186 protein-coding genes, 2 tRNA genes, 4 rRNA genes, 1 other RNA gene and 5 pseudogenes (2 of these 198 cut by a window edge) are annotated in these 227,530 nt (G+C 63.4%); 109 read left to right on the forward strand and 89 right to left on the reverse strand.

Annotated features, from left to right (window positions below; translation table 11 throughout):
• Positions 1–676, reverse strand: partial view of a LysR family transcriptional regulator gene (locus ACPFMA_RS00545; RefSeq protein ID WP_425929501.1) — the 5' portion only. Its footprint begins 239 nt before the window's first position; 676 of the gene's 915 nt are visible here — the first part of the coding sequence; its start codon is at positions 674–676; the stop codon falls past the left edge of the window.
• A gap of 166 nt (positions 677–842) precedes the next feature.
• Here ACPFMA_RS00545 and ACPFMA_RS00550 point away from each other — a divergent pair, with 166 nt between their 5' ends.
• The 8 genes from ACPFMA_RS00550 to rrf (ACPFMA_RS00585) all read left to right on the forward strand — a co-directional run bounded on the left by ACPFMA_RS00550 (position 843) and on the right by rrf (ACPFMA_RS00585) (position 9,204).
• Positions 843–2,024 carry an acyl-CoA dehydrogenase gene (locus ACPFMA_RS00550; protein ID WP_425929502.1) on the forward strand — a complete coding sequence of 394 codons (1,182 nt, stop codon included), beginning with the start codon at positions 843–845 and terminating at the stop codon, positions 2,022–2,024.
• A gap of 14 nt (positions 2,025–2,038) precedes the next feature.
• A complete protein-coding gene (locus ACPFMA_RS00555) occupies positions 2,039–3,259 on the forward strand; it encodes a CaiB/BaiF CoA transferase family protein (protein WP_009403444.1) in 1,221 nt (406 codons plus the stop codon).
• Between the two features lie 545 nt (positions 3,260–3,804).
• A 16S ribosomal RNA gene (locus tag ACPFMA_RS00560) occupies positions 3,805–5,341 on the forward strand.
• A gap of 78 nt (positions 5,342–5,419) precedes the next feature.
• Positions 5,420–5,496: transfer RNA gene (locus ACPFMA_RS00565), tRNA-Ile, on the forward strand.
• A 35-nt stretch (positions 5,497–5,531) separates the two neighbouring features.
• Positions 5,532–5,607: transfer RNA gene (locus ACPFMA_RS00570), tRNA-Ala, on the forward strand.
• Positions 5,608–5,835: 228 nt separating this feature from the next.
• Positions 5,836–8,726 (forward strand): 23S ribosomal RNA (locus ACPFMA_RS00575).
• Between the two features lie 136 nt (positions 8,727–8,862).
• Positions 8,863–8,978: ribosomal RNA gene (gene rrf / locus ACPFMA_RS00580) — 5S ribosomal RNA — on the forward strand.
• A 110-nt stretch (positions 8,979–9,088) separates the two neighbouring features.
• A 5S ribosomal RNA gene (gene rrf / locus ACPFMA_RS00585) occupies positions 9,089–9,204 on the forward strand.
• The 16S, 23S and 5S rRNA genes sit together here with 2 tRNA genes alongside, the layout of an rRNA operon.
• Positions 9,205–9,258: 54 nt before the next feature.
• Here the strand turns inward: rrf (ACPFMA_RS00585) and ACPFMA_RS00590 are convergent.
• The 5 genes from ACPFMA_RS00590 to ACPFMA_RS00610 all read right to left on the reverse strand — a co-directional run bounded on the left by ACPFMA_RS00590 (position 9,259) and on the right by ACPFMA_RS00610 (position 16,137).
• Positions 9,259–9,726, reverse strand: coding sequence for an SRPBCC family protein (locus ACPFMA_RS00590; RefSeq protein ID WP_064304366.1), 468 nt, complete (start codon positions 9,724–9,726; stop codon positions 9,259–9,261).
• Between the two features lie 23 nt (positions 9,727–9,749).
• Positions 9,750–13,169 carry an amino acid adenylation domain-containing protein gene (locus ACPFMA_RS00595; RefSeq protein ID WP_425929503.1) on the reverse strand — a complete coding sequence of 1,140 codons (3,420 nt, stop codon included), beginning with the start codon at positions 13,167–13,169 and terminating at the stop codon, positions 9,750–9,752.
• Positions 13,166–14,113, reverse strand: a complete 948-nt coding sequence (locus tag ACPFMA_RS00600) for a diiron oxygenase (protein ID WP_425929504.1) — start codon at positions 14,111–14,113, stop codon at positions 13,166–13,168. The genes ACPFMA_RS00595 and ACPFMA_RS00600 overlap by 4 nt, the downstream gene beginning before the upstream one ends.
• A complete protein-coding gene (locus ACPFMA_RS00605) occupies positions 14,110–14,886 on the reverse strand; it encodes a DUF3050 domain-containing protein (RefSeq protein WP_425929505.1) in 777 nt (258 codons plus the stop codon). Before ACPFMA_RS00605 ends, ACPFMA_RS00600 begins: the two co-directional genes overlap by 4 nt.
• Positions 14,887–15,429: 543 nt before the next feature.
• Positions 15,430–16,137: a GntR family transcriptional regulator gene (locus tag ACPFMA_RS00610; RefSeq protein ID WP_420059568.1), complete on the reverse strand. Its 708-nt coding sequence runs from the start codon at positions 16,135–16,137 to the stop codon at positions 15,430–15,432.
• Positions 16,138–16,458: 321 nt separating this feature from the next.
• Here ACPFMA_RS00610 and lapG point away from each other — a divergent pair, with 321 nt between their 5' ends.
• Positions 16,459–17,121 (forward strand): cysteine protease LapG, encoded by a 663-nt coding sequence (gene lapG, locus ACPFMA_RS00615; RefSeq protein ID WP_158467804.1) that lies wholly within the window; start codon positions 16,459–16,461, stop codon positions 17,119–17,121.
• Positions 17,122–17,130: 9 nt separating this feature from the next.
• On the forward strand, positions 17,131–19,062 hold the full coding sequence (lapD, locus tag ACPFMA_RS00620) for a cyclic di-GMP receptor LapD (protein WP_009400410.1): 1,932 nt from the start codon (positions 17,131–17,133) through the stop codon (positions 19,060–19,062).
• A 168-nt stretch (positions 19,063–19,230) separates the two neighbouring features.
• Here lapD and ACPFMA_RS00625 read toward each other — a convergent pair whose 3' ends face one another.
• Together ACPFMA_RS00625 and ACPFMA_RS00630 are read right to left on the reverse strand one after the other, a co-directional pair.
• Complete coding sequence (locus ACPFMA_RS00625; RefSeq protein WP_009407649.1) at positions 19,231–19,572, reverse strand: hypothetical protein; 342 nt, start codon at positions 19,570–19,572, stop codon at positions 19,231–19,233.
• A 145-nt stretch (positions 19,573–19,717) separates the two neighbouring features.
• The gene (locus ACPFMA_RS00630) at positions 19,718–40,948 is read right to left on the reverse strand and encodes a retention module-containing protein (protein WP_425929506.1); all 21,231 of its coding nucleotides are present in this window, start codon (positions 40,946–40,948) and stop codon (positions 19,718–19,720) included.
• Positions 40,949–41,300: 352 nt separating this feature from the next.
• Here ACPFMA_RS00630 and ACPFMA_RS00635 point away from each other — a divergent pair, with 352 nt between their 5' ends.
• Genes ACPFMA_RS00635 through ACPFMA_RS00645 form a run of 3 tightly spaced genes read left to right on the forward strand, consistent with a single transcriptional unit; the run spans position 41,301 to position 46,202 of the window.
• Positions 41,301–42,647 (forward strand): TolC family outer membrane protein, encoded by a 1,347-nt coding sequence (locus ACPFMA_RS00635; protein WP_425929507.1) that lies wholly within the window; start codon positions 41,301–41,303, stop codon positions 42,645–42,647.
• A gap of 38 nt (positions 42,648–42,685) precedes the next feature.
• A complete protein-coding gene (locus ACPFMA_RS00640) occupies positions 42,686–44,839 on the forward strand; it encodes a type I secretion system permease/ATPase (protein ID WP_009405336.1) in 2,154 nt (717 codons plus the stop codon).
• Positions 44,829–46,202: an HlyD family type I secretion periplasmic adaptor subunit gene (locus ACPFMA_RS00645; RefSeq protein WP_064304358.1), complete on the forward strand. Its 1,374-nt coding sequence runs from the start codon at positions 44,829–44,831 to the stop codon at positions 46,200–46,202. Before ACPFMA_RS00640 ends, ACPFMA_RS00645 begins: the two co-directional genes overlap by 11 nt.
• A gap of 125 nt (positions 46,203–46,327) precedes the next feature.
• On the opposite strand, the gene ACPFMA_RS00650 is transcribed toward ACPFMA_RS00645, so the two are convergent.
• Positions 46,328–46,897, reverse strand: coding sequence for a xanthine phosphoribosyltransferase (locus ACPFMA_RS00650; protein ID WP_009395836.1), 570 nt, complete (start codon positions 46,895–46,897; stop codon positions 46,328–46,330).
• 66 nt (positions 46,898–46,963) lie between these two features.
• Positions 46,964–48,973, reverse strand: coding sequence for a DNA helicase Rep (gene rep, locus ACPFMA_RS00655; RefSeq protein WP_425929508.1), 2,010 nt, complete (start codon positions 48,971–48,973; stop codon positions 46,964–46,966).
• Positions 48,974–49,235: 262 nt separating this feature from the next.
• Here rep and ACPFMA_RS00660 point away from each other — a divergent pair, with 262 nt between their 5' ends.
• Positions 49,236–50,900, forward strand: coding sequence for a putative bifunctional diguanylate cyclase/phosphodiesterase (locus ACPFMA_RS00660; RefSeq protein ID WP_009395834.1), 1,665 nt, complete (start codon positions 49,236–49,238; stop codon positions 50,898–50,900).
• A 119-nt stretch (positions 50,901–51,019) separates the two neighbouring features.
• Here ACPFMA_RS00660 and ACPFMA_RS00665 read toward each other — a convergent pair whose 3' ends face one another.
• A complete protein-coding gene (locus ACPFMA_RS00665) occupies positions 51,020–52,408 on the reverse strand; it encodes a NorM family multidrug efflux MATE transporter (RefSeq protein WP_425929509.1) in 1,389 nt (462 codons plus the stop codon).
• A gap of 132 nt (positions 52,409–52,540) precedes the next feature.
• Here ACPFMA_RS00665 and ACPFMA_RS00670 point away from each other — a divergent pair, with 132 nt between their 5' ends.
• The 3 genes and pseudogenes from ACPFMA_RS00670 to ACPFMA_RS00680 all read left to right on the forward strand — a co-directional run bounded on the left by ACPFMA_RS00670 (position 52,541) and on the right by ACPFMA_RS00680 (position 55,622).
• On the forward strand, positions 52,541–53,485 hold the full coding sequence (locus ACPFMA_RS00670) for a LysR substrate-binding domain-containing protein (protein WP_420057717.1): 945 nt from the start codon (positions 52,541–52,543) through the stop codon (positions 53,483–53,485).
• Positions 53,486–53,639: 154 nt separating this feature from the next.
• Positions 53,640–54,755, forward strand: a pseudogene (locus tag ACPFMA_RS00675) (Cache 3/Cache 2 fusion domain-containing protein); the annotation flags it as partial.
• Between the two features lie 135 nt (positions 54,756–54,890).
• Positions 54,891–55,622, forward strand: coding sequence for a methyl-accepting chemotaxis protein (locus ACPFMA_RS00680; protein ID WP_425930557.1), 732 nt, complete (start codon positions 54,891–54,893; stop codon positions 55,620–55,622).
• A 111-nt stretch (positions 55,623–55,733) separates the two neighbouring features.
• Here ACPFMA_RS00680 and hglS read toward each other — a convergent pair whose 3' ends face one another.
• Together hglS and ACPFMA_RS00690 are read right to left on the reverse strand one after the other, a co-directional pair.
• Positions 55,734–57,110 (reverse strand): 2-oxoadipate dioxygenase/decarboxylase HglS, encoded by a 1,377-nt coding sequence (gene hglS, locus ACPFMA_RS00685; protein WP_420057719.1) that lies wholly within the window; start codon positions 57,108–57,110, stop codon positions 55,734–55,736.
• 84 nt (positions 57,111–57,194) lie between these two features.
• Positions 57,195–58,106 carry a LysR family transcriptional regulator gene (locus ACPFMA_RS00690; RefSeq protein ID WP_009395827.1) on the reverse strand — a complete coding sequence of 304 codons (912 nt, stop codon included), beginning with the start codon at positions 58,104–58,106 and terminating at the stop codon, positions 57,195–57,197.
• 131 nt (positions 58,107–58,237) lie between these two features.
• On the opposite strand from ACPFMA_RS00690, the gene ACPFMA_RS00695 reads away from it, so the two are divergent.
• Both ACPFMA_RS00695 and ACPFMA_RS00700 read left to right on the forward strand, forming a co-directional pair.
• The gene (locus ACPFMA_RS00695; RefSeq protein WP_009395826.1) at positions 58,238–59,728 is read left to right on the forward strand and encodes an L-piperidine-6-carboxylate dehydrogenase; all 1,491 of its coding nucleotides are present in this window, start codon (positions 58,238–58,240) and stop codon (positions 59,726–59,728) included.
• Positions 59,729–59,846: 118 nt separating this feature from the next.
• Positions 59,847–61,136, forward strand: coding sequence for an NAD(P)/FAD-dependent oxidoreductase (locus tag ACPFMA_RS00700; protein WP_425929510.1), 1,290 nt, complete (start codon positions 59,847–59,849; stop codon positions 61,134–61,136).
• A 39-nt stretch (positions 61,137–61,175) separates the two neighbouring features.
• Here ACPFMA_RS00700 and ACPFMA_RS00705 read toward each other — a convergent pair whose 3' ends face one another.
• Positions 61,176–62,594, reverse strand: a complete 1,419-nt coding sequence (locus ACPFMA_RS00705) for a mechanosensitive ion channel family protein (protein ID WP_009395821.1) — start codon at positions 62,592–62,594, stop codon at positions 61,176–61,178.
• A 480-nt stretch (positions 62,595–63,074) separates the two neighbouring features.
• Here ACPFMA_RS00705 and ACPFMA_RS00710 point away from each other — a divergent pair, with 480 nt between their 5' ends.
• The 3 genes from ACPFMA_RS00710 (at position 63,075) to vapC (ending at position 64,105) form a co-directional block, all read left to right on the forward strand.
• Positions 63,075–63,386: a DUF6124 family protein gene (locus ACPFMA_RS00710; RefSeq protein WP_064301065.1), complete on the forward strand. Its 312-nt coding sequence runs from the start codon at positions 63,075–63,077 to the stop codon at positions 63,384–63,386.
• Positions 63,387–63,461: 75 nt separating this feature from the next.
• Positions 63,462–63,692, forward strand: coding sequence for a type II toxin-antitoxin system VapB family antitoxin (gene vapB, locus ACPFMA_RS00715; RefSeq protein ID WP_064301066.1), 231 nt, complete (start codon positions 63,462–63,464; stop codon positions 63,690–63,692).
• Positions 63,692–64,105, forward strand: a complete 414-nt coding sequence (vapC, locus tag ACPFMA_RS00720) for a type II toxin-antitoxin system tRNA(fMet)-specific endonuclease VapC (protein ID WP_064301067.1) — start codon at positions 63,692–63,694, stop codon at positions 64,103–64,105. The genes vapB and vapC overlap by 1 nt, the downstream gene beginning before the upstream one ends.
• Before the next feature lie 19 nt (positions 64,106–64,124).
• On the opposite strand, the gene ACPFMA_RS00725 is transcribed toward vapC, so the two are convergent.
• Entirely contained in the window at positions 64,125–65,621 is a 1,497-nt protein-coding gene (locus tag ACPFMA_RS00725) for a YifB family Mg chelatase-like AAA ATPase (protein WP_420057724.1), read from the reverse strand.
• Between the two features lie 203 nt (positions 65,622–65,824).
• On the opposite strand from ACPFMA_RS00725, the gene ACPFMA_RS00730 reads away from it, so the two are divergent.
• Positions 65,825–66,073, forward strand: coding sequence for a helix-turn-helix domain-containing protein (locus tag ACPFMA_RS00730; RefSeq protein WP_009395815.1), 249 nt, complete (start codon positions 65,825–65,827; stop codon positions 66,071–66,073).
• Complete coding sequence (locus ACPFMA_RS00735; RefSeq protein ID WP_064301069.1) at positions 66,063–67,316, forward strand: type II toxin-antitoxin system HipA family toxin; 1,254 nt, start codon at positions 66,063–66,065, stop codon at positions 67,314–67,316. The genes ACPFMA_RS00730 and ACPFMA_RS00735 overlap by 11 nt, the downstream gene beginning before the upstream one ends.
• A gap of 145 nt (positions 67,317–67,461) precedes the next feature.
• Here ACPFMA_RS00735 and dmeF read toward each other — a convergent pair whose 3' ends face one another.
• The 3 genes from dmeF to ACPFMA_RS00750 form a co-directional block, all read right to left on the reverse strand.
• Entirely contained in the window at positions 67,462–68,367 is a 906-nt protein-coding gene (dmeF, locus tag ACPFMA_RS00740) for a CDF family Co(II)/Ni(II) efflux transporter DmeF (RefSeq protein WP_420057726.1), read from the reverse strand.
• A gap of 8 nt (positions 68,368–68,375) precedes the next feature.
• Positions 68,376–68,651, reverse strand: coding sequence for a metal/formaldehyde-sensitive transcriptional repressor (locus tag ACPFMA_RS00745; RefSeq protein ID WP_009395812.1), 276 nt, complete (start codon positions 68,649–68,651; stop codon positions 68,376–68,378).
• A 158-nt stretch (positions 68,652–68,809) separates the two neighbouring features.
• On the reverse strand, positions 68,810–69,073 hold the full coding sequence (locus ACPFMA_RS00750; protein WP_009395804.1) for an accessory factor UbiK family protein: 264 nt from the start codon (positions 69,071–69,073) through the stop codon (positions 68,810–68,812).
• Between the two features lie 416 nt (positions 69,074–69,489).
• Between ACPFMA_RS00750 and glnK the strand changes: the two genes are divergently transcribed.
• From glnK to sutA, 3 genes are all read left to right on the forward strand, one after another.
• The gene (gene glnK / locus ACPFMA_RS00755; RefSeq protein ID WP_002555808.1) at positions 69,490–69,828 is read left to right on the forward strand and encodes a P-II family nitrogen regulator; all 339 of its coding nucleotides are present in this window, start codon (positions 69,490–69,492) and stop codon (positions 69,826–69,828) included.
• 40 nt (positions 69,829–69,868) lie between these two features.
• Entirely contained in the window at positions 69,869–71,206 is a 1,338-nt protein-coding gene (locus tag ACPFMA_RS00760; protein ID WP_037058946.1) for an ammonium transporter, read from the forward strand.
• Positions 71,207–71,675: 469 nt separating this feature from the next.
• The gene (gene sutA / locus ACPFMA_RS00765; RefSeq protein WP_009395717.1) at positions 71,676–71,999 is read left to right on the forward strand and encodes a transcriptional regulator SutA; all 324 of its coding nucleotides are present in this window, start codon (positions 71,676–71,678) and stop codon (positions 71,997–71,999) included.
• A 166-nt stretch (positions 72,000–72,165) separates the two neighbouring features.
• Here sutA and ACPFMA_RS00770 read toward each other — a convergent pair whose 3' ends face one another.
• From ACPFMA_RS00770 to lptM, 6 genes and pseudogenes are all read right to left on the reverse strand, one after another.
• Positions 72,166–72,861 carry an HAD family hydrolase gene (locus ACPFMA_RS00770; RefSeq protein ID WP_420057741.1) on the reverse strand — a complete coding sequence of 232 codons (696 nt, stop codon included), beginning with the start codon at positions 72,859–72,861 and terminating at the stop codon, positions 72,166–72,168.
• Entirely contained in the window at positions 72,858–73,757 is a 900-nt protein-coding gene (gene xerC, locus ACPFMA_RS00775) for a tyrosine recombinase XerC (protein WP_420057742.1), read from the reverse strand. Before xerC ends, ACPFMA_RS00770 begins: the two co-directional genes overlap by 4 nt.
• Positions 73,758–74,495, reverse strand: a complete 738-nt coding sequence (locus ACPFMA_RS00780; RefSeq protein WP_009395711.1) for a DUF484 family protein — start codon at positions 74,493–74,495, stop codon at positions 73,758–73,760.
• A 13-nt stretch (positions 74,496–74,508) separates the two neighbouring features.
• Positions 74,509–75,339: a diaminopimelate epimerase gene (dapF, locus tag ACPFMA_RS00785; protein WP_009395709.1), complete on the reverse strand. Its 831-nt coding sequence runs from the start codon at positions 75,337–75,339 to the stop codon at positions 74,509–74,511.
• Between the two features lie 4 nt (positions 75,340–75,343).
• Positions 75,344–76,591: a diaminopimelate decarboxylase gene (gene lysA, locus ACPFMA_RS00790; protein ID WP_425929511.1), complete on the reverse strand. Its 1,248-nt coding sequence runs from the start codon at positions 76,589–76,591 to the stop codon at positions 75,344–75,346.
• Between the two features lie 12 nt (positions 76,592–76,603).
• A pseudogene (gene lptM, locus ACPFMA_RS00795) lies at positions 76,604–76,738 on the reverse strand (LPS translocon maturation chaperone LptM); the annotation flags it as partial.
• Between the two features lie 185 nt (positions 76,739–76,923).
• Between lptM and cyaY the strand changes: the two are divergent.
• The 3 genes from cyaY to rnk all read left to right on the forward strand — a co-directional run bounded on the left by cyaY (position 76,924) and on the right by rnk (position 78,125).
• Positions 76,924–77,256 carry an iron donor protein CyaY gene (cyaY, locus tag ACPFMA_RS00800; protein ID WP_009395705.1) on the forward strand — a complete coding sequence of 111 codons (333 nt, stop codon included), beginning with the start codon at positions 76,924–76,926 and terminating at the stop codon, positions 77,254–77,256.
• A 1-nt stretch (position 77,257) separates the two neighbouring features.
• On the forward strand, positions 77,258–77,479 hold the full coding sequence (locus ACPFMA_RS00805; RefSeq protein WP_009395704.1) for a DUF1289 domain-containing protein: 222 nt from the start codon (positions 77,258–77,260) through the stop codon (positions 77,477–77,479).
• Positions 77,480–77,714: 235 nt separating this feature from the next.
• Positions 77,715–78,125 (forward strand): nucleoside diphosphate kinase regulator, encoded by a 411-nt coding sequence (gene rnk, locus ACPFMA_RS00810; RefSeq protein ID WP_009395703.1) that lies wholly within the window; start codon positions 77,715–77,717, stop codon positions 78,123–78,125.
• On the opposite strand, the gene ACPFMA_RS00815 is transcribed toward rnk, so the two are convergent.
• The 3 genes from ACPFMA_RS00815 to ACPFMA_RS00825 all read right to left on the reverse strand — a co-directional run bounded on the left by ACPFMA_RS00815 (position 78,126) and on the right by ACPFMA_RS00825 (position 81,771).
• On the reverse strand, positions 78,126–80,981 hold the full coding sequence (locus ACPFMA_RS00815; protein ID WP_420057745.1) for a class I adenylate cyclase: 2,856 nt from the start codon (positions 80,979–80,981) through the stop codon (positions 78,126–78,128).
• Positions 80,982–81,157: 176 nt separating this feature from the next.
• Positions 81,158–81,403 carry a TIGR02647 family protein gene (locus tag ACPFMA_RS00820; protein ID WP_009395701.1) on the reverse strand — a complete coding sequence of 82 codons (246 nt, stop codon included), beginning with the start codon at positions 81,401–81,403 and terminating at the stop codon, positions 81,158–81,160.
• Positions 81,404–81,486: 83 nt separating this feature from the next.
• Positions 81,487–81,771: a hypothetical protein gene (locus ACPFMA_RS00825; RefSeq protein ID WP_009395700.1), complete on the reverse strand. Its 285-nt coding sequence runs from the start codon at positions 81,769–81,771 to the stop codon at positions 81,487–81,489.
• 147 nt (positions 81,772–81,918) lie between these two features.
• Here ACPFMA_RS00825 and ACPFMA_RS00830 point away from each other — a divergent pair, with 147 nt between their 5' ends.
• A complete protein-coding gene (locus tag ACPFMA_RS00830; protein WP_425929512.1) occupies positions 81,919–82,587 on the forward strand; it encodes a glutathione S-transferase family protein in 669 nt (222 codons plus the stop codon).
• 123 nt (positions 82,588–82,710) lie between these two features.
• Here ACPFMA_RS00830 and argH read toward each other — a convergent pair whose 3' ends face one another.
• Complete coding sequence (gene argH, locus ACPFMA_RS00835) at positions 82,711–84,105, reverse strand: argininosuccinate lyase (protein WP_009395695.1); 1,395 nt, start codon at positions 84,103–84,105, stop codon at positions 82,711–82,713.
• 303 nt (positions 84,106–84,408) lie between these two features.
• Here argH and ACPFMA_RS00840 point away from each other — a divergent pair, with 303 nt between their 5' ends.
• The 7 genes from ACPFMA_RS00840 to ACPFMA_RS00870 all read left to right on the forward strand — a co-directional run bounded on the left by ACPFMA_RS00840 (position 84,409) and on the right by ACPFMA_RS00870 (position 90,805).
• Positions 84,409–85,155 carry a LytR/AlgR family response regulator transcription factor gene (locus tag ACPFMA_RS00840; protein WP_009395694.1) on the forward strand — a complete coding sequence of 249 codons (747 nt, stop codon included), beginning with the start codon at positions 84,409–84,411 and terminating at the stop codon, positions 85,153–85,155.
• Positions 85,156–85,270: 115 nt separating this feature from the next.
• A complete protein-coding gene (gene hemC / locus ACPFMA_RS00845) occupies positions 85,271–86,212 on the forward strand; it encodes a hydroxymethylbilane synthase (protein ID WP_425929513.1) in 942 nt (313 codons plus the stop codon).
• On the forward strand, positions 86,209–86,976 hold the full coding sequence (locus ACPFMA_RS00850) for a uroporphyrinogen-III synthase (RefSeq protein WP_425929514.1): 768 nt from the start codon (positions 86,209–86,211) through the stop codon (positions 86,974–86,976). Before hemC ends, ACPFMA_RS00850 begins: the two co-directional genes overlap by 4 nt.
• A gap of 44 nt (positions 86,977–87,020) precedes the next feature.
• Positions 87,021–88,151: a uroporphyrinogen-III C-methyltransferase gene (locus ACPFMA_RS00855; protein ID WP_064301082.1), complete on the forward strand. Its 1,131-nt coding sequence runs from the start codon at positions 87,021–87,023 to the stop codon at positions 88,149–88,151.
• Complete coding sequence (locus tag ACPFMA_RS00860; RefSeq protein ID WP_425929515.1) at positions 88,148–89,386, forward strand: heme biosynthesis HemY N-terminal domain-containing protein; 1,239 nt, start codon at positions 88,148–88,150, stop codon at positions 89,384–89,386. The genes ACPFMA_RS00855 and ACPFMA_RS00860 overlap by 4 nt, the downstream gene beginning before the upstream one ends.
• Positions 89,387–89,585: 199 nt before the next feature.
• Positions 89,586–90,107 (forward strand): disulfide bond formation protein B, encoded by a 522-nt coding sequence (locus ACPFMA_RS00865; protein ID WP_064301084.1) that lies wholly within the window; start codon positions 89,586–89,588, stop codon positions 90,105–90,107.
• Positions 90,108–90,334: 227 nt separating this feature from the next.
• Complete coding sequence (locus tag ACPFMA_RS00870; RefSeq protein WP_037058943.1) at positions 90,335–90,805, forward strand: Rsd/AlgQ family anti-sigma factor; 471 nt, start codon at positions 90,335–90,337, stop codon at positions 90,803–90,805.
• Between the two features lie 27 nt (positions 90,806–90,832).
• On the opposite strand, the gene ACPFMA_RS00875 is transcribed toward ACPFMA_RS00870, so the two are convergent.
• Positions 90,833–91,495 carry an FKBP-type peptidyl-prolyl cis-trans isomerase gene (locus ACPFMA_RS00875; protein WP_420057752.1) on the reverse strand — a complete coding sequence of 221 codons (663 nt, stop codon included), beginning with the start codon at positions 91,493–91,495 and terminating at the stop codon, positions 90,833–90,835.
• Between the two features lie 241 nt (positions 91,496–91,736).
• Here ACPFMA_RS00875 and ACPFMA_RS00880 point away from each other — a divergent pair, with 241 nt between their 5' ends.
• Positions 91,737–92,840, forward strand: a complete 1,104-nt coding sequence (locus tag ACPFMA_RS00880; RefSeq protein WP_425929516.1) for an AlgP family protein — start codon at positions 91,737–91,739, stop codon at positions 92,838–92,840.
• Here ACPFMA_RS00880 and ACPFMA_RS00885 read toward each other — a convergent pair.
• Complete coding sequence (locus ACPFMA_RS00885; RefSeq protein WP_064301087.1) at positions 92,816–93,298, reverse strand: TIGR02444 family protein; 483 nt, start codon at positions 93,296–93,298, stop codon at positions 92,816–92,818. The two genes, ACPFMA_RS00880 and ACPFMA_RS00885, sit on opposite strands and share 25 nt — an antisense overlap.
• Positions 93,299–93,348: 50 nt before the next feature.
• Between ACPFMA_RS00885 and ACPFMA_RS00890 the strand changes: the two genes are divergently transcribed.
• From ACPFMA_RS00890 to ACPFMA_RS00900, 3 genes are all read left to right on the forward strand, one after another.
• Positions 93,349–95,259: an ATP-binding cassette domain-containing protein gene (locus tag ACPFMA_RS00890; protein ID WP_425929517.1), complete on the forward strand. Its 1,911-nt coding sequence runs from the start codon at positions 93,349–93,351 to the stop codon at positions 95,257–95,259.
• Positions 95,259–95,846 (forward strand): mechanosensitive ion channel family protein, encoded by a 588-nt coding sequence (locus ACPFMA_RS00895; protein ID WP_009395675.1) that lies wholly within the window; start codon positions 95,259–95,261, stop codon positions 95,844–95,846. Before ACPFMA_RS00890 ends, ACPFMA_RS00895 begins: the two co-directional genes overlap by 1 nt.
• Before the next feature lie 85 nt (positions 95,847–95,931).
• Positions 95,932–96,564 carry a LysE family transporter gene (locus tag ACPFMA_RS00900; RefSeq protein WP_064301089.1) on the forward strand — a complete coding sequence of 211 codons (633 nt, stop codon included), beginning with the start codon at positions 95,932–95,934 and terminating at the stop codon, positions 96,562–96,564.
• A 97-nt stretch (positions 96,565–96,661) separates the two neighbouring features.
• On the opposite strand, the gene ACPFMA_RS00905 is transcribed toward ACPFMA_RS00900, so the two are convergent.
• Genes ACPFMA_RS00905 through ACPFMA_RS00920 form a run of 4 tightly spaced genes read right to left on the reverse strand, consistent with a single transcriptional unit; the run spans position 96,662 to position 99,799 of the window.
• Positions 96,662–97,405, reverse strand: a complete 744-nt coding sequence (locus tag ACPFMA_RS00905; protein ID WP_064301090.1) for a hypothetical protein — start codon at positions 97,403–97,405, stop codon at positions 96,662–96,664.
• Positions 97,406–97,408: 3 nt separating this feature from the next.
• The gene (lpoB, locus tag ACPFMA_RS00910) at positions 97,409–97,999 is read right to left on the reverse strand and encodes a penicillin-binding protein activator LpoB (protein WP_009395671.1); all 591 of its coding nucleotides are present in this window, start codon (positions 97,997–97,999) and stop codon (positions 97,409–97,411) included.
• Between the two features lie 19 nt (positions 98,000–98,018).
• Positions 98,019–98,390 (reverse strand): YcfL family protein, encoded by a 372-nt coding sequence (locus ACPFMA_RS00915; RefSeq protein ID WP_009395670.1) that lies wholly within the window; start codon positions 98,388–98,390, stop codon positions 98,019–98,021.
• A gap of 14 nt (positions 98,391–98,404) precedes the next feature.
• On the reverse strand, positions 98,405–99,799 hold the full coding sequence (locus tag ACPFMA_RS00920) for a COG3014 family protein (protein ID WP_425929518.1): 1,395 nt from the start codon (positions 99,797–99,799) through the stop codon (positions 98,405–98,407).
• A 320-nt stretch (positions 99,800–100,119) separates the two neighbouring features.
• On the opposite strand from ACPFMA_RS00920, the gene ACPFMA_RS00925 reads away from it, so the two are divergent.
• On the forward strand, positions 100,120–102,015 hold the full coding sequence (locus ACPFMA_RS00925; protein WP_425929519.1) for an FTR1 family protein: 1,896 nt from the start codon (positions 100,120–100,122) through the stop codon (positions 102,013–102,015).
• Positions 102,016–102,078: 63 nt separating this feature from the next.
• Positions 102,079–102,543 carry a YaiI/YqxD family protein gene (locus ACPFMA_RS00930; protein ID WP_425929520.1) on the forward strand — a complete coding sequence of 155 codons (465 nt, stop codon included), beginning with the start codon at positions 102,079–102,081 and terminating at the stop codon, positions 102,541–102,543.
• 107 nt (positions 102,544–102,650) lie between these two features.
• Here ACPFMA_RS00930 and elbB read toward each other — a convergent pair whose 3' ends face one another.
• The gene (elbB, locus tag ACPFMA_RS00935) at positions 102,651–103,316 is read right to left on the reverse strand and encodes an isoprenoid biosynthesis glyoxalase ElbB (RefSeq protein WP_425929521.1); all 666 of its coding nucleotides are present in this window, start codon (positions 103,314–103,316) and stop codon (positions 102,651–102,653) included.
• A gap of 191 nt (positions 103,317–103,507) precedes the next feature.
• Here elbB and ACPFMA_RS00940 point away from each other — a divergent pair.
• Positions 103,508–104,056: pseudogene (locus ACPFMA_RS00940) on the forward strand (sterol desaturase family protein); the annotation flags it as partial.
• A 501-nt stretch (positions 104,057–104,557) separates the two neighbouring features.
• On the opposite strand, the gene ACPFMA_RS00945 reads toward ACPFMA_RS00940, so the two are convergent.
• Entirely contained in the window at positions 104,558–105,193 is a 636-nt protein-coding gene (locus ACPFMA_RS00945) for a DedA family protein (protein ID WP_425929522.1), read from the reverse strand.
• A 208-nt stretch (positions 105,194–105,401) separates the two neighbouring features.
• Here ACPFMA_RS00945 and hemB point away from each other — a divergent pair, with 208 nt between their 5' ends.
• On the forward strand, positions 105,402–106,412 hold the full coding sequence (hemB, locus tag ACPFMA_RS00950) for a porphobilinogen synthase (protein WP_009395658.1): 1,011 nt from the start codon (positions 105,402–105,404) through the stop codon (positions 106,410–106,412).
• Between the two features lie 97 nt (positions 106,413–106,509).
• Positions 106,510–108,675, forward strand: coding sequence for a polyphosphate kinase 1 (gene ppk1 / locus ACPFMA_RS00955; RefSeq protein ID WP_420057867.1), 2,166 nt, complete (start codon positions 106,510–106,512; stop codon positions 108,673–108,675).
• On the opposite strand, the gene ppx is transcribed toward ppk1, so the two are convergent.
• Complete coding sequence (ppx, locus tag ACPFMA_RS00960; RefSeq protein WP_064301101.1) at positions 108,662–110,164, reverse strand: exopolyphosphatase; 1,503 nt, start codon at positions 110,162–110,164, stop codon at positions 108,662–108,664. The two genes, ppk1 and ppx, sit on opposite strands and share 14 nt — an antisense overlap.
• A gap of 240 nt (positions 110,165–110,404) precedes the next feature.
• Between ppx and trxA the strand changes: the two genes are divergently transcribed.
• The 5 genes from trxA (at position 110,405) to ACPFMA_RS00985 (ending at position 115,716) form a co-directional block, all read left to right on the forward strand.
• Positions 110,405–110,731 (forward strand): thioredoxin TrxA, encoded by a 327-nt coding sequence (gene trxA / locus ACPFMA_RS00965; protein WP_064301237.1) that lies wholly within the window; start codon positions 110,405–110,407, stop codon positions 110,729–110,731.
• A gap of 227 nt (positions 110,732–110,958) precedes the next feature.
• A complete protein-coding gene (gene rho, locus ACPFMA_RS00970) occupies positions 110,959–112,218 on the forward strand; it encodes a transcription termination factor Rho (protein WP_009395654.1) in 1,260 nt (419 codons plus the stop codon).
• A gap of 127 nt (positions 112,219–112,345) precedes the next feature.
• The gene (gene ubiD / locus ACPFMA_RS00975; protein WP_009395653.1) at positions 112,346–113,812 is read left to right on the forward strand and encodes a 4-hydroxy-3-polyprenylbenzoate decarboxylase; all 1,467 of its coding nucleotides are present in this window, start codon (positions 112,346–112,348) and stop codon (positions 113,810–113,812) included.
• On the forward strand, positions 113,812–114,780 hold the full coding sequence (locus ACPFMA_RS00980) for a CDP-6-deoxy-delta-3,4-glucoseen reductase (protein WP_064301103.1): 969 nt from the start codon (positions 113,812–113,814) through the stop codon (positions 114,778–114,780). The genes ubiD and ACPFMA_RS00980 overlap by 1 nt, the downstream gene beginning before the upstream one ends.
• A gap of 285 nt (positions 114,781–115,065) precedes the next feature.
• Complete coding sequence (locus ACPFMA_RS00985) at positions 115,066–115,716, forward strand: gamma-glutamylcyclotransferase (RefSeq protein ID WP_420057766.1); 651 nt, start codon at positions 115,066–115,068, stop codon at positions 115,714–115,716.
• Between the two features lie 117 nt (positions 115,717–115,833).
• Here the strand turns inward: ACPFMA_RS00985 and ACPFMA_RS00990 are convergent, their stop codons facing one another.
• The gene (locus ACPFMA_RS00990) at positions 115,834–116,811 is read right to left on the reverse strand and encodes an NADPH:quinone oxidoreductase family protein (RefSeq protein ID WP_064301105.1); all 978 of its coding nucleotides are present in this window, start codon (positions 116,809–116,811) and stop codon (positions 115,834–115,836) included.
• Positions 116,812–116,974: 163 nt separating this feature from the next.
• On the opposite strand from ACPFMA_RS00990, the gene ACPFMA_RS00995 reads away from it, so the two are divergent.
• Positions 116,975–117,382 (forward strand): flagellar basal body-associated protein FliL, encoded by a 408-nt coding sequence (locus ACPFMA_RS00995; RefSeq protein ID WP_009395646.1) that lies wholly within the window; start codon positions 116,975–116,977, stop codon positions 117,380–117,382.
• Here the strand turns inward: ACPFMA_RS00995 and ACPFMA_RS01000 are convergent, their stop codons facing one another.
• The 4 genes from ACPFMA_RS01000 to ACPFMA_RS01015 form a co-directional block, all read right to left on the reverse strand.
• The gene (locus tag ACPFMA_RS01000; protein ID WP_420057768.1) at positions 117,383–118,492 is read right to left on the reverse strand and encodes an ABC transporter permease; all 1,110 of its coding nucleotides are present in this window, start codon (positions 118,490–118,492) and stop codon (positions 117,383–117,385) included.
• Positions 118,492–121,212 carry a ribosome-associated ATPase/putative transporter RbbA gene (rbbA, locus tag ACPFMA_RS01005; RefSeq protein ID WP_425929523.1) on the reverse strand — a complete coding sequence of 907 codons (2,721 nt, stop codon included), beginning with the start codon at positions 121,210–121,212 and terminating at the stop codon, positions 118,492–118,494. Before rbbA ends, ACPFMA_RS01000 begins: the two co-directional genes overlap by 1 nt.
• Positions 121,209–122,168, reverse strand: coding sequence for an HlyD family secretion protein (locus tag ACPFMA_RS01010; protein WP_158467693.1), 960 nt, complete (start codon positions 122,166–122,168; stop codon positions 121,209–121,211). The genes rbbA and ACPFMA_RS01010 overlap by 4 nt, the downstream gene beginning before the upstream one ends.
• Before the next feature lie 100 nt (positions 122,169–122,268).
• Positions 122,269–122,718 carry an EVE domain-containing protein gene (locus tag ACPFMA_RS01015; RefSeq protein ID WP_064301109.1) on the reverse strand — a complete coding sequence of 150 codons (450 nt, stop codon included), beginning with the start codon at positions 122,716–122,718 and terminating at the stop codon, positions 122,269–122,271.
• Between the two features lie 188 nt (positions 122,719–122,906).
• On the opposite strand from ACPFMA_RS01015, the gene ACPFMA_RS01020 reads away from it, so the two are divergent.
• Complete coding sequence (locus ACPFMA_RS01020; protein WP_009395635.1) at positions 122,907–123,065, forward strand: hypothetical protein; 159 nt, start codon at positions 122,907–122,909, stop codon at positions 123,063–123,065.
• Between the two features lies 1 nt (position 123,066).
• Here ACPFMA_RS01020 and ACPFMA_RS01025 read toward each other — a convergent pair whose 3' ends face one another.
• The 4 genes from ACPFMA_RS01025 to ACPFMA_RS01040 all read right to left on the reverse strand — a co-directional run bounded on the left by ACPFMA_RS01025 (position 123,067) and on the right by ACPFMA_RS01040 (position 124,454).
• Entirely contained in the window at positions 123,067–123,672 is a 606-nt protein-coding gene (locus ACPFMA_RS01025; protein WP_009395633.1) for a 5-formyltetrahydrofolate cyclo-ligase, read from the reverse strand.
• A gap of 61 nt (positions 123,673–123,733) precedes the next feature.
• A non-coding RNA gene (gene ssrS / locus ACPFMA_RS01030) (6S RNA) lies at positions 123,734–123,911 on the reverse strand.
• 19 nt (positions 123,912–123,930) lie between these two features.
• Entirely contained in the window at positions 123,931–124,248 is a 318-nt protein-coding gene (locus ACPFMA_RS01035; protein ID WP_009395631.1) for a cell division protein ZapA, read from the reverse strand.
• Entirely contained in the window at positions 124,245–124,454 is a 210-nt protein-coding gene (locus tag ACPFMA_RS01040; RefSeq protein ID WP_009395629.1) for a TIGR02449 family protein, read from the reverse strand. Before ACPFMA_RS01040 ends, ACPFMA_RS01035 begins: the two co-directional genes overlap by 4 nt.
• Positions 124,455–124,605: 151 nt before the next feature.
• On the opposite strand from ACPFMA_RS01040, the gene ACPFMA_RS01045 reads away from it, so the two are divergent.
• The 9 genes from ACPFMA_RS01045 (at position 124,606) to gcvP (ending at position 136,508) form a co-directional block, all read left to right on the forward strand.
• The gene (locus ACPFMA_RS01045) at positions 124,606–125,160 is read left to right on the forward strand and encodes a YecA family protein (protein WP_279898751.1); all 555 of its coding nucleotides are present in this window, start codon (positions 124,606–124,608) and stop codon (positions 125,158–125,160) included.
• 19 nt (positions 125,161–125,179) lie between these two features.
• Positions 125,180–126,520 carry a Xaa-Pro aminopeptidase gene (gene pepP / locus ACPFMA_RS01050; RefSeq protein ID WP_425929524.1) on the forward strand — a complete coding sequence of 447 codons (1,341 nt, stop codon included), beginning with the start codon at positions 125,180–125,182 and terminating at the stop codon, positions 126,518–126,520.
• Positions 126,517–127,716 carry a 2-octaprenyl-6-methoxyphenyl hydroxylase gene (ubiH, locus tag ACPFMA_RS01055; protein ID WP_064301112.1) on the forward strand — a complete coding sequence of 400 codons (1,200 nt, stop codon included), beginning with the start codon at positions 126,517–126,519 and terminating at the stop codon, positions 127,714–127,716. Before pepP ends, ubiH begins: the two co-directional genes overlap by 4 nt.
• 41 nt (positions 127,717–127,757) lie before the next feature.
• Positions 127,758–128,975 carry a 2-octaprenyl-3-methyl-6-methoxy-1,4-benzoquinol hydroxylase gene (locus ACPFMA_RS01060; protein WP_425930558.1) on the forward strand — a complete coding sequence of 406 codons (1,218 nt, stop codon included), beginning with the start codon at positions 127,758–127,760 and terminating at the stop codon, positions 128,973–128,975.
• A gap of 105 nt (positions 128,976–129,080) precedes the next feature.
• Positions 129,081–130,082, forward strand: coding sequence for an extracellular solute-binding protein (locus ACPFMA_RS01065; protein ID WP_064301114.1), 1,002 nt, complete (start codon positions 129,081–129,083; stop codon positions 130,080–130,082).
• 238 nt (positions 130,083–130,320) lie between these two features.
• A complete protein-coding gene (locus ACPFMA_RS01070) occupies positions 130,321–131,883 on the forward strand; it encodes an ABC transporter permease (RefSeq protein WP_425930559.1) in 1,563 nt (520 codons plus the stop codon).
• Positions 131,884–132,003: 120 nt separating this feature from the next.
• Entirely contained in the window at positions 132,004–133,086 is a 1,083-nt protein-coding gene (gene gcvT / locus ACPFMA_RS01075; RefSeq protein WP_425929525.1) for a glycine cleavage system aminomethyltransferase GcvT, read from the forward strand.
• A gap of 48 nt (positions 133,087–133,134) precedes the next feature.
• A complete protein-coding gene (gcvH, locus tag ACPFMA_RS01080; RefSeq protein ID WP_425929526.1) occupies positions 133,135–133,518 on the forward strand; it encodes a glycine cleavage system protein GcvH in 384 nt (127 codons plus the stop codon).
• 116 nt (positions 133,519–133,634) lie between these two features.
• A complete protein-coding gene (gcvP, locus tag ACPFMA_RS01085) occupies positions 133,635–136,508 on the forward strand; it encodes an aminomethyl-transferring glycine dehydrogenase (RefSeq protein ID WP_425929527.1) in 2,874 nt (957 codons plus the stop codon).
• A 123-nt stretch (positions 136,509–136,631) separates the two neighbouring features.
• Here gcvP and ACPFMA_RS01090 read toward each other — a convergent pair whose 3' ends face one another.
• Both ACPFMA_RS01090 and ACPFMA_RS01095 read right to left on the reverse strand, forming a co-directional pair.
• Positions 136,632–138,287, reverse strand: coding sequence for a GspE/PulE family protein (locus ACPFMA_RS01090; protein ID WP_420057777.1), 1,656 nt, complete (start codon positions 138,285–138,287; stop codon positions 136,632–136,634).
• Between the two features lie 63 nt (positions 138,288–138,350).
• Positions 138,351–138,707 carry a hypothetical protein gene (locus ACPFMA_RS01095; protein ID WP_425929528.1) on the reverse strand — a complete coding sequence of 119 codons (357 nt, stop codon included), beginning with the start codon at positions 138,705–138,707 and terminating at the stop codon, positions 138,351–138,353.
• A gap of 126 nt (positions 138,708–138,833) precedes the next feature.
• Between ACPFMA_RS01095 and ACPFMA_RS01100 the strand changes: the two genes are divergently transcribed.
• On the forward strand, positions 138,834–139,304 hold the full coding sequence (locus tag ACPFMA_RS01100) for an Lrp/AsnC family transcriptional regulator (protein WP_425929529.1): 471 nt from the start codon (positions 138,834–138,836) through the stop codon (positions 139,302–139,304).
• 45 nt (positions 139,305–139,349) lie between these two features.
• Here ACPFMA_RS01100 and ACPFMA_RS01105 read toward each other — a convergent pair whose 3' ends face one another.
• Complete coding sequence (locus ACPFMA_RS01105; protein WP_420057780.1) at positions 139,350–140,720, reverse strand: inorganic triphosphatase; 1,371 nt, start codon at positions 140,718–140,720, stop codon at positions 139,350–139,352.
• Positions 140,721–140,845: 125 nt separating this feature from the next.
• Between ACPFMA_RS01105 and argE the strand changes: the two genes are divergently transcribed.
• Both argE and argA read left to right on the forward strand, forming a co-directional pair.
• Complete coding sequence (gene argE, locus ACPFMA_RS01110; RefSeq protein WP_420057781.1) at positions 140,846–142,003, forward strand: acetylornithine deacetylase; 1,158 nt, start codon at positions 140,846–140,848, stop codon at positions 142,001–142,003.
• 113 nt (positions 142,004–142,116) lie between these two features.
• Entirely contained in the window at positions 142,117–143,415 is a 1,299-nt protein-coding gene (gene argA / locus ACPFMA_RS01115) for an amino-acid N-acetyltransferase (RefSeq protein ID WP_064301123.1), read from the forward strand.
• Between the two features lie 123 nt (positions 143,416–143,538).
• Here the strand turns inward: argA and ACPFMA_RS01120 are convergent, their stop codons facing one another.
• Positions 143,539–144,915: a glutamine synthetase family protein gene (locus ACPFMA_RS01120; protein ID WP_064301124.1), complete on the reverse strand. Its 1,377-nt coding sequence runs from the start codon at positions 144,913–144,915 to the stop codon at positions 143,539–143,541.
• 602 nt (positions 144,916–145,517) lie between these two features.
• On the opposite strand from ACPFMA_RS01120, the gene ACPFMA_RS01125 reads away from it, so the two are divergent.
• The 8 genes from ACPFMA_RS01125 to ACPFMA_RS01160 all read left to right on the forward strand — a co-directional run bounded on the left by ACPFMA_RS01125 (position 145,518) and on the right by ACPFMA_RS01160 (position 155,243).
• A complete protein-coding gene (locus ACPFMA_RS01125; protein WP_009395601.1) occupies positions 145,518–146,879 on the forward strand; it encodes a glutamine synthetase family protein in 1,362 nt (453 codons plus the stop codon).
• A gap of 48 nt (positions 146,880–146,927) precedes the next feature.
• The gene (locus ACPFMA_RS01130; RefSeq protein WP_009395600.1) at positions 146,928–148,289 is read left to right on the forward strand and encodes an aspartate aminotransferase family protein; all 1,362 of its coding nucleotides are present in this window, start codon (positions 146,928–146,930) and stop codon (positions 148,287–148,289) included.
• Between the two features lie 159 nt (positions 148,290–148,448).
• Positions 148,449–149,543 carry a polyamine ABC transporter substrate-binding protein gene (locus ACPFMA_RS01135; protein ID WP_064301125.1) on the forward strand — a complete coding sequence of 365 codons (1,095 nt, stop codon included), beginning with the start codon at positions 148,449–148,451 and terminating at the stop codon, positions 149,541–149,543.
• A 163-nt stretch (positions 149,544–149,706) separates the two neighbouring features.
• Positions 149,707–150,801: a polyamine ABC transporter substrate-binding protein gene (locus tag ACPFMA_RS01140; protein WP_420057783.1), complete on the forward strand. Its 1,095-nt coding sequence runs from the start codon at positions 149,707–149,709 to the stop codon at positions 150,799–150,801.
• A 59-nt stretch (positions 150,802–150,860) separates the two neighbouring features.
• The gene (gene potA / locus ACPFMA_RS01145; RefSeq protein WP_009395595.1) at positions 150,861–152,003 is read left to right on the forward strand and encodes a polyamine ABC transporter ATP-binding protein; all 1,143 of its coding nucleotides are present in this window, start codon (positions 150,861–150,863) and stop codon (positions 152,001–152,003) included.
• Positions 152,000–152,920 (forward strand): ABC transporter permease subunit, encoded by a 921-nt coding sequence (locus ACPFMA_RS01150; protein ID WP_009395593.1) that lies wholly within the window; start codon positions 152,000–152,002, stop codon positions 152,918–152,920. Before potA ends, ACPFMA_RS01150 begins: the two co-directional genes overlap by 4 nt.
• Entirely contained in the window at positions 152,917–153,798 is an 882-nt protein-coding gene (locus ACPFMA_RS01155) for an ABC transporter permease subunit (protein ID WP_425929530.1), read from the forward strand. The genes ACPFMA_RS01150 and ACPFMA_RS01155 overlap by 4 nt, the downstream gene beginning before the upstream one ends.
• 87 nt (positions 153,799–153,885) lie before the next feature.
• Positions 153,886–155,243 (forward strand): IS3 family transposase gene (locus ACPFMA_RS01160; RefSeq protein WP_425928249.1). Its coding sequence is split into 2 segments (ribosomal slippage): positions 153,886–154,359 and positions 154,362–155,243, totalling 1,356 coding nucleotides; the frame shifts between segments, so codons are not numbered across the junction.
• A gap of 101 nt (positions 155,244–155,344) precedes the next feature.
• Here ACPFMA_RS01160 and ACPFMA_RS01165 read toward each other — a convergent pair.
• Positions 155,345–157,726, reverse strand: a complete 2,382-nt coding sequence (locus tag ACPFMA_RS01165) for a penicillin acylase family protein (protein ID WP_425929531.1) — start codon at positions 157,724–157,726, stop codon at positions 155,345–155,347.
• A 96-nt stretch (positions 157,727–157,822) separates the two neighbouring features.
• Between ACPFMA_RS01165 and ACPFMA_RS01170 the strand changes: the two genes are divergently transcribed.
• Positions 157,823–158,371, forward strand: a complete 549-nt coding sequence (locus tag ACPFMA_RS01170) for a sugar O-acetyltransferase (RefSeq protein WP_425929532.1) — start codon at positions 157,823–157,825, stop codon at positions 158,369–158,371.
• A 102-nt stretch (positions 158,372–158,473) separates the two neighbouring features.
• Here the strand turns inward: ACPFMA_RS01170 and ACPFMA_RS01175 are convergent, their stop codons facing one another.
• Entirely contained in the window at positions 158,474–159,034 is a 561-nt protein-coding gene (locus tag ACPFMA_RS01175; protein WP_425929533.1) for a DUF6436 domain-containing protein, read from the reverse strand.
• 98 nt (positions 159,035–159,132) lie between these two features.
• Between ACPFMA_RS01175 and ACPFMA_RS01180 the strand changes: the two genes are divergently transcribed.
• Entirely contained in the window at positions 159,133–160,065 is a 933-nt protein-coding gene (locus tag ACPFMA_RS01180; RefSeq protein ID WP_064301129.1) for an alpha/beta hydrolase, read from the forward strand.
• Here the strand turns inward: ACPFMA_RS01180 and ACPFMA_RS01185 are convergent, their stop codons facing one another.
• Entirely contained in the window at positions 160,066–160,815 is a 750-nt protein-coding gene (locus ACPFMA_RS01185) for a DUF2059 domain-containing protein (RefSeq protein WP_064301130.1), read from the reverse strand.
• A 114-nt stretch (positions 160,816–160,929) separates the two neighbouring features.
• Between ACPFMA_RS01185 and ACPFMA_RS01190 the strand changes: the two genes are divergently transcribed.
• Entirely contained in the window at positions 160,930–161,562 is a 633-nt protein-coding gene (locus ACPFMA_RS01190) for a 2OG-Fe(II) oxygenase (protein ID WP_420057788.1), read from the forward strand.
• Positions 161,552–162,046 (forward strand): DUF523 domain-containing protein, encoded by a 495-nt coding sequence (locus tag ACPFMA_RS01195; protein WP_425930560.1) that lies wholly within the window; start codon positions 161,552–161,554, stop codon positions 162,044–162,046. The genes ACPFMA_RS01190 and ACPFMA_RS01195 overlap by 11 nt, the downstream gene beginning before the upstream one ends.
• Positions 162,047–162,071: 25 nt before the next feature.
• Here ACPFMA_RS01195 and ACPFMA_RS01200 read toward each other — a convergent pair whose 3' ends face one another.
• Both ACPFMA_RS01200 and serA read right to left on the reverse strand, forming a co-directional pair.
• The gene (locus ACPFMA_RS01200) at positions 162,072–162,848 is read right to left on the reverse strand and encodes a transporter substrate-binding domain-containing protein (protein ID WP_420057789.1); all 777 of its coding nucleotides are present in this window, start codon (positions 162,846–162,848) and stop codon (positions 162,072–162,074) included.
• A gap of 207 nt (positions 162,849–163,055) precedes the next feature.
• Positions 163,056–164,285 (reverse strand): phosphoglycerate dehydrogenase, encoded by a 1,230-nt coding sequence (serA, locus tag ACPFMA_RS01205; RefSeq protein ID WP_009396704.1) that lies wholly within the window; start codon positions 164,283–164,285, stop codon positions 163,056–163,058.
• Positions 164,286–164,457: 172 nt separating this feature from the next.
• On the opposite strand from serA, the gene ACPFMA_RS01210 reads away from it, so the two are divergent.
• The 4 genes from ACPFMA_RS01210 (at position 164,458) to ACPFMA_RS01225 (ending at position 168,610) form a co-directional block, all read left to right on the forward strand.
• The gene (locus ACPFMA_RS01210; RefSeq protein WP_425929534.1) at positions 164,458–165,855 is read left to right on the forward strand and encodes an FAD-binding oxidoreductase; all 1,398 of its coding nucleotides are present in this window, start codon (positions 164,458–164,460) and stop codon (positions 165,853–165,855) included.
• 16 nt (positions 165,856–165,871) lie between these two features.
• The gene (locus ACPFMA_RS01215) at positions 165,872–166,537 is read left to right on the forward strand and encodes a fumarylacetoacetate hydrolase family protein (protein WP_425929535.1); all 666 of its coding nucleotides are present in this window, start codon (positions 165,872–165,874) and stop codon (positions 166,535–166,537) included.
• 144 nt (positions 166,538–166,681) lie between these two features.
• Positions 166,682–167,620 carry an SdiA-regulated domain-containing protein gene (locus ACPFMA_RS01220; RefSeq protein WP_425929536.1) on the forward strand — a complete coding sequence of 313 codons (939 nt, stop codon included), beginning with the start codon at positions 166,682–166,684 and terminating at the stop codon, positions 167,618–167,620.
• A 90-nt stretch (positions 167,621–167,710) separates the two neighbouring features.
• Complete coding sequence (locus ACPFMA_RS01225) at positions 167,711–168,610, forward strand: SdiA-regulated domain-containing protein (protein WP_425929537.1); 900 nt, start codon at positions 167,711–167,713, stop codon at positions 168,608–168,610.
• A 105-nt stretch (positions 168,611–168,715) separates the two neighbouring features.
• Here the strand turns inward: ACPFMA_RS01225 and rpiA are convergent, their stop codons facing one another.
• Entirely contained in the window at positions 168,716–169,387 is a 672-nt protein-coding gene (gene rpiA / locus ACPFMA_RS01230; RefSeq protein ID WP_279900800.1) for a ribose-5-phosphate isomerase RpiA, read from the reverse strand.
• A 131-nt stretch (positions 169,388–169,518) separates the two neighbouring features.
• On the opposite strand from rpiA, the gene ilvA reads away from it, so the two are divergent.
• Positions 169,519–171,033, forward strand: a complete 1,515-nt coding sequence (gene ilvA, locus ACPFMA_RS01235; RefSeq protein ID WP_425929538.1) for a threonine ammonia-lyase, biosynthetic — start codon at positions 169,519–169,521, stop codon at positions 171,031–171,033.
• 40 nt (positions 171,034–171,073) lie between these two features.
• Positions 171,074–171,502, forward strand: coding sequence for a DUF2269 family protein (locus tag ACPFMA_RS01240; protein ID WP_425929539.1), 429 nt, complete (start codon positions 171,074–171,076; stop codon positions 171,500–171,502).
• A gap of 9 nt (positions 171,503–171,511) precedes the next feature.
• Here ACPFMA_RS01240 and ACPFMA_RS01245 read toward each other — a convergent pair whose 3' ends face one another.
• Positions 171,512–172,168 carry an HAD family hydrolase gene (locus ACPFMA_RS01245; protein WP_279900802.1) on the reverse strand — a complete coding sequence of 219 codons (657 nt, stop codon included), beginning with the start codon at positions 172,166–172,168 and terminating at the stop codon, positions 171,512–171,514.
• Between the two features lie 143 nt (positions 172,169–172,311).
• Between ACPFMA_RS01245 and ACPFMA_RS01250 the strand changes: the two genes are divergently transcribed.
• Positions 172,312–172,791 (forward strand): RNA pyrophosphohydrolase, encoded by a 480-nt coding sequence (locus ACPFMA_RS01250; protein WP_425930561.1) that lies wholly within the window; start codon positions 172,312–172,314, stop codon positions 172,789–172,791.
• 22 nt (positions 172,792–172,813) lie between these two features.
• Positions 172,814–175,078, forward strand: coding sequence for a phosphoenolpyruvate--protein phosphotransferase (gene ptsP, locus ACPFMA_RS01255; RefSeq protein WP_064301140.1), 2,265 nt, complete (start codon positions 172,814–172,816; stop codon positions 175,076–175,078).
• A 103-nt stretch (positions 175,079–175,181) separates the two neighbouring features.
• On the opposite strand, the gene ACPFMA_RS01260 is transcribed toward ptsP, so the two are convergent.
• Positions 175,182–175,925 (reverse strand): NRDE family protein, encoded by a 744-nt coding sequence (locus ACPFMA_RS01260; RefSeq protein ID WP_425929540.1) that lies wholly within the window; start codon positions 175,923–175,925, stop codon positions 175,182–175,184.
• A gap of 133 nt (positions 175,926–176,058) precedes the next feature.
• Here ACPFMA_RS01260 and ACPFMA_RS01265 point away from each other — a divergent pair, with 133 nt between their 5' ends.
• From ACPFMA_RS01265 to ACPFMA_RS01275, 3 genes are read left to right on the forward strand one after another with little or no spacing between them, the layout of a single operon-like run.
• On the forward strand, positions 176,059–176,841 hold the full coding sequence (locus ACPFMA_RS01265; RefSeq protein ID WP_420057798.1) for a sulfite exporter TauE/SafE family protein: 783 nt from the start codon (positions 176,059–176,061) through the stop codon (positions 176,839–176,841).
• A 14-nt stretch (positions 176,842–176,855) separates the two neighbouring features.
• Positions 176,856–177,665 (forward strand): prolipoprotein diacylglyceryl transferase, encoded by an 810-nt coding sequence (gene lgt, locus ACPFMA_RS01270; RefSeq protein ID WP_009396730.1) that lies wholly within the window; start codon positions 176,856–176,858, stop codon positions 177,663–177,665.
• A 49-nt stretch (positions 177,666–177,714) separates the two neighbouring features.
• Positions 177,715–178,686, forward strand: a complete 972-nt coding sequence (locus ACPFMA_RS01275) for a thymidylate synthase (RefSeq protein WP_425929541.1) — start codon at positions 177,715–177,717, stop codon at positions 178,684–178,686.
• A 162-nt stretch (positions 178,687–178,848) separates the two neighbouring features.
• Here the strand turns inward: ACPFMA_RS01275 and cadR are convergent, their stop codons facing one another.
• Positions 178,849–179,292 carry a Cd(II)/Pb(II)-responsive transcriptional regulator gene (gene cadR, locus ACPFMA_RS01280; protein ID WP_420057802.1) on the reverse strand — a complete coding sequence of 148 codons (444 nt, stop codon included), beginning with the start codon at positions 179,290–179,292 and terminating at the stop codon, positions 178,849–178,851.
• An 84-nt stretch (positions 179,293–179,376) separates the two neighbouring features.
• Between cadR and ACPFMA_RS01285 the strand changes: the two genes are divergently transcribed.
• The gene (locus ACPFMA_RS01285) at positions 179,377–181,629 is read left to right on the forward strand and encodes a heavy metal translocating P-type ATPase (RefSeq protein ID WP_425929542.1); all 2,253 of its coding nucleotides are present in this window, start codon (positions 179,377–179,379) and stop codon (positions 181,627–181,629) included.
• Positions 181,630–181,661: 32 nt separating this feature from the next.
• On the opposite strand, the gene ACPFMA_RS01290 is transcribed toward ACPFMA_RS01285, so the two are convergent.
• Together ACPFMA_RS01290 and ACPFMA_RS01295 are read right to left on the reverse strand one after the other, a co-directional pair.
• Complete coding sequence (locus ACPFMA_RS01290) at positions 181,662–183,026, reverse strand: GTPase/DUF3482 domain-containing protein (RefSeq protein WP_425929543.1); 1,365 nt, start codon at positions 183,024–183,026, stop codon at positions 181,662–181,664.
• Complete coding sequence (locus ACPFMA_RS01295) at positions 183,019–184,398, reverse strand: DUF2868 domain-containing protein (RefSeq protein WP_009396735.1); 1,380 nt, start codon at positions 184,396–184,398, stop codon at positions 183,019–183,021. Before ACPFMA_RS01295 ends, ACPFMA_RS01290 begins: the two co-directional genes overlap by 8 nt.
• 66 nt (positions 184,399–184,464) lie before the next feature.
• On the opposite strand from ACPFMA_RS01295, the gene ACPFMA_RS01300 reads away from it, so the two are divergent.
• Positions 184,465–184,983, forward strand: a complete 519-nt coding sequence (locus ACPFMA_RS01300; RefSeq protein ID WP_420057806.1) for a dihydrofolate reductase — start codon at positions 184,465–184,467, stop codon at positions 184,981–184,983.
• A 204-nt stretch (positions 184,984–185,187) separates the two neighbouring features.
• Here the strand turns inward: ACPFMA_RS01300 and ACPFMA_RS01305 are convergent, their stop codons facing one another.
• The gene (locus tag ACPFMA_RS01305; RefSeq protein WP_420057807.1) at positions 185,188–186,576 is read right to left on the reverse strand and encodes an L-cystine transporter; all 1,389 of its coding nucleotides are present in this window, start codon (positions 186,574–186,576) and stop codon (positions 185,188–185,190) included.
• A gap of 243 nt (positions 186,577–186,819) precedes the next feature.
• Here ACPFMA_RS01305 and ACPFMA_RS01310 point away from each other — a divergent pair, with 243 nt between their 5' ends.
• From ACPFMA_RS01310 to darG, 4 genes are read left to right on the forward strand one after another with little or no spacing between them, the layout of a single operon-like run.
• Entirely contained in the window at positions 186,820–187,875 is a 1,056-nt protein-coding gene (locus ACPFMA_RS01310) for a haloacid dehalogenase-like hydrolase (RefSeq protein WP_425929544.1), read from the forward strand.
• A gap of 57 nt (positions 187,876–187,932) precedes the next feature.
• The gene (locus tag ACPFMA_RS01315; RefSeq protein WP_425929545.1) at positions 187,933–188,553 is read left to right on the forward strand and encodes a DarT ssDNA thymidine ADP-ribosyltransferase family protein; all 621 of its coding nucleotides are present in this window, start codon (positions 187,933–187,935) and stop codon (positions 188,551–188,553) included.
• Positions 188,550–189,194 (forward strand): type II toxin-antitoxin system toxin DNA ADP-ribosyl transferase DarT, encoded by a 645-nt coding sequence (gene darT, locus ACPFMA_RS01320; protein ID WP_425929546.1) that lies wholly within the window; start codon positions 188,550–188,552, stop codon positions 189,192–189,194. Before ACPFMA_RS01315 ends, darT begins: the two co-directional genes overlap by 4 nt.
• Positions 189,191–190,282: a type II toxin-antitoxin system antitoxin DNA ADP-ribosyl glycohydrolase DarG gene (darG, locus tag ACPFMA_RS01325; protein ID WP_009396742.1), complete on the forward strand. Its 1,092-nt coding sequence runs from the start codon at positions 189,191–189,193 to the stop codon at positions 190,280–190,282. The genes darT and darG overlap by 4 nt, the downstream gene beginning before the upstream one ends.
• 54 nt (positions 190,283–190,336) lie before the next feature.
• Here the strand turns inward: darG and ilvD are convergent, their stop codons facing one another.
• On the reverse strand, positions 190,337–192,178 hold the full coding sequence (ilvD, locus tag ACPFMA_RS01330; RefSeq protein WP_009396744.1) for a dihydroxy-acid dehydratase: 1,842 nt from the start codon (positions 192,176–192,178) through the stop codon (positions 190,337–190,339).
• A 321-nt stretch (positions 192,179–192,499) separates the two neighbouring features.
• Between ilvD and ACPFMA_RS01335 the strand changes: the two genes are divergently transcribed.
• Entirely contained in the window at positions 192,500–192,982 is a 483-nt protein-coding gene (locus tag ACPFMA_RS01335) for a DUF2867 domain-containing protein (protein ID WP_064301155.1), read from the forward strand.
• Between the two features lie 131 nt (positions 192,983–193,113).
• Here ACPFMA_RS01335 and ACPFMA_RS01340 read toward each other — a convergent pair whose 3' ends face one another.
• Positions 193,114–194,310, reverse strand: a complete 1,197-nt coding sequence (locus tag ACPFMA_RS01340) for a class I SAM-dependent rRNA methyltransferase (RefSeq protein ID WP_425929547.1) — start codon at positions 194,308–194,310, stop codon at positions 193,114–193,116.
• 195 nt (positions 194,311–194,505) lie between these two features.
• On the opposite strand from ACPFMA_RS01340, the gene ACPFMA_RS01345 reads away from it, so the two are divergent.
• Both ACPFMA_RS01345 and mutM read left to right on the forward strand, forming a co-directional pair.
• Complete coding sequence (locus ACPFMA_RS01345) at positions 194,506–195,318, forward strand: HDOD domain-containing protein (protein ID WP_170395222.1); 813 nt, start codon at positions 194,506–194,508, stop codon at positions 195,316–195,318.
• Between the two features lie 3 nt (positions 195,319–195,321).
• Entirely contained in the window at positions 195,322–196,134 is an 813-nt protein-coding gene (mutM, locus tag ACPFMA_RS01350; protein WP_064301157.1) for a bifunctional DNA-formamidopyrimidine glycosylase/DNA-(apurinic or apyrimidinic site) lyase, read from the forward strand.
• Positions 196,135–196,240: 106 nt separating this feature from the next.
• Here mutM and ggt read toward each other — a convergent pair whose 3' ends face one another.
• The 6 genes from ggt to ACPFMA_RS01380 form a co-directional block, all read right to left on the reverse strand.
• Positions 196,241–197,926, reverse strand: a complete 1,686-nt coding sequence (gene ggt, locus ACPFMA_RS01355) for a gamma-glutamyltransferase (RefSeq protein WP_425929548.1) — start codon at positions 197,924–197,926, stop codon at positions 196,241–196,243.
• Entirely contained in the window at positions 197,926–198,177 is a 252-nt protein-coding gene (locus ACPFMA_RS01360; RefSeq protein ID WP_009396754.1) for a YfhL family 4Fe-4S dicluster ferredoxin, read from the reverse strand. Before ACPFMA_RS01360 ends, ggt begins: the two co-directional genes overlap by 1 nt.
• A gap of 111 nt (positions 198,178–198,288) precedes the next feature.
• On the reverse strand, positions 198,289–198,768 hold the full coding sequence (coaD, locus tag ACPFMA_RS01365) for a pantetheine-phosphate adenylyltransferase (protein ID WP_009396756.1): 480 nt from the start codon (positions 198,766–198,768) through the stop codon (positions 198,289–198,291).
• Positions 198,769–198,840: 72 nt separating this feature from the next.
• The gene (locus ACPFMA_RS01370) at positions 198,841–200,469 is read right to left on the reverse strand and encodes a GMC family oxidoreductase N-terminal domain-containing protein (RefSeq protein WP_425929549.1); all 1,629 of its coding nucleotides are present in this window, start codon (positions 200,467–200,469) and stop codon (positions 198,841–198,843) included.
• 14 nt (positions 200,470–200,483) lie between these two features.
• Positions 200,484–200,969: a twin-arginine translocation pathway signal protein gene (locus ACPFMA_RS01375; RefSeq protein WP_425930562.1), complete on the reverse strand. Its 486-nt coding sequence runs from the start codon at positions 200,967–200,969 to the stop codon at positions 200,484–200,486.
• A 54-nt stretch (positions 200,970–201,023) separates the two neighbouring features.
• On the reverse strand, positions 201,024–202,439 hold the full coding sequence (locus ACPFMA_RS01380) for a coniferyl aldehyde dehydrogenase (protein WP_425929550.1): 1,416 nt from the start codon (positions 202,437–202,439) through the stop codon (positions 201,024–201,026).
• Between the two features lie 188 nt (positions 202,440–202,627).
• On the opposite strand from ACPFMA_RS01380, the gene ACPFMA_RS01385 reads away from it, so the two are divergent.
• Both ACPFMA_RS01385 and ACPFMA_RS01390 read left to right on the forward strand, forming a co-directional pair.
• Entirely contained in the window at positions 202,628–203,293 is a 666-nt protein-coding gene (locus ACPFMA_RS01385) for a TetR/AcrR family transcriptional regulator (protein ID WP_064301161.1), read from the forward strand.
• Positions 203,294–203,323: 30 nt separating this feature from the next.
• Positions 203,324–204,178 (forward strand): sulfurtransferase, encoded by an 855-nt coding sequence (locus ACPFMA_RS01390; protein ID WP_425929551.1) that lies wholly within the window; start codon positions 203,324–203,326, stop codon positions 204,176–204,178.
• Here ACPFMA_RS01390 and ACPFMA_RS01395 read toward each other — a convergent pair whose 3' ends face one another.
• The 4 genes from ACPFMA_RS01395 to ACPFMA_RS01410 all read right to left on the reverse strand — a co-directional run bounded on the left by ACPFMA_RS01395 (position 204,179) and on the right by ACPFMA_RS01410 (position 208,635).
• Positions 204,179–205,165 (reverse strand): hydrolase, encoded by a 987-nt coding sequence (locus ACPFMA_RS01395; RefSeq protein WP_425929552.1) that lies wholly within the window; start codon positions 205,163–205,165, stop codon positions 204,179–204,181. It abuts the gene before it with no gap.
• 91 nt (positions 205,166–205,256) lie between these two features.
• A complete protein-coding gene (gene rsmD / locus ACPFMA_RS01400; RefSeq protein ID WP_009396770.1) occupies positions 205,257–205,838 on the reverse strand; it encodes a 16S rRNA (guanine(966)-N(2))-methyltransferase RsmD in 582 nt (193 codons plus the stop codon).
• Entirely contained in the window at positions 205,838–207,286 is a 1,449-nt protein-coding gene (locus ACPFMA_RS01405; protein ID WP_420057820.1) for a M16 family metallopeptidase, read from the reverse strand. The genes rsmD and ACPFMA_RS01405 overlap by 1 nt, the downstream gene beginning before the upstream one ends.
• Positions 207,283–208,635, reverse strand: coding sequence for a M16 family metallopeptidase (locus ACPFMA_RS01410; protein ID WP_064301164.1), 1,353 nt, complete (start codon positions 208,633–208,635; stop codon positions 207,283–207,285). The genes ACPFMA_RS01405 and ACPFMA_RS01410 overlap by 4 nt, the downstream gene beginning before the upstream one ends.
• A gap of 237 nt (positions 208,636–208,872) precedes the next feature.
• Between ACPFMA_RS01410 and ftsY the strand changes: the two genes are divergently transcribed.
• From ftsY to rpoH, 4 genes are all read left to right on the forward strand, one after another.
• Positions 208,873–210,306 (forward strand): signal recognition particle-docking protein FtsY, encoded by a 1,434-nt coding sequence (gene ftsY, locus ACPFMA_RS01415; protein ID WP_425929553.1) that lies wholly within the window; start codon positions 208,873–208,875, stop codon positions 210,304–210,306.
• Positions 210,303–210,974 (forward strand): cell division ATP-binding protein FtsE, encoded by a 672-nt coding sequence (ftsE, locus tag ACPFMA_RS01420; protein WP_009396779.1) that lies wholly within the window; start codon positions 210,303–210,305, stop codon positions 210,972–210,974. Before ftsY ends, ftsE begins: the two co-directional genes overlap by 4 nt.
• Positions 210,971–211,996, forward strand: coding sequence for a permease-like cell division protein FtsX (gene ftsX, locus ACPFMA_RS01425; RefSeq protein WP_009396781.1), 1,026 nt, complete (start codon positions 210,971–210,973; stop codon positions 211,994–211,996). Before ftsE ends, ftsX begins: the two co-directional genes overlap by 4 nt.
• A gap of 110 nt (positions 211,997–212,106) precedes the next feature.
• A complete protein-coding gene (rpoH, locus tag ACPFMA_RS01430; protein ID WP_009396783.1) occupies positions 212,107–212,961 on the forward strand; it encodes an RNA polymerase sigma factor RpoH in 855 nt (284 codons plus the stop codon).
• 140 nt (positions 212,962–213,101) lie between these two features.
• On the opposite strand, the gene mtgA is transcribed toward rpoH, so the two are convergent.
• Positions 213,102–213,803 (reverse strand): monofunctional biosynthetic peptidoglycan transglycosylase, encoded by a 702-nt coding sequence (gene mtgA / locus ACPFMA_RS01435; RefSeq protein WP_425929554.1) that lies wholly within the window; start codon positions 213,801–213,803, stop codon positions 213,102–213,104.
• Between the two features lie 68 nt (positions 213,804–213,871).
• On the opposite strand from mtgA, the gene ACPFMA_RS01440 reads away from it, so the two are divergent.
• The 4 genes from ACPFMA_RS01440 (at position 213,872) to trmB (ending at position 216,126) form a co-directional block, all read left to right on the forward strand.
• Positions 213,872–214,243, forward strand: coding sequence for a DUF423 domain-containing protein (locus tag ACPFMA_RS01440; protein ID WP_064301168.1), 372 nt, complete (start codon positions 213,872–213,874; stop codon positions 214,241–214,243).
• A gap of 102 nt (positions 214,244–214,345) precedes the next feature.
• On the forward strand, positions 214,346–214,546 hold the full coding sequence (gene thiS / locus ACPFMA_RS01445) for a sulfur carrier protein ThiS (protein WP_009396789.1): 201 nt from the start codon (positions 214,346–214,348) through the stop codon (positions 214,544–214,546).
• Positions 214,547–214,596: 50 nt separating this feature from the next.
• On the forward strand, positions 214,597–215,391 hold the full coding sequence (locus tag ACPFMA_RS01450; RefSeq protein WP_009396791.1) for a thiazole synthase: 795 nt from the start codon (positions 214,597–214,599) through the stop codon (positions 215,389–215,391).
• 9 nt (positions 215,392–215,400) lie between these two features.
• Positions 215,401–216,126, forward strand: a complete 726-nt coding sequence (trmB, locus tag ACPFMA_RS01455; protein ID WP_425929555.1) for a tRNA (guanosine(46)-N7)-methyltransferase TrmB — start codon at positions 215,401–215,403, stop codon at positions 216,124–216,126.
• A gap of 97 nt (positions 216,127–216,223) precedes the next feature.
• Here the strand turns inward: trmB and ACPFMA_RS01460 are convergent, their stop codons facing one another.
• From ACPFMA_RS01460 to ACPFMA_RS01510, 11 genes and pseudogenes are all read right to left on the reverse strand, one after another.
• Positions 216,224–216,550: a DUF3392 family protein gene (locus ACPFMA_RS01460; protein WP_009396795.1), complete on the reverse strand. Its 327-nt coding sequence runs from the start codon at positions 216,548–216,550 to the stop codon at positions 216,224–216,226.
• Positions 216,551–216,559: 9 nt separating this feature from the next.
• On the reverse strand, positions 216,560–217,774 hold the full coding sequence (hemW, locus tag ACPFMA_RS01465) for a radical SAM family heme chaperone HemW (protein WP_425929556.1): 1,215 nt from the start codon (positions 217,772–217,774) through the stop codon (positions 216,560–216,562).
• Positions 217,771–218,367, reverse strand: coding sequence for an RdgB/HAM1 family non-canonical purine NTP pyrophosphatase (gene rdgB / locus ACPFMA_RS01470; protein WP_009396799.1), 597 nt, complete (start codon positions 218,365–218,367; stop codon positions 217,771–217,773). The genes hemW and rdgB overlap by 4 nt, the downstream gene beginning before the upstream one ends.
• Complete coding sequence (locus ACPFMA_RS01475) at positions 218,364–218,798, reverse strand: DUF4426 domain-containing protein (RefSeq protein WP_009396801.1); 435 nt, start codon at positions 218,796–218,798, stop codon at positions 218,364–218,366. Before ACPFMA_RS01475 ends, rdgB begins: the two co-directional genes overlap by 4 nt.
• A gap of 27 nt (positions 218,799–218,825) precedes the next feature.
• Entirely contained in the window at positions 218,826–219,446 is a 621-nt protein-coding gene (metW, locus tag ACPFMA_RS01480; protein ID WP_009396803.1) for a methionine biosynthesis protein MetW, read from the reverse strand.
• A 7-nt stretch (positions 219,447–219,453) separates the two neighbouring features.
• The gene (gene metX / locus ACPFMA_RS01485) at positions 219,454–220,593 is read right to left on the reverse strand and encodes a homoserine O-succinyltransferase MetX (RefSeq protein WP_064301171.1); all 1,140 of its coding nucleotides are present in this window, start codon (positions 220,591–220,593) and stop codon (positions 219,454–219,456) included.
• Between the two features lie 170 nt (positions 220,594–220,763).
• The gene (locus tag ACPFMA_RS01490; protein WP_009396807.1) at positions 220,764–221,354 is read right to left on the reverse strand and encodes a YggT family protein; all 591 of its coding nucleotides are present in this window, start codon (positions 221,352–221,354) and stop codon (positions 220,764–220,766) included.
• 10 nt (positions 221,355–221,364) lie between these two features.
• On the reverse strand, positions 221,365–222,183 hold the full coding sequence (gene proC, locus ACPFMA_RS01495) for a pyrroline-5-carboxylate reductase (protein ID WP_064301172.1): 819 nt from the start codon (positions 222,181–222,183) through the stop codon (positions 221,365–221,367).
• 38 nt (positions 222,184–222,221) lie between these two features.
• Positions 222,222–222,908, reverse strand: a complete 687-nt coding sequence (locus ACPFMA_RS01500; RefSeq protein ID WP_425929557.1) for a YggS family pyridoxal phosphate-dependent enzyme — start codon at positions 222,906–222,908, stop codon at positions 222,222–222,224.
• A 181-nt stretch (positions 222,909–223,089) separates the two neighbouring features.
• Positions 223,090–223,524 (reverse strand): annotated as a pseudogene (locus tag ACPFMA_RS01505) (C40 family peptidase); the annotation flags it as partial.
• An 80-nt stretch (positions 223,525–223,604) separates the two neighbouring features.
• Positions 223,605–223,722 (reverse strand): annotated as a pseudogene (locus tag ACPFMA_RS01510) (peptidase P60); the annotation flags it as partial.
• Positions 223,723–223,878: 156 nt separating this feature from the next.
• Between ACPFMA_RS01510 and ACPFMA_RS01515 the strand changes: the two are divergent.
• Positions 223,879–224,298, forward strand: coding sequence for an NINE protein (locus ACPFMA_RS01515; RefSeq protein WP_009396815.1), 420 nt, complete (start codon positions 223,879–223,881; stop codon positions 224,296–224,298).
• A gap of 48 nt (positions 224,299–224,346) precedes the next feature.
• On the opposite strand, the gene ACPFMA_RS01520 is transcribed toward ACPFMA_RS01515, so the two are convergent.
• From ACPFMA_RS01520 to ACPFMA_RS01530, 3 genes are all read right to left on the reverse strand, one after another.
• Positions 224,347–225,036 (reverse strand): SPOR domain-containing protein, encoded by a 690-nt coding sequence (locus tag ACPFMA_RS01520; RefSeq protein WP_009396816.1) that lies wholly within the window; start codon positions 225,034–225,036, stop codon positions 224,347–224,349.
• Position 225,037: 1 nt separating this feature from the next.
• Positions 225,038–226,774 (reverse strand): arginine--tRNA ligase, encoded by a 1,737-nt coding sequence (argS, locus tag ACPFMA_RS01525; RefSeq protein ID WP_064301175.1) that lies wholly within the window; start codon positions 226,772–226,774, stop codon positions 225,038–225,040.
• 105 nt (positions 226,775–226,879) lie between these two features.
• Positions 226,880–227,530 carry the end of a primosomal protein N' gene (locus tag ACPFMA_RS01530; protein WP_009396818.1) on the reverse strand. Its footprint extends 1,569 nt past the window's final position, so the window shows 651 of its 2,220 coding nt (coding positions 1,570–2,220); its start codon lies off the right edge, out of view; the stop codon is at positions 226,880–226,882.

A 227,530-nucleotide genomic window follows, 5' to 3' on the forward strand; every position in this document is an offset into this window, starting at 1 on the left:
GCATCGAGAATAGTTCATAGCGCGGGCCTGTCATGTCGCGCGCGACGTTCATTTCCAGGCTATTGAACCATTGGCGCCAAGCGTAGGGCCGGGTGGTCTGCTGCAGCAGGGGCAGTTGGGCGATGGTCTGCGGATCGAGCTTCTCATGCTTGCCCAATAGCGACGGGCTGCACACCGGAACCGGGTTTTCTCCCATCAGCCTGTGGGATTGCGTACCGGACCAGTCGGCGTCGCCAAAGTAGATGGCGGCATCGAAATTGGTGTCGGCGAACAGGAAAGGCCGGGTGCGGTTGGTCAGGTTGACCGTGACGTCCGGGTGGCGCTGCTGAAAATCCTTGAGCCGCGGCAGCAGCCATTGGGTGCCGAAGGTCGGCACGACCGCCAGCTCGATCACGTTGGCGCCCTGCTGGCCCATTACTGACAGTGTGTCGCGCTCCACCGCGTCTAGCTGGGTTGCTACCCGGCGACTGTAGGACAGGCCGGCTTCGGTGAGTTTCACGCCGCGTCTCGAGCGGCGGAACAGTTCGACATTGAGGAACTCTTCCAGCCCGCCGATCTGTCGACAAACGGCACCCTGGGTCAGGGAAAGCTCCTGCGCCGCCTTGGTAAAGCTCTCGTGGCGGGCGGCTGCCTCGAAGCAGACCAGGGCCGTGGTGCTGGGAATCTTGCGCCGCATATACGTCAACCTCACTAATCTGGCTTCTGAACAGCCTTCATCTCAATTACGAAGTGAGAAATTAGCACAAGAGGTTGCGGAATCCTCGTTTGTCGCCCTGCCCGTTCGGGCCTAGGATCAAAGGCACGACAACAATCACTCCCTTTCCCACCTAGAGGATTCCCACATGGCCGGCAAAGCAAGCTTCAACTGGATCGATCCGCTGCTCCTGAATCAGCAGCTCAGCGAAGAGGAGCGTATGGTGCGTGACAGCGCCTACAGCTTCGCCCAGGACAAGCTGGCGCCACGTGTGCTGGAAGCCTTTCGGCATGAGCAGACCGATCCTGCAATCTTCCGCGAAATGGGCGAAGTCGGCCTGCTGGGCGCGACCATCCCGGAGCAGTACGGCGGCAGCGGCCTGAACTACGTGTGCTATGGCCTGATTGCCCGTGAAGTGGAGCGTATCGACTCCGGCTACCGCTCGATGATGAGCGTGCAGTCCTCGCTGGTGATGGTGCCGATCAATGAGTTCGGCACCGAAGCGCAGAAGCAGAAGTACCTGCCGAAGCTTGCCAGTGGGGAGTGGATCGGGTGTTTTGGTCTGACCGAGCCGAACCACGGTTCTGACCCGGGCTCCATGATTACTCGTGCGAAGAAAGTGGATGGCGGCTACCGCCTGACGGGTAGCAAGATGTGGATCACCAACAGCCCGATCGCCGATGTGTTCGTGGTCTGGGCCAAGGACGACGCGGGCGATATCCGTGGCTTTGTGCTGGAAAAAGGCTGGCAGGGCCTGAGCGCGCCGGCGATTCATGGCAAGGTCGGTCTGCGGGCCTCGATCACTGGCGAGATCGTCATGGACAACGTGTTCGTCCCCGAAGAAAACATCTTCCCGGATGTGCGGGGGCTTAAAGGCCCGTTCACCTGCCTGAACTCGGCGCGCTACGGTATCTCCTGGGGGGCTTTGGGCGCTGCCGAGGCCTGCTGGCACACCGCGCGCCAGTACACCCTGGATCGCCAGCAGTTCGGTCGCCCGCTGGCGGCGAACCAGTTGATCCAGAAGAAGCTGGCCGACATGCAGACCGAAATTACCCTGGGGCTGCAGGGCTGCCTGCGCCTGGGGCGGATGAAGGACGAAGGCACCGCGGCGGTGGAAATCACGTCGATCATGAAGCGCAACTCCTGCGGCAAGGCCCTGGAGATCGCGCGTCTGGCCCGGGACATGCTGGGCGGCAACGGCATCTCCGACGAGTTCGGCGTGGCTCGTCACCTGGTCAACCTTGAGGTCGTGAACACCTATGAGGGTACTCATGACGTGCATGCACTGATCCTCGGTCGTGCGCAAACCGGCATCCAGGCCTTCTATTAATAGGGAGACAGTCCATGGGCGCGCTTTCTCATTTGCGGGTCCTGGATCTGTCGCGGGTACTGGCCGGGCCATGGTCCGGTCAGATCCTCGCGGATCTGGGCGCTGAGGTCATCAAGGTCGAGAGGCCTGGCAGCGGGGACGATACCCGCGCCTGGGGACCGCCCTTCCTCAAGGACAGCAGCGGCGAGAACACCAGCGAGGCGGCTTATTACCTGTCGGCCAACCGTAACAAGCGCTCCGTCACCATCGACTTCACCCGGCCCGAAGGGCAGAAGCTGGTGCGGGAGCTGGCGGCGAAGTCCGATGTGGTGATCGAGAACTTCAAGGTGGGTGGCCTGGCTGCCTATGGGCTGGACTACGCAAGCCTCCGTCAGATCAATCCCAATCTGATCTATTGCTCCATTACCGGTTTCGGTCAGACCGGTCCGTATGCCAAGCGTGCCGGGTATGACTTCATGATCCAGGGGCTGGGTGGGTTGATGAGCCTGACCGGGCGTCCTGAAGGAGAGGACGGTGCCGGGCCGGTGAAGGTCGGGGTGGCGCTGACGGATATTCTTACCGGGCTGTATTCGACGGTGGCGATCCTTGCTGCCCTCGCCCACCGGGATCAGCATGGCGGCGGGCAGCATATCGATATGGCCCTGCTGGATGTGCAGGTGGCCTGCCTGGCCAACCAGGCGATGAACTACCTCACGACCGGTACCCCTCCGCGTCGGCTGGGCAATGCACACCCGAACATCGTGCCTTATCAGGACTTTCCTACTGCGGATGGGGACTTCATCCTGACCGTGGGTAACGATGGGCAATTCCGCAAATTCGCCGAGGTGGCGGGTCAGCCGCAGTGGGCGGATGATCCGCGATTCGCGACCAACAAGCTGCGGGTGGCGAACCGGGCCGAACTGATTCCGCTGATTCGCCAGGCCACGGTGTTCAAGACCACGGCCGAGTGGGTCAGCCAGCTGGAGCAAGCGGGTGTGCCCTGCGGGCCGATCAATGATCTGGCGCAGATGTTTGCCGATCCCCAGGTGCAGGCTCGGGGGCTGGCGATCGATATCCCGCATCCGCTGGCCGGGATAGTGCCGCAGGTGGCCAGTCCGATTCGGCTTTCGGAAACGCCGGTGGAGTACCGCAATGCCCCGCCGCTGCTGGGGGAGCATACCGAGCAGATCCTGGCTGGTGTGCTGGACCTTGATGCTGATGCTATCCAGCGACTGCGGGAGGCTGGGGTGCTCTGAGCCCCTTGTCTCTATATAGAGGGAATCGGGGCGGCAGGCCTGATTTGAATCAATTTCAAATTAATGCTTGACGCTCGATTCAATCTCTCTATAATTCGCCCCACTTCCGGCGCAGTCGAAACGGAAAACTCCTTGAGATTCAACGAGTTAGAAGTTTCAGGTAGTATCGGAAGTACTTCGGTCTTCACCGAAAGCGGTTGAAAAAGGCAGTTGACAGCAGGTTGTAACGCTGTAGAATTCGCCTCCCGCTGACGAGAGATCGCAGCGAGTCAAGTGTTTGAAGTTGAACGAGAAATTCTGAAAGACTTCAAAATAAACGCTTGACAGGCTGAGAGGAAAGCGTAGAATGCGCGCCTCGGTTGAAGCGAAACGCTTCGCCAAACGCTCTTTAACAATCGAATCAAGCAATTCGTGTGGGTGCTTGTGGTAATGGACTGATAGTCAGAAAGATTATCAGCATCACAAGTGACTATACGAGCAATCGAATAGTTCATTTTGAGATTGCTGAGTCAAGTTTAGGGTTTTCTCAAAACCCAAGCAGTATTGAACTGAAGAGTTTGATCATGGCTCAGATTGAACGCTGGCGGCAGGCCTAACACATGCAAGTCGAGCGGATGAGAAGAGCTTGCTCTTCGAGTTAGCGGCGGACGGGTGAGTAATGCCTAGGAATCTGCCTGGTAGTGGGGGACAACGTTTCGAAAGGAACGCTAATACCGCATACGTCCTACGGGAGAAAGCAGGGGACCTTCGGGCCTTGCGCTATCAGATGAGCCTAGGTCGGATTAGCTAGTTGGTGAGGTAATGGCTCACCAAGGCGACGATCCGTAACTGGTCTGAGAGGATGATCAGTCACACTGGAACTGAGACACGGTCCAGACTCCTACGGGAGGCAGCAGTGGGGAATATTGGACAATGGGCGAAAGCCTGATCCAGCCATGCCGCGTGTGTGAAGAAGGTCTTCGGATTGTAAAGCACTTTAAGTTGGGAGGAAGGGCAGTAAGCGAATACCTTGCTGTTTTGACGTTACCAACAGAATAAGCACCGGCTAACTCTGTGCCAGCAGCCGCGGTAATACAGAGGGTGCGAGCGTTAATCGGAATTACTGGGCGTAAAGCGCGCGTAGGTGGTTCGTTAAGTTGGATGTGAAAGCCCCGGGCTCAACCTGGGAACTGCATCCAAAACTGGCGAGCTAGAGTAGGGCAGAGGGTGGTGGAATTTCCTGTGTAGCGGTGAAATGCGTAGATATAGGAAGGAACACCAGTGGCGAAGGCGACCACCTGGGCTCATACTGACACTGAGGTGCGAAAGCGTGGGGAGCAAACAGGATTAGATACCCTGGTAGTCCACGCCGTAAACGATGTCAACTAGCCGTTGGAATCCTTGAGATTTTAGTGGCGCAGCTAACGCATTAAGTTGACCGCCTGGGGAGTACGGCCGCAAGGTTAAAACTCAAATGAATTGACGGGGGCCCGCACAAGCGGTGGAGCATGTGGTTTAATTCGAAGCAACGCGAAGAACCTTACCAGGCCTTGACATGCAGAGAACTTTCCAGAGATGGATTGGTGCCTTCGGGAACTCTGACACAGGTGCTGCATGGCTGTCGTCAGCTCGTGTCGTGAGATGTTGGGTTAAGTCCCGTAACGAGCGCAACCCTTGTCCTTAGTTACCAGCACGTCATGGTGGGCACTCTAAGGAGACTGCCGGTGACAAACCGGAGGAAGGTGGGGATGACGTCAAGTCATCATGGCCCTTACGGCCTGGGCTACACACGTGCTACAATGGTCGGTACAGAGGGTTGCCAAGCCGCGAGGTGGAGCTAATCTCACAAAACCGATCGTAGTCCGGATCGCAGTCTGCAACTCGACTGCGTGAAGTCGGAATCGCTAGTAATCGCGAATCAGAATGTCGCGGTGAATACGTTCCCGGGCCTTGTACACACCGCCCGTCACACCATGGGAGTGGGTTGCACCAGAAGTAGCTAGTCTAACCTTCGGGGGGACGGTTACCACGGTGTGATTCATGACTGGGGTGAAGTCGTAACAAGGTAGCCGTAGGGGAACCTGCGGCTGGATCACCTCCTTAATCGACGACATCAGCCGTACCATGAGCTCCCACACGAATTGCTTGATTCATTGAAGAAGACGGAAGAAGCAGCTTATTGGGTCTGTAGCTCAGTTGGTTAGAGCGCACCCCTGATAAGGGTGAGGTCGGCAGTTCGAATCTGCCCAGACCCACCAATTAAGTTACACCATTCAGTGTCATGCCTCAGTCTGGGGCCATAGCTCAGCTGGGAGAGCGCCTGCCTTGCACGCAGGAGGTCAGCGGTTCGATCCCGCTTGGCTCCACCATAATCTGCTTCCTGTAGCTAAAGCTTAGAAATGAGCATTCGGTTCGAATGTTGATTTCTAGTCTTTGTTGACTGGTCCGTTCTTTAAAAATTTGGGTATGTGATAGAAATAGACTGAACGACACTTTCACTGGTGTTGATTCAGGCTAAGGTAAAATTTGTGAGTTTTTGTCATGAATTTTCGGCGAATGTCGTCTTCACAGTATAACCAGATTGCTTGGGGTTATATGGTCAAGTGAAGAAGCGCATACGGTGGATGCCTTGGCAGTCAGAGGCGATGAAAGACGTGGTAGCCTGCGATAAGCTTTGGGGAGTCGGCAAACAGACTGTGATCCAGAGATCTCTGAATGGGGGAACCCACTCAGCACAAGCTGAGTATCTTGTACTGAATACATAGGTACATGAGGCGAACCAGGGGAACTGAAACATCTAAGTACCCTGAGGAAAAGAAATCAACCGAGATTCCCTTAGTAGTGGCGAGCGAACGGGGACTAGCCCTTAAGTTGACTTGAGATTAGTGGAAGGCTCTGGAAAGTGCCGCCATAGTGGGTGATAGCCCCGTACACGAAAATCCCTTGTCAATGAAATCGAGTAGGACGGAGCACGAGAAACTTTGTCTGAATATGGGGGGACCATCCTCCAAGGCTAAATACTACTGACTGACCGATAGTGAACCAGTACCGTGAGGGAAAGGCGAAAAGAACCCCGGAGAGGGGAGTGAAATAGAACCTGAAACCGTATGCGTACAAGCAGTGGGAGCCTACTTTGTTAGGTGACTGCGTACCTTTTGTATAATGGGTCAGCGACTTATATTCAGTGGCGAGCTTAACCGAATAGGGGAGGCGTAGCGAAAGCGAGTCTTAATAGGGCGTTTAGTCGCTGGGTATAGACCCGAAACCGGGCGATCTATCCATGGGCAGGTTGAAGGTTAGGTAACACTGACTGGAGGACCGAACCGACTACCGTTGAAAAGTTAGCGGATGACCTGTGGATCGGAGTGAAAGGCTAATCAAGCTCGGAGATAGCTGGTTCTCCTCGAAAGCTATTTAGGTAGCGCCTCATGTATCACTCCAGGGGGTAGAGCACTGTTTCGGCTAGGGGGTCATCCCGACTTACCAAACCGATGCAAACTCCGAATACCTGGAAGTGCCGAGCATGGGAGACACACGGCGGGTGCTAACGTCCGTCGTGAAAAGGGAAACAACCCAGACCGTCAGCTAAGGTCCCAAAGTCATGGTTAAGTGGGAAACGATGTGGGAAGGCTTAGACAGCTAGGAGGTTGGCTTAGAAGCAGCCACCCTTTAAAGAAAGCGTAATAGCTCACTAGTCGAGTCGGCCTGCGCGGAAGATGTAACGGGGCTCAAACCATGCACCGAAGCTACGGGTATCACTTAGGTGATGCGGTAGAGGAGCGTTCTGTAAGCCTGTGAAGGTGAGTTGAGAAGCTTGCTGGAGGTATCAGAAGTGCGAATGCTGACATGAGTAACGACAATGGGAGTGAAAAACTCCCACGCCGAAAGACCAAGGTTTCCTGCGCAACGTTAATCGACGCAGGGTTAGTCGGTCCCTAAGGCGAGGCTGAAAAGCGTAGTCGATGGAAAACAGGTTAATATTCCTGTACTTCCGGTTATTGCGATGGAGGGACGGAGAAGGCTAGGCCAGCTTGGCGTTGGTTGTCCAAGTTTAAGGTGGTAGGCTGGAATCTTAGGTAAATCCGGGATTTCAAGGCCGAGAGCTGATGACGAGTTGCCTTTAGGCGACGAAGTGGTTGATGCCATGCTTCCAAGAAAAGCTTCTAAGCTTCAGATAACCGGGAACCGTACCCCAAACCGACACAGGTGGTTGGGTAGAGAATACCAAGGCGCTTGAGAGAACTCGGGTGAAGGAACTAGGCAAAATGGCACCGTAACTTCGGGAGAAGGTGCGCCGGCGAGGGTGAAGGACTTGCTCCGTAAGCCCATGCCGGTCGAAGATACCAGGCCGCTGCGACTGTTTATTAAAAACACAGCACTCTGCAAACACGAAAGTGGACGTATAGGGTGTGACGCCTGCCCGGTGCCGGAAGGTTAATTGATGGGGTTAGCTAACGCGAAGCTCTTGATCGAAGCCCCGGTAAACGGCGGCCGTAACTATAACGGTCCTAAGGTAGCGAAATTCCTTGTCGGGTAAGTTCCGACCTGCACGAATGGCGTAACGATGGCGGCGCTGTCTCCACCCGAGACTCAGTGAAATTGAAATCGCTGTGAAGATGCAGTGTATCCGCGGCTAGACGGAAAGACCCCGTGAACCTTTACTATAGCTTTGCACTGGACTTTGAATTTGCTTGTGTAGGATAGGTGGGAGGCTTTGAAGCGTGGACGCCAGTTCGCGTGGAGCCATCCTTGAAATACCACCCTGGCAACTTTGAGGTTCTAACTCAGGTCCGTCATCCGGATCGAGGACAGTGTATGGTGGGTAGTTTGACTGGGGCGGTCTCCTCCTAAAGAGTAACGGAGGAGTACGAAGGTGCGCTCAGACCGGTCGGAAATCGGTCGCAGAGTATAAAGGCAAAAGCGCGCTTGACTGCGAGACAGACACGTCGAGCAGGTACGAAAGTAGGTCTTAGTGATCCGGTGGTTCTGTATGGAAGGGCCATCGCTCAACGGATAAAAGGTACTCCGGGGATAACAGGCTGATACCGCCCAAGAGTTCATATCGACGGCGGTGTTTGGCACCTCGATGTCGGCTCATCACATCCTGGGGCTGAAGCCGGTCCCAAGGGTATGGCTGTTCGCCATTTAAAGTGGTACGCGAGCTGGGTTTAGAACGTCGTGAGACAGTTCGGTCCCTATCTGCCGTGGACGTTTGAGATTTGAGAGGGGCTGCTCCTAGTACGAGAGGACCGGAGTGGACGAACCTCTGGTGTTCCGGTTGTCACGCCAGTGGCATTGCCGGGTAGCTATGTTCGGAAGAGATAACCGCTGAAAGCATCTAAGCGGGAAACTTGCCTCAAGATGAGATCTCACTGGAGCCTTGAGCTCCCTGAAGGGCCGTCGAAGACTACGACGTTGATAGGTTGGGTGTGTAAGCGCTGTGAGGCGTTGAGCTAACCAATACTAATTGCCCGTGAGGCTTGACCATATAACACCCAAGCAATCTGAGCTGAGAAGCCGGATTGTGGTGGTGAAGACGCAATGAACCGAAAGTTCGTGCAGACCACAACTGTCACATACCCGATTTGCCGAGGCGTCGAAAGACGAGTTGGCACACAGAATTTCTTGACGACCATAGAGCATTGGAACCACCTGATCCCATCCCGAACTCAGCAGTGAAACGATGCATCGCCGATGGTAGTGTGGAGCTTCTCCATGTGAGAGTAGGTCATCGTCAAGATTCAATTCCGAAACCCCTATCTGCGTATGCAGGTAGGGGTTTTGTCTTTTAGTAGAAGTACCAGGATTTCGCTGCGCCGTCGCTTGATGACGGAACGGCACACAGAATTTCTTGACGACCATAGAGCGTTGGAACCACCTGATCCCATCCCGAACTCAGTAGTGAAACGACGCATCGCCGATGGTAGTGTGGAGCTTCTCCATGTGAGAGTAGGTCATCGTCAAGATTCATTCCGAAACCCCTGTCTGCATTGCAGACAGGGGTTTTGTCTTTTCAGGGCCTAGGTCAGCAGATTGCGCACATTGTTCATGGCGTCGTCGGCAAACTTCTGCAGAAAGGCCTGAAACGCCGGGAGCGCCTCCGGGCCGCCCTCCCATGGCTCGCCCTGGATGGTCCATATAGCCCGGCTGCGGTTGTTATCCAGATCCTTAACCTCCATGGCCGCCCATAGATTGCCGATATTCAGGCTGGTATGAATCAGGCTCCAGGTCATGTACATCGCCTGCTCATCCCTCGAGTTCAGTTGCTCGATCACGAAGTTGTTGTCTTTGAAGAACTTCTTGCGGATCGAACGCACGCCAGTACCCGTCATCTCGATGTGGCTGAGTGCCGGTATGAACACGGCGAACCCGGCGAAATTGCCGACGATACGCCAGGTATTGCTTGCCGGTGCTTCGATATCGACCTGGGACACGACCAGGCAGCCTTGCGGATTGCGGATCAGCGTGTCGGGTTTCAGTACTCGCATGATGTTGCCCTCTGGGTGGTGAATCAGATGAAGCGGATTTCCCGCAGGTAGCGGCAGCCAAGCTCAAGCAGGGCAGGGCTTTTCTCCGGATAGCGCTCGCCCATCAAGTGCACGCCATCGCGTGCATTGGCATGCTCGATCAGTGAGATGTCGCCGATGTCTTCCTCGAACCCGTCGAGATAAAAGCCGAGAACGTCAAACAGCGCGTTGTCGCGATCGACCTGCTGTAGTTGGCGCTGCCACTGCGCCACGCTGACCAGCTCGAAGCTTCGCCCGGCATCACGAAATGCCGCGACATAGCGCGCCCAGTGAAGAGGCTCCGGGTTATGAAGGTGGAACACGGCCTGTCCAGCGCGATAACGGCTGGCGTGGAAGGCGATGAAGCGAGCCAGGAAGTCCACCGGCATCAGATCGAACTGAAGATCCAGTGCCGGCACCTGACCCAGCTGCAGTGAGCCCTTGAGCATCAACATCAGACGGTTCTTTTGCGGCTGTGAGACGCCACTGCGGCTGTTGAAAGTGATGTTCCCCGGGCGAAACAGGTTCACCCAGACACCTTGCTCCTGCGCGCGCTGAAGAATGCGCTCGCCCACCCATTTGCTCAGGTTGTAGCCGTTGCGGATATACAGTGGCGGAGTTGCAGCGGGCGGTTGTTCCAGCACGCGACCGTTTCCATCCCTGGCGCTGCAAGCAGACAGGGTGGAGACGAAATTGAAAATCTTCTTGGTACGCCCCTCGCACAGGCGCAAGCACTCGAAGAGCGGCTCGACGTTGTCCGCTGCCAGCGCCGGGTAATCCAGCACGTGGTTAACCTGGGCCGCATTGTGGATAAGTGCACCGTAGCGACGATCCAGGTCTTCATGGTCGGCGTCGCTCAGGCCCAGCTTCGGCCGTCGCAAATCGGCTTCCAGCACGCGGATGCGCCGCCAGTCCAGGCCATTGATGCGATTCTCGCTGACCGCCTGGGCAAAGCGTTCGGCAGCACTGGTGTCCGGTCCACGTCTAACCAGGCACGCTACTTCCGTTGCACCCCAATCCAGCAGCGCTGCGACGATATGTACACCGAGAAAACTGTTTGCCCCGGTCACTATCACCCGGTGCACATCACCAAGCCTTTCCATCGGTAGTGCTTGTAATTCGATCGCACGGGCGGCATCTGCCAACGCTTGCGGATGGACGACACCATTACTGATTCGCGCCCCACTGAGCAATGCGCCCAGGCGCTGCAGTGTCGGCTCTTCGATGAAGCGATTTATCGGAATGCCTTGACCGAAATGCTCACGAATCGCCAATAGCAGGCGCGACAGCAGGATCGAATGTCCACCGAGGTTGAAGAAGCTGTCATCGGTGGAAATCTCCTCGACTGGCAACTCCAGCAGCTCGCTCCACAAGCCCAGCAAACGCGCCTCCAGAGCGCTGGCAGGAGGCCGACGCTGCCCGTTTCCTCCAGGAGCCACTGACAGACCCAACAACGCCCGACGGTCGATTTTGCCGTTGGCCGTGTAGGGCATCTGTGCAAGCTCTTGGTAGACCGATGGCCGCATATAGTCGGGCAGATGCTGTTGGGCATACAGACGCAGCCGGTCAGGCGCCTCGGCCTCCTTCGGCTGCGCGAGAAAGGCCAACACCCGACGTTGCTCGTCGATCACAACCGCGACCTGGCCGAATAGACGGCTCCCGCGCAGGCAATGCTCGATTTCCTCGGGTTCGACACGGAACCCGCGGATTTTCACCTGGTTGTCCCGGCGCCCACAGATTTCGATACCTGTGGCAGTCCATCGGGCCAGATCGCCGGTGCGGTACAGCCTGATCCGTTCGCCGTCGGGCAGTTCGAGGCTAATGAAGCGTTCTTCGCTCAGCGCTGGATTGTTCAGGTAACCCAAGCCGACACCAGGCCCGCCGATATACAGCTCGCCGCGGCTACCCTCCGGCACCGGCTGCAGCTGTTCGTCGAGCAGGAACACCCGGCTGTTGCTGATCGGCATCCCGAGGTTGCGCACGCTGTCTCCCGGCGCGAACACCCGGGTAGTGGCCAGCACCGTGGTCTCGGTCGGGCCGTAGATATTGTGGAAGCGAAAGCGCCCGGCCAGCCGCTCCACCACGGCTGGCTCGCAGACATCGCCTCCGCTGACCAGATGTTCCAGGTTGGTGCTTTCCAGCGTCAGCAGGCTGAGCAGGGCAGGGGGCAGGAATGCGTGGGTCACCTCCTGCTGCCGAATCAGCGCCTCCAGGCTTGCCGGATCCCGCCGCTGTTGCTCGTTCGGTACCACCAGTTCCGCTCCGCAGACCAATGTCGGCAGGATGTCGAGGAGCGAGGCATCGAAATTGATGGTGGAAAACTGCAACACGCGGCTGTTCGGTGTGAGCCGCACATGGGTGCTGTACCAGGCCTCGAAGTGGCTGACATTGCCTTGGCTGAGCACTACGCCCTTGGGCTGGCCGGTAGTGCCGGAGGTGTAGATGGCGATGCACGGCGTATCGATGTCCGGCCTCGTCCTGACCAGGCCGGCCCCTTCCGTCCGCTCCGGCAGATGGCCCAGATCCAGCGTCGGAACTGCACCGGCAAGTGCCGTGCTGGTTGCATCATGGACCAGCACGCTGGCCTGGGCGTTGCTCAGGATGAAGCGCAAGCGTTCGACAGGCGTTTCCGGATCCAGAGGCAGATAAATCGCCCCGCAACCCAGTACCGCCAGCAAGCTGGCATATAGCCCCACCGATTTCGGTAGGCACACGGCAACCACCGGTGCCTTCCCGCTCAGCAACGGCAGTAACCGAGCCTGTATGGCCGACGCTTGCCCGTGCAGGTGGGCATAGCTGAAGCGCTGTCCATCGAAATTCAGCGCCGGCAGCCGCGCATGTTCCAGCAGGCTTTGTTCCAGTCGCACGATCACTGGGGTTGTGCTTGCCAGCAGTAACCCTTGTTCCAGGTCACGGTTGAAGACATGCATCCACGCCAGCTTTTCCAGCCAATCCAAGGCATGCTCATGGGCCTGGCGCATCGGCTCACTGGCCTGGATCTCGCGGAAATGATCCGGGTAGCGTGAGAGGCGACTGACATGCAATGCCACCCGCTCCTGCAACGCCTTCAGCGCCCTCATGCGCAGAGCCTGTCCGTTACCTGAAACTTCCTGCTCCAGCGGCTGACGATCGATCAGCCGCTGTGCCTGCGCCGTACCTGCCCAATACAGCAACTCCAGCTCGGGCAGTTTTCCGGCGACCGGTGTGCTGCTGCCAATCCGCAGGCCAAGAACTGCACAGCCGTCGAAGTCCGGCAGCTCGAGGCTGCCGTCTTCGATCACCAGGTCGGGCCTGGCCGAGGTGTGGCCAGCGAGTGCCTCCTGACCGTTAGCCAGCTGTATCACATGACCATGTTCCTCCAGCTGCGAATGCAGCATGCCCAAGGCCTGGCTACTGCCGGCCAGCACAATCTCCAGGCGTTTCATGACTCCCTCCTTGCCGATGGCAGGTAGCCGGCCAGCGCTTCTTGCACGCACGGTGTATCGAGCAGTGAGCTGTTTCTGAAAAAACGCAGGATGTTTCCCAGCAACGGATGCTGATGACCAATCGGCCAAGCCATGCTGGCCACCTCCTCCCGCAGTGCTGCAGCGACCGGCCTTGCGATATCCAGCGCTTCGATCAATTGCAGGTCGAACGACTTCTGGATCTCGTTGGTCAGGTAATGCGCAATGAACACCGGCAGTACCCCGGCGATCAGTTGGCGATCCGCCTCCGGCGCCTGGCCCCAGTAGATCCGGGTCAAGCGTGCCCAGAAGGTGGAATGACGCCCCTCGTCGAGCAGATGGTCGGCCATCAAGCCCTTGATCGACGGCTTGACGCTGTCGTCCCGGGCAAAGGCGGCGACGTCGTTGGTCAGGGTGTTTTCCGCAATGGCTACGCAGATCAGCTCGACGGCGTCGCGCAACCGCTCGGGAACCAGCGCCAGCGCGGCCGGAATGGCCCGGCTCAACTCGATCTCGGTCGGCAGGATCACCGGTTGGATGCCGGTCAGGGCAATGGCCTGCTGCATGAAGTCCATCGCCACCAGGGCGTGATAATCCTCGTCCACTACCACGGTCATGGCGTCGTAGCGACAGGCTGGGGGAAAGCGCACGGCGAAGCGGTCCTTGGCAATGGCGCGGGCGGTGCGGTCAACGATCTCGGTCTCGAAGATCACCACGTCGTTGATGAACTTGTAGAGCCCCTGTGCGAGGGCGACGTCGCGCAGGTGCGCGCATTCGTTCTGGAAGGTTGCAGTCAGTACCAGGGGGAGCCGGCTCAACGGATAGAGCAGGCGATGATCGTCTTCCACCAGGCGCCGGGGGCGAGTGCGGATGGTGGCCCGGTCTTCCCAGGTGTCGGAAAAGGACTGATAGTCGAGACTGTTCATACGCTGGCCTCGGCGACTTCCTGATGCATCGACAGACGCAGCCGATCCCAGAATGCCAATCGGCTTTCCACCGCAGTGATCGCAGCCTCGTACGTTTCCCGCTCGCGTTGGGGATCGTCGCCGACCAGGCGTGCCAGCAACTGCCCGGCTGCCGGCCCGTGATCCTCAGAGTCCACCTCGATGTGCCGTTGCAGGTAATAGCGGAAGGTCGGCGCCTGGCTGCCGGTGATTCCCCAGTCATCGAGAATGCGCTGGAACATGGTGGGAATCACGCTCTCCCGTCCATGCAGGAAGGCTGCAGCCACGGCATGTGCCGGGGCATTCAAGGCGATGTCCAGGGTTTGCCCGACAAACTCCCGGGCCGCTTCGCTGGCGCCCGCATGGTGCAGTGCGGCGCGATGAGGCATACCTTCTCGCTGCAGCGCGACGAAACGCTCGATGCCGACGGTGCAGGCACCGACCTCGCGCATCGCATCCAGATACAACTCGAAATGGCTGTAGTGGCCTCGATCGAGGCGATCATCCGACTCCTCGCCCAATACGATTTCGTTGATCAGTCGCGCGGCCTCCGGATCATGCGGCGGCAGCCAGGGCAAGCGGATGCAGGTCAGCTCTTGCTGCAGGCGCTTGGTCAGCGACATGAAATCCCAGACGGCATAAACATGGGTTTCCATAAAGCTACGAAGTACCGGAAGCGAATGGATTTCAGCGAAGATCGGGTGGTTCGCCAGTTCGGTTTTCTTTTCATGCAACAGCGGTTCGAGACTGTTCATTGCAAGTTCCTTGAATGACCTGGTGGCAGCCGAAAGTTGTGCGCTGATTATTAATCCGGGCGAAGGGGCGCCCTGGGATTTACAACCAGCAGGCTAGGGGGTTGATGCTCTCGTGGAGCCGGCTTGATGCCCGGCGAGTAGAAGCTAAGGCAACTTGAAAGTTTTTCGCAAGTTATTTGCAAATATAATGTTTCCGCTGATTTTCGTAAGTTGAGCGCGTTCATTAAAACAAGTGAACGTTGTTTTATTTGGGTGAAAGTTCCCGCTTCGGCTAATAATCGCCAAAGTAAGTTGATAATGAGTGAATGCCTCACTCCGGGCACTTTCCGGAAATGAACGAACGGACTGGATTCTTTATTGGGGCGGTTGATCGCAATCGGCCCTCGCCCGGGCGCGCTCCTTCTGCTGGTTGCAATTCGTGCAGGCGACCAGGGCCGTGCCGCAGCCGATCGATCGGTCACTTGCTCGAACTAGAGTGTGCAGAAAACGCCCAGCCTGTCATGGCCGGGCGAAGCGGGCGTGGGAAGCGGGGGAGAGAAACGCTTACCGGGCGGTCTTGCCCAGATAGTCGCGAATGGTGCGCATCGCCTTGTCGAGGTGGCGGTGCAGGATGGCCACGGCATCCTCGATGGCCTTGGCCTCGGCGGCATCGACCAGGCCGTTGTGATCGTCCTGGGTCAGCTTGCCCAGGCCCATGGAAGACAGGTGAAAGCGCAGGAAGCGTTCTTCCTGCAGCAGTTCGTTGTCGATCAGACGCAGCAGCTTCCTGTTGTGCGCCTTGGTGTAAAGGCTCATATGAAACAGACGGTTCAGGCGTCCGATCTCGGCGTGCCGGGTTTCGTTCTCCAGCAATTGGATATAGCCGCGTGCCTGGGCGATGTCTTCAGGGCCGAGCAGGGGAATCGACTGGCGCAGGGCTTCGCTTTCCAGCATGGTGCGCAGCTCGTAGGCTTCTACTGCGTCCTCGCCGATCAGCGGGGCGACTACTGCGCCCTTGTGCGCCACCACCGTCAGCAGCTCTTGGGCTTCCAGCTGACGCAGCGCCTCGCGAACCGGCATGCGGCTGACCCCGAACAGGGTTGCCAGCTCCTGTTGGCGGATCGCCATGCCCGGCGCCAGGCGTCCGTCGAGTATGGCGCTGCGCAAACGTTCTTCGATCACGCTGCGAGCCAGGTGCGCGGGGACCTGTTCGTTACCCAGGATGCTGCTGAGGAGTTTGGTTCTAGCGGCCACGCTGGTGTTGTCCTGCATTCGGTGCGGATTGGATCCAATCACGCTAGTGAGGGGTTCGCTGCTTGTCAAACCGTGCCGGCCATGCCGTTGGCAGAATCGTTTCGCCTCACGCGGGCAAGGGCCTGTGGCTGGACCGGCGCTAATCCTGAATGAACTTTAACGGGAATGAAAGTGGTGCGCCGGGCCGGGTGCCAACCGATTGTCGGACACCCTGAAAGGTGATGGCGCAATGATTGTCCGGCGCTGATTGTTTTTTCCGGGGCCTGGCGGCACCATCGTCCTTTCCAGGGATTTCGCGGACAGTCTGCCTTGGCGATACGTTGGGCCATTTTTCTGACCATGCGCCGGGTGGGATTCGCCCTGCTGCTTGGCCTGGCGTTGCTGGGCGGCTTGCGCGCGGACTGGGATTTTTCCCAGATCAGCCGCAAGGCCGCTGCCCTGTATGGCCCGCTTGGCGCGGGCCAGCAGCGCATCGACGCCTGGCAGCAACTGCTGGCAACGCAGAAGCAACTCGACGAGGCGCAGAAGCTGCAGGTGGTGAACCAGTTCTTCAACCGCCAGTTGCGCTACGAAGAGGATATCGACCTGTGGCACGAGGTCGATTACTGGGCCACGCCGATCCAGTCGCTGATCAAGGGCGCCGGCGACTGCGAGGATTACGCCATCGCCAAGTACTTCAGCCTGCGCCGCCTCGGCGTTGCCGCCGACAAATTGCGCATCACCTACGTCAAGGCCCTGCGGCAGAACCGTGCGCACATGGTTCTGACCTACTATTCCAGCCCTGACGCCATGCCCCTGGTCCTCGATAGCCTGATGGATGCAATCAAGCCGGCCAGCCAGCGTCCCGACCTGCTGCCGGTCTACGCCTTCAATGGCGAGGGCTTGTGGCTGACCGGCGCGACGGGAAACAAGAAAGTCGGCGATACCAAGCGCCTGTCGCGTTGGCAGGATCTGTTGAAAAAGATGCAGGCGGAGGGATTCCCTGCCGAGCCGGTCTACTGAGGAGCTCCGATGTCACTGTTCAAACAATTGTTGCTCGCCATCTGCCTGTTCCTGGTGGTCGCTTTCAGTGGCAGCTTCATGGTCAGCCTGGAAAGCTCGCGCAGCCAGTACGTCAATCAGTTGCGCTCGCATGCCCAGGATGCCGCTACGGCACTGGCGCTTTCGTTGACGCCGAACCTGGATGACCCGGCGATGGTCGAGCTGATGGTCAGCTCGATCTTCGACAGTGGTTACTACGCCAGCATCCGTGTGGTCGATCTCGGCTCCAATGCGGTACTGGTGGAGCGCCATGCCGACCCTGACCCGGGTGGAGTGCCGCAGTGGTTCATCAAGCTGATCGGCCTGGAAGCGGCCGGTGGCGATGCCATTGTCATGCGCGGTTGGCAGCAGGCGGCGCGGGTCGAGGTGGTCAGCCACCCGATGTTTGCCCTCGCCAAGCTGTGGCAAAGCGCCCTTGGCAGCCTTGGCTGGCTGCTGCTGTGCGGGGCGCTGAGTGCAATTGCCGGTGCCCTGTTGCTGCGGCGCCAGTTGCGTCCGCTGGACTACATGGTCGAACAGTCCCACGCCATCGCCCGCCGCGAATTCCTCAGCCTTCCGGACCTGCCGCGCACGCCCGAGCTGCGCCGGGTCGTGCAGGCGATGAACCAGATGGTCGAGAAGCTCAAGGCGCTGTACCAGGAGCAGGCCGAGCGCAGCGAGAAGCTGCGGGTCGAGTCCTACCAGGACAGCCTCACCGGGCTGGCCAACCGGCGCTATTTCGAGATGCAGTTGAATGCCCGGGTCAGCAACCTGGAAGAAGCCCGCGACGGCTACCTGCTATTGCTGCGCATGCAGGACCTCGCCGGCCTCAACCAGCGTCTTGGCGGCCAGCGTACCGACCAGCTGTTGCAGGCGGTCGGCCAGCAACTGAAAGGCATCTGCGCCAGCTTCCCGGAAACCAATAACCTGATCACCCGCAGCCGTGGTGGCGAATTCGCCGTGCTTGCGCCAGGCCTGAGCCATGACGACGCCATTCGCCTGGCGGAGGCGCTGGACGCCGGCCTGCGCGGGATTTCCGATGTCACGCCTTCGGCTTGCATCGGCCTGGCGCCGTTCAGCCCGGGTGACGAGCCCAAGGCCTTGCTGCAACTGGCCGATGAGGCCCTGGCCCGGGCCCAGAGCCAGCCGGAGCCGTCGTGGGTGTGCCTGGAGCAGGGTTCTGCGACCCAGGCCAGCGATACCCACCGGCAGTGGCATACGCTGCTGGACGATGCCCTGGCCCAGGGTCGCTTCGAACTGTTCTTCCAGCCGGTGGTGGACAGCAACCATCTCGATCGCGTGCTGCACTACAAGGTGCTCTCGCGATTGATCGACGAGCGTGGCGAAGCCATCGCCGCGGGCCGCTTCCTGCCGGCGCTGGAGCGCTTCGGCTGGGCAACCCGTCTTGACCTGCTGATGCTGGAAAAGGTGCTCAAGCAGATGCATGGGCATGACCGCTCGCTGGCGCTGAACCTGTCGGCAACCACCGTGGCCAACCCGGCCAGCCTGCAGAAGGTCTTCGACCTGCTTGGCCAGCATGCCAGCCTCGGCCCGCGCCTGACTCTGGAAATCGCCGAGGAGCAATTGCCCGAGCAGGCGGTGCTGGAACAGCTGACCCGGCGTCTGCGCGGGCTAGGCTTCAGCCTCAGCCTGCAGCATTTCGGCGGTCGCTTCAGCATGATCGGCAACCTTGCCCACCTCGGCCTGGCCTACCTGAAGATCGACGGCAGCTACATCCGCGCCATCGACGAGGAACAGCACAAGCGCATCTTCATCGAGGCGATACAGCGCGCAGCCCACAGCATCGACCTGCCGCTGATCGCCGAGCGCGTGGAAACCGAAGGCGAGTTGCAGGTGCTTCGGGAAATGGAGATCCAGGGCGTGCAAGGCCGCCTGGTGGGCGAACCGGCACCCTGGCGCTGAAGAAGATTTTGGAAGCTATACGGACCCTGTGGGAGCGGGTTTACCCGCGATTGCGGTAGTGAAGTCACTATGGCAATCGCGGGTAAACCCGCTCCCACAAGGGACTGAGTAATGCTTTAGAACTGTTTTCTGCGCGACAGCGCAGACTCCTACAGGGAGCGCGGTGAGTCAGATCAACCCGCCCTGCTCGTCTTCATCGATCAGGTTGTTCAATCCGCCCAGGGCCGCCCGTGCGGTGTTGCGGTTGAGCAGCTTGGCCTGGGCTCCTGGTGGCAGGTCGGTGATGCTGATTACACCCTTGGTGGTCAGCACATCGATCAGGTCCTCCAGGACCCGGATCATGTCCAGGTCGCTCTGCTTGAGCTGCTTGAGGCTGTTCTCCACCACATCGTCGGCGAACCACTCCAGGACCTCGGCGTGATCGGCCGGCAGCATTTCCGTGGCCTCGGCAAAGGCAACCGCTTCGACCCGGAGTAACTGGCCCGCCGCATCGCGTTGCACGTAGAACATGGTTTTACCTCGTCTCGTCGAATCCATCTCGTCAGCAGCTTAGGCCAGGCGCGCAGCGCGCGGCGCATGAGTATGCTTGGCCGCGACGCATCAGGCAAAACGGCCGTCGTCCGCCGGCTCCGCAGAGCCGGCGTCGGAACCGCTGTCAGCTGTTGTTGTGGTCGATCTTGATGGTCGGATCCGCACCGCTGATCAACGAGTTGATCGAGGTATTGGACCAGTTCACCCCTTCCAGCTTGATCGTTACGTCGGCATTGGCGATGCCGCCGCTTGCGTTCAGCTTGCCTTCACTACTGACCTGCAGGGTCGACTCGCCGTTCACCGTGGTGATCTTCAGGTAATTGTCGATGGTGCTGGCCTTTTCGCCCTGGAGCAGGTCGCTCAGGTCGAGACGGTCACCTTCGGCCGGCTTGAAGTCCTTGATGATGTCGTTGCCGGTATCCCCCGCCCGCCAGATGAAAGTGTCGGCACCCGAACCACCGGTCAGGGTGTCGTTGCCCTTGCCGCCGAACAGCAGGTCGTTGCCTTCGCCACCGAGCAGGGTGTCGTTGCCGGTACCGCCAAGCAGGATGTCATTGCCCTTGCCGCCATCGAGCGTGTCGTTGCCGCCCTGGCCGAAGAGAATGTCGTTGCCGTCGCCGCCGAACAGCTTGTCGTCGCCATCGCTGGTACGCGAGATGTCGAACTCGCTGATGTGCTCGGTGACGTACTGGTGCATGGTCTTGCTGTCCACCGCGCTGACATCGATGCCCTTCTGCTGCGCAACGTAGCTTTGCAGGGCTTCGACGCCGTTGCCGGACACGGTCGGGAACAGGATCAGGTCGCCGAACACGATGTCGTTGCCATCGCCGGCATTGACCGTGTCGTTGCCCGGAAGGGTCGCCTCGGTGTGGCCGAGGATGGCGTTGGCCAGGTTGTTGGCGTCGATGTTGGTTTGCGGCACACCGTCGGAGTCGTATGGCTTCAGGTCGCTGGTGTTGATGTCGCTGCCGATACCGATGGCCTCGATGTTCGGCGACAACGCCTTGAGTACCGCGAAGGCGCTCTTCGAGTTGTTGATGGTGTCGGTGTCGGCATAGCTGCCCTGGCCGGCCAGGCTCGACAACTCGTAGGTACCGTCGCCCTGGGCATGCAGGGTGCCACTGAGCGACGAGAACCAGCTGCCGTTCTTGTACAGGTTGAGGTTGCCGCTGCTGTCGATGGTCAGGTAGTTGTTGTTGTCCAGGTTGGTATTCACCACCTGGCCGATCTTGTAGTTGATCGACGACAGGTAGGTGTCCATCGTCAGGTTGGCCTTGCTGCCGCTGTAGGTGATCAGCGTCGGGTTCACCCGTTCGCCGGTCTGGTAGTAGGTCGGCTGGCCGTCGGTAATGAAGAAGGTCTGGTTGGTCGCGGTGACACCGGCGTTCTTCAGGGCCTGGAACCAGTTCGCAGTGGTCTTGAAGGCGTCCTCGTAGTTGGTGCCGCCGTTGGCCGACATCGACGTCAGGGCGTTTTTCAGGGTCTGCAGCGCGCCGCTGTCGGCCAGGTTCACCGATACGGTGGATTTGACCTGGGTGGCGAAGTCCACCAGGAGGATGTTCACCGTGCCGGAGCTGGCGCCCTGGACGCTGTTGGACAAGGTGGTGAACACCGACTGCAGGGCTTTCTGCGCCGCGTCCACCGAGTCCTTCATGCTGCCCGAGGTGTCGACGATGAATGCCAGGTTGTAGTTCTGCCCGGCGACCACGTGCAGGCCGTTGATGTCGGCGGCGATGAGGTCGTTGCCGTCGGTACCGGTCCAGGTGTCGCTGTCGGCGGTGGCGTTCACCGCTGTGGCGTAGGTGTCGCCATACACCGTGACCTTGATGCTGCCCGGCGTGGTGGCGCTGCTGCCGTTGACGCTTTCGGTGGCGATGGCGCTGACCGACACGTTGAAGGTCCCGGAGTAGTACGCCGGTGGCTTGATGGTCAGGGCGTTGAGGTTCCAGCCGGTGACGTCTACCAGGGTGCTGCCCACGGCGACACTGTGGCCGGCGTTGTCGCTGATCACCGAGCCGGCCGGGATGCCGCCGAGCTTGACCGCCAGGGTTTCCGAGCCGTCGGTGTCGGTCAGGGCCGAGCTGATGCCCACCAGCTTGACCGTGCCGTTCTCGCCGCCTTCATTGAGCTTGTAGCCGTCGTAGTAACCCTTGCCGCCGCTGCCGTGCAGGTCGGAAACGGTGACGCCGGCTGCCGCCAGGGCCGCCACGGTCGGGTACAGCGCGGTGCCGGCCTGGCTGACGTCGATGGTCGCGCCGCCGTTCACCGAGAGGTTGACGTCGTAGCTGCCCGGGCCCGCCTGGTTGTAGTGGTAGATCTCGACGGTGTAGTAGCCGCTCTTGGTCGGGGTGAAGGTGCCGTTGAGCTGGCCGCCGGCGCCCCAGGTGGTGCTGGCCACGTCCTTGCCGCCCACTACCACTGCCAGGCTGTCGTCACCGGTACCGGTGAATTTGTAGGTGCTGCCGGCCTCCATGTACATCAGGCCGGACGTCTTCGAGGCAACGCCCGCCGTCACCGAGGTTTCCGCGGCGTTGGTGGCGATGGTGGTGGACTGCGCCTTGCCGGCCGCCGCGTCGATCACCGATTTCAGGGTTGCGGCATTGGCGCCGTTGCCGTCGGTGCCCAGGCCCGACAGCCCGGTGTAGATCTCCTTGGTCAGGCCGATCGAGGCCACGGCGTTGCTGCCGATGGTCAGGGTCGGCTGGTCGGCGACCGGGGTGATATCGACTTTCAGCGTGGCTTCGTTGCCCATGTCCTTGCCGTCGTACGGCTTGAACTTGATCTGCGCATAGTCGGCCTGCTGGTTGCCCACGCCGGAGCCGCCGTTGGCGCTGATGCCCGACTGGTTGGCCTGCGGCACGAACTTCAGGTTGCCCGCATCGATATCGGCCTTGCTGAACACCTTGCCGGTGTCGGCGGCGGTCAGGGTCTTCCAGGTTGCGCCGTCCTTGTATTGCAGGGTGCCGTTGGCCGGCAGCTGGGTGATGGTGATGCCCAGCGCGCTCGGCAGGTTGTCCAGGTCGCTGACACCCAGGCTGGACCAGGTCAGGGCCAGGTCGGTGTCCTCGGTGCCGGTGATCTCGCCACCGGCGGCGGTCGGTGCATCGTTCACCGGCACCACGTTGACCGTGGTGGTGGCGACGTTCGAGGTATTGACCCCGTCCGTGACCGTCACGGTGATGACCCGCGGTGTGCTGCTTGGGTCATCGCTGGTGTTGATGAAGGTGATGTTCTTCAGGCGCTGGATGTAATCGGCGATCGACGCCGGGCCGCTAAGGACCAGGGTGACCTTGTCGTTGGTGCTCACCGCATTGATGCTGATGCCACCCACGCTGTTGCCCAGGTTCAGCGCATCGCCGGCCATGCGGTTGGTCAGGGTCACGGTAGCCCCGGTCATCAACGTGCTGTCGTAGTCGGTGATGTTCAGGTCGATATCGCCGATGGACACGCCGGCGCCCGGCTGGCCTTCGGTGAAGGTCACCTGGTAATCGGCACCGGTCGCACCGCTGGAGTTGTTGGCGTCCAGGTCCAGGACCGGTGCCGGCTCGTAGATCGAGGTGGTCACGCTGCCCTGGGTCGGGCTGACCACCACGCTCTCGAAGTTGCCGCCGGTGGCCGAGTCGATCTTGACGGTGAACTGTTCCGTGCCTTCGGTCACCAGGTCCTTGATGGTCGGGATGGTGAAGTCGACCTTGTTCGCCCCGGCCGGGATGGTCACGGTGGTCACGCCGGTGTAGTCCGAGCCATTGGTGGCGGTGCCGGAATAGCTCAGCTTGACGGTGACCGCCGACTGCGACGGGTTGCTCAGGTTGATGGTGTAGCTGCCGGTCGCGCCCTCGGCCACCAGCGTGCTGCCGCTGATGCTGATGGTGGTCGGCGTATTGGTGTCGGTGACCTGGGTGACCGCTGGCGTGGCGTTGTAGGCCAGGTTCTCGAAGCCGCCACCGCTGGCACCGGTGATCTTCGTGCTGATGCTGCTGGCGTCGATGTACGGGGTGTCCGCCGGTGCTGGCAGGGTGATGCTGCTGGACAGCTGGTCCTTGCCGATAACGATGGTCGAGCCGTTGGACAGCGTCACGGTTACCGGCGACGCTGCCGGGTTGGTCAGGGTCGCGGTGTAGGTGATCTGCCCGCCTTCCTGTACCGAGCCGGTGGCGCTGAGGCTCACGGTGGTGGTGTCGATCGGGCCGTCGGTGACCGTGGTGGTGGTGGTGCCGGAGGCCTCCAGTTTCTCGAAGTTGCCGCCACTGACGCCGGTGATGCTGTTGGTCAGCGTCGGGTTGCTGGTGTACGGGTTGTTCGGTGCGGTGTAGTTGACCGAGCCGCTGGTGGCATTGACCGGGATGGTGATCGACTGGCCGTTGGCCAGGCTGATGACCAGCGGCGCAACGGTCACCGGCGAGCTGACGGTAGCGGTGTAGACCACGGTGCCGCCCTCGATCACGCTCGGGGTTGCACTCAGGGTCACGGTGCTGGTGTCGATGGTATCGGTGACCGAAGTCACGGCCGGAGCCGAGCTGACGTTGACCTTCTCGAAGTCGCCGCCGGTGGTGGCGGTGATGCTCGTGCTGACGTTGGTGGCATCGACGTACACGCTGTTCTTCGGCGCATCGACGGTCACCGAGCCTTCGCTCAGGCCCTTGGCGATGTTGATGGTCGAGCCGTTGCTCAGGGTCACGGTCATCGCCGAGCCGGCCGGGTTGGACAGCTTGGCGGTGTAGGTGATCTGGCCGCCTTCCTGCACGGTGTTGGTCGCCGTGAGGGTGACATTGGTGGTGTCCAGGTTCGACGGGCTGTCGGTCACCGTGGTGGTGGTCGTGCCCGTGCTCACCAGCTTCTCGTAGTTGCCGCCGGTCATGCCGGTGATGCTGTTGGTCAGCGGTGTATTGGTGGCATACACATTGTTCGGCGCGACGTAGGTCACGGTACCGCTGGTGGCATTGACCGGGATGGTGATGGACTGGCCGTTGGCCAGGCTGATGACCAGCGGTGCCACGGTCACCGGCGAGGTGACGGTGGCGGTATAGGTGACCACGCCGCCTTCGACCACGCTTGGCGTGGCGGTCAGGGTCACGGTCGAGGTGTCGATCGTATCGGTGACCGCCGTCACGGCGGGCGTGCTGCTGATATTCAGTTTCTCGAAGTCGCCGCCACTGGTGCCGCTGATCGTCGCGCTGACATTGCCGGCGTCGATATACACGCTGTTCTTCGGCGCATCGACGGTCACCGAGCCTTCGCTCATGCCCTTGGCGATGGAGATGGTCGAGCCATTGCTCAGGCTGACGGTCATTGCGCTGCCGGCCGGGTTGGTCAGTTTGGCGGTGTAGGTGATCTGGCTGCCTTCCTGGACGGTGCCGGAGGCGGTCAGGCTTACCCCGGTGGTGTCGAGGTTGTTCGGGTTGTCATTGACTACGGTGCTGGGTGTGCCGGCGGTCACCAGCTTCTCGTAGTTGCCGCCGGTTACGCCGGTGATGCTGTTGGTCAGCGGCGCGTTGGTGCCATAGACGTTGTTTGGCGCGGTGAAGTCTACCGAGCCGCTCGAAGCGTTGACCGGGATGGTGATGCTTTGGCCGTTGGCGAGGCTGATGACCAGCGGGGTGCCGGTAACCGGAGCCGTGACGGAGGCGGTGTAGGTCACCACGCCGCTCTCGGTCACGCTCGGCGTAGCCGTCAGGGTCACGGTGGACGTGTCGATGGTATCGGTGATTGCCGTAACTGCCGGGGTTGCGTTGACGTTCACCTTCTCGAAATCACCGCCCGTGGTGCCGGTGATAGTGGCGCTGACATTGGTGGCGTCCACATAGACGCTGTTTTTCGGCGCATCGACGGTGACGGTGCCTTCGCTCAGGCCCTTGGCGATGTTGATTGTCGAGCCATTGCTCAGGCTGACGGTCATGGCGCTGCCGGCCGGGTTGGACAGCTTGGCGGTGTAGGTGATCTGGCCGCCTTCATCCACCGACGGTGTGGCGCTCAGGGCCACGTTGGTGGTGTCCAGGTTCGACGGGTTGTCGTTGACCACGGTAGTCGGCGTGCCGGTCGATACCAGCTTCTCGAAGTTACCGCCGGTCATGCCGGTAATGCTGTTGGTCAGTGCCGTATTGGTGGCGTAGACGTTGTTCGGTGCCGTGAAGTTGACCGAGCCGGAGGTTTCGTTGACGCCGATGGTGATCGATTGGCCGTTCTGCAGGCTGATAACCAGCGGGGCCCCGGTAACCGGCGAACTGACGGTGGCGGTGTAGGTGACCACGCCGCCTTCGGTCACGCTTGGCGTGGCGCTGAGGGTCACGGTCGAGGTGTCGATGGTATCGGTGACTGCGGTTACGGCCGGAGTCGAGCTGATCGCCAGCTTCTCGAAATCGCCACCGCTGGTGCCAGTGATAGTGGCGCTGACGTTGGTGGCATCGACGTACACGCTGTTTTTCGGCGCATCGACGGTCACCGTGCCTTCGCTCATGCCTTTGGCGATGGAGATGGTCGAGCCATTGCTCAGGCTGACGGTCATGGCGCTGCCGGCCGGGTTGGTCAGCTTGGCGGTGTAGGTGATCTGGCCGCCTTCCTGGACGGTGCCGGAGGCGGTCAGGCTGACCCCGGTGGTGTCGAGGTTGTTCGGGTTGTCATTGACTACGGTGCTGGGTGTGCCGGCGGTCACCAGCTTCTCGTAGTTGCCGCCGGTCACGCCGGTGATGCTGTTGGTCAGCGGCGCGTTGGTGCCATAGACGTTGTTTGGCGCGGTGAAGTCTACCGAGCCGCTCGAAGCGTTGACCGGGATGGTGATGCTTTGGCCGTTGGCGAGGCTGATGACCAGCGGGGTGCCGGTAACCGGAGCCGTGACGGAGGCGGTGTAGGTCACCACGCCGCCCTCGGTCACGCTCGGCGTAGCCGTCAGGGTCACGGTGGACGTGTCGATGGTATCGGTGATTGCCGTAACTGCCGGGGTTGCGTTGACGTTCACCTTCTCGAAATCACCGCCCGTGGTGCCGGTGATAGTGGCGCTGACATTGGTGGCGTCCACATAGACGCTGTTTTTCGGCGCATCGACGGTGACGGTGCCTTCGCTCAGGCCCTTGGCGATGTTGATTGTCGAGCCGTTGCTCAGGCTGACGGTCATGTCGCTTCCGGCCGGGTTGGTCAGCTTGGCGGTGTAGGTGATCTGGCCGCCTTCCTGGACGGTGCCGGTGGCGGTCAGGCTGACCCCGGTGGTGTCGAGGTTATTCGGGTTGTCGTTGACCACGGTGCTTGGCGTACCAGCGGTCACCAGCTTCTCGTAGTTGCCGCCGGTCACGCCGGTGATGCTGTTGGTCAGCGGCGCGTTGGTGCCATAGACGTTGTTTGGCGCGGTGAAGTCCACCGAGCCGCTCGAAGCGTTGACCGGGATGGTAATGCTCTGGCCGTTGGCGAGGGTGATGACCAGCGGGGTGCCGGTAACCGGAGCCGTGACGGAGGCGGTGTAGGTCACCACGCCGCCCTCGGTCACGCTCGGCGTAGCCGTCAGGGTCACGGTGGACGTGTCGATGGTATCGGTGACTGCGGTTACGGCCGGAGTCGGGCTGATCGCCAGCTTCTCGAAATCGCCACCGCTAGTGCCAGTGATAGTGGCGCTGACGTTGGTGGCATCGACGTACACGCTGTTTTTCGGCGCATCGACGGTGACGGTGCCCTCACTCAGGCCCTTGGCGATGTTGATTGTCGAGCCGTTGCTCAGGCTGACGGTCATGTCGCTGCCGGCCGGGTTGGTCAGCTTGGCGGTGTAGGTGATCTGGCCGCCTTCCTGGACGGTGCCGGAGGCGGTCAGGCTTACCCCGGTGGTGTCGAGGTTGTTCGGGTTGTCATTGACTACGGTGCTGGGTGTGCCGGCGGTCACCAGCTTCTCGTAGTTGCCGCCGGTCACGCCGGTGATGCTGTTGGTCAGTGCCGTATTGGTGGCGTAGACGTTGTTCGGTGCCGTGAAGTTGACCGAGCCGGAGGTTTCGTTGACGCCGATGGTGATCGATTGGCCGTTCTGCAGGCTGATAACCAGCGGGGCCCCGGTAACCGGCGAACTGACGGTGGCGGTGTAGGTGACCACGCCGCCTTCGGTCACGCTTGGCGTGGCGCTGAGGGTCACGGTCGAGGTGTCGATGGTATCGGTGACTGCGGTTACGGCCGGAGTCGGGCTGATCGCCAGCTTCTCGAAATCGCCACCGCTGGTGCCAGTGATAGTGGCGCTGACGTTGGTGGCATCGACGTACACGCTGTTTTTCGGCGCATCGACGGTAACGGTGCCTTCGCTCAGGCCCTTGGCGATGTTGATCGTCGAGCCGTTGCTCAGGCTGACGGTCATGTCGCTGCCGGCCGGGTTGGTCAGCTTGGCGGTGTAGGTGATCTGGCCGCCTTCCTGGACGGTGCCGGAGGCGGTCAGGCTGACCCCGGTGGTGTCGAGGTTATTCGGGTTGTCGTTGACCACGGTGCTTGGCGTACCAGCGGTCACCAGCTTCTCGTAGTTGCCGCCGGTCACGCCGGTGATGCTGTTGGTCAGCGGCGCGTTGGTGCCGTAGACGTTGTTCGGGGCGGTGAAGTCTACCGAGCCGCTCGAAGCGTTGACCGGGATGGTGATGCTTTGGCCATTGGCGAGGGTGATGACCAGCGGGGTGCCGGTAACCGGAGCCGTAACCGACGCTGTGTAGGTGACAACGCCGCCTTCCACTGCGCTCGGAGTCGCGGTCAGGGTGACTGTACTGGTGTCGATCGAATCTGTAACGGCAGTGACGGTAGCTGTCGGGCTGACTTCCAGATGCTCGAAGTCACCACCAGTAGTCCCGGTGACAGTCACGCTGACGTTGCCGCCGTCCACATAGACGGTGTTGGCAGGCGCTGCGAAGGTCACGCTGCCTTCGGAGAGGCCCTTACCAATGGTGATCACCTCACCATTGCTGAGGGTGATCTTCATCTCGCTGCCCGCCGGGTTGGTCAGGCGGGCGGTGTAAACGATATCGCCACCTTCCTGGACGGTGCCGGTAGCGCTGAGGGTCAGGCCGGTAGTGTCCAGGCGGGCCGGATCGTCGGTTACCACGGTGGTAGGGGTGCCGGCGGTTTCCAATTTCTCGTAGTTGCCGCCAGTGACACCGGTGATGCTGTTGGTCAGCGGCGTGTTGGTGTTCAGGACGTTATTCGGCGCGATGAAATCTACCGAGCCGCTGGAGCTGTTAACCGGGATGGTGATGCTCTGTCCGTTGGCCAGGCTGATAACCAGCGGAGTGCCAGTGACCGGCGCGGTAACCGAGGCGGTGTAGGTAACCACACCGCCTTCAACAGCACTGGCGGTGGCCGTCAAAGTCACGGTCGAAGTGTCGATGCTGTCGGTGACAGCAGTCACAGCCGCCGTTGGGCTGACTTCCAGATGCTCAAAGTCGCCGCCGGTAGTTCCGGTGACGGTCACGCTGACGTTGCCGCCGTCCACGTAAACGGTGTTTTGCGGCGCCGGGAAGGTTACAGAACCTTCGGACAGACCTTTGCCAATAGTGATCACCTCGCCATTGCTGAGGGTAACCTTCATTTCGCTGCCGGCCGGATTGGTCAGGCGGGCGGTGTAGACGATGTCGCCACCTTCCTGGACGGTGCCAGTAGCGCTGAGGGTCAGGCCAGTAGTGTCCAGGCGAGCGGGATCGTCGGTCACGACAGTAGTTGGGGTGCCAGCAGTCTCCAACTTCTCGTAGTTGCCGCCAGTGACGCCGGTGATGCTGTTGGTCAGCGGCGTGTTGGTATTCAGCACGTTGTTCGGTGCAATAAAGTCCACCGAACCGCTCGAAGAATTGACCGGAATGGTGATCGACTGGCCGTTCGCCAGAGAGATGACCAGAGGCGTACCAGTGACTGGCGCGGTAACCGAAGCGGTGTAGGTGACGACACCGCCTTCCACTGCACTCGAAGTCGCGGTCAGGGTGACGGTCGACGTATCGATCGAATCCGTAACGGCAGTGACGGCAGCTGTCGGGCTGACTTCCAGATGCTCGAAGTCGCCACCAGTAGTCCCGGTGACGGTCACGCTGACGTTGCCGCCATCTACGTAGACGGTGTTGGCTGGTGCTGCGAAGGTCACGGAGCCTTCCGACAGACCTTTGCCGATGGTGATCACCTCGCCGTTGCTGAGGGTGATCTTCATCTCGCTGCCCGCTGGGTTTGTCAGGCGGGCGGTGTAGACGATGTCGCCGCCTTCCTGGACGGTACCCGTGGCTGAAAGCGTCAGGCCAGTGGTGTCCAGGCGAGCCGGATCGTCGGTCACGACGGTGGTCGGAGTGCCGGTGGTCTCGAGCTTCTCGTAGTTGCCGCCAGTGACACCGGTGATGCTGTTGGTCAGCGGGGTATTGGTGTTCAGGACGTTGTTCGGCGCAATGAAATCCACCGAACCGCTGGAGCTGTTGACCGGGATGGTGATGCTTTGGCCATTGGCGAGACTGATGACCAGTGGCGTGCCGGTGACCGGCGCAGTAACCGAGGCGGTATAGGTCACCACACCACCTTCAACAGCACTGGCGGTGGCGGTCAGAGTGACAGTCGAGGTATCGATGCTGTCAGTTACGGCAGTTACCGCCGCCGTTGGACTGACTTCCAGATGTTCGAAGTCGCCGCCGGTGGTGTCAGTGATGGTGACACTGACGTTGCCGCCGTCCACATACACGGTGTTCTGAGGTGCAGCGAAGGTGACAGACCCCTCACTCAGGCCCTTACCGATGGTGATCACTTCCCCGTTGCTGAGGGTGATCTTCATCTCGCTGCCCGCCGGATTGGTCAGGCGAGCGGTGTAGACGATATCGCCGCCTTCCTGGACGGTGCCGGTGGCGGACAGGGTCAGGCCGGTGGTGTCCAGGCGAGCTGGGTCGTCAGTCACGACCGTAGTCGGGGTGCCGGTGGTTTCGAGTTTTTCGTAGTTGCCACCGGTTACGCCGGTGATGCTGTTGGTCAGCGGGGTGTTGGTATTCAGGACGTTGTTCGGCGCGATGAAATCCACCGAGCCGCTGGAGCTGTTGACCGGAATGGTGATTGACTGGCCGTTGGCCAAAGTTACAACTAGCGGAGTGCCAGTAACCGGAGCCGTGACGGAGGCGGTGTAGGTGACGACACCGCCTTCCACTGCACTCGAAGTTGCGGTCAGGGTGACGGTCGACGTATCGATCGAATCCGTAACGGCAGTGACAGCCGGAGTCGGGCTGACTTCCAGATGCTCGAAGTCGCCGCCGGTAGTGCCTGTGACGGTGACGCTGACGTTGCCGCCATCTACGTAAACGGTGTTTTGCGGGGCGGGGAAGGTGATAGACCCTTCACTTAAGCCCTTGCCGATGGTGATCACCTCGCCGTTGCTGAGGGTGATCTTCATTTCACTGCCAGCCGGATTGGTCAGGCGAGCGGTGTAGACGATGTCACCGCCTTCCTGAACGGTGCCGGTGGCGGACAGGGTCAGACCGGTAGTATCCAGGCGAGCCGGGTCATCGGTTACGACGGTGGTCGGGGTACCGGCGGTTTCCAATTTTTCGTAGTTGCCACCGGTGACGCCGATGATGCTGTTGGTCAGCGGCGTATTGGTGTTCAGCACGTTGTTCGGGGCGATGAAATCGACCGAACCGCTGGAGCTGTTGACCGGAATGGTGATCGACTGGCCGTTCGCCAAAGAGATGACCAGAGGGGTGCCAGTGACTGGCGCGGTAACCGAGGCGGTGTAGGTGACGACGCCACCTTCGACGGCGCTCGCAGTCGCGGTCAGAGTCACGGTCGAAGTGTCGATGCTGTCAGTGACAGCGGTCACCGCCGCAGTCGGATTGATTTCAAGGTGCTCGAAATCGCCACCGGTGGTGCCCGTGACGGTCACGCTAACGTTGCCGCCGTCCACGTAAACGGTGTTCTGAGGCGCTGGGAAGGTCACGCTGCCTTCCGACAGACCTTTGCCGATGGTGATCACTTCCCCGTTGCTGAGGGTGATCTTCATCTCGCTGCCCGCCGGATTGGTCAGGCGGGCGGTGTAGACGATGTCACCGCCTTCCTGAACGGTGCCGGTGGCGGACAGGGTCAGGCCAGTGGTGTCCAGGCGAGTTGGGTCGTCGGTCACGACGGTGGTCGGCGTGCCGGCGGTTTCGAGTTTTTCGTAGTTGCCACCGGTTACGCCGGTGATGCTGTTGGTCAGCGGGGTGTTGGTATTCAGGACGTTGTTCGGCGCGATGAAATCCACCGAGCCGCTGGAGCTGTTGACCGGAATGGTGATTGACTGGCCGTTGGCCAAAGTTACAACTAGCGGAGTGCCAGTAACCGGAGCCGTGACGGAGGCGGTGTAGGTGACGACACCGCCTTCCACTGCACTCGAAGTTGCGGTCAGGGTGACGGTCGACGTATCGATCGAATCCGTAACGGCAGTGACAGCCGGAGTCGGGCTGACTTCCAGATGCTCGAAGTCGCCGCCGGTAGTGCCTGTGACGGTGACGCTGACGTTGCCGCCGTCCACGTAAACGGTGTTCTGAGGCGCTGGGAAGGTCACGCTGCCTTCCGACAGACCTTTGCCGATGGTGATCACTTCCCCGTTGCTGAGGGTGATCTTCATCTCGCTGCCCGCCGGATTGGTCAGGCGGGCGGTGTAGACGATGTCACCGCCTTCCTGAACGGTGCCGGTGGCGGACAGGGTCAGGCCAGTGGTGTCCAGGCGAGTTGGGTCGTCGGTCACGACGGTGGTCGGCGTGCCGGCGGTTTCCAATTTCTCGTAATTACCACCAGTGACACCGGTGATGCTGTTGGTCAGCGGCGTATTGGTATTCAGGACGTTATTCGGCGCAATGAAATCGACCGAACCGCTCGAAGCGTTGACCGGAATGGTGATCGATTGGCCATTCGCCAAGGTTATGACCAACGGTGTACCGGTCACCGGCGAGGTAACCGAGGCGGTGTAGGTGACGACGCCACCTTCGACGGCGCTCGCAGTCGCGGTCAGAGTCACGGTCGAAGTGTCGATGCTGTCAGTGACAGCGGTCACCGCCGCAGTCGGATTGATTTCAAGGTGCTCGAAATCGCCACCGGTGGTGCCCGTGACGGTCACGCTAACGTTGCCGCCGTCCACGTAAACGGTGTTCTGAGGCGCTGGGAAGGTCACGCTGCCTTCCGACAGACCTTTGCCGATGGTGATCACTTCCCCGTTGCTGAGGGTGATCTTCATCTCGCTGCCCGCCGGATTGGTCAGGCGGGCGGTGTAGACGATGTCACCGCCTTCCTGAACGGTGCCGGTGGCGGACAGGGTCAGGCCAGTGGTGTCCAGGCGAGTTGGGTCGTCGGTCACGACGGTGGTCGGCGTGCCGGCGGTTTCCAATTTCTCGTAATTACCACCAGTGACACCGGTGATGCTATTGGTCAGTGGTGTATTGGTGTTCAGCACGTTGTTCGGGGCGATGAAGTCGACCGAGCCGCTGGAACTGTTGACCGGGATTGTGATCGACTGGCCGTTGGCCAGGCTGATGACCAGCGGGGTGCCGGTAACTGGTGCCGTGACGGAGGCGGTGTAGGTGACGACGCCACCTTCCACTGCGCTTGGAGTCGCGGTTAGGGTGACTGTACTGGTGTCGATCGAATCCGTAACGGCAGTGATGGCCGCCGTCGGGCTGACTTCTAGGTGCTCGAAGTCTCCGCCGGTGGTGCCGGTGATGGTCACGCTGACGTTGCCACCGTCCACATAAACGGTGTTCTGAGGTGCAGCGAAGGTGATAGACCCTTCACTTAAGCCCTTGCCGATGGTGATCACCTCACCATTGCTCAGCGTGATCTTCATCTCGCTGCCCGCCGGGTTGGTCAGGCGGGCGGTGTAGACGATGTCACCGCCTTCCTGGACGGTGCCGGTGGCGGACAAGGTCAGGCCGGTGGTGTCCAGGCGAGCCGGGTCGTCGGTTACGACGGTGGTTGGCGTGCCGGCGGTTTCCAGCTTCTCGTAGTTGCCACCGGTGACGCCGGTGATGCTGTTGGTCAGCGGCGTATTGGTGTTCAGGACGTTATTCGGGGCGATGAAGTCCACCGAACCGCTGGAAGCGTTGACCGGAATGGTGATCGATTGGCCATTCGCCAAGGAGATGACCAGAGGCGTACCAGTGACTGGCGCGGTGACCGAGGCGGTATAGGTCACCACACCGCCTTCAACAGCGCTGGCGGTGGCGGTCAGGGTAACGGTGCTGGTGTCGATCGAGTCGGTAACGGCAGTGACAGCCGCAGTCGGGCTGACTTCCAGATGTTCGAAGTCGCCGCCAGTGGTACCGGTGATGGTGACGCTGACGTTGCCGCCGTCTACGTACACAGTGTTCTGCGGTGCAGCGAACGTGACAGAGCCCTCGCTCAAGCCCTTGCCAATAGTGATCACCTCGCCATTGCTGAGGGTGATCTTCATCTCGCTGCCCGCCGGATTGGTCAGGCGAGCGGTGTAGACGATATCGCCGCCTTCCTGGACGGTGCCGGTGGCGCTGAGCGTCAGGCCAGTGGTATCCAGGCGGGCCGGGTCGTCGGTCACAACGGTAGTCGGCGTGCCGGCGGTTTCCAGCTTCTCGTAGTTGCCGCCAGTGACACCGGTGATGCTGTTGGTCAGTGGGGTGTTGGTGTTCAACACGTTGTTCGGGGCAATAAAGTCCACCGAACCGCTCGAAGAATTGACCGGAATGGTGATCGACTGGCCGTTCGCCAAAGAGATGACCAGAGGCGTACCAGTGACTGGCGCGGTAACCGAGGCGGTATAGGTCACCACACCGCCTTCAACAGCACTAGCGGTGGCGGTCAGAGTGACCGTCGAGGTATCGATGCTGTCGGTAATAGCAGTCACGGCTGCAGTCGGGCTGACTTCAAGGTGTTCGAAGTCACCGCCGATGGTACCGGTGATCGTCACACTGACATTGCCAGCATCGACGTACACGGTGTTGGCAGGCGCTGCAAAGGTTACAGAACCTTCGGACAGACCTTTCCCGATAGTGATCACTTCCCCGTTGCTGAGGGTGATCTTCATTTCACTGCCCGCCGGGTTGGTCAAGCGAGCGGTGTAGACGATGTCGCCGCCTTCCTGGACGGTGCCGGTAGCGGACAGGGTCAGGCCAGTAGTGTCCAGGCGAGCTGGATCGTCGGTCACGACGGTGGTCGGGGTACCGGCAGTTTCGAGCTTCTCGTAGTTGCCACCGGTAACCCCGGTGATGCTGTTGGTCAAAGGCGTGTTGGTGTTGAGGACGTTATTCGGCGCAATGAAATCGACCGAACCGCTGGAGCTGTTCACCGGGATGGTGATCGACTGGCCGTTCGCCAAGGAGATGACCAGAGGCGTACCACTAACTGGCGCGGTAACCGAGGCGGTGTAGGTGACGACACCGCCTTCAACAGCGCTGGCGGTGGCGGTCAGGGTAACGGTGCTGGTGTCGATCGAGTCGGTAACGGCAGTGACAGCCGCAGTCGGGCTGACTTCCAGATGTTCGAAGTCGCCGCCAGTGGTGCCGGTGATGGTGACGCTGACGTTGCCGCCGTCTACGTACACAGTGTTCTGCGGTGCAGCGAACGTGACAGAGCCCTCGCTCAAGCCCTTGCCAATAGTGATCACCTCGCCATTGCTGAGGGTGATCTTCATCTCGCTGCCCGCCGGATTGGTCAGGCGAGCGGTGTAGACGATATCGCCGCCTTCCTGGACGGTGCCGGTGGCGCTGAGCGTCAGGCCAGTGGTATCCAGGCGGGCCGGGTCGTCGGTCACAACGGTAGTCGGCGTGCCGGCGGTTTCCAGCTTCTCGTAGTTGCCGCCAGTGACACCGGTGATGCTGTTGGTCAGTGGGGTGTTGGTGTTCAACACGTTGTTCGGGGCAATAAAGTCCACCGAACCGCTCGAAGAATTGACCGGAATGGTGATCGACTGGCCGTTCGCCAAAGAGATGACCAGAGGCGTACCAGTGACTGGCGCGGTAACCGAGGCGGTATAGGTCACCACACCGCCTTCAACAGCACTAGCGGTGGCGGTCAGAGTGACCGTCGAGGTATCGATGCTGTCGGTAATAGCAGTCACGGCTGCAGTCGGGCTGACTTCAAGGTGTTCGAAGTCACCGCCGATGGTACCGGTGATCGTCACACTGACATTGCCAGCATCGACGTACACGGTGTTGGCAGGCGCTGCAAAGGTTACAGAACCTTCGGACAGACCTTTCCCGATAGTGATCACTTCCCCGTTGCTGAGGGTGATCTTCATTTCACTGCCCGCCGGGTTGGTCAAGCGAGCGGTGTAGACGATGTCGCCGCCTTCCTGGACGGTGCCGGTAGCGGACAGGGTCAGGCCAGTAGTGTCCAGGCGAGCTGGATCGTCGGTCACGACGGTGGTCGGGGTACCGGCAGTTTCGAGCTTCTCGTAGTTGCCACCGGTAACCCCGGTGATGCTGTTGGTCAAAGGCGTGTTGGTGTTGAGGACGTTATTCGGCGCAATGAAATCGACCGAACCGCTGGAGCTGTTCACCGGGATGGTGATCGACTGGCCGTTCGCCAAGGAGATGACCAGAGGCGTACCACTAACTGGCGCGGTAACCGAGGCGGTGTAGGTGACGACACCGCCTTCAACAGCGCTGGCGGTGGCGGTCAGGGTAACGGTGCTGGTGTCGATCGAGTCGGTAACGGCAGTGACAGCCGCAGTCGGGCTGACTTCCAGATGTTCGAAGTCGCCGCCAGTGGTGCCGGTGATGGTGACGCTGACGTTGCCGCCGTCTACGTACACAGTGTTCTGCGGTGCAGCGAACGTGACAGAGCCCTCGCTCAAGCCCTTGCCAATAGTGATCACCTCGCCATTGCTGAGGGTGATCTTCATCTCGCTGCCCGCCGGATTGGTCAGGCGAGCGGTGTAGACGATATCGCCGCCTTCCTGGACGGTGCCGGTGGCGCTGAGCGTCAGGCCAGTGGTATCCAGGCGGGCCGGGTCGTCGGTCACAACGGTAGTCGGCGTGCCGGCGGTTTCCAGCTTCTCGTAGTTGCCGCCAGTGACACCGGTGATGCTGTTGGTCAGCGGCGTATTGGTATTCAGCACGTTGTTCGGCGCAATGAAATCGACCGAGCCGCTGGAGCTGTTCACTGGGATAGTGATCGACTGGCCGTTAGCCAGACTGATGACCAGCGGAGTGCCGGTAACGGGTGCAGTGACGGAGGCGGTGTAGGTCACTACGCCGCCCTCAACAGCGCTGGCGGTAGCCGTCAAAGTCACGGTCGAAGTATCGATGCTGTCGGTAACTGCGGTCACTGCCGCGGTCGGGCTGACTTCCAGATGCTCGAAGTCGCCGCCGGTGGTACCCGTGACGGTGACGCTGACATTACTGCCATCTACATAAACGGTATTGGCTGGTGCCGCGAAGGTCACGCTGCCTTCCGACAGACCTTTGCCGATGGTAATGACCTCGCCATTACTCAGCGTGATCTTCATTTCACTGCCGGCCGGGTTGGTCAGGCGAGCGGTGTAGACGATGTCTCCACCTTCCTGGACGGTGCCTGTGGCCGACAGGGTCAGGCCAGTGGTGTCCAGGCGAGCGGGATCGTCGGTCACGACGGTGGTCGGCGTGCCGGCGGTTTCCAATTTCTCGTAATTGCCACCGGTGACGCCGGTGATGCTGTTGGTCAGCGGCGTGTTGGTATTCAGCACGTTGTTCGGTGCAACAAAGTCCACCGAACCGCTCGAAGAATTGACCGGAATGGTGATCGACTGGCCGTTCGCCAGAGAGATGACCAGAGGCGTACCAGTGACTGGCGCGGTAACCGAAGCGGTGTAGGTGACAACGCCGCCTTCCACTGCGCTCGGAGTCGCGGTCAGGGTGACTGTACTGGTGTCGATCGAATCTGTAACGGCAGTGACGGCAGCTGTCGGGCTGACTTCCAGATGCTCGAAGTCACCACCAGTAGTCCCGGTGACAGTCACGCTGACGTTGCCGCCGTCCACATAGACGGTGTTGGCAGGCGCTGCGAAGGTCACGCTGCCTTCGGAGAGGCCCTTGCCTATGGTGATCACTTCGCCATTGCTGAGGGTGACCTTCATTTCGCTGCCGGCCGGATTGGTCAGGCGGGCGGTGTAGACGATGTCGCCGCCTTCCTGGACGGTGCCAGTAGCGCTGAGGGTCAGGCCAGTAGTGTCCAGGCGAGCGGGATCGTCGGTCACGACGGTGGTTGGCGTGCCGGCGGTTTCCAGCTTCTCGTAGTTGCCACCGGTGACACCGGTGATGCTGTTGGTCAGCGGGGTATTTGTGTTCAGCACGTTGTTCGGGGCGATGAAGTCGACCGAGCCGCTGGAGCTGTTGACCGGGATTGTGATCGACTGGCCGTTGGCCAGGCTGATGACCAGCGGGGTGCCGGTAACGGGTGCAGTGACGGAGGCGGTGTAGGTCACTACGCCGCCTTCGACGGCGCTCGAAGTTGCGGTCAGGGTTACGGTGCTGGTGTCGATGCTATCGGTGACGGCGGTCACTGCGGCGGTCGGGCTTACTTCCAGATGTTCGAAGTCCCCGCCGGTAGTGCCTGTGACGGTGACGCTGACGTTGCCGCCATCTACGTAAACGGTGTTTTGAGGCGCCGCGAAGGTCACGGAGCCTTCACTCAGGCCCTTGCCGATGGTGATCACTTCACCATTGCTCAGCGTGATCTTCATCTCGCTGCCAGCCGGATTGGTCAGGCGAGCGGTATAGACGATGTCGCCACCCTCTTGGACGGTGCCGGTGGCCGACAGGGTCAGGCCGGTAGTGTCGAGGCGTGCCGGATCGTCATTGACCATAGTGGTCGGAGTTCCGGCAGTGTCCAGCTTCTCGTAATTGCCACCAGTGACGCCGGTGATGCTGTTGGTCAGCGGCGTGTTGGTGTTCAGGACGTTGTTCGGCGCAATGAAATCCACCGAGCCACTCGAAGCGTTGACCGGGATGGTGATCGATTGACCATTGGCCAGGCTGATCACCAGCGGCGTGCCGGTAACCGGAGCCGTGACCGAGGCGGTATAGGTCACCACGCCGCCTTCGGTGACGCTCGGGGTCGCGGTCAGGGTGACAGTCGAGGTGTCGATGCTGTCGGTGATCGCCGTCACCGCCGCAGCCGGATTCACCGCCAGTTTTTCGAAGTCACCGCCGGTCGTGCCGGTCACGGTGACGCTGACATTGCCCGCATCCACATAAACGGTGTTCGCAGGCGCCGCGAAGGTCACGGTGCCCTGGGTCTGGCCCTGGGCAATGGTGATGGTCTCACCATTGCTCAGGCTGATCTTCATTTCGCTGCCGGCCGGGTTGCTCAGGGTCGCGGTGTAGACGATCTGCCCGCCTTCGGCGACGGAACCGGTGGCGCCCAGGGTCAGGGTGGTGGTGTCCAGGCGCGCCGGGTCATCGGTGACGGTAGTGGTGGTCGTGCCGGTACCGGCGACCAGGCTCTCGTAGTTGCCGCCACTGACGCCGGTGATGCTGTTGGTCAGCGGTGCGTTGGTGGCCAGCACGTTGTCCGGCGCGGTGAAATTGACCGAGCCGGAGGTCTGGCCCACCGCGATGGTGATGCTCTGGCCGTTGGCCAGGTTGACGATTACCGGCGTGCCGGTCACCGGAGCGCCGACAGAGGCGGTGTAGGTCACCACGCCGCCTTCGGGCACGCTCGGGCTGGCGCTGAGGGTCACGGTGGTGGTGTCGGTGGAGTCGGTAACAGTGGTGACCGCCGGAGCCGGATTGGCCGCCAGGTTCTCGAAGTTGCCACCGGAGACGCCGGTAATGCTGGTGCTGATCGGCGCCGCGCCGTTGTAGACGTCGTTAGGCGCGGTGAACTGCACGCTGCCGCTGGTGCCGCCGACCGGGATGGTGATGCTCTGGCCGTTGGAAAGGGTGACGATGACCGGGGCGCCGGTCACTGGCGAGGTGACGCTGGCGGTGTAGGTAATCACGCCGTTCTCGGCAACGCTTGGGCTGGCGCCGAGGCTGACGGTGGTGGTGTCGGTGGAGTCGGTAACGGTGGTGACGGCCGGAGCTGGATTGGCTGCCAGATTCTCGAAGTTGCCGCCGGACACACCGGTGATGGTGGTGCTGATCGGCGCCGCGCCGTTGTAGACGTCGTTCGGTGCAGTGAACTGCACGCTGCCGCTGGTACCACCGACCGGAATGGTGATGCTCTGACCATTGGACAGGCTGACGATGACCGGGGTGTCGGTTACCGGCGAGGTGACGCTGGCGGTGTAGGTAATCACGCCGTTCTCGGCAACGCTTGGGCTGGCGCCGAGGCTGACGGTGGTCGTGTCGATCGAGTCGTTGATAACGGTGACGGCCGGCGTGGTATTCGGCACTAGGTTCTCGAAGTTGCCGCCCGTCGCTCCGGTGATGGTCACGCTGACGGTGCTGCCGTTGGCGTAGACGTCATTGGCCGGGGTCTGCACCTGTACGCTGCCGCTGGATTCGCCCGCGGCGATGCTGATCACCGCGCCGTTGGACAGGGTGATGGTCACCGGCGTCTGCGCAGGGTTGTTCAGGCTGGCGGTGTAGGTGATCGCGCCGCCTTCGGTCACGCTGCTGCCAGCGGTCAGGCTGGCAGTGGTGGTATCCAGGGTGTCGGTGATGGTGGTGACCGCCGGCGCGGTGCTCGGCGTGATGTTCAGGCCATCGCCGCCGCTGGTGCCGGTGATGGTGACGGCAATCTGGCGGTTGTCGAGGTAGACGTTGTCGCTGGCGGGAACCGCGACGCTGAGGCTGCCCGTCAATTGCCCGGCGGCGATGACGATGACCTGGCCGTTGGACAGGGTGACGCGGGTTTCGCTGGTCGCAGCCTGGGTCAGGGTAGCGGTATAGACCACCGAACCACCCGCTTCGGAGACGTTTGGCGTCGCGCTCAGGGTCAGGCCGCTGTCTACCAGGACGGTCGCCAGCTGCTGGTTGACCGTCTGGTCTGGCGCTCCGGTGAGCTGGTCATTCAGATTGCCGGCAAAGGTGAGGCCTTCCGTCTGATAACCGATCACCGGCGCCACGGAACCGGCGACTTCCTCCAGCATGACCACGCTGTGGCCGCCACCTGGCGCGCTACTGCCTTCCGATTGCGGGCCGGCCGCGGTCGCTTCAAGGTCCTTGGTCGGGTCGGCACCGGCGGCGATGGCCTGTTGCAGTTCCTCCACCGATGGCGCGGCCTGGGCGGTAGCCTGCGCAAGGTCACTGCTGGAGGCAGGAGCGTCGGCGCTCCACTGTGTTTCACGGCCCAGATCGAGGGTTCGACCGTCCGTCAGTTCGAGGGTCACGGCACCGGCCTGCCCCGTCAAAACCTGGTCGCCCGCGAACAGTCGGTCGCCTTCGATAAGTACACGTTGGATCCCGTCCTGGGAAACGGCGACAACCTGGCCAACAACACGTTTGACGATGGCGACAACACTGCTCATGACACTCTCCGAACTAACCGTTCAATGTGGCTTCCTTACGCGATAGGGCTGGTGTTTGCCGCGATCTGCTTGGAATGTTTCGCAAGACACTACTGATTTGCTTTATGTCAATTTTATGGCTGATTCGGGGTCTTTATTTCTTTTCGTCAAAGTATTGACCCGAGTGTCGCCATCCTAAACAATCGTTTCCTTAATGTCACATTGATATTTCACTAGGTGAAGCCCCCATGATCTGTGACAGGGTTCTCACTCGGAAATTTCCGACACGCGGCTTCCTGTATAGCCATTTTTCGCCGATTTGCCACGTTTCGCTCTGTTGTGGGACCTGCCGTCCCTAGGGAAGAAAAACCACATGCGTCGCCCCTTGCTCAGCGCCTTGCCCCTCGCTTTCTTTGCCTCTTTCACTACTGCACAAACCTTGCCGCAGGCCATGCAACAAGCCCTTGAAGCCCACCCGGAGGTACAGGCGGGAATCAACGGTCGCCTGGCCGCCGATCAACAGGTGCGCATTGCCCAAGGTGGCTACATGCCCAAGGTCGATGTGCTGGCCGGCTACGGCCGGGAAAACACCGACAGCCCGAGCACCCGCGCCGCCGCTGGCAGCTCGGAAACCCTGAACCGCGGCGAGTCCAGCCTGCGCTTGCGGCAGATGGTGTTCGACGGTTTTGCGACGTCAAACGAAGTGGGGCGTCAACAAGCCACCGCCAATGCCCGGGCGTATGCCTTGCTCAACACCTCCGAGCGCACCGCCCTGGAAACCGCCAAGGTGTATATCGAAGTGCTGACCCGCCGGCAGATGGTGCGTCTGGCCGAGGACAACCTGCGCAGCCACGAGCGTATCTTCGACCAGATCCAGTTGCGTACCGCCCGTGGCATCGGGCGCATGGCCGATATGGACCAGGCCGAAGCCCGCCTGGCGTCGGCAAGGAACAACCTGCTGACGGAACAAACCAACCTCGCCGATGCACAAACCAATTACCTGAGTGTCGTTGGCCAACTGCCCGATGAATTGAGCCCTCCCGAGCCTTTCATCGACCTGCTGCCCGCGACCCTGGATGAGGCCCGCCAGCAAATGGTCGAAAGCAACCCGGCCCTGCGCTCGGCGGAAGCGGATATCGCTGCGGCGGACAAGCAGTACGACACGGCGAAATCCAGGTTCTACCCGCGCTTCGACGCCGAGCTGGAACGCAGTGCGAACAACGACGTCGATGGTGTGAGCGGGCATAACAATGAGTGGCAAGCCATGTTGCGCATGAGCTTCAACCTGTACGACGGCGGCAGCGACAAGGCCGACCTGGAATCCAAGGCCTACCAGGCCAGCCAGGCGCTGGATATTCGCAACAACGCCTTGCGCCAGCTCAACGAGGAGTTAGGCTTGGCATGGAATGCTATGCACAACGCCGAAGCGCAGGTGCCGATCGCCCAGCAATATGTCGATCACAGCAGCAAGGTACGCTCCGCCTACCAGAGTCAGTTCAGCCTGGGCGAGCGCTCGTTGCTCGACCTGCTCGACAGCGAGAACGAACTGTTCACCGCACAGCGTCGACTGGCCGAAGTGAAGAGCGTGCAGTTGTTTACTCAGTATCGGATCAAGGCGACCATTGGTCAGTTGCTCAGGAGCCAGGGTGTCGTCGCGCCGATGGCGACGGTCGTACACAACGATCTGAAGCCGAGGGTCAACCTGCCCGGGCTGAACTGATTAGCCAGTAGTCCTTACCAGCCAGCAAGGAAGTCCGCGTGGATTCATTTGTCAGCAGAAACCTCACCCATGATCCGCGAAGCCTGCACGACGATCCGTTGCTGGACAGCCTGCTGTCGCTTTGCGTGTTGCACCAGAAGCCGGCCAGCCGGGCCATGCTCACCACCGGCCTGCCGCTGCCGGCCCAGCGCCTGAGCCCCGAGCTGCTTGCACGGGCCGCTGCCCGGGCGGGGCTGCAGGGGCGCCTGTTGCAGCGCAAGCTGGAGCACATTCCGTCCATCGCCATGCCCACCATGCTCCTGCTCAAGGGCGGGCGCAGTACGGTGCTGCTGGGGTGGGAAAATGAAAACACCGCGCGCTTGCTGCTCAGCGAAAGCGACGGCGGCGAGGTGCACGTCAGTCGCGAAGCGCTGGAAGCCGACTACACCGGCCGGGTGTTCTTCGCCCAGCCGCAGCACAAGTTCGACGTCAACCACGGCAACCTGATTCCCCGCGCCCGCTCCTGGTTCCGCGACACCCTCAAGCGCTCGCGCTGGCTCTACGCCGATGCCATCGCCGCCAGCCTGATCATCAACATCATCGCCATGGCCGCGCCGCTGTTCGTGATGAACGTCTACGACCGCGTGGTGCCGAACCAGGCCACCTCGACCCTTTGGGTGCTGGCCATCGGCATCACCGGGGCGTACATCTTCGACCTGATCCTCAAGGGCTTGCGCAGCCTGTGTCTTGACCTTGCGGGGAAAAAGACCGACCTGATCATCTCCGCCACGCTGTTCGAGCGCATTGTCGGCATGTCGATGAAGTATCGCCCGGCGCGGGTCGGCAGCTTTGCGCAGAACATCCACGAGTTCCAAGGCCTGCGTGACTTCCTCGCCTCGCTGACCCTGGCCAGCCTGATCGACCTGCCGTTCACCCTGTTGATCCTGATGGTGATCGGCATCATCGGCGGGCATCTGGTATGGATCCCGGTAGTGGCCTTCCCGCTGGCGCTGGGTATCGGCTACGCCTTGCAAAAGCCCCTGACCGCCACCCTGGAACGCACCATGGCCCTCGGTTCGGAGCGCCAGTCGAGCCTGATCGAGACCCTGGCCGGGCTCGACGCGGTGAAGGTCAACAACGCCGAAAGCGAACGCCAATACATGTGGGAGCAGACCATCGGCACCCTCAGCCGTCTGGAATTGCGGGTGAAGGTGCTTTCCGGCTTGGCGATGAACATCACCCTGCTGATCCAGCAGATGGCCGGCGTTACCCTGATCTGCTTCGGTGTCTACCAGATCATGGCCGGCAACCTCAGCATGGGCGGCCTGATCGCCTGCTACATGCTCAGCGGCCGTGCCCTGGCGCCTTTGGGCCAGTTGGCCGGTCTGCTGACCCGCTACCAGCAGGCCAAGGTGACCATGGTCTCGACCGACCAGATGATGGAGCTGCCCCAGGAGCGCAATTTCGAAGAGCGCCCGTTGAGCCGCCAGGTCATCCAGGGCGCCCTGGAGTTCCGCGGTGTCGACTTCACCTATCCGAACCAGCAGAACGCCGCGCTGAAGAACATCAACCTGGCGATCCGCCCGGGCGAGAAGGTCGGCATCATCGGCCGCAGCGGCTCGGGCAAGAGCTCGCTGGCCAAGCTGGTGGTCGGCCTGTACGAAGCCGATGCCGGCTCGTTGCTGGTCGATGGCGTGGACATTCGCCAGATCGACGTCAGCGAACTGCGCCATAACCTCGGCTACGTGCCCCAGGACATCCAGCTGCTCGCCGGCACCCTGCGCGACAACCTTGTCAGCGGTGCCCGCTACGTCGAGGACGAGATGGTCCTGCAGGCCGCCGAACTGGCCGGCGTCCACGAATTCGCCCGCCTGCATCCGCAAGGCTACGAGCTTCAGGTCGGCGAACGCGGCCAGAACCTCTCCGGCGGCCAGCGGCAGAACGTGGCCCTGGCTCGTGCGCTGTTGCTCAACCCGCAGATCCTGCTGCTCGATGAGCCCACCGCGGCCATGGACAACACCGGTGAAGAGCGCCTCAAGCAGCGCTTGCAGGCGGTAATCGAGAACAAGACCGTGGTACTGGTGACCCACCGTGCCTCGTTGCTGTCGCTGGTCGACCGCCTGATCGTCATCGACCGCGGCCAGATCGTTGCCGATGGTCCGAAGGCGGCCGTCATGGATGCGCTGAAGAAGGGGCAGATCAGTGTTGCTTAAGTCTGGAGCGGGACGTTTCAAGGACACCCTGCGCGGCTACTTCAAAGGCTCGCAATCCTTTGGCGGCGAGCCGCTGCCAGAGGTCAACAAGGCGCTGGTGGAAGACGCCCCGCGCATCGTGCGGCTGACCATCTGGGGCATCATCTGCTTCTTCCTGTTCCTGGTGCTGTGGGCCAACTTCGCAGTGCTCGACGAAGTCACCCGCGGCGACGGCAAGGCGATTCCGTCGTCCAAGCTGCAGAAGATCCAGAACCTGGAGGGCGGTATCGTCTCCGAGATCTTTGCTCGCGAAGGCGAGGTGGTCGAAGCCGGGGCGCCGCTGCTGCGCCTGGACGCGACCCGCTTCGTTTCCAACGTCGGCGAGACCGAGGCCGACCGGGTGGGCCTGGCCTTGCGGGTCGAGCGCCTGAGTGCCGAGGTCGAGGACCGGCCGCTGAACATCGATGCCGAGCTGCGCAAGGCCGCACCGAGCCAGGCGGCCAACGAAGAATCGCTGTACCAGAGCCGTCGCCAGCAATTGCAGGACGAAATCGGCGGGCTCCAGGAGCAGTTGGTGCAGCGCCAGCAGGAGCTGCGCGAGTTTTCCTCCAAGCAGGCCCAGTACCGCAACAGCTTGAACCTGCTGCGCCAGGAAATCGGCATGTCCGAGCCGCTGGTCGCGCAGGGGGCGGTGTCACCGGTGGAGGTGCTGCGCCTCAAGCGTGCCGAAGTGGAAAACCGCGGGCAGCTCGACGCCACCACCCTGGCGATTCCGCGCGCCGAATCGGCGGTCAAGGAGGTCGAGCGCAAGATCGACGAAACCCGCGGCAAATTCCGTAGCGACGCGCTGACCCAGCTCAACGAAGCCCGCACCGACCTGAACAAGACCGAAGCCACCGGCAAGGCCCTTGAAGACCGGGTCAGCCGCACCCTGGTCACCTCGCCGGTGCGCGGGATCGTCAAGCAGGTGCTGGTCAACACCATTGGTGGCGTGATCCAGCCCGGCAGCGACCTGGTGGAGATCGTCCCGCTGGACGACACCCTGCTGGTCGAAGCGCGGATCCGCCCGCAGGACATTGCCTTCCTGCACCCGGGGCAGGAGGCCATGGTCAAGTTCACCGCCTATGACTTCACCATCTACGGCGGGCTCAAGGCCAAACTGGAGCAGATCGGTGCGGACACCATCACCGATGAAGAGGGCAACACCTTCTACCTGATCAAGTTGCGCACCGACCGCAGCCATCTGGGCACGGACGAAAAGCCGCTGCTGATCATCCCGGGGATGGTGGCGTCGGTGGATATCATCACTGGCAAGAAGAGCGTGCTGAGCTACCTGCTCAAACCCATCATCCGCGCCCGGGCCGAGGCCTTGCGCGAACGCTGAGGGCCTCATCGCTGGCAAGCCAGCTCCCACAGGGACCGGGTGCACCGCTGGACCTGTGGGAGCTGGCTTGCCAGCGATAGGGCCCTAACAGGCACCACAAAGCTCCCGGATGTAAAAATCTTCGGTCAGAGGAAGGTGACCTGGCCACCTTCCAGCGATTTGACCCGGGCCAGCGATTCGACGCGGTAGCCCTGGCTGTCCAGTTCGGCACGGCCGCCCTGGAACGACTTCTCGATGACGATGCCCAGGCCGGCAACGGTGGCACCGGCCTGCTTGATGATCGAGATCAGCGCCTGGGACGCCTTGCCGTTGGCCAGGAAGTCGTCGATCACCAGCACGCGGTCGCTGCTGTTCAGGTGGCGCGGGGAGATGGCCACGGTGTTCTCGGTCTGCTTGGTGAAGGAGTACACCGACGCGGTCAGCAGGTTTTCCGTCAGGGTCAGGGACTGGTGCTTGCGTGCGAAGATCACCGGAACGCCCAGCTTCAGGCCGGTCATCACCGCCGGGGCAATGCCCGAGGCTTCGATGGTGACGATCTTGGTCACGCCGGAATCGGCGAACAGGCGGGCGAATTCGTCGCCGATCAGTGCCATCAGCGCTGGATCGATCTGATGGTTGAGAAATGCATCGACTTTCAGGACCTGATCGGAAAGCACGATGCCTTCTTCGCGAATCTTCTGGTGCAGTGCTTCCACTGGGGTTTCCTCGGATGTAAGCAAAAGGCCCCGGCATGGGCCAGGGCGATTGAAGGGGTTGATTATCTACCGTTTGAGCATGGCGCGGATATCGGCAAGTGCCGTATTGCCCCGTGCCGCCTTGACCTCGACCGGTGCGTCGTCCAGGCCTTCCCAGGCCAGGTCATCCGGCGGCAGCTCATCCAGGAAGCGGCTCGGCGAACAATCGATGATTTCACCATACTGCTTGCGCTTGGCAGCGAAGGTGAAGGCCAGGGTCTGGCGGGCCCGGGTAATGCCGACGTACGCCAGGCGGCGCTCTTCCTCGATGGTGTCGGCCTCGATGCTGGAGCGGTGCGGAAGGATTTCTTCCTCCATGCCCATGATGAACACGTAGGGGAACTCCAGGCCCTTGGAGGCATGCAGGGTCATCATCTGCACGCCCTCGGCGCCTTCTTCCTCTTCCTGCTGGCGCTCCAGCATGTCGCGCAGCACCAGCTTGCCGATGGCGTCCTCGATGGTCATGTCGCCGTCCTCGTCCTTCTCCAGCGTGCTTTTCAGCGCGTCGATCAGGAACCAGACGTTGCCCATGCGGAAGTCCGCGGCCTTGTCGCTGGAACTGTTGCTGCGAATCCAGTTTTCGTAGTCGATGTCTATCACCATGCTGCGCAGCGCGGCGATCGGATCTTCCAGGGCCACCTGCTCGCGCACCTTGTCCATCCAGGTCTTGAAGCGATGCAGGCGGTCGGTGAAGCGGGCGTCGAGATGCTCGCGCAGGCCCAGTTCCTCGCTGGCGGCGTACATCGAGATCTTGCGCTCGGTGGCATAGTTGCCGAGCTTTTCCAGGGTGGTCGAGCCGATTTCCCGGCGCGGTACATTGATGACCCGCAGGTAGGCGTTGTCGTCGTCCGGGTTTACCAGCAGGCGGAAGTAGGCCATCAGGTCCTTCACTTCCTGGCGGCCGAAGAAGCTGTTGCCGCCTGACAGGCGATACGGCACCTGGTGGTGCTGCAGTTTCAGCTCGATCAGCTTGGCCTGGTAGTTGCCGCGGTAAAGGATGGCGAAATCGCTATAGGGCCGGTCGGTGCGCAGGTGCAGGCTGAGGATCTCCATGGCCACGCGCTCGGCCTCGGCCTCCTCGTTCTTGCAGCGGATCACGCGGATCTCGTCGCCATGCCCCATCTCGCTCCACAGTTGCTTCTCGAAGGCGTGCGGGTTGTTCGAGATCAGGACGTTGGCGCAGCGCAGGATGCGGCTGGTGGAGCGATAGTTCTGCTCCAGCATGACCACCTTCAGCGACGGGTAGTCCTCTTTCAGCAGCATCAGGTTTTCCGGGCGCGCGCCGCGCCAGGCGTAGATCGACTGGTCGTCGTCGCCGACCACGGTGAACTGGTTGCGCGTGCCGATCAGCATCTTCACCAGCAGGTACTGGCTGGCGTTGGTGTCCTGGTATTCGTCCACCAGCAGGTAGCGCACGCGGTTCTGCCACTTTTCCAGGATGTCCTGGTGTTCCTCGAACAGTTTCACCGGCAGCAGGATCAGGTCATCGAAGTCCACCGCGTTGAACGCCTTGAGCGTGCGCTGGTAATGGGCATAGACGATGGCGGCGGTCTGTTCCTTGGGGTTGCGCGCCTTTTCCAGGGCCTCGGGGGGCAGGATCAGGTCGTTCTTCCAGGCGCCGATCATGTTCTTGATCTCGTCGACGCCGTCGTCCCCGGAGTACTCCTTCTGCATGATGTCGGTCATCAGCGCCTTCACGTCGGTTTCGTCGAAGATCGAGAAACCGGGCTTGTAGCCCAGGCGCACGTGTTCCTTGCGGATGATGTTGAGACCGAGGTTGTGGAAGGTGGATACCGTCAGGCCGCGGCCCTCGCCCTTGCGCAGCAGGGTGCCGACCCGCTCCTTCATTTCCCGCGCGGCCTTGTTGGTGAAGGTCATGGCCACGATGTACTGGGCGCGGATCCCGCAGTTCTGGATCAGGTGGGCGATCTTGCGGGTGATCACGCTGGTCTTGCCGGAGCCTGCGCCGGCGAGTACCAGGAGCGGGCCGCCGACATAGTTCACGGCTTCTTGCTGCCGGGGATTGAGTCGGGACATGACGAAAACCGGGGGTGGCTGAAAAATAGCCGCGCAGTTTAACAGGGCTTCGCCGTGATGGCGCGACCGTCTGACAGTGTGACGCAGCACAATATCTAAATTTGCCGGCTCTGCTACTTTCCATCAGGATGCACCCCCGAATGGATGGATTTACCGGGGTAGTGCGGACTGCTGATTGAAAATCATTTACATTCAAGCAGCGCTCGCCAATGATCCGCCCGTTACCCGACTGCGTTCGCGTACTGCCAACTAAGGAGAGAGCTTGTCTACGCCTGCCGAACCGTTGCGTTTGCTGCTGCTGGCCGAAGAGCCCGAGTGGGCTGCTGCCCTCGGCGAGGCTTTGTCGCCGCTGGCGGGCACTGCGGTATTGCTGACGGCGCCGAGCTGGGAGTCGGTGGACAGCCTGTTCGCCCGCGACCGCAACGCAGTGGTTCTGACCACGCCGGGCCGCCAGCCCGCGCCCGGGCGTTGTGATCTGCCGATGGTATTGCTGCTGGACCTGGAACCGGCCAAGGCTCCGCCGGGCGTCAGCGACTGGCTGGTTCGCGGCCAACTGGGCAGCGACACCCTGCGCCGCTGCCTGCGCCATGTCCGCGAGCGGGGCGTGCTGGAAGCCACCTTGCAGCGCCTGGCCGAGGAAGACCCGCTGACCGGCATCGCCAACCGCCAGGGTTTCCAGACCCTGCTGACCGCGCGCCTGGCCGAGAACGAAGGGCGTGGCGTCGCCCTGGGCCACCTTGATCTCGACAACTTCCGCCATGCCAACGATGCCCTCGGGCACCAGGGCGGCGATCGCCTGATCCTGCAGGTGGTCGGCCGGCTCAAGAGCCAGCTGGAAGCCGGCGACCGTGTGGCGCGCCTGGGCAGCGACGAGTTCGCCCTGCTGATCGATACCCGTCGTGAACCGCAGCGCGCCGAGCGCGTGGCCGAGCGGATCGTCGAGGCGCTGGCCGAGCCTTACTGGATCGACGGCGAGAGCCTGTTGATCGGTTGCAGCCTCGGCGTGGCCCATGCCCGTGCCCAGGCCGGTGCCGACCCGCTGATGTGGCATGCGCATATCGCCATGCAGCAGGCCAAGGGCGTGCATGGTTGCACCTACCACATCTTCGACGAGCGGATTAACCGCAATGCCCGCAGCCTTGCTGATCTCGAAGGCGAGCTGCGCCGTGCCCTGCGCCGTGACGAACTGGAGCTGCACTACCAGCCACGCCTGGACCTGGAAGAAGGCCGTATCGTCGGGCTCGAAGCCCTGGTGCGCTGGCGCCATGCCGAACGCGGGCTGTTGCCGCCCAGCGAATTCGTGCCGCTGGCCGAGCAGAGCGGGCTTATCGTGCCGCTGGGTTACTGGGTTATTTCCCGGGCCCTGCGCGATATGCAGATTCTCCGCGAGCGTGGGCTGACGCCGCTGCACATGGCAGTGAACCTGTCGTTCCGCCAGTTCCAGGACAGCCAGTTGCTGGCAACCTTGAGCCGCCTGATCGTCCAGCATGGTGTCGATGCGCGCTGGCTGGAATTCGAACTGACCGAAACGGCGGTAATGCGCCGCAATGACCTGGTCAAGCAGACCATGGACGCGCTGGGACGGCTGGGCGTGCGCTTCTCGCTGGATGACTTCGGTACGGGCTTCTCGTCCTTCGTTCACCTCAACAGCCTGCCGATCGCCTTGCTCAAGGTGGATCGCAGCTTCGTCGGCGGCATGGAAGGCCGGGAAGAAAACCGCAAGCTGGTACACGCCATGATCAACCTGGCGCACAACCTTCATCTGGAGGTGGTTGCCGAGGGTGTCGAGACCGAGGAGCAACTGGACCTGCTGCGCAGCTTCGGCTGTGACCAGGTGCAGGGCTACCTGATCAGCAAGCCGCTGGCGATCGAGCCGCTGGTGGAGTTCCTGCTGCTGAATGCCGCTCAAAGGCCGGTTGCCCTCTAACAGGCGCCTCCATCCCGTAGGAGCGTGGCTTGCCCGCGAAGGGCCGCGCAGCGGTCCCAAATCTCATTGCCACACTATTTTGGGACCGCTGCGCGGTCCTTCGCGGGCGAGCCACGCTCCTACAGAGGCCGTGTCACGACGGGGGCCGTCATGTTTCCACCCATCATCCGCTTCATCCGCCACTCGAACGCCAGCGTCAGGCTCACCGCCGCAAACGCCAACCCCAGGGCCAGCCCCCACCATACCCCGACCGCGCCCATCTGCAACGGAAACGCCATCACCCAGGCCGCCGGCGCGCCGATCAGCCAGTAGCAGCACAGGCCCACCAGGAAGGTGGTCTTGGCATCCTTCAATCCACGGATCGAGCCCATGGCTACCGTCTGGATCCCGTCGAACAGCTCGAACCACGCCGCCACCATCAACAGGCTCACCGCCAGCTGCACCACCCCGGCAAACGCCGGATCCTCCAGGTCGAGGAACAACCCGACCAGCGCCTCGGGTTGCAGCCAGAACAGCACCGAGAACCCAAGCATCACCGCCGCGCCAAAGCCGATCCCGACCCGCCCGGCGTGCCGTGCGGCCAGCAGCCGGTCGGCGCCATAGTGCAGGCCGACGCGCATGGTCACCGCATAGGACAACCCCGCCGGAATCATGAACGCCGTGGACACGATCTGCAGCGCGATCTGGTGCGCCCCCAGTTCGGTACTGCCCATGGTGCCCATGCACAGCGCGGCAAAGGCGAACAGGCCGACTTCCACGGTATAGGTCCCGCCAATCGGCAGCCCCAGCCGCCACAGTTCACGCAGGGCGGGCATGGAAGGCCGCGCCAGCTGCCTGCGGATCGGGTAGGGCGCATAGGCCGGATGCCGGCGGATATACAAGGCCAGCGCCACCGCCATGCAGTTCGCGACGACCGCCGTGACCAGGCCGATGCCTACCAGCCCCAGCTTCGGCAGCCCGAACATCCCTTCGATCAGCGCGTAGTTGAGCAGGAAGTTGACCACCGTCCCGACCAGGCTGATCACCATCACCGGCGATGACCGTCCCAGCGCGCTGGTAAAGCCGCGCAGGGCCATGAATGTCAGGTAGCCGGGCAGGGCGAAGGGCAGCAACAGCAGGAAATGACCGGCGTTCTCGACGTTGCCGGGCGTCTGCCCGAGCAGCAGCAGGACCGGCTCGAGGTTCCACAGCACCAGCGCCGCGACCACCGCCATGATCCAGCCCAGCCACAACCCGGCCTGGGTCAGGCGGGTGGCGCCCTCGGTGTCGCCGGCGCCATGGCGGATCGCGACCAGGGTGCCCACTGCCGCGATCACGCCCAGGCAGAAGATCGACACGAACGAATAGCTGGCCGCGCCCAGCCCGCCGCCGGCCAGGGCCTCGGGGCTGATCCTGGCCATCATCAGGGTGTCGGTGAGCAGCATCAGCATATGCGCCAACTGCGAGGCAATCAGCGGCCCCGCCAGCCGCAGCAGTGCCTTGAGTTCATGGGTTGGCGCCGCCTGCATGGTCGGATTCCTTGAATGATGAAGTGACAAGCCGCTGATTCTCGGTGTTTGCGCGATTGTGCACAAAAGGATAAAAACGATCATTGGCATGAGTAAAACTCATGCGAAGATGCGTGCCCGAGGAGGTTCTTCATGTCCAGTCGCCTACCGCCGCTCTATGCCTTGCGCGCTTTCGAGGCTGCCGCGCGGCACAGTTCCTTCACCCGCGCCGCCGATGAGTTGAACATCACCCAGAGCGCGGTCAGCCGGCATATCCGCACTCTGGAAGAGCATTTCGCCTGCCGCCTGTTCATTCGCAATGGCCGCAGCCTGCAACTGAGCGAGGCGGCGCGTTTGCTGCTGCCCGGCGTGCGCGAAGGCTTCGGCGCCCTGGAGCGGGCCTGCAGCACACTGCGCAGCGAGGAAGGTGTGCTGCGCATGAAAGCACCTTCGACCCTGACCATGCGCTGGCTGCTGGCGCGGCTCAGCCGCTTCCGTCATCTGCAGCCGGGCAACGAGGTGCAACTGACCAGCGCCTGGATGGATGTGGATCACGTCGATTTCAACCAGGAGCCCTTCGACTGCGCCGTGTTGCTGGGCGACGGGCACTTTCCGCCGGACTGGGAGGTGAGCTGCCTGTTTTCCGAATGGCTGGTGCCGGTAGGCGCACCGGAGCTGCTCAAGGACGGCCCTTGGGACGTGGAAAAGCTCGCCGCCTGCGAACTGCTGCATCCGACCCCGGACAAGCGCGACTGGCGCACCTGGCTGGCACGCATGGGCCTGACCGACGAGGTTTCGCTCAAGGGCGGGCAGGTGTTCGACACACTGGAACTGGGCATGATCGCCGCAGCCCGGGGCTACGGGGTGTCCATGGGCGATCTGCTGATGGTCGCCGAGGACGTGGCGCAAGGGCGGCTCAGCCTGCCCTGGCCGGCGGCGGTGGCCAGCGGGCTGGACTACTACCTGGTCTGGCCGCGCACCCGTCCGGGCGGCGAGCGTTTGCGCCGGCTCAGCGACTTCCTGCAGGGCGAAGCGCGGGCGATGCGGTTGCCAGATGTGGAAATGCTGCGGATAAATGCGGCTAACAGCGGCGAATGACCGTTTGCGCAAAATAACCGTGTTCAGCACTCAAGTATCGACCGGCGCCGCCGATGATGCACTCAAGGGCCCGCCATGAGGCCCATGTTTCCCTGCCCCTTCGTGCCCCCCCGGTGATCTGGATGGTCCCGGCCTCGCTCAGCCAGGAGTTTTCATGTCTCGACCTCGTGCCCGGATTGCTTCGCAGCTCGGCCTTGCGCTCGCCGTCGTGCTCGCCATTGTGATCAGCGGCAGCACCCTGTTCGCCCTGCGCTCCCTCGACCACGCCAACCTGGTCACCCGCCAGGAACACCTCACCAGCGAGGCCCGGTTGCTGGCCGACCAGCTCGGCACCTTCCATGACTCGCTGCGGGAAAGCACGCAGCGCCTGGCCGGGCTGTTCGAAAAGCGTTTCAACCGTCTCGCGGTGCAGCCAGGGACGTCCATTCCGGTCGCCGGTGTCGCCACCCCGGGCCTGTACCTCGACGGCCAGGCGTTGAACAACGATTTCAGCGAGGTGGATGAATTCCGCCAGATGACAGCGGGTGTCGCCACGATCTTCGTGCGCAACGGCGATGATTTCGTACGCATCAGCACCTCGCTGACCAAGCAGGACGGCAGCCGCGCCATCGGCACCCTGCTGGACCGCCAGAGCCCGGCCTACGCGCGGATCATGGCCGGCCAGTCCTATGTCGGGCGCGCCCTGCTGTTCGACCGCTTCTACATGACCCAATACACCCCGGTGCGTGACGCTGGCGGCCAGGTCATCGCCATCCTGTTCGTCGGCTTCGACTACACCGACGCGCAGAAAAACCAGTTCGACAACCTCAAGCGCTTCCGCATCGGCCAGACCGGCTCCCTTGCCCTGCTCGACGAGCAAGGCCGCTGGCTGGTGCCGCCGGCGGGTGTGACCGACCTGCAACAGGCTGCTGCGGAGGCTGCCGGTTTTGTCGGAAAACCTGGCGAGGGGCGCTTCTGGAACGATGGCGTGGAAGACCTCTACAGCGTCGCCATGCCCTTCGCCGGCGGCCCCTGGACCGTGCTGGCGAGCATGCCGGAAGCGGAAATCCGCGCGGTAACCTGGAGTGTCGGCACCCGCCTGGCCATCGGCAGCCTGCTGGCGATGCTGCTGGCCGTGGGCGCCACGCTGTGGCTGTTGCGGCGCAAGCTGCGGCCGCTGAGCGACCTGGTGCACCAGGCCGAGGCGCTGGGCGCGGGTGACCTGGACGTGCGCCTGCAGGTCACCAGCCAGGACGAAATCGGCCAGCTCGCCGCCAGCTTCAACCATATGGGCGAGGCACTGGCGAACATGGTCTTGCGCATCCGTGAGGCGTCGCAGCAGGTAGGGCAGCGCGCCCATGCCCTGGCCGATCTCTCGGCAGGTGCCTGCGATGGCATGGACCGGCAGTCCGGCGAGATCACCAGCATGGCCGGTGCGGTGGAGGAGTTCAGCGCAACGTCAGCGAATATCGCCGACAGCATGGGCAATACCGAGCGCATGGCCCGGGACAACGCCCAGCAGACGCGGATCGGCCGTGCCTCGATGGACGAGGCTTCGACCTCGTTGCAGCAGATCGCCGAATCCCTGGGCGATACCGCCAGGGTCATCGATATCCTCGGTGCCCGTTCCCAGGACATCGGCGGCATCGTCGGCACCATCACTTCGATTGCCGAGCAGACCAACCTGCTCGCGCTCAATGCTGCCATCGAAGCGGCTCGGGCCGGAGAGCAAGGGCGCGGCTTTGCGGTGGTTGCCGATGAGGTCCGGCACCTGGCCGCACGGACGCGCCAGGCCACGGATGAAATTTCCTCGATGATCGACAGCGTGCAGCAGCAGACCGGGCACGCCATCAGCACCATGGAACAGGGCAACCGCCTGATGCGCGAAGGGCTGGAGCGCAATGCCCGGGTCGCGGAAGCGCTGGCAAGGATCGATGAGCAGAGCCGCAGTGCCGGGGAACAGTTTGCCGTGATCACCACCGCGACCCAGGAGCAGAGCGCTACTGCGACGGTGCTGAGCAGCAATCTGCAAAGCATTGCCTCGACCAACCATGACCAGCGAGAAGTGGCGAACGATCTCGCCACCACGGCACGCCAACTGGAAGGGCTGGCGGGACAGTTGCGCCAGGAGGTGGACCGCTTCCGCGTCCGCCACTGACCCATCGAACACCGCAAAACCCTGTGGGAGCGGGTTCACCCGCGATTACGGCAATGAATTCACCGACGTAATCGCGGGTGAACCCGCTCCCACAGGTGTCCGCGTCGTGTTTCAGAGGGTTGGAAGGGTCAGGGCTTTGAGGCAGGCCTCGATAGAGCGCTTTTCGCTCTCGGCATACAACGCCAGTTCATCCTGCACCGCCATGCCCAGCGCCTGCTCGAACGCCTCCCGGTTGGCATTGCTGCCATAGTCCGCCTGCCCGTCATCGCCCAGGTTGGACTGGAAGATCCCCGCCGCACTGACCGGCAGGAAGTCCTCGTAGACCAACGCTTCGAAGTGGACATGCCCCGCCTCGATCAGCTCCTCCAGCGTGCCCGGGCGCTCCTTCGACGCCAGCCCTTTCTCGGTCGGGAAGTAGCGGAAATACGCCAGCCCCTGCTCGCGCATCTGCCGCAGATCATCCGGAAATGCCTGGAACGTCTCGGCCAGCAGGCTCATGTAGCGATCGGCATTGCTCTCTGCCGGCGCTCCGCCCAGGGCCTCGCGGGTGGCGTCCAGCAACTGGTCATAGAGTTGCCGCCCCTTGGGCGTCAGCGCCGCGCCGCGCTGTTCGATCTCGCCAAAGCGCGCGGTATGGCTGCCTTCGGCATCGCGGAAAGCAATGGCCTCCTGCAAGGCCTTGAAGCTGGTCTGGCGCAACAGGATCGGATGCCGGCGGCGCGGCGGCCCTTCGATCACCGCCTTGGGCGGGATGCCGTGGGCCGGCATGCCCAGCTGGATCGCGTCGATATCCAGGGTGCGCGGGGTCAGGTGATTGATGTGCGGCCCCTTGAAGGCCACCACGTCGGCGATCAGACGGTGCTGGTCATGCAATTGCCGGTATTGTTGCGCCGTGACCGTGGCTTCGTGATGCCAGCGGAAGGTATGCAGGGCTTCTTCGACGAACGCCTGGGCATCGGCTTCGTTCAGGCCGCCCTCGCGCTCGCTTCGTTCGATCAGTTGCACGACGCGCGGGGTGAAGATCTCGCGCTTTTCCAGGATAGACCCGGCCAGTTCCCGCAGGGCCGGATCCTCGATCAGCTCCAGGCGCAGCAGTGACGTGAAGACCCGGAACGGACTGGTATGCAACGACTGCTCGTGCACCGGACGAAACGCGGTGGAGTGCACCGGCACCCCGGCACTGCTGAGGTCGTAGTAACCCACCGGATGCATGCCCATCACCGCGAACAGGCGGCCGATGGTCGCCAGCTCCGCTGCCGTGCCGACGCGGATGGCGCCGTGGCGTTCCTGGTCGAGACGCTCGATCTCGCCGGTCCAGCGCAACGCTTCGGCAACTTCCGGCCGCATCTCCAGCACCTGCCGATTGACCTCGCTCACCAGCTTCAACAGCGTGCCGTAGAGCGGAACCTCCTCCTTGTACATTGACGACATGGCGGCGGAGAACCGCGCACGGATATGGTCCGGGCTGACGAAATCTTCTGCGGGCATCGCGGGCTTCCTGATGAGTGGATCGAGGCCTGTACATGAAAGCGAGGAATGCTGATCGACTTCAAGCGAAAAAAAGTCGAGCAGTCATTCCTTGGATTCTTGATTTTCGGCGGCCACCTGTCCGCTGATCCAGTCCACCAGGCAGCGCACCTTGGGTACCTCGGCGGCGTGTTCGGAAAAGGCGAGGAAATGCGCGCCGTTGCTGCGCATGCGATGCGCCCAGGGCACCACCAGCTTGCCCTCGGCGATATCGGCCTCGGCCAGGTAACCCGGAACCAGCGCCACGCCGCAGCCGGCCTGGGCTGCGCTCAGGCACATATGAAAGGTGTCGAAGCGCGGTCCGTGATAGCTGTTCGGCGAATGCAGGCCCTGTTCGAGGAACCATTCGTGCCAGGCTTCCGGGCGGGTGGTGCTTTGCAGCAGGACGAAACCGGACAGCTCGCTGGCGTCCTCCAGGCTGCGCCCCTGCAACAGGTCCGGCGCGCACACCGGCAGCACCTCCTCGCCGAACAGCTCGATGCAGGTCGCCCCCGGCCAGGTACCCTGGCCGTAGAAGAACACCACGTCGGCCTTGGCCTGGAGCAGGGAAAACGGCTCCATCTCGTTGCGGATATCCAAATGGATATTCGGATAGCGCTTGCCGAAGCCCTTCAGGTGCGGAATCAGCCAGCGCACGCCGAAGCTGGGCTGGGTGGCGACCTTGAGCACTTCGGTCTGCTCGCCGTAGGACATGATGTAGCGGCTGGACATATCCACCTGGGTGAGGATCTTGTTCACCTCGGCCAGATAAAGCGCGCCGGCCGGCGTCAGTTGCAGGCGGCGGCGAATGCGCAGGAACAGGTGATGGCGCAGCATGTCCTCCAGTTGCGCCACCTGCTTGCTCACTGCGCTCTGGGTGAGGTGCAGCTCCTCGGCTGCGCGGGTGAAGCTCAAATGCCGGGCGGCGGCTTCGAAGCATTGCAGGGCGGCCATCGACGGCACCAGGCGCTTGGACATTACGGTAGCTCCAGGTCATTACCTGACGGAATGATGTGCGGAATAAAGGTCGTTTGTGGCGCTAGAGTGATCGGATTAATACTGACCCTCAACCACGATTACAACCTTTCACCGCCTTGCAGGAGAACAAAATGGTTGATGGACTGCTTGACCGCCTGGGTGTCCCGGCCAGTGCCTACACCAAGGGCAACCATCCCGTTCATACCCCGATCGACGGTAGCCTGATCGCGTCGGTGCACCTGGAGCCGGCGGCGTCCGTGGGCGCGAAGATCGCCCAGGCACAGCAGGCCTTCGAAGCCTGGCGCAATGTCCCGGCGCCACGCCGTGGCGAGCTGGTCCGGCTGTTCGGCGAAGTGCTGCGTGAACACAAGGCGGAACTGGGCGAGCTGGTGTCGGTGGAGGCCGGCAAGATCACCCAGGAAGGCCTGGGCGAAGTGCAGGAAATGATCGACATCTGCGACTTCGCCGTCGGCCTGTCGCGCCAGCTCTACGGCCTCACCATCGCCTCCGAGCGCCCTGGCCACCATATGCGCGAAAGCTGGCACCCGCTGGGCGTGGTCGGTGTCATCAGCGCCTTCAACTTCCCGGTGGCGGTGTGGGCGTGGAACACCACGCTGGCGTTGGTTTGCGGCAATGCCGTGGTGTGGAAGCCGTCCGAGAAGACGCCGTTGACGGCCCTGGCCTGCCAGGCGCTGTTCGAGAAAGCGCTGGGCAGGTTTGGCGATGCGCCTGCGGGCTTGAGCCAGGTGATCATCGGGGATCGTGATGCTGGCCAGGCGCTGGTGGACGATCCGCGTGTGCCGCTGGTGAGTGCCACCGGCAGCACCCGCATGGGCCGCGAGGTCGGTCCTCGGGTCGCGGCACGCTTCGGTCGCAGCATTCTTGAGCTGGGCGGCAACAACGCCATGATCCTCGCCCCCAGCGCCGACCTCGATCTCGCCGTGCGTGCCGTGTTGTTCAGTGCCGTCGGTACGGCCGGGCAGCGTTGCACCACCCTGCGTCGGGTGATCGTGCATCGTTCGGTGAAGGACGAAGTGGTGGCGCGGGTCAAGTCCGCATACGCCAAGGTCCGCATCGGTGACCCGCGCGAGGGCAACCTGGTCGGTCCGCTGATCGACAAGGCTTCGTTCCTGTCCATGCAGGACGCGCTGGCCCGTGCCCGTGATGAAGGCGGCCAGGTCTTTGGTGGTGAGCGTCAGTTGGCCGACCAGTATCCGAATGCCTACTACGTTGCGCCGGCCATCGTGGAAATGCCGGGCCAGACCGAGGTGGTGCGCCACGAGACCTTCGCGCCGATTCTCTATGTAATGGCCTACGACGACTTCGACGAGGCCCTGCGCCTGAACAACGAAGTTCCGCAAGGCCTGTCCTCGTGCATCTTCACCACCGACCTGCGCGAGGCCGAGCGTTTCCAGAGTGCGGCGGGCAGTGACTGCGGGATCGCCAACGTCAATATCGGCACCAGTGGCGCGGAGATCGGCGGAGCCTTTGGTGGCGAGAAGGAAACCGGCGGTGGCCGTGAATCCGGATCGGACAGCTGGAAGGCCTATATGCGCCGTCAGACCAACACCGTGAACTACTCCCGGGAGTTGCCGCTGGCCCAGGGCATCGTGTTCGACTGATTCGCAAGCAAGCACACTCCTGCGGGACCGCCACGGTCCCTGTGGGAGCTGGCTTGCCAGCGATGCTTTTTCAGGTTCAGACATAACAAGATCAATACCTGCTCCGGGGACCCCACCCATGCCCGACCTGCGTCAACAATGCTTGTGGGAACACATCACCCCGCCGGCGGCCCCCGCTTCGGTTCTCAGCACCGATGCGGTCGCGGACGTTTGCATCATCGGCGGCGGCATCACCGGCCTTTGCGCCGCCCTGCACTTGCTGGAGCAGGGCAAGTCGGTGGTGGTGCTGGAGGCCCGTGACATCGGACACGGCGGCTCCGGCCGCAACGTCGGCCTGGTCAACGCCGGCACCTGGATCCGTCCCGACGATGTCGAAGCCACCCTCGGCCTGCAGCAGGGCAGTCGCTTGAACAAGGTGCTGGGCGAGGCCCCTGCGGAAGTCTTCGCTCTGATCCAGCGCCTCGGCATCGATTGCCAGGCGCATAACGACGGCACCCTGCACATGGCGCACAACGCTACCGGTGTCGCCGACCTGCAGGCCCGCCACGCGCAATGGACCCGTCGCGGTGCCGACGTGGAACTGCTCACCGGAGCCCGCTGCGAGGATTACTGCGGCACCCGGCAGATCTCCGCCGCGCTGCTGGACCGCCGTGCCGGCACCATCAATCCAATGGCCTACACCCGCGGCCTGGCCGAAGCGGTGGAGCGCCTGGGCGGGCGCATCCACACACGCTCCCCGGTGCAAGGCCTGCAACGCAACGGCAGCCGCGGCTGGCAGGTGAAGACGGCGAAAGCCGTGGTGGAAGCCGAGAAAGTGGTCATCTCCACCGGCGCCTATACCGAAGGCGACTGGACCGATCTGCAAAAGCATTTTTTCCGCGGCTATTACTACCAGGTCGCCTCGGTACCGCTGCACGGCGCCGCCGCCGACAACGTGCTCAAGCATGGCCAGGGCTCCTGGGACACCCGCACCGTGCTCAGCAGTATCCGTCGCGACGATCAGGGCCGGTTGCTGCTGGGCAGCCTCGGCCGGGTGGACAACAAGCCGTCATGGTTCATCCGCCGCTGGGCCGACAGGATCCAGGGCCATTACTTCCCGGAACTGGGCAAGGTCGAATGGGAAATGCACTGGACCGGCTGCATCGACTTCACCCCGGACCACCTGATGCGCCTGTTCGAACCGGCACCGGGCATCGTTGCCGTCACCGGCTACAACGGCCGCGGCAACACCACCGGTACGGTGATCGGCAAGGCGTTTGCCCGTTTCCTGATGCAGGATGATCCCGCCGCGCTGCCGATCCCATTCTCGCCGATGAAGCCGGTGGCGGTACCGGCGCTGCGCACCGGCTTCTATGAAACCGGGTTCTCGCTGTATCACGCCGGGCAGTGCCTGCGGGTGGTGCTCTGAAGGCTTGCGCGGTCCAGGTAGGAGCGTCGATACCGAGGTTCAAGGCTTGCGCTGCAGCCAGTTGAGGAAGCCGCCTTTCTTGATCGCGGCGGGCTTCTGCAGCAACAGTGATTGGCTGTTCTGCTCGCGGACGCTCTGCAGCTTGCCCAGGGCGTCCTTCACTTCATGGCGCTGTTCCAGGCATTGCTTCACCTCGGCCTTGTCGATGCGGTAGAGCAGGCAACTGGTCAAGGTGCGGAACTCCGCCGCCGAGGTGGCTTCGTCCAGCAAGCCTTCGACGCCGAGTACTTCGCCCGGGCCCATGCGACCGGCTTCCAGCAGTTTTTCGCCATCATGGACCGCCGCCGACACCACGCCGGTGCCGATCACCAATACATGGTCGGAGGCCTCGTCGACGCCGAGGATCACCTGGTCCGCCGGGTATTCGACGGCGATCATGCGCTGGCTCAGGCTGTCCTTTTCCTCGCTGCTCAGGGCGCGGAAGATGCGCACGTCTTCCAGCAGGCTGCGTTGCCGGCTCCAGGGGCGGGTGTCGTTTTCCGGGTTCCAGATCACCCCGGCAGCCACCAGGTGCCGGTGGGCCAGGTCGAACATCTGGTTGCGCACGGTGGTCTTTTGGTCCATCGCCGCGACGAAGCCGCTGGCCTCGTATTCCACCGACTCCAGGGTCGACGCCTTGATCGTCGCCTTGGGCTTGGGCACTGCCAGCAGGGCGCTGCTGCCTTGCAGGGTCTTCTCCAGGGCATCGAGCACCTTGCGCGGGCGCACGCTGGCGGGAACGACCACGCTGATGGACACCCCATGCACATCGTTGGGCCGGCTGAAGTTGAGCAGCTTGGCCTTGGCCGCCACCGAATTGGGAATCACCGCCATGCTGCCGTTGCCGGTGAGCAGGCGGGTGGCGCGCCAGTCGATATCGATCACCTTGCCCTCGGTGCCGTCGATGCTGATCCAGTCATCGATCTGGTAAGGGCGGGTGGTGTTCAGGACGATGCCGGAAAACACGTCGCTCAGGGTGCTCTGCAAGGCCAGGCCGATGACGATGGCCATCACGCCCGAGGTTGCCAGCAGGCCTTTGACCGGTAGCTGCATCACGTAGGCGGCTGCGGCGACGATGGCAACCAGGAAGATCACCGCGCCAAGGACGTCCTGCAGCAGGCGGCCGGTATGGCCGCTGCGGGCGATCAGCATCAGGCCGATCACCACGGTCAGCGTGCGCGCGGCGAACAGCCACCAGGTGATCTCGAGGACGGTGGCGAGCAGGTTGCGGGCCAGGTCTTCGGGCCAGGGCGGCGGTTGCAGCGGGCTGATGCCGGCGCTCAGCAATACCCCGGTGAACAGCAGGAAGGCCACGACCCGCGCGGCGGTGCGCCAGTTGCGCCGCTCCACGGGGATGGCGCGCCAGAGCAGCAGGTCGAGAAGCAGGAGGAAGGCGCCGAGCAGGAGAGGGTAGGGCATGGGAGTCTCGGGAGTTGGGCCTTGGGTGGGTGTGGTGTGGCTGGTGGCCTCATCGCTGGCAAGCCAGCTCCCACAGGGACTTGCGTGCACCGTACCTGTGGGAGCTGGCTTGCCAGCGATGCGATCTCAAATGTCATTCGAAACAACAGATTTCACAATGGTCTGTGGCCGTTTTCTGTCAGACGCTTCTGAATCATACTGCGTGGCCTGTTGCTCTGTTGCGCCTCTGCGGAGGGGTGCTTAGGCTCCGACGGTCACTGATTTCTGGTGACAGGGTGTCGCAGCCCAGAGCATAGCCAGAACCTCATTTCAGCATTCGATCAATGTCGTTCGATTGTCCTGTCATGGCGGTTGTGCGCGGGGCACCTTCGGGTGCACCGGTTCCTATGCCCGGTCTGCGAACCCGCGTACAGCTGCCACCCATTCGTTTCGCAGCGCTATGGCGGCGGCTTTTTTGCCTATCCGCATAGGAGTTGCACCATGAAAAAGCCGGTCCCCGATCCACCGCCCTTCGACTTTTCCCGTTTCAAAACCAGCGGCACGCCATTTGGCCCTCACGATTTCAGCGGCAAGTGCATGTTCAACGTCAGCGAGGAAATCTGCGCCGAAGACGCGCTGGTCCACGCCTGTCTGTTGCTCAGCTGCTTGCGGGCGTCTGCCTGCGATGCCGCTGAGCACCTCACCGCCAACGATCACGCCCTGGTCGTCGGTATCGCTCAGCAAGCGGAGATGGCCAAGGCGCTGGTGGATTCGGTGTTGGCGGGGTTTGTTGATAGTGGCAGAAGGGAGTAGCGTTGGCATATCCCATTGACATATCCCAAATGGTCTCTACCATGGGATATGCATTTATATTCCGCGAGGTGATTCATGGAACAAGGTGCCGTTTTTCAGAGCAATCGCAGCCAAGCCATAAGGTTACCCAAGGCTGTCGCTCTTCCGGATGATGTGAAGCGCGTCGATGTTGTAGCCCTCGGACGTACCAGGATCATCACGCCGGCTGGCGAATCCTGGGATAGCTGGTTCGAGAGCGAGGGCGTAACCGCAGATTTCATGGCAGACCGTGAGCAACCGGAAGATCAGGAGCGAGAGGCGTTCTGATGCTCAAGTTCATGCTCGATACCAACATCTGCATTTTCACTATCAAGAACCGCCCCTATGAGGTGCGGGAAACCTTCAAGCGCCATCATGGACAGATGTGTATAAGCACTGTGACCTTGATGGAGTTGGTATATGGTGCCGAGAAGTCCTCGAATCCGGAGCGCAACCTTGCTGATGTTGAAGGATTTGCTGCTCGTCTGGAGGTGCTCAAATACGACCATGAGGCAGCTGCCCATACAGGGCAGTTGCGTGCGGAGCTTGCCCGGCTTGGCAAGCAGATAGGCCCTTATGATCAGATGATTGCCGGACATGCCCGCTCCCAAGGGCTGATCGTCGTATCCAACAACCGCCGCGAATTCGACCGAGTGCCGGGCTTGAGGGTCGAGGACTGGGTACCTACTCCCACGGTCTGACAGCGCCAAGCAACAGCCCTCATTCCTGCCCCGCCGGCCGATACTGCAACGCCTCCGCCAGATGCTCCCGCCGGATATCCTCGACCTCTTCAAGATCGGCCAACGTTCGTGCCACCTTGAGCAACCGATGCGCTGCCCGCAGCGACAGGGTCAGGCGTTCGCAGGCATGTTCCAGCCATCGCTCGTCCTCCGTGGCTAACCTGCAGTGCCGGCGCAAGCCGGGCAGGTCGAGGAAGGCATTGGCGCAGCCTTGCCGTTGCTGCTGGCGCTCACGGGTGATGGCCACCTGGCGGGCGACGGTGGCGCTGTCGGGGCCGTCTTCGCTGCCGGGAGAGAGCGCCGTGGCTTCACGGGCGACGGTAAGATGCAGGTCGATCCGGTCCAGCAGCGGGCCGGACAGCTTGTTGCGATAGCGCTGCACCAGTTCGCTGCTGCAGCGGCAGCGACCGGTGGGGTCGCCGAGATAGCCACAGGGGCAGGGGTTCATTGCTGCAACGAGCTGGAAGCGGGCGGGGAAGCGCACCCGGTCCCGCGCCCGGGCGACCACGATCTCGCCTGACTCCAGTGGCTCGCGGAGCACCTCCAGCACGCGACGCTCGAACTCGGGTAGTTCATCGAGGAACAGCACGCCGTGGTGGGCCAGGGTGATTTCGCCGGGCGTCGGACGTGACCCTCCTCCGACCAATGCAGGCCCGGAAGCAGAGTGATGGGGATGTCGAAAAGGCCTTTGTGGCCAGCAGTCCAGCGGCTTCGGACTCGCAACCGATTGAATCGCCGCAACCTCCAGCGCTTCGCGTTCATCCAGCGGCGGAAGCAGCCCGGGCAGGCGGCTGGCAAGCAGGGTTTTTCCCGTTCCGGGCGGCCCCGTGAACAGCAGGTTGTGCGCCCCCGCCGCAGCCACCAGCAGCGCTCGCTTCGCTGCCAACTGTCCCTGCACCTCGCTCAGGTCCGGGTAGGGCCGGGGATTGAGCAACAGCCCGTTAGGCTGGTACGGCATCAACGGCTGTTGCCCGCTGAAATGCCCGACCAGTTCCAGCAGATTATCCGCCGCATACACCTCCAGCCCCGACGCCATGCAGGCTTCCTCGGCATTCGCCTTCGGCACCACCAGCGCCCGCCCGGCATCGCGGGCAGCGAGTGCCGCAGGCAGCACGCCTTGCACCGGCCGGACCGCCCCGGACAACGCCAGTTCGCCGAGACACTCCACCTTGTCCAGCGCCGCCTGGGTGAATTGTCCATTCGCCGCCAGCAAGCCCAGCGCAATTGCCAGGTCGAAACGCCCGCCGTCCTTCGGCAGATCGGCAGGCGCGAGGTTGAGGGTGATCCGCCTCTGGGGAAATTCCAGCCGGGAATTGACGATCGCGCTGCGTACCCGGTCCTTGCTTTCCTTGACCGTGGCTTCGGGCAGTCCGACCAGGGTCAGGGTCGGCAAACCGTTGGCGAGATGGGCTTCGATAAGAACCGGCGGCGCCAGCACCCCCACCTGGGCGCGGCTGTGGACGATGGCGAGGGACATGAACGCTCCATGATCGATGCGGGGCCGCGTCGTGCGGTTTTGCAAGGATAGTGGTGGGTTCGGAGGCGGGTTGGGGGAGATTACTTCCTGGTGTGTCCGGAGGGTGGGCAGTAAAAACTCGATGATCGCTTAATACCCAGAATGAATGCTATACAAGTCATATGCTAGCCTTCAGCCAGAAATGTCTTGTATACGGTGCAAAAATGGAAGCCATCGGCCGGACCATCAAGAACCTCCGCAAACAGAAAGGTCTTTCGCAGTCAGAACTGGCAAGCCAGTTGGGCATGAGCCGCTCGACCATCTCCGGGATCGAAAACAATACCGTGCCCGAGATTGGTATTCGCAAGGTCGAGGCCATCCTCAACATGCTTGGATATACCCTGACGGCTGTCGCCCAGCGCCGGCGACCAACGCTGGACCAGCTGAAAGAGGCCAACTTCCATGAGCAATGAAGCCTTGAACGTGGCGGTAAGAGGCTTGGATGTCGGCAGCCTGGCGCGCGCGGACTCTACACCGGGCGCCACGTCCTTCAGATATCGCGATTCGGCGGCCGAAGGCCAGGCGGTGTCATTGACGATGCCAGTACGCCGGGATGACTACCTTTGGGAGCGCGGTCTGCATCCCATCTTCGAGATGAACCTGCCCGAGGGCTTTCTCAGAAGCCGACTGCAGCAGATGTTCGCCAAGGTCATCCATGGCTTCGACGATCTCGATCTGCTGGGCATCGTAGGCCCTCACCAGTTGGGGCGAGTGATCGTGGGAGGTCATTCGGAAGGCTCGATGCCGGGCACCTCCATCAATGAGCTGCTTGTCCATGATGGTGCGCAGGGGCTGTTCGAGGATCTGCTTTCCAGATATGCCAAGTATTCAGGCGTTTCCGGGGTGCAGCCGAAGGTGCTTGTGCGCGACGAGGATGTCGAAGGCGTCGAGCGGGTTACGCACCGGGGAGCGACGCACATCGTCAAGGCCTGGCGCGATGAGGATTACCCTGAGTTGGCCGCGAATGAGTTCTTCTGCATGCGAGCCGCCAAGCTGGCTGGTTTGGAGGTGCCCGGATTTCAATTGAGCAACGGCGGCAAGTTTCTGATCGTCGAGCGATTCGATATCGGCGAGCAGGGCTATCTGGGCCTTGAAGACTTCTGCGTGCTCAACGGCTGGGGCGCCAACCGCAAGTACGATGGCAGCTATGAAGGTGGCGTGCGGCAGATTAATACATGGGTCGAGCCATCGCTGCGTCAGGCGGCATTGCTGCAGTATTTTCGTTGTGTGGCCCTGTCGGCGGCGGTGCAAGGCGGCGACGCTCACATGAAGAACTTCGCGCTCATGTACGACAGCACCAGCGAGGACGCCGTGATCAAGCTGGCCCCTGCCTATGACATCGTCACCACCACGCCCTACAGCCCGCAGGACATGATGGCGCTGATGATGGAAGGGAGTAAGGCCTTTCCAAAGCATAAGCGGCTGGCTCAGTTCGGACGCGTGACGTGCGGGTTTTCCGAGCGGATCGTTGAACAGACCCTGCAGCAGATCGCCGACGGTATCAGCGATGCTCGAAAGGAAATGCTCGAGTACCTCGGGCAGAACCCGCAATTCGAACTGATCGGCACCAGGATGCTGGATGCCTGGAATATTGGTGTGGCCCGCAGCTTGATGTCGGAGAAGCGGGCCAAGGTCTTTGATAAGGTTAAAAAGTGATGGAGAGGTAATCGCGGGTAAACCCCCCCACAGGGTTCGCGCCGCATCAATGGATTTGTACAGCCTGGAGTTGCATCGTATAGGAGTCATTTTGCGGTCTTTACTACGAAATGCCTTCTATACGATGCAGTTGGCAGGGCCGTTCTCACCCCGCTTGCACCTCAACCGTCAAATGCCGCACCTCATGCACCGGTACCAACCGCTGCCGGATACTCGCCAGGTCCACCCCGGCCTTGCCCACCACGCTGACAATCGCCGCATGCGCCTCAGGCCCGACCCGCCAGACGTGCAGGTCGGTAATCCGCGCATCCCCTGGCTTCTCCACCAGCTCGCGAATCTCTTCGGCGACATGCTCGTCCGTCTGGTCCAGCAGCACTCCGGCCGTGACTTTCATCAAGCTCCATGACCAGCGTGCAATCACCAGCGCACCGACAATCCCCATCAGCGGATCCAGCCACACCCAGCCCAGGAACCGCCCTGCCAGCAGCGCGGCGATCGCCAGCACTGACGTCAGCGCATCGGCGATTACATGCAGGTAGGCCGAACGCAGGTTGTTGTCGTGGTGATGAGGGTGGTCGTGGCCATGCTCATGATGATGGTCGTGAGTGTGGCCATGCCCGAGGAGCAGCGCACTGGCGATATTGACCAGCAACCCGATCACGGCGATGAAGATCGCCATGTCGAACTGCACCTCGCCCGGCTGGAACAGGCGGATGGTCGATTCGACGCCGACGCTGAGCGCCACGATGCCGAGGATCAGCGCCGAAGCGAAGCCACCCAGGTCGCCGACCTTGCCGGTACCGAAGCTGTAGCGGGAACTGCCCGCATGCCGCCGCGCGTAGGCATAGGCCGCCGCCGCGATACCCAGCGCCCCGGCATGGGTCGCCATATGGAAACCGTCGGCCAGCAAGGCCATGGAGCCGGTGATGTAGCCGGCGGCGATTTCGGCCGCCATCATCACCAGGGTGAGAATCACCACCCACAAGGTGCGGCGAGCGTTCTGGTCATGGGCGGAGCCGAGGAACTGATGGTCGTGCGTGTGCTCGGTCATGACGGTGCTCACTTCGAATAGCGGCGGATGGCTTCGAGCAGTTCTTCCACGCCCCGGGCGCGCTCTTCGTCGCTTAGCTCGGGGTTGGCGACGTGCTCGCGGGCGTGGTCTTCGATGATCTCCTCCAGCAGCCCGTTCATGGCGCCGCGGGTGGCCGCCACCAAGTGCAGGGTCTTGCCGCAGTCGGCACCTTCTTCCAGGGCCTTTTCCACCGCCTGCAGCTGGCCGGCGATACGCTTCACGCGCTTGAGCAGCGCGTCCTTTTTCACGTGGGTGTGTGACATGGCTATACCCCCCCTGCCTATCGGATGGGGCGCAGCATTGCATACCCCCTCCCCCTATACAAGCGACAGGCGAACGAAGGCCGGGACGAGCAGCGGAAAAGGCAGGAGGGTTGGCCGCAAGACCAGCGCAGGGGCGCGCCGGTCGGCAACCGGGAACATCACTCGCTGGTGATGGGATTCAGGCGGGCTTCGAGTGCTTCGACCTTGGCTTCCAGCGCTTCGAGGCGGGCGCGGGTACGGGCCAGGACGACCATCTGGCTGTCGAATTCTTCACGGCTGACCAGGTCGAGCTTGCTGAAGCCGCTTTGCAGCAGCGCCTTGAACTGGCTCTCCAGCTCGCTGCGCGGTTGCGTGGGGTCATTGCTGAACAGGCGCGAGGCCTGGTCGCTCAGGGCATCGAGAAAGGCTTTGGGCGCGAGCATGTCGGACGCTCCTGTTTCGAAAAGAGGGCGGGCAGTGTAGCACGGGCGATTGGCCACCTCTCACTGCACGCTTTTTGAACATGTCTCGCCGATGTTGCGCACCGTTGTAGTGCGCCCATTTGTCTGCTGGCTACTGGCCAAGACGGGATATTCCCCCCAAGTCGTTGTAATCCGGAGGTTTCCCTGACATGGCACTGTTTCTGCTAAGACCATCGTGACCCATGCACTGATGCAGTCCCAGGACGAGGCAGTGCTCAGGCGGAGCGATGACACGAAGTTTGTTGCCTGGTGCCGGTTTCGCCAGTCAGCCCTACGGATTAAAGGCTGACGAAACGTTACAAAGCCCAGGCACTGCGCTTAGACTTGAGTCGGGTTTGTTTTCCTGGGGCAAGTCCACCTATTCGGGAGAGAGTTTCATGAAGCTAGTCACTGCCATCATCAAGCCGTTCAAACTGGACGATGTGCGCGAGTCGCTGTCCGAAATCGGCGTGCAGGGCATCACTGTCACTGAAGTCAAAGGCTTCGGTCGGCAGAAGGGTCACACCGAGCTGTACCGCGGCGCGGAGTACGTGGTCGACTTCCTGCCCAAGGTCAAGATCGACGTCGCCATCGACGACAAGGATCTGGACCGGGTCATCGAAGCCATCACCAAGGCCGCCAACACCGGCAAGATCGGTGACGGCAAGATTTTCGTGGTGAATCTGGAACAGGCTATCCGCATCCGTACCGGCGAAACCGATACCGACGCGATCTAACAAAAGCCGCCCCAAACCCAACGCCCCAGGAGAAAACAACATGACTCTGCGTAAATTCGCAGGGCTAGGAGCCCTTTTGTCCCTCGTAATGCCAGCTGTCGCGCTGGCCGAGGAAACCGCTGCGGCCACTGCGGCTCCTGCGCTCAATTCCGGCGATACCGCCTGGATGCTGACTGCCACTGCCCTCGTGCTGTTCATGACCATCCCCGGCCTGGCGCTGTTCTACGGCGGCATGGTGCGTTCGAAGAACGTGCTGTCGGTGATGATGCAATGCTTCGCCATCACCGGCCTGATCAGCGTGCTGTGGGTCGTCTTCGGCTACAGCCTGGCCTTCGATACCACCGGTATGGAACAAGGCGTCACCAACTTCAATTCCTTCGTCGGCGGCCTTTCCAAGGCCTTCCTCGCCGGCGTGACCCCGCAAAGCCTGACGGCGGCCTTCCCGGAAGCGGTCTTCGTGGTCTTCCAGATGACCTTCGCGATCATCACCCCGGCGTTGATCGTCGGTGCATTCGCCGAGCGCATGAAGTTCTCCGCGATGCTGGTGTTCATGGGCGTCTGGTTCACCCTGGTCTATGCGCCAATCGCGCACATGGTCTGGGCCGGTAACGGCGGCCTGATGTGGGACTGGGGCGTGCTGGACTTCGCAGGCGGCACCGTGGTGCACATCAACGCCGGTATCGCTGGCTTGGTGGCGTGCCTGGTACTTGGCAAGCGCAAAGGCTTCCCGACCACCCCGATGGCTCCGCACAACCTGGGCTACACCCTGGTCGGCGCGGCGATGCTGTGGGTCGGCTGGTTCGGCTTCAACGCCGGTTCCGCTGCGGCTGCCAACGGCACTGCCGGCATGGCCATGCTGGTGACCCAGGTCGCCACTGCCGCCGCTGCGCTGGGCTGGATGTTCGCCGAATGGATCACTCACGGCAAACCAAGCGCCCTGGGCATCGCTTCGGGTGTGGTTGCCGGCCTGGTTGCCATTACCCCTGCCGCCGGCACTGCCGGCCCGATGGGCGGCCTGGTGATCGGCCTGGTATCCGGCGTGGTCTGCTTCTTCTGCGCCACCAGCCTGAAACGCAAGCTGGGCTATGACGACTCGCTGGATGCCTTCGGTGTGCACGGCGTCGGCGGTATCGTCGGTGCAATCCTTACCGGTGTGTTCGCCGCACCGGCCCTGGGCGGCTTCGGCACCGTGACCGACATCGGCGCGCAAGTCTGGATCCAGGCCAAGGGCGTCGGCTTCACCGTGATCTACACCGCCATCGTCACCTACGTGATCCTGAAAGTGCTGGATGTAGTGATGGGCCTGCGTGTGAACGAAGAAGAAGAGTCGGTCGGCCTCGACCTGGCTCAACACAACGAGCGTGGCTACAACCTGTAACCCGCCGAGAAAAAAACTTGCCCGGCTTGCCGGGCATTTTTTTGTCCCGGATTTGCTCTGCGCACGGCAGGCAAACGGTTTTTCGCTGCAGGTTCATTCTTGTTGCAAAGGCTGTCCGATTGTCAGCGGAAAACTTACAGTCTGCGGGGCGTTTTAGGCACTTTGCTTTTTCATCCGGCACGCTAGAATGCGCGCCGTGGGGTGATGGTGGCCTGTTCACACACTTCATGGCCCTTTGCTAGGCTTGCTGTTGAGCGAGCCGATCGGCGGGGACGAAACCGGGGTTATTTGAACCGGCAGCTCTTTATTTGGTCAGGCTCTGAAGGGCCTGCACAGCGTTCGCCAGCGGTAGCGGCGGGCGTTGTCGATCATGGGCAACACGTGATCGATGATCTTTCTCCAGCAGTCGTAAACCTCTACGGCGACTGGTCTATAACTAATCTGCTTTTCGCAAGTCATGAGGTAGAACATGAGCGACGACGATCTGGAAAATGACGACCTCGAAGTAGGCGATGAAGACGAGGGCGATGAAGGCCTCGAAGCGGCGGCCGATGACGTAGCCGAAGACGCTGGCGACGATAGCCCGGCCCCTGCGGCCAAGGGCAAATCCAAGGCAGCGGTCTCGGTCGACGAGATGCCGAGCATGGAAGCCAAGCAGAAGGAGCGCGACGCGCTTGCCCGTGCCATGGAAGAGTTCCTGGCGCGCGGTGGCAAGGTGCAGGAAGTCGAGGCCAACGTGGTCGCCGATCCGCCCAAGAAGCCTGACAACAAATACGGCAGTCGTCCTATCTGAGACCGTCGTAACGAAAAGCCCGCCATTACACAGCGGGCTTTTTTGTGTCTGCCCGAGGGGCAACGCGGACCCTGTGGGAGCGGGTTTACCCGCGATTGCGGTAGTGAATTTACCGACGCAATCGCGGGTGAACCCGCTCCCACAAGGTCAATGCAAGGCCGCTCTTTCAGCGCCAGCGGGCGAGGACATCCGGTAGTTGCGACAGACGCTGGATTTCCGCATCCGGCTTGCCATCCGCTTCCCACGCCTTGCCCTGCGGGTTGAACCACACCGCTCGCAGGCCGGCGCGCTGGGCCCCGGCAATGTCATCGCCGGGATGATCGCCGATATGCACGGCCGCCCCGGCAGCCGCCTCACCCTGGCGCAGCGCTTCGAGAAACGGCGCCGGATCCGGCTTGCCGATCCCCAGGTCCTCGGCGCAGAGCGCAAACTTGAAGTAATCCGCCAGGCCCAGGCGCCGCACGTCGGCGTTGCCGTTGGTGACCACGCCGAGGGTGTAGTGGCGACGCAGCAGTTCCAGCACCGGCTGCACCTCGGGGAAGATTTCGATCTGATGGCGTGCGTGCAGGAACACTTCGAAGCCTTCGTTGGCCAGCTCGCGGGCCTTGTGCTCGCTGTAGCCCACCTCTTCCAGCGCATGGAACAGCACGCGCCGGCGCAGGGCGCTGATGCGGTGCCTGAGGCCTGGCTCGGCCTGCACCACCCGCTCGCGAATGGCGTACAGGTGTTCCACCGGCACTGCGCCGAGGCTTGGTGCATTGGCGGCCAGCCAGTCGCGCAGAACCGCTTCGGCACTGACGATCACCGGCGCGGTATCCCACAGGGTGTCGTCAAGGTCGAAGGTAATCAGCTGGATACTCATGAGTCGTCGCCCTTACTGCGTTTGGCACGAGGATGCGCGCTGTCGTAGACCGCGGCAAGGTGCTGGAAATCGAGGTGGGTGTAGATCTGGGTAGTCTTGATGTCGGCGTGGCCGAGCATCTCCTGGACGGCACGCAGGTCCTGGGATGATTCCAGCAGGTGGCTGGCGAAGGAGTGCCGGAGCATATGCGGATGCAGGTTCTGGCCCAGCTCCCGCTCACCGGCGGCCTTCACCCTTAGCTGGATGGCCCGCGGCCCCAGGCGCCGGCCCTGCTGGCTGACGAAGACGGCACTGTCCTTGGGGTTGCTCAGCGCGCGCAGGGCCAACCAGTGTTCCAGTGCCTCGCGAGCCTTGCGCCCCACCGGCAGGACACGGGTCTTGCTGCCCTTGCCGTGCACCTGGACCAGCCCTGCCGGCAGGTCGAGCTGCTCCAGGTCGAGGCTGGTCAGCTCCGACAAGCGCAGGCCCGAGGAATAGAACAACTCCAGGATCGCCTGGTCGCGGCGGGCGAGGAAGTCGTCTTCGACACCGCCTTCCAGCAGTTGCAGGGCCCGGTCTGTATCCAGCGTGCGCGGCAGGCGCCGCTCGCCCTTGGGCGCAGATAGCCCGTTGGCCGGGTCGTGCTCGCAGAGGCCCTCGCGGTTGAGGTATCGGTAGAAACCGCGCACCGCTGAAAGCAGGCGGGCCAGGCTGCGGGAGGACTGGCCCTGATGGTGCCGGCGCGCGATGAACTGACGCAGATGCTGGATCTGCAAGGTTTTCCACTCGGTGATACCCACCGTGGCGCAGAAGGCCAGGACGCTGTCGAGGTCGCGTCGGTAGGCCAGCCGGGTGTGCTCCGACATCTGCCGCTCGCTGCGCAGATGGTTGCAGAACGCCTCCAGCTGGCGTTCCATTCAGCGTACCGGGCGCAGAGTCTGGGTCAGGCGTGGTACGACGCGACCGAGCACTTCGGCGATGTAGCCGAGGAACAGGGTTCCGACGGTGCTCTTGTAGTGGTGCGGATCGCGGCTGCCGATCGCCAGGACGCCGTGCAGTCCCTGGTTTTCCAGGGCCGCCACCGCGCTGGAGCCGACTTCCTTGCGCTGTGCCTCGCCAAACAGGAAGTCCAGCTCGTGGTCGCGCAGGTTGCCGCTCACGGTCTTGCCGCCACACAGCAAGCCGCCGATAGCCTGCTGGGCTTCGCTGGCCGGAACCCAGCGGCCTACCGGCGCGGCATTTTCGCCGAACAGGATGAGGCTGACGAAGGGCACCTGGAAGTCCTGGCGCAGCCGGTCTTCCACGGCCATGACCACGGTTTCCAGGCTGTCGGCGTCGAGCAGGTCGAGAATCAGGCGGCGGGTCTTCTCGAACAACCGGTCGTTGTCGCGGGCGACATCCATCAGGTGCGAAAGACGGTGGCGCATTTCGATGTTGCGGTCGCGCAGCAGCTTGAGCTGGCGTTCCACCAGTGAGACGCTGTCGCCGCGCTGGTGGGGAATCTGCAGTTCGAGCAGCAGCTCGTCATGTTCGGCAAAGAACGTGGGATGGGCGCGCAGGTAAGCGGCCACGGCCTCGGCCCCGACGTCGGGCGTGGAGCCCTCCACGAGGTTGTCGTCGGGTTCCGCGGCTGGCGCCTGGGGCTGATCGGTCATGGCTGGCACTCACTCATAGACGAACCTGTCCTTCGTAGACCCGCACCGCCGGGCCGGTCATCAGCACCGGTTTGCCCGGGCCGCCCCACTCGATGGACAGGCGTCCGCCGGGCAGGTCGATCAGCAGCGGCGAGTCCATCCAGCCCTGGCTGATGGCAGCCACTGCGGCAGCACAGGCGCCGGTACCGCAGGCCTGGGTTTCCCCGGCGCCGCGCTCCCAGACGCGCAACTGGGCGCGGTGACGGTCGACGACCTGGAGAAAACCGACGTTGACCCGCTGCGGGAAGCGCGGGTGGTTTTCGATCTGCGGGCCGAGATCGTGGACCGGTGCGTTGTTGACGTCGTCGACGCGCAATACGGCGTGGGGATTGCCCATCGAGACGGCCGCCAGCTCGACGGTCTGCCCGCCGACTTCCAGCGGATAGCTCAGGGCCTGGGCCGGCGCCTGGAACGGGATTTCCGTCGGGGCCAGGCGCGGCGGGCCCATGTCAACGCAGATCTGCCCGTCGTTGCGCACGTCCAGCTCGATGATGCCGCCCTTGGTTTCCACGCGGATGCGTTTCTTCGCGGTCAGGCGCTTGTCCAGGACGAAGCGGGCGAAGCAGCGCGCGCCGTTGCCGCATTGCTCCACTTCGGAGCCGTCGGCATTGAAGATGCGGTAGCGAAAATCCACTTCCGGGTTGCTCGGCGCCTCGACGATCAGCAGCTGGTCGAAGCCCACGCCGGTATGGCGATCGCCCCATTGCCTGGCGTGCTTGGGCAGGATGTGCGCGTGCTGGCTGACCAGGTCGAGGACCATGAAGTCGTTGCCCAGGCCGTGCATCTTGGTAAAACGCAAAAGCATCGTGTCACTCCGGCAGCAGGCTTTCGCCGGCGAACAGCTCGGCTACGGTCTCGCGGCGGCGCACTTCGAAGGCCCGGTCGCCATCGACCAGCACTTCGGCGCAGCGGCCACGGGTGTTGTAGTTGGAGCTCATGACGAAACCATAGGCGCCCGCGGAGCGAACGGCCAGCAGATCGCCTTCGGCCAGGTTCAGGGCGCGGTCCTTGGCAAGGAAGTCGCCGGTCTCGCAGATCGGCCCGACCACGTCGTAATGGCGTGGTTCGCCGGCGCGTGGTCGCACGGCGCTGATGTCCATCCAGGCCTGGTACAGCGCCGGGCGGATCAGGTCGTTCATCGCCGCGTCGACGATGGCGAAATCCTTGTGTTCGGTGTGCTTGAGGTATTCCACGCGGGTCAGCAGCACGCCGGCGTTGGCCACGATGTGCCGGCCCGGTTCGAAGACCAGGGCCAGATCGCGGTCACCGAGGCGCTCGCGCACGGCCTTGATGTAGGCGCCGGCCAAAGGCGGCTCTTCATCGCGATAGCGCACGCCGAGGCCGCCGCCGAGGTCCAGGTGCTGGAGCAGGATGCCGCAATCGCCAAGGCGATCGACCAGCATCAGGATGCGGTCGAGGGCGTCGAGGAAAGGTTCCAGCGAAGTCAGTTGCGACCCGATGTGGCAGTCCACCCCGACCACGTCCAGGCTCGGCAGCTGTGCAGCGCGGATGTAGACCTCTTCGGCATCGGCGATGGCGATGCCGAACTTGTTCTCTTTCAGGCCGGTGGAGATATACGGGTGGGTGCCGGCGTCGACATCCGGGTTGACCCGCAGCGACACCGGGGCGCGCACGCCCATTTCGGCGGCGACCTGGGCCAGGCGCTCGAGCTCTTCGGTGGACTCGACGTTGAAGCAGTGCACGCCGACCTCGAGGGCGCGGCGCATGTCTGCGCGGGTCTTGCCGACACCGGAAAAGACCACGCGGTCGGCGCGGCCGCCTGCAGCCAGGACACGCTCCAGCTCGCCGCCGGAAACAATGTCGAAGCCCGCGCCGAGGCGCGCCAGGACGTTCAGCACGCCCAGGTTGGAGTTGGCCTTGACCGCGAAGCAGACCAGGTGCGAGGTGCCCTGCAGGGCATCGGTGTAGCTACGGTACTGGGCCTCGATATGAGCGCGGGAATACACGTAGGTCGGCGTGCCGAAACGTTCGGCAAGGATCGACAGGCCTACACCTTCCGCGAACAGCTCGCCGTCGCGGTAGTTGAAAGCGTCCATCGGGTTCCCTTACTGGTGCTGGTGCGATTGCGACTTCTTGCCGTCCTTGCTGTCATCAGGAAGGTACAGCGGGCCTTTCTGGCCGCAGGCGGAGACAAGGCAGGCAACCGCGACGAGCGCCGCGAGGGAGGAAATCAGGCGCTTCATGGCGAAATCCTTTGATTTAAGCAGTATTGCGCCGGAGTATACCGAGCGTCCGGCGCCTTGCCTATGTAGCCGGCCAGCCGTCGGGCGGCACGTGCCGGGCCTGGCGTTTGTCTTTGCATTCGCGGCGCGGCGCTCGTATCTTGCCCGGCTTGCGTGTTGAGCAGACATTTTTCGAGGTTCCTGCAATGAGTTTGAGCGAAGCGCGTTTTCACGATCTGGTAGACGCGACCCAACAGGCACTGGAAGACCTGTTCGATGAGAGCGACCTGGACCTGGACATGGAAAATTCGGCCGGTGTGCTGACCGTCAAGTTCGACAACGGCGCCCAACTGATCTTCAGCCGCCAGGAGCCGCTGCGCCAGCTATGGCTGGCCGACCGCTCGGGTGGCTTCCACTTCGACTACGACGAAGAAAGCGGCAAGTGGGTCTGCGAGAAGACCGAGGAGCTGCTGGGCGAGATGCTGGAGCGCATCGTCTGGGAGCGTGCCGGCGAAAAACTCGATTTCGAAGAGATCTGAGGTGAGCAGCGAAATCCGGCCACCCAAGCCGCTGTACAGCAATGTGAGCCCGGCGGTGAAGTCGCCCTGCATCAGCACCTGCCGCCTGGATGAGGCGCGGGTGTGCATCGGCTGTTTCCGCCATGTGGAGCATATTCGCGAGTGGCGTTCGGCGGATGACCAGCGGCGGCGGGAGATTTGTGCCGAGGCGAGTGCGCGGCGGCTGGCTGCGACTGGCTCCTGAGGTTTACAGCGGCCCTGTGGGAGCGGGTTCACCCGCGATTGCTGCAGTGAGTCCACCACCGCAATCGCGGGTGAACCCGCTCCCACAGGGTCCGCGTCGTGCTTTCGAGGTCTTGAGAAATTGCTGGGCTGTGGTAGTGTCAGCCTCACGCCGGCCATTTGCCGAACATTTCAAAACCCCGCCCTTGGGCGGGGTTTTGCTTTATGCGATCTGCCAAAAGGAGCCTGAACGGATCATGAGCACCAAACCTTCCCTTACCCTCACCCGCCTGGACGTGCAGCGTCTGGAGCGCCTGATCGACAGCCTCGACGAGAACGCGCCGGGCGTCCTGGCCCTGCAGGGCGAGCTGGATCGCGCTGCTCAGGTGGTGGGCCACGATGAGGTGCCGGCAGGTGTGGTGACCATGAATTCCCGCGTGCATTGCCGCGAGGAAGCCAGCGGCAAGGACTATCACCTGACCCTGGTCTACCCGCAGGACGCCGGCAAGGAAGGCAACGTGTCGATCCTCGCGCCAATCGGCTGCGCGCTGCTCGGCCTGTCGGTGGGCGAGCAGATCGACTGGCCGGCGCCCGGCGGCAAGACCCTCAAGCTCAAGCTGCTGGAAGTCGAATACCAGCCGGAAGCGGCGGGCGACTTCGATCTCTGATCAGACCGCCGCCAGGGCCTGGTTGAGCAGGCGCTCCAGTTCCTGCTTGTAGCGCAGGTACAGGATGCTCGAACCCTGGCCGTCGGCAAGCAGGTCGGACAGATCCAGGTCGGTGATGTAGCAGCGATAGCGCTGCGCATCGCGGCGCTGCTCGATGATCTCGCGGGCGACCACGGCGTATAGCTGGTCGCCGTGATCCAGCTCGGAAAACTCCTTCTGGTTGCAGTACAGGGTGACGTGCATGGCGTCGTCCGCTGCGGCCTGGATGATTGCCTGTACTTCGTAGTAGGGCAGGTCGAAGGCCAGTTCCGGTGCCTGCCATGGCTCGACCTGCCGCGCTCGGCCGCTGCCCGAGGGCAATATCCGGTAATACAGGGTGTCCAGTGGATGGGCCTGCTGCTCGTCCATCGGCAGCCGCGCATTGCGGCGGAACACCACCGATTGCAGGAAGCGCTGCAACGGCAGGAGCAGGCTGCTTTCATCATGGAAGGGCAGGCGCTGTTGCCACAGGGCGTTGTATTCGTCCAGCACGTAGACGTCCGCCCAGGTGTCCTGCACCCGGTAGAACACCTGCACGCACTGCGGCTGGCCCAGCGGCAGGACCAGCGCCAGGTCGTGCTCCTCCAGCACATTGCCGTCCAGTGCCAACGGGCTGTAGCCGTGGCGTTCTTCGCCGAGGTACGCCAGCAGCGCGGCCTGGCTGTCCACCGAGACCAGGTTCACCCCGCCGGCGAACAGTTCCAGCACGTGGGTATGCTGCTGTACCTGGATCAGGTAGCGGTGGTCCAGGCGCTGGTCGAACAGGGCCTGGGCGGTGACGAACACTTCCTCGACCCGCTGGGCGATGGCCAGGGCGCGGTTGTGGCAGAAACTGCGCACCCGCAGCCTTGGCCGGTGCGGGGCTTCCACGGGGCTGTGGTCGAGGCTGTTGAGGTAGTCGCGCAGGCAGCGCAACAGCGCATGCTCGCCGTCGTAGCGCAGCACCTGGACCTCGTTCCAGCTGTTGAGGGTCACCTGGTCCAGGGTGAGGACCAGGTTTTCCCTGACCCCGGCGTAGCTCAGCGAATCGGTGCGCTCGGTGGTCATCAGGATGTTCAGGTCGCGGTGATGGCGCAGCGGGTCGACGCCTACGTTGACCAGCAGCAGTACCTCGTCGGCCACGCTCGGGCGCAGCAAGCGCGCGTCGCTGACCGTGCTCAATGGCAGCATCACGCTCTGTTGCAGGCTGCCGATCAGGTTGAACAGCTCGTACTCGCTCAGGTCGCTGCTGCCCGGATGCAGGGCCAGGCGCGTGGCGCTGTCGATCACGCCGTTGCGATGGGCCCAGGCCAGCAGGTCGAGAAGGTCGCGGCTGCGCTTGATCGGCATGAACTGCTCCCATTCGTGCACGGCCAGGTTGCCGTTGTACAGGCCCCAATGAGTCTGGCCCGGCTCCTTGCGGTCCGGCGAGTTGACCAGCGTCAGGGTGTCTTCGGCCAGGTCCGGCGCCACGCCCGGGTTGACGAACTCGACCTTGCCGGCGCGACGCTCGAAGGCGGCATACAGGCGCCGGCCGAGGATGTTCAGGTCACGCTGGTCGATGCGCGCGGTAGCGCCGAGATTGCGGGCGAACTGGTCGAGGAAGCGATAGCTGTGGTTCAGCTCGGCGACCAGCACCCGGCGTTCGGCCGCCACCTGGCGCACTTTCCATTGGCTGCGGCTGTCGAGCAGGGCCAACTGGCGTTCGTCCCAGCCCCACTCGTGCGTCAGGCGCTGCAGCAGCTCGCTCTGCCAGTTGGGTTTCTGCCGGGCCATCTGGCTGATCTTGCGGTTGACCTTCAGGTACAGGCTGCGTCGTACCAGCTCCAGGCGCTGGGTTTCGTTGCGCCGTTGCAGGTACTGCTCGATGCGGCGGTAGACCATCATGTACGGGTCCAGCTCGTCGATATCGAGAATGTTGGCGAACACGGCCTGCTTGAAGTGCAGGCTCAGGCAGCGCACGTCGGGGTGTTCGCTGGCGTAGACCTCGGTCAGCAATAGCTTGAGCACCGATTTGTAGGGGGACTCGATCCCCTTGTACAACTGCCACAGCCCGGCGCCGACGAACTCACCGGGCGGGATTTGCGCCAGGTTGCCGAGGTCCAGCACCTCCTCGCTGCGCACGAAGCGCTTGGACAGCAAGGTCTCGGTGTACTGCGCGTAATTGCTTTCCTCATAGACCGGCACCAGCCACCACAGCGGTGTGCGCCCGGCGAGCCAAATCGCGGTGCGGTAGAACTCGTCGAGCAGCAGGTAATGCTGGGTGGTGCCGCAGTTGTCGGAACTCAGGCGGCTGTCGCGCTCGCCGCGCACGAACTGGCCTGGCTCGATCAGGAACAGGTGCGCCTCGGCACCCTGGCTGGCGGCCCAGGCTTCCAGCAGCTGGCATTTCCTGCGCAGCTCGGCCAGGGCCGCCTCGTCCGCATCGGCCGCGTGGCAGACCCAGATATCCATGTCGCTCTGTTCGGCCTGGGCCAGGGTGCCCAGGCTGCCCATCAGGAACAGGCCGTGGATCGGCTGTTGCCGTTCACCACGCCTGGCCTTGTAGGAAAACGATCGGGTCAGGCGCTGGGCCTCGGCCAGCACCTGCGGGCCCGGCTCGTAGGCGGAGACACCGGCCGGGGTGTTGCCGGACACATAGCCCGGCAACAGCGGATGATTGACGTGAAAGAACAGCGGCAACAGGGTCAGCACCTGTTGCTGGCGGCTGGACAGCCCTTCCATGGCCCGGGTCAGGCGACCCTGGTTGAGGTCCATGAAGCGCTTGCGCAACTGGCCGAGGACCTTGCGGTCGATACCCTGGTCGAGATCAGGGCGGATTTCGTGAGGAAGATTCATCGCAAGCTCAAACCAGCCGTCGTGGAGGCAGGGGCGAGTTTAGCCGCTGTCGGAGTAGAGCGATAAGCGCTATTTGATTTTTGACGTCAGTTTTCCAGCGCCGTTTGTCGGCGCCGCCGAATCTGTCGTGGCAAGCCCGTTGCAAAGGCGACGGGCTTGGCCGTTGGCGGGCTGTATCAGGCGGGCTCGGCGACGTTCAGGATGGTCAGCAGTTGCTGGGTGGCTTCCGCAGCATCATGGCCAAGCTGCGTCAGGTAGCCGCCGTCGGGCTGGTCGATCAGCTTCTTTTCATAAAGGCGTTTTGCCGCGGCAATGGTTTGCGGGGCGGCAGTGGCATGGACCTTGAGTCCTTCCTGAGTGCTGTCCAGGTTGAACAGCGCGAGAATTTCCAGTTCGGCAACCAGCTCGGGGGTGAACGACATAGATACTCCGACTTCAAGAAAAGGAGGGCGGCACCTCTGCGGATGCCTGGTCTTGCAGTGTAGTCGCCTTGCCTGGGTTTGCCTTATTCCTTCTCGGGCGGCAGCTCCGGCAGGGCGCGCAACGCGGTTTCGTACCACTCGGCGTTGAACGGGCGGTCTTCGCCGAGCATGGCATCGATCTCTATCGCCAGCACGTGGGCCATCAGGTTGAGGATGTCATCGCGCTCATAGCCCACCAGGGTCAGCTTGTTGAACACGGCCTGGGCGGCCGGCGGCTCGCCGCTTTCAAGCTGGTTTTCAATGGCCTGGATCAGGGTCGATTCGGCGAAGGCTTCATCGTCGTCGTGGTCGATCTCGTGGTCGCTCATGGTGTGCTCCTTGGGACAAGGGAGCCAGTGTGCCACGGCCTTGCCGGCAATGCCGGGGTATCTGCCGTCCGCATGATGCTGGTCAGTCGCCTGGCGTTGCGGCTATAACAGCGCGGCCAACCCCTTACGGCCTGGAGGCTGTTCCTCATGCTCAAGCTTCATGGATTCGCGGTCAGCAACTACTACAACATGGTCAAACTGGCGCTGCTGGAAAAAGGCCTGCCCTTCGAGGAAGTGCTGTTCTTCGGCGGCCAGGTTCCTGATTCGCTGAAGATCAGCCCGCGCGGCAAGGTCCCGGTGCTTGAGACCGAACAGGGTTTCCTCAGCGAGACCGACATCATCCTCGACTACATCGAGCAGACCCAAGGCGGCAAGCCGCTGCTGCCGGCCGAGCCTTTCGCCCGGGCCAAGGTCTGGGAGCTGGTCAAGGAAATCGAGCTGTACATCGAGTTGACCGCCCGCGTGTTCTACCCGCAGTCCTTCTTTGGCGCCGAAGTACCGGAACCGCTCAAGGCCAAGGCCTGGCCGGAGCTGCTGGCTGGGCTGGCAACCCTCAAGCGCAATGGGGTGTTCGCGCCTTATGTGGCAGGTGAACGCTTCACCGTGGCGGACCTGTATTTCTTCTTCAGCGTCGATCTGGCCCGGGCGGTGGGCAGGAAGGTATACGGCGTGGATGTACTGGCAGACTTCCCGCAGGCGGTAGCGCTGCTGGAACTGATCGGGCAGAACCCGCACGTGGCGGCGATCAATGAAGCGAAGGCGGCGATGTTCCCGACCTTCCTGGAGAAGGTGGTGAAGGCGCGTAGTCAGCAATAACGCAGTGGATGGCTTGACGCAAACCAATGTGGGAGCGGGTTCACCCGCGATTACAGTAGTGAATCCAGCACTGTAATCGCGGGTGAACCCGCTCCCACATTGGTTCGCGCCAGCCTTCAGGGCTTAGCGGCTGGCCAGCAGGGCCTTGCCGCGTGCTACCGCAGCGCGAACCTGCGCCGGAGCGGTCCCACCAATGTGGTTGCGCGCGTTGACCGAACCTTCCAGGGTCAGCACGGCGAACACGTCCTGATCGATCTGGTCGCTGAACTGGCGCAGTTCTTCCAGGCTCATCTCGGCCAGGTCCTTGCCGGTGTCCACGCCATATTTCACCGCGTGGCCGACGATCTCGTGGCAGTCACGGAACGGCAGGCCGCGGCGCACCAGGTAGTCGGCCAGGTCGGTGGCGGTGGAGAAGCCGCGCAGGGCCGCTTCGCGCATCACCGCATGACGCGGTTTGATCGCCGGGATCATGTCGGCGAATGCGCGCAACGAGTCGCGCAGGGTGTCGGCGGCGTCGAACAGCGGTTCCTTGTCTTCCTGGTTGTCCTTGTTATAGGCCAGTGGCTGGCCCTTCATCAGGGTCAGCAGGCCGGTCAGGGCACCGAACACCCGGCCGGTCTTGCCGCGTACCAACTCCGGCACGTCCGGGTTCTTCTTCTGCGGCATGATCGAGCTGCCGGTGCAGAACCGGTCAGGCAGGTCGATGAACTGGAACTGCGCGCTGGTCCACAGCACCAGCTCTTCGGAGAAGCGCGACAGGTGCATCATCGCCACGCTGGCCGCCGCGCAGAACTCGATGGCGAAATCGCGATCGGAGACGCCGTCCAGCGAGTTGCCGGCCACGGCTTCGAAGCCCAGCAACTGGCAGGTCAGCTCGCGGTCGATGGGGTAGGTGGTGCCGGCCAGGGCGGCGCTGCCCAGGGGCATGCGGTTGGTACGCTTGCGGCAGTCCACCAGGCGCTCGTAGTCACGGCTGAGCATTTCGAACCAGGCCAGCAGGTGGTGGCCGAAGGTGACCGGCTGGGCAGTCTGCAGGTGGGTGAAGCCGGGCATGACGGTTTCCGCCTCGCGCTCGGCCTGTTCCAGCAGGCCCTGCTGCAGGCGGGTGATCTCGCCGAGGATCAGGTCGATCTCGTCACGCAGCCACAGGCGGATGTCGGTGGCCACCTGGTCGTTGCGGCTACGGCCGGTGTGCAGTTTCTTGCCGGTGATGCCGATGCGGTCGGTCAGGCGTGCCTCGATGTTCATGTGCACGTCTTCCAGGTCGACGCGCCAGTCGAAGTTACCGGCCTCGATCTCGGACTGGATGGTCTTCAGGCCGTCGATGATGCTGTCGCGCTCGGCGTCGGTGAGCACGCCGACCTTCGCCAGCATGGTGGCGTGGGCGATCGAACCCATGATGTCGTGGCGGTACAGGCGCTGGTCGAAGGTGACGGAGGCGGTGAAGCGGGCGACGAAGGCGTCGACGGGTTCACTGAAGCGGCCGCCCCAGGACTGGTTGGTCTTGTCAGTGCTCATGGATTCGCTCGTTGAAGGCGTGAACGGGAAAAAGTGTGCGGATGATAACAGGGTTGCCGGCCGCCACGGGGCTCGGCGGTCGGTACAAGTGCGGGTTTATGTCGCGCTGGCAGGGGATATTCAACGATTGAACGGCAGTGTTGCGGCAACCGTCTACAGTTGGACAGAGGATCGGCATTGTTTGCTGTCGACCAGTGAATCTTTAGCCATCGTGCGAGTCAGAGCGTGGGTCGCCGTGACGGCCTGTCACCGTGATTGTCCACGTATGCCTTGTGCGAGACTCACGCAGGAATCCAGCGCAATATGAATGTCCTGATCGTTGATGACGAACCCCAAGCCCGCGAACGCCTGAGCCGCCTGCTCGGCGAACTGGAGGGCTATACCGTGCTGGAGCCCAGCGCCACCAATGGCGAAGAGGCTTTGGCGCTGATCGATAGCCACAAGCCCGACGTGGTCCTGCTCGACATCCGCATGCCCGGCATGGACGGCCTGCAGGTCGCCGCCCGCCTGTGCGAGCGCGAAGCCCCGCCGGCACTGGTGTTCTGCACCGCCGAAGATGAGTTCACCCTCGAGGCGTTCAAGGACAGCACCCTCGGCTACGTCTTGAAGCCGGTGCAGAGCGATGCCCTGCACGATGCCCTGCGCAAGGCCGAGCGCCCCAACCGCACGCAGCTTGCGGCCCTGACCCGCCCGGCCGGAGACAGCGGCAGCGCTCCGCGCAGCCACATCAGCGCGCGGACCCGCAAGGGCATCGAGCTGATTCCCCTGGACCAGGTGATCTACTTCATCGCCGACCACAAGTACGTCACCTTGCGCCATGAACACGGCGAGGTCCTTCTGGATGAGCCGCTGAAGGCGCTGGAGGACGAATTCGGCGAGCGCTTCGTGCGCATCCACCGCAATGCCCTGGTCGCGCGCGATCGCATCGAACGCCTGCAACGCACGCCCCTCGGGCATTTCCAGCTGTTTCTCAAGGGTTTGAATGGCGATGCGCTGATCGTCAGCCGCCGGCATGTGGCCGGCGTCCGCAAAATGATGCAGCAGCTTTAGGGCGGGGATGGAGCGATCGCGGCCACGGACGGTCACTTCTTTGCTGACATGGATCTGCAAGGGACTTTGATCTAGCTGTTATCATCCGGCGAATCTATCTCGTACGGATCGTTCCATGTCCACTCGCGAAATCCGCATTGCCACCCGCAAAAGCGCCCTTGCCCTGTGGCAGGCCGAATATGTCAAAGCCCGTCTGGAACAGGCGCATCCCGGCCTGGTCGTGACCCTGGTGCCGATGGTCAGTCGCGGCGACAAGCTGCTCGACTCGCCGTTGTCGAAGATCGGCGGCAAGGGCCTGTTCGTCAAGGAGCTGGAAACCGCGCTGCTCGAACAGCAGGCGGATATCGCCGTGCACTCGATGAAGGACGTGCCGATGGACTTCCCCGAGGGCCTCGGCCTGTTCTGCATCTGCGAACGTGAAGACCCGCGCGACGCCTTTGTTTCCAATACCTTCTCCAGCCTCGATGCGCTGCCGGCCGGCAGCATCGTCGGCACTTCCAGCCTGCGCCGCCAGGCCCAGTTGCTGGCCCGCCGCCCTGACCTGCAGATCCGTTTCCTGCGCGGCAACGTCAACACCCGCCTGGCCAAGCTGGACGCCGGTGAATACGACGCCATCATTCTTGCGGCTGCCGGGCTGATCCGCCTTGGTTTCGAAGACCGCATCACCGACACCATCAGCGTCGATGACAGCCTGCCTGCAGGCGGCCAGGGAGCGGTCGGTATCGAATGCCGCAGCGCCGACAGCGAAATCCATGCGCTGCTGGCGCCACTCCATCACGCCGACACTGCCGACCGCGTCAATGCCGAGCGGGCACTCAACAAGCATCTCAACGGCGGCTGCCAGGTGCCGATCGCCTGCTACGCCGTGCTCGAAGGTGACCAACTGTGGCTGCGCGGCCTGGTGGGCGAGCCGGCTGGCGGTGCGCTGCTGAACGCGCAAGGCCGCGCCCCCCGTGGCGATGCCGAAAACCTTGGCGTACAGGTCGCCGAAGCGCTGCTGGCCCAGGGCGCTGGTGACATTCTCAAGGCCGTCTATGGCGAGGCCGGTCACCCGTGACCGCCTGGCGGCTGCTGCTGACCCGGCCGGGCGAAGATTGCGCGGCCCTGGCCGCCACCCTGGATGCCGCCGGTGTGTACGGCAGTTGCATGCCTTTGCTCGACATCCAGCCGCTGGCGGTTTCGGAGAAGCAGCGGGCGCTGGTGCGCAACCTTGATCGCTACCGTGCGGTTATCGTGGTGAGCAAGCCGGCAGCCCGCCTGGGGTTGGCGCTGTGTGCCGAGCACTGGTCCTCGTTGCCGCCGCTGGCCTGGTTCACCGTCGGCGCGGCGACCGCCGCAGTGCTTGAAGAGCAGGGGCTGGAGGTGCATTACCCGCAAGGCGCCGACGACAGCGAAGCGCTGCTGCGCCTGCCTCGCCTGCAGGCGGCCCTGGCCTGCGCAACGCCGCGAGTGCTGATCATGCGTGGAGAGGACGGCCGCGAACTGCTGGCCAGCCAGTTGACTGCGCAGGGCGCGCATGTCGACTATCTGCCGCTGTACCGTCGCGGGCTCCCCGACTACCCTGCCAATGCCCTGGTGCAGCGGATCGCAGCGGAACGCCTGAACGGGGTGGTGGTCAGCAGTGGACAGGGCTTCGAACACCTGTGCGCGCTTGCTGCGCAGGATTGGCCGCGTCTGGCGCGGCTGCCCTTGTTCGTGCCGAGCCCGCGGGTCGCGCAGATCGCCCGCCAGGCCGGTGCGCAGAATGTGGTGGATTGCCGTGGCGCCGGTGCCGCGGCTTTGCTGGCGGCGCTGCAGGAAACCCCTGCACCCGCTTCCTGAGGCGCTAAGCTGAGGCGACGCGCCTGAAAACAAAGGATGGATACGTGAGCGAAACAGCCTTGCCCAACGAAGAACAGCAAACGACGTCCGAGGCTTCGACGAATCCTGCGCCTGCGTCTTCCGGGCGTTCCGGAAACGGTCTGGCGATCCTCGCCCTGCTGCTCGGCGCCGCAGGTGTGGCAGCCGGTGGCTGGGGGCTGTGGCAGGTGCGGCACCTGCAGCAGGTGAACCAGGACCAGGTCGAGCAGGTTCGCCAGCTCAACCAGCAAAGCGAGGCCTTGCAAGCCCGCGAGCAGCAGCTATCGGCGCAGCTCGACAGCCTGCCGCCGGCCAGCGAGCTGGAGGACCGCCGCCGCCTGGTCGCGCAACTGCAGGGCGACCAGCAACGCCTGAGCCAGCGCCTGGAAACGGTACTGGGCGCCAGCCGCAAGGACTGGCGCCTGGCCGAGGCCGAACACTTGCTGCGGCTGGCCAGCCTGCGCCTGTCAGCCTTGCAGGACATCGCCAGCGCCCGGGCGCTGGTGGAAGGTGCCGACCAGATCCTGCGCGAGCAGAGCGACCCGGCTTCCTTCGCGGCCCGCGAGCAATTGGCCCGCAGTCTTGCCGCCTTGAACAGCGTGCAGCAACCGGACCGCACCGGGCTGTTCCTCAAGCTTGCCGCGCTGCGTGAACAGGTCGTGCAGCTCAATGCGCTGGCGCCGGAATTCAAGAACGATGGCGAACCCCTGTTCGGCCTGGGGGCCGGCGCCGACAGTGACAGTCGGTGGGCGCAGTGGTGGGCGCAGATCTCGCGTTATTTCCGTATCGATTTCAACGCCGATGACAACATTCGTCCGTTGCTCGCCGGACAGGCCCTTGCCCAGGTGCGCCTGGCCCTGAGCCTGGCCCTGGAACAGGCGCAGTGGGCAGCGTTGAACGGCGAGGCCAAGGTCTACGGCCAGGCCTTGGATGAGGCGCGCAGCGTGTTGCTGGGCAGCTTCAACAAGGACAACGAACAGAGCCGCCTGATGCTGGACCAGCTCAACGCGCTGGTGAAGGAACCGGTGACCGTGGTCACGCCGGACCTGGCTGAAAGCCTGGCCGCCGTCCAGGCCTATCTCGAGCGCCGGCATCTGCCCGCCGAGGAAGCGATCCTGCGCCAGCCGGGTGAAAAAGCCGGGGAGGCGACGCCATGAAACGCGCCTACATCCTGGTGATCGTGGCGATTGTCGTCGCGACCCTGCTGGGTATCGCCGTAGCCAGGCACACAGGCTACGTGCTGATCGCCTATGACGGTTTCCGCTATGAATCGAGCCTGTGGGCGACCCTGGCGCTGCTGGCAGCCGTGGTTCTGGTCCTGTGGTTGCTCAAGCTGCTTATCGGTCTGGTGCTGACCTCTACCGGTGTGGTCAATCCATGGTCGCGGCGCAACCGCAGCCGGCGTACCCGGCTCGCCATCGAACAGGGCCAGCTGGACCTGGCCGAGGGGCGCTGGGCCAGCGCCCAGCGGCATCTGCATCGTGCCGCCGAGGCCGAGCGCCAACCGCTGCTGTACTACCTCGGCGCGGCCCGTGCGGCCAACGAGCTGGGGCGCACCGAAGACAGCGACAGCCTGCTGGAACGGGCGCTGGAGCGTCAGCCACAGGCGGAACTGGCGATCGCCCTGACTCATGCGCAGTTGCAGGTCGATCGCGGCGACACCGATGCCGCTCTTGAAACCCTGCAGGCCATGCACGAGCGTCACCCGCACAATGTGCAGGTCCTGAGGCAGTTGCAGCGTCTGTATCAGCAGCGTGGCGACTGGTCGGCACTGATCCGCCTGATGCCGGAACTGCGCAAGGACAAGGTGCTTTCGGCCAAGGAACTTGCGGAACTGGAGCGCCGGGCCTGGGGGCAGAACCTTTCCCTGGCGGCCCAGCGCGAGGACGACGGCCAGGCCGCGCGACAGTCGCTGGAGCGCGCCTGGCAGCAACTGACCAACGCCCAGCGGCAAGAGCCGCAGTTGGTCCTGGCCTATGCCGAGCAGCTTCGTCAACTTGGCGCGGAAAACGAGGCGGAGGAAATCCTTCGCACTGCCCTCAAGCGCGATTATGAGACTCATCTGGCGCGCCTGTACGGGCTGGTGCGCGGCAGCGACCCGGCGAAGCAATTGCAGACCGCCGAAGGCTGGCTCAAGGCCCATCCGCAGGATCCCGGCCTGCTGCTGACCCTTGGGCGGCTTAGCCTGCAGAATCGCTTGTGGGGCAAGGCGCGGGATTATCTCGAAGACAGCCTGCGCCTGCAGCGCAACCCGGAAGCCTGCGCCGAACTGGCTCGCCTGCTCGCCGGCCTGGGTGACAACGAGCGCAGCAACCAGCTGTTCCAGGAAGGACTTGGTCTGCTCGACGAACGCCTGCTTGCCCTGCCACTGCCTGACCCGGTGCGGGCTTGACAGCGATCACGGGCTGATCGCCAGGGTCAGCCCGTGAAAAGGCTCTAGTAGAGGCTTCTTAGCAGGTTTGTGGATTTTTCCTACTGATTTAGGCGAATTTTCCATTAAAAATCAGAGACTTGTCCCTTTAGTCGCTTCTTGAAACAACGAGGCGCTTTCCTCTACCGTTGCCAAATGTCTTTTCTGCCCTGGTCCTGTCATGCCTCTGGCTTGTCTGCGCTCCTTCTTCTTCCCGGCATTCCTGGCGTCCCTTCTGGTTCTGTGTGGCTCGTTCTACCTTGAGCTCGGCCTGGGGCTGGCGGCATGTCCGCTGTGCCTGGGGCAACGTTTCCTGCTGGCGACGTTCTCGCTGACCTGCCTGGTGGCGATGCTGCGCGCGCCCGGGCGTGTCGCAGCACGCATCTGGCTATGGGCCTGCCTGGCGCAATCCCTGGCCGGCAGTGCCCTGGCGGCACGGCATGTATGGCTGCAAGGGCTGTTTCCATCACCCGAGATCCCATGCGAGCAGAGCCTGGCCTACCTTCTCGAACAGGGAACAGCCAGCCAATGGCTGCATGCCCTGGTGCTGGGGTCGGCCGAATGCGTGCCGATCACCTGGAGTTTCTTCAGCCTGAGCGTGCCGGAATGGAGCCTGCTGGCGTTCGTTGGCCTGGCGGTGGCCGTGCTGATTCGCTTGCTGCCGCAACGCCGGCTGAACCTGGCCGATTCCGCGGGGTCATGAAAGGGTTGGTCGTCATTTCAAAAGGCCGGCGGCGATGGGTCGCAGGATCAAACACTTGTATGAAACTAGTCGACTGCGTACCTTGAAGCCAAGGGCGTGCGGGAATAATCTCCCTGCACGCATACCGAAAACACTGCTGCTCAATGCCGTTCTGCCGTTGTTCCTTTTTCATCGCGACTTGCGATATCGGGGCGCAGGGGGCACGACCCTTAAGGGATGAGACCGCCATGTTAGATAGTTGTCAGAATGCTCAGGAACGCTGGGGTGGGGTTCACAAGCTCATTGACCGCTGGCTGCAGGAGCGAAAGGAGCTGGTCACTGCGTTCCGCGAATTGCGCGATGCCAAACCGGCATTTGCCGACAAGTCACTCAATGGCCGGTTCTGCGAGATCCTCGTGGATTATGTCTCGGCCTGGCACTTTGAAATCTGGGAACAGTTGATCAGCGAAGCCAAGGCTTTCGGTGACGATAGCGGCGTGCTCAAGGCGCAGGGGATCGATGAGTTCATCCGTCTCAGCACTGAACAGGCGCTGCAGTTCAATGATCATTGCAGCAAAGGCGAATGTACCGATCCCGAGCATTTCGCCGAAGAGTTGAAGAAACTGGGCAGCAAGTTGCGTGAGCGCTTCGAACTTGAAGATGGCCTCATCGACGCGTTGCACACGGCGCACAAGGAAAACGCAGCAGCGCTTGCCTGACGCCGGGCCCTGTAACGTTGCCGACGCTCAGTCGGCAACGTCGAGCAATTCGATCTCGAATACCAGTGGCGTGTAGGGGGCGATCAGGTCGCCTGCACCATCGGCGCCATAAGCCTGCCCGGACGGGATCACCAGGCGGTATTTCGAGCCCGCCGCCATCTCCGGCAGCGCCGCCTGCCAACCCGCGATCACGCTGTCCAGGTTGAACCACTGGGGCTGGTCGTTCTGGTCGAAGACCGTGCCGTCCGGCAATCTCCCTACATAACGCACCTTGACCTTGCCGCCCGCTTTCGGCTTGGCGCCCGTGCCTTGCTGCAACAGGCTCATCAGTACGCCATCGCTCAATTCACGCACGCCGGCACGGCCGCGTTCGTTGGCGATAAAGCGTCGCTCCGCAGCCAGTGCCTGTTCGACATGGGACTGTGCGGCCGCATCGTTGGCCTGTTGGTCATGTTGGGCGAGGATGGCATCGATACGTGCCTGGGGCAGGGCAAGTGGCTTGTTCTGGTAAGCCTGCTGCAACCCTTCGATCAGGGCCTGGAGCTGCAGCCCGGGGACTTCCGCACGCAAGCGTTCGCCAAGGCTGGCGCCGAGGCTGTAGGCCAGATCATGATCCGATGCAGCGGCGGATTGTTCCGCATGGGCCGGGGGCAGCAGGAAGAATAACGACAGCAGCAAATAGCGCGGCACGGGCTGGCTCCGAAGATGAAAAAAGAAGAGTTGCAGCGGGTTTGATTATGCCTGTTCGCCGAGGCAAGTTAGTTAATTGTCTGCATTCTGTAACGCAGCAACTACACTTGCCCCCAGCGGCAGCTTCGACAACTTTGCCCAGGCATGCAACGCGGCGACTTCTTTACTGTCAACATGCCCTAGCGGCGATAGCAGCACAGGTCTAGTATGAGCCGCAATTTCGTCAGCCAGGAGGAAAGCCATGTCGGCCAACAAGAAGCCAGTCAACACGCCGTTGCACCTGCTGCAACAACTCTCGGGCAGCCTGCTCGAGCATTTGGAAGATGCCTGCTCGCAAGCGCTGGCCGATGCGGAAAAACTGCTCGCCAAGTTGGAAAAACAACGTGGCAAGGCTCAGGAGAAATTGCACAAGTCGCGCCTGAAACTTCAGGACGTTGCCGCCTCGGGTAAAGCCAAGGCGCAGGACAAGGCAAAAACCGCGGTTGGCGAACTGGAAGCACTGCTCGATTCTTTGAAAGATCGCCAGACCCAGACCCGTACTTATATTGTGCAACTGAAAAAAGATGCCCAGGAAAGCCTGAAAATTGCCCAGGGCGTCGGCAAGGTTCGTGAAGCTGCGGCCAAGGCCCTGTCCTCTCGCGTTCCGGCTAAACCTGCTGCTGCCAAGGCCGCCGCGAAACCGGCCGCCAAGCCTGCTGCCGCCAAGGCGCCGGCCAAACCTGCCGCCAAGGCTGCTGCTGCCAAGGCTCCGGCCAAGCCAGCCGCGAAGGCTGTTGCTGCCAAGGCTCCAGCCAAGCCAGCCGCGAAACCAGCTGCTGCCAAGCCTGCTGCCGCCAAGCCTGCAGCAAAAACCGCCGCCGCCAAAGCCCCAGCCAAGCCAGCCGCGAAACCAGTAGCTGCCAAGCCTGCTGCCAAAGCCGCTACCGCCAAACCCGCCGCGAAAACCGCTGCAGCCAAGGCACCCGCCAAGCCAGCCGCGAAGCCTGCTGCTACCAAGCCAGCAGCGGCCAAGCCGGCCAGCACTGCTGCTAAAGCTCCAGCCAAAGCTGCTGCCAAGCCTGCCGCTGCGAAACCCGCTGCCAAGCCAGTTGCTGCCAAACCGGCGGCCAAGCCTGCTGCTGCGAAACCAGCCGCCAAGCCCGCCGCCAAGCCTGCTGCGACCAAGGCACCTGCCAAACCTGCAGCAGCCAAGCCAGCGGCAAAACCTGCCGCCGCCAAACCCGCTGCGGCCAAGCCCGCTACTCCGGCTGCCACTCCGGCACCAACGCCTGCTGCTTCGCCAGCGCCGGCGGCAACGCCTGCTGCTGCCACCCCAAGCACTCAGACGCCGTCTTCGGCTTCCTGAGTGGTTCCCGTCGCGACGCGCAGCACACGCAGCGCGTCGTGATCGCGGGAGGCTGCCGGCGCCAGCCGGGCCAGCCAGCTTTCCGACGGGGCTTCGGCTCCGTTCGGCCAGCCACTGCACATGTCTTGCAGGCGTTGCAGTTGCAGGCGTTCCGCATCCAGTTCAAGTGCCTTCAATCGTTCACGCAGGGCCGCCAGTTGCGCATCCTTCAGCGCGTCGGCGCGCCATTGCTGGCGCAGTGCGCGTAACGGTCGGACCACATCGGTTTGCCAAGGCCTGGCCAGTTGCCGAAGCCCTTCAACACGCTCGTCGCTGAGCGCCACACAGCGCTGTTCCAGCCAGGCGCCGCAGAGCAGCAGGCAGACATCGGCGCCCAATGCCTGCAATTCCAGGCAGGCTGTTTCCACGCCAGGACGGGCATAAAGCCCGACGGCGAAATCCCACAGGTCGGTGTGCATATTCCTGCTCGCGCCAGTTGCCAGCGAAGCTGGTAGACTCCGCCGCCATTATGATCAGACTTTCGAACCTCACTTTACAGCGTGGTCCGCAACGCCTGCTAGAAGGCGCCGAGTTGACCCTGCACGCCGGCCAGAAAGCCGGCCTGATCGGTGCCAATGGCGCCGGCAAATCCAGCCTGTTCGCCTTGCTTCGCGGCGAACTGACCCCGGACTCGGGTGACTGCCAGCTGCCCGGCGACTGGCGCATCGCCCATATGCGCCAGGAGGTCGACACCCTCGATCGCCTGGCCGTGGACTATGTGCTTGACGGCGATATTCGCCTGCGCAAGGTGCAGGACGAGCTGGCCGCTGCCGAAGCCGCGCACGATAACGCCGCGCTGGCGCGCCTGCATGTCGAACTCGACAGCGCCGACGGCTATACCGCCGACGCCCGCGCGCGCAAGTTGCTGGCCGGCCTGGGCTTCAGCAACGAACAGATGGATCGTCGTGTCGGTGACTTCTCCGGTGGCTGGCGGATGCGCCTGAACCTGGCCCAGGCACTGATGTGCCCCTCCGACCTGCTGCTGCTCGACGAACCGACCAACCACCTGGATCTCGATGCGATCCTCTGGCTGGAAGACTGGCTCAAGGGGTACCCCGGCACGCTGTTGCTGATTTCCCACGACCGGGACTTCCTCGATGCCGTGGTCGATCACGTCGCCCATGTCGAACAGTGCAAGCTGACGCTCTATCGCGGCGGCTACACGGCGTTCGAGCGAGCCCGGGCCGAGCGCCTGGCGCAGCAGCAACAGGCCTACGAGAAGCAGCAGGCCCAGCGCGCGCACATGGAAAAGTACATCGCCCGCTTCAAGGCCCAGGCCACCAAGGCCCGCCAGGCGCAGAGCCGGATCAAGGCGCTGGAACGCATGGAGGAGCTGACCGCCGCCCATGTCGATTCGCCGTTCGACTTCGTTTTCCGTGAATCGCAGAAGATCTCCAGCCCGTTGCTCGACCTGTCCGAAGCCCGCCTGGGTTACGGCGAGAAGACCGTGCTGGAAAAGGTCAAGCTGCAACTGGTGCCTGGTGCCCGGATCGGCCTGCTTGGCCCCAACGGCGCGGGTAAATCGACGCTGATCAAGAACCTCTCCGGCGAGCTGCAGCCGCTGGCCGGGCGCCTGGTTCGCGGCGAGAACACCGCGGTTGGCTACTTCGCCCAGCACCAGCTCGACTCGCTGGACAGCAAGGCCAGCCCGCTCCTGCATCTGCAACGCCTGGCGCCCAGCGAGCGCGAGCAGACCCTGCGCGATTTCCTCGGCGGCTTCGACTTCCGTGGCGATCGCTGCGACGAACCGGTGGTCAATTTCTCCGGTGGCGAAAAGGCCCGCCTGGCCCTGGCGTTGATCGCCTGGGAGCGGCCGAACCTGTTGCTGCTCGACGAACCGACCAACCACCTGGACCTGGAAATGCGCCTGGCGCTGACCATGGCCCTGCAGGAATTCAGCGGCGCCGTGGTGGTGGTTTCCCACGATCGTCATCTGCTCAAGAGCACCACCGACGAGTTCCTCCTGGTCGCCAATGGCAAGGTCAGCGAGTTCGAGGGCGACCTCGACGACTACGCCCGCTGGCTGGTCGATTATCGTCAGCGCAACGCACCGGTCAGCAACACTCCGGTCAACCCGGACAAGACCGACAAGAAGGCCCAGCGCCAGGCCGCTGCAGCCCTGCGCCAGCAACTGGCACCGCACAAGCGTCAGGCCGACAAGCTGGAAGCCGAGTTGAGCAAGCTGCACGCAGACCTCGCGAAGGTCGAGGCGAGCCTCGGTGACAGTGGCGTCTACGAGGCGGCGCGCAAGGATGAGCTGCGCGACCTGCTGGCACGTCAGGCGCAACTGAAAACCCGCGAAGCGGAACTGGAAGAAGCCTGGATGGAAGCGCTGGAAGTGCTGGAGACCATGCAGGCGGAGCTGGAGGCATTGTCCTGATGGAGTCGTTGCGGCAGATGATCCCGGTGGAATGGCTCGGGCCGTTCTGGATGGGCCTGCAGATACTGCTGATCCTGGTGGTGGCCTTCGTTCTGCAACGCCTGGTGGCGCGCAGCCTCAAGACCCTGGGCGAACGCTACCCGCTGCCGCCGCAACTGATGATGCCGCTGCGTGGCGGCCTGCGCTGGCTGATCATGGGCAGCGCGGTGCTGTTCGTGCTGGAGCGCCTGGGTGTGTCCGCTACCGTGTTGTGGACCGCCCTGTCGGGGTTCGTCGCGGTGGCAGCGGTGGCCTTCTTCGCGATCTGGAGCGTGCTTTCCAATCTGCTCTGCGCGGTGCTGATTTTCACCGTCGGACCGTTCCGCATCGGTGACGTGGTGGAACTGGTCGATACCACCGACAAGCCCGGCATCAAGGGCCGGGTCACGGCGATCAACCTGCTGTTCACCACCCTGGTGGAAATGCCGGAAACCGGCGGCGCGCTGGTGCAGGTGCCGAACAGCCAGTTCTTCCAGAAATCCGTGCGCCGCTGGCGTGGTAGCGATGGGCTGCCGCTGGTGGGCGAAGACAAGTCCCTCGGCAAGTGATGGTTCCCTGAAAACTTTTGTGGTGATTTTCCTTCAGGCGGATTAGCGTTGAGCCCTTGAACCGACTTATTGGCCGAGGTGTGAGATGTCGCTGGAAACGTGGTTGGCCTTTTTCGCCGCCTGCTGGGTAATCAGCCTGTCGCCGGGTGCCGGGGCCATCGCCTCGATGTCCTGTGGCCTGCAATACGGATTCTGGCGCGGGTACTGGAATGCCCTGGGCCTGCAACTGGGCCTGATCCTGCAGATCGCGATCATCGCTGCCGGGGTAGGCGCGGTGCTGGCGGCTTCGGCGACGGCCTTCCAGGTGATCAAGTGGTTCGGGGTGGCCTACCTGGTCTATCTCGCGGTCAAGCAATGGCGGGCGCTGCCGGCCGACCTGTCCGATGAATCCGCAGTGCGCCCGATCGGCAGGCCGCTGAGCCTTGTATTCCGCGGGTTCCTGGTCAATGTCAGCAACCCGAAGGCGCTGGTGTTCATGCTGGCGGTGCTGCCGCAGTTCATCAATCCGCATGAAGCGCTGCTGCCGCAGTACGTGATGATCACGGTGACCATGATCAGTGTGGATCTGCTGGTGATGGCCGGTTACACCGGGCTGGCGTCGAAAGTGCTGCGCCTGCTGCGCACGCCGAAACAGCAGCGGCGGATGAACCGCACCTTTGCCGGGTTGTTCCTGGGGGCGGCGACCTTGCTGGCCACGATTCGCCGGGCGCCGGTCTGAGAACGACGCTTACCCTGTGGGAGCGGGTTCACCCGCGATGCGGTGGTGAATTCACTGACGCAATCGCGGGTGAACCCGCTCCCACAGAGGCCACATTTCAGCGCAGGATCTTCGCCGGCTCATCAGGCGGCAGGTTGTTGCGCGGATAAGGGCGACCTTCCGCCCCCGGCACCTGCCCACCCAACTGCTCCGCCATCTGCCGGGCTACGTCCACGCCCAGTTCCTTCGACACTTCCCGCACCACTCTTGGCCGGTTCAGGCTGACCTTGATATCCCGCGAGCCCACCAGCTTGGTGTCCTGCCCCTCGCCCATGGCAGTGAATGCCGAGGTGATTTCGTAGGTGCGTGTATTGATCAGGCTGAAGTCCGCCACCAGCGTCAGGCCCAGCACCGCCGAATAGCTGCTGGTGTGGTCGAGGGCATTGATGTCGCGCTGGAAGTCGATGTCCGAGAGGGTACCGAACAGCACGTAGTCGGCACCCTTGAAATCACCGGCCTTGATGCGCTTGATGATGTCGTAGACATCGGTCTTGCTGCCGGTGATGTACGGCTTGCCCTGGACCAGCTGGAACATCCCGGACTTGAGGATCTCGCCCTTGATGTCGCCGCTGAACTTGCGCAGTTCGGTCTGCTCGATGTAGCTGTCGCTGCTCTCGAACTCGGCGTAGCTCGACGCGCTGCTGGCGTGGTACGGGCTGGCCGATGAATTGCTCTGCGCGGCGACGATGTGGATGTACTGCTCCACCCGTTCCTGGTACGCGAGGTCGGTCACCGCCACCCTGGGGGCCGCTTGCACGCCGAAGGCGCAAGCCAGGCCGAGGATTCCCATCCATGCACGCATTGCTTAGCGCTCCGTTGTCTTGCGGATTTCTTTTTCGTCCATCCATTCGGCCAGGCCGCTTTCGACATCGACCAGTTGCAGGCTGAACTTGTAGAACACGTCCTTGTAATCGCTGCTGCGCTTGACGATCGAGCTGATCGAACCTTCCAGGCGGTACTTGGCGGCGATCATGTTGCCGGTCTTGGCGACGGTGCTTTTCTTGTACAGGCCGCTCTGGTTCTGCAGCTTGAGCTGGTCGACCTGGCTGTCCATCTGGTTGTTGTCGCTGGCGAAGCGGGCGGTGCCGGACTTCATCAGCTGGGTCTTGATCGACGTAGTGATCTCGCGGGTATCGATGTACTCGCTGGTCTTGTTCTTCACATCGTAGACCTGCACCACCGGGCGGCCGTGCAGCACGCCGGACTGGGCCAGCGAGCGGGTCATGCTCTCGGCGATCATCTGCAGGTCGGTGGAGCCGAACTCGTTGGTCACCAGTTCGACGGCCTTGCTGTCGCCGTAGCTGATGTTCTTGCCGCCCAGTACCGGGGACGGGCTGGAGCAGCCGCTGGCCAGGGCGACGACGGCAGCGAGCAGGGAAATCTGGATGAACTTCATGGAAAACTCCTGGAAAGAATTACTGCGACTGGACTTCAAGACGGAAATCGGTGGCCTGTGGCACCGGTGCGATGGCGGGCAGCACGGTGGACTGCGAGCCATAAAGGGTCACGGTCTTCCAGCTCTCCTCATCGGCTACCGGGAAGCCGTCGTTGCCCAGCCAGGCGAAGCGATAGAAGAGTGTCCTGTTGCTGCCACTGGTGTTGTTCAGCGCTACCTTGACGGTAAGGAAGCCGTTCTCGCGCGCGACCCGCATCGGGCCGGTCTCGATGTTCTTCAGCTTGCCCATCACCGCGACCTTGCTGGCAGCGCTGCCGGGTGCGGGTGGCGGCGGGGTGGCGCAGCCGGCCAGGAGGGCGGCGGCGAGGGCGAGGGACAGTTTGAATCGCATGACGAATCCTTCGTTTACTTGAGGCTGGCGACGGCGGCGGCCGGCGCGGGAGAAGTGAGGACGTGGGCTGCCTGGCCGGCGGTATAGACCTGGTTGCCGACCACGCGCAGGGCGACGACCTGGTACGGATGCTCGACCTTGACCACCACCTTGCTGCCACCCAGGCCCGACGGCAGGCTCAACTGGTGCTCGCCCTGGCGCAGACGCACGCGGGTGACCAGGGTGTCGTTGGGCAGGGTGCGCCAGGTGCGGGTATCGGCGCCCTCGGTGATGGTCGAGGCGATGCCCATGACCAGTCCGGCCATCGGGTTGGTCTCGTTGATCTGCTTCTGCGCCACGCCACGGGTTACCGCGCGTACGGTGGTGCGCAGGATGATGCCGGGCATGTCGTCGCGCAGGGCACGACGGGACATGGCCGAAGTGCTGTTGAGCGCAGTGAGGTTCAGCGCCTTGTCGTCCAGGTTGATCTGGCTGATGCGTGCGGTGGACGCATCTTCGCGCATGATCGGGAACGACAGCGGGGTGATCACCAGGTTGCCGCTGATCATCAAGGGCAGGGGAATGCGGATCGAGTCGCGTGCCGGGGCAAGGCCGCTCTGGACGACTATCAGTACGTCGCTGTCCTGGTCCTTGCCCGGGGTCTTGTCGAGGTCGAGCAGCGCCTGTTCCAGCAGCGGGGTGTTGGGCAGCAGTTCAGCGGCCTTGCGATAGCCCGGCGCAGCCAGGCCCCGTTCGCCAAGTGCCTCGTAGACATAGCCGGACAAGAAGTGGCTGAAGGCGCTCTGATAGCTGTTCTTGAGGCTGATGACTTCAGGTGCGTCCAGGGCTGCCACCGGATAGCCCTGAAGGTCCTTGTACTCGGTCTTGAGCCCTTCCTTTTCGGCCTCTTCCTCGCGCTTGAGGTATTCCTTGTCGCGAAGTTCGGCGATCACTGCCTCGCGTTCGTGGGTTTTCTTGATCGCCGTGCGGGCACCATCGAAATCGTTCTGTGCCAGCAGGTTGAGGGCCATCTGCGTGGTCAGCATGACCTTTTCGTAGTCGTAGCCTTCGTAGCGGCGGACCTTGTCGTTGATCAGGTAGCTACCGAACTGGCTCAGGTACTTGTCGGTATCGAGCCTGACCGATTCTTCCCATTTGAATACCATGCCGTCGGCTTCGCGCCAGGCGTTCTGGCTGCCTGCCAGGTCGCCCTTGGAGCGCAGCAGTTCGCCCTTCTCGAACCAATAGAGCAGGTCCTTGTCGTCGCCCGTGTTGTTTTTCTCCAGCACGGCGAGAGCGGCATCGACATTGCCGGTGCTCAGATGCTGGTTGGTTTCCTTGAGTTCGTTGTCGTAGCTGCGGAACATCGCGCAGCCAGTCAGCTGGGTAGCCACGAAGAGCGTGGCGAGCGTGAGTACGCGGGATTTCATTACTTCTTCCCTGAGTGTTGGCGGATTTTCCGGCTGCTTAGGTCCGGAAATTCTTATAAGGCTTATTGAAATTTCGAATGGGTATAGTTGGTGGCGCGAGGCATTAAGCACCTTTTCCCCTGGGGCAGGAGGAGCCGTTTGTTACCACCGGTAAGTGCCACTACGAGTGCCATTATCCCTGAGCCAGCCGACGAGCGGTAATTTTCCAAGGAAGAAAGTGGCAACTGATGAAATTGTTGCGAATTTTTACGATTCGCCTTGAGCCTGCCAGGGCGGCGGTGAACAATATTCGCCTCATCGCTGACGTCCGAGATTGGCTCATGATTTCCCGCTCCCGCTTGATCGCCTGGCTGCTCTGGCCAGTGCTGGCCCTGGGCAGTGCCGTGGCACTCGCCGAACCTGTCGAGGGGGCGGCGAAAGCCCTGCATTTGCTGGATTACATCGGTGCCGACTATCCGCCGACGGTCAAGGCCGGCGCGGTGCTCGACGAGTCCGAGTACCGCGAGCAACTGGAGTTCGTCGGCACGCTGCAAGGGCTGCTGGCCGACCTGCCGGATCGCCCGCAACGCAAGGCGCTGGAGGACGGGGTAGCTGCCCTGCGCCAGGCGATCAGCGAACGTCAGGACGGCCCGGCAGTAGCCCGTCAGGCCCGACAGTTGGGCGCCGACCTGGCTTTGACCTACGAGGTCGCCCTGGCTCCCTTGATCACGCCCGATCCGACCCGCGGTGCGCCGCTGTATGCCCAGCATTGCTCCGTCTGCCATGGCGAGACCGGCGCCGGTGACGGCCCGGCAGGTGTCGGCCTGGAGCCTGCCCCGGCGAACCTGCGTGATCCCGGCCGTCTGGACCACCTGAGCCTCTACGCTATCTACAGCACCCTCGGGCTGGGCATCGAAGGCACCGACATGCCGTCCTTTGCCGACCAGCTCGATGAGCGCCAGCGCTGGGACCTGGCGACCTACATCGCCAGCTTTACCGCCGATCCGGCCAAGGCTGCCAATGACAAGCCGTTCAGCCTCGGCGATCTGGCGCGCCAGACCCCGGCGGAAGTCCAGGCGGCCCAGGGTGCCGACGCGGTAGCGGCGTTCCGCGCCCAGCGCGCCCAGCCGCCGCAGGTCAAGCGCGGCCCGGGGCAACTGCTCGACTACACCGCCAACACCCTCGACCAGAGCCTTGCGGCTTACCGCAGTGGTGACCATGAGCAGGCCTACGACCTTTCCGTCGCGGCCTACCTGGAAGGTTTCGAGCTGGTGGAAAGCTCGCTGGACAACGTCGATAGCAACCTGCGCAAGACCACCGAAAAGGCCTTGATGGCTTACCGCCAGTCGCTGCAGGACGGCCTGCCGCTGGATCAGGTGATGGCCAGGCTGGATGTCGCCAAGGCCAGTCTGAAGGAATGTGCCGGCCTGCTGGGGGGCGATGGCCTGAGCTGGTCGCTGAGCTTCGTTTCCGGTTTGCTGATCCTGCTGCGCGAGGGCCTGGAAGCGATCCTGGTGCTGGCGGCGATCCTGGCGTTCCTGCGCAACACCGGCCAGCAGGCGGCGGTGCGCAGCGTCAACATCGGCTGGGGCCTGGCCCTGGTTGCCGGTTTTGCCACCTGGGCGGTGGCAGCCTATGTGATCGATGTCGGCGGTGCCCAGCGCGAGTTGCTGGAAGGCAGTACGGCCTTGTTCGCCAGCGTCATGGTGCTTTGGCTCGGGGTGTGGATGCATGACCGGCGCCACGCTGCCGCCTGGCAGGACTACATCAAGAGCAGCCTGGTCGGCGGCGGCGGTCGCTTCGGCTTTGCCGTATTGGCGTTCTTCTCGGTGTATCGCGAGCTGTTCGAAGTGATCCTGTTCTACGAAACCCTGTGGTTGCAGGCGGGCCCCGGCGGGCATCAGGCGGTGCTGGCCGGTGGTGCGACGGCGCTGGTGCTGCTGGTCGGTCTGGCCTGGGTGATCCTGCGTGGTTCGGCCAGGTTGCCGCTGGCGTTGTTCTTCAGCATCAACGCGGCACTGCTTTGCGCGCTGTCGGTCGTGTTCGCCGGCCACGGGGTCAAGGCCTTGCAGGAAGCCGGGGTGTTCGGCACCCATCCAGTGGCGTTCTTCGACTTCGAATGGCTGGGGATTCATGCCGATCTCTATTCGCTGTCTGCCCAGTGCGTCGCGCTGCTGGCGGTCGTCGTCCTGTACGGGCGCAGCTGGCTGGCTTCGCGGCGCGTGGCGGCGTCGTGATTTGAAGCGGGGCGGGCGAGCAGCCATACTGCCCGCCCGTTTCAAGTTGTGGATAACTCTGTCATGCGTGTCTGGATCGACGCCGATGCCTGTCCGAAGCTGGCCAGGGACCAGGTCGTCAAGTTCGCGCTAAAGCGCCAGTTCGAGGTGGTGATGGTGGCCGGCGGGCCCCAGGCCAAGCCGCCGTTCGCCCTTGTCAGGCTGATCGTCGTGCCCAGCGGGCCGGATGCCGCCGATAACTATCTGGTGGAGCATGCCGTGCCGGGCGAACTGGTGATCTGCAGCGACGTACCGCTGGCCGACCGGCTGGTGAAAAAAGGCGTGGCAGCGCTGGACCCGCGCGGCCGCGAGTTCGACGAGCGGAACATGGGCGAGCGGTTGGCGGTGCGCAACCTGTTCACCGACCTGCGCGAGCAGGGGCAGGTTGGCGGCGGGCAGGCGCCCTACGGGGAGAAGGAGAAGCAGGCGTTTGCCAATTCGCTGGACCGGATCCTGATCCGGCTGGCGAGGCAGTTTCCTGGATCATAGGGCCTCCGTAGACCCTGTGGGAGCGGGTTTACCCGCGATTGCGTCGGTGAATTCACTATCGTAATCGCGGGTGAACCCGCTCCCACAAAGTTCGCGGCGCCTTGATGTCACTCGCCTTCGTGGGTCAACTCAAGAACCCGGTCCACCAGCTTGTTGATGCCGCTCGCCGCGTCGCTGATCGACTGCGCCAGCATGTAGGCCGGGGTGCTGACCAGCTTGCGCTGGGTGTCTTCGACGATGTCGTGTACATCGCATTCTTCATGGGTGCCGCCCATCTTGACGATGGCCGCGCTGGTATCGGCGTCGTTGCCGATGGTGCAGACCACGCCAGGACCATAGATCTTCGCTGCCAGTGCCGGCGAGATGCAGATCAGGCCCACCGGTTTGCCCGCCTCGGCAAAGGCTTCGGCCAGGGCCAGTACATCCGGGTGAACGCTGCAGCCGGGGCCATCGACGGCGAAGCTGGACAGGTTTTTCGCCGCGCCAAACCCGCCGGGCACGATCAGCGCGTCGAAGTCGTTGACGTCCGCCTCGCCCAGGTCCTTGATCTCGCCGCGGGCAATGCGCGCCGACTCGACCAGCACATTGCGCGTTTCGGGCATTTCTTCGCCAGTCAGGTGGTTGATCACATGCATCTGCGCGATGTTCGGCGCGAAGCACTGTACCTGGGCACCACGCTGGTCGAGACGCAGCAGGGTGATCACGCTTTCGTGGATTTCCGCGCCGTCGTAGACGCCGCAGCCCGACAGAATCACAGCAACTTTTTTGGTCATGCTTTCTACTCCCGTTTCAAGGCGCTAAATGTCGTCTAATTTGGCAGTTGTCGCCATAGGGATAAGTGGATCGTAGGCCTAATCTTGATCCATCGCCTGAAAATGGACCTGCCATGGACTTCATCCTGCTCGCCGTGCCGTTTTTCTTCGTGGTGATAGCGGTCGAGCTGCTCGCCGATCGCTGGCGCGGCATGCGCAACTATCGTCTGGCCGATACCGTCAACAGCCTGAGTGCGGGGGTACTGTCCACCACCTTCGGCTTGCTGACCAAGGGCGTCGGCCTGGTGACCTACGCCATTGCGGTAGAACACCTGGCCCTTTTCGAATTGCCGTCCGAGGCCTGGTGGGTATGGGTGATCGCCTTCGTTGCCTATGACTTCTGCTATTACTGGCTGCACCGCTTCGGGCATGAGCGCAACATCCTGTGGGCAGCGCACTCGGTGCATCACCAGAGCGAGGAGTACAACCTCTCCACGGCGCTGCGCCAAACCAGCACGGGCTTCCTGTTGTCGTGGGTGTTCTATCTGCCGCTGGCGGTGCTCGGTGTGCCGTTGCTGGTGTTCATCAGCGTCGGCGCGTTGAACCTGCTGTACCAGTTCTGGGTTCATACGCGGCACATCCCCAGGCTTGGCTGGTACGAGTGGATCTTCGTCACGCCCTCCAACCATCGCGTCCACCATGCACAGAATCCTTTGTATTTGGATCGCAACTACGGTGGTGTGTTCATTCTCTGGGACCGCCTGTTCGGCACCTTTCAGCCAGAGGATGATGCAGAGCCGGTGATCTTCGGCGTGACCACGCCGCTGGCGAGCTGGAATCCGCTGTGGGCCAACCTGCAGTTCTACGCGCAGCTGTGGAACGATGCGCGCCGCGCCTCGCGCTGGCAGGACAAGCTGCGCATCTGGTTCATGCCCACCGGCTGGCGACCGGGGGATGTGGCGCAACGTTATCCACAGGCTGGGCAGGACCTGGCGAATTTCCGGAAATTCGAGGTGCCCCTGGCCTGGTCGCGACAGCTCTATATAGTGCTGCAGTTCGTTGTGTACGTGGCGCTGGGCAGCTATCTGATGAACGCGGGCCCGCATCTGTCGCTTCCCGCATTGTGGCTGGGCGCGCTGGTGATCGGGTTTGGGTTGTTCGTGCTGGGGGCGGCACTGGAGAATCGCCCCTGGGCGCTGAAGCTGGAGGTGCTGCGCCTGGCGCTGAACCTGCCGGCCTACGCGCTGGCCGGGTGGACCGGTCTAGCGCCGGTCACCGTCCTGGGATGGGTCGTTCTGCTCGCCTACGGCCTGCTCAGCCTGCTGGGCCTGCGCTTGCTGTTTGGCGATGCGCGCAGCCTTGAAGCGTCGGCGCAACCACAGCAGGCCGCCCAGCACCAGCAGACCGCCAAGCACCCATAGTTCGTACTTTTTCACATTGCCCAGCAGCCCTTCGAGGATCGCGCCGAAGTGGTAGGCGGCTGCGCCAAGGGCCAGGGCCCAGATGGCTGCGCCGATGCCATTGAGCAGCAGGTAGCGGCGCGGTGGATAACCGGACAGGCCGATGGCCACCGGCATCACCGTGCGCAGGCCGTAGACGAAGCGGAAACTCAGCACCCAGATGTCGGGATGGCGGCGCACATGCTCCAGTGCGCGGTCGCCCATCATTTGCCAGCGTGGTTTGCGCGCCAGCAGTTTGCGTCCATGGCGACGCCCCATGAAGTACCAGAGCTGGTCGCCGGCGTAGCTGCCGAAGAAGGCCACCAGCACCACCAGGTTGATATCCATGTATCCGCGGAACGCCAGGAATCCGGCCAGCACCAGGATGGTCTCGCCTTCAAAGAACGTACCTAGAAAAAGGGCAAAGTAGCCAAAATCTTGCAGGAATTGTTGGAGCATTTTCTGGATGCTGGCGAAATGAACGCGCAGCCTACCCCTTCATGGCCTTCGGGGAAAGTGTCCAAATGTGTCTCGACGTGAACAATTCCTACAAGGGACAATGACTGCGTCTGTAGGTCGCAGGGTTGTCCCCGCCTGTCACACAAGCGTCATAATGGCCGCTTATAACTGTCGCGCCCGCCTGTCCATGCGGGCTCAGGAGTCTGCCGTGAGCTTTACCCCTGCCAATCGCCTGTTTCCCGCTACCCGCCTGCGTCGCAATCGCCGCGACGATTTTTCCCGTCGCCTGGTTCGTGAGAATGTTCTGACAGTCGATGACCTGATCCTGCCGGTCTTCGTTCTCGATGGTGAGAACCGTCGCGAGGAAGTCGCGTCCATGCCGGGCGTCGAGCGCTTGAGCATCGACCTGCTGCTGGAAGCGGCGGCCGAATGGGTCGAACTGGGCATTCCGGCCCTGGCCCTGTTCCCGGTAACCCCTGCCGAGAAGAAATCCCTCGATGGTGCCGAAGCCTGGAACCCCGAGGGCATTGCCCAGCGCGCTACCCGTGCGCTGCGCGCGCGTTTCCCGGAGTTGGGGGTGATCACCGACGTCGCTCTCGACCCGTTCACCACCCACGGCCAGGACGGCATCCTCGATGAAGAGGGTTACGTCCAGAACGACATCACCGTCGATGCCCTGGTCCGCCAGGCGCTGTCCCATGCCGACGCCGGCGCCCAGGTGGTCGCGCCGTCGGACATGATGGACGGTCGCATCCAGGCGATCCGCGAGGCCCTGGAAGTGGCCGGCCATGTCAACGTGCGCATCATGGCCTACTCGGCCAAGTACGCTAGCGCCTATTATGGTCCGTTCCGCGATGCGGTCGGTTCGGCGCTCAACCTGGGCAAGGCCAACAAGGCCTCCTACCAGATGGACCCGGCCAATACCAACGAGGCGCTGCATGAAGTGGCGGCCGACCTCAGCGAAGGCGCCGATATGGTCATGGTCAAGCCAGGCATGCCGTATCTGGATATCCTTCAGCGGGTCAAGGACGAGTTCAAGGTGCCGACCTTCGTTTACCAGGTCAGCGGCGAATACGCGATGCACATGGCGGCGATCCAGAATGGCTGGCTGTCCGAGGGCGTCATTCTCGAATCGCTCACCGCCTTCAAGCGCGCGGGTGCCGACGGCATTCTCACGTATTTCGCTGTGCGCGCCGCACAATTGATGAGAGGGCAGTAACGCCCTTCAGGAACGCAATATGAATAACGAAGCACTGATCGAAGCTGCGGTTAAGGACATCAAGGATGTGAAGGAAGGGCCGGTCATTCCCGAGCCGATGCTGGAAACCCCGCCGGAGCCCGCTGCGGTTCCGGTCGTCTCCGCGGAAACGGCGGCCGCTGCGCCGGTGCCGGCCGTGGCGATCCCGGGCCTGGACGACAGCAGTCTTTATATCCATCGCGAGCTGTCGCAGCTGCAGTTCAACATCCGGGTGCTGGAACAGGCGCTGGATGAGTCCTACCCCTTGCTGGAGCGGCTGAAATTCCTGCTGATCTTCTCCAGCAACCTGGACGAGTTCTTCGAAATTCGTGTTGCGGGCCTGAAGAAACAGATCACCTTCGCCCGCGAACAGGCCGGCGCCGACGGCCTGCAGCCGCACCAGGCGCTGGCGCGGATCAGCGACCTGGTGCACAGCGAAGTTCAGCGCCAGTACGCCATCCTCAACGATGTGTTGCTGCCGGAACTGGAAAAGCACCAGATCCGCTTTATCCGTCGCCGGCACTGGACCGCCAAGCTGAAGACCTGGGTGCGCCGCTTCTTCCGCGACGAGATCGCGCCGATCATCACGCCGATCGGCCTGGATCCGACCCACCCGTTCCCGCTGCTGGTGAACAAGAGCCTGAACTTCATCGTCGAGCTGGAAGGTGTCGATGCCTTCGGCCGCGATTCCGGGCTGGCGATCATCCCGGCGCCGCGCCTGCTGCCGCGGATCATCCGTGTGCCCGAGGAGGTCGGCGGCCCTGGCGACAACTATGTATTCCTCTCGTCGATGATCCATGCGCACGCCGACGACCTGTTCCAGGGCATGAAGGTCAAGGGCTGCTACCAGTTCCGCCTGACCCGCAACGCCGACCTGGCACTGGATTCCGAAGACGTGGAAGACCTGGCCCGCGCGCTGCGCGGCGAGCTGTTCTCCCGTCGCTACGGTGATGCGGTGCGCCTGGAAGTCGCCGACACCTGCCCGAAACACCTGTCCGACTATCTGCTCAAGCAGTTCAGCCTGAGCGAGAGCGAGCTGTACCAGGTGAACGGCCCGGTCAACCTGACCCGCCTGTTCAGCATCACTGGCCTGGACAGCCACCCGGAGCTGCAATACACACCGTTCACGCCGGCGATTCCCAAGCTGCTGCAGAACAGCGAGAACATCTTCAGCGTGGTGGGCAAGCAGGACATCCTGCTGATGCACCCGTTCGAATCGTTCACACCGGTGGTGGACATGCTGCGCCAGGCCGCCAAGGATCCCCACGTTCTTGCCGTGCGCCAGACCCTGTACCGCAGCGGCGCCAACTCGGAAATCGTCGATGCCCTGGTGGACGCCGCGCGTAACGGCAAGGAAGTCACTGCGGTCATCGAGCTGCGCGCGCGCTTCGACGAAGAGTCCAACCTGCAGATGGCCAGCCGTCTGCAAGCCGCTGGTGCCGTGGTGATCTATGGCGTGGTCGGCTTCAAGACCCACGCCAAGATGATGCTGATCCTGCGTCGCGAAGCCGGCGAGATCGTCCGCTACGCGCACCTGGGCACCGGTAACTACCACGCCGGCAATGCGCGCCTGTACACCGACTACAGCCTGCTGACCTCCGACGACGCCCTGTGCGAAGACGTCGGCAAGCTGTTCAGCCAGTTGATCGGCATGGGCAAGACCCTGCGCATGAAGAAGCTGCTGCACGCGCCTTTCACCCTGAAGAAAGGCATGCTCGACATGATCGCCCGGGAGACCCAGTTCGCCCTCGACGGCAAGCCGGCGCACATCATCGCCAAGTTCAACTCGCTGACCGATCCGAAGATCATCCGCGCGCTGTACAAGGCCAGCCAGTCCGGTGTGCGCATCGACCTGGTAGTGCGCGGCATGTGCTGCCTGCGTCCGGGTATCGCCGGGGTTTCGCACAACATCCATGTGCGTTCGATCATCGGCCGCTTCCTCGAGCACACGCGGGTGTTCTACTTCCTCAATGGCGGCGACGAGCAGATTTTCCTGTCGAGTGCCGACTGGATGGAGCGCAACCTCGACAAGCGCGTCGAGACCTGCTTCCCGGTGGAAGGCAAGAAATTGCTGCTGCGGGTGAAGAAGGAGCTGGAAGGGTACCTGACCGACAATACCCACGCCTGGATCCTGCAACCGGACGGGCGCTACGTACGCAGCTCGCCGACCGGCAACCAGAACCCGCGCAGTGCCCAGGCGACCCTGCTGGAGCGCCTGAGCAACCCGGTCCTCAGCGTACGCTGAGGACGAAGCCTACCCGGGTCAGCCACTCGGCTTCCTGCTCGAAGTCGGCCCGGGTCAGCTGGTTCTCCTGCAGCCAGCCATCGGGGAAGGCCACGTCCAGGCTGTTCTCGTTGGCTTGCAACTGCACCTTCGGCATTTGCTGGTTGCCGCGGATGTGGTGGAAGAGGATGGCGAAGCGCAGCAGCACGCACAGGCGGATCAGCTTGGTGCCTTCGTCGCCGAACTCGGCGAACTTGTCCCTGGGGATGTTGCGGCGATGGCCGCGTACCAGCAGGGCCAGCATTTGCTGGTCTTCGCGGGAGAATCCGGCCAGGTCGGAGTGTTCGATCAGGTAGGCGCCGTGCTTGTGGTAGTGATAGTGGGCGATGTCCAGCCCCACTTCGTGCACCTTGGCCGCCCAGCCCAGCAGTTCGCGCCAGATTCCTTCTTCAAGATCCCATGCCTTGGCCACCTGGTCGAAGGCATGCAGCGCCTTGCGCTCGACCCGCGCGGCCTGGCCCTGGTCGACGTGGTAGCGCTCCATCAGCGAGGTGAGGGTGCGCTCGCGCACGTCCTCATGGTGATGGCGACCGAGCAGGTCGTACAGCACGCCTTCGCGCAGGGCGCCGTCGCAATGGTCCATGCGTTGCAGTTCGAGGGCGTCGAAGATGGCCTCGAGGATCGCCAGGCCCGCCGGGAAGATCGTCCGGCGATCGGGCTTGACCCCCTCGAAGTCGATCCTGTCGGTCTCGCCCAGTTTGAATAGCTTGCGCTTGAGCCAGGCCAGGCCTTCGGCGTTGACTTCGCCGCTGCCCAGGCCAGCCGCCTTGATCGCCGAGCCGATGGCGCGGATGGTGCCGGAGGAACCGATGGCTTCGTCCCAGCCTAGGCGGTGCAGTGCGCCTTCGATGCTCATCAGTTCCAGGCGTGCTGCGGTATAGGCCTGGGCGTAGCGCGCCGGGGTGATCTTGCCGTCGCGGAAATAACGCTGGGTGAAGCTGACGCAGCCCATCTGCAGGCTTTCGCGCAGCAGCGGTTCGAAACGCTGGCCGATGATGAATTCGGTGCTGCCGCCGCCGATATCGGCGACCAGGCGCTTGCCCGGCGTATCGGCGAGGGTATGGGAAACGCCCAGGTAAATGAGGCGGGCTTCCTCGCGACCGGAAATCACTTCCACCGGGTGGCCGAGGATTTCTTCGGCGCGGCGGATGAATTCGCCGCGGTTGCGCGCTTCGCGCAGGGCGTTGGTGCCGACGATGCGCACCGAGCCCTGCGGCATGCCGTTGATCAGTTGGGAAAAGCGCTTCAGGCAGTCGAGGCCGCGCTGCATGGACTCTTCGCTGAGATGGCGTTCTTCATTGATACCGGCCGCCAGTTGGACCTTCTCGCCATTGCGCTCCAGGATGCGGATCTCGCTGTGATGGGCCTTGGCTACAACCATGTGGAAACTGTTGGAGCCCAGGTCGATGGCGGCGATCAGGGAAAGGTTCTTGGCGGAGGAGTGGGGCATGGTAGTGGCTTCTCGGTCGTTAACCCGGCAATCCTGCCACGATAGACGTCATACGCCAACGCGCGGCAATCCTGGGCTTGATATGGCGCAGTTTCGCGTAGGAATTGTGTCTTTTGTGTGACAGTCGATTCGGCAAATCATCAACTATCATAGTTAGACTCAATCGATTGCGACTTCCTGTCGGCTGGCAGGGCGGCTATGATGAGCGACGTTTTTTTGCTTCCGAACTTGGAGATTTCCATGAGCGATCTTATCAAACATGTCACCGACGCCTCTTTCGAGGTCGACGTGCTGAAGGCCGAAGGCCCTGTACTGGTGGACTACTGGGCTGAATGGTGCGGTCCTTGCAAAATGATCGCTCCTGTTCTGGACGAGATCGCCGAGACCTACGCGGGCAAGCTGACCGTCGCCAAGCTGAACATCGACGAAAACGCCGAAACCCCGGGCAAGCACGGCGTTCGTGGTATCCCGACCCTGATGCTGTTCAAGAACGGCAATGTCGAGGCTACCAAGGTCGGCGCGCTGTCCAAGTCGCAGCTGGCAGCCTTCCTCGACGCCAATCTCTGAGCCTCGAAAAAGCCCCGCATTCGTCGGGGCTTTTCTCTTTCTGGTGACTAGACGCCAGAAAAAGCAGGTGTTACATTCGGCCTCGCACTGACTCTCCAGTGCCCCCTGCACGCCCGTCGCCGCATTCCAATTCGAATTCAGTACGCGATCATTCGCCTCCCGCGGCGCGGCTTCATTAAGCCAGATGCTTAATCTCTCCTTTCTTACATGATTACTCCATTCCCCTTATGAACCTGACTGAACTCAAGCAAAAGCCGATTACCGATCTGCTCGAAATGGCCGAACAGATGGGCATAGAAAATATGGCCCGTTCGCGCAAGCAGGATGTGATTTTCTCCCTGCTGAAAAAGCACGCGAAAAGCGGCGAGGAAATCTCCGGTGACGGCGTGCTGGAGATTCTCCAGGACGGTTTCGGCTTCCTGCGTTCGGCGGACTCCTCCTACCTGGCCGGCCCTGACGACATCTATGTCTCGCCCAGCCAGATCCGTCGTTTCAACCTGCGCACCGGCGACACCATCGTCGGCAAGATCCGGCCGCCGAAAGAGGGCGAGCGTTACTTCGCGCTGCTGAAGGTCGACACCATCAACTTCGACCGTCCGGAAAACGCGAAGAACAAGATCCTGTTCGAAAACCTGACGCCGCTGTTCCCCAACGAGCGCCTGAAGATGGAAGCCGGCAACGGTTCCACCGAAGACCTCACCGGCCGCGTGATCGACCTCTGCGCCCCGATCGGCAAGGGCCAGCGCGGCCTGATCGTCGCCCCGCCGAAAGCGGGCAAGACCATCATGCTGCAGAACATCGCGGCGAACATCACCCGCAACAATCCCGAGTGCCACCTGATCGTCCTGCTGATCGACGAGCGCCCGGAAGAAGTGACCGAGATGCAGCGCACCGTGCGCGGCGAAGTGGTCGCCTCGACCTTCGACGAGCCGCCGACCCGTCACGTGCAAGTGGCCGAAATGGTCATCGAGAAGGCCAAGCGCCTGGTCGAGCACAAGAAGGACGTGGTCATCCTGCTCGACTCCATCACCCGCCTGGCCCGCGCCTACAACACCGTGATCCCGAGCTCCGGCAAGGTCCTGACCGGTGGTGTCGACGCCCACGCCCTGGAGAAGCCGAAGCGCTTCTTCGGTGCCGCGCGTAATATCGAGGAAGGCGGCTCGCTGACCATCATCGCCACCGCGCTGGTCGAAACCGGCTCGAAGATGGACGAAGTGATCTACGAGGAGTTCAAGGGTACCGGCAACATGGAACTGCCCCTGGACCGTCGCATCGCCGAGAAGCGTGTGTTCCCGGCCATCAACATCAACCGTTCGGGTACCCGCCGCGAAGAGCTGCTGACCGCCGACGACGAACTGCAGCGCATGTGGATCCTGCGCAAGTTGCTGCACCCGATGGACGAGATCGCCGCCATCGAGTTCCTGGTCGACAAGCTCAAGCAGACCAAGACCAACGACGAGTTCTTCCTGTCGATGAAGCGCAAGTAAGCACTCGCTGTATGCAAGAGCCGGGGAAACCCGGCTTTTTGCTATCTGTCATAAACGCTATTCTGACCGGCCCGGATCGACGTTACACTGCCCACCCCGACCGATACGGCCAATACGAGGCTCACGCATGCAGTATCGCGATTTGCGCGACTTTATCCGTGGCCTGGAGCAGCGCTCTGAACTCAAGCGCATCCAGGTCCCCATTTCGCCGGTCCTGGAAATGACTGAAGTCTGCGACCGCACGCTGCGGGCCAAGGGGCCGGCACTGTTGTTCGAACGTCCCACCGGTTACGACATCCCCGTGCTGGGCAACCTGTTCGGTACTCCGGAACGGGTGGCCATGGGCATGGGTGCCGAGTCGGTCAGCGAATTGCGCGAGATCGGCAAGCTGCTGGCTTTCCTCAAGGAGCCAGAGCCGCCGAAAGGCTTGAAGGACGCCTGGTCGAAACTGCCGATCTTCAAGAAGGTCGTGTCCATGGCGCCGAAGGTGGTCAAGGATGCGCCTTGCCACGAAGTGGTTATCGAAGGCGACGACGTCGACCTGGGCATGCTGCCGATCCAGCATTGCTGGCCGGGCGACGTAGCGCCGCTGATCACCTGGGGCCTGACCGTCACCCGCGGCCCGAACAAGGAGCGCCAGAACCTCGGCATCTACCGCCAGCAGGTGATTGGCCGCAACAAGGTGATCATGCGCTGGCTGAGCCACCGTGGCGGCGCCCTCGACTACCGCGAGTGGTGCGAGAAGAACCCCGGCAAGCCGTTCCCGGTGGCCGTGGCCCTGGGTGCCGACCCGGCGACCATCCTCGGCGCCGTCACCCCGGTACCCGACACCCTTTCCGAATACGCCTTCGCCGGCCTGCTGCGCGGCAACCGTACCGAGCTGGTGAAATGCCGCGGCAGCGACCTGCAGGTTCCGGCCACTGCCGAGATTATCCTCGAAGGCGTGATCCATCCGGGCGAAACCGCGCCGGAAGGCCCGTATGGCGACCACACCGGCTATTACAACGAAGTCGACAGCTTCCCGGTGTTCACCATCGAGCGCATCACCCACCGTACCAAGCCGATCTACCACAGCACCTACACCGGCCGGCCGCCGGATGAGCCGGCGATCCTCGGTGTGGCGCTGAACGAGGTGTTCGTGCCGATCCTGCAGAAGCAGTTCCCCGAGATCACCGACTTCTACCTGCCGCCCGAAGGCTGCTCGTACCGCATGGCGGTGGTGACCATGAAGAAGCAGTACCCGGGCCACGCCAAGCGCGTAATGCTGGGGGTGTGGTCGTTCCTGCGACAGTTCATGTACACCAAGTTCGTTATCGTCACCGACGACGACGTCAATGCGCGGGACTGGAACGACGTGATCTGGGCCATCACCACGCGCATGGACCCCAAGCGCGATACGGTGATGATCGACAACACCCCGATCGACTACCTGGACTTCGCCTCGCCAGTCTCGGGCCTCGGCTCGAAGATGGGCCTGGATGCCACCAACAAGTGGCCGGGTGAAACCAGCCGCGAATGGGGCCGGGTCATCGTCAAGGACGAAGCCGTGACCAAGCGGATCGATGAATTGTGGAACCAGTTGGGAATAGATTGATGCAGGTGACCTTGCAGCCGTCCGGGGCGGTGATGACCGTCACCCCCGGCGAGAGGATTCTGGAAGCGGCGCAGCGCCTGGGTTACGACTGCCCGCAGAGCTGTCGCAACGGCAACTGCCATGTTTGCGCCGCCTTGCTGGTGGAGGGTCGCGTGCGCCAGAACGGCGAGGTGCGCGATCACGGTGAGCTGTTCACCTGCATCGCCGAGCCGCTGGAAGACTGCGTGCTGCTCTGGGATGGCGTGCTCGCCCTCGGTGAGCTGCCGGTGCGCAAGCTGGCCTGCCAGCTCAGTGAATGTGCGCCGGTTGGCGGCGATGTCTATCGCGTCCGTCTGCGCGCGCCGGCCGGCAAGCCGCCGCGCTACCACGCCGGGCAATACCTGATGATCGAGCGCGACGGCGGGGACAAGGCAGCCTTTTCCCTGGCTTCGGCGCCGCACAGCGGCCGCGATCTCGAATTGCATGTGCTGGCCCGCGAGAAAAGCGCGGTAGACCTGGTCGCCCAGTTGCAGCGCAACGGCATGGCCCGGATAGAGATGCCCTTCGGCGATACCCACCTGGCCGAACTGCCCGATGGTCCGCTGGTGCTGATCGCCGCCGGCACCGGCATGGCGCAGATGCACAGCCTGATCGAGCACTGTCGGGTGCAGGGGTTCGCGCATCCGGTGCATCTGTACTGGGGCGTGCGCCGGCCCGAGGACTTCTACGAGATCGAGGCGTGGGCGCAGTGGCAGCAACTGCCCAACCTGTTCCTGCACCAGGTGGTCAGCGATCAGTGCGGCTGGACAGGGCGCTGCGGCCTGTTGCACGAGGCGGTCTGCGAGGATATCGATGACCTGTCGCCGGTCCATGTCTATGCCAGTGGTTCGCCGAACATGGTCTATGCGACCCTCGACGCCCTGGTCGAAGCCGGCATGGACGCGCACCAGATGCGTGCCGATGTATTCGCTTATGCCCCACGGGGGTAACTTCGGTAATAAGGCGCGTTGCAATGGCGCGCCTGAGGTAAATAACCAACTGCGCAAGTAAAGCTTATAAGGACGGGCATTTCTTAATTGTTGCGCGCAACGTGAAAAAGTATCGCTACACTTGCAAAAGTACAGTCGAATATTCCGAAATGCCCGAATTCACGGGCTCTGAGCGCAACGGGGCTTGTTAACGCACCGCTATCTGCCGTACGGTAAGTGTTCAACGAGAGTGTTGGCTTTATAGTGAGGTACTTCGGTATTTCACGAGGATCTTTGGCGGCGGCTATGTCGGTACTTGAACCTGCACCTTTCCCCCAGGCGTATCCCCCGGTGCTGGATTTCGGACAGCAATTGTCCCGGGAACAACTTCTTGAATCGGTCGAAAAGACCATGGCCTTGCATCATGGCGGGCCGGTCTGGCTGTTCGCCTACGGTTCGTTGATCTGGCGTCCGGAATGCCAATCGACCGAGCGGCGCCGTGGGCGCGTGCATGGCTACCACCGGGGGCTGTACCTCTGGTCCCACGAGCATCGCGGCACACCGGAGTGCCCGGGGCTGGTGTTCGGGCTCGACCGAGGCGGTTCGTGCAGCGGTTTCGCCTATCGCCTGCCCGAAGAAACCTTGCAGGACTCGCTGCTGGCGCTGTGGCAGCGGGAGATGCCATACCCGGCCTACAAGCCGCACTGGCTCAACTGCCGGCTGGATGACGGCAGCAAGGTCCAGGCCCTGGGCTTCGTGCTGGAGCGGCACCTGCCTTGCTATGCGGGAAATCTGCCGGACAGCCTGCTCACGCATATCCTCGCCAGCGCCAAGGGGCGCTACGGCACCACCCGGGAGTATGTGGAGCAAACCCTGGAAGCATTGCGCAGCCATGCGATGCCGGACCGCAACCTTGAGGCGCGGTATCGGCGCTGTCATTCCCAGCAGGAGCGTTAAAGTCGAGCGCGGACCCTGTGGGAGCGGGTTCATCGGAGCGCCGAACCGCCGCGATTGCTATGGTGACTTCACTATCGCAATCGCGGGTAAACCCGCTCCCACAAGGTCCGCGTCGTCTTAACGGACTTTGATTACCAACTTGCCCACCGCCTTGCGGCTAGCCAGTTGCTCGATCGCTTCCCCGGCCTCCGCCAGTGGATAGGTCTTCGACACCAGCGGTTTCAGCTTCCCTTCGGCAAACCAGGTGAACAACTGCTGGAAGTTCGCCGCATTGTCCGCCGGCTGGCGCTGGGCGAACGATCCCCAGAACACGCCAAGCACCGCGCCGCCCTTGAGCAGCACCAGGTTCACCGGCAACTCGGGAATCCGCCCGCTGGCAAAGCCCACCACCAGCAGCCGTCCGTTCCACGCCAGGCCACGCACGGCCTGGTCGAACAGGTCGCCGCCGACCGGGTCGTAGATCACATCGACGCCCTTGCCGGCGGTCAGGCGCTTGATTTCGTCCTTGAGGCTGGCCTGGCTGTAGTCGATCAGCTCATCCGCCCCGGCGGCCCTGGCGGTCTCCAGCTTGTCCGCGCTGCTGGCGGCCGCGATTACCCGCGCGCCCATGGCCTTGCCGATTTCCACCGCCGCCAGCCCGACACCGCCCGAGGCGCCCAGCACCAGCAGGGTCTCGCCCGGCTGCAATTGGCCACGCTGGCGCAAGGCGTGCATCGACGTGCCGTAGGTCATGCCGAAGGCCGATGCGGTGACGAAGTCCATGCCTTCGGGAATCGGCATCACGTTATAGGCCGGCACCGCCACCTGCTCGGCGAAACTGCCCCAGCCGGTCAGGGCCATGACCCGGTCGCCGGCCTTGAAGCCGCCAGCGCTTTCCCCGGCTGCGCTGACCACCCCTGCCGCTTCGCCACCAGGCGAAAACGGCAGGGGCGGCTTGAACTGGTACTTGCCTTCGATGATCAGGGTGTCAGGGAAATTGACGCTGGCTGCGTGCACGTCCAGGAGGATCTCGTTCTTCTTCGGTGCCGGGCTGGCGACCTCTTCCAGCACCAGGTCGCTGGCCGGACCATGGGCTTTGCACAACAAGGCTTTCATCGGGGCTATTCCTTTGCGAGGGGTGGCCGATAAGTGTAGGTAGGCGAGGGGCCGGGTCAACGAGCATGGCCTGGCCTGAATAGGCCGGCATAAGCCAGCCCGGGCTTGGGTTTGCCAGGCGCGCTGGGTATGCTGGCGACCCATTGTTTCGAGGAGCGAGTTCGTGAAAGCGTGGATCCTGGTGGTACTGGCACTGATGCTGCCAGCAGCGGCAATGGCCGAAGAAGAGAAGGAAGGCGCGGCGCCCAAGGTGTCCTATGTCAGTCTGAACCCGCCATTCGTCGGCAACTACGCCCTCGACGGCAGCCCGCGCCTGCGGGTGTACAAGGCCGACGTGGCGCTCAAGGTCACCGGCGACGCCGATGCTGCCGCGGTCAAGCACCACGAGCCGCTGATCCGCAACCAGCTGGTGGCGCTGTTCACCCAGCAGCCGCTGGATGCCATGAGCAATGTCGAGGCCAAGGAAAAGCTGCGCCAGGAAGCCCTCAAGCAGGTCCAGCAGGTGCTGGAAAACGAAGAAGGCCGCCCGGTCGTCGAAGACCTGCTGTTCAACAACCTGATCGTCCAGTAGTCACGAGGCCAGGCTGCGGCGAAAGCGCGCCAGGGCGATCGCGAAGAACGCCAGGCCGATCGCCGCCAGGGCCAGCAGGTCCGGCCAGACCACGTTGACTCCGGCGTCGCGGAACAGGATGGCGGCGCCGAGGCTGACGAAGTGGGTCGAAGGCGATAGCTGCATCACCCATTGCAACCATTGCGGCATGCTGTCCAGCGGCGTGCTGCCCCCCGAGAGCAGCAGCATCGGGATGATCACCGGAATCGCCAGCAGGCCGAACTGCGGTGTCGAACGTGCCAGGGTCGCGAGGAAGATCCCCAGCGCGGTGCTGGCGAACAGATACAGTGCGGTCACTCCGAGAAACAGCCCCAGCGAGCCCGCCAGCGGCACGCCCAAAGCCCACTTCACGATCACTTCCAGCGACACCCAGGTGCACAGCACGACCACCAGCGCGTTGCTGGCGATTTTCGCCAGCATGATTTCCACTGCCGTCAGCGGCAGCACCAGCAGGTGATCGAGAGTGCCGTGCTCGCGTTCGCGCAGCAGCGCGGTGCCGGTCAGGACGATGGCAAGGATGGTGATGTTGTTGATGATCTGGATCACCGCGAGGAACCAGCCGCCCTCCAGGTTGGGATTGAACAGCGCCCGCGGTTCCAGCTGGATCGGCGGGCGATTGGCGGCGTTGGCGTAATCGAGCAGCTCGCGTTCGAAGATCCGTGCAATGTAGCCCGCGCCCATGAACGCCTGGCTCATTGCCGTGGCGTCGACATTGATCTGGATTTCCGGGGAGCGCCCGGCCAGCAGGTCGGTATGGAAATTCACCGGGATATTGATGACGAAGGTGAACAGGCCGTGGTCCAGGCTGCGGTCCATCTGCTCGTAGGCGAGCGGCACCGCCGCCTGGAACTCCGGTGGTTGCAGGGCTTCGGCGAGCTTGCGCGAGACCAGGCTGCGGTCCTCGTCGACCACCGCGACACTGGCGTTATGCACACCGATCACCGAGCCCGCCGCCGGCATGTAGATGGCCACGCTGAAGGCGTAGAGCAGGAACAGCAGCAGGACACTGTCGTGGCGCAGGCTGGTGAGTTCCTTCAGGCCCAGGCGCAGAATATGGGCGAGACGCTGCATCAGGCCTCCTGTTTCTTCAACATGACCAGGCTCAACCCGGTGAACGCGGCGAAAAAGCCCAGCAGCGCCAGGCACTGCGGCCACAGCTCGCGCAGGTCGAGGGCCTTGGTGAAGGTGCCGACGGCGATGTCGAGGAAGTAGCCCGCCGGGAACAACTGGCCCATCAGCGCCGCCGAGCCGTCGAGGGACGAGCGCGGCACGATCAGCCCGGAAAACTGGATGGTTGGCAGGCTGGTGAGGATCATGGTGCCGAGGATGGCCGCGATCTGGGTGCGGGTGAAGGCGGAAATCAGCAGGCCGAGGCTGGTGGTCGCCAGCAGGTACAGCACGCCGCCGCAGGCCAGGGCCAGGGCGCTGCCCTTGAACGGTACGCCGAACAGCCAGCGGTTCATTGCCACCAGCAAGGCCAGGTTGACCAGGCTCACCGCCAGGTACGGCACCTGTTTGCCGAGAAGAAACTCCAGGCGGGTCAGGGGCGTGGCGTAGAAGTTGGTGATCGAGCCCAGTTCTTTCTCCCGGACGATGCCCAGTGCGGTGAGCATCGCCGGGATGAAGGCGAGGATCAGCGCCATCACGCCCGGGCCGATGGCGTTCACGCTGACCACGTCCTGGTTGTAGCGGAACCGGGTTTCCAGTTTTACCGCCGCCTGGCGCGGTTGCGCCGGGCTGCTCAGGGCCGCCAGTTGCTCGAGGTTGGCCTGGTGCACTGCCTCGACATAGTTACGGCTGGTTTCGGCGCGGAACGGCATGCCGCCGTCGAGCCAGGCAGCGACCACTGGTTGGCGCCCGGCCATCAGGTCGCGCCCGAAACCGGGCGGGATTTCCAGGGCCAGCTTGATCTCCGAACGTTGCAAGCGCTGGTGCAACTGCTGCGGGTCGCGGATGGGCGGTTGTTCGGCGAAGTAGCGCGAGCCGCGGAAGGCTTCCAGATAGGCCCGGCTTTGCGGGCTCTGGTCCTGGTCGTAGACGGCGAACGCGAGGTTCTCCACATCCAGTGAGATGCCGAGGCCGAAGATGACCATCATGAACAGCGCACCGGCCAGGGCGAAGGCCAGGCGCACCTTGTCGCGCAGCAGCTCCTTGCCCTCGCGGCTGGCCACCGCGACCAGCCGGGTCAGGCTGAAGCCGCGACGTGGTGGCGGACTGGCCGGGCCGGCAGGGTTGTCCAGATTGGCCTGCGGTGTATCCGGCGCGCCACCCTGGGCCTGTTCCAGGCAGGTGACGAAGGCGTCCTCCAGCGTCTCGCCGCCGTACCGTACCTGCAGCGCTGCTGGCGTGTCGCAGGCCAGCACCGTGCCGGCGTGCATCAGCGAAATGCGATCGCAGCGCAGGGCTTCGTTCATGAAGTGGGTGGACAGGAAAATGGTGACGCCCTGCTCGCGTGACAGCTCGACAAGCAAGCGCCAGAAGTCGTCGCGGGCGGCGGGATCGACGCCCGAGGTCGGTTCGTCGAGGATCAGCACTTCCGGGCGATGCAGCACCGCCACGGCCAGCGACAGGCGTTGCCGCAGGCCCAGCGGCAGGGCGCCGGACTGCTGGTCGGCCACCTCGCCCAGGTCGAAGCGCTCGATCAGTTCGGCGATCCGTGGGGTGCTGTCGGCCTTGTCCAGGTCGAACAGGCGGGCGTGCAGTTCGAGGTTCTGGCGCACGCTGAGCTCGCCATACAGCGAGAAGCTCTGTGACATGAAGCCGACCCGCTTGCGCGTGGCCAGGTCCCTGGCGTCCACCGGCCTGCTGAGCAGGGTGGCGCTGCCTTCGCTGGCCGGCATCAGGCCGGTGAGCACCTTCATGGTGGTGGTCTTGCCGCAACCGTTGGACCCGAGGAAACCGAAGATCTCGCCGCGACCGATGGCGAAGCTCACCTTGTTCACTGCGGTGAAGTCTCCGAAGCGCAAGGTCAGTTCATGGGCCTCGATGGCGATGCTGTCGTCCTGGCTGTCCCGGGGTGGAATCCGCAAGGGCTCGGCGTCGTGCCGACGATCACCCTGGAAATGGGTGAAGGCTTCGTCCAGCTTGCCGCCCGGGGTGACGCTGGCCAGTTCGCTGCTCAGGCCGGCGGCGATCAACCGGCCGCGGTCGAGCATCAGGCAGTGTTCGAACTGCTCGGCTTCCTCCATGTAGGCCGTCGCCACCAGCAGCGTCAGCTGCGGCCGCTGCTGGCGCACACGCTCCACCAGCTCCCAGAAACGCCGCCGTGACAGCGGATCGACACCCGTGGTGGGTTCGTCGAGGATCAGCAGGTCCGGCTCGTGGATCAGCGCGCAGCACAGGCCGAGCTTCTGCTTCATGCCACCGGACAGCTTGCCCGCTGGGCGCTCGGCGAAGCGGGCGAGGTCGGTGGCTTCGAGCAGGGTCTGGATGCGCGCATCGCATTCGCTGCGGGACAGGCCGAACAGGGTGGCGAAAAAGCGGATGTTCTCGCTGATCGACAGGTCCGGGTACAGGTTGCCGCCCAGGCCCTGGGGCATGAAGGCGATCAGCGGGTACAGGCTGGCGCGGTGCGAGCGCTTGCGGATCGGCCCGCCGAGGACTTCCAGCTCGCCCTGCTGCAGGCGCTTTACCCCGGCGATCAGGCCGAGCAAGGTCGATTTGCCGGCGCCGTCCGGGCCGATCAGCCCGCAGCGGGTGCCGGCGGGCAGGTCAAAGGTGATGTCGCGCAGGGCTTGCAGCGCGCCGTAGCGGTGATCGATCCCGCTCGCCCGCAGCGCCAGGGCGCTCATTGCAGGTTGGCCGGCCAGTCCACGGAGGTGGTGCGCACGTAGCCGGCCCCGGGCATGCCGGGCTTGGCCTGGGGCACCGCGTCGGGTGTGGTCAGGCGCAGTTTCACCCGGAACACCAGCTTCTGCCGCTCGTCACGGGTTTCCACCTGTTTGGGGGTGAACTGCGCCTTGGCCGCGACGAAGGCAATCTTCGCCGGCAGAGCCTGGTCGGGAAGGGCGTCGAGGACGATGCGGGCCTCGTCGCCGACCGTCAGGCGGCCGGTGGTCGATGCGGGCAGGTACAGGTTCATGTACTGGTCGCCGGGGTCGATCAGCAGCAGTACGCGACCACCGGCACCCAGCACTTCGCCCGGCTCGGCCAGGCGCAGCTGGATCACGCCGTCGAGCGGCGCGCGCAGGCTGCTGTCGTCGATCTCGCTGGTCAGTTGGGCGACCTGGGCCTCGGCCGCACCGATCGCCGCCTTGATCGCCGCCAACTGTGCACGGGCGGCGATCACTGCAGAATTGCTGGTGTCGAAGCGCGCCTGTTGCTGATCGAGCAACTGTTGGCTGGCGTACTTGCGCTGGAACAGTTCCTTGATCCGCTTCAGTTCCTGGCTGGCCAGCAACTGTTCGCTCTGGCGCAGTTGCACGGTGGCCTGGGCGGCGGCGAAGTTTTCCCGGGCCCGCAGGACTTCGGCCTCGGCCTGGCTGCGCTGGGCTTCGAGGGTACGGGTATCGATGCGGGCAAGGAGCTGGCCTCGGACCACCTTGTCGCCTTCGTCGACCAGCACTTCGGCAAGGCGCCCGGGGATTTTGCTGGCGATCTGCACCTCGGTGGCTTCGAGTCGCCCGTTGCCCATGGCCAGGCCCTCGGGCAGGCGGTCATGCAGGGATTTCCAGTAGCCCAGGCCCCCGGCTGCCAGCAGCAGCGCAATCAGTGCGCCGGCGAAGATCCTGGGTGTATGTTGGCTCATCGACATGGTTTCGCATCCTGCTTACGTACGCGTCAGAGTGTGACGGACCACCTGCCCTGGTGGGTTGATTCGCGTCAAATGAGTCCCGATCCTACCCCGTTCAGCGAAGATTGAGTATTGCCGCCCATTGCTCCGCTGTGACCGGCATCACAGACAGGCGACTGCCCTTCTGCACCAGCGGCAGTTCGGCAAGGGCGGCCTGCTGCTTGAGGTAGCCAAGGCCCAGGACCTTGCGGAAGGTTTCCACATGGGCCACATCCACTGCGCTCCAGGGGTTTTTCTCGGCGCTGGCCTTGGCGTCGTGGTAGTGGCTCTGCGGGTCCAGTGCGGTCGGATCCGGATAGGCGCTGGCGCTGATCCGGGCGATGCCGGCGATCCCCGGCTCGGGGCAGCTGGAATGATAGAAAAAGAACTGGTCACCGACCGCCATCGCGCGCAGGAAATTGCGCGCCTGGTAATTGCGCACGCCGTCCCAGCGTGCCTCGCCAAGACGCGCCAGGTCCTCGATGGACAGCTCGTCGGGTTCGGATTTCATCAGCCAATACGCCATGGATTCGCTACCTGTTTTGCTTTGAAACAACCTGTTGCATCAAACCGACGACTGGTTGACGTCAAGGTTTGCGTGCAGACGCGCGTTGTCGGAAAATGCGCCAAATTTTTTCAGCTTGACGCTGCTGCACGGCTTATAACAAGAACCGCTGCGGACATCGTGATGAGTTTGCCTGAGGGGGGCAATCGATGAATCGCAAACCGGATTTGTTCTGGGTACTCGTCTTCGTGTTCGGTCTTGGCGTGGTCACCACCGGTTACGCCCAGAGTTTCTGGGAGCGCAAGGCCGACGCTGCCTACCAGATGCCGGTCGTTCCTGCGCAAGCCCAGGCCCAGGTCCAGCGCTGATTCAGCGCGCCAGGTACCAACCTTTGTCCGATACCGTTCCCTGTAGCGGAACGTCCCAACTGGCCTGCGCCAGACGCTCCACTTTCTGGCATTCATGTGCCAGCCCCAGCAGCAAGGGTTTCTTCCAGGCCTTGCGACGGCCCTGATAGGCCAGGCTGCGGTCATAAAAGCCACCGCCCATTCCCAGGCGCCCGCCCAGTTCATCGAACCCCACCAGCGGCAGCAGGATCAGGTCCAGCGCCCAGACCGGGCGTTGCCGTGCGAGGCTGATAGTCGGTTCGGGAATGCGGAAGCGGTTGGGGCGCAGTTTTTCCCCGTGCTCGAAGCGCTGGAAGGCCATCTTGGTCCGCGGCCAGGCATGCAGCACCGGCAGGTAGGTGCACTTGCCACGGCGCTGGGCCTCGCGCAGCAACAGGCGCGGGTCGATCTCGCTGTCGTTGGGCAGGTACAGGGCGATATGCCGGGCACGGCGGAACAGCGGATGCTGCGCCAGTTGCCGGTACAGGCCGCGAGCGGCGCGGCGTTGTTCGGCCGGCGTCAGGGCACGGCGGGCATTGCGAAGCAGGCGGCGAAGTTGGGGGCGGGTCAGCGACGCGGTGTCGGTCATGGCACGGGCGATCCCTAGGGATGCCTGCGCGGAGGAAGTAAGGTGCGCAGGCAAAGGAAGCAGGCTCCCCGACGAACCGCTGTCGGTGTAGCCCTTGAACCCGAAAGTTCAAGGTGGAGATTGCAGGAGGCGTTAAGGCTTTCCGTCAAGCGGACATGCACACCGGCCCCACGTGCAACCCCCGTGGTTGTGCGTATCGGCTCAGGGACATGACCGACTGGCAAGCACTCCAGGGAGTGGGGCGGAGTATACAGAAAGTTAGTTGCTTTTTGTATCCGAGTCGTCGGCCAGGGCTTGATCCACGCGGTCCAGCAGCTCGCGCACCTGCTCGCGGGTGGCACCGCCGCTCTGGGCGTCGGGACGCTCCTGGTTGTGCAGCAGGTCGTGGGTGATGTTCAACGCGGCCATCACCGCGATGCGGTCGGCGCCGATGACTTTGCCGCTGCTGCGGATCTCGCGCATCTTGCCGTCGAGGTAGCGGGCGGCACTGATCAGGTTGCTGCGCTCTTCCGGCGGACAGATGATCGAATACTCTTTGTCGAGTATCTGCACGGTGACATTGTTCGGTGAACTCATGAGTCTTGCTCCAGGGCCTTGAGCCGCGAAATCATCGATTCGACTTTCTGTCGCGCGATTTCGTTTTTTTCGATGAGGTGGGCGCGCTCCTCGCGCCAGGACTTCTCCTGCACGGATAGGAGTGCGTTTTGCCGTTTTAGTTGCTCGACCCGCTCGATCAGCAGTTCGAGACGGCTCTTCAGCGTTTGCAGCTCGTCTTCTTGCATTGCTCGCCACTCGATTCGTCTGGCCGTGACCGCTTCGTACCCACGTCCGCCACTGGCCGGGTTTACCCGCTTCGATGGTCTTGGCGCGCCTGCCGGTGCTAGGATACAAGGCCTTCATTCTAGTCATTGCGCCGTCTGGCGCCTAGTTGCCATGTCCAATACCCAATCGCCGTACACCGCCTTCGCCAGCCTGCTCAGCAGCAACGGCCACCCCGTTTCCCCCGCCGAGCTGCATGGCCTGCTGCTCGGCCGCAGCTGCGCCGGTGCCGGCTTCGATGCCGACGCCTGGCTGGCCGATGCGGCCCACCTGCTGGAAACCGAACCGGTAGACAACGTTCGCAACGCTTTGATCGGTCTCCAGGAGATGGTCAAGGGCGAACTGACCGGCGAAGACATCACCATCGTCCTGCTCCTGCCCGGCGACGAGCAGCCACTGAGCGAACGTGCAGGCGCCCTTGGCCAGTGGTGCCAGGGCTTCCTTGCCGGTTTCGGCCTGAATGCCGGCGGCAAGGACCTGAGCGACGAAGCCAGGGAAGTGCTGCAGGACCTCACCGCCATTTCGCAAGTCCAGGACGCCCTGGAAGAGTCCGACGACGGCGAAAGCGACTATATGGAAGTAATGGAATACCTGCGTGTCGCGCCGCTGCTGCTCTACACGGAGCTGGCCAAGCCGGTCGCCGCCGCCGCCAAACCTTCCTTGCACTGAGGCCGAACAGGGGTTCCCCGTGGCAGTCACCCATATCCCGAAAGCGGAATACGCCCGGCGCCGCAAGGCGCTGATGGCGCAGATGGAACCCAACAGCATCGCCATCCTGCCGGCGGCCGCGGTTGCCATTCGCAACCGTGACGTCGAATACCTTTACCGCCAGGACAGCGATTTCCAGTACCTCAGCGGCTTCCCCGAGCCCGAAGCGGTGATCGCGCTGATCCCCGGGCGCGAGCACGGCGAATACGTGCTGTTCTGCCGCGAGCGCAATGCCGAGCGGGAGCAGTGGGACGGCCTGCGCGCCGGCCAGGAAGGCGCGATCCGCGACTTCGGTGCCGACGACGCCTTCCCCATCAGCGATATCGACGACATTCTCCCCGGCCTGATCGAAGGCCGCGACCGGGTCTACTCGGCCATGGGCAGCAACGCCGAGTTCGACCGTCGGCTGATGGAGTGGATCAACGTGATCCGTTCCAAGGCACGCATGGGCGCGCAGCCGCCGAACGAATTCGTTGCCCTGGATCATCTGCTGCACGACATGCGCCTGTATAAATCGGCGGCGGAAGTGAAGGTCATGCGCGAGGCCGCAGCGATTTCCGCTCGGGCCCACGTTCGCGCCATGCAAGCCTGCCGCGCCGGCCTGCACGAATACAGCCTCGAAGCCGAGCTGGACTACGAGTTCCGCAAGGGCGGGGCGAAGATGGCGGCCTATGGCTCCATCGTCGCTGCCGGGCGCAACGGTTGCATCCTCCACTACCAGGAAAACGATGCGCCCCTGAAGGACGGCGACCTGGTGCTGATCGATGCCGGTTGCGAGATCGACTGCTACGCCAGCGACATCACCCGCACCTTCCCGGTCAGCGGCGTGTTCTCGGCCGAGCAGAAGGCGATCTACGAGCTGGTGCTCAGGTCGCAGGAAGCGGCCTTTGCCGAAATCGCCCCCGGCAAGCACTGGAACCAGGCCCACGAGGCGACCGTTCGGGTGATTACCGCGGGCCTGGTCGAGCTGGGCCTGCTCAAGGGCGCGGTCGACGAACTGATCGAAACCGAGGCCTACCGGGCCTTCTACATGCACCGCGCCGGACACTGGCTGGGCATGGATGTACATGATGTCGGCGAATACAAGGTCGGCGGCCAGTGGCGCGTGCTCGAACCCGGCATGGCCCTGACGGTCGAACCGGGTATCTACATTGCTGCGGACAACCCGAATGTCGCGAAGAAATGGCGCGGCATCGGTGTCCGAATCGAGGATGACGTAGTGGTAACCAGGACCGGCTGTGAAATCCTGACCTGCGGCGTGCCGAAGACGGTCGCCGAAATCGAAGCCTTGATGGCCGCTGCACGAAGCCAGGTCGCATGAGCAGGTTCAGTCTGGCGATCATCGGCGGTGGCCTGGTCGGTGCCAGCCTCGCCCTGGCCCTGCAGGCCGGTGCCCGGGCCCGTGGCTGGAAGATCCTGCTGATCGAGCCCTTCGCCCCGGGCGACAGTTTCCAGCCCAGCTATGACGCGCGTTCTTCGGCGCTGTCGTTCGGCACCCGGCAGATCTACGAGCGCCTGGGCCTGTGGCAGGGCATCTCCCGGCGTGCCGAGCCGATCCGGCAGATCCAGGTGTCCGATCGCGGACGCTTTGGCGCGACCCGCCTCGATGCCATCGAAGAAGGCGTGCCGGCGCTGGGCTACGTGGTGGAGAACGCCTGGCTCGGCCAATGCCTGTGGCAGGGCCTCGATAGCGAAGTGGTGAGCTGGCGCTGCCCGGCGGAAGTCACTGCCATGCAGCCCCTCGGCGACGGCTATCGTCTTTCCCTGAATGACGAAACCCAGGTCGATTGCGACCTGGCAGTGCTCGCCGATGGCGGCCGCTCCGGCCTGCGCGAGCAACTGGGAATCCACGTCAACCAGCGCCCGTACCACCAGAGCGCGCTGATCGCCAATATCACTCCGGGCGAAGCCCACTGCGGCCAGGCCTTCGAGCGCTTCACCGATGACGGCCCGATGGCCCTGCTGCCGCTGCCGGAAAACCGTTGCGCGCTGGTCTGGACCCGCGCCGGGATGGACGCCAGGCGCCTGGCCGAACTGGACGAACGCAGCTTCCTCGATGAACTGCAGGGCGTCTTCGGTTATCGCCTCGGCGCCTTGCGCCAGGTCGGGGCCCGGCACCTGTATCCGCTGGCGCTGATCGAGGCGCAGGAGCAGGTCCGTCCACACCTTGTGGTGCTCGGCAACGCTGCCCACAGCCTGCATCCGATTGCCGGGCAGGGCTTCAACCTGTCGCTGCGCGATGTGCAGTCGCTGGCTGATGGCCTGCTCGCCGGCCCGGACACGCCGGGTGATTTCGCTACCCTGAATGCCTACCGCGAGCGCCAGCGCCTGGACCAGGACCTGACCGTCGGCTTTTCCGACAAGGTCACCCGGCTGTTCGGTACTGCCCAGCCATTGGTCGCCACCGGACGCAACCTGGGCCTGCTCGGCCTCGACCTGCTGCCGCCGGCCAAGCGCTGGTTCGCCCGCCAGGCCATGGGCCTGGGCACCCGTCCTGATCTTCAGGGCAAGGCATGACCCTCTCTTTCTATTACCCGGAACAGGCTTGAAGCATGGACATGCGCGCGGATCTGTTGATTGTCGGTGCCGGTATGGTCGGCAGCGCCCTGGCCCTGGCGTTGCAGCACAGCGGCCTGGAAATCCTCCTGATCGATGGCAGTCCGCTGTCGGTGCAGCGCTTCGATGACGAAGCACCTTTCGAGCCGCGGGTCAGCGCCCTGTCGGCCGCCAGCCAGCGCATCCTCGAACGCCTCGGCGCCTGGCAGGGCATCAGCGGACGGCGCCTGAGCCCGTATTCCGACATGCACGTCTGGGACGGTAGCGGCACCGGGCAGATCCACTTCTCGGCGGCCAGCGTTCATGCCGAGGTACTCGGGCATATCGTCGAGAACCGGGTGGTCCAGGACGGTCTGCTGGAGCGCCTGCACGACAGCGAAATCGGCCTGCTGCCCAACGCTCGCCTGGAGCGCATGCGCCGCTCCGGTGACGAGTGGCTGCTGACCCTCGCCGATGGCCGCAACCTGCGAGCGCCGCTGGTGATCGCCGCCGATGGTGCCAACTCCGCCGTGCGCCGCCTCACCGGCTGCGAAACCCGTGAATGGGACTATCTGCACCACGCCATCGTTACCAGCGTGCAGTGCGACAAGCCGCACCAGGCCACGGCCTGGCAGCGTTTCACCGATGAAGGGCCGCTGGCCTTCCTGCCGCTGCTGCGCGACGGCCGGCAGGACTGGTGCTCGATCGTCTGGTCGACCACGCCGGAGCAATCCGCGCGCCTGATGGCGCTGCCGGACGGCGAGTTCTGCACCGAGCTGGAACGGGCCTTCGAAGGCCGGCTGGGCTCGGTGCTGCATGCCGATCCAAGGCTGTGCGTGCCGCTGCGCCAACGCCACGCCAAGCGCTATGTCGCCGAGGGCCTGGCGCTGATCGGCGATGCCGCCCACACCATCCATCCGCTGGCGGGGCAGGGCGTCAACCTGGGCTTCCTCGATGCTGCCGTCCTCGCCGAGGTGTTGCAGCACGCCCATGAGCGCGGCGAACGCCTGGCCGATGTCCGCGTGCTGAGCCGTTTCGAGCGCAGGCGCATGCCGCACAACCTTGCGCTGATGGCTGCGATGGAAGGTTTCGAGCGGCTGTTCCAGGCTGACCCGCTGCCGCTGCGCTGGCTGCGCAACAGCGGACTGAAATGGGTCGAGCAGATGCCTGAAGCCAAGGCCGTGTTCGTCCGTCAGGCCCTGGGCCTGAGCGGTGACCTGCCGGATCTGGCCAGGGCCTGACGCCTTCGCAACATCTGGTAACTCCTCGGTCTGGCCTTGGGTTTGTGATGGCAAATGACATTAACTACCATTTGCGCCTCATTCCGCTACCGAGGAGCGCAACCGATGTCGCCACGCAAGCATTTACTGGCCGCCCTGACCCTCACCCTGTTCGGCGGGGCTGCCCAGGCGGCGGACGAAGTGGTGGTTTACTCCTCGCGCATCGATGAGCTGATCAAGCCGGTATTCGATGCCTACACCGCCAAGACCGGGGTGAAGATCAAGTTCATCACCGACAAGGAAGCCCCGCTGATGCAGCGGATCAAGGCCGAGGGCGAGAACGGCGTGGCCGACCTGCTGCTCACCGTCGATGCCGGCAACCTCTGGCAGGCCGAGCAGATGGGCATCCTGCAGCCGATCAAGTCCGATGTGATCGATGCCAACATTCCACAGAAGTACCGCGCGTCTTCCCATGAATGGACCGGCCTGAGCCTGCGCGCGCGCACCATCGTCTACTCCACCGAGCGAGTCAAGCCGGGCGAACTGACCACCTACGAAGCGCTGGCTGACAAGCAATGGGAAGGCCGCCTGTGCCTGCGCACGGCGAAGAAGGTCTACAACCAGTCGCTGACCGCCACCATGATCGAGACCCATGGTGAGGCCAGGACCGAAGAGCTGGTCAAGGGCTGGGTCAACAACCTGTCCACCGACGTGTTCTCCGACGACAACGCGGTGATCAACGCCATTGCCGCTGGCCAGTGCGACGTGGGCATCGTCAACACTTACTACTACGGTCGCCTGCACCAGGCCGACCCGAAACTGCCGGTCAAGCTGTTCTGGCCCAACCAGGGGGACCGTGGCGTGCACGTCAACCTGTCCGGCATCGGCCTGACCAAGCATGCGCCGCACCCGGAAGCGGCAAAGAAGCTGGTGGAGTGGATGACTGGCGAGGAAGCGCAGAAGATGTTCGCCGGCATCAACCAGGAATTCCCGGCCAACCCGAAAGTCGCTCCGTCCGAGGAAGTGGCGGCCTGGGGCAGCTTCAAGGCTGATGACCTGCCGGTGGAAGTGGCAGGCAAGCGCCAGGCCGAGGCGATTCGCTTGATGGACCGGGCTGGCTGGAACTGAGGTTCAGCCTTTATCCTTTGAAAGAACGACGCGGACCCTGTGGGAGCGGCGGTTCGGCGCTCCGATTCACCCGCGATGACGGTGGTGGGTTCACCATCGCAATCGCGGGTAAACCCGCTCCCACAGGGTCCGCGCTGTTTTACCTATCTTTACCCGCCTGACACTCAGAGACTACCCCTTGTCCCGCCCCGACCAACGCCGCTGGTACCCTCTGGTCTTCGCCATCGCTGCGCTGGTGATGCTGCCCCTGAGCGTGCTCGTGTTGTCGTGGCAGAGCATCGACCTGCAAATCTGGTCGCACCTGCTCGATACCCAGATGAGCCGCCTGCTGGGCAATACCCTGACCCTGGTGGTGGGCGTCGGCATTGGCGTCACCGTGCTGGGCGTCAGCCTCGCCTGGCTCACCAGCCTCTGCGAGTTTCCCGGACGGCGCTGGCTGGACTGGGCGCTGATGCTGCCCTTCGCCATTCCCGCCTATGTGCTGGCGTTCGTCTTCGTCGGCCTGCTGGACTTCTCCGGACCGGTACAGACCCTGCTGCGCGAGTGGTTCGGGCCGATGCGCTTGCCGCGGGTGCGTTCCACCGGCGGGGTGATCGTCGTGCTGGTGCTGGTGTTCTATCCCTACGTCTACCTGCTCGCGCGCAATGCCTTCCTGGCCCAGGGCAAGGGCCTGATGGAGGCCGCACGGGTGCTGGGGCAATCGCCGTTGCAGGCGTTCTGGCGCGTTGGCCTGCCGATGGCGCGCCCGGCGATCCTGGCTGGCCTTGCCCTGGCGCTGATGGAAACCCTGGCGGATTTCGGTGCCGTTTCGGTGTTCAATTTCGACACCTTCACCACCGCCATCTACAAGACCTGGTATGGCTTCTTCAGCCTATCCAGCGCGGCACAACTGGCCAGCCTGCTGCTGCTCGCGGTGATGCTGGTGCTTTACGGCGAACGGCGTGCCCGTGGCGCCGTGCGCAGCAGCAACGAACGACCGCGGGGCAAGGCGCTGTATCACCTGCGCGGTATCAAGGCCGCTGCCGCCAGCGCCTGGTGCCTGCTGGTGTTCGCCTGCGCCTTCGTCGTGCCGATGCTGCAACTGCTGGCCTGGTTCTGGCAGCGTGGCCGCTTCGACCTCGATGAGCGCTATACCGCATTGATCCTGCACACCCTCTACCTGGGCGCTGCGGCGGCGCTGATCACCGTGTGCATTGCCCTGGTCCTGGCCTTCGCCCGCCGTCAGTCCTCGGCCCCGGCGATCCGTGCCGGGGTCAGCCTGGCCAACCTGGGTTATGCATTGCCCGGCTCGGTGCTGGCGGTGGCGATCATGCTGGCATTCAGTTACCTCGACCGCGAGCTGGTGATCCCGCTGTCCGGCTGGCTCGGCGGGGCGGGCAAGCCCTTGTTGCTGGGCAGTCTCTCGGCCTTGTTGCTGGCCTACCTGGTGCGCTTCATCGCCGTGGCCTACGGGCCGCTGGAAAACAGCCTGGGCCGCATCCGTCCCTCGCTGCCGGAAGCAGCACGCAGCCTGGGTGTCAGTGGGCCGGGATTGTTTTTCAAGGTGTATCTCCCCTTGCTGGTGCCAGGCGCCCTCAGCGCAGCCTTGCTGGTCTTCGTCGATGTGCTCAAGGAAATGCCGGCGACCCTGCTGATGCGTCCGTTCGGCTGGGACACCCTGGCGGTGCGGGTATTCGAAATGACCAGCGAAGGCGAGTGGGCGCGGGCCTCGCTGCCGGCCCTGACCCTGGTGCTGGTCGGCCTGCTGCCGGTCATCGGCCTGATACGGCGTTCCGCGCGTCATCCGGGTCAGAGTCACTGACGGATGCCACCCGGCTTCCTTGCGGATACAATGCGCGGCATTCGCTGCGGCCGGTCCACGACCGGGTAGCCGGAACGCTGCCCTCAGCCGTAGCTTCGCCACGCCCGGAAGGAGAAACCCATGGGACAGCGTACGCCTCTGTATGACCTGCACCTGGCGCTTGGCGCCAAGATGGTCGATTTTGGCGGTTGGGACATGCCCCTGCATTACGGCTCGCAGGTCGAGGAACACCATCAGGTGCGCCGCGATTGCGGGGTTTTCGACGTGTCGCACATGACCGTCATCGATATCGCTGGCCTTGATGCCAGCGTCTGGCTGCGGCACCTGCTGGCCAATGACGTGGCCCGCCTCGATGTGCCCGGCAAGGCCCTCTATAGCCCCCTGCTCAATGACGAAGGCGGGGTGATCGACGACCTGATCGTCTATCGCCTCGATGACGGCTACCGGCTGGTGGTCAACGCCGCCACCCGCGACAAGGACCTGGCCTGGCTCGAATCCCGCCGCAGCGGTTTCGAAGTGCAGTTCCGCGAGCGTCCGGAGCTGGCGATCCTGGCCATCCAGGGCCCGCAGGCGCGGGAAAAGGTCGCCGATCTGCTCAGCGCCTCCCGCGCTGCCCTGATCCGCGATCTCAAGCCCTTCGAAGCCCATTTCGAAGGCGACTGGTTCATCGCCCGCACCGGCTATACCGGTGAGGACGGCCTGGAAATCATCCTCCCTGCACTGCAGGCACCGGCCTTCTTCAACGACCTGGTCGGCGCCGGCATCGCTCCGAGTGGCCTTGGCGCCCGCGATACCCTGCGTCTCGAGGCCGGCATGAACCTGTACGGCAACGACATGGACGAAGGGCATTCGCCCTTGACCTCGAACCTGGCCTGGAGCATCGCCTGGGAGCCTGCCGAGCGCGATTTCATCGGGCGCGCGGCGCTGGATGCCGAAAAGGCACAAGGCGTTTCCCAGAAACTTGTCGGACTGGTCCTTGAGGAGCGTGGTGTACTACGCGCCCACCAGGTCGTGCGAGTCGCGGAAATTGGCGAAGGAGAGATCACCAGTGGTAGTTTCTCGCCTACGCTGAGCAAGGCAATCGCTCTGGCACGCCTGCCGATGGCCACTGCGGACCGCGCTGAAGTGGAAATCCGTGGCAAGTGGTATCCGGTGAGGGTGGTCAAGCCGACCTTCGTTCGCCATGGCCGAATCCTGATCTAAATTAATTCCGGCGGGCCGTCCGCTGACCCCCTGTTGAGGAACAACACAATGAGCAAAATCCCTGCCGACCTGCGTTACGCCGAAAGCCACGAGTGGGCCCGCCTGGAAGCCGATGGCACCGTGACTGTCGGTATCAGTGACCATGCCCAGGAAGCCCTGGGTGACGTGGTCTTCGTCGAACTGCCTGAAGTCGGCAGCGTCTTCGCTCAAGGCGATGCGTCCGGCGTGGTCGAGTCGGTCAAGGCGGCCTCGGATATCTACTCGCCGGTCGGCGGCGAAGTCATCGCCGTCAACGAAGAGCTGGCTGACAGCCCGGAGCTGGTCAACGAAGAAGTCTACGAATCCTGGTTCTTCAAGCTGAAGCCGTCGAACAAGTCCGAACTGGACAAGCTGATGAGCGCCGCGGAATACGCCAAGTCCATTGGCGAGTAAGCCCGCCGCAGTTTTTCCCGCACGATCGGCAATCCCTTCCTAGACTCTAATGGCCCCGAGACCTATCGGGGCTTGGTCAAGGCTTCTCGTACAGAGCCTAGGAAGAGAGAGCTGCCATGTCCCTGTTGCCATCCCTTAGCCAACTGCACGACCCTAATCCGTTCCTGCGCCGCCATCTCGGCCCCGATGCCGCCGAGCAGCAAGCCATGCTCGAAGTGCTTGGCGTCGCCAGCCGTACCGAGCTGATCGAGCAGACCGTGCCGCCCGGCATCCGCTTCAACCGCCCGCTGGACCTGCCGCCCGCCCTGGATGAACAGGCCGCGCTCGAGCGCCTGCGCGGGTATGCCGAGCAGAATCAGCGCTGGACCAGCCTGATCGGCATGGGCTACCACGCGACCCGTACGCCGACGGTGATTCTGCGCAACGTCCTGGAAAATCCGGGCTGGTACACCGCCTACACGCCTTACCAGCCGGAAATCGCCCAGGGCCGCCTGGAAGCGCTGCTGAACTATCAGCAGATGGTCATCGACCTCACCGGCCTCGACCTGGCCAACGCCTCGCTGCTGGATGAGGCCACTGCCGCCGGCGAGGCCATGGCCCTGGCCAGGCGGGTGACGAAATCCCGCAGCAACCGTTTCTTCGCCGACGAGCACTGCCATCCACAGACCCTCTCGGTGCTGCAGACCCGTGCCGAGGGCTTCGGTTTCGAGCTGGTGGTCGACTCGCTGGCCAACCTCGACCAGCATGAGGTGTTCGGCGCCTTGCTGCAGTACCCCGACACCCATGGCGCTGTGCATGACCTGCGTCCCGCCATCCAGCACCTGCATAGCCAGCAGGCCATCGCCTGCGTGGCTGCCGACCTGCTCAGCCTCGTACTGTTGACCCCGCCGGGCGAGCAGGGCGCCGACGTGGTGCTCGGCTCTTCCCAGCGCTTTGGCGTGCCCATGGGGTATGGCGGGCCGCATGCGGCGTATTTCGCCTGTCGCGACGAGTTCAAGCGGGCCATGCCCGGGCGCATCATCGGTGTGTCCAAGGATGCCCGCGGCAACCTGGCATTGCGCATGGCCCTGCAGACCCGCGAGCAGCATATCCGTCGCGAGAAAGCCAACTCGAACATCTGCACCGCCCAGGTGCTGCTGGCCAACATCGCCGGGTTCTATGCCGTCTATCACGGACCCGACGGGCTGCGCCGGATTGCCCAGCGGGTCCACCGGCTGACCACCATCCTTGCGGCCGGGCTGGAGCGTAACGGCGTCAAACGCCTCAACCAGCACTTCTTCGACACCCTGACCCTGGAGGTCGGTGGCAGCCAGACCGCGATCATCCAGAGTGCCGAGGCGGCGCGGATCAACCTGCGTATCCTCGGGCGCGGTCAACTGGGCGTGGCGCTCGACGAAACCTGCGATGAAAGCACGGTGCTGCGCCTGTTCGACCTGTTCCTCGGTGTCGATCACGGCCTGGACGTCGCCGGGCTGGACGGCGAAGACCTGCCTGCCGGTATCCCGGATGAACTGTTGCGTCGCTCGGATTACCTGACCCACCCGGTGTTCAACCTGCACCACAGCGAAACCGAGATGCTGCGCTACCTCAAGCAACTGGAAAACAAGGATCTGGCACTGAACCAGTCGATGATCCCGCTGGGCTCCTGCACCATGAAGCTCAATGCCAGCAGCGAAATGATCCCCATCACCTGGCCCGGTTTTGCCGAGTTGCATCCCTTCGCGCCGGTGGAACAGGCGACCGGCTACAAGGCCATGATCGACGAACTGGAAGGCTGGCTCTGCGCGATCACCGGTTTCGATGCCATCTGCATGCAGCCCAACTCAGGCGCCCAGGGCGAGTACGCCGGGTTGCTGGCGATCAGCAAGTACCACCGCAGCCGCCAGCAAGGGCAGCGCGATATCTGCCTGATCCCGGCCTCGGCCCATGGCACCAACCCGGCTTCGGCGCAGATGGCCGGCATGCAGGTGGTGATCGTGGCCTGCGATAACGCCGGCAACGTGGATCTGGACGACCTCAAGCTCAAGGCCAAGGAGGCGGGTGAGCGGCTGTCCTGCCTGATGGCCACCTACCCCTCGACCCATGGCGTCTACGAGGAGGGCATCAGCGAGATCTGCGACGTTATCCACAGGCATGGCGGCCAGGTCTACATGGACGGCGCCAACCTCAATGCGCAGGTGGGGCTGGCGCGGCCGGCGGATATCGGCGCCGATGTTTCGCACATGAACCTGCACAAGACCTTCTGCATTCCCCATGGCGGTGGCGGCCCGGGCATGGGCCCGATCGGCGTGCGCGCACACCTGGCGCCCTTTGTGGCGAGCCACCCGGTGATTCCGCTGCCGGGGCCGGATCCGCAGAACACCGCTGTCAGCGCCGCACCTTGGGGCAGCGCGAGCATCCTGCCGATCAGCTGGATGTACATCGCCATGATGGGGCCGCAACTGGCGGATGCCAGCGAGGTGGCGATCCTTTCTGCCAACTACCTGGCCGAGCGCCTGGGCGGGGCGTTCCCGGTGCTCTATCGCGGGCGCAACGAGCGGGTCGCGCATGAATGCATCCTCGATCTGCGCCCGCTCAAGGCGCAGACCGGCATCAGCGAGGAGGATGTGGCCAAGCGCCTGATGGACTATGGCTTCCACGCGCCGACCATGTCGTTCCCGGTGCCGGGCACCTTGATGGTCGAGCCTACCGAAAGCGAGCCAAAGGCGGAGCTGGATCGCTTCGTCGAGGCCATGTTGAGCATCCGCGCGGAGATCGCCGAGGTGCAGAACGGTCACTGGCCAGCGGAGGACAACCCGCTCAAGCGTGCGCCGCATACCCTGGCCGATGTGCTGGGCACATGGGACAGGCCCTACAGCCTTGAGCAGGCCGTGGCGCCGAGCGCTCACGCCCGGGCACACAAGTACTGGCCGGCGGTGAACCGGGTGGACAATGTGTATGGGGACCGGAACCTGTTCTGCGCCTGTGTGCCGGTGGAGGATTACCGCTAGAGGTAAGGACACCACGGCCCCTGTGGGAGCGGGTTCATCGGGCCGCCGAACCGCCGCGATTGCGATGGTGAATTCACTACCGCAATCGCGGGTGAACCCGCTCCCACAGGGGCCGTGGCGCTTTTAAATTGATATCAGGTCGATCTCCTCCTGGGTCGTGACCCCGGCCGCAACCTTCCTCATTCCATTCTCCCGCAGCCCGTCCATCGCTTCGCTGCGGGCCAGCGTCCTCAATGCGTGGATATCGCATTCAGGCCCGATCAACCCGCCCAGCCGTTCGTTCAGTTCCAGCACCTCAAACACGCCGGTACGCCCGCGATAGCCGGTCTGCCGGCATTCCCGGCAGCCCACCGCACCCTGCGCTGTGCTGCACGCCGGACACAAGGTCCGCACCAGTCGCTGCGCCAGAACGCCCACCAGCGTCGCCTTGATCAAATAATGCGCAACACCCAACTCCAGCAATCGTCCGATCGCCGAGCAGGCATCGTTGGTATGCAGGCTCGACAGCACCAGATGCCCGGTCAACGCGGCCTGGATCGCGACTTGTGCCGTCTCCAGGTCGCGAATCTCGCCCACCATGATGATGTCCGGATCCTGTCGCAACAACGCGCGCACGCCATTGGCGAAATCCAGGCCAATGCCCGGCTGCACCTGGGTCTGGTTGAACGCCGGCTCGATCATTTCTATCGGGTCCTCCAGGGTGCAGACGTTGACCTCCGGCGTAGCCAGTTGCTTGAGCGCGTTGTAGAGGGTGCTGGTCTTGCCCGAGCCGGTCGGTCCGGTGACCAGGATGATGCCGTTTGGCCTGTGCAGCATGCGTTGCCAGCGATCCAGCTCGGGGCCGTCGAAGCCCAGGGCGCGGTTGTCCAGGCGCAGCAGTTGCGGGTCGAAGATACGCATGACCAGCTTTTCGCCAAAGGTGGTGGGCAGGGTCGAAAGGCGCAGTTCGACCTCGTCGCCGGCCGGGCTGCGGGTCTTGATCCGGCCATCCTGAGGGCGGCGTTTTTCCGCGACGTTCATCCGCCCGAGGTTTTTCAGGCGGCTGGTGATGGCCAGGGTCACCGTCGGCGGGAAGGGATAGGCATCGTGCAGTACGCCGTCGATGCGCAGGCGCAGCCGGCCTTGGTCACGGCGCGGTTCCAGATGGATATCGCTGGCGCGTTGCTCGAAGGCGTATTGCAGCAACCAGTCGACGATGCTGACGATATGCGCGTCATCGGCCTCCGGCTCGCCGTCGCCCAGTTCCAGCAATTGCTCCAGGTTGCCGCTGACCGGGGGCGCAGCCTCCAGTTGGCTGGCGCCGCTGACCGAGCGGGCAAGGCGGAAGAAATCCTGGCTGATCTGGCGAATCCGCAGCGGGCTGGCTACCACCCGCACCACCCGGCGCTTGAGTGCCCGTGCCAGGTCCGCCTCCCATGAGCAGACCCACGGTTCGGCGCTGGCCACGGTAACGCTGTCGACACTCTGTGCCACTGCCAGGATCCCATGGCGGCGGGCGAAGGCCGCAGACATCAGGCCGGTCATGCCGGGCAGGTCGATGCCCAGCGGATCGAGGCGCAGGAAGGGTTGCCCGGCCTGTTGCGCCAGCCACTGGCACAGGCTGTCCAGGTCGAGGCTGTGGCCCGGACGGTGCAGGTCGTCCAGACGCTCGCGGGCGATGCTTTCGAGCGGGTGTTCACCCGGGGTTTCGTGGCTGAAACGCTGGCGGGATTCGCTGCTGATCCGGCGCTGGGCAACCAGGCTGTCCAGCAAGGGGAAAAGCTCCAGGCGGCGATCCATTGGCGACGTCCTTGTGCAATGGAGAAATTGCCAAGGCTAGTCCTCGCCGGAGGCTCTGCCGTTTCAGAAGCGTTGCTGGATCTTTCCACGGCTTTCGCTGTTGAGCAGCGCGGTGCGCAGTACGACTTCGCACACACAGATCAGGTTGCGCATCTTCTCTGCGATCAACTGGGCACGGTGCCAGCTCAGGCCATCAATGGCGATGTCCACCCGCAGCAGATCGGCGTGCTGCTGCATCTGCACGCCATGGGGCAACAGGCATTGCAAGGCGAACAGGTTAAGGATTCGGCAAAGGCTGTCGGACTCCGGCTCGACCTGCAATTCATAGTGGTAGCGCACCTTGTTGTTTTCGCCGCCGATGTCTTCGGCATCTTGCTTCCGGGGTAAGGCGAAGTGGTCAGGGCGTTCGAGAGCGGTCATGGGAATCCTCCGATAGCGGTGAAGGAATCTTTGCACGGCGAAGCGGAGATTATTTGCCTATCATGAGGCGCAATGACTTTTTTACGAATTGTTCAATCTGTTTTCAGGTGATAACGAGGAAAAATAATGCCCAGCGATCTGGACGCGTACGACCGCCGCATTCTGGCCGTCCTGCAGGACGATGCCTCGCTATCCAGCGCGCAGGTGGCGGAGAAGGTGGGGCTGTCGCAATCGCCGTGCTGGAGAAGGATCCAGCGGCTGAAGGAGGAAGGGGTGATCCGTGGCCAGGTGACCCTGCTGGATCGCAAGAAGATCGGCCTCAACACGCAGATCTTCGCCGAGGTGAAGCTCAACGCGCACGGCCGCTCCAACTTCGCCGAGTTCACCGAAGCGATCCGCGGTTTTCCGGAAGTGCTGGAGTGTTATGTGCTGATGGGCGCTGTGGATTTTCTGCTGCGCATCGTCACCCCCGACATCGAGGCGTACGAGCGGTTTTTCTTCGAGAAACTGTCGATGGTACCGGGGATCCAGGAGGTCAACTCGACCGTTGCGCTGTCGGAGATCAAGTCCACCACCAGCCTGCCGGTCATCCGTTGAGCGTCCTCGCGGGCGGGCACAGCTGCCCGCCCGCGAGGAATCGGCTTACTTGCGCACCAGGTGCTTCCAGCCACGGCTCTGGGCCACGGCGAACGCCTGCTGGACACGGGCGTCGAGGATTTCGTCGCTGATTGGCTGGTTGGCCAGTTGTTGCAACTTGCTCAGCTCGCCGTACAGACGGTCCAGCTCCGGCGCTTCCAGCAGTACGTCGCGCGCGTAGTGCAGCCAGGCCAGCAGGCGCTCGATGCGGGGCAACTGCTCGGCCAGGTCTTCCGGCTGCTGCTGGTACAGCGGCAGTTGCAGGGCCTTGGCCTCGTCACCCAGTTCTACGGCCAGCCAGTTGGCCAGCGCGGCGGCACCCTGGCGCTCGCCGCGCTTGTTGCGCTCGGCGGTCCAGCCGCGGGCGATCAGCCAGCGCGAAGTGTCCAGGGAGAACTGGCCCCAGCGCGTGTCGAGCAGCTCATCGGCGAACTGCTCGGGGGCGGCACGGCGCACGTCTTCGTCGTCGTTGCCGGCCAGCACCAGGGTGCGCCAGTCTTCCAGCAGGGCGTCGAGGCGGCTGCGCAGTTCACGGGTGGTTGCACGCGGTGCGGCCTGGCCGAGGCTGCTGGCCAGGGCGCGGAGCTCACCTAGGCACTGCACCCAGTCCTGCAGCAGCCGCCAGTGGCCGGTGTGCTGGTATTGCTCGGCGAGGCGCTGGCTGCTGGCGAGCAGGTGCCAGGCGAGGGCAGAGAAGGCGTCGTCCAGCGACATTTCCGGATCCAGCTCGGGCGCCGGCAGGTTGACCTGGTAGCTGGACGGATCGAGCAGACGGTAGCCGCGCTCGGCCTTGCTGATATCGCAAGGGAACAGCGGCAGGCTCGCGGCCAGTTCGGCGGCCAGCTCCAGCAGGGCTTCCGGCTCGCCTTCACGCAGTTCCAGTTCCAGTTCGCAGATTTCTTCCCTCTGCTTGCCGGCGCTGACGGTGCCGAGGTCGAGGGCGGCTTCGATGACCACCTTGGACTTGCCGCGGCCCCAGGCGATATCGGCGAACTCGCGCACGAAATCGGTGGTGAACAGCGGCTTGATGGTTTTCTTGTCCAGCCCGGCCAGGGACTCGGGCCAGCAGGTATCGTCGAGTTTCTTCAGGTCCAGCTTGGCCTTGGGCAGCTCCCATTGGAACTCGTTGCGCTCGGACAGGCCGGCGACGCTGTTGCCGCGGGTCTTCAGGGTCTGGATCACCACATCGCCATCGCGGCGCAGGCGCAGGGCGACCCTGGCGGCGGACAAATCGCGCTCCGGGGTGTCGAAGTACTGGTTGAGCAGTTCGCGCTGCTGCCAGCCGGACTTGTTGCGCTTTTTCAGCAGCGGATGTTCGCGCAGCGCGGCGAGGGTTTCGCGGCTGATGCGCAGTTTGATTTCGGTTTCTTTATTCATTGCCGGGTAACCAGGCTGGAAGGGCGGGTACGTCTTGGCCGTGCAGTGTACAGGACTCGACAGCCCACGGTTTATTCATGCAGCCCGATGGCCCTATGATGGGGGCCGTTTCCAGGAGAACGCGCATGCCGTTGCCATCGCTCAAGGACCAGTTCGCCGCGTTGATCGCAGCGCCTTCGGTCAGTTGTACCCAGCCCGACCTTGACCAGTCCAACCGTGCGGTGATCGACCAGCTCGCCACCTGGCTCGGCGACCTGGGTTTCTCCTGCGAGATCCAGCAAGTCACCCCCGGCAAGTTCAACCTGCTCGCCAGCTTCGGCAGCGGCCCTGGCGGCCTGGTCCTGGCCGGGCACAGCGACACCGTGCCGTACGACCCGCAGTTGTGGAAAACCGATCCGCTCAAGCTCAGCGAGGACGGCGACCGCTGGATCGGCCTGGGCGTGTGCGACATGAAGGGTTTCTTCCCGTTGATCATCGAGGCGGTGCGGCCGTTGCTGGACCAGCCGTTCAGGCAGCCGCTGCTGATCCTGGCCACCTGTGACGAGGAAAGTTCCATGTCCGGTGCCCGCGCCCTGGCCGAGGCCGGGCGGCCGCTGGGCCGTGCCGCGGTGATCGGCGAGCCGACCGGGCTGAAGCCGATCCGCCTGCACAAGGGCGTGATGATGGAGCGCATCGATATCCTTGGGCGCAGCGGTCATTCATCGGACCCGTCCCTCGGCCACAGCGCGATGGAGGCCATGCACCAGGTGATGGGGGCGTTGATGGACCTGCGCCGGCAATGGCAGCGCGAGTACAACAACGCCCAGTTCAGCGTGCCGCAGCCGACCATGAACTTCGGCTGCATCCATGGCGGCGACAACCCCAACCGGATCTGCGGCCAATGCGCCCTGGAGTTCGACCTGCGCCCGCTGCCGGGCATGGACCCGCAGGTGCTGCGCGCGGCGATTCGCGGCAAGCTGGCGCCGCTGGCCGAGCAGCACCAGGTGAAGATCGACTATGCGCCGCTGTTCCCCGAAGTGCCGCCCTTCGAGCAGAGCGCCGATGCCGAACTGGTGCAACTGGCCGAACGTCTTACCGGCCATGTTGCCGAAGCGGTAGCCTTTGGCACCGAAGCGCCTTATCTTCAGCGCCTGGGCTGCGAGACCCTGGTTCTTGGCCCTGGTGATATCGCCTGTGCCCACCAGCCCGGCGAGTACCTTGAACTGTCACGCCTGGAGCCTACAGTGCGTCTGTTGCGTGGACTGATCGAACATTACTGTCTCAGCCCGGCCATCGCCCGCTGAGCCCGGCCATTCTTTCCAGAGGAGAACGCGTGTGACGTCTTGCCTGCTGCGACGATAACCCTCGAGCGCTGTGTGCCGTTCCGTCCTTGTTTCACTTTCTACAGGCTCAGGTCATGCCCGAATACGTCAACTGGCTGCGTCACGCTTCTCCCTACATCAATGCCCACCGGGACTGCACCTTCGTGGTCATGCTCCCGGGAGACGGGGTCGAACACCCCAACTTCGGCAATATCGTCCACGATCTGGTGCTGCTGCACAGCCTCGGGGTTCGCCTCGTGCTGGTGCATGGCTCCCGCCCGCAAATCGAAAGCCGCCTGGCCGCTCGCGGCTTGAGCGCGCACTACCACCACGGCCTGCGCATCACCGATGCCGCCACGCTGGAATGCGTGATCGATGCGGTCGGGCAGTTGCGTATCGCCATCGAGGCTCGCCTGTCGATGGACATGGCCGCTTCGCCAATGCAGGGCGCGCGCCTGCGCGTTGCCTCGGGCAACCTGGTGACGGCGCGGCCTATCGGCGTGGTCGAGGGTGTCGACTATCACCATACGGGCGAAGTACGCCGGGTCGACCGCAAGGGCATCGGCCGGCTGCTGGACGAGCGCTCCATTGTCCTGCTGTCGCCGCTGGGCTATTCGCCGACCGGCGAGATCTTCAACCTCGCTTGCGAAGACGTCGCTACCCGGGCGGCCATCGAGCTGGGTGCCGACAAACTGCTGCTGTTCGGCGCCGAGCCGGGGCTGCTGGATGCTTCCGGCAAGCTGGTGAAGGAGATCCGTCCGCAACAGGTGGCGCCGCACCTTGAGCGTCTTGGCAACGATTACCAGGCCGAGCTGCTGGACGCGGCGGCCGAGGCCTGCCGGGGCGGGGTGGCACGCAGTCATATCGTCAGCTACGTGGAGAACGGCGCGCTGCTCAACGAGCTGTTCACCCGTGGCGGTGGCGGTACGCTGGTCGCCCAGGAGCAGTTCGAGGTGGTGCGCGAAGCGGCGATCGAGGATGTCGGTGGCCTGCTGGAGCTGATCAGCCCGCTGGAAGAGCAGGGCATTCTGGTGCGACGCTCGCGCGAGGTGCTGGAACGCGAGATCGAGCAGTTCAGCGTGGTGGAGCGCGAAAGCAACATCATTGCCTGTGCGGCGCTGTACCCGATCGCCGATTCCGATGCGGGCGAGCTGGCATGCCTGGCGGTCAATCCGGAGTATCGCCATGGCGGGCGCGGCGATGACCTGCTGGAGCGGATCGAGGAACGGGCGCGGGCGCTGGGGTTGAAGACGCTGTTCGTCCTGACGACCCGGACGGCGCACTGGTTCAGGGAGCGCGGATTCGTGCCGAGCGGGGTCGAAAGGCTGCCGGCGGCGCGGGCTTCGCTGTACAACTACCAGCGGAATTCGAAGATCTTCGAAAAAGCCCTCTAGAAAAGCACCGCGGCCTCTGTGGGAGCGGCGGTTCGGCGCTCCGATTTACCCGCGATTGCTATGGTGAATTCACTACAGTAATCGCGGGTGAACCCGCTCCCACAGGGGCCGCGGTGTTCTTGATTACACGGTATGCAGATACCAGTTGTACTCAAGGTCCGAGATCGAGTGCTCGAACTCCTCCAGTTCACTCTCCTTGCACGCGACGAAGATGTCGATGTACTTCGGATCGATGTACTTGTTGAGGATCTCGCTGTCGTCCAGCTCGCGCAGGGCGTCGCGCAGGTTGTTCGGCAGGCTTTGCTCCACCTGTTCGTAGGCGTTGCCTTCCACCGGGCTGCTTGGCTCGACCTGGTTGGTCAGGCCGTGATGCACGCCCGCCAGCACGGCGGCCATCAGCAGGTACGGGTTGGCGTCGGCGCCGGCCACGCGGTGCTCGATGCGTACCGCATCGGCGGTGCCGGTCGGCACGCGCAGGGCCACGGTGCGGTTGTCCAGGCCCCAGCTTGGCGCATTCGGCACATAGAACTGCGCACCGAAACGGCGGTACGAGTTGACGTTCGGGCAGAGGAACGCCATCGACGCGGGCAGGGTCTCGAGCACACCGCCGATCGCGTGACGCAGCGCGGCGTTCTGCTCGGGATCCTCGCTGGTAAAGATGTTCTTGCCATCCTTGTCCAGCACCGAGATATGGACATGCAGACCATTACCCGCCTGGCCTGGATACGGCTTGGCCATGAAGGTGGTGTCCATTTCATGGTCGTAGGCGATGTTCTTGATCAGGCGCTTGAGCAGCACCGCGTAGTCACAGGCCCGCAGCGGGTCGGCGACATGGTGCAGGTTGACCTCGAACTGCGCCGGGGCGCTTTCCTTGACGATGGCGTCGGCGGGAATGCCTTGTTCCTTCGCACCTTCGAGGATGTCCTGGAGGCAGTCGACGTATTCGTCGAGGTCGTCGATCAGGTAGACCTGGGTCGATTGCGGGCGTTTGCCGGAGATCGGCGAGCGCGGCGGCTGCGGGCGCCCGTTCACGTTCTCCTGGTCGATCAGGTAGAACTCCAGCTCGAACGCGGCGCAGATGGTCAGGCCCAGTTCGTCGAACTTGCTCACCACCTGGCGCAGGACTTCCCGCGGGTCGGCGAAGAAGGGCTCGCCTTCGAGTTCGTGCATGGTCATGAGCAGTTGCGCGGTCGGGCGCTTCTGCCAGGGTTCGTTGGACAGGGTGCCCGGGATTGGATAGCAGATCCGGTCGGCGTCGCCGATGTCCAGGCCGAGGCCGGTGCTCTCGACCGTGGAGCCGTTGATATCCAATGCGAAGAGGGAGGCCGGCAGGTTGATGCCTTTCTCGTAAACCTTGTGGAGGCTGGTGCGCTCGATGCGCTTGCCACGCACCACACCATTCATATCTGCAATCAGAAGGTCAACGTAGAGAACCTCAGGATGTTCCTTAAGGAACGCGTTCGCTTCGTTAAGCTGAACGGCACGCGGGGGTACCGACATGATGCAACACCTTTGTTGTTAAAAATATCAATCAATCTGGGCTTGCGACCCCAGTCAATCGGAAAGCCGAAGTGAAGTCAAGCAAGGCCCATGATGCCCTAAAAGGGCGCCATTGCGGCATTTTTGCTGCAATTGAGGGCAGCGACAAGGCCTGCTTTCGTCGCCCGAGCGTTCAAACAACAGAGCCGTATTTTATTTTTTACGGGGGTGTTGTGTAAAAAAATGAACAAGGCTAAGCTCGGTCGCAACCCATAACATCAATAATACCGGGGGTTACATGTTACGCCTGTCGATCATAGGCGACAGCGGCTGTCCAGCGTGGGCAGGCCTGTACGCCATTTCCGCAAGCAGCGAGCGCGCCATGCGAGCAGCGCCGGTGCCGGCCAAAATAGTTGACGGCCAAGGCGTCGCATTCCCCAAAGATTCACCCTCTCGTACTGCCATTCATGACTATAGTCGGCTCCCCCGCATCCCGATGGATGCCGGAGACGCATTCTCCCTGCGCACCTTTTGCTTTGGGCCCGCGGGGCATCCAGAATGCTGGAAACGGCCTGCCAAGGGCGTTCCGACCATAGTCCAGGCATTTACCTCCCGAGGTATGTATGAGTAGCAGCAATCTCGACCAGCTCACCGATTGGCTGAAAGAGCACAAGATCACCGAAGTTGAATGTCTGATCAGTGACCTGACCGGCATCACCCGCGGCAAGATCTCGCCGACCAACAAGTTCATCGCGGAAAAGGGCATGCGCCTGCCCGAGAGCGTTTTGCTGCAGACCGTGACCGGTGACTACGTCGACGACGATATCTATTACCAGTTGCTCGACCCGGCCGATATCGACATGGTCTGCCGCCCCGACGAGAACGCGGTATTCCTCGTGCCGTGGGCCATCGAGCCGACCGCCCAGGTCATCCACGACACCTACGACAAGAAGGGCAATCCGGTCGAGCTGTCGCCGCGCAACGTGCTGAAGAAGGTGCTGAAACTCTACGCTGACAAGGGCTGGCAGCCGATCGTGGCGCCGGAGATGGAGTTCTACCTGACCAAGCGCTGCGAAGACCCGGATTTCCCGCTGCAGCCGCCGATCGGTCGTTCCGGCCGCCCGGAAACCGGTCGCCAGTCCTTCTCCATCGAAGCCGCCAACGAATTCGACCCGCTGTTCGAAGACGTCTACGACTGGTGCGAGCTGCAAAACCTCGACCTCGACACCCTGATCCACGAGGACGGCACCGCCCAGATGGAGATCAACTTCCGTCACGGCAACGCCCTGTCCCTGGCCGACCAGATCCTGGTGTTCAAGCGCACCATGCGCGAGGCCGCGCTCAAGCACAACGTCGCCGCCACCTTCATGGCCAAGCCCATGACCGGCGAGCCGGGCAGTGCCATGCACCTGCACCAGAGCATCATCGACGTGAACACCGGGAAGAACATCTTCTCCAACGAAGACGGCAGCATGAGCGAGCTGTTCCTTTATCACATCGGTGGCCTGCAGAAGTTCATCCCCGAAGTGCTGCCGCTGTTCGCGCCCAACGTCAACTCGTTCCGCCGTTTCCTGCCCGACACCTCGGCGCCGGTCAACGTCGAATGGGGCGAGGAAAACCGTACCGTCGGCCTGCGCGTACCGGACGCCGGCCCGCAGAACCGCCGCGTGGAAAACCGTCTGCCGGGCGCCGACGCCAACCCGTACCTGGCCATCGCGGCCAGCCTGCTGTGTGGCTATATCGGCATGGTCGAAGGCGTCAACGCCAGCGCGCCGGTCCAGGGACGTGGCTACGAGCGGCGCAACCTGCGTTTGCCGCTGACCATCGAGGACGCCCTGGAGCGCATGGAAAACTGCCGGGCGCTGGAAGCCTACCTAGGCAAGAAATTCATCGCCGGCTACGTCGCGACCAAACGCGCCGAGCATGAAAACTACAAGCGCGTGATCAGCTCCTGGGAACGCGAGTTCCTGCTGTTCGCGGTCTGATAAACCCCGGGGCCGCAGGAGCGCGGCCGCCAGAAATCGGAGAAGCACATGAGCGTCAAGAACCCGCAAACCCGAGAGTGGCAGGACCTGAGCCGTGATCATCACCTGGCACCCTTCAGTGACTATAAACAGTTGCAGGAAAAGGGCCCGCGGATCATCACCAAGGCCCAGGGCGTGCACCTGTGGGACAGCGAGGGCCACAAGATCCTCGATGGCATGGCCGGATTGTGGTGCGTGGCGGTCGGCTACGGACGCGAGGAACTGGCCGAAGCGGCCAGCAAGCAGATGCGCGAGCTGCCGTACTACAACCTGTTCTTCCAGACCGCTCACCCGCCGGCCCTGGAACTGGCCAAGGCCATTTCCGAAGTGGCCCCGGCCGGCATGAGCCATGTGTTCTTCACCGGTTCCGGCTCCGAAGGCAACGACACCGTACTGCGCATGGTCCGCCACTATTGGGCGCTCAAGGGCAAGCCGCAGAAGAAGGTGATCATCGGCCGTATCAATGGCTACCACGGCTCTACCGTGGCCGGTGCCAGCCTTGGTGGCATGTCCGGCATGCACGAGCAGGGCGACCTGCCGATCCCGGGCATCGTGCATATCCCGCAGCCGTACTGGTTCGGCGAGGGCGGTGACAAGTCGCCGGAAGAATTCGGTATCTGGGCTGCCGAGCAACTGGAGCAGAAGATTCTCGAACTGGGGGTCGACAATGTCGCGGCCTTCATCGCCGAGCCGATCCAGGGCGCTGGCGGCGTGATCATTCCGCCGGACAGCTACTGGCCGAAGATCAAGGAAATCCTCGCCCGCTACGACATCCTGTTCGTCGCCGACGAAGTGATCTGCGGCTTCGGTCGTACCGGCGAGTGGTTCGGCTCCGACTACTACGGCCTCAAGCCCGACCTGATGACTATCGCCAAGGGCCTGACCTCCGGCTACATCCCCATGGGCGGCGTGATCGTCCGTGACGAAGTGGCGAAGGTGGTCAGCCAGGGCGGCGATTTCAACCACGGCTTCACGTATTCCGGCCACCCGGTAGCGGCGGCGGTGGGCCTGGAAAACCTGCGGATCCTGCGCGAAGAGAAGATCGTAGAGCGGGTTCGCGAGGAAACGGCACCCTATTTGCAGAAGCGTCTGCGCGAGCTGAACGACCACCCGCTGGTGGGCGAAGTGCGCGGCCTGGGCATGCTCGGTGCGATCGAGCTGGTCAAGGACAAGGCAACCCGCAGCCGCTACGAAGGCAAGGCCGTCGGCATGATCTGCCGGCAGTTCTGCTTCGACAACGGCCTGATCATGCGCGCCGTGGGCGACACCATGATCATCGCGCCGCCGCTGGTGATCAGCCGTGACGAGATCGATGAACTGATTGAAAAAGCTCGTAAATGCCTGGACCTGACCCTGGAAGCACTGATCTAACGAGGTGCTAGGCTGGCATGGTGGCTTTGCGGCATGCCAAGGCGTTGTAAGGACGCCTTGGATCTTGCCAGACTAGCGCCTGTTTCCAGTCGCTCCCCTGGCGCCGACAGGGCAGGCCGCGGAACAGATGGCTTTATAAAAATTCTGGAGCATTAACGCATGAAGAAAATGGGCAAGACGCTGTTGGCCGTATCCCTCGGGATGCTGGTCGGTACCGCTCACGCGGATGACAAGGTCCTCCACGTCTACAACTGGTCCGACTACATCGCCCCGGATACCGTGGCCAAGTTCGAACAGCAGACTGGCATCAAGGTCGTCTACGACGTCTTCGACAGCAACGAAACCCTCGAAGCCAAGCTGCTGGCCGGCAAATCCGGCTACGACATCGTGGTCCCGTCGAACAATTTCCTGGCCAAGCAGATCAAGGCCGGTGTTTACCAGGAGCTGGACAAGTCCAAGCTGCCCAACTGGAAGAACCTCGACGAAGACCTGCTCAAGGCCGTCGGCGACGCCAGCGACCCGGGCAACAAATACGCCTTCCCGTACATGTGGGGCAGCATCGGCATCGGCTACAACCCGGAGAAGGTCAAGGCCGCGCTGGGCATCGACAAGATCGATTCGTGGGACGTGGTGTTCAAGCCCGAGAATATCGCCAAGCTCAAGAGCTGCGGCGTGAGCTTCCTCGATGCCCCGACCGAGATGATCCCGGCCGCGCTGCACTACCTGGGCAAGCCGACCGCAAGCAAGGACAAGGCTGATCTGCAGGCCGCCGAGAAGCTGTTCCTGAGCATTCGTCCTTCGGTCACCTACTTCCACTCCTCCAAGTACATCTCGGACCTGGCCAACGGCAACATCTGCGTGGCCGTGGGCTACTCGGGTGACCTGGAGCAGTCCAAGGCCCGCGCCCACGAGGCCGGCGACAAGGTCAAGCTGGACTACGTGATTCCGAAGGAAGGCGCCGGTACCTTCTATGACATGGTCGCCATTCCGAAGGATGCCGAGAACGTCGAAGCCGCCTACAAGTGGATGAATTTCCTGCAACAGCCGGAAATCATGGCCGAGATCACCAACGCCGTGCGTTTCCCGAACGGCAACAAGGCGGCGACCCCGCTGGTGGACAAGGAGATCACCAGCGATCCGAGCATCTACCCGTCGGATGAGGTGAAGAAGCAGCTGTACGCCATCAGCGACCAGGATCCGGCGACCCTGCGCCTGATCACCCGCAGCTGGACCAAGATCAAGTCGGGCAAGTAAGCCGACCTGAGCCAGGGACGCGGTGCAAGCCGCGTCCTTGAGCGGGTAACACAATTTTTTTTGCTGGATGGGTGTATCGCAGGTAAGTTGCGCGCCGGTTCGGTGATCCGGCAGTCAGGACTGCCGTTCGCCACACGGGCACTAAATGTAGAGGACCTCCCACTTGTCTATTTCCATGTTTCGCAAGGCCTTCATGGCTGGAGCGGGTCTGACGCTGGCTTGCAGCGTCCAAGCGGCGCCCACGGTGCATATCTACAACTGGTCGGACTACATCGGCCAGACCACCCTCGCGGACTTCGAAGCGAAAACCGGCATCAAGCCGAAGTACGACGTTTTCGATTCCAACGAAACCCTGGAAGGCAAGCTGCTGGCCGGTCGCACCGGCTATGACGTGGTGGTGCCGTCCAACCATTTCCTCGGCAAGCAGATCAAGGCGGGCGCATTCCAGAAGCTCGACCGTGCCCAACTGCCGAACTGGAACAACCTCGACCCGGCCCTGCTCAAGCGCCTCGAGCGTAACGACCCGGGCAACCAGTACGCGGTGCCGTACCTCTGGGGTACCAATGGCATCGGCTACAACGTCGAGAAGGTCAAGGCGGTGCTCGGCACCGACAAGATCGATTCCTGGGCCACGCTGTTCGAGCCCGAGAACATCAAGAAGCTCTCCGCCTGCGGCGTCGCCTTCCTCGACTCGGCGGACGAGATGCTCCCGGCGATGCTCAACTACCTGGGCCTCGACCCCAACAGCCAGGACCCCAAGGACTACAAAAAGGCCGAGGACAAGCTCCTCGCCATTCGCCCCTACGTGACCTACTTCCACTCCTCCAAGTACATCTCCGACCTGGCCAATGGCGATATCTGCGTGGCCGCCGGCTTCTCCGGCGATGTCTTCCAGGCCAAGGCCCGCGCCGAAGAGGCCGGCAAGGGCGTGGACGTGGCTTATGTGATTCCCAAGGAAGGCGGCAACCTCTGGTTCGACATGCTGGCCATCCCCAAGGATGCCGGCAACGTCAAGGAGGCCCATGCCTTCATCAACTATCTGCTTGAACCCGGGGTTATCGCCCAGGTCAGCGATTACGTTGGTTACGCCAACCCGAACCCCAGGGCTGGCGAGCTGATGGACCAGGATGTCCGCAAGGATCCGGCGGTTTACCCACCGCAGGAAGTGATCGACAAGCTGTACGTCAATTCCGAATTGCCGCCCAAAGTGCAGCGTTTGATGACCCGCATCTGGACCAAGGTCAAGTCGGGCAAATAATAAATCCGGACCCGCCACGGCAGGGGCGGGTGCAGAACATTCTGTTGGGAGTTTCACACATGGCAGTTGCCTCCGGCGCCTACAAGAAAGCCCTCGAAGGCGACCAGCAACCCAAGCAGGTGCTGGTCAAGATCGATCGGGTCACGAAGAAGTTCGACGAAACCGTCGCGGTGGACGATGTCTCCCTCGAAATCAGGAAAGGCGAGATCTTCGCCCTGCTCGGCGGCTCCGGCTCGGGTAAATCGACCCTGCTGCGCATGCTGGCCGGTTTCGAGCGTCCGACCGAAGGGCGGATTTTCCTCGATGGCGTCGATATCACCGACATGCCGCCCTACGAGCGGCCGATCAACATGATGTTCCAGTCCTACGCGCTGTTCCCGCACATGACCGTGGCGCAGAACATCGCCTTCGGCCTGCAGCAGGACAAGATGCCCAAGGCCGAGATCGAGGCCCGGGTGGCCGAGATGCTCAAGCTGGTGCACATGACCCAGTACGCCAAGCGCAAGCCGCACCAGCTTTCCGGCGGCCAGCGCCAGCGCGTGGCCCTGGCCCGCTCCCTGGCCAAGCGGCCGAAGCTGCTGCTGCTCGACGAGCCCATGGGCGCACTGGACAAGAAACTGCGCTCGCAGATGCAGCTTGAGCTGGTCGAGATCATCGAGCGGGTCGGCGTGACCTGCGTAATGGTGACCCACGACCAGGAAGAGGCCATGACCATGGCCCAGCGCATCGCCATCATGCACCTGGGCTGGATCGCCCAGATCGGCAGCCCGATCGACGTCTATGAGACCCCGACCAGCCGCCTGGTCTGCGAATTCATCGGCAACGTCAACCTGTTCGAGGGTGAAGTGGTCGACGACGCCGAAGGCCACGCGCTGATCGCCAGCCCCGAGCTGGAGCGTCCGATCTACGTCGGCCACGGCATCACCACCTCGGTGGAAGACAAGCACATCACCTACGCGCTGCGTCCGGAGAAACTGCTGGTCACCGCGCAGCAGCCGACCTGCGAATACAACTGGTCGCGGGGCAAGGTCCACGACATCGCCTACCTGGGCGGCCACTCGGTGTTCTACGTCGAACTGCCGAGCGGCAAGATCGTCCAGTCGTTCGTCGCCAACGCCGAACGCCAGGGCTCGCGTCCGACCTGGGGCGACGAAGTCTACGTCTGGTGGGAAGACGACAGCGGCGTGGTACTGCGTTCATGAACATGCGCAAGCTCAAGCGAGCACTCAACCGCGTAACGCCCGAGGGACGCCACGTCGTCATCGGGATCCCGTTCCTCTGGCTGTTCCTGTTCTTCATGCTGCCGTTCTTCATCGTCCTGAAGATCAGCTTCGCCGAGGCGGACGTAGCGATCCCGCCGTACACGGAGATCTACAGCTACGTCGAGGACAAGATCCAGGTGGTGCTCAACCTGGCCAACTATGGCCTGTTGACCCAGGACGAGCTGTATATCTCGGCCTACCTGGGCTCGTTGAAGATGGCCTTCTTCAGCACCATCCTCTGCCTGTTGATCGGCTACCCGATGGCCTACGCCATCGCCAACGCGCGCAAGGACATCCAGACCGTCCTGCTGTTGTTGATCATGATGCCGACCTGGACCGCGATCCTGATCCGCGTCTATGCCTGGATGGGCATCCTCAGCAACAACGGCCTGCTCAATGCCTTCCTGATGTGGCTGGGGCTGATCGACCAGCCGCTGCAGATCCTCAACACCAACCTGGCGGTGTATATCGGCGTGGTCTATTCGTACCTGCCGTTCATGATCCTGCCGCTGTTCGCCAACCTGGTGAAACACGACCAGAGCCTGCTGGAAGCCGCATCCGACCTGGGTTCGAGCCGTTTCAACAGCTTCTGGAAGATCACCGTGCCGCTGTCGAAGAACGGCATCATCGCCGGCTGCATGCTGGTGTTCATCCCGGTGGTGGGCGAGTTCGTCATTCCTGAGCTGCTGGGCGGCCCGGAAACCCTGATGATCGGCAAGGTGCTGTGGCAGGAATTCTTCAACAACCGTGACTGGCCGGTGGCTTCGGCCCTGGCGGTAGTGATGCTGGCGATCCTGATCGTGCCGATCCTGCTGTTCAACCGCAGCCAGGCGAAAGAGATGGAGGGCCGGGCATGAAGCGCGTCGGATTTTCCAATGTAATGCTGGTCCTCGGCCTGCTGTTCATCTACCTGCCGATGCTGATCCTGGTGATCTACTCGTTCAACGCCTCCAAGCTGGTGACGGTTTGGGGCGGCTGGTCGGTGAAGTGGTATGTCGGCCTGCTCGACAACACCCAACTGATGGGTTCGGTGATGCGCTCGCTGGAAATCGCCTGCTACACGGCGGTCGCCGCAGTGGCGCTGGGTACCCTGGCCGCGTTCGTGCTGACCCGGGTCACCCGGTTCAAGGGCCGTACCCTGTTCGGCGGCCTGGTCACCGCGCCGCTGGTCATGCCCGAGGTCATTACCGGTCTGTCGCTGTTGCTGCTGTTCGTGGCCATGGCACAGATGATCGGCTGGCCGCAGGAGCGGGGCATCGTCACCATCTGGATCGCCCACACGACGTTCTGCGCAGCGTACGTAGCCGTGGTGGTGTCGGCTCGCCTGCGCGAGCTGGACCTGTCCATCGAAGAAGCGGCCATGGACCTCGGTGCACGGCCATGGAAGGTGTTCTTCCTGATCACCATCCCGATGATCGCGCCGTCGCTGGCGGCGGGCGGCATGATGTCCTTCGCCCTGTCGCTGGATGACCTGGTACTGGCCAGCTTCGTATCCGGCCCGGGCTCCACCACCCTGCCGATGGAAGTGTTCTCGGCCGTGCGCCTGGGCGTGAAGCCGGAAATCAACGCCGTGGCCAGCCTGATCCTGCTGGCGGTATCGCTGGCGACCTTCCTGGTCTGGTACTTCAGCCGCCGTGCCGAAGAGCGCCGCAAACGCGCGATCCAGCAGGCGATCGAGGAAGCCGCGGCGGATGGCTGGAAGCAGCCTGAAGTACGGCGTCCGGTTCAGGCCTGATCTGAGGCCCCATCGCCGGCAACGCCGGCTCCCACAGGGTGGACTGCCCCCAAGAAGTTGGAGACTAATCCAACCCTTGGGGGAGTTATGAGTAAGTACACCGAGCAGTTCAAGCTCACAGCCATCACTGCCTACCTGGAGGGCACCGATGGTTTCCGAAAGGTAGCCCAGCATTTCGGTATCGATTTCAGCCTGCTGAGGCGCTGGGTGGCGAGCTATAAAGCCCGTTCCACTATCAGTCCCATACCTCACGGTCAGCGCTACGACATCGATTTCAAGCGCAGGGTCGTGCAGTACATGCGCGAGCATCGGCTTTCCCTGCGTCAAACGGCAGCTCACTTCGGCTTGGGACAGTCCTCCCGGGTAGGCATTTGGGAGCACCAGTACTACAGTGGCAACCTTGCCACCTCTACTGCCACTCAACGAAAAAAGTCTGCCGACGTGTCCAAGAAGATCAAGCCACTCAAACCCACTGACACTGACGACGCGCTGAAGCCGCGAGATCAGCTCATGGCAGAACTCGAGTATCTGCGCATGGAGAACGCTGTCCTAAAGGAGCTGAAGGCTTTGAGAGAGGAGAAGGAACGAAGGCAAGAGAAAAAACGCTGATCGTCTCCAGACTCCGAACCCGATTCCCGCTGTCAGCGTTGTTGGCCCTGGTCGAGTTGTCGAACAGCACCTTCTACTACCAGCTCAAAAGCCTTCAAAAGCCGGATAAACACGCCGATCTGAAAGAGCTGGTGGGTCAGGTCTATCACAAGGAAAAAGGGCTCTATGGGTATCGGCGCGTGACGCTTGCGATCAAGAATCAAGGCATCCTGGTGAACAAGAAGGTTGTGGAGCGGCTGATGGCCGACCAAGGTTTGCGGGCGGTCGTGCGGCCTAAAAAGTATCGGTCCTATCGAGGAGAAATAGGCAGGATTGCCGAGAATCTGCTGGAGCGAAACTTCATTGCCCAGCGGCCCAATCAGAAGTGGGTAACTGACGTAACCGAGTTTAAAGTGGCTCAGCAAAAGCTCTATCTCTCACCAGTGATGGACTTGTACAACAGTGAGATCGTGGCCTACGAGATCGCTCGCCGCCCAAGCTATGAGCTGGTGGGGAACATGCTGGAAAAAGCCCTGAGTAGCTTGGGAAAGGAGCCGAAGCTGGTCATCCACTCTGATCAGGGATGGCATTATCAGCAGCGCCAATACCGCGAAAAACTTGAGCAGCGTGGGGTAAAGCAGAGCATGTCGCGCAAAGGAAATTGCCTGGATAACGCCGCTATGGAAAGCTTCTTCGGCACGCTCAAGTCTGAGTTTTTCTATTTGAAGCGGTTTGAGAGCATCGAAGAGCTGACCACCGGTCTGGACGAGTACATCCGCTACTACAACCATGACCGCATCAAGCTGAGGTTAAACGGCCTAAGCCCTGTCGATTACAGGGCTCAAGCTGCTAGCTAAAACTGTCCAACTTTTCGGGGGCAGTCCAGGGATTGCGTGCACCGCGGACCTTGTGGGAGCCGGCGTTGCCGGCGATTTGGCCCTCAAAAACCTCCGCAAGACTACTTGCCAGGCACCAACCTCAACGTCCCCTCGGTCTCCCCGGCCAACCCCAGCCAGGCCCTCTGGTACCGCCCTTCGATATAGGGCCTGGCCTGATCCCCATAATGCCGATCGAACAACACCCCGCTCTGCCCGACCGGGTTGATGCTCAGCGCTGTCCCGGCATCGGCGAAGTCGATCAGGCGCCGCGTGGACGGTCCGTAGTTCACCGGCCATGGCGCCGGGCCAATCTTCGCCGACAGGTTGTTCGGCACCTCGTGGGTCCCCGGCGCCGCGAATGGCCCGACATTGAACAGCCTGTCCAAGGGTTTCTGCATGCCCAGCGGATGCCCGTGGGTCAGGGTATGCGCCTTGCCCCACTGCCAGCCCGCCGGATCCTTGCCAAGGGTTTCGCCCAGATGCGCCACGGTCCTGTCCCAGGCGTGCTTGACCACCGCCGTGCGGCTGCCGCGTTCGCTGCTGCCCTGGGTATCCCACCAAGGGGAATCGACATCCGCTGCCAGGCGCGGCAGGGCATCGTCGATCACCCGGGTCGAGATCAGCGCCTGGAACCAGGCATCGCCCAGTTCATCGTGCATCGCTGCGTAGGCCAGCTCGTAGAGGAACTGGTTGAACAGCGTGGCATTGACCGAATCCAGCGGATAGTCGCCGCGCCAGGCCGCCAGTTGCTCCACCAGTTCGCGGCCCCGGGCGTCCTGCACCACCTGGCGCAGCACCGGCAACAGCGGGCCAAGGGTACGCGGGCCGTAATCGGTGGTGGTGCCCAGTTGCAGTGCCTGGCTGTTCTGCAGGTCCCATTTCACCTGGTCGTTTGCGAGTTGCCGGTCGAGCTCGCGACCGCGGTCCGGCAGGTTGTAATAGCCGGGAATCGGCACGCCGGTGGGCGATAGCGGCTGGAAGTTGGCCGAGACGATATAACCGCTGGCCGGGTTCTCCGACTGTGGGTTGACGCTGAACGGGTAGAAGCCGGACTTGTCCGCCTCGCCGCTGCTGCCGTCGAGAATGAAAGCCGGGTTGACCCCGTCCGGCCGGATCGGCAAGGCCGCCGCCGCCCACCAGCCGATATCGCCACGGGCGTTGGCCCAGACGAAGTTCAGCCCCGGTGCCTGGACCTTCTGCACGGCGCTGCGCATGGCCTCCAGGGTGCTGGCGCGGTTGACCTCGTAGAAGCCATCGAGAATCGGATTCTCGCTTTCAAGGAAGGCCCACCACATGGCGACCGGTGTCGGCCCGGCGTCTTCGCCCAGTACCTTGTTGACGATCGGGCCATGGGGCGAGCGCAGCAGGGTGACGGTCTGCGTTGGCTCGCCCTTGACCTTGATCTGCTGCTCGCTGCGGACCAGGTCCTGCCACTGGCCGTGGACCATGACCCGTCCGGGATTGTCCGGATTGACCTTTTCGGCGATCAGATCGACATCGTCGTTCTGGAACATGGTCAGGCTCCAGCCGAACTCGCGGTTGTGCCCGAGGGAAGCGAAGGGGTTGAGCGCCTGGTGATAGCCGTACAGATGGAGGCCCGGTGCCGACAGCTCGGCCTCGTACCACACCGCCGGGACCGAAAAACGGATATGCGGATCGCCGGCCAGCAACGGTTTGCCACTGCGGGTACGGCTGCCGCTGACGGCCCAGGCATTGCTGCCTTCGAACTGCGGCAGGCCGGCCTCGCTGAAGGCCTGCTGGCTGAGCGTCGCCAGTCGGCCCAGGGTTTTCCAGTCGGCATCGACCAGGGCGGGCGGGTGTTGCAGCATGCCGTCGGGATGCCAATCGAGATCGAAGACCTTCAGGTATTCGCCGCCAAGATGGTCGCGCACGAACGTCAGCAGCGGTTCGGTACGGAACGCGGCGGCAAAGCTGTAGGCCATGAAGCCGGCGATGCTCAGGGTGTCCTGGGCGGTGAAGGGGCGCGGGGTGATGCCCAGCACGTCGAATTCGATCGGCTGCGGATGCGTGTCCTGCCAGGCGTTTACGCCTTCGAGGTAGGCTTGCAGGGCGTTCCAGGCGGGTGACTGCTTGTCCTGCCGATCGACCATCACCTGCGCCTGTTCGCCGATGCGCAGGCTGCGGAACAGGATGTCGGTGGCGACCATCTTCGGCCCCAGCACCTCGGCCAGCTCGCCCTTGGCCAGGCGCCGGGTGATCTCCATCTGGAACAGGCGGTCCTGGGCGTGCACGTAGCCCAGGGCGCGATACAGGTCGCTCTCGTTCTGCGCCTGGATATGCGGCACGCCGCGTTCGTCGTAGCGCACGCTGACCGGCGCCTGGAGCTTCGTCAGGGCGACTTCGCCGTCACGTTGCGGCTGCTTGCCTTGCACATACAGATAACCGGCGCCGGCTGCCGCAACGGCTATGGCAACGGCGAGAAGGGTAAGGCGGCGTTTCATCGAAGCTCCTTGGGGAATCTTTCAGCCAGCGAGTCGGTCATGATCGGACAGAGGATAGACTTTGCCAGCCGAGAGATCAGCCAGGAGTGAGGGCCAATGGACATCAGTGAAAAACACAAGATGCTGACCGGACAGCTGTATCGCGCGACGTGCCCGGAGCTGCAAGCCGAACAGATCGCCAACAAGCACTGGATGCAGCGCTACAACGACTCCGCCGACCTGCTCAACGAGCAGCGGCACGCCATGCTCGTGGAACACTTCGCCAGGGTCGGCCCCGGCGCGGTGATCCGCCCGCCGTTCTACTGCGACTACGGCTACAACATCGAGATCGGCGCCAATGTGTTCATCAACTTCAACTGCGTGATTCTCGATATCTGCAGCGTGAGCATCGGCGACGACTGCCAGATCGGGCCGGCGGTGCAGATCTACGGGGCGGACCACCCGCGCGATCCGGTGGTGCGGCGCAGCGGCCTGGAGAGCGGGAAGCCGGTGAAGATCGGCAGGAATGTCTGGATTGGCGGCGGGGCGATCATCCTGCCCGGAGTGACGGTGGGGAATGATGCGATCATCGGTGCAGGCAGCGTGGTAACCCGGGATGTGCCGGCGGGGGCGACGGTGATGGGTAACCCTGCCCGAGCGCAGTAGAAGGGTGGACGCGTACCCTGTGGGAGCTGGCTTGCCAGCGATTGCCATAGTGAATTCACCACCGCTATCGCTGGCAAGCCAGCTCCCACAGGGTCCGTGTTGTTACTCAGTCCACGGGCAGTAGCAGCCCACCGCCATTGTCTGTGTCACTGTTACCGGCCGGCCCTCGGTCAGCGCCTGCAGAATCGGTTCGATAAAGCTGTTGCTGGCATTGCAGGTCGCCCCTTCGCTGTACGGCCCGAAGTAGGCAAGGTTGCCTTCCTTGTCCCAAATCGCCACGGCCGGGCTGGCCGGCAGGTGCTCGGCGCCGGGCAGGCTGGCGATGGGCTTCAGTGCGCCCAGGTTGGCGGGAAGCTGGCCGTGGGTGCCTGGCTTTTGCACTACATGGAAGGCCACGCCCTGCGGGCCGTAGTGTTCGATCAGTTCGCCCAGGTGCTGCTGGTTGCCGACGTTGCATGGGCAGGCCGGGTCCCAGAAGTGCACCAGGCGGATCGGGCCGGGGCCGGCAAGTTCGGGCGGCAGGCGCAACTGGTCGCCGGCGAAGAGCGCGGTCTGGTTGTCGAAGGGGCGCAGGTAGCGGCTCTGGAAGTTGTCATAGGCCAGCCACAGCCCGACAGCGCAAAGGGCGAGGGTGAGGGCGGCGAGCAGTGTTTTCCCCGACATGGGCAATACCGGCAAATAAAAGGGGGCCAGCTTGCCATGCCTCCGCCGACAGATGAATATCGCAGGTCAATCCTTCAGTACCTTTCCGGAAGCCTTCCATGTCCGCCTTGTTCCAAGCCGATCCCCTGCGTACCAGCCTGCCACCCCTGGCGGTGCGTCAGCCGTTGTCGGTCGAGGGCCAGGCGTACCAGCGTTTCTATGGCCTGGACCGGGTGCCTTGCGCGGCGAGCTGGCTGGGGCGTTTCTCCTGTGCGGGCTTCGAGGTCGTCAGCCAGGTCTGGCTGCCCGCCGAGCCGGTGGCGACGCTGGTGTTGCTGCACGGCTTCTACGATCACATGGGCCTGTACCGCCACGTGATCGACTGGGCGCTGCAACAAGGCTTCGCGGTGATCTCCTGCGATCTGCCCGGGCATGGCCTGTCCAGCGGCGAACGCGCCAGCATCGATGATTTCGCGGTGTACCAGCAGGTTCTGGACGAAGTGTTCCGCCAGGCCGCCGGCCTGCAATTGCCGCAGCCCTGGCACCTTTGCGGGCAGAGCACCGGCGGCGCCATTGCGGTCGATCACCTGCTGCACCGCGGCGAAGGCAGCCCGGTCAGCGGCGAGGTGATCCTGCTGTCGCCGCTGGTGCGACCGCGTGCCTGGGGTTGGTCGAAGCTCAGCTACTTCATGCTCAAACCCTTCGTAAACGGCATCGCCCGGCGTTTCAGCGAGAACAGCAACGACCCGACCTTCCTCCCGTTCCTGCTCGCCGACCCTTTGCAGCCGCGTCGCCTGCCTACTGCCTGGGTGGGTGCATTGGTCCAGTGGATACGGCGGATCGAGACAGCACCCGGCAGCCCGCGCCAGCCGCTGATCGTGCAAGGGGAAGCGGACATGACCGTGGACTGGCGCTACAACCTCGAGGTGCTCAAGGCCAAGTTCGACGCGCCGAAGATATTGCTGCTGCCCGAGGCCCGGCATCACCTGGCCAATGAACTGCCGGACATTCGCCGGCGCTATTTCGCCTTCATCGAACAGCGCCTGGGCTGATCACCTCAGGTCCGAGCTGCTCTGGCCCACGGCGAGGCCGGCGCGGATCGCGGCCAGGGCGGCCTTGTAGTAGGCCTGGCCTTCGGCGGATTCGGCGAAGGTGGCGAACTCCTCCAGCTCGGCATCGGAAAGGTCGCGATAGACGTACAGCAGGGTGTTGTTCAGGTCTTCGCCGATCTGCTGCATCAGGCGCTGGCGCTGACCGTCCAGCATGCCTTGGGCCTGACCACCGCCGAACAGGCCGGGAATCATCTGGCTGAGGCTGTCGGCGGCGACGCCGGCGATCGCCAGGCTAACCTCGGCGCCGGCTTCCCGGGCGGGCAGGGCCTGGGCCAGGTGGCCGATGATGAGCAGGCGGTTGTCGCTGGCCTGCATCTTCGGCAGGCCCTTGGCGTTCTTCGCCAACTGGTCGCGGCGGGTGGCGAGCAGTTCGGCGGCCACCACCTTGCGCCCCAGTGGCGACTGGAAGAAGGTCAGGGCGGGGGACGGGTCCTTCAGGTTGGCACGCAGTTGGGCTGCGGCGCGGCGATCCACGGCCTTGGCTTCGAAACGCTGGTTGCTGTTGTCCACCAGCGCCTGGAACACCGCGGGCGGCAGGCTTTTCTGGTAGCGCTGCTGGGCGGCGGCGATGGCATCGGAGAAGTGGGCGCGCTGCTCGGGCCAGCCGGCGACCTTGTACAGCTGATCGAGGGAGTCTGCCCTGACAGGCGTGGTGCAGATGATCAACAGCAGAAAAAACAAACGGCGCATTCAGGACTCCTGTCGGCAGGCGGCTATTGTCCGTGGCCTTGCGGGGCTTTGTCGAGACGCCAGTGCGTCGATGCGACCAAGTGGCGCTGTCGGTTTGGCCGCCGGCCCGTTACCATGCGCGCCATGCACATATCCTCCGAACATCCGCAGATTCCCGCTATTGTCGACGACCTCGCCAATCAGGGCTGGTCGCACCAGGCAATCTTCCTGCCCGAGGCGTTGACCCGGGCCCTGGCGGCCGAATGCCGGCAACGTGCCGAACAAGGCGAGCTGGCCCCGGCGGCCGTGGGGCGTGGCCAGGGCCAGGAAGTGCGCGAAGGCATACGTGGCGACCATATCCTCTGGATCGAACCCGGGCAGTCCGAGGCCTGCGACCGCTACCTGGCGTTGATGGACGGCCTGCGCGAAGCGCTGAATCGCGACTTCTACCTGGGACTGGAGGATTTCGAATGCCACTTTGCCCGCTACCCGGCAGGCACCTTCTATCGCAAGCACCTCGACCGCTTCCGTGACGATGACCGCCGCACCGTCTCGGCCATCATTTACCTCAACGAGGAATGGGCGGCGCAGGACGGCGGTGAACTGCGCATCTACCTGGCGGATGGCAGCGAGCGGGATATCCCGCCGGTGGGCGGCAGCCTGGTCGTGTTCATGTCCGCCGACCTGCCCCATGAAGTACTGATGGCACATCGCGAGCGTCTTTCGGTCACTGGCTGGTTCCGCCGTCGTGGCAACGATCCCTTCTGATCTGTCGCGGGTGCTGGTGAGCGCCTGCCTGCTGGGCCAGCCGGTGCGCTATGACGGGCGTGCCAGTGGTCATCCCGATCTGTTGCAGACCTGGCAGAAGCAGGGGCGGGTGGTGCCGTTGTGTCCGGAGGTGGCGGGTGGGCTGCCGACGCCTCGGCCGCCGGCGGAAATTCCCGGCGGGCAGGGCGGGGCGGTGCTGGATGGCGAGGTGCAGGTGGTGACGGTGCTCGGGGAGGATGTCAGCGCCGAGTTTCTCGCCGGGGCGCGGATGGCCCTGGAGCTGGTGCGGCGGCACGGGATCCGCGTGGCGGTGTTGAAGTCGGGGAGCCCGTCCTGTGGCAACCGGCTGGTTTATGACGGGACCTTCAGTGGCAACAAGGTTGCCGGTGAGGGGGTTACCAGTGCCTTGCTGCGGCGCGAAGGGGTGCTGGTGTTCAGTGAGCTGGAGCTGGAAGAAGCGGCTCGGGCGCTGGATTCGCTGTGATCTTCAGGGCCTCATCGCTGAATATCTACTGCTTGGGCGGCTCGCTCGCATCCACCCCAAACCACTTCTTCGACAATTCGCTCAGCCGGCCATCGTCCTTGACCCGTTGCAACGCGTTGTCCAGCGCACTCTGGAACGCCGGGTTGCCCTTCTGGAACGGAATCGCCAATTTCAGCACCGGCCCCACCGTCGCGCCCTCGGCCACCGGCAGGTTGCGTTCCTTGATTGCATAGGGAATCAGCAGCCGATCACTGACGGCGCCGTCGATCTGGTCGTCCGCCACTTCCTTGATCGGCTGGATCGCATCTTTGTAACTGCGCAGGTCCACGCCTTCGACGCTCTGTGCCTGGGCGGCGAACGAGCTGCCCTGGACCACCCCGAGGCTGTGGCCCTTGAAGGCTTCGAGGTCATGCAGCGGGCGCTTTTCTTCCTGGCGCACGATCAGTTGGGCGATGGTGTAACTGTAGGGATTGCTGAAATCCAGGCGCTCTTTCAGTTCTGCGGTAGTGGCAATCTGATTAATCGCCACATCGTACTTGCCGCTCTCCACACCTGGCAGAAGTTCGGCCGGGTCCACCACGATGAAGTCGGCATTTACGTCCAGCTCTTTGGCGAGCATCTGCCCCAGTTCAACTTCGAACCCGCTCAGTTGCCCGGCAGTATCACGGAAGTTGAACGGTGGCGTTTTAGCTTCAATGGCGATTCGCAATTCGTTGCGGTCGGCGATTTCGTCGAGAATATCCGCATGTGCCCATGGGCTGAGCAGGCTGGCGGCCAATAGTGCCCCGGTAAAGAAACGCATCTGAGCCCCTTCTTCTCATTGGCAATTAAACACAGGGTTGCCGCGGCTTCTGTCATGGCCCCGGTCAAGAGCCCCTTGTGACCGCGTCCGTCCCCGGATGTTTAACCCTAGTTGAAATATTTCCTTCGGAATCATGCAACTTCATGTTTTCAACGCAAATAAAAAAGGGAGGCCATCAAGGCCTCCCTTTTCAACAGCGCAAGGAACTCAGAACAGAACGCGGGAACGGATGGTGCCCTTGACCTGTTGCAGTTTCTCTTGAGCCAGGTCCGAGTACTCGGCGTCCACGTCGATTACCACGTAACCCACTTTCTCGTTGGTCTGCAGGAACTGACCGGAGATGTTGATGCCGTTCTCGGCGAAGACCTTGTTGATCTCGCTGAGCACGCCCGGGATGTTTTCGTGGATGTGCAGCAGGCGGTGCTTGCCCGGGTGGGCCGGCAGGGCGACTTCCGGGAAGTTGACCGACGACACCGAGGTACCGTTGTCGCTGTACTTGACCAGCTTCTCCGCCACTTCCAGGCCGATGTTGGCCTGGGCTTCGGCGGTGGAGCCGCCGATGTGCGGGGTCAGGATCACGTTGTCCAGGCCACGCAGCGGGCTTTCGAACTCTTCGTCGTTGGAGCGCGGCTCGACCGGGAACACGTCGATGGCGGCGCCGATCAGGTGCTTGTCCTTGATCGCGGCAGCCAGGTGTTCCAGCTGGACCACGGTACCGCGGGCGGCGTTGATCAGGATCGAGCCCTTCTTCATCGCACGGATTTCCTTCTCGCCGATCATCCACTGGGTGGATGGCAGCTCAGGCACGTGCAGCGAGACGATATCGGCCAGGCCCAGCAGTTCGTGCAGGCTGGTGACCTGGGTGGCGTTGCCCAGCGGCAGCTTGGTCAGCGGATCGAAGAAGAACACCTGCATGCCCAGGCTTTCGGCCAGGACCGACAGTTGGGTACCGATCGAGCCGTAGCCGACGATGCCCAGCTTCTTGCCGCGGATCTCGAAGGAGTTGGCCGCGCTCTTGATCCAGCCGCCACGGTGGCAGGACGCATTTTTCTCGGGGATGCCGCGCAGCAGCAGGATGGCCTCGGCCAGCACCAGCTCGGCAACGGAGCGGGTGTTGGAGTACGGCGCGTTGAACACGGCGATGCCGCGCTCGCGGGCTGCGTCCAGGTCGACCTGGTTGGTGCCGATGCAGAAGCAGCCGACGGCAACCAATTTCTTGGCGCAGTCGAAGATCTCTTCGGTCAGTTGAGTGCGGGAGCGGATACCGATGAAGTGGGCATCGGCGATCTTTTCCTTCAGATCGGCTTCCGGCAGGGAACCGGTGAGGTACTCGATGTTGGTGTACCCGGCGGCCTTGAGGACGTCCACGGCGTTCTGGTGGACCCCTTCGAGAAGAAGGAACTTGATCTTGCTCTTATCGAGAGAAGTCTTGCTCATCTGCGTAAACCTGTGTCCCGGAGAAAAATGGCTGGGAAGTGAAGCTGTCGCAGAATCGGCGGGGAAGCACGATCAGCGGGGGGCGTATGCTAGCATACCGGCGCCGCGCTCAGACCATCCCCGGCACGTGAAGTGTGCTCAGGGTGACCATGAATAGTTCGAGAGTTCCATCATGATCGATCCCGTTCTGCTTGCTGAACTGACGTCCCTTGTCGAGCCCGGCAAGGTCCTGACCGATGCCCCTTCCCTGGAAGCGTATGGCAAGGACTGGACCAAGCACTTCCCGCCCGCGCCATCGGCCGTCGTCTTTCCCAAAACCGTCGAGCAGGTACAGGCCATCGTCCTCTGGGCCAACCGGCACAGGATCGCCCTGGTGCCCTCGGGCGGACGCACGGGCCTGTCCGCCGCCGCCGTCGCGGCCAATGGCGAGGTGGTGGTGTCCTTCGACTCTATGAACCGCATCCTCGACTTCAATGCCTTCGACCGCACCGTGGTCTGCCAGCCTGGAGTGGTTACCGCGCAATTGCAGGCCTTCGCCGAGGAACAGGGGCTGTATTACCCGGTGGATTTCGCCTCGTCGGGTTCCAGCCAGATTGGCGGCAACATCGGTACCAATGCCGGCGGAATCAAGGTCATTCGCTACGGCATGACCCGCAACTGGGTTGCCGGGCTCAAGGTGGTCACCGGCAAGGGCGACCTGCTGGAACTGAACAAGGACCTGATCAAGAACGCCACCGGCTACGATCTGCGCCAGTTGTTCATCGGCGCCGAAGGCACCCTGGGCTTCGTGGTCGAAGCGACCATGCGCCTGGATCGCGCGCCGAAGAACCTGACCGCGATGGTCCTCGGCACCCCGGATTTCGACTCGATCATGCCGGTGTTGCACGCCTTTCAGAGCAAGCTGGACCTGACGGCGTTCGAGTTTTTCTCCGACAAGGGCCTGGCCAAGATCCTCGATCGTGGCGATGTACCGGCGCCGTTCGCCACCGAATGTCCTTTCTATGCCTTGCTGGAGTTCGAGGCCACCACCGAGGATGTCGGCAACGACGCCCTGGCGCTCTTCGAGCACTGCGTCGAGCAGGGCTGGGTGCTGGACGGGGTGATGAGCCAGAGCGAGCAGCAGTTGCGCAATCTATGGAAGCTGCGCGAATACCTGTCGGAAACCATCTCGCACTGGACCCCGTACAAGAACGATATCTCCGTCACCGTAGCCAAGGTCCCGGCGTTCCTGCGGGATATCGACGTGATCGTCAACGCAAGCTACCCGGATTTCATCGTGGTCTGGTACGGCCACATCGGTGATGGCAACCTGCATTTGAACATCCTCAAGCCCGAAGACATGAGCAAGGACGAGTTCTTCGCCAAATGCGCGGTGGTCAACAAGCAGGTGTTCGAAGTCGTCGAGAAGTACAACGGATCGATTTCCGCCGAGCATGGTGTCGGCATGACCAAGCGCGACTACCTCGCCTACAGCCGCTCGGCGGCGGAAATCGACTACATGAAGGCAGTCAAGGCGGTGTTCGATCCCAACGGGATCATGAACCCGGGCAAGATCTTCGCCCCCGAATGATCCACAGGAGCCGGAAATGAGCTATCAGCACCAATATGTAGACGGAACGCGCATCCACTTCCCGCTGGGTAAAGTGGTGTGCATCGGGCGCAACTACGCCGAACACGCCAAGGAACTGGACAACCCGATCCCCAGCGAGCCGCTGCTGTTCATCAAGCCGGGCAGTTGCGTGGTGCCCCTGGAAGGTGGTTTCGCCATTCCGGTCGAGCGTGGCTCGGTGCATTACGAGGCGGAAATCGCCGTGCTGCTGGGCAAGTCCCTGTCGCCGAAGCCCTCCGAGGAAGAAGTGCTGGACGCGATCTCCGGCTTCGCCCCGGCCCTGGACCTGACCCTGCGTGACCTGCAGTCGCAATTGAAGGACAAGGGCCTGCCCTGGGAACGCGCCAAGTGCTTCGATGGTGCCTGTGTCCTGCCGCCGTTCGTGGTTGGCAGCACCTTCGAAGACCTCGCCGATATCGGTATCCGCCTGACCATCAACGGCGAAGTGCGCCAGGACGGCAACAGTGCGCTGATGCTCAACCCGATCGTGCCGATGATCCAGCACATGGCATCGCAGTTTTCCCTGCAGGCTGGCGATGTGATCCTCACCGGCACCCCGGTAGGCGTCGGCCCGCTGAACCCGGGCGATGAGCTGGTACTGGAGCTGCCAGGCGCCAGCCGTTTCGAAGGCAAGGTGCTCTGACCCGGAATGGGGCAGCCGCAATGGCTGCCCCATTTGTCCATTCATTCGTCGGTTTTCCCGTTTTTTTCACAAATCATCTGGATAATTCCCACCCGGTCTTGCGGCTGCTTGCGTCAGCCGGACACAACAACAGGAATTTCTCCGATGGCCACCCTGACTTCCGGCTCTTCAGGCGACCCCTTGTCGCCCGCGCGCAAGCGCCCCATCGCCCTGCGCTGGTCCACCTGGCTGGTGACGGCCGCCGTGATCGGCTACGGCGTGGCCATTGCGATGCATTGGGACGACCGCGGCATGCTGTGGCTGCAGGAGCGCTTCCAGAACCAGGTTACCCAGAAGGCCAGTGTCTGGTTGCCTGACTACCAGGTAGATATCGATGCCAAGGTGCTGCCAGGCATGGAGGACGATGAGGCCTCCGACCTGTCCTACCATCCCGGGCGCAAGACCCTGTTCGCGGTCATGGGCAAGAACCCCTTCCTGGTCGAGCTCAACCTCGACGGCGACGTACTGCGCAAGATCCCGCTGCATGGCTGGTCCAATCCCGAGGGCGTCGCGGTGCTGGCCGATGGTCGCCTGGCCATTACCGACGAGCGCCAGCACAGCCTGACGCTGGTCAGCCTCGACGACGCCACCAGCGAGCTGAATATCAAGGACTTCCCGCACTACGACCTTGGCCCTTCGGCTAACCAGAACAAGGGTTTCGAGGGTATCGCCTGGGATCCGGCGCAACAGCGGTTGATCCTCGGTGAAGAGCGTCCGCCCAAGCTGTTCAGCTGGCGTACCGACGGTCGTTCGGACCTGGCCGGGACCAAGCAGGAACTGGCCAACGACGACCTGGACCTGCGCAATCTGTCGGGCCTTGGCGTGGACTCGCGTACGGGCCATCTGCTGGTACTGTCGGCAGACTCCAACATGTTGCTCGAACTGGACAAACAGGGCGAGCAGGTCAGCTTCATGACCCTGCTTGGCGGTTTCAATGGCCTGAAGAACCGCATTCCACGGGCCGAAGGCGTGGCCATGGATGAAGCGGGCACCCTGTACATGGTCAGTGAGCCGAACCTGTTCTATCGCTTCCACAAGCAATGACGGAAGATTTTTCCGATAGTGGCATTAAGCTTCATTTCAGCTGGCTATGGTGAGATTCAGGCCGTTCCGTCTCCTGCCTGAGTCTTGCCGATGCGCCTGCGTAATCCTCTCCTTGTGTTCCTCGTTGCCTTGTTGGCCGTCCTGGCCTATGCCGGGCAGCACTATCGGCTGTACGAGCGTGGCTGGTTCAACCTGAAGAGCTGGATGCAGCCGTCCGGCCAGAGCATCGGCCTCGACCGTTATCGCGTGGTGATCGAGGCCCGTCCCATCGAAGGCCTGTCGGATGATCTGTCGGCCCTGACTTACGACCCCGACCGCAAAAGCCTGTTTACCGTGACCAACACCAACCCCGAACTGATCGAGCTGTCGCTCGAAGGCCGGGTTCTGCGTCGGGTGGCGTTGACCGGGTTTGGTGATCCGGAGGCGGTGGAGTATGTCGGGCGTGACAGCTATGTGATCACCGACGAGCGTCAGCAGCGTCTGATCCGGGTGCGGCTGACGGATGACACGCCGTTCCTCGATGCCAAGGATGCCGAGCAACTGACCCTGGGTATCGGCCTCAACGGCAACAAGGGCTTCGAAGGGCTGGCCTGGGACCAGCAGGGCAAGCGCCTGTTCGTCGCCAAGGAGCGCGACCCGATGCTGATCTACGAGGTGCATGGTTTCCCTCATGGCAACCCGCAACAGCCGTACGCCGTGCATGTGGTGCAGGACCGCAAGCGGGATTCGCGGTTGTTCGTGCGGGATCTGTCGAGCCTGCAGTTCGACGAGCGCAGCGGGCATCTGCTGGCCTTGTCGGATGAGTCCAAGCTGGTGCTGGAACTGGATGTGCAAGGGCGACCGGTGGGCAGCCTGTCACTGCGCAAGGGGTTCCAGGGCTTGAAGCAGAGCGTGCCGCAGGCGGAGGGGATCGCCATGGATGGGGACGGAACGCTGTACCTGGTGAGTGAGCCGAACCTGTTCTATGTGTTCAGGAAGGCAGATCGGTAGAGCAACACCGAACCCTGTGGGAGCGGGTTCACCCGCGATTGCGTCGGTGAATCCACTATCGTAATCGCGGGTGAACCCGCTCCCACAGGGGATCGCGTCGCCCCGTCAGGCCTTGAGGGTCTTCACGCCTTCACTGGTGCCCAGCAGCAGCAGGTCTGCCGGACGGGCCGCGAACAGGCCGTTGGTGACCACGCCGACGATCGCATTGATCTGGCTTTCCAGCTCCACCGGATTGGTGATCTGCAGGTTGTGCACGTCGAGGATGATGTTGCCGTTGTCGGTCACCACGCCTTCGCGGTACACCGGGTCGCCGCCCAGTTTCACCAGCTGGCGGGCCACATGGCTGCGGGCCATCGGGATGACTTCGACCGGAAGCGGGAAGGCACCCAGCACCGGCACCAGCTTGCTGGCGTCGGCGATGCAGATGAAGGTTTTCGCCACTGCCGCGACGATCTTCTCGCGGGTCAGGGCTGCGCCACCGCCCTTGATCAGGTTGAGGTGCTCGTCGCTTTCGTCGGCCCCGTCGATGTAGAACTCCAGCTCGCTCACGGTGTTCAGCTCGTAGACCGGGATGCCATGGCCCTTCAGGCGTGCGGCAGTGGCCTCGGAGCTGGCCACGGCGCCGTCGAAGGCGGTCTTGTGCCGGGCCAGGGCGTCGATGAAGCAGTTGGCCGTCGAGCCGGTGCCGACACCGATGATGCTTTTGGCATCCAGGTGCGGCAGGATGAAATCGACAGCGGCCTGGGCGACGGCCTGTTTGAGTTGGTCCTGGGTCATGCGGGCTCCGAAGCGGGAGTATCGTGAAGCCGGGCATTATAGCGGCTAAAACCCCGGGTTTGCTGTGGTCGCCCGACAAGGCGCTGCGGTAGACTCCGATCCCCCGTCCAGCCGCCCGTGATGCTTTCCCGATGCTCGAACAGTACGTCAAGAAGATCCTCACCTCGCGCGTCTATGACGTCGCCGTGGAAACCCCTCTGCAGGCTGCCGGCCAGCTCAGCAAGCGCCTGGGCAACCAGATCCTGCTCAAGCGCGAAGACCTGCAGCCGGTGTTTTCCTTCAAGATCCGCGGCGCCTACAACAAGCTGGCGCAGTTGAGCGAGCAGGAGCGCGCGCGCGGCGTGGTCACCGCCTCGGCCGGCAATCATGCCCAGGGCCTGGCCCTGGCCGCGCGGGAAATGGGGGTCAAGGCGACCATCGTCATGCCGCGCACCACCCCGGAAATCAAGGTCGAAGGTGTGCGCTCCCGCGGCGGCAAGGTGGTGCTGCATGGCGATTCGTTCCCCGAGGCGCTGGCCTATTCGCTGAAACTGGTCGAGGAAAAGGGCTTCGTCTATGTCCACCCCTACGACGATCCGCACACCATCGCCGGCCAGGGCACCGTGGCCATGGAAATCCTGCGTCAGCACCCGGGCCGCCTGGACGCGATCTTCGTGCCGGTCGGTGGCGGCGGGCTGATCGCCGGCATCGCCGCCTACGTCAAGTACCTGCGCCCCGAGATCAGGATCATCGGCGTCGAACCGGACGACTCCAACTGCCTGCAGGCCGCCATGGCCGCCGGCGAGCGCGTGATCCTGCCGCAGGTCGGGCTGTTCGCCGATGGCGTGGCGGTGGCGCAGATCGGCCAGCACACCTTCGACATCTGCAAGGAACACGTCGATGAAGTGATTACCGTCAATACCGATGAGATCTGCGCAGCCATCAAGGATATCTACGACGATACCCGCTCGATCACCGAGCCGGCCGGCGCCCTGGGCGTTGCCGGGATCAAGAAGTACGTGGAGCAGCACGGCCTGGCCGGCCAGACCCTGGTGGCCATCGACTCCGGCGCCAACGTCAACTTCGACCGCCTGCGCCATGTTGCCGAACGCGCCGAGCTGGGCGAGGGCCGCGAGGCGATCATCGCGGTGACCATTCCCGAGCAGCCGGGCAGCTTCAAGGCGTTCTGCGAGGCGATCGGCAAGCGCCAGATCACCGAATTCAACTACCGCTACCACTCCGGCAGCGAAGCGCACATTTTCGTCGGCGTACAGACCCACCCGGACAGCGATCCGCGCAGCGCACTGATCCAGCAACTCACGGAGAAGGGCTTCCCGGTCACCGACCTGACCGACAACGAGCTGGCCAAGCTGCATATCCGCCATATGGTCGGCGGTCACGCGGTCGGGGTCAGCGACGAAATGGTCCTGCGCTTCGAGTTCCCCGAGCGTCCGGGCGCGCTGTTCAACTTCCTCAACAAGCTGGGCGGGCGCTGGAATATCTCGATGTTCCACTACCGCAACCATGGCGCGGCGGACGGCCGCGTGGTCGCCGGCCTGCAAGTGCCGGAAGACGAGCGCCACCTGGTGCCGGCGGCGCTGGCGAAGATCGGCTACCCGTACTGGGACGAAACCGACAACCCGGCGTACCGGCTGTTCCTCGGCTAAGCGGCTACGCTTTGAGCAACGCCCCGAGGAAATCGTCCCCATGGAACCGCTGACCGCGCTGAAAACCGCTCATGTGCTGGCTACCGTGCTGCTGCTTGGCAGCGCACTGGGGCTGGCGGTCTGGACCTGGAGAGCCCGGCGCACGGGTGATGCGGCAGTGGGCGGGCGGCTGCTGGCGCGGCCGCAGGGTTTTCTCTGGCTGTCGATGGGCATCGGCCTGGTGAGCCTGCCGTTTACCGGCTGGTGGCTGGTCCACCTGGTGGGCTGGCCGCTGGGGCAGACTTGGGTGCTGGGTTCGAGCCTGCTGTATACCTTCGGCGCGCTGGCCTGGTTCTGGCTGCTGGCCCGGATCAATCACCTGCGTAGCGCACCGGACGCGGGCAAACCCCGGTTCACCCTGGCCCTGGCGTTGTTCAGCGGCATCTGTTTCATCGCCATCGCCGGCTTGATGGGCGCCAAGCCGGTCTGACGTCCTGGCTTAATCGCGCAGGCTGATCACCGGCCAGCCGCGTTTTTCGGCCTCGGCCCGCAGGTTCGGGTCGGGATCGACCGCCACCGGATTGTCCACCTGTTCCAGCAGCGGCAGGTCGTTCATCGAGTCGCTATAGAAGTAGCTGCCTTCGAGTGTCAGCCCGTTCTCTTCCAGCCAGCGCTTCAGGCGCGTCACCTTGCCTTCACGGAAGCACGGCACGTCGATGCTGCGTCCGGTGTAGCGGCCATCGACCAGCTCGCATTCGGTGGCGAGCAGGGTTTCCACCTCCAGGCGCTTGGCGATCGGCCCGGTGATGAAGCGGTTGGTGGCGGTGATGATGACCAGCTTGTCGCCAGCGTCGCGGTGTTTCTTCAGCAGGGCCAGGGCCTTGGGCAGGATGATCGGTTCGACGCAGTCGCGCATGAAGTCGCCATGCCATTCGTCGAGCTGGGCCATCTCGGTGGTGGCCAGGATCTCCAGGCTGAAGTTCAGGTAGGCCTGCAGGTCCAGCTTGCCGGCCAGGTAATCCTGGTAGAAGGCGTCGTTGCGGTTCTGGTACTCGACCGGATCGAGAATGCCGCGGGCGCACAGGTAGTCGCCCCAGGCGTGGTCGCTGTCGCCGCCGAGGAGGGTGTTGTCCAGATCGAATAAAGCCAGGCGCATCGAAGAGTCACTCGCATAACATCTGAAAAGTCCCACAGAATACGGACTTTTCACAACGCTGCACATAAGGTATGGCGGGCGCGTTGCTGGGCTTGCTGGCTTTGTGGAACAATGCGGCGACATGCGTTTGCGAGGTTGCTGCCGTGATCGACCCCGATGGTTTTCGCCCCAATGTCGGGATCATTCTCACGAATGATCTTGGACAGGTGCTATGGGCCCGGCGAATCAACCAGGATGCCTGGCAGTTTCCACAAGGGGGAATCAACCCCGATGAAACACCGGAAGATGCTCTGTACCGCGAGTTGAATGAAGAAGTAGGTCTCGAGCGTCAGGACGTGGAAATACTTGCCTGCACCCGTGGCTGGTTGCGTTATCGTTTACCCCAACGTCTGGTCCGCACCCACAGCCAACCGCTGTGCATCGGCCAGAAACAGAAGTGGTTCCTGCTGCGGCTGGTTTCCAACGAGCAGCGGGTGCGGATGGATCTCACCAGCAAACCGGAGTTCGATGGCTGGCGCTGGGTCAGCTATTGGTATCCGCTGGGCCAGGTAGTGACATTCAAGCGCGAAGTGTACCGCCGCGCGCTCAAAGAGCTTGCCCCGCGCCTTCTGGCGCGCGACTGACGACGGAGTTCGACCCCGAGCCATGCTCAATACGCTGCGCAAGATCGTCCAGGAAGTTAACTCCGCCAAGGATCTCAAGACGGCGTTGGGGATCATCGTCTTGCGCGTCAAAGAGGCCATGGGCAGCCAGGTCTGCTCGGTCTACCTGCTCGACCCGGAAACCAACCGTTTCGTCCTGATGGCCACCGAGGGCCTGAACAAGCGCTCCATTGGCAAGGTCAGCATGGCGCCGAACGAGGGCCTGGTCGGCCTGGTCGGTACCCGGGAAGAACCGCTGAACCTGGAAAACGCCGCCGACCACCCGCGCTACCGCTACTTCGCCGAGACCGGCGAGGAGCGGTTCGCCTCCTTCCTGGGTGCGCCGATCATCCACCACCGTCGCGTGGTCGGGGTGCTGGTCATCCAGCAAAAGGAGCGGCGCCAGTTCGACGAAGGCGAAGAAGCCTTCCTCGTCACCATGAGCGCGCAGCTCGCCGGGGTTATCGCCCACGCCGAGGCCACCGGTTCGATCCGCGGCCTGGGCCGCCAGGGCAAGGGTATCCAGGAAGCCAAGTTCGTCGGCGTGCCGGGTTCGCCGGGAGCCGCGGTGGGTACTGCGGTGGTCATGCTGCCGCCAGCCGACCTGGATGTGGTGCCGGACAAGACCGTCACCGACATCGACGCTGAACTCAAGCTTTTCAACAACGCCCTTGAAGGCGTGCGCAGCGACATGCGCACCCTCTCGGCCAAGCTGGCGACCCAGCTTCGCCCCGAAGAGCGGGCGTTGTTCGATGTCTACCTGATGATGCTCGACGACGCGGCCCTGGGCGGCGAGGTGGTCGAGGTCATCAAGACCGGTCAATGGGCCCAGGGCGCCCTGCGCCAGGTGGTCGGCGAGCACGTCAACCGCTTCGAACTGATGGACGACGCCTACCTGCGCGAGCGTGCCTCGGACGTCAAGGACCTTGGCCGGCGCCTGCTGGCCTACCTCCAGGAGGCCCGACAGCTGTCGCTGGTCTACCCGGACAACACCATCCTGGTCAGCGAAGAACTGACCCCGGCCATGCTCGGCGAAGTGCCGGAAGGCAAGCTGGTGGGCCTGGTGTCCGTATTGGGTTCGGGCAACTCCCATGTGGCGATCCTCGCCCGGGCAATGGGCATTCCCACGGTGATGGGCCTGGTCGACCTGCCGTATTCCAAGGTCGACGGCATCCAGATGATCGTCGATGGCTACAAGGGCGACGTCTATACCAACCCCAGCGATGTGCTGCGCAAGCAGTACGCCGATGTGGTCGAGGAGGAGCGCCAGCTGGCCCAGGGCCTTGATGCCCTGCGCGAACTGCCGTGCGAAACCACCGACGGCCACCGCATGCCGCTGTGGGTCAACACCGGCCTGCTCGCCGACGTGGCCCGGGCGCAGCAGCGTGGCGCCGAGGGCGTCGGCCTGTACCGCACCGAAGTGCCGTTCATGATCAACCAGCGGTTCCCCAGCGAAAAGGAACAACTGGCCATCTACCGTGAGCAACTGGCCGCTTTCCATCCGTTGCCGGTGACCATGCGCAGCCTGGACATCGGGGGCGACAAGGCGCTGTCCTATTTCCCGATCAAGGAAGACAACCCCTTCCTTGGCTGGCGCGGCATCCGCGTTACCCTCGACCACCCGGAGATCTTCCTGGTCCAGACCCGCGCCATGCTCAAGGCCAGCGAAGGCCTGAACAACCTGCGCATCCTGCTGCCGATGATCTCCGGCATCCACGAGCTCGAGGAAGCCCTGCACCTGATCCACCGTGCCTGGGGCGAGGTGCGCGACGAGGGCACCGACGTGCCGATGCCGCCCGTGGGCGTCATGGTGGAAATCCCCGCGGCCGTGTACCAGACCCGCGAACTGGCGCGCCAGGTGGACTTCCTCTCGGTCGGTTCGAACGACCTGACCCAGTACCTGCTGGCGGTGGACCGCAACAACCCGCGCGTCGCCGACCTCTACGATTACCTGCACCCGGCGGTGCTCCAGGCCCTGCAGCATGTGGTCACGGCGGCCCATGCCGAAGGCAAGCCGGTGAGCATCTGTGGTGAAATGGCTGGTGACCCGGCGGCTGCGGTATTGCTGATGGCGATGGGCTTCGACAGCCTGTCGATGAACGCCACCAACCTGCCGAAGGTGAAATGGATGCTGCGCCAGATCAGCATGGGCAAATCGAAGGAAATGCTTGCGCAGGTCATGGAGATCGACAACCCGCAGGTTATCCACAGCACCTTGCACCTGGCCCTGAAGAACCTGGGCCTGTCGCGGATGATCAATCCGCACTGATTGTGCTGATCACCACAGCCCCTGTGGGAGCGGGTTCACCCGCGATTACTATAGTGAATCCACTACTGCAATCGCGGGTGAACCCGCTCCCACAAGGTCCCTGCTAAAGCTTCAAGTGGACCTCTCCCAGATGCCCCCCGAACGGCCCGAAACTCCTCTCCACCAGCCGGCGCCGCCCATCCGCTTCAACTACCAGCACCGTACTCGCCCGGGTCCCATAGTTCTGGCTGGCAATGAACACACTGGACAGCAGCCGCTCGGTCGCCAGGCCCACCCCGGTGCTGGGAAGCTCCGCGTCCGCCGCCGGCCGGGCATCCCCCAGCAGTTCGAACAGCTCTTCCGGCTGTGGATCATCCAGCCGCTCCCGCAGCGCCTCCCGCGCCTTGACCAGCTTCGGCCACGGCGTATCCAGGGCGGCGTTGGATAGCCCGTACACCCCGGCCTCCAGCATCCTCGGCGTATCCCCGGCATGCAGATACCCCAATTGCCCGGCATTCCCCACCAGCAGGTTGAAACCGGAATAAAGCCGGGCCTCGCCGGCCACCTTGTCCAGATAAGCCTCGACCGACAGTTCCCCGCGCAAATAGCCCGCCACCAGTTCGCCCCGCGACCGGGCGCCCAAGGCTTGCCCCGGGTCACGGATATTGGTCAGCGCCGCGAACCGACCCTGCGGCCCCACGCCCAACCAGGTCCCGCCGGCTTCCAGGTCACGCCCGGCATGCACGCCGGGGGCCTCGTCCCACGAGGCCAGGGCCTGGGTCGGGCGAGCGTAGAACTCGTCACGGTTGGCCGCGACGATCAGCGGCCGGGCATGTCCCGGCCGCCAGGCGAAAACGATCAGGCACATCGTGTGTCCCATTGTCTTGTCGGTGGTGCCTCACTCTACCTCAGACCGTCCTGACAAGGTCTTCATCTGCCTGTAGTGGAGGCAAGTGCCCGGCTTCCGTTACCATGCCGGACTGAATTTTCCGGGAGCGACAATGGAATTCGTGCTCTACCTGCTGCTGGGAGCCTGCGCAGGCGTGCTGGCCGGGCTGTTCGGCGTCGGTGGCGGCATCATCATCGTGCCGGTGCTGGTCTTCAGCTTCACCCTGCAAGGCTTCGATGCTTCGGTACTGACCCACCTGGCCGTCGGCACGTCGCTGGCGACCATCGTCTTTACCTCGATCAATGCCATCAGCGAGCACCATCGCAAGGGGGCGGTGCAATGGCCGATCTTCGCCTGGATGACCCTGGGCATCCTGATCGGCGCCGTCATCGGCTCCAAGACGGCCTCGTTGATCCAGGGCCCGCACCTGCAGAAGATCATCGGCGTGTTCGCCCTGGTGGTTGCCGTGCAGATGGCCCTGGACCTCAGGCCCAAGGCCAGCCGCAGCGTGCCCGGCAAGGCCGGATTGACCCTGGCCGGCAGCGTGGTCGGCTGGGCTTCGGCGATCTTCGGCATCGGTGGCGGCTCGCTGACGGTGCCGTTCCTGACCTGGCGCAGCCTGCCGATGCAGCAGGCGGTGGCGACTTCGTCGGCCTGCGGCCTGCCGATTGCCCTGGTCAGTGCCCTGAGCTTCATGCTGCTGGGTTGGCACGAAGAGCATCTGCCGCCCCATAGCCTGGGCTTCGTGTACCTGCCGGCAATGATCGGCATTGCCGTGACCAGCATGTTTTTTGCCCGCTTCGGCGCGCGCCTGGCGCACAAACTGTCGCCGCGCCTGCTCAAACGCCTGTTCGCCGCGTTGCTGTTCTGCGTCGGCCTGAGCTTTTTGCTTTAACGAGAGGAGTCATCATGCTGCCTTACCCGCAGATCGATCCCGTGGCACTGGCCATCGGGCCGCTGAAAATCCATTGGTATGGCCTGATGTACCTGGTCGGTATCGGTGGTGCCTGGCTGCTGGCCTCGCGCCGGCTAAAGCGCTTCGACCCCACCTGGACCAAGGAAAAGCTCTCCGACCTGGTGTTCTGGCTGTCGATGGGCGTCATCGTCGGCGGACGGCTCGGCTACGTGCTGTTCTACGACCTGAGCGCCTACCTGGCCAACCCGACCCTGATCTTCGAAGTCTGGAAGGGCGGCATGTCGTTCCACGGCGGCTTCATCGGCGTGATGCTGGCGGCGCTGTGGTTCGGCAAGCGCAACAACAAGACCTTCTTCGAATTGATGGACTTCGTCGCGCCAATGGTACCGATCGGCCTGGGTGCCGGGCGGATCGGCAACTTCATCAACGCCGAACTGTGGGGCAAGGCTACCGACGTGCCGTGGGCCATGGTCTTCCCGCCGTTCAGCGACCCGGCGCAACTGCCGCGGCATCCCTCGCAGCTGTACCAGTTCGCCCTGGAGGGCGTGGCGCTGTTCCTGATCCTCTGGCTGTACTCGCGCAAACCGCGGCCAACCATGGCGGTATCGGGCATGTTCGCCCTGTTCTACGGGATCTTCCGCTTCATCGTCGAGTTCGTCCGCGTTCCGGACGCCCAGCTCGGCTACCTGGCCTGGGGCTGGCTGACCATGGGTCAGATTCTCTGCGTACCGATGATCATCGGCGGCCTCGCCCTGATCTGGTGGGCCTATAATCGCAACCCGTCGGTAAAACCCGCGGTCTGATTTTCCACGGCAGGGGCGATCCCCCTGCCGTCCTAGTTACAGGAACGCTATGAAACAGTATCTGGACCTGGTCCGCGACGTCATCGAGAACGGCACCCTGCAGGAAAACCGCACCGGCGTGCGCACCATCGCCCTGCCGGGGGCCATGCTGCGTTTCGACCTGCAGAAGGGCTTTCCCGCCATCACCACGCGCAAGCTGGCGTTCAAGTCGGCCATCGGCGAGATGGTCGGCTTCCTCCGTGGCGTCAGGAACGCCGCCGAGTTTCGCGAGCTGGGCTGCAAGGTCTGGGACCAGAACGCCAACGAAAATGCCCAGTGGCTGGCCAACCCGTTCCGCCAGGGGCATGACGACCTCGGCGAGATCTACGGCGTGCAGTGGCGCCAATGGCCGGCCTACAAGCGCATCCCGCTGGCTAACCCGGCGGCCATCGAGCTGGCGCAGAACAACGGTTTCGTGAAGATCGCCGAGTCCGAGGAAAACGGCGAAGCCTTCGTCGTGCTGTACAAGGCCATCGACCAGATCCGCCAGTGCGTCGACACCATCGTCAACGACCCCAACAGCCGGCGCATCCTGTTCCACGGCTGGAACTGCGCGCGGCTGGACGAAATGGCCCTGCCGCCTTGCCATCTGCTGTATCAGTTCCACCCCAACACGCAGACCAAAGAGATCTCCCTGACGCTCTACATCCGCTCCAACGACCTGGGCCTGGGCACGCCGTTCAACCTCACCGAAGGTGCGGCGCTGCTATCGCTGATCGGCCGCCTGACCGGCTACACGCCGCGCTGGTTCACCTATTTCATCGGTGATGCCCATGTGTATGAAAACCACCTGGACATGCTCAACGAGCAACTCCGGCGCGAGCCGCTGGAAGCGCCGAAGCTGGTGATTTCGGACCGGGTGCCGGAGTTCGCCAAGACTGGCAGGTACGAGCCGGAATGGCTGGAAAAGATCGAGCCGAGCGATTTCAGCCTGGAAGGGTATGAGCACCACGCGCCGATGACGGCGCCGATGGCTGTCTAAAAACGCAAAACCCTGTAGGAGCGGCTGTTAGCCGCGATCGGCGGCGAAGCCGTCGTAAAACCTGAGTGCCAGGTCTGCCTGACACACCGAGGGCGCAGGTTTTATGGCCGCTTCGCGCCCAATCGCGGCTAACAGCCGCTCCCACAGAGGTTGCGGCGTGGCTTAATGGCCATGGCTCCTGCCGATATGCGAATGCTCCGCCTCCGGCACTGAAACCGCCCCGTTCACCTCCAGCCTCTCCAGGATCGCGCAGTGTTCGCCTTCGGCGTTGCAGCGCCTGCGCAGTTCCACCAGTTGCTCCTGCAGCGCGACCAGCCCGTCGATCCTGGCCTGCACGTGCTCGATGTGCTCGTCGATCAGCGCATTGACGCTGCCGCATTGGTCCTGCGGGCTGTCCTTGAGCTTCAGCAGGCTGCGGATTTCTTCCAGCGTCATGTCCAGCGTCCGGCAGTTGCGGATGAAGGTCAGGCGCTCGACATGCGCCTGGGTGTACACCCGATAGTTGCCCTCGCTGCGCGCCGGCTCCGCCAACAGGTTCTCCCGCTCGTAGTAGCGGATTGTCTCTACCGCGCAATCGGTGGCCTTGGCCAGTTCGCCGATCTTCATCTGCAAATACCTCGATAGGTGTGCTTGACCCTATAGTGGCTACAGGGTGTTCACTTGGCAACAGGACCTTTCCGGTGAACCCTTATGAACCAGCCTGTCACTCACGATCATTCCCACAAGCACCACGATCATGGCCATAAGCCCTCGGGTTGCTGCGCGCCGAAGCCGTCCGCGCATTCCTGCTGCTCCGGCAGCGAAGCGCCGGCCCTGGTGCAACTGCGCGAAAAGGCCAGCGCCGACGCCCGGCTCAGCCGCTTCCGCATCGAGGCCATGGACTGCCCGACGGAACAGACCTTGATCCAGGACAAGCTCGGCAAGCTGGACGGCGTCGAGCAACTGGAATTCAACCTGATCAACCGCATCCTCGGCGTTCGCCACACCCACGGCGACACCCGGGGCATCGAGCAGGCGATCGCCTCGCTGGGCATGCAGGCCGAGCCGCTGACCGATGAATCCGCCGAAGCCAGGCCGGCCCCGGTGAAGAAATCCTGGTGGCCGCTGGCGCTGTCCGGCGTCGCCGCGCTGGCTGCGGAAATCGTGCATTTCACCGCTGCTGCGCCGGAGTGGGTGGTGGCCGCCCTGGCCCTGGCGGCGATCCTTGGCTGCGGCCTGGGCACCTACAAGAAGGGCTGGATCGCCCTGAAGAACCGCAACCTCAATATCAACGCGCTGATGAGCATCGCCGTGACCGGCGCCGTGCTGATCGGGCAGTGGCCGGAAGCGGCCATGGTGATGGTGCTGTTCACCCTCGCCGAGGTGATCGAGGCGCGGTCGCTGGACCGCGCGCGCAACGCCATCGGCGGCCTGATGCAGTTGAGCCCGGACATGGCCACGGTGCAGCAAGCCGACGGCCAGTGGCTGGAGATGGAAGTCGCCAAGGTGCCGCTCGGCGCCCTGGTACGCCTGCGTCCAGGCGAGCGGGTCGGGCTGGATGGCGAGGTGCTCAGCGGCCAGTCGAGCATCGACCAGGCGCCGATTACCGGGGAAAGCCTGCCGGTGGAAAAAGGCCCGGGCGACAAGGTGTTCGCCGGTACCATCAACCAGTCCGGCGCCCTGGAGTTCCGGGTGACCGCCGCCGCCGGTGAATCGACCCTGGCGCGGATCATCCGTGCAGTCGAGGAAGCCCAGGGCGCACGAGCGCCGACCCAGCGCTTCGTCGATCGGTTTTCGCGGATCTACACCCCGGCGGTCTTCGCCTTCGCCCTGGCCGTGGCCGTGATCCCGCCGCTGTTCATGGCCGGCGCCTGGTTCGACTGGATCTACCGCGCCCTGGTCCTGCTGGTGGTCGCCTGCCCCTGCGCCCTGGTGATCTCGACCCCGGTGACCATCGTCAGCGGCCTCGCCGCTGCGGCACGCAAGGGCATCCTGATCAAGGGCGGCGTGTATCTGGAAGGCGGGCGCAAGCTGGACTTCATCGCCCTCGACAAGACCGGCACCCTGACCCACGGCAAGCCGGTGCAGACCGATGCCGAGGTGCTCGACCCGCTGTACGCCACGCGTGCCCAGCGCATCGCCGCCAGCCTCGCCGGCCGCTCCGACCACCCGGTGTCCATGGCCATTGCCCGCAAGGGCGAGGAAGACGGTCTGGCCCGTGACGAGGTAAGCGACTTCCAGGCCCTGACGGGGCGTGGTGTCAGCGGTCAGGTGGAGGGTGTGCTCTACCACCTCGGCAACCACCGTCTGGTGGAAGAGCTGGGCCTGTGCTCGCCAGAGCTGGAGGCCAGGCTGGATGTGCTCGAACGTCAGGGCAAGACCGTCGTCCTGCTGCTCGACGGTTCCGGCCCGCTGGCCCTGTTCGCCGTGGCCGACACGGTCAAGCAGACCAGCCGCGAAGCCATCGCCGAATTGCACGAGTTGGGCATTCGCACCGTCATGCTCACCGGCGACAACCCGCATACCGCCGACGCCATCGCCGCCCAGGTGGGCATCGATGAGGCCCGTGGCAACTTGCTGCCTGCGGACAAACTGGCGGCCATCGAGGACCTGTATGCCAAGGGCCACCGGGTCGGCATGGTCGGCGACGGCATCAACGACGCTCCGGCCCTGGCCCGCGCCGAGATCGGCTTCGCCATGGCGGCGGCGGGCACCGACACCGCCATCGAGACCGCGGATGTCGCCCTGATGGACGACGATTTGCGGAAAATCCCGGCTTTCGTGCGGCTCTCGCGGCAAAGCGCGGCGATCCTGGTGCAGAACATCGTCCTGGCACTGGGCATCAAGGCGATCTTCCTGGCCATCACCTTTGCCGGCATGGCCACGATGTGGATGGCGGTCTTCGCCGACATGGGCGTCAGTCTGCTGGTGGTCTTCAACGGGCTGCGCCTGCTGAGGAAGTAGGACGGGTACGACGATGAGGGGCGCCGGGTTATCTAGATTTCCAGTACCAGCCCCTCGATCTGCTCCAGCCTCTCCGCCTGGCTCAGCCTGGCTCCCGGATTCAATGAAGACCATTGCGGATGGGCCCGTGCCTTGGCCAATGCCGTCGGCAGCTTGCCCTCGCGCCACGTCTGGTCGGGCGGGGTTTCCAGATTGATCCGGTTCATCGCCGCATGCCCCCGGCTGTCCAGCGCCTGCAACAACTGGCGCTGGCGCAGTGCCAACAAGCGCAGCACCGCATCATCCACCGTCAATTCCTGCTGGCCCTTCAATTTGCCGAGCAGGCGCGCGCCGTAGCTGCGTGCCGTGCCCAGCGCGCCACCGGCAATCGCCCCGGCCAGTGCGGCGACGCCAAGGGTCAGGCCGCCCACCGCCAGATCGATCCCGGCGCCGGCTGCCGCCCCGGCCATGGCCCCGCCGCCCAGGCGTATACCCAGCAGCCTGAGGGTTTCCGGATTGAACAGGTCATCGCCCCAGCGTCCATCCAGCAGCGGCAGGTCGCCGGCATTGGCGTCATCGCGACGAAACCCGTAGAGCTTGAGCAGCGCCTCGACACAGCGCTGCTCGCGCTGGCGGATGGCGTTGCGCAGGGCCTCGATCGCGGCGGCCTCCGCTTCGGGTTTCGCTTCCACGCTACGCCGGGCAGCCGCGCAGTCCATCAACAGTTCGGCGATGAGGCGCTTGCCGCTGTGCAGGCGCACCTGTCGTTGCGCCTGCTGGTCGTCGATCAGCCGCTGCAAGGCCGGGCGGGCGTTCTCCAGCATCAGGGCAAGGCTTTCGTACAGCCGTCGTTCACCGTCTTCGGGCGGCGCCACGCTGTCGAAGCGCACCAGCGCATGCAGGCCGAGGCGGGCCAGGGCTTCGCGCCAGTCGGGCTCGCGGTGCTGGCTGCTGGCGACGAAATTGAGCACCGGCAGCAGCGGCTTGCCACAGCCGGCGAGGACTTCCAGCTCGTCGCGGTACTTGGCCAGCACCGGTTCGCGAGCGTCGATCACGTAGAGTCCGGCATCGCTGGCCATCAGTTGGCGCACCACCTTGGCTTCCTGCTCGAAGCGCTGGCGTGCCTCGCTGCTGTGCAGGAAGCGCTCCAGGCGTGCCGGACCATCCAGACGTTCGCCCGGGCGCTCCAGGCGTTCCAGGTAGTCGAGCAAGGCGATGGCATCTTCAAGACCGGGGGTGTCGTAGAGTTCCAGCAGCGGCTGGCCATCCACCGACAACCGCGCCCCTTCGACATGGCGGGTGGTGCTGGGACGATGGGACACCTCGCCGAAGCCGACGTCCCGGGTCAGGGTGCGCAGCAGCGACGTCTTGCCGACATTGGTATGGCCAACCACGGCGAGTTTCAGGGCCTCAGTCATGACCATGCTCCAGCCAGTGCAGCGGTGGGGTATCGGCGTAGGCCAGGCCCAGCCGGTCCAGCGCCTGGTGCCAGTCGTCCAGGCGTTCGGCATCCAGTTGCTGGCCCGGCGGGGGCAGCAGCAGCCAGATCCGCGTTGCCGCCGCGCTGCGCGCCAGCTCGGCGAGCAGCGCCAGGCTGCCGCGATCCGGCGAGCGTTGCGGGTCGCAGGCGACGGCCAGGCGGGCGGGCGGGAAATGGCTCATCTGTTCCAGCAGGCGGCGGCGGGACTCGCGGCTGTCGAGTACCCCGGCGTCGGTGACCGAGGCGGGCAGGGCGGGCGGCCAGGGGCGCTGGTCGTCCAGTTCGAGGCCGACGATCAGCGCGCCCTCATGGCGGACATCGTCCTGGTCAAGGCGGATCTGCGGCAACTGCTCGGGGGCGGCGTCATTGATGCCGAGGCGCTCGCTGCTCGGCATCAGCGCTTCGCGCAGGCTGCTGTAGCCGGGCAGCTTGAGGTCTGGCGCCAGCCGGGCGCGCCCCTGGCGCCAGCGCCACTGGCACAGCGCGGCGAGCACCAGCCGCGGCAGGATGCCGTAGACCACCAGCACCCCCAGCAACCAGCCGGCCCAGGCCTGGCGGCTGGGGTCGAGGGCGGGGAGGCTGTCGCCACTGGCGCGGATCATCGCCACGTCCGGCGTCGCGAAGCCGAGCAGCGAAGGCACGGCGCCCAGGGCCTGGGTCAGGCTGACGAAGGTATCGGGCTGGAGCAGGGTGGTTTCCCAGACGAAGCCGTAGCGGCGTGTCGACAGCAACATCAGCATCAACACCAGCGCGCTGCACAGCGCCAGCAGCCACAGGCCATGAACCAGCGCGCCGAGCAGCCAGCGGGTCAGGCGCTGGCGCTGCAGCAGCACCAGCAAGGCAGGGGCAAGATGGGCGGCCTTGGCGTCGCGGGCGAGTTTCTCGCTTAGCCACAGCCACAGGCGGCCGAGGCTCGCGCCCTGGTCGCCGGCCAGGAAAAAACCGCCAGCCCAGCCCAGCAGCAACAGCAGGTTCAGCCCGAGCAGGCTGCCCAGGGCCCAGAACACATTGACCGGGCGCTGCCCGTCGCCCAGCGCGGCGAAGGCCAGCCCGCTACCGCTGACCACCGCCAGCACCAGCAGCGCCAGCAAGGCCAGGCGCGCGCCGCGCCTGTAATGTTCCAGCGCCTGGCGCAGGCCATCGCGTTCGGCCAGCCACAGGGCGCGGGTCTCGATCCGCTGCGCCAGGTCGCCGCCTTGCTGGCGGGCGCGACGGTTGGCTTCCTGGTCGTCGAGGGGGCCGGTATGTTCTTCACGCAGGCGCACTGCTTCGGTCAGCCAGCGTTTGTCCAGATCGGTCAGTCCAGTCACGTACAGCTTCCTTGAACCATTCACCGGGGAAGCATAACCCAGGCATCCTTTGCTATCCTCGCCGCCATGAAAACACCACTCCCCCTCAGCCTGATCGTGGCGCTCGCCGAGAACCGCGTCATTGGCCTCGACAACCGCATGCCCTGGCACCTGCCGGGGGACTTCAAGTATTTCAAGGCCACCACCCTGGGCAAGCCGATCATCATGGGGCGCAAGACCTGGGACTCGCTGGGCCGGCCGCTGCCGGGCCGCCTGAACCTGGTGGTCAGCCGCCAGCCGGGGCTGCAACTGGAAGGCGCCGAAGTGTTCGCTTCGCTGGAAGATGCCATCGTTCGCGCCGATCAATGGGCGCGCGAGCAGGGCGTCGACGAACTGATGCTCATCGGCGGCGCGCAGTTGTATGCGCAGGGGCTGGAGAAGGGCCTGGTGGATCGCCTGTACCTGACCCGGGTGGAAATGCATCCTGAAGGGGATGCGTGGTTCCCCGAGGTGGACGAGCGCGTCTGGAAGAAGGTATCGAGCCAGCAAGGACCGGTTGAGGAAGGGAAGCCGGCCTATCACTTCGAGGTTTGGGAACAGGTCTGAGATCGCCGGGGCCGCGTTGCGGTCCTTTCGCCGGCAACGCCGGTTCTCATATCACAAAACATAACTCTCTGATTTGCAGGGAACTTGTGGGAGCGGGTTTACCCGCGATTGCGGTAGTGAATTCACCTCAGCAATCGCTGGCAAGCCAGCTCCCACAGGTATCGAGCACCCTGTGGGAGCTGCCAGCGATAGGGCCCAAAGGGCCTATGAATGACTCAGTTGCACCTGCTCATCCCCAGCCAAAACAGCCTTGTCGGTCTGCCCCAGGATCTGGCTGGTAATGGTCCCGGCGGTCATCGAGCCGCTGACATTCAGCGCCGTCCGCCCCATGTCGATCAGGGGTTCCACCGAAATCAGCAGGGCCACCAGTTCCACCGGCAAGCCCATCGCCGGCAGCACGATCAGCGCGGCGAAGGTCGCACCACCGCCGACCCCGGCCACGCCGGCCGAACTCAGGGTCACCACCGCCACCAACGTAGCGATCCATAGCGGATCCAGCGGATCGATCCCCACCGCTGGCGCGACCATTACCGCGAGCATCGCCGGATACAGGCCGGCACAGCCGTTCTGGCCAATGGTCGCGCCGAACGAGGCGGCAAAGCTGGCAATCGCCTGCGGCACACCGAGACGCCGGGTTTGCGCTTCGATGCTCAGCGGAATGCTGGCGGCACTGGAGCGGCTGGTGAAGGCGAAGGTCAGTACCGGCCAGACCTTGCGCAGGAAGCGCAGCGGATTGATCCCCGCCAGCCCCAGCAGCACGCCATGCACGCCGAACATCAGCGCCAGGCCGAGGTAGGACACCACCACGAAGCTGCCCAGCTTGATGATGTCGTCGAGGTTGGAACTGGCCACCACCTTGGCCATCAGCGCCAGCACTCCGTACGGCGTGAGCTTCATCACCAGGCGTACCAGGCGGGTGACCCAGGCTTGCAGGGTGTCGATGGCGGCCAGGGCACGGTTGCCCTTTTCTACGTCGTCCTTGAGCAGTTGCAGGGCGGCGATGCCGAGGAAGGCGGCGAAGATCACCACGCCAATGATCGAGGTCGGCCTGGCCCGGGCCAGGTCGCCCACGGGATTGCTCGGCAGGAACGAGAGCAGCAATTGCGGGATGTTCAGGTCGGCGACCTTGCCCGCGTAATCGCTCTGGATCGTCGCCAGGCGTGCGCTTTCCTGGGTACCGGCCACCAGGCCTTCGGCGCTGAGGCCGAACAGGTTGGTCAGGACGATGCCGATCAACGCGGCGATGGCCGTGGTGAACAGCAGGGTGCCGATGGTCAGCACGCTGATCCGGCCCAGGGTCGAGGCATTGTGCAGGCGGGCCACGGCGGACAGGATCGAGACGAAGATCAGCGGCATGACGATCATTTGCAGCAGTTGCACATAGCCGATGCCGACCAGGTCCAGCCAGCCGATGGTGGCCTTCAGGGCCGGGGTGCCGGCGCCGTAGAACGTGTGCAGGGCAAGACCGAAGAGTACGCCGAGCACCAGCCCGGCCAGCACCTTCTTCGCCAGGCTCCAGCCCGGGTTGAGTTTGGCCAGGCCCAGCAGCAGCGCCAGGAACACCAGCAGATTGAGAAACAGCGGCAGATTCATCGAAGCTCCAGACAAAAACGAAGCAACCGCCTGGAGGGGCGGTTGCTGAAACGAAAATGCTAACAGTATGAAAACAAACGAATTTATATCGATATGGAATGACTACCGTCGTTTCCGGAATAAACACGGGTCGTTTTCAAGCAAGTGGTTGCCGCTTGCAGGCGTTGTTGGCGTCGTTGCCAGAGCGGAGCGGCGAGCCGGGAGTGCTTAGGGTGAGGCGTTCATTCTTCAGGAGAACCGCCCATGACGTTCGCTCCGAAATTCCTCGCTGCCGGCCTGGCCGTGCTGCTCAGCTGGCAAGCCCAGGCCGTCGAACTGAAACACTGGCCTGCCGAGGCCGCGAAACAACTCGACGCGATGATCGCCGCCAATGCCCACAAGGGTAACTACGCGGTGTTCGACATGGACAACACCAGCTACCGCTTCGACCTCGAGGAATCGCTGCTGCCGTTCCTGGAGAACAAGGGCGTGCTGACCCGCGACAAGCTCGACCCTTCGCTCAAGCTGATGCCGTTCAAGGACACCGCCGAGCACAAGGAAAGCCTGTTCAGCTACTACTACCGCCTATGCGAAATCGACGACATGGTCTGCTACCCATGGGTGGCGCAGGTGTTCTCCGGTTTCACCCTCAAGGAACTCAAGGGTTACGTCGATGAGCTGATGGCCTCGGGCAAGCCGGTGCCGAGTACCTACTTCGACGGCGACCAGGTCAAGACCATCGAGGTCAACCCGCCCAAGGTCTTCACCGGGCAGACCGAGCTGTACAACAAGCTGATGGAGAACGGCATCGAGGTCTACGTGATGACCGCAGCGTCCGAGGAACTGGTGCGCATGGTCGCTTCGGATCCGAAGTACGGCTACAACGTCAAGCCGCAGAACGTCATCGGCGTCAGCCTGCTGCTCAAGGACCGCACCAGCGGCGCCCTGACCACCGCGCGCAAGCAGATCAGCGCCGGCCACTACGACGCGGCGGCCAACATGGGCCTGGAACTCACCCCGTACCTGTGGACCCCGGCGACCTGGATGGCCGGCAAGCAGGCGGCCATCCTCACCTATATCGATGAATGGAAAAAGCCGGTGCTGGTAGGCGGTGACACGCCGAACAGCGACGGCTACATGCTGTTCCATGGTGTCGATGTGGCCAAGGGCGGGATTCACCTGTGGATCAACCGCAAGGCCAAGTACATGGACCAGATCAACGGGATGATGGCCAAAAACGCCGCAGCCCAGGCCAAGGAAGGCTTGCCGGTAACGGCGGACAAGAACTGGGTGGTGGTGACTCCAGAGGAAATTCAATAATTCAAGTTGTAAGCACCCATTTCTGCATCTTGCTTGGTTTTGGATCCAATGCCATAAGTGGCCATCATTTTGATGGCCATTTATGAGGTGTCAGTGGTGAGCATTCGCGATAAACGCTTTATTTACCACCTGAGCAGCTTTGAAAATGCTTTTTCAATTCTTCAGAGGGGATTGCAGCCTAGGGCAAATTTACAAGGTCATGAGTTCACGGATGTGGCAGATGCCGAGATCATCGAAGGGAGGACGCACAACGCTTTGGAAACTTTTGTTCCTTTTCATTGGTTCTCCAGAAACCCGTTCGATGGAAGGGTTCAAGCTGACCACCCCGGCAGGGATTTCGTGTTGATTGCGGTATACCGTGATCATGCACAAAGGCAGGACTGGCGCATCATCCCCCGCCACCCGCTCGCGGGTGGCCGTCCGGACATAATGGGATACGAAGACGGCATCAAAGCCATTGATTGGGCGCTCATGGACCAAAGAGACTATTCGGACCCTGCCTGTCGCCATGTCTGCATGGCAGAATGTCTTTCCCCAGGCCCCGTACCGGTAGCCGACTTCGCCAAGATATACACGCCCTCTGACGCGCTAAGGCGGAGGCTTGCAGCCTTGGCGGCCGAACTGGGTCACCCAAGGCTTTGGATCGAAGCGAACCCCAATATGTTTCTAATCAGATGATTTTCAAGAACCTCAACCCTCAGAAAGCTCTCATTTGGAGAATCATCCATAGGGACAATCTGCCATGGGTCCTGTCCAATGGGCTGGATGCCGTTGGGTCCGGTCGGCTCACTGAACATTATGTAAGCATTGGTAACCCTGATCTGATCAGCAAGCGTTCACAGCGCAAAGTACAGATCGCCCCTGGGGGAACGTTGGCGGACTACGTTCCGTTCTATTTCACGCCGTTTTCGGTGATGATGAAAAATATTCACTCTGGATGGGGGGTTCAGCAGCGGCGCAACGAAGAGATCGTGATTCTGGTCTCGAGCCTGTATCATCTCCAATCCATGGACTTGCAGTTCCTCTTTACTGACGCTCACGCCTACCCCAACTGGAGTGGGTACTATAGTGATCTGCAGCATCTGGACAAAGTCGACTGGGCCCTTCTGCAGCATAGGGACTTCAAGCGCGATCCGGATGACCCGCGTAAAATGGAGCGCTATCAAGCTGAGGCGTTGATCCATGAGCATGTCCCCGTTGCTGGCCTTCTGGGGATAGTCTGCTACAACGAAAATGTAAAACGACGCGTCGACAAGGAGGTTCAGCAATGTCAGCTGGACCTTCCCGTTCATGCTCGACCGGGGTGGTATTTCCAATGATTCGCTTTGCACAAGGTAACCTGCTGGAGGCGAAGGCCGAAGCACTGGTTAATACAGTCAATACCGTAGGGGTGATGGGTAAGGGGATAGCGCTGATGTTCAAGGAGCGCTTCACCGAGAACTATCGTCTCTATGGGGCTGCCTGCAAAGCGAACGAAGTGGTCATCGGGAAAATGTTTGTCACAGAGGTCAGCGAGCTGGATGGACCACGCTGGATCGTGAACTTTCCCACCAAGCAGCACTGGCGGTCGCCCTCGCAGCTCGCCTGGATCGTAGATGGTTTGCATGATCTACGCAGGTTTATAGTTGCCAATCATGTTTCTTCGATCGCGATTCCCCCTTTAGGAGCGGGTAACGGTGGGTTGCCTTGGTCGTCTGTGCGAGAGCAGATCGAGGCGGTTCTCAGTGATCTCGATGCAGATGTTCTGGTTTTTGAACCTACCGACAAATACCAGAACGTGTCCAAGCGTAGCGGGGTCGAACAACTGACTCCTGCCCGTGCCTTGATTGCCGAGCTTGTAAGGCGCTACTGGGTGCTGGGGATGGAGTGCAGTCTTCTGGAAATACAGAAGCTGGCATGGTTTCTGGAACGCTCGATTGAGCGTTTTACTCCAGACAATAATCCTCTGGCGCTCAAGTTCGTAGCACATAAATACGGACCCTACGCCAACCGCTTGGAGCATTTGCTCGACAACCTTGATGGAAGCTATCTGCATTGTGGAAAGCGCATAGGCGATGCAGGCCCTGCGGATGTGATTTGGTTCGATGATGGGCGCAAGTCCTTCGTGCATGCGTATCTGAATAGTGAGGCTAAGGAACATCTGCCTGCTTTGGAATTCACTGCTGACTTGATTGATGGATTCGAGTCGCCTTTCGGAATGGAGCTCTTGGCGACGGTGGACTGGTTGTTGAGTCGAGAAGGCGTTGCGCCCGATGTTGCGGCTATTCGAGAGGCTTTGAAAAACTGGTCCGGTGGGGCTGATGCTGGAAAAAGAAAGAGCAAGATCTTTGATGATGAGTCACTGACTATTGCCTTGAACCGACTATCGACTGTAGACCCGGGTAGGGTGCGTTCAACAGTAAAATGACCATAAAAAAACCGGCGCCCAGGGCGCCGGTTTTTTATACCGCCTGGCTAGCACTCACAGCCCGTCGAGCAGGGCCTTGTTGCGTACGGCACCCTTGTCGGCACTGGTCGCCAGCAGGGCGTAGGCCTTCAGCGCGGTGGTCACCTTGCGCGGACGCTGTTCCACCGGTTTCCAGCCCTTCTGGTCCTGCACGATGCGCCGTGCCGCCAGCTCTTCATCGCTGACCAGCAGGTTGATCGAGCGGTTCGGGATGTCGATCAGCACCTTGTCGCCGTCCTGCACTAGGCCGATGGCGCCGCCCGCTGCCGCTTCCGGCGAGGCGTGGCCGATGGACAGGCCCGAGGTACCGCCGGAGAAGCGGCCATCGGTCAGCAGGGCGCAGGCCTTGCCCAGGCCCTTGGACTTCAGGTAGGAGGTCGGGTACAGCATTTCCTGCATGCCCGGGCCGCCCTTCGGACCTTCGTAGCGAATGATGACGATATCGCCTTCCTTCACTTCGTCGGCGAGGATGCCGCGCACGGCGCTGTCCTGCGACTCGAAGATCTTCGCGTTGCCTTCGAAGACATGGATCGACTCGTCCACGCCGGCGGTCTTCACCACGCAGCCGTCGAGGGCGATGTTGCCGTACAGCACGGCCAGGCCGCCCTCTTGCGAGTAGGCGTGCTCGACGCTGCGGATGCAGCCGTTTTCACGGTCGGCGTCCAGGGTGTCCCAGCGGGTCGACTGGCTGAAGGCGGTCTGGGTCGGGATGCCGGCCGGGCCTGCCTTGAAGAAGTGGTGCACCGCTTCGTCGCTGGTCTGGGTGATATCCCATTTGGCGATGGCTTCTTCCATGCTCGCCGAGTGCACGGTCGGCACGTCGGTGTGCAGCAGGCCGCCACGGGCCAGCTCGCCGAGGATGCTGAAGATGCCACCGGCGCGGTGGACGTCCTCCATGTGGTACTTCTGGATGTTCGGCGCCACCTTGCACAGCTGCGGCACCTTGCGCGACAGGCGATCGATGTCGCGCAGGTCGAAGGCCACCTCGGCCTCCTGGGCGGCGGCCAGCAGGTGCAGGATGGTATTGGTCGAACCGCCCATGGCGATGTCCAGGGTCATGGCGTTCTCGAACGCCTTGAAGCTGGCGATGTTGCGCGGCAGCACGCTGGCGTCGTTGTCGCCGTAGTAGCGCTTGCACAGCTCGACGATGGTGCGGCCGGCGGTGAGGAACAGCTGCTCGCGGTCGGAGTGGGTCGCCAGGGTCGAACCGTTGCCCGGCAGGGACAGGCCCAGGGCTTCGGTCAGGCAGTTCATCGAGTTGGCGGTGAACATGCCGGAGCAGGAACCGCAGGTCGGGCAGGCGCTGCGCTCGTACTCGGCGACTTTTTCGTCGCTGGCGCTGGAGTCGGCGGCGATGACCATGGCATCGACCAGGTCCAGGCCGTGGCTGGCGAGCTTGGTCTTGCCGGCTTCCATCGGGCCGCCGGAAACGAAGATCACCGGGATGTTCAGGCGCAGGGCGGCCATCAGCATGCCGGGGGTGATCTTGTCGCAGTTGGAGATGCAGACGATGGCGTCGGCGCAGTGGGCGTTGACCATGTACTCGACGGAGTCGGCGATGATCTCGCGGCTCGGCAGGGAATACAGCATGCCGTCGTGGCCCATGGCGATGCCGTCATCCACCGCGATGGTGTTGAATTCCTTGGCCACGCCGCCGGCGCGTTCGACTTCGCGGGCCACCAGCTGGCCCAGGTCCTTCAGGTGCACGTGGCCCGGGACGAACTGGGTGAAGGAGTTGGCGATGGCGATGATCGGCTTCTTGAAATCCTCGTCCTTCATGCCGGTGGCACGCCACAGCGCGCGGGCACCGGCCATGTTGCGGCCGTGGGTGGACGTTTTGGAACGGTAATCAGGCATGAAGCACTCCTGGCGGCTAATCAGGTAACAAAAAGGGGAGTGAGCTTCTCTTGTCCTTGGTACCGGAAGGCAGGTGGCCGCTGGTACGGATGAGGCAAAGACGTCGCGGGATCGCCGCACGCTTGGCCAGAGCTCATAAACCCGCCGGGGGATGACTGGCGATGAATAGGCCCGATTCTACACCGCTGGCGGGCGGAAGGAATGGCGCAATGGACAGTTGGTTCGCAGGCTCACGATTTTGCCGGCGCGCTCGCTTTCCGCCGGCCATGGCGCTACCGTGATCGCCTTCGTCTTCCTGACCGCATTTTTCACGGAGGAAATATGGTCCACCCAGCCGATGTTCCCGCCAGCAGCGTGCTGCGCATGCTCTCTACCACGGCCTGGTTCTTCGACTGCTTCGCCCGGCGCATCACCCCGGAACAAAGCCTCACGGCGCTGGATGCCTACCAGCGCATGAGCCGCGCCGTGCCAGGCTGGATAAACCATGCGCTGCGCCTGCGTGACCTGCTGGTGCGGCCGTTCGGGCTCAAGCCGGTGGCCGGCTTCAACCTCCGCGAGCAGAAGACCCCTAAGGTCGGCGAACAGCTGGATTTCTTCCAGATCGCCGCGGTGACCGACCGGGAACTGGTGCTGTCGCTCAAGGACAGTCACCTGGATGTGCTGATCTCGGTGCACCTCGACCCCAACAACCAGCTCAGCCTGACCTCCATCGTCGAACCACATAACCTGCTGGGGCGGATGTATATGCGCCTGATCCTGCCGATGCATCGGCGGGTGGTGAAGACGATGCTGGGTGGGCTCTAAAAGCTGATACCGCTCTACCTGTAGGAGCAGGCAAGCCAGCTCCTACAGGGACCGCGTCGGCTTCAGATTGATGCAGATGCGCCCATAAAAAATCCCGGCACCAGGCCGGGATTTTTTCATTCGATTGCTTATCAGCTGTTAGGCAACAACCGGCAAGTAATGCTCTTGATATAGCGAGTCTCAGGAATCGCCGGGTGCACCGGGTGGTCCGGCCCCTGGCCGCCGCGCTCGAGGAACTGGATATTGCGGTCCAGGTGGCGGGCGCTGGTCAGCAGGATGTTCTGCAGGTCGTCTTCCGGCAGGTGCATCGAGCACGAGGCGCTGACCAGGATGCCGTCCTTGCTGAGCATGCGCATGGCCTGCTCGTTCAGGCGGCGATAGGCGGCCTCGCCGTTCTTCAGGTCCTTCTTGCGTTTGATGAAGGCGGGCGGGTCGGCGACGATGACGTCGAAGCGCTCTTCGGCGGCCTTCAGCTCGCGCAGGGCGGCGAAGACGTCACCTTCGATGCAGGTGACCTTCTCGGCGAAGCCGTTGAGCGCGGCGTTGCGCTCCACGCCATCCAGGGCAAAGCCCGAGGCATCGACACAGAACACTTCGCTGGCACCGAAGGCACCGGCCTGCACACCCCAGCCACCGATGTAGCTGAACAGGTCGAGCACGCGCTTGCCCTTGACGTACGGCGCCAGGCGCGCGCGGTTCATGCGGTGGTCGTAGAACCAGCCGGTCTTCTGGCCTTCCATCACTGGGGCTTCGAACTTGACGCCGTTCTCTTCCAGCGCGACCCACTCCGGCACTTCGCCGTAGACGGTCTCGACATACCGTTCCAGGCCTTCGGCGTCACGCGCCGAGGAGTCGTTCTTGAACAGCACGCCGCTCGGCTTGAGCACCTGGATCAGCGCGGCGAGAACGTCGTCGCGGTGGCGTTCCATGGTCGGCGAGGCCAGCTGGACCACGAGGATGTCGCCGAAACGGTCGACCACCAGCCCCGGCAGCAGGTCGGAGTCGCCATAGACCAGGCGATAGAACGGCTTGTCGAACAGGCGCTCGCGCAGCGACAGGGCGACGTTGAGGCGGTGCACCAGCAGCGACTTGTCCAGCGCCAGCTTGGTGTCGCGCGACAGCAAACGGGCGCAGATCAGGTTGTTCGGGCTCAGGGCGACGATGCCCAGGGCCTTGCCGCCCGCTGCTTCCAGCACCGCCTGGTCACCAGCCTTGAAACCGTGCAGCGGGGTGGCGACGACGTCGATTTCGTTGCTGTACACCCACAGGTGGCCGGCGCGCAGACGGCGGTCGGCATTGGCTTTGAGACGAAGGCTGGGCAGGGACATGACGTCGCTCCGGAAAAAAGAGCGGGAGTATAGCGTGCCGACCCTTGCCGCGCCCGCCGCTGCGACAAATTGCATGGCGACTGGCCGTCACTCGGCCGGGCGATCGGGTTAGAATCGCCCGTCAGCCCCGAGTATGAAGCCATGACCCAGGAACTTTCAGCCGAACAGATCCAGCAAGCCCTGCAAGGCATCAGCGTGCCGCCCCAACCGCAGATCATGGTCGACCTGCAGATGGAGCAGTACATGCCTGACCCCGACCTGGAGGTGATCGCCAGGCTGATCTCCCAGGATCCCGGGCTTTCCGGCGCGTTGCTGAAGATCGTCAATTCGGCGCACTACGGGCTGACCAACAAGATCGCCTCGATCCAGCGCGCGGTGAACCTGCTGGGCAGCCGCTCGATCATCAACCTGATCAACGCCCAGTCGATCAAGGGCGAGATGAGCGATGAAACCATCGTCACCCTCAACCGTTTCTGGGACACCGCCCAGGACGTGGCCATGACCTGCCTGACCCTGGCCAAGCGCTTCGGCTCCCAGGCGGTGGACGAGGCCTATGCGCTGGGGCTGTTCCACGACTGCGGCGTACCGCTGATGCACAAGCGCTTCCCCGATTACATGAGCGTGCTGGAAGACGCCTACGCCAGCGCCGGCGAGCGCCAGCGGGTGGTGGATACGGAAAACCAGGTGTTCAACACCAACCATGCGGTGGTCGGCTACTACACCGCCAAGTCATGGCGCCTGCCGGAGCATGTCAGCAGCGCCATCGCCAACCACCACAACGCCCTGGCGGTGTTCAGCGACGAGTCACCGCGCACCGCGCCGCTGAAGAATCTGCTGGCGATCCTGAAGATGGCCGAGCATATCTGTGCCTCGTACCGGGTGCTGGGCAACCAGAACGTCGATCACGAATGGAACACGGTCGGGCACCTGGTGCTCGACTATATCGGCCTGTCGGAATACGACTTCGACAACCTCAAGCAAACCATCCAGGAACTGGGTAGCCACTGATCCATGCCTGAATTACCTGAAGTCGAGACCACTCGCCGCGGCATTGCCCCTTATCTCGAAGGCCAGCGCGTCAGCCGCGTGGTCGTCCGTGACCGGCGCTTGCGCTGGCCGATCCCGGAGGACCTCGACGTGCGCCTGTCCGGGCAGCGCTTCGTCTCGGTCGAGCGACGGGCCAAGTACCTGCTGCTCAATGCCGAGGTGGGGACCTTGATCAGTCACCTGGGCATGTCCGGCAACCTGCGCCTGGTGGAAATCGGCCTGCCGGCGGCAAAGCACGAGCATGTGGATATCGAGCTGGAGTCCGGGCTGGCGCTGCGCTACACCGATCCGCGGCGTTTCGGCGCGATGCTGTGGAGCCAGTCGCCGCTGGAGCATGAACTGCTGGCCAGGCTCGGGCCGGAGCCGCTGACCGACCTGTTCGAAGGGGAGCGCCTGTTCCAGATGTCGCGTGGGCGGTCGATGGCGGTCAAGCCGTTCATCATGGACAACGCGGTGGTGGTGGGCGTGGGCAATATCTATGCGACCGAAGCCTTGTTCGCGGCCGGTATCGATCCGCGGCGCGAGGCGGGGAGCATTTCCCGGGCGCGCTATCTGCGCCTGACCGTGGAAATCAAGCGCGTCCTGGCGGCGGCGATCGAGCGTGGCGGCACCACCTTGCGCGACTTTATCGGCGGCGACGGGCAGCCGGGGTATTTCCAGCAGGAGCTGTTCGTCTATGGGCGGGGCGGGGAGCCGTGCAAGGTGTGTGCTTCGACCTTGCGTGAAGTGAAGCTGGGGCAGCGGGCTAGTGTGTTTTGTCCGCGGTGCCAGAAGTAGAAATCTTCGTCGGATTCACTGGCCTCATCGCGGGTGAACCCGCTCCCACAAGGTCTTCGTGGGAGCGGGTTCACCCGCGATGAGGCCGGCAAGAGCACTGCAAGGCTCAGTGCTCCAGCACCTCTGAACTACCAACACCTCGGGGATCGCTGGCCGACTCCAGCCGCCCGTCCTGCTTGTTCCAGAACAGCACCTGCTGGTTCCCGTAGCTGCGCCCCACATCCTTCAGGTTGTATCCCCGGCCCTGCAGGTCCTGGATTTCGGCTGCCGTGAAGGCTCCCGGCTCGTGCTCCACCACATCCGGCAGGTACTGGTGGTGATAACGCGGCACTGCCGGCCAGGTATTCACCGGTCGTCCGTCCAGGTATTCCAGCATCGACAGCAGCACCATGCTCGGAATCCGGCTGCCCCCTGGCGTACCGAAGGCCGCGAATTCCCTGGGGCTTTCGATGAAGCTCGGGCTCATGCTCGACAGCGGCCGCTTGCCCGCCGCCACCGCGTTGGCCTGGCTGCCCGCCAGCCCGTAGCTGTTGCTGCCTTGGGGATCGGCGGCGAAGTCGTCCATTTCGTTGTTCAGCACCACACCGGTTCCTACCGGCGTAAAGGCTGCGCCAAATGGCAGGTTGACCGACAGGGTGGCCGCTACCGCATTGCCCTCGGCATCGATCACCGCGAAGTGCGTGGTGTGGTCACCCTCGCGCCAGGGCAGCGCGGGCGGCAGGCTGGCGCTGGGCGTGGCGTCGTGGACATCGATACCGTCGGCCAGGGTCGTCAGGTGATGGCGCGAAAGCAGGCGCGGGACCGGGTTATCCACATGGTCCGGATCGCCGAGCAGGCCGCGATCACGGTAGGCCCGGCGCAGCACTTCCAGCACATAGTGGGCGCGCTGGATGCGGTCCGCGCTTTGCCACGGCAGGCGTTGCAGCATCGCCAGGCTCTGGGCGATGGCGACACCGCCGGCAGAGGGCGGCGGGGCGCTGATCAGCTCGCGCTGGTCGGCCAGGCGGTAGCGCAGCGGCTCGCGTTCGACGACACGGTAATCGGCCAGGTCGTCCTGGCTCCAGATGCCGCCCGATGCGTTCACTTCCTGTACCAGCTTCGCCGCCACTGGTCCGCGATAGAACCCGTCGCGGCCATGCTCGGCCAGTCGTTGCAGGGTGGCCGCCAGTTCCGGCTGACGAATCAGCGTTCCTTGCGCGGGCACGCGGCCCTGGTCGAGAAACAGCCGCGCGGTTTCCGCGTCGTCGCGCATGGCGCCTTGGCGCATTTCGGCGCGGTCGCGGTAGATGCGATCAACGGCAAACCCCTGGTTGGCCAGGCGAATCGCCGGGGCCAGGGCATTCTTCAACGGCAGCTTGCCGTAGCGCGCCGCCAACTCGTCCAGCGCCGCCGGCAGGCCGGGAATGGCCGCGGCCAGCGGACCGTTGATCGATAGCCCGGGTTGTTCCTTGCCGTCCTTCAGGTACATGTCCGCCGTGGCCCTGCCGGGCGCGCGTTCACGGGCGTCGATAAAGCGATAGGCGGCTGGATTGCCGGGCTGGCGCAGCAGGAAGAAACCACCGCCGCCAAGGCCCGAACCGTAGGGCTCGACCACGGCCAGCGCAGCGCTGATGGCAATCGCCGCGTCGAAGGCATTGCCGCCTTGCTCGAGGATTTCCCGCGCCGCAGCGGTCGCGGCAGGATGGGGCGTGGCCAGCGCCGCGCGACCTGGCCCATCGGCCAGGGCCGCGACGCTGCATAGCGCCAGGCCGGCGCCAAGAACCAGGTTACGCAGCGCGGCGGCGCCGGTCATCAGGCCTTGCCGGTGATACGGCGGTACTTGGCCATCAGCTCTTCTTCGGTTTCCGGATGGGCTTCATCGAGGGGAATACAGTCCACCGGGCAGACCTGCTGGCACTGGGGTTCGTCATAGTGGCCGACGCATTGGGTGCACAGGTTCGGGTCGATCACGTAGATCTCTTCGCCTTGGGAGATGGCGGCGTTCGGGCACTCGGGTTCGCAGACGTCGCAGTTGATGCAATCGTCGGTGATGATCAGGGACATGGGGACTCCGGCCAGGTTGTCAGGCCCTGGCAATTGAAAACCAATGGGCGCGATTGTGCCGTATTAGCGCCGATCTTGCACGCGGGCAGCGGTTTTCCTGGCCGGATGAGATTACTTCTTGAAACGCTCGGTCAGCGCGTCGGCCACCGCGGGGTGGACGAACTTGCTGATATCGCCGCCCAGTGCCGCGATCTCGCGGACCAGGGTCGAGGAGATGAACGAATAACGTTCCGACGGGGTGAGGAACAGGCTCTCGACGTCGGGCGCCAGTTGCCGGTTCATGTTCGCCAGCTGGAATTCGTACTCGAAGTCGGACACCGCGCGCAGGCCGCGCAGGAACACGTTGGCCTGCTGCTCCTTGGCGAAGTGCGCCAGCAAGGTGGAGAAGCCGAGGACTTCGACGTTGGGCAGGTGCCTGGTCACTTCACGCGCCAGTTCGACCCGTTGTTCAAGGGGGAACAGCGGATTCTTCTTGGGGCTGGCGGCGACCGCGATGATCACATGATCGAACAGACGCGAGGCGCGTTCGACCAGATCGCCATGGCCCTTGGTAATAGGGTCGAAAGTACCCGGGTACAACACTCGGTTCATCGCGTCGTCCTGGCAGGAGTGCGTTAGGGACTCGGATGGTAGCGCAGCCGATACGCCCGGGCCAAGTCGCCATCATCGGCCAAAGGCACTATGGACAAGGCCGCCGGTTGGGGTTGCGAGGCGTTCGCCAAGCAACTGGCTGAGGCGCGCGACGATGGCGTACACCAACAATTGCGGGTTGGCACCGATGCTGGTGGGGAACAGCGAGCCGTCGTGGATCGACAGGTTTTCCAGCTGGTGATGGCGGCCCAGACTGTCGCAGACGCTCTGGGCCGGGTCCTTGCCCATGGCACAGCCGCCCATCACGTGGGCGCTGCCGAGGCGGGTGAGGAAGAGCTGCAGATCGAGGCCCTCGATCATTGCCCTGGCCTCGGCCAGGTTGTGCGCGGGTCGACTGGCCGCGTGCAGCGGCTGCACGCTTTCGGCGCCGGCTGCGAACTGGATTTCGGCCATGCTGTGGAAGGCCCGGCGCACCCCGTCCCAGGCGTAGGGCGAAACCGAATAGTCCAGCACCGGCGAGCCATCGCTGCGCAGCTCCACGCTGCCGCCGATGCTCTGCGGGTGAAAACCGTCGCGCAGCAGGGCCAGCATCACATGGGTATTGGGCAGGTCGGCCATGCGCAGGGCGTTGTCCTCGCCGAACCCGCCGAGCAGGGTCGCGGCCAGGGCCGGGTGCAGGGGCGGGACTTCCAGCTTGTAGCCCATCGGCCCGTCGATGCCGTTGCGCCATTGGAAATGGTCGCTGTAGATCGACTGCGGTGCGCCGTAGAACGGGTTTACCGGCTCGGCAAAGCGCGCGGCGCTGAAATTGACCAAGTGCAGGAAGGTGCGCTTGCCGAGAAGCCGGTGCGGGTCCGGCGCTTTGGAACGCAGGAGCAGCGCCGGGCTGTTGATGCCACCGCCGGCCAGCACGTAGTGGCGGGCGCGGACGCGGATGCGCCGGCCGGTCGGCGCCACGCATTGCGGGTCCATGGCCACGCAGTGCAACGCCTTGATCCTGCCACCGTCGTGCTCCAGGTGTTCGGCGCGGGCCAGGTAGAGCAGTTCTGCACCCTCTTCGAGTGCCGCCGGAATGCTGGTGACCAGCATCGACTGCTTGGCATTCACCGGGCAGCCCATGCCGCAATAACCCAGGTTCCAGCAGTCGCGGACATTGCGCGGGATCACCTTCCAGTCCAGGCCCAGCGCCGCACACCCCCGGCGCAGCACGTCGTTGTTGGCATTGGGCGGCATCTGCCAGGGCGCGATGCCGAGGCGCCGCTCCATGCGCTCGAACCAGGGGGCGAGATCGTCCACGCCATGGCCTTCGACCCCATGTGCGCTGGCCCAGTGGCGCAGGGTCGGCTCCGGTGTGCGGAAGCTGGAGGTCCAGTTGATCAGGGTGGTGCCGCCTACCGCGCGGCCTTGAAGGATGGTAATCGCGCCGTCCTTGCTGAGGCGGCCGATGCCTTCCTGGTAAAGGCTGGCGTAGGCCTCGTTCTCCAGCATGCGGAAGTCGCTGCTGGTTTTCAGCGGACCTTCTTCGATCAGCAGCACCCGGTAGCCGGCAGCGCTCAGGAGCTCTGCGCTGGTGGCGCCGCCGGCACCGCTGCCGATGATGGCAATGTCGGTTTCCAGGTCCAGGTGGTGATCCAGGGCCGAGGCGTCACGGGCTTTCCAGCCGCGGGCGAGGCCTTCGCGGAACGGGTCGGATACGGGCATGGTCAGGCTCTTGTTCAGATCTTCGGTGGGCCGGGGTAACCGCACGCGCCCCAGGATCCGGGCAGGCTGTACCACGCCATCAGCAGCAGTTGCAGCAGCGAGCAATAGCCCTGGCGCAGCAGGTTCAGCGAGCTGTCGCGCCAGCGCCGGAGAAAGGCTTCGACGCGCTGCGGTGTCGCTTGCTGCCATGAGCCCCAGACCCCGGTCAGTGGACCACGGGTGAGAGGCAGGGCGAGCACATCGAACAGCTGTCGGGTCAGCTTGAGCATTTCCGGCGACAGGCTGGCCAGGGCTTCGTCGAGGCGGGCGAGGACCTGCTCGAGCGGCGCTGCGGTACCTTGCAGCACCACCGGCGTGACTGCCCGCAGCATCGGCAGATCGTCGTCGCGCAGGATGCGATAGCCGGGTGCCGCCGTTGCGGGGCTGCAGCCGACCAGGCTGGCGCCGCCGAGGAACAGCGTGGCGCCAAGGCTGAACTTGAGCAGGCCGCGACGGTTCAGCGCGGCGGCCAGGTGCAGGCGTGTTGTCATTGTTGTGGGCCTGTTATGCAGCGATCAGCGAATAAAGAAACGGTACACCAGCTGTTGCAGGCGCTTGCCGTAGGGCGGGTAGATCAGCCGCGCCAGGTTCAGGCGCTGCTTGGCCAGCACGCCCTTGGCCTGGCTGAAGGTCTGGAAACCCTCGAAACCGTGGTAGTGCCCCATGCCTGACGGGCCGACGCCGCCGAACGGCAGGTCGTCCTGGGCCACATGCAGCAGGGTGTCGTTGAGGCAGGCACCGCCGGAATGGGTGTTATCCAGTACCAGGCGCTGCTCCCCGCGCTCGTAGCCGAAGTAGTACAGGGCCAGAGGGCGCGGGCGCTGGTTGACGTAGGCAATGGCATCGTCGATCTGGTCGTAGGGCACCACCGGCAGCAACGGGCCGAAGATCTCGTCCTGCATCACCTGCATGGCATCGCTGACGTTTTCCAGGACCAGCGGCGGCAAGCGCCGGTCCGCTGGGGTTTCGTCCGGGTACAGGCTGGTGATCCGCGCGCCCTGGCGGCGGGCGTCGTCGAGGTAACCCTTGAGCCGGGCCAGATGGCGCGGGCTGATGATCGCCGTGTAGTCGGGGTTGCCGGTGATCCGCGGATAAAAGCGCCGAACGGCGTCGCGGTAGGCGTCGATGAAGCCCGGGATGCGCTCGCGCGGCACCAGCACGTAGTCGGGGGCCACGCAGGTCTGCCCGGCGTTGAGGGTCTTGCCGAAGGCGATGCGTTCGGCGGCGTCGGCCAGGGGCACTGTGTTCGAGACGATGGCCGGGGACTTGCCGCCCAGCTCAAGGGTCACGGGGGTCAGGTTGGCAGCGGCGGCGCTCATCACCTTGCGGCCAATGCTGGTTGCGCCGGTGAACAGCAGGTGGTCGAAGGGCAGGCGCGAGAAGGCTTCGCCGACTTCGGCCTCGCCGAGGACCACGCAGACCATGTCGGCGGGAAACACCGATTCCAGCACGGACTTGAGCACCAGGCCGGTCGCCGGGGTGGCTTCGCTGAGCTTGAGCATCACCCGGTTGCCGGCGGCGAGGGCGCCGGTCAATGGGCCGATGGCAAGGAACAGCGGGTAGTTCCACGGCACGATGACGCCGACCACGCCCAGCGGCTGGTAGTGGATGCGGGCGCTGGCAGGCTGGAAGGCGAGGCCGACGGCGCGACGTACGGGTTTCATCCAGCGCGACAGGTGTTTTTCGGCGTGGGCCAGGCCGAGGACGCTGGGCATGAGTTCGGCGAGCCGGGTCTCGTCGGCGCTGCGGCCGTTGAAGTCCTGGTCGATGGCGGCGACCAGCTCGTCCTGGCGTGCGATCAGGGCCTGGCGCAGTGCCTTGAGCCACTGCCGGCGCTGGGCCAGGGGCGGCATGGGCAGGCGATTGAAGGCGGCGCGCTGTTCGGCGAACAGGGTATCGAGCCAGTCCATCTGGGACATCGGGACCTCCATGATCTGTTGTTTTGGCTAGAGCATATACTCTAATCCTGATTTTGTATGGGCTTTGAGGGCCTCATCGCTGGCAAGCCAGCTCCCACAGGGTCCGCGGTGAATCCCCCACAGATCCCATGGATGCAACCCACCGACCGACGCCGTAAGATCACCCCATCATTCAAGCTGATGAATCCGGAACCCGTGTCATGGCCCCGCGCATCAAGACCCGCGAGCGCATCGTGCAAAACAGCCTGGAGCTGTTCAACCAGCAGGGCGAACGCAGTGTCAGCACCAACCACATCGCTGCGCACATGGAGATTTCGCCGGGCAACCTGTACTACCACTTCGCCAATAAGCAGGAAATCATTGCCGAGTTGTTCAGTCAGTATGAGGAACAGGTCGAGAGCTTCCTGCATCCGCCCAAGGGCCGCCTGGCCACGGTCGAAGACAAGCGTTTCTATTTGCAGGCGATCCTCGCGGCGATGTGGAACTACCGCTTCCTGCATCGCGACCTGGAACACCTGCTCGACAGCGACAAGGCACTGGCCGACCGTTACCGGCGTTTTTCCCAGCGCTGCCTGCTGCAGGGCCAGGCCATCTACGAGGGTTTCGTCGGCGCCGGGATCCTAGAGATGACCCCGGTGCAGATCGAGGCGCTGACGCTCAATACCTGGATCATCCTGACGTCCTGGGTGCGCTTTCTCTGCACCACCCGGGAAAATTCCGCCCACCTGAGTGAAGAAGCCATCAAGCGTGGTGTCTATCAGGTACTGGTGCTGGAGCTCGGCTATGTCACCGCCACGGCGAAGCCGGCGGTGGACGCGCTGTGCGAAGAATTCCACGTTCCGCTGCAGCAGGCGCTGGAGCAGTAGCGTGCCCTTTCAATCGATATGGAGACTGTCATGCCCCTCGCGCAACTGATTGCACCCCGGCAACTGGCGGAACGCCTTGGCGAGCCGAAGCTGGTGATTCTCGATTGTCGTTTCGCCCTGGAGGACGTTGACTACGGTCAGCGCAGCTACGCCGAGGGGCATATCGCCGGCGCGCATTTCGCCGACCTGGAGCGCGACCTCAGCGGACCGGTGGTCAAGGGTGTGACCGGGCGTCATCCGCTGCCGCAGCCCGGGCGGCTGATCGAGCGCTTCCAGCAGTGGGGCATCAGCAATGACAGCGACGTGGTGCTGTACGACGACGGCCCCGGAGCCTTCGCCGCCCGCGCCTGGTGGCTGCTGGCCTGGCTTGGCAAACGCAACGGCGTATCTATCCTCGATGGCGGGCTGAAGGCCTGGCACTCGGCGGGCCTGCCGTTGAGCCTGGATCCGGCGGAGCGCCACGAAGGCACCTTCAGCGGCAAGCCCGATCCGAAGCTGCTGGTCAGTGCCCAGCAATTGCGCGAGCGCCTGGGCGACCCGGCCCTGACCCTGCTCGATGCCCGCGCCCTGCCGCGTTTCCGTGGCGAAGTGGAACCGATCGACCCGGTGGCGGGGCATATTCCGGGTGCGCAATGCGCGGCTTTCACCGACAACCTCGGCAGCGACGGGCGCTTCCTCCCGCCCGACCAGCTCAAGGCGCGTTTCGCCGCATTGCTGGGGTCGCGCAAGCCGGAAGAACTGGTGGCCTATTGCGGTTCCGGCGTCACCGCCTGCCATAACCTGTTTGCCCTGAGCCTCGCCGGCTACCCGCTGGCACCGCTGTACGCCGGCTCCTGGAGCGAATGGATCACCGACCCGCAGCGCCAGGTCGCTACCGGCGACTGATCAGCCCAGTTGCGCCAGCCACGCGGGAATCCGCCGTTCCAGGTAGTACCCCGGCTGGCGCAGGCTGCCATCGACGAATCCGACATGACCACCGTGGCTATGCAGCTCCAGGGTGGTGGTGCGTGCCAGTTCACTGGCCTCGGGCAGGCTGTGGCGGAACACGAAGGGGTCGTCGCTGGACTGGATGATCAGCGTCGGCGTGCGGTTTTCGCCCAGGTAATAGCGGCTGGACGAGCGCTTGTAGTAGTCGTGGGCATCGCTGAAACCGTTGAGCGGCGCGGTGATGCGCCCGTCGAAGTCCCAGAAGGTACGCATGTTGGTCAGCGGACCGAGGCGGGACAAGGCTTCCAGGCCTTCGTGATGGCCGCGATGGAGGAAGTCGCGTTCCTTGGTCTTCACATAGCTGATCATTTCGCGGATGAAGTGCCGCTGGTAGACCCGGGAAAAGCCCAGGCTGATGCGGTCGGCGCACTGGTCGAGGCGAAACGGCACCGACACTGCCACGGCGCCCTGCAACTGGCTGGCCGAACCGGCTTCGCCCAGGTGCTTGAGCAGCACATTGCCGCCCAGCGAATAACCCACCGCGTACAACGGCGCCGAGGGCCGTTGCGCGCGCAAATGGGCGATCACCTCGGCCAGGTCCTCGCTGGCGCCGGAGTGATAACTGCGGGCGAGCAGGTTCGGTTCGCCCGAGCAGCCGCGCCAGTTCACCGCCACGCTGGCCCAGCCTTGCGCTTGCAAGGCGTGCTGCAAGCCAAGCACGTAATGGGAGGACGACGACCCGGTCAGTCCGTGCAATACCAGCACCAGCGGCGCATCGGCGCGATGCGGGCCGCCCCAGTCCAGGTCGAGGAAGTCGCCATCGGCCAGCCACAGGCGCTCGCGCTGGTGAGCCAGGGGCAACGATTTGCGCCACAGAGGCCCCCAGAGGGTTTGCAGGTGAGGATTGCGCAGGCCCGTTGCGGGCGTGAAGGAAGACGTGGACATAGGACATCACTCGGAAAAACGCGGCAGCTCTGTCAACCAGTGTATGTGCTGGTTGCAGCAGCTGCCGCGCCGTATGACGGACAGATGACGATCAGCCGCGTTCCCACAGTGCGTAGTGCACCTGGCCGGCTTTCTTTTCCCGGTGCAGGCGCCAGCTACCCGGCAGGGCCAGGGACGATGGCGCGGCCTCGCTTTCGGTGTAGATCCAGGCGTGATCAGCCAGCCAGCCGCCGTTTTCCAGCAATTCGCAGGTTTTCGGCAGCAAATCCTGATGGAACGGCGGGTCGAGGAAGACCACGTCGAACCGCTGCTTCGCCTCGCCCTGCAGATAGCGCAGGACATCGCTCTGCACCACCTGCCCGCGCGGGCAGCGGAGGATTTCCAGGTTGTTCTTCAGGCTGGCGATGGCTGCCGGGTTGCTGTCCACGGCCACGGCGTCGCCGGCACCGCGGGACAGCGCTTCCAGGTACAGGGCGCCGGCACCGGTAAAGGCATCCAGCACCTTGGCCCCTTCGATATGGGGCGCAAGCCAGTTGAACAGGGTTTCCCGCACCCGGTCCGGCGTCGGGCGCAGGCCGGGGGCGTCGGGGAAGCTCAGGCGACGGCTGCGCCATTCGCCGGCGATGATGCGCAACTGGCCTTGGCCCGCGTGCGGCTTGGATGGACTGGCCATTAATGCTCCGGTACGCCGAGCGGCTGCTCGGCGGGTTTGGCGAGGGGGGGTGGCAGGGGTTGCTGCGGCACCTTCGGCCCTGCTGTAACGATAACCAGCTTGTCCGCGGACAGGTGGCGATTCAGCGCATCCCGGACCTGCTCGACGGTCAGTTCCTGGGATTGGCGCATGTAGTCTTCAAGGTAGGTCAGCGGCAGGTTGTAGAAGCCGATGGCGCCCAATTGCCCGACGATACTTGCGTTGCTGGCGTTGGACAGCGGGAAGCTGCCGGCCAGCTCGCGCTTGGCGTCGTCCAGCTCCTGCTGGGTCGGCCCGGTCTTGAGGTAATCGCGCAGCAGGTCCTGGACCAGCTTCAGGGTGCCTTCGCTCAGTTCGGCACGGGTCTGCAGGTTGATCATGAACGGCCCGCGCGCCTGCATCGGCACGAAGGTGGAGTAGACGCCATAGGTCAGGCCGCGTTTCTCGCGGACTTCGCTCATCAGCCGGGTGCCGAACGAACCGCCACCGAGGATCTGGTTGCCCAGGGACAGCGCGGCGTAGTCTGGATCGTTGCGGTCGATGCCCAGTTGCGCCAGCAGCAGGTGGGTCTGCTTGGACGGGAAGTCGATATGGCTCGGGCCGGCCTTGGGCTCCACCGGCTGCTCGACCTTGGCCAGCGCCGGCCCTTTTGGCAGGGCGGCGGAAACCTGGGCGGCGATGGCTTCGGCGTCCTTGCGGCTGAGGTCGCCGACCAGGGCGATCACGGTGTTGCCGGCGGCATAGGCCTTGGCGTGGAAGGCGCGCAACTGGTCCACGGTGATCGGCGGGATGCTCTCGGCGGTGCCGTCGGCCGGATGCCCGTAGGGATGCTTGCCGTACAGCCGCTCGAACAGTTGCAGGCTGGCCAGCTTGCCGGGGTTCTGCTTCTGGTATTCGAAGCCGGCGAGGATCTGGTTCTTGATCCGGGCCATGGCGTCGGCGGGGAAGGTCGGTTTGCCGACCACTTCGGCGAACAGCTTGAGCGCCGGCTCGCGCTTGTCGGCAACGCTCAGGCTGCGCAGCGAGGCTACCGCCATGTCACGGTAGGCGCCGTTGCCGAAGTCCGCGCCCAGGCCTTCGAAGCCTTCGGCGATGGCATTGACGTCCTTGCCGGCCACGCCTTCGTTGAGCATGGCGTTGGTCAGCGAGGCGATGCCGGGCAGGTTGCCGTCATGGCTGCTGCCGGCGGCGAAGGTCAGGCGCAGGTCGAACATCGGCAGCTCGTGGGCCTCGACGAAGAGCACGCGGGCGCCTTCGGCGGTGTTCCAGGTCTGGATGTCCAGGGTGCGATGGGTAGGTGGCGCCTTGCCCTCCAGTTCCGCGACGGATTGCAGGGTGTTGGCGGGCTTGGTATCAGCGGCCTGCACCGGAGCCATGAGGGCAAAGGCCAGGGCGGTGGCGGCGAACAAGCGGATGGTCGGCTGGATCATTTCGCCGGCTCCTCGGGCAGTACATGGGCAACGCTCAGGCGTTCGCGGGTGAAGTAGGTGCGGGCGGCGGCCTGGATATCCGCCGGGGTCACGCTCTTCAGCTCGTCCAGTTCGTTGTCGATCAGCTTCCACGACAGGCCGACGGTCTCCAGCTGGCCGATGGTGGTGGCCTGGCTGCTGATGGAGTCGCGGTCGTAGACCAGGCCGGCGATAACCTGGGCGCGCACGCGTTCCAGTTCCTCGGCGCTGGGCGGGGTGGTCTTGAGCTCGTCCAGCAGTTTCCAGATACCGGCCTCGACCTCGGCCAGGGTCTTTTTCTTCTGGGTGTTCGGCGTCGCCGAAAGGACGAACAGGCTGTCGCCGCGGGCGAACGGGTCGTAGCGGCTGGAGGCGCCGGCCACCAGTTCTTCGCCGCGCTCCAGGCGGCTGGCCATGCGCGCGCTGTAGCCGCCGTCGAGCAGGGCGGAGATCAGGCGCAGGGCGTGGACTTCACGCGGGTTTTTCGCAGTGGCCAGGCCCGGTACGTTGAAGCCGAAGATCAAGCTCGGCAGTTGGGTGCGGACATGCACGGTGAGCTGGCGCAAGCCGGGCTCGGCCAGTTCCAGCGGCAATTTGCTCGGCGGCAGGCTGCGTTTCGGGATCTTCGCGAACCAGCGCTCGGCCAGCTTGCGCACTTCATCCACGGTGACGTCGCCGACCACCACCAGGGTGGCGTTGTTCGGCGCGTACCAGGACTCGTACCAATGGCGCAGTTCCTCGACCTTCATGCGCTGCAGGTCGGCCATCCAGCCGATGGTCGGGGTGTGGTAGCCGCTGGCCGGATAGGCCATGGCCTTGAACAGTTCGTAGGCCTTGGCCCCCGGATTGTCGTCGGTGCGCAGGCGACGCTCTTCCTTGATCACCTCGATTTCGCGGCTGAACTCGTCGGCCGGCAGGCGCAGGCTGGCCATGCGGTCGGCCTCCAGTTCCAGGGCGACGTTCAGGCGATCGCGGGCCAGCACCTGGTAATAGGCGGTGTAATCGTCGCTGGTGAAGGCGTTTTCCTCGGCGCCGAGGTCGCGCAGGATGCGCGAGGCTTCGCCCGGGCCGAGCTTCTCGCTGCCCTTGAACATCATGTGTTCCAGGGCGTGGGACAGGCCGGTCTGGCCCGGGGTCTCGTAGCTGGAACCCACCTTGTACCAGACCTGCGACACCACCACCGGGGCGCGGTGGTCTTCGCGTACGACCACCTTGAGGCCGTTGTCGAGGATGAATTCATGGGTGGGTTGCGGGTCGGCGGCGAAGGCCGCGAGGGGCATGCAGATTGTGCCGAGCAGCAGGCCGGCGGCACGGCGGGCTAGAGCATTCATCGATGATTCAACCTGTTGGGCTGCCCGCTTGGCCTTAGCGTCGGCGGGCTAGGAGGTGCTAGGATACTGATCCGGTTGCCTGGCGACCATGCCTGTCGAGGATGTCGCCGCAAAGGCTCCCCCGACAAAATAGACGACGCGCACGAACGAGCCGGCTTCAAAGGAGTCTGTTCTGCGTTACAAAAGAATTCTGAGGCGCCGCACTGGCGCATCGCCACCCTGAGATAGCCGTCTTCCATGTTTGGTTCCAACGACGACAAGAAAACGCCGGGCGCCCCCGGTGAAAAGAAAGGCCTGTTCGGCTGGCTGCGCAAGAAGCCCCAGCAACCTGTTGTCGAACAGCCTGAAACCCAGGCCCCTGACGCTCCCGAACCTGCTCCGGCAGCGATCGCGGAGGTGCCGGTCGCGGCTGCGCCGGTGGTCGCTCCCGAGCCTGTCGCGCCGGCGATTGTCGAGCCGCCTGTTGCACCGCCTCCCGTGCCGGAATCCAGCCTGGTCCTGCCGGTGCCGGAAGAGCCGGTAGCGCTGGTGCCTGACCTTGAGCCGACACCCCCGCCGCCGATTCCGGAACTGCCCGCTGCCGCTGCCCAGCCTGCGCCGCAACCCGCTCCCGCAGTGGTTCCGCCGCCCGCTCCCGTGGTTGCTCCAGCGCCCGCACCGCTCGCTCCGGTGGTCGTGGCCGAGCCTGAACCGGTCGTCGCTGCGCCTGTGATGGCGCCTGCTGCTGCAGAAGAAACCCGTACCGGCTTCTTCGCCCGCCTCAAGCAAGGCCTGTCGAAGACCAGCGCCAGCATCGGCGAAGGCATGGCCAGCCTGTTCCTCGGCAAGAAGGCCATCGACGACGACCTGCTCGACGAAATCGAAACCCGCCTGCTCACCGCCGACGTCGGTGTCGAAGCCACTTCGCTGATTGTGCAGAACCTCACCCAGAAGGTCGCGCGCAAGCAACTGGCCGACGCCGACGCCCTGTACAAATCGCTGCAGGCCGAGCTGGCGGCACTGCTCAAGCCAGTCGAACAGCCGCTGCGCATCGAATCGCAAAACAAGCCGTTCGTGATCCTGGTGGTCGGCGTCAACGGTGCCGGCAAGACCACGACCATCGGCAAGCTGGCGAAGAAGCTCCAGCTCGAAGGCAAGAAGGTCATGCTGGCCGCCGGCGACACCTTCCGCGCCGCAGCGGTGGAGCAGTTGCAGGTGTGGGGCGAGCGCAACCATATCCCGGTCATCGCCCAGCACACCGGTGCCGACTCGGCCTCGGTGATCTTCGATGCCGTGCAGGCCGCCAAGGCCCGTGGCATCGACGTGCTGATCGCCGACACCGCCGGGCGCCTGCATACCAAGGACAACCTGATGGAAGAGCTGAAGAAGGTCCGTCGGGTCATCGGCAAGCTCGATGCCGATGCGCCGCACGAGGTCCTGCTGGTGCTCGACGCCGGTACCGGCCAGAACGCCATCAACCAGGCCAAGCACTTCAACCAGAGCGTCGAACTGACGGGCCTGGCCCTGACCAAGCTGGACGGCACCGCCAAGGGCGGGGTGATCTTCGCCCTGGCCAAGCAGTTCGGCCTGCCCATTCGCTATATTGGCGTAGGGGAAGGGATCGACGATCTGCGTCCGTTCGAGGCGGAACCCTTCGTTAAAGCACTGTTTGCCGAGCAGGAGCATCCATGATTCGATTCGAACAGGTCGCCAAACGCTATCCGAATGGTCACGTTGGCCTGCATGAGTTGAGTTTTCGGGTGCGGCGGGGCGAGTTTCTGTTCGTGACCGGTCACTCCGGCGCCGGCAAGAGCACCCTGTTGCGCCTGTTGCTGGCGATGGAGCGTCCGACCAGCGGCAAGCTGCTGTTGGCCGGACAGGACCTGGGGCAGATCAGCACTGCGCAGATCCCGTTCCTGCGCCGCCAGATCGGCGTGGTCTTCCAGAACCACCAATTGCTGTTCGATCGCACCGTGTTCAACAACGTCGCCTTGCCGTTGCAGATCCTCGGCCTGTCCAAGGTCGAGATCGCCAAGCGGGTCGATTCGGCGCTCGAGCGCGTGGCGCTTTCGGACAAGGCCGAGCTGTTCCCCGGCGATCTTTCCACCGGCCAGCAGCAGCGCGTCGGCATCGCCCGCGCCATCGTGCACCGTCCGGCCCTGCTGCTGGCGGACGAACCTACCGGTAACCTCGATCCGCGCCTGGCCGCGGAGATCATGGGTGTTTTCGAAGATATCAACCGCCTGGGCACCAGCGTGCTGATCGCCAGCCACGACCTGGCCCTGATCGCGCGCATGCGTCACCGCATGCTGACGCTGCAGCGCGGCCGCCTGATCGGCGATGGGGAGGCCGGGCAATGAGTGCGACACGCAGTCCGAAAGTATCCGAACGGGTGGCGCCGAAGCCGGCTGATCCGCAGCCGAAGAAAAAGAAGGGCGCCGAGGACGACGACGGCCCGGATTTCCGCACCCTGCTGCACGCCTGGCTGGAAAGCCATCGCTCCAGCCTGCTGGACAGTCTGCGCCGCCTTGGCAAGCAGCCGATCGGCAGTTTCTTCACCTGCCTGGTCATGGCGGTGGCGTTGAGCCTGCCCATGGGCCTGTCGTTGATCCTCAGCAATATCGAACGGCTCGGCGGGTCCTGGCAACGCGCGGCACAGATTTCCCTGTACCTCAAGCTGGATACCAGCGTGCGCGACGGTGAAGCGCTGCGCGAGCAGATCAGGACACTGCCCGGGGTGGCGGATGCCGAATACGTCAGCCGCGAACAGGCGCTGAACGAGTTCCAGCAGCAGTCCGGCCTCGGCGAAGCCTTGCGCGAGCTGCCGGAAAACCCGCTGCCGGGTGTGGTGGTGGTGACGCCGAACGAGGTCGACAAGCCGGCGCTGGACGCACTGCGTCAACGTCTGGCCGAGCTGCCCCATGTGGAGCTGGCCCAGCTCGACCTGGTCTGGGTCGAGCGCCTGGCGGCGATTCTCAAGCTGGGCGACCGTTTCGTCTTCGGCCTGACCGTATTGCTGGTGTCGGCGCTGTTGCTGGTGATCGGCAATACCATTCGCCTGCATATCGAGAACCGCCGTACGGAAATCGAAGTGATCAAGCTGGTTGGCGGCACCGACAGCTACGTTCGCCGCCCCTTCCTTTATATGGGGGCGCTGTATGGCCTGGGGGCGGGGATCCTGTCCTGGGGAGTGCTGGCATTCGGGTTGAACTGGCTGAATGACGCGGTGGTCGACCTTTCAGGACTGTATGGCAGCGACTTCGCCCTGGCCGGTGTGCCCTCGGCCGATGGTCTGTCGCTCTTGCTTGGGGCGGTGCTGTTAGGGTATATCGGTGCATGGATCGCGGTGGCTCGCCACCTGAGTGAGCTGGCCCCGCGATAGTGTCTTTTTGCCGGCATTGACTATACAAGTGAGGGAACTTGTCTCGCGGTTCCCGGTCAATGATGGCAGTGCCTACGGGCACGAGTTCAGTGAGTCGGAGGTTTTTTCGTATGACCACTTCTTTGCAACCTGCTTATGCGCTGGTCCCGGGTGCAAACCTCGAGGCCTACGTGCACACGGTGAACAGCATTCCATTGCTGACCGCCGAGCAGGAGCGTGAACTGGCCGAGAGTCTCTACTATGAGCAAAATCTTGAGTCCGCTCGGCAAATGGTGCTCGCGCACCTGCGCTTCGTAGTACATATCGCCCGCAGCTACGCCGGCTACGGGCTGGCCCAGGCCGACCTGATCCAGGAAGGCAACGTCGGGCTGATGAAGGCGGTCAAGCGCTTCAACCCGGAAATGGGCGTGCGTCTGGTGTCCTTCGCGGTGCACTGGATCAAGGCCGAGATCCACGAATTCATCCTGCGCAACTGGCGCATCGTCAAGGTTGCGACCACCAAGGCCCAGCGCAAGCTGTTCTTCAACCTGCGCAGCCAGAAAAAGCGTCTGGCCTGGCTGAACAACGACGAAGTGCATCGCGTCGCTGAAAGCCTGGGTGTGGAGCCGCGTGAAGTCCGCGAAATGGAAAGTCGCCTGACCGGCCAGGACATGGCCTTCGACCCGGCGTCCGAAGCCGACGACGACAGCGCCTTCCAGTCGCCGGCCAACTATCTGGAAGACCATCGCTACGACCCGGCTCGCCAACTGGAAGATGCCGACTGGAGCGACAGCTCGTCGAACAACCTGCATGAAGCCCTGCAAGGCCTGGACGAGCGCAGCCGCGATATTCTCTACCAGCGCTGGCTGGCAGAGGAAAAGGCCACCCTGCATGACCTGGCGGCCAAGTACAGCGTCTCCGCGGAACGTATCCGCCAGCTGGAGAAGAACGCGATGAACAAGGTGAAGGCCCTTATCGCTGCTTGACGCTCCGGTAGCCGGAAAAAGAAAACCCGACTCGCAAGGTCGGGTTTTTTGTTGCCTGTTAAGGCCTCATCGCTGGCAAGCCAGCTCCCACAAGACCTGTGGAAGCTGGCTTGCCAGCGATGAGGCCGGAGCAGACGCTATCACCGTGACTGCAACTGCTGCAGATAACCATCCCCACCCAACTGGCTCATCTGCTGCCGAATCCACCCGGCTCGCCGCGCCACGTAGGTGCTCGGGTGGCTGGCACTCCAGTTGCGCGGATTGGGCAGCACCGCTGCCAGCAAGCTGGCCTGCTGCCGGCTCAACCGGCTCGCATCCACGCCAAAGTGATGTCGCGCTGCGGCCTGGGCTCCGAACACGCCTTCATCCCACTCGGCGCTGTTCAGGTAGACCTCGAGAATCCGCTCCTTCGACCAGAACAGCTCGATCAGCGCGGTGAACCATACTTCCAGCCCCTTGCGCAGCCAGCTGCGGCCGGACCAGAGGAATTGGTTCTTCGCCACCTGCTGGCTCAAGGTGCTGGCGCCGCGGATGGCTCCGCCCCGTTCGTTATGCGCCAGAGCCGCCTGGATGGCGGTGAAGTCGAAGCCATGGTGGCTGGCGAACTTCTGGTCCTCGCCAGCGATCACCGCAACCTTCAGGTCGTCGGAGATCCTGTCCCAGGGTTCCCAGTCCCGCTGCAGGTCGATGGGCTCGCCGTCGATCCACGACTCGATCTTGCGCTCGACCATCAACGCCGTCCCCGGCGGCGGAACGACGCGGAAAACCAGCACCAGCACGACGCTGCCAGCGGCGAACCAGAGCGCGGCACGGAAAAGGCGGCGGAGAACGGATGACAGCATGATGATGGCTTGGCCGCGGCGGATGAGCGGGCCATTATACAGGCCCGTGTCTCCTTGGAGTTCTTCGCATGCTTCGCAGCTTCCTCTTGCTGGCGGCCTTTTTCGGCTTCACCGGCGTAGCCCTGGGCGCCTTTGCTGCCCATGGCCTGAAGGCCCGCCTCAGTGCCGAGTACCTGGCGATCTTCCAGACCGGCGTGACCTACCAGCTGATCCACGCCCTGGCCCTGTTCGGCGTGGCCATCCTCAGCGTGCACTTGCCGGGTCGCTTGACCACCTGGGCCGGCAGCCTGTTCATCCTGGGCATCCTGCTGTTTTCCGGCAGCCTGTATCTGCTTACCCTGAGCGGCGTCGGCAAGCTCGGCATCATCACCCCGCTGGGCGGCGTGGCATTCCTTGCCGGCTGGCTGTGCCTGGGCCTGACGGCCTGGCGCCTGAGCTGACTCACGGGTCGAAAATCGTGACGAATGGTGCCGGCCACCCTTGGGTTCGGGCGTTGATCGGCGCTAGAATGCGGGCCCCTGAAAACAATGGCGGCCGTGCGCATGCGCATCCAACTGAACGGTGAACCTTACGAATTGCCCGACGGCGAGAGCGTCGCGGCCCTGCTGGGCCGGCTCGACCTGGCCGGGCGCCGGGTGGCGGTCGAACTGAACCTGGACATCGTGCCGCGCAGCCAGCACGAGAGCACCGCCCTCAGCGAGGGCGACCAGGTCGAGGTGGTCCACGCCATCGGCGGCGGCTAGGAACCAGCCGCGACCACCCGCAAGTCCCTCCCCCCACAAGAGGATCAACGATGAGCAACGTTCGTAGCGACAAGCCCTTCACCCTGGCCGGTCGTACCTTCCAGTCGCGCCTGCTGGTCGGCACCGGCAAGTACCGCGACCTGGAAGAAACCCGCCTGGCCATCGAGGCCTCGGGCGCCGAGATCGTCACCGTCGCCGTGCGCCGGACCAACATCGGCCAGAACCCGGGCGAGCCGAACCTGCTCGACGTACTGCCGCCAGACCGCTACACCATCCTGCCCAACACCGCCGGCTGCTACGACGCAGTCGAAGCCGTGCGCACCTGCCGCCTGGCCCGCGAGCTGCTGGATGGCCACAACCTGGTCAAGCTGGAAGTGCTGGCCGACCAGAAAACCCTGTTCCCCAACGTGATCGAAACCCTCAAGGCCGCCGAAGTGCTGGTCAAGGACGGTTTCGACGTGATGGTCTACACCAGCGATGACCCGATCATCGCCCGCCAGCTGGCCGAAGCCGGCTGCATCGCGGTCATGCCGCTGGCTGGCCTGATCGGCACCGGCCTGGGGATCTGCAACCCGTACAACCTGCAGATCATCCTCGAAGAAGCCAAGGTCCCGGTGCTGGTGGATGCCGGTGTCGGCACCGCTTCCGACGCCACCATCGCCATGGAGCTGGGTTGCGAGGCGGTGCTGATGAACTCTGCCATCGCTCATGCGCAGCAGCCGGTGATGATGGCCGAGGCCATGAAGCACGCGATTATCGCCGGTCGCATGGCTTACCTCGCCGGCCGCATGCCGAAAAAACTCTATGCCAGCGCCTCGTCGCCGCTGGATGGCCTGATCAAGTAAGAGTCCCAGATGACCGAATCGCAAGAAACGCCTGTCACCGAAGAAGGCGAAGAGCGCCAGCACCGCCGCATCAAGAGTTTCGTGATGCGCGCCGGGCGCATGACCGAAGGCCAGCAACGTGGCCTGGAGCAGGGCGGCCCGCTGTATATCCTCAAATTGACCGACAGCCCGGTGGACTACGACCAGGTATTCGGTCGCTCGGCGCCGCGTACCCTGGAAATCGGCTTCGGCATGGGCCACTCCCTGCTGGAGATGGCGGCTGCCGCGCCGGAGCAGGACTTCATCGGGGTCGAGGTGCATCGTCCGGGTGTCGGCGCGCTGCTCAACGGCGTGCTGACCCAGGGCCTGAAGAACCTGCGGGTGTATGACTGCGATGCCATCGAAGTGCTGAACCGCTGCGTCGCCGACAACAGCCTCGATCGCCTGATGCTGTTCTTCCCGGATCCATGGCACAAGAGCCGGCATCACAAGCGCCGTATCGTCCAGCCGGAATTCGCCGAGCTGGTACGGCGCAAGCTGAAGGTCGGCGGTGTATTCCACATGGCTACCGACTGGGAGCCCTATGCCGAGTACATGCTGGAAGTGATGAGTGCAGCGCCGGGTTACCGCAACCAGGCGGCGGACGGGGCCTATGTGCCGCGGCCGGAAGAGCGCCCGATCACCAAGTTCGAGCGCCGTGGTGAGCGCCTGGGGCATGGGGTGTGGGATTTGAAGTTCGAGAAGCTGGCTGATTGATGTAGCGCTCTTTAGGGCCTCATCGCGGGTGAACCCGCTCCCACAGAGATTGCATAACCTGTGGGAGCGGGTTCACCCGCGATGAGGCCCTAGAGATTTAGCCCCGCCGATCGGCCACCACCCCGATCAACACCAGCACCACCAGCAACACCGGAGCCAGCGCATAGTTGTTGAACTGGCTCAGTCCCCGCACCACCCACGGAGTGGCGTAGATCAAGGCAGCGCCGCTGCCGATCAGCACCAGCAGCGCCATGAACGGCACGCGCAGGGCGCCGGCCAGGTTGCCCAGGCGGCCTTCGACCCAGCTTTTGATATCGGTGCCGAATAGCACCAGCAGACAGCCCACCAAAGCCAGGGAGATCTCCGACAGATTGCTGCGGCTCCAGCGGGAGATGGTCGAGAGCAGGTCGAGTACCAGGTCCATGCGCTTTCCTTAGGTCAAGAAGTACTGCAACAGGTCATTGAGGAACAACTGGCCGCGTGGCGTGGCGACCAGCCGCGTCGGTTCGACTTGCAAAAGGCCCTTTTGTTCGGCCTCGCGGCGAGCCTCCTTCAGTTGGTCCATCGGCAGCCCTGTGCGTTGGCTGAAGAGTGTCGCCTCCACGCCGTCGGTCAGGCGCAGGGCATTCATCAGGAATTCGAACGGCAGTTCATCCAATGGCAACAGCTTTTCCCCGGCCTTGAAGGCCTTGGCCGGGTTCAGGTAGTCCTTGGGCAGACGGGTTTTCCAGGTGCGCAGGATGCGCCCGTCCGGGTGGCTGAGCTTGCCGTGGGCGCCGGCGCCGATACCGATGAAGTCGCCGAAGCTCCAGTAATTCAGATTGTGGCGTGCTGCCTTGCCCGGCTGGGCGTAGGCGGAGATTTCGTACTGGCGATAACCGTGACGGGCCATCAGGGCCTGGCCGGCTTCCTGGATATCCCAGAGGATGTCGTCCTCCGGCAGCTCCGGCGGCTGGTTCCAGAACACCGTGTTCGGCTCCAGGGTCAGCTGGTACCACGATAGGTGCGTCGGACCCAGGTCGATGGCCTGCTGCAGATCGGCCAAGGCTTCATCGAGGGTCTGGTCCGGCAGGCCGTGCATCAGGTCGAGGTTGAAGTTGTCGAACCCGGCCTTGCGCGCCATATCCGCCGCGCGAATCGCTTCGTCACCATTGTGGATGCGCCCGAGGGCTTCAAGCTTGCTCTGCTGGAAGCTCTGGATGCCGATGGACAGGCGATTGATGCCCAGCTGGCGGTAGGCCTTGAACTTCTCCTGCTCGAAGGTCCCGGGGTTGGCTTCCAGGGTGATCTCGATATCGCTGGCGAACGGAATGCGTTGCTCGACCCCGGCCAGCAGCCGGCCCAGGGCCTTGGCGCTGAACAGGCTCGGCGTACCGCCGCCGAAGAAGATGCTGCTGATCGGCCGGCCATGGACCGCCGGTAGCTCCTGCTCAAGGTCGGCCAGCAGCGCGTCGACATATTCCTCTTCAGGCAGGTCGGCGCTGGCGGTGTGGGAGTTGAAGTCGCAGTACGGGCATTTGCGCACGCACCACGGGATATGGATGTACAGCGCCAGGGGCGGAAGCTGCGGCAGCGCCGCCCGTGGTGCCTGAGTGGTGAAACCTGCCTCGTCCGCGTGCAGTGGCTGGGCTGGCGATTTTTCGGTCATGCCAGGCCCAGACGTTGACGCAGCAGGCTCATTGCACGGGCGCGGTGACTCAATCGGTTCTTGTCGGCCGGGGCCAGGTCGGCGCTGGAGCAGTTGGTTTCCGGCACCCAGAACAACGGGTCGTAGCCAAAGCCGTACTCGCCGCTGGCAGCAGTGAGAATGCGCCCGTGCCACAGGCCTTCGCAGAGGATCGGCAGCGGGTCGTCGGCATGCCGCACCAGGGCCAGGACGCAGACGAACTGCGCGCCGCGCTCGGCTTCCGGTACATCCTTCAATGCATCGAGCAGCTTGGCATTGTTCGCCGCGTCGCCCTTGCCGTCGGCATAGCGCGCGGAGTAGATGCCCGGCGCACCGCCGAGGAAGTCCACGGCCAGGCCCGAGTCGTCCGCCAGTGCCGGCAGACCGGAAATACGCGCGGCATTGCGCGCCTTGAGGATGGCGTTCTCGACGAACGACAGGCCGGTTTCTTCCGGCTCGACGCTGCTGAATTCACCGATGGAGCGCAGTTGCACGGTGTCACCGAGCATGGCCTGCAGTTCCTTGAGTTTGCCGGCGTTGTGGCTGGCCAATACGAGTTGCTGGATATTCATCATTCGCCCGGGAATACGGTTTGAGTGAAGCTGAAGTCGTTGCTGGTGTCACCGGAGCCGACCTTGATCGCAAAGGTGCGGCTTTCTTCCTGTTCGATCGGGAACTGCGCCAGGTAGTAGATGGAGCCCTGGTCGGTGACCTGCTTGAAGGTCAGGGCGCTCTGGCGGCTGGTCAGGTCGCTGACGGTACCGCTGACATTGGCCACTGCGGGCTTGCCGCCCTTGAGCACGGTAATGTTGATCACACCCTGGTTCTTGCTGCGGACCAGCCCGGCGGCCTGGGCCGTGGCGGGCTGCACGAAGGTCGAGTTGAACACGCTGTAATGCACGGTGACGTCGCCGAACACTTCCTTGCGTTCCGGCTTCGCGGCATCGGCGGCCAGTGCCGGCATGGCCAGGCACAGGCTGATCAACAACAGGGCTAGACGACGCATGATCCTATCCTCCGATTTCGATGACGGTTATACCGCGACCTTGTGCTCCTGCAGGCCGGGGCTGCTGACACGATAGATACCGATCTCACCTAGAAGATTAGGCCACAGGCGGCCACCCCAACCGTTGCGGTGACGATTGTCCACCGCCAGGCGGTTCAGTACCTGGGCGCGGCGCTCGCTGCACAGGGCCTCGAAGTCCTCGAAGGTGCAGAAGTGGATGTTCGGCGTGTTGTACCAGGTATACGGCATGAAGTCCGAAACCGGCATGCGACCCTTGGTCGCCAGGTACCAGCGGCAGCGCCAGTGGCCGAAGTTGGGGAAGGTGATGATGCACTGGCGGCCGACCCGCAGCATCTCGTCGAGGATCCGGTCCGGGTATTCCACGGCTTGCAGGGCCTGGGTCATGACCACCACATCGAAGCTGTTGCTGGCGAAGTTGCCCAGGCCCTTGTCGAGGTCCTGCTCGATGACGTTGACGCCCTTGGCCACGCACTCGGCGATGTTGTCGGCGTCGATTTCCAGGCCATAGCCGGTGACCTGCTTGTTGTCGCGCAGCGATGCGAGCAGCTCGCCGTTACCGCAACCCAGGTCGAGGACGCGGCTGCCGGCGGGGATCCAGTCCTGGATGATTTCCAAATCGGCTCTCATGGGGTCCTCAGCAGACGATGCGTTTCATGTAGTTGGTGAAGCCCTGGATGTAGCGCGGCGTCGGGATCAGGAAGGCGTCGTGGCCGTAGGGCGAGTCGATGTCCAGGTAGCAGACGTTCTTGCGCGCGGCGATCAGCGCATCGACGATTTCCCGCGAGCGCGCTGGGGAGAAGCGCCAGTCGGTGGTGAAGGACATCACGCAATAGTCCGCGGTCACGTGCGCCAGGCTCGCCGCCAGGTCGCCGCCGTGACTGGCGGCGGGGTCGAAGTAGTCCAGCGCCTTGGTCATCAGCAGGTAGGTGTTGGCGTCGAAGCGCCCGGAGAACTCCTCGCCCTGGTAGCGCAGGTAGCTTTCCACCTGGAACTCGACGCTGTGGAAGTCGTAGTTGAGCTTGTCGCTCTTGAGCTCGCGGCCGAATTTCTCGCCCATGGAGTCATCGGACAGGTAGGTGATATGCCCCACCATGCGCGCCAGCATCAGGCCGCGCTTGGGAATCACGCCCTGGTCCTGGAACGAGCCGCCGTGGAACTCCGGGTCGGTCAGGATGGCCTGGCGGGCCACTTCGTTGAAGGCGATGTTCTGCGCCGACAGCTTGGGTGCCGAGGCGATGTCCACGCAATGCCGTACACGATCCGGATAGGTGATGGTCCATTGCAGGGCCTGCATGCCGCCGAGGCTGCCGCCGACGACCGCCGCCCACTGCTGGATGCCCAGGCGATCGGCCAGGCGCGCCTGGCTGTGTACCCAGTCTTCCACGGTCAGGACCGGGAAATCCGCGCCGTAGGGCTTGCCGGTAGCCGGATTGACGCTGCTCGGGCCGGTGCTGCCGTTGCAGCCGCCGAGGTTGTTCAGGCTGACCACGAAGAAGCGGTTGGTATCGATCGGCTTGCCTGGGCCGATGCAGCTGTCCCACCAGCCCGGCTTGCGGTCGTCGGGCTTGTGGTAGCCGGCGGCATGGTGATGGCCGGACAGCGCATGGCAGATCAGCACGGCATTGCTGGCAGTGCTGTTGAGCGTGCCGTAGGTTTCGTAGATCAGCTCGTAGGCGGCCAGTGAACGGCCACAGGCGAGGGCCAGCGGTTCATCGAACCGGGCGATTTGCGGTGTAACCAGACCGACGGAATCTTCGGGAAGGACAGTGGACATCGACCCTGCTCACGCGTGAATGACGCGTCAGTCTAAAGACCACCGGGGGGAGCGGCAAGCAATGTGCTGCAGAGACGCGGATCAATGTGGGAGCGGGTTCACCCGCGATTGCGGTGGTGGATTCACCAACGTCATCGCGGGTGAACCCGCTCCCACAGGTCCGTGCTAAATCAGATCAGGCGACGCAGCACTTCCGGCATCCCGGTCATCAGCGCCAGGTTGTTGATCACCAGCATGTCGATCAGCTTCAGCACCATGAACGCGAGGATCGGCGAGATGTCCAGGCCGCCGAGGTTCGGCAGGATGCGACGGAACGGCGCAAGGAACGGATCGCAGATCTGGTTGATCAGCTCCGCGCCCGGATTATGGCTGCCCGGGGCGACCCAGGAGAGGATCACGCTGATGATCAGTGCGTAGAAGAAGATGTTGAGGAACAGCGCGGTGACCCCGATCAGCGCCCAGATCAGCAGGCTCAGCGGATTGCCGGCAGTGCCGTAGAGCAGCACCAGGATCACGCCCATCAGCAGCATCTGCACGATGATCGCCAGCACCAGCGAGGACATGTCCAGGCCGAACACGCTGGGGATGATCCGGCGCATCGGCTTGAGCAGCGGCTGGGTCGCGCGCACGGCGAACTGGCTCAGCGGGTTGTAGAAGTCGGCGCGGACCAGTTGCAGGATGAAGCGCAGCATGATCACCAGCAGGTACAGGCTGCCCAGGGTCTGCAGGATGAAGACGGCGGCGGAACTCAATCCGATCATGTAAGGCTCCTTAGTTGCCCAGTTGTTCGGCCATTTCGGCCGAGCGGTGCGCGGCGGCGCCCAGTGCTTGTTCTACCAGGGCCTCGAAACCGTTGGCCTGGAAGGATTTGATCGCCGCTTCGGTGGTGCCGTTTGGCGAGGTTACCCGGCGGCGCAGTTCGGCAGCGTCGACATCGCTGGACACGGCCATGTGGGCGGCGCCAAGGGCGGTTTGCAGGGTCAGTTTCGAGGCGGTCTCGCGGGACAGGCCAAGCTTCTCGCCGGCGGCGGTCATTGCCTCGATCAGCAGGAAGAAGTAGGCCGGGCCGCTGCCGGAGACGGCGGTGACCGCATCCAGTTGGGCCTCGCTGTCCAGCCACAGGGCGATGCCTACGGCCGAGAGCAGTTGCTCGGCCTGCTGGCGCTGCTCGGCGCTGACTTCGTCGGTGGCGTACAGGCCGCTGACGCCCTGGCGCAGCAGGGCCGGCGTATTGGGCATGCAGCGCACGATGGGCTGGGCGCCGAGCCATTTTTTCATGCTGGCGCAGGTGATGCCGGCGGCGATCGAGACCACCAGCTGCCCGGGCTTAAGGCTCGGTTTGAGTGCTTCGCAGACGGCTTTCATCGCCTGTGGCTTGACCGACAGCACCACCACGTCGGCACCCTCGATGGCGTCGGCGTTGCTTTCGAACAGGTCGATGCCGTGCTCGGCGTGGATCTTCGCCCGCTGTTCGGCGCCCGGGTCGCTGGCGCGGATCTGCGCCGCTTCCAGGCCCTGGGCGCGCAGGCCGCCGATCAGGCTGGCGGCCATGTTGCCGGCGCCGATAAAGGCAATACGAGTCTTGCTCATGTCAGGTCCTTGCGAGAAGAAAAGGAAAAAAGCATGGATCAGGCCTGGCCGTAGTCGCGGGCACCGAACAGCGCGGTGCCGATGCGGACCCAGGTCGCGCCCTGGGCGATGGCGCTCTCCAGGTCATGGCTCATGCCCATGGACAGGGTGTCGAGGCCCAGGCCCAGGCTGTCCTGCAATTCGCGCACGCGGGCGAAGGCGGCATCCTGGGCGGCGCGGTCGTCGGTGGGTTCGGGAATTGCCATCAGGCCGCGCAGGCGCAGCCTGGGGAGCGCAGCAACAGCCTGGGCCAGGGCCGGCAGTTCCTGTGGCGTGCAGCCGGATTTGCTGGCTTCGCCGCTGACGTTGACCTGCAGGCACAGGTTCAGCGGCGCCAGGTGGTCGGGGCGCTGTTCGGAAAGGCGTTGTGCGATTTTCAGTCGGTCCACCGAATGTACCCAATCGAAATGCTCGGCGATGGCGCGAGTCTTGTTCGACTGAATGGGGCCGATGAAGTGCCAGGTCAAGGGCAGGTCGGCCAATTCCGCCTGTTTGCCCAGTGCTTCCTGGAGATAGTTCTCGCCGATGTCGCGTACCCCGGCGGCGAAGGCTTCGCGCACGGCGCTGGCGGGCTTGGTCTTGCTCACGGCCAGCAACTGGATGTCCGCCGGATCGCGACCGGCTGCCGTGGCGGCGGCCTGGATGCGGGCGGCGAGGGTGGAAAGGTTGTCTGCTAGGGTGGACATGGGATCGATGCCGGCAGCTTTGGGTCCGGGGCATTCTACCCGCTTGTCGGGCTTTGGGGAGCGCTTGGAGAGAGCGACTCGGACCCTGTGGGAGCGGGTTTACCCGCGATGGCGTCGGTGAACTCACTACCGCAATCGCGGGTGAACCCGCTCCCACAGGGTTCGGTGCAGGTCCGAAGGATCAGCGCTTGGCCAGGCGAAGCTCTTGTTGCTGTTGCGGCAACACGCGCTTGGCGACCACGTAGTGCTTTTGCCAGTACGGCTTGTTCAGCGTATCGATGGTCACGTTCTTGCCGGTACGAGGGGCATGGATGAAGCGGTCGTTGCCCAGGTAGATGGCCACGTGATTGACGCGGCGGCTGCGAATGTTGAAGAACAGCAGGTCCCCCGGCTTGAGGTCCTTGCGCTCGACCTTCACACCATGATCGCCGTTGGCCATGGCATTGGAGGTGCGCGGCAGGTCTACTTCGTCGATGTCGTTGAAGGCGTACTTGACCAGCCCGCTGCAATCGAAACCCTTGCCCGGGGTGCTGCCGCCCCAGCGATAGGGCGTGCCCAGCTGGTTGACGGCGCGGCTGAGCACGTCGCTGCTCTGGCTGGCGGGCATCTGCGCGACGACCTGCCTGGCAGCGGCGTGGGTCGCCCGGCGAGAAAGATGGGATTTGCCGGAGCTACTCTTGTTCGAGCGAACCGCGGTGGCGTTGGCGGTATAGCCGACATATCCGTTGGGAAGACGTTGCTCACGGTTGGTGGCGTGGGCGGCCAGTGGCATCAATAGGCAAATGGTCAGCCATGTCTTGAAAAAAGAACGCATTAGGCAAGGCTCTTGTAGGTGTTGGCGCGCAACTTTATAACAGCTTTTTTGTCAGTTTCTGGTCCGCTGGTCGTCTCGGAACTGTCATACGTCGGTAAGTTCCAAAAAAGTCACATCATTTTTAGATATTTTTTTCCTAACCCCTCGAGGCTATGAATGAACGGTTATCAAAACGCAGGACGCCCGGATACGCACAGCAAGGTCATCGGCTACCTGCTATGGATCTTCGGTTTTCTCGGGGCGCATCGCTTCTACTACGGCAAGCCGGTGACGGGCACCATCTGGTTCTTCACCCTGGGGCTGCTGGGCATCGGCTGGATCATCGACCTGTTCCTGATCCCGGCCATGGACCGCGAAGCCGACCTGCGCTTCCATGCCGGGCCGGTCAACTACAGCGTCACCTGGCTGCTGCTGACCTTCCTCGGGGTCTTCGGTGTGCACCGCATGTTCATGGGCAAGTGGATCACCGGGCTGATCTACCTGTTCACCGGCGGCCTGTTCCTGATCGGCGTGCTTTACGACTTCTGGACGCTGAATACCCAGATTTCGATGAAGAACGCGCAAGAGCGCTACTAAGCAAAAAGGCCCTGATTCGCATCAGGGCCTTTTTGTGTGCGGCGGGGATTACTGACGGGTCTGGCGCTGCTGCAACAGCAGGTTGTTGAAGCCGCTGCCGGCCAGTTGCTTCTGCGCTACGGTCAGCTGTTCGCGGTTGCTGAAAGGGCCGACCAGCACGCGGTACCAGGTCTCTTCCTTCACCGTGCCGGACTCTACCTGCACCGATTGCCCGAGCAGGATGATCTGTGCCCGAACCTTGTCCGCGTCCGCCTGTTTGCGGAACGAGCCAGCCTGCAGATAGAACTGCGTGGTGGCTGCCGGCTTGATCACCGGTGGCGCTGGCGGCGGGGTTTCGCCATTGAGCGCGGCCTGCGCCCGTGCCGTGTCGATCTTCGCCGCTTCGGCCGGGGTTACCGGTGGTTGCGCCGGGACCGGCGGGGTTTTCTCCGGCACCGCTTCCGGCGGCACTATGACTTCCGACTCCGGCAGCAAGGTGTAGAAGTCGTACTTCGGCTTGACCGGCGCCTGCGGGCTTGGCGGGGTCTTGTTGGCCTCGGCGATCTTCTCGGCTTTCTGCTGCTCGGGCTTCTCCCGCTTCACCTCATCGCGGCCCGGCTCCAGCTTCATCAGGAAGACGATGAACGCGCCGATGGTCAGGCCGGCCGCCAGCCACATCCAGCCCGGAATCGGCTTCTTCGCCGCCGGCTGGTTGCGGCTGGCGCCGCGCTTGGGAGCAGGTTTTTTCTTGGCAGCCAACTTACATGCGCTCCAGGGTTTCCAGGCCCAGCAGCTCCAGGCCCTGTTTCAGGGTGCGGCCGGTCAGGGCGGCCAGGCGCAGGCGGCTTTGCTGCTGTTGCGGAGTTTCCGCTGCGAGGATCGGGCAGTTCTCGTAGAAGCTGGAGAACAGGCCGGCGACATCGTACAGGTAGCTGCACAGGACGTGCGGGGTGCCTTTCTCTGCGACGTTGTTGAGGATCTCGGCGAATTGCGCCAGGCGCGCGGCGAGGTCCTGTTCCTGCTGGGCCTGCAGCACGATCTGGCCATCGACTTCGCTGAAGTCCTTGCCCAGCTTGCGGAACACGCCGGCGACGCGGGTATAGGCGTACAGCAGGTAGGGCGCGGTGTTGCCTTCGAAGTTCAGCATCAGGTCGAAGTTGAAGCTGTAGTCGCTGGTGCGGTGCTTGGACAGGTCGGCGTATTTCACCGCGTCGATACCGACCACCTTGGCGATGGCGCGCAGCTCGTCTTCCGGCAGCTCCGGGTTCTTTTCCTTGACCAGGGTGTAGGCGCGCTCCTTGGCCTCGGTCAGCAGGTCGATCAGCTTCACGGTGCCGCCGTCACGGGTCTTGAACGGGCGGCCGTCGGCGCCGTTCATGGTGCCGAAACCCATGTGCTCGGTCTGCATCGGGTGAGTGATGAAGCCGGCGCGGCGTGCGACCTCGAACACCTGCTGGAAGTGCAGGGCCTGGCGCTGGTCGACGAAGTACAGGGCGCGGTCGGCATGCAGCACGTTGCTGCGGTAGCGCAGGGCGGCCAGGTCGGTGGTGGCGTAGAGATAGCCGCCGTCGGCCTTCTGCACGATCACCGGCAGCGGCTCGCCGTCGGCGGTCTTGAATTCTTCGAGGAACACGCACTGGGCGCCGTTGCTCTCGACCAGCAGGCCCTTGGCCTTGAGGTCGTTGACCACGTTGGGCAGGTCGTCGTTGTAGGCACTCTCGCCCATGACGTCGGCCATGGTCAGCTTGACGTTGAGCAACTCGTAGGTTTTCTGGCAGTGGGACAGGGAAATGTCCTTGAAGCGGGTCCACAGCTTCAGGCACTCGGCGTCGCCGGCCTGCAGCTTGACCACCAGGGCGCGGGCACGGTCGGCGAACTCGGGGGATTCGTCGAAACGCTTCTTCGCCGCGCGATAGAAGTTTTCGAGGTCCGACAGCTCGTCGCTGGTGATCGGGTTTTCTTCCAGGTAGGCCATCAGCATGCCGAACTGGGTGCCCCAGTCGCCGACGTGGTTCTGCCGGATCACCTCGTCGCCGAGAAACTCCAGGACCCGGGCCACGGCGTCGCCGATGATGGTGGAGCGCAGGTGGCCAACGTGCATTTCCTTGGCCAGGTTCGGCGCGGACAGATCGACGACCACCTTCTGCCTGGCGCCGGCCTTGTGCACGCCGAGCTTGGCGTCGGCCAGGGCGGCATCCAGGCGCGAAGCCAGGGCCTGGGTGTTCTGGAAGAAGTTGAGGAAGCCGGGGCCGGCGATCTCGACCTTGCTCACCTGCGCATCGGCCGGCAGCGCGGCGATGATCTTCTCGGCCAGGTCGCGCGGTTTCAGGCCGGCCGGCTTGGCCAGCATCATGGCGATGTTGCTGGCGAAATCACCGTGGGTCTTGTCCCGGGCGTTTTCCACCTGGATCGCCGGCGACAGCCCTTCAGGCAGCACACCGTCGGCGGTGAGTCGGGTCAGGGCTTGCTGGATGAGCTGGCGAATGGTGTCTTTCATGGGATTCTCTTTCGACCGCAAGCGCGGTGGCGCTTCGGGGCGCAGGTGGAAAAACTGGGCATTATCCGTTGCCCGGCGCGGGTTGCCAACCTTTTGGGGCCGGGCTCAGTACAGGTCCACGGGGTCCACGTCGATGGACCAGCGCACCTGGCGACCGCTCGGCAGCCCCTCCAACACTAGCAGCCACGCAGCGATCAGCCGGTGCAGCGGCGCTCGTGCATTGGCCTGCAAGAGCAGTTGGGCACGGTAGCGGCCCGCACGGCGCTCCATCGGTGCAGGCACCGGACCAAGCAATTCGATGCCATGCAGACCCTGTTCGGCGAGCAAACGTTCGGCGGCGGAGCAGGCTTCGTCGAGAAAACCTTCCGCCTGGCCCGGCTTGTGTGCTTCGGCACGCAGCAGGGCCAGGTGGGCGAACGGCGGCAGGCCTGCGGCGCGGCGCTCGCTCAGGGCCTGTTCGGCGAAGGCGAAATAACCCTGCTCGGTGAGTTGCACCAATAAAGGATGGTCGGCCAGGTGGGTCTGGATGATCACCTTGCCCGGTTCCTCGGCGCGTCCGGCGCGCCCGGCGACCTGGACGATCAGTTGCGCCATGCGCTCGCTGGCGCGGAAATCGCCGGAAAACAGGCCGCCATCGGCATCGAGGATGGCCACCAGGGTCACCCGCGGGAAGTGATGGCCCTTGGCGAGCATCTGCGTGCCGACCAGGATGCACGGCTGGCCGCGCTGGATGGTGGCGAACAGCTGGTTCATCGC

The organism is Pseudomonas sp. NyZ201 (genome assembly GCF_049860765.1).
Lineage (GTDB): Bacteria > Pseudomonadota > Gammaproteobacteria > Pseudomonadales > Pseudomonadaceae > Aquipseudomonas > Aquipseudomonas bharatica.

What these genes read in the sequence shown, in the direction of transcription:
- ACPFMA_RS00550 (WP_425929502.1), top strand. Translation starts at nt 843, where the DNA reads ATGGCCGGCAAAGCAAGCTTCAACTGGATCGATCCGCTGCTCCTGAAT.
- ACPFMA_RS00555 (WP_009403444.1), top strand. Translation starts at nt 2,039, where the DNA reads ATGGGCGCGCTTTCTCATTTGCGGGTCCTGGATCTGTCGCGGGTACTG.
- ACPFMA_RS00590 (WP_064304366.1), bottom strand. Translation starts at nt 9,726, where the DNA reads ATGCGAGTACTGAAACCCGACACGCTGATCCGCAATCCGCAAGGCTGC.
- ACPFMA_RS00595 (WP_425929503.1), bottom strand. Translation starts at nt 13,169, where the DNA reads ATGAAACGCCTGGAGATTGTGCTGGCCGGCAGTAGCCAGGCCTTGGGC.
- ACPFMA_RS00600 (WP_425929504.1), bottom strand. Translation starts at nt 14,113, where the DNA reads ATGAACAGTCTCGACTATCAGTCCTTTTCCGACACCTGGGAAGACCGG.
- ACPFMA_RS00605 (WP_425929505.1), bottom strand. Translation starts at nt 14,886, where the DNA reads ATGAACAGTCTCGAACCGCTGTTGCATGAAAAGAAAACCGAACTGGCG.
- ACPFMA_RS00610 (WP_420059568.1), bottom strand. Translation starts at nt 16,137, where the DNA reads ATGCAGGACAACACCAGCGTGGCCGCTAGAACCAAACTCCTCAGCAGC.
- lapG (WP_158467804.1), top strand. Translation starts at nt 16,459, where the DNA reads ATGCGCCGGGTGGGATTCGCCCTGCTGCTTGGCCTGGCGTTGCTGGGC.
- lapD (WP_009400410.1), top strand. Translation starts at nt 17,131, where the DNA reads ATGTCACTGTTCAAACAATTGTTGCTCGCCATCTGCCTGTTCCTGGTG.
- ACPFMA_RS00625 (WP_009407649.1), bottom strand. Translation starts at nt 19,572, where the DNA reads ATGTTCTACGTGCAACGCGATGCGGCGGGCCAGTTACTCCGGGTCGAA.
- ACPFMA_RS00630 (WP_425929506.1), bottom strand. Translation starts at nt 40,948, where the DNA reads ATGAGCAGTGTTGTCGCCATCGTCAAACGTGTTGTTGGCCAGGTTGTC.
- ACPFMA_RS00635 (WP_425929507.1), top strand. Translation starts at nt 41,301, where the DNA reads ATGCGTCGCCCCTTGCTCAGCGCCTTGCCCCTCGCTTTCTTTGCCTCT.
- rep (WP_425929508.1), bottom strand. Translation starts at nt 48,973, where the DNA reads ATGTCCCGACTCAATCCCCGGCAGCAAGAAGCCGTGAACTATGTCGGC.
- ACPFMA_RS00665 (WP_425929509.1), bottom strand. Translation starts at nt 52,408, where the DNA reads ATGCAGGCGGCGCCAACCCATGAACTCAAGGCACTGCTGCGGCTGGCG.
- ACPFMA_RS00670 (WP_420057717.1), top strand. Translation starts at nt 52,541, where the DNA reads ATGTCCAGTCGCCTACCGCCGCTCTATGCCTTGCGCGCTTTCGAGGCT.
- ACPFMA_RS00680 (WP_425930557.1), top strand. Translation starts at nt 54,891, where the DNA reads ATGGCCGGTGCGGTGGAGGAGTTCAGCGCAACGTCAGCGAATATCGCC.
- hglS (WP_420057719.1), bottom strand. Translation starts at nt 57,110, where the DNA reads ATGCCCGCAGAAGATTTCGTCAGCCCGGACCATATCCGTGCGCGGTTC.
- ACPFMA_RS00690 (WP_009395827.1), bottom strand. Translation starts at nt 58,106, where the DNA reads ATGTCCAAGCGCCTGGTGCCGTCGATGGCCGCCCTGCAATGCTTCGAA.
- ACPFMA_RS00695 (WP_009395826.1), top strand. Translation starts at nt 58,238, where the DNA reads ATGGTTGATGGACTGCTTGACCGCCTGGGTGTCCCGGCCAGTGCCTAC.
- ACPFMA_RS00700 (WP_425929510.1), top strand. Translation starts at nt 59,847, where the DNA reads ATGCCCGACCTGCGTCAACAATGCTTGTGGGAACACATCACCCCGCCG.
- ACPFMA_RS00705 (WP_009395821.1), bottom strand. Translation starts at nt 62,594, where the DNA reads ATGCCCTACCCTCTCCTGCTCGGCGCCTTCCTCCTGCTTCTCGACCTG.
- ACPFMA_RS00710 (WP_064301065.1), top strand. Translation starts at nt 63,075, where the DNA reads ATGAAAAAGCCGGTCCCCGATCCACCGCCCTTCGACTTTTCCCGTTTC.
- vapB (WP_064301066.1), top strand. Translation starts at nt 63,462, where the DNA reads ATGGAACAAGGTGCCGTTTTTCAGAGCAATCGCAGCCAAGCCATAAGG.
- vapC (WP_064301067.1), top strand. Translation starts at nt 63,692, where the DNA reads ATGCTCAAGTTCATGCTCGATACCAACATCTGCATTTTCACTATCAAG.
- ACPFMA_RS00725 (WP_420057724.1), bottom strand. Translation starts at nt 65,621, where the DNA reads ATGTCCCTCGCCATCGTCCACAGCCGCGCCCAGGTGGGGGTGCTGGCG.
- ACPFMA_RS00730 (WP_009395815.1), top strand. Translation starts at nt 65,825, where the DNA reads ATGGAAGCCATCGGCCGGACCATCAAGAACCTCCGCAAACAGAAAGGT.
- ACPFMA_RS00735 (WP_064301069.1), top strand. Translation starts at nt 66,063, where the DNA reads ATGAGCAATGAAGCCTTGAACGTGGCGGTAAGAGGCTTGGATGTCGGC.
- dmeF (WP_420057726.1), bottom strand. Translation starts at nt 68,367, where the DNA reads ATGACCGAGCACACGCACGACCATCAGTTCCTCGGCTCCGCCCATGAC.
- ACPFMA_RS00745 (WP_009395812.1), bottom strand. Translation starts at nt 68,651, where the DNA reads ATGTCACACACCCACGTGAAAAAGGACGCGCTGCTCAAGCGCGTGAAG.
- ACPFMA_RS00750 (WP_009395804.1), bottom strand. Translation starts at nt 69,073, where the DNA reads ATGCTCGCGCCCAAAGCCTTTCTCGATGCCCTGAGCGACCAGGCCTCG.
- glnK (WP_002555808.1), top strand. Translation starts at nt 69,490, where the DNA reads ATGAAGCTAGTCACTGCCATCATCAAGCCGTTCAAACTGGACGATGTG.
- ACPFMA_RS00760 (WP_037058946.1), top strand. Translation starts at nt 69,869, where the DNA reads ATGACTCTGCGTAAATTCGCAGGGCTAGGAGCCCTTTTGTCCCTCGTA.
- sutA (WP_009395717.1), top strand. Translation starts at nt 71,676, where the DNA reads ATGAGCGACGACGATCTGGAAAATGACGACCTCGAAGTAGGCGATGAA.
- ACPFMA_RS00770 (WP_420057741.1), bottom strand. Translation starts at nt 72,861, where the DNA reads ATGAGTATCCAGCTGATTACCTTCGACCTTGACGACACCCTGTGGGAT.
- xerC (WP_420057742.1), bottom strand. Translation starts at nt 73,757, where the DNA reads ATGGAACGCCAGCTGGAGGCGTTCTGCAACCATCTGCGCAGCGAGCGG.
- ACPFMA_RS00780 (WP_009395711.1), bottom strand. Translation starts at nt 74,495, where the DNA reads ATGACCGATCAGCCCCAGGCGCCAGCCGCGGAACCCGACGACAACCTC.
- dapF (WP_009395709.1), bottom strand. Translation starts at nt 75,339, where the DNA reads ATGCTTTTGCGTTTTACCAAGATGCACGGCCTGGGCAACGACTTCATG.
- lysA (WP_425929511.1), bottom strand. Translation starts at nt 76,591, where the DNA reads ATGGACGCTTTCAACTACCGCGACGGCGAGCTGTTCGCGGAAGGTGTA.
- cyaY (WP_009395705.1), top strand. Translation starts at nt 76,924, where the DNA reads ATGAGTTTGAGCGAAGCGCGTTTTCACGATCTGGTAGACGCGACCCAA.
- rnk (WP_009395703.1), top strand. Translation starts at nt 77,715, where the DNA reads ATGAGCACCAAACCTTCCCTTACCCTCACCCGCCTGGACGTGCAGCGT.
- ACPFMA_RS00815 (WP_420057745.1), bottom strand. Translation starts at nt 80,981, where the DNA reads ATGAATCTTCCTCACGAAATCCGCCCTGATCTCGACCAGGGTATCGAC.
- ACPFMA_RS00820 (WP_009395701.1), bottom strand. Translation starts at nt 81,403, where the DNA reads ATGTCGTTCACCCCCGAGCTGGTTGCCGAACTGGAAATTCTCGCGCTG.
- ACPFMA_RS00825 (WP_009395700.1), bottom strand. Translation starts at nt 81,771, where the DNA reads ATGAGCGACCACGAGATCGACCACGACGACGATGAAGCCTTCGCCGAA.
- ACPFMA_RS00830 (WP_425929512.1), top strand. Translation starts at nt 81,919, where the DNA reads ATGCTCAAGCTTCATGGATTCGCGGTCAGCAACTACTACAACATGGTC.
- argH (WP_009395695.1), bottom strand. Translation starts at nt 84,105, where the DNA reads ATGAGCACTGACAAGACCAACCAGTCCTGGGGCGGCCGCTTCAGTGAA.
- ACPFMA_RS00840 (WP_009395694.1), top strand. Translation starts at nt 84,409, where the DNA reads ATGAATGTCCTGATCGTTGATGACGAACCCCAAGCCCGCGAACGCCTG.
- hemC (WP_425929513.1), top strand. Translation starts at nt 85,271, where the DNA reads ATGTCCACTCGCGAAATCCGCATTGCCACCCGCAAAAGCGCCCTTGCC.
- ACPFMA_RS00860 (WP_425929515.1), top strand. Translation starts at nt 88,148, where the DNA reads ATGAAACGCGCCTACATCCTGGTGATCGTGGCGATTGTCGTCGCGACC.
- ACPFMA_RS00865 (WP_064301084.1), top strand. Translation starts at nt 89,586, where the DNA reads ATGCCTCTGGCTTGTCTGCGCTCCTTCTTCTTCCCGGCATTCCTGGCG.
- ACPFMA_RS00870 (WP_037058943.1), top strand. Translation starts at nt 90,335, where the DNA reads ATGTTAGATAGTTGTCAGAATGCTCAGGAACGCTGGGGTGGGGTTCAC.
- ACPFMA_RS00880 (WP_425929516.1), top strand. Translation starts at nt 91,737, where the DNA reads ATGTCGGCCAACAAGAAGCCAGTCAACACGCCGTTGCACCTGCTGCAA.
- ACPFMA_RS00885 (WP_064301087.1), bottom strand. Translation starts at nt 93,298, where the DNA reads ATGCACACCGACCTGTGGGATTTCGCCGTCGGGCTTTATGCCCGTCCT.
- ACPFMA_RS00890 (WP_425929517.1), top strand. Translation starts at nt 93,349, where the DNA reads ATGATCAGACTTTCGAACCTCACTTTACAGCGTGGTCCGCAACGCCTG.
- ACPFMA_RS00895 (WP_009395675.1), top strand. Translation starts at nt 95,259, where the DNA reads ATGGAGTCGTTGCGGCAGATGATCCCGGTGGAATGGCTCGGGCCGTTC.
- ACPFMA_RS00900 (WP_064301089.1), top strand. Translation starts at nt 95,932, where the DNA reads ATGTCGCTGGAAACGTGGTTGGCCTTTTTCGCCGCCTGCTGGGTAATC.
- ACPFMA_RS00905 (WP_064301090.1), bottom strand. Translation starts at nt 97,405, where the DNA reads ATGCGTGCATGGATGGGAATCCTCGGCCTGGCTTGCGCCTTCGGCGTG.
- lpoB (WP_009395671.1), bottom strand. Translation starts at nt 97,999, where the DNA reads ATGAAGTTCATCCAGATTTCCCTGCTCGCTGCCGTCGTCGCCCTGGCC.
- ACPFMA_RS00915 (WP_009395670.1), bottom strand. Translation starts at nt 98,390, where the DNA reads ATGCGATTCAAACTGTCCCTCGCCCTCGCCGCCGCCCTCCTGGCCGGC.
- ACPFMA_RS00920 (WP_425929518.1), bottom strand. Translation starts at nt 99,799, where the DNA reads ATGAAATCCCGCGTACTCACGCTCGCCACGCTCTTCGTGGCTACCCAG.
- ACPFMA_RS00925 (WP_425929519.1), top strand. Translation starts at nt 100,120, where the DNA reads ATGATTTCCCGCTCCCGCTTGATCGCCTGGCTGCTCTGGCCAGTGCTG.
- ACPFMA_RS00930 (WP_425929520.1), top strand. Translation starts at nt 102,079, where the DNA reads ATGCGTGTCTGGATCGACGCCGATGCCTGTCCGAAGCTGGCCAGGGAC.
- elbB (WP_425929521.1), bottom strand. Translation starts at nt 103,316, where the DNA reads ATGACCAAAAAAGTTGCTGTGATTCTGTCGGGCTGCGGCGTCTACGAC.
- ACPFMA_RS00945 (WP_425929522.1), bottom strand. Translation starts at nt 105,193, where the DNA reads ATGCTCCAACAATTCCTGCAAGATTTTGGCTACTTTGCCCTTTTTCTA.
- ppk1 (WP_420057867.1), top strand. Translation starts at nt 106,510, where the DNA reads ATGCTGGAAACCCCGCCGGAGCCCGCTGCGGTTCCGGTCGTCTCCGCG.
- ppx (WP_064301101.1), bottom strand. Translation starts at nt 110,164, where the DNA reads ATGCCCCACTCCTCCGCCAAGAACCTTTCCCTGATCGCCGCCATCGAC.
- trxA (WP_064301237.1), top strand. Translation starts at nt 110,405, where the DNA reads ATGAGCGATCTTATCAAACATGTCACCGACGCCTCTTTCGAGGTCGAC.
- rho (WP_009395654.1), top strand. Translation starts at nt 110,959, where the DNA reads ATGAACCTGACTGAACTCAAGCAAAAGCCGATTACCGATCTGCTCGAA.
- ubiD (WP_009395653.1), top strand. Translation starts at nt 112,346, where the DNA reads ATGCAGTATCGCGATTTGCGCGACTTTATCCGTGGCCTGGAGCAGCGC.
- ACPFMA_RS00980 (WP_064301103.1), top strand. Translation starts at nt 113,812, where the DNA reads ATGCAGGTGACCTTGCAGCCGTCCGGGGCGGTGATGACCGTCACCCCC.
- ACPFMA_RS00985 (WP_420057766.1), top strand. Translation starts at nt 115,066, where the DNA reads ATGTCGGTACTTGAACCTGCACCTTTCCCCCAGGCGTATCCCCCGGTG.
- ACPFMA_RS00990 (WP_064301105.1), bottom strand. Translation starts at nt 116,811, where the DNA reads ATGAAAGCCTTGTTGTGCAAAGCCCATGGTCCGGCCAGCGACCTGGTG.
- ACPFMA_RS01000 (WP_420057768.1), bottom strand. Translation starts at nt 118,492, where the DNA reads ATGCAGCGTCTCGCCCATATTCTGCGCCTGGGCCTGAAGGAACTCACC.
- rbbA (WP_425929523.1), bottom strand. Translation starts at nt 121,212, where the DNA reads ATGAGCGCCCTGGCGCTGCGGGCGAGCGGGATCGATCACCGCTACGGC.
- ACPFMA_RS01010 (WP_158467693.1), bottom strand. Translation starts at nt 122,168, where the DNA reads ATGAGCCAACATACACCCAGGATCTTCGCCGGCGCACTGATTGCGCTG.
- ACPFMA_RS01015 (WP_064301109.1), bottom strand. Translation starts at nt 122,718, where the DNA reads ATGGCGTATTGGCTGATGAAATCCGAACCCGACGAGCTGTCCATCGAG.
- ACPFMA_RS01020 (WP_009395635.1), top strand. Translation starts at nt 122,907, where the DNA reads ATGAATCGCAAACCGGATTTGTTCTGGGTACTCGTCTTCGTGTTCGGT.
- ACPFMA_RS01025 (WP_009395633.1), bottom strand. Translation starts at nt 123,672, where the DNA reads ATGACCGACACCGCGTCGCTGACCCGCCCCCAACTTCGCCGCCTGCTT.
- ACPFMA_RS01035 (WP_009395631.1), bottom strand. Translation starts at nt 124,248, where the DNA reads ATGAGTTCACCGAACAATGTCACCGTGCAGATACTCGACAAAGAGTAT.
- ACPFMA_RS01040 (WP_009395629.1), bottom strand. Translation starts at nt 124,454, where the DNA reads ATGCAAGAAGACGAGCTGCAAACGCTGAAGAGCCGTCTCGAACTGCTG.
- ACPFMA_RS01045 (WP_279898751.1), top strand. Translation starts at nt 124,606, where the DNA reads ATGTCCAATACCCAATCGCCGTACACCGCCTTCGCCAGCCTGCTCAGC.
- ubiH (WP_064301112.1), top strand. Translation starts at nt 126,517, where the DNA reads ATGAGCAGGTTCAGTCTGGCGATCATCGGCGGTGGCCTGGTCGGTGCC.
- ACPFMA_RS01060 (WP_425930558.1), top strand. Translation starts at nt 127,758, where the DNA reads ATGCGCGCGGATCTGTTGATTGTCGGTGCCGGTATGGTCGGCAGCGCC.
- ACPFMA_RS01065 (WP_064301114.1), top strand. Translation starts at nt 129,081, where the DNA reads ATGTCGCCACGCAAGCATTTACTGGCCGCCCTGACCCTCACCCTGTTC.
- ACPFMA_RS01070 (WP_425930559.1), top strand. Translation starts at nt 130,321, where the DNA reads ATGCTGCCCCTGAGCGTGCTCGTGTTGTCGTGGCAGAGCATCGACCTG.
- gcvT (WP_425929525.1), top strand. Translation starts at nt 132,004, where the DNA reads ATGGGACAGCGTACGCCTCTGTATGACCTGCACCTGGCGCTTGGCGCC.
- gcvH (WP_425929526.1), top strand. Translation starts at nt 133,135, where the DNA reads ATGAGCAAAATCCCTGCCGACCTGCGTTACGCCGAAAGCCACGAGTGG.
- gcvP (WP_425929527.1), top strand. Translation starts at nt 133,635, where the DNA reads ATGTCCCTGTTGCCATCCCTTAGCCAACTGCACGACCCTAATCCGTTC.
- ACPFMA_RS01090 (WP_420057777.1), bottom strand. Translation starts at nt 138,287, where the DNA reads ATGGATCGCCGCCTGGAGCTTTTCCCCTTGCTGGACAGCCTGGTTGCC.
- ACPFMA_RS01095 (WP_425929528.1), bottom strand. Translation starts at nt 138,707, where the DNA reads ATGACCGCTCTCGAACGCCCTGACCACTTCGCCTTACCCCGGAAGCAA.
- ACPFMA_RS01100 (WP_425929529.1), top strand. Translation starts at nt 138,834, where the DNA reads ATGCCCAGCGATCTGGACGCGTACGACCGCCGCATTCTGGCCGTCCTG.
- ACPFMA_RS01105 (WP_420057780.1), bottom strand. Translation starts at nt 140,720, where the DNA reads ATGAATAAAGAAACCGAAATCAAACTGCGCATCAGCCGCGAAACCCTC.
- argE (WP_420057781.1), top strand. Translation starts at nt 140,846, where the DNA reads ATGCCGTTGCCATCGCTCAAGGACCAGTTCGCCGCGTTGATCGCAGCG.
- argA (WP_064301123.1), top strand. Translation starts at nt 142,117, where the DNA reads ATGCCCGAATACGTCAACTGGCTGCGTCACGCTTCTCCCTACATCAAT.
- ACPFMA_RS01120 (WP_064301124.1), bottom strand. Translation starts at nt 144,915, where the DNA reads ATGTCGGTACCCCCGCGTGCCGTTCAGCTTAACGAAGCGAACGCGTTC.
- ACPFMA_RS01125 (WP_009395601.1), top strand. Translation starts at nt 145,518, where the DNA reads ATGAGTAGCAGCAATCTCGACCAGCTCACCGATTGGCTGAAAGAGCAC.
- ACPFMA_RS01130 (WP_009395600.1), top strand. Translation starts at nt 146,928, where the DNA reads ATGAGCGTCAAGAACCCGCAAACCCGAGAGTGGCAGGACCTGAGCCGT.
- ACPFMA_RS01135 (WP_064301125.1), top strand. Translation starts at nt 148,449, where the DNA reads ATGAAGAAAATGGGCAAGACGCTGTTGGCCGTATCCCTCGGGATGCTG.
- potA (WP_009395595.1), top strand. Translation starts at nt 150,861, where the DNA reads ATGGCAGTTGCCTCCGGCGCCTACAAGAAAGCCCTCGAAGGCGACCAG.
- ACPFMA_RS01150 (WP_009395593.1), top strand. Translation starts at nt 152,000, where the DNA reads ATGAACATGCGCAAGCTCAAGCGAGCACTCAACCGCGTAACGCCCGAG.
- ACPFMA_RS01155 (WP_425929530.1), top strand. Translation starts at nt 152,917, where the DNA reads ATGAAGCGCGTCGGATTTTCCAATGTAATGCTGGTCCTCGGCCTGCTG.
- ACPFMA_RS01165 (WP_425929531.1), bottom strand. Translation starts at nt 157,726, where the DNA reads ATGAAACGCCGCCTTACCCTTCTCGCCGTTGCCATAGCCGTTGCGGCA.
- ACPFMA_RS01170 (WP_425929532.1), top strand. Translation starts at nt 157,823, where the DNA reads ATGGACATCAGTGAAAAACACAAGATGCTGACCGGACAGCTGTATCGC.
- ACPFMA_RS01175 (WP_425929533.1), bottom strand. Translation starts at nt 159,034, where the DNA reads ATGTCGGGGAAAACACTGCTCGCCGCCCTCACCCTCGCCCTTTGCGCT.
- ACPFMA_RS01180 (WP_064301129.1), top strand. Translation starts at nt 159,133, where the DNA reads ATGTCCGCCTTGTTCCAAGCCGATCCCCTGCGTACCAGCCTGCCACCC.
- ACPFMA_RS01185 (WP_064301130.1), bottom strand. Translation starts at nt 160,815, where the DNA reads ATGCGCCGTTTGTTTTTTCTGCTGTTGATCATCTGCACCACGCCTGTC.
- ACPFMA_RS01190 (WP_420057788.1), top strand. Translation starts at nt 160,930, where the DNA reads ATGCGCGCCATGCACATATCCTCCGAACATCCGCAGATTCCCGCTATT.
- ACPFMA_RS01200 (WP_420057789.1), bottom strand. Translation starts at nt 162,848, where the DNA reads ATGCGTTTCTTTACCGGGGCACTATTGGCCGCCAGCCTGCTCAGCCCA.
- serA (WP_009396704.1), bottom strand. Translation starts at nt 164,285, where the DNA reads ATGAGCAAGACTTCTCTCGATAAGAGCAAGATCAAGTTCCTTCTTCTC.
- ACPFMA_RS01210 (WP_425929534.1), top strand. Translation starts at nt 164,458, where the DNA reads ATGATCGATCCCGTTCTGCTTGCTGAACTGACGTCCCTTGTCGAGCCC.
- ACPFMA_RS01215 (WP_425929535.1), top strand. Translation starts at nt 165,872, where the DNA reads ATGAGCTATCAGCACCAATATGTAGACGGAACGCGCATCCACTTCCCG.
- ACPFMA_RS01220 (WP_425929536.1), top strand. Translation starts at nt 166,682, where the DNA reads ATGGCCACCCTGACTTCCGGCTCTTCAGGCGACCCCTTGTCGCCCGCG.
- ACPFMA_RS01225 (WP_425929537.1), top strand. Translation starts at nt 167,711, where the DNA reads ATGCGCCTGCGTAATCCTCTCCTTGTGTTCCTCGTTGCCTTGTTGGCC.
- rpiA (WP_279900800.1), bottom strand. Translation starts at nt 169,387, where the DNA reads ATGACCCAGGACCAACTCAAACAGGCCGTCGCCCAGGCCGCTGTCGAT.
- ilvA (WP_425929538.1), top strand. Translation starts at nt 169,519, where the DNA reads ATGCTCGAACAGTACGTCAAGAAGATCCTCACCTCGCGCGTCTATGAC.
- ACPFMA_RS01240 (WP_425929539.1), top strand. Translation starts at nt 171,074, where the DNA reads ATGGAACCGCTGACCGCGCTGAAAACCGCTCATGTGCTGGCTACCGTG.
- ACPFMA_RS01245 (WP_279900802.1), bottom strand. Translation starts at nt 172,168, where the DNA reads ATGCGCCTGGCTTTATTCGATCTGGACAACACCCTCCTCGGCGGCGAC.
- ptsP (WP_064301140.1), top strand. Translation starts at nt 172,814, where the DNA reads ATGCTCAATACGCTGCGCAAGATCGTCCAGGAAGTTAACTCCGCCAAG.
- ACPFMA_RS01260 (WP_425929540.1), bottom strand. Translation starts at nt 175,925, where the DNA reads ATGTGCCTGATCGTTTTCGCCTGGCGGCCGGGACATGCCCGGCCGCTG.
- ACPFMA_RS01265 (WP_420057798.1), top strand. Translation starts at nt 176,059, where the DNA reads ATGGAATTCGTGCTCTACCTGCTGCTGGGAGCCTGCGCAGGCGTGCTG.
- lgt (WP_009396730.1), top strand. Translation starts at nt 176,856, where the DNA reads ATGCTGCCTTACCCGCAGATCGATCCCGTGGCACTGGCCATCGGGCCG.
- ACPFMA_RS01275 (WP_425929541.1), top strand. Translation starts at nt 177,715, where the DNA reads ATGAAACAGTATCTGGACCTGGTCCGCGACGTCATCGAGAACGGCACC.
- cadR (WP_420057802.1), bottom strand. Translation starts at nt 179,292, where the DNA reads ATGAAGATCGGCGAACTGGCCAAGGCCACCGATTGCGCGGTAGAGACA.
- ACPFMA_RS01285 (WP_425929542.1), top strand. Translation starts at nt 179,377, where the DNA reads ATGAACCAGCCTGTCACTCACGATCATTCCCACAAGCACCACGATCAT.
- ACPFMA_RS01290 (WP_425929543.1), bottom strand. Translation starts at nt 183,026, where the DNA reads ATGACTGAGGCCCTGAAACTCGCCGTGGTTGGCCATACCAATGTCGGC.
- ACPFMA_RS01300 (WP_420057806.1), top strand. Translation starts at nt 184,465, where the DNA reads ATGAAAACACCACTCCCCCTCAGCCTGATCGTGGCGCTCGCCGAGAAC.
- ACPFMA_RS01305 (WP_420057807.1), bottom strand. Translation starts at nt 186,576, where the DNA reads ATGAATCTGCCGCTGTTTCTCAATCTGCTGGTGTTCCTGGCGCTGCTG.
- ACPFMA_RS01310 (WP_425929544.1), top strand. Translation starts at nt 186,820, where the DNA reads ATGACGTTCGCTCCGAAATTCCTCGCTGCCGGCCTGGCCGTGCTGCTC.
- darT (WP_425929546.1), top strand. Translation starts at nt 188,550, where the DNA reads ATGATTTTCAAGAACCTCAACCCTCAGAAAGCTCTCATTTGGAGAATC.
- darG (WP_009396742.1), top strand. Translation starts at nt 189,191, where the DNA reads ATGATTCGCTTTGCACAAGGTAACCTGCTGGAGGCGAAGGCCGAAGCA.
- ilvD (WP_009396744.1), bottom strand. Translation starts at nt 192,178, where the DNA reads ATGCCTGATTACCGTTCCAAAACGTCCACCCACGGCCGCAACATGGCC.
- ACPFMA_RS01335 (WP_064301155.1), top strand. Translation starts at nt 192,500, where the DNA reads ATGGTCCACCCAGCCGATGTTCCCGCCAGCAGCGTGCTGCGCATGCTC.
- ACPFMA_RS01340 (WP_425929547.1), bottom strand. Translation starts at nt 194,310, where the DNA reads ATGTCCCTGCCCAGCCTTCGTCTCAAAGCCAATGCCGACCGCCGTCTG.
- mutM (WP_064301157.1), top strand. Translation starts at nt 195,322, where the DNA reads ATGCCTGAATTACCTGAAGTCGAGACCACTCGCCGCGGCATTGCCCCT.
- ggt (WP_425929548.1), bottom strand. Translation starts at nt 197,926, where the DNA reads ATGACCGGCGCCGCCGCGCTGCGTAACCTGGTTCTTGGCGCCGGCCTG.
- ACPFMA_RS01360 (WP_009396754.1), bottom strand. Translation starts at nt 198,177, where the DNA reads ATGTCCCTGATCATCACCGACGATTGCATCAACTGCGACGTCTGCGAA.
- coaD (WP_009396756.1), bottom strand. Translation starts at nt 198,768, where the DNA reads ATGAACCGAGTGTTGTACCCGGGTACTTTCGACCCTATTACCAAGGGC.
- ACPFMA_RS01370 (WP_425929549.1), bottom strand. Translation starts at nt 200,469, where the DNA reads ATGCCCGTATCCGACCCGTTCCGCGAAGGCCTCGCCCGCGGCTGGAAA.
- ACPFMA_RS01380 (WP_425929550.1), bottom strand. Translation starts at nt 202,439, where the DNA reads ATGGAGGTCCCGATGTCCCAGATGGACTGGCTCGATACCCTGTTCGCC.
- ACPFMA_RS01385 (WP_064301161.1), top strand. Translation starts at nt 202,628, where the DNA reads ATGGCCCCGCGCATCAAGACCCGCGAGCGCATCGTGCAAAACAGCCTG.
- ACPFMA_RS01390 (WP_425929551.1), top strand. Translation starts at nt 203,324, where the DNA reads ATGCCCCTCGCGCAACTGATTGCACCCCGGCAACTGGCGGAACGCCTT.
- ACPFMA_RS01395 (WP_425929552.1), bottom strand. Translation starts at nt 205,165, where the DNA reads ATGTCCACGTCTTCCTTCACGCCCGCAACGGGCCTGCGCAATCCTCAC.
- rsmD (WP_009396770.1), bottom strand. Translation starts at nt 205,838, where the DNA reads ATGGCCAGTCCATCCAAGCCGCACGCGGGCCAAGGCCAGTTGCGCATC.
- ACPFMA_RS01405 (WP_420057820.1), bottom strand. Translation starts at nt 207,286, where the DNA reads ATGATCCAGCCGACCATCCGCTTGTTCGCCGCCACCGCCCTGGCCTTT.
- ACPFMA_RS01410 (WP_064301164.1), bottom strand. Translation starts at nt 208,635, where the DNA reads ATGAATGCTCTAGCCCGCCGTGCCGCCGGCCTGCTGCTCGGCACAATC.
- ftsY (WP_425929553.1), top strand. Translation starts at nt 208,873, where the DNA reads ATGTTTGGTTCCAACGACGACAAGAAAACGCCGGGCGCCCCCGGTGAA.
- ftsE (WP_009396779.1), top strand. Translation starts at nt 210,303, where the DNA reads ATGATTCGATTCGAACAGGTCGCCAAACGCTATCCGAATGGTCACGTT.
- ftsX (WP_009396781.1), top strand. Translation starts at nt 210,971, where the DNA reads ATGAGTGCGACACGCAGTCCGAAAGTATCCGAACGGGTGGCGCCGAAG.
- rpoH (WP_009396783.1), top strand. Translation starts at nt 212,107, where the DNA reads ATGACCACTTCTTTGCAACCTGCTTATGCGCTGGTCCCGGGTGCAAAC.
- mtgA (WP_425929554.1), bottom strand. Translation starts at nt 213,803, where the DNA reads ATGCTGTCATCCGTTCTCCGCCGCCTTTTCCGTGCCGCGCTCTGGTTC.
- ACPFMA_RS01440 (WP_064301168.1), top strand. Translation starts at nt 213,872, where the DNA reads ATGCTTCGCAGCTTCCTCTTGCTGGCGGCCTTTTTCGGCTTCACCGGC.
- thiS (WP_009396789.1), top strand. Translation starts at nt 214,346, where the DNA reads ATGCGCATCCAACTGAACGGTGAACCTTACGAATTGCCCGACGGCGAG.
- ACPFMA_RS01450 (WP_009396791.1), top strand. Translation starts at nt 214,597, where the DNA reads ATGAGCAACGTTCGTAGCGACAAGCCCTTCACCCTGGCCGGTCGTACC.
- trmB (WP_425929555.1), top strand. Translation starts at nt 215,401, where the DNA reads ATGACCGAATCGCAAGAAACGCCTGTCACCGAAGAAGGCGAAGAGCGC.
- ACPFMA_RS01460 (WP_009396795.1), bottom strand. Translation starts at nt 216,550, where the DNA reads ATGGACCTGGTACTCGACCTGCTCTCGACCATCTCCCGCTGGAGCCGC.
- hemW (WP_425929556.1), bottom strand. Translation starts at nt 217,774, where the DNA reads ATGACCGAAAAATCGCCAGCCCAGCCACTGCACGCGGACGAGGCAGGT.
- rdgB (WP_009396799.1), bottom strand. Translation starts at nt 218,367, where the DNA reads ATGATGAATATCCAGCAACTCGTATTGGCCAGCCACAACGCCGGCAAA.
- ACPFMA_RS01475 (WP_009396801.1), bottom strand. Translation starts at nt 218,798, where the DNA reads ATGCGTCGTCTAGCCCTGTTGTTGATCAGCCTGTGCCTGGCCATGCCG.
- metW (WP_009396803.1), bottom strand. Translation starts at nt 219,446, where the DNA reads ATGAGAGCCGATTTGGAAATCATCCAGGACTGGATCCCCGCCGGCAGC.
- metX (WP_064301171.1), bottom strand. Translation starts at nt 220,593, where the DNA reads ATGTCCACTGTCCTTCCCGAAGATTCCGTCGGTCTGGTTACACCGCAA.
- ACPFMA_RS01490 (WP_009396807.1), bottom strand. Translation starts at nt 221,354, where the DNA reads ATGATCGGATTGAGTTCCGCCGCCGTCTTCATCCTGCAGACCCTGGGC.
- proC (WP_064301172.1), bottom strand. Translation starts at nt 222,183, where the DNA reads ATGAGCAAGACTCGTATTGCCTTTATCGGCGCCGGCAACATGGCCGCC.
- ACPFMA_RS01500 (WP_425929557.1), bottom strand. Translation starts at nt 222,908, where the DNA reads ATGTCCACCCTAGCAGACAACCTTTCCACCCTCGCCGCCCGCATCCAG.
- ACPFMA_RS01515 (WP_009396815.1), top strand. Translation starts at nt 223,879, where the DNA reads ATGAACGGTTATCAAAACGCAGGACGCCCGGATACGCACAGCAAGGTC.
- argS (WP_064301175.1), bottom strand. Translation starts at nt 226,774, where the DNA reads ATGAAAGACACCATTCGCCAGCTCATCCAGCAAGCCCTGACCCGACTC.